At 59.0% G+C, this 230,686-nt stretch carries 209 protein-coding genes and 2 tRNA genes (2 of these 211 cut by a window edge); 46 read left to right on the top strand and 165 right to left on the bottom strand.

Features of this window, described 5'->3' with window-relative positions; all coding sequences use genetic code 11:
- On the bottom strand, positions 1-1,306 hold the 5' portion of the coding sequence (gene leuC, locus PD282_RS09990; RefSeq protein ID WP_274650534.1) for a 3-isopropylmalate dehydratase large subunit. 113 nt of this gene lie to the left of the window's left edge; only the first 1,306 of its 1,419 coding nucleotides appear in the window; it begins with the start codon at positions 1,304-1,306; its stop codon lies beyond the left edge, outside the window.
- Positions 1,307-1,468: 162 nt separating this feature from the next.
- On the opposite strand from leuC, the gene PD282_RS09985 reads away from it, so the two are divergent.
- Positions 1,469-2,386, top strand: a complete 918-nt coding sequence (locus PD282_RS09985) for a LysR family transcriptional regulator (RefSeq protein ID WP_274650533.1) — start codon at positions 1,469-1,471, stop codon at positions 2,384-2,386.
- Here PD282_RS09985 and PD282_RS09980 read toward each other — a convergent pair.
- Positions 2,380-3,177 (bottom strand): carbon-nitrogen family hydrolase, encoded by a 798-nt coding sequence (locus PD282_RS09980; RefSeq protein ID WP_274650532.1) that lies wholly within the window; start codon positions 3,175-3,177, stop codon positions 2,380-2,382. The two genes, PD282_RS09985 and PD282_RS09980, sit on opposite strands and share 7 nt — an antisense overlap.
- Before the next feature lie 126 nt (positions 3,178-3,303).
- Between PD282_RS09980 and PD282_RS09975 the strand changes: the two genes are divergently transcribed.
- The 9 genes from PD282_RS09975 (at position 3,304) to PD282_RS09935 (ending at position 12,861) form a co-directional block, all read left to right on the top strand.
- Complete coding sequence (locus tag PD282_RS09975; RefSeq protein WP_274650531.1) at positions 3,304-3,750, top strand: hypothetical protein; 447 nt, start codon at positions 3,304-3,306, stop codon at positions 3,748-3,750.
- Positions 3,751-3,979: 229 nt separating this feature from the next.
- Positions 3,980-5,170 (top strand): pyridoxal phosphate-dependent aminotransferase, encoded by a 1,191-nt coding sequence (locus tag PD282_RS09970; RefSeq protein ID WP_274650530.1) that lies wholly within the window; start codon positions 3,980-3,982, stop codon positions 5,168-5,170.
- A 537-nt stretch (positions 5,171-5,707) separates the two neighbouring features.
- Positions 5,708-6,829 (top strand): glutamate 5-kinase, encoded by a 1,122-nt coding sequence (gene proB / locus PD282_RS09965; RefSeq protein WP_274650529.1) that lies wholly within the window; start codon positions 5,708-5,710, stop codon positions 6,827-6,829.
- Positions 6,830-6,929: 100 nt separating this feature from the next.
- A complete protein-coding gene (locus PD282_RS09960) occupies positions 6,930-8,177 on the top strand; it encodes a glutamate-5-semialdehyde dehydrogenase (protein ID WP_274650528.1) in 1,248 nt (415 codons plus the stop codon).
- A gap of 64 nt (positions 8,178-8,241) precedes the next feature.
- Positions 8,242-9,123, top strand: coding sequence for a pyrroline-5-carboxylate reductase (gene proC / locus PD282_RS09955; RefSeq protein ID WP_274650527.1), 882 nt, complete (start codon positions 8,242-8,244; stop codon positions 9,121-9,123).
- Entirely contained in the window at positions 9,120-10,352 is a 1,233-nt protein-coding gene (locus tag PD282_RS09950; protein ID WP_274650526.1) for a 2,3-diketo-5-methylthiopentyl-1-phosphate enolase, read from the top strand. The genes proC and PD282_RS09950 overlap by 4 nt, the downstream gene beginning before the upstream one ends.
- Positions 10,349-11,038, top strand: coding sequence for a 2-hydroxy-3-keto-5-methylthiopentenyl-1-phosphate phosphatase (locus PD282_RS09945; protein WP_274650525.1), 690 nt, complete (start codon positions 10,349-10,351; stop codon positions 11,036-11,038). The genes PD282_RS09950 and PD282_RS09945 overlap by 4 nt, the downstream gene beginning before the upstream one ends.
- A gap of 3 nt (positions 11,039-11,041) precedes the next feature.
- Positions 11,042-11,704 (top strand): methylthioribulose 1-phosphate dehydratase, encoded by a 663-nt coding sequence (gene mtnB, locus PD282_RS09940; RefSeq protein ID WP_274650524.1) that lies wholly within the window; start codon positions 11,042-11,044, stop codon positions 11,702-11,704.
- Positions 11,705-11,781: 77 nt separating this feature from the next.
- Positions 11,782-12,861 carry a MerR family transcriptional regulator gene (locus PD282_RS09935; RefSeq protein ID WP_274650523.1) on the top strand — a complete coding sequence of 360 codons (1,080 nt, stop codon included), beginning with the start codon at positions 11,782-11,784 and terminating at the stop codon, positions 12,859-12,861.
- Between the two features lie 52 nt (positions 12,862-12,913).
- Here PD282_RS09935 and PD282_RS09930 read toward each other — a convergent pair whose 3' ends face one another.
- Positions 12,914-14,476 (bottom strand): DUF2515 family protein, encoded by a 1,563-nt coding sequence (locus PD282_RS09930; protein ID WP_274650522.1) that lies wholly within the window; start codon positions 14,474-14,476, stop codon positions 12,914-12,916.
- Between the two features lie 162 nt (positions 14,477-14,638).
- Between PD282_RS09930 and PD282_RS09925 the strand changes: the two genes are divergently transcribed.
- Entirely contained in the window at positions 14,639-15,325 is a 687-nt protein-coding gene (locus PD282_RS09925) for an SOS response-associated peptidase (protein WP_274650521.1), read from the top strand.
- A 205-nt stretch (positions 15,326-15,530) separates the two neighbouring features.
- Here the strand turns inward: PD282_RS09925 and PD282_RS09920 are convergent, their stop codons facing one another.
- The 5 genes from PD282_RS09920 to PD282_RS09900 all read right to left on the bottom strand — a co-directional run bounded on the left by PD282_RS09920 (position 15,531) and on the right by PD282_RS09900 (position 21,019).
- Complete coding sequence (locus PD282_RS09920) at positions 15,531-15,818, bottom strand: stage VI sporulation protein F (protein ID WP_274650520.1); 288 nt, start codon at positions 15,816-15,818, stop codon at positions 15,531-15,533.
- A 74-nt stretch (positions 15,819-15,892) separates the two neighbouring features.
- Positions 15,893-17,941, bottom strand: a complete 2,049-nt coding sequence (gene recG, locus PD282_RS09915; protein WP_274650519.1) for an ATP-dependent DNA helicase RecG — start codon at positions 17,939-17,941, stop codon at positions 15,893-15,895.
- A gap of 7 nt (positions 17,942-17,948) precedes the next feature.
- Positions 17,949-18,800 carry a DegV family protein gene (locus PD282_RS09910; RefSeq protein WP_274650518.1) on the bottom strand — a complete coding sequence of 284 codons (852 nt, stop codon included), beginning with the start codon at positions 18,798-18,800 and terminating at the stop codon, positions 17,949-17,951.
- Between the two features lie 16 nt (positions 18,801-18,816).
- Positions 18,817-20,604, bottom strand: a complete 1,788-nt coding sequence (locus PD282_RS09905) for a DAK2 domain-containing protein (RefSeq protein WP_274655143.1) — start codon at positions 20,602-20,604, stop codon at positions 18,817-18,819.
- A gap of 55 nt (positions 20,605-20,659) precedes the next feature.
- On the bottom strand, positions 20,660-21,019 hold the full coding sequence (locus PD282_RS09900; protein ID WP_274650517.1) for an Asp23/Gls24 family envelope stress response protein: 360 nt from the start codon (positions 21,017-21,019) through the stop codon (positions 20,660-20,662).
- A gap of 197 nt (positions 21,020-21,216) precedes the next feature.
- Here PD282_RS09900 and rpmB point away from each other — a divergent pair, with 197 nt between their 5' ends.
- Entirely contained in the window at positions 21,217-21,405 is a 189-nt protein-coding gene (rpmB, locus tag PD282_RS09895; RefSeq protein ID WP_274650516.1) for a 50S ribosomal protein L28, read from the top strand.
- Between the two features lie 246 nt (positions 21,406-21,651).
- Here the strand turns inward: rpmB and spoVM are convergent, their stop codons facing one another.
- The 19 genes from spoVM to PD282_RS09800 all read right to left on the bottom strand — a co-directional run bounded on the left by spoVM (position 21,652) and on the right by PD282_RS09800 (position 42,596).
- Positions 21,652-21,732: a stage V sporulation protein SpoVM gene (gene spoVM, locus PD282_RS09890; RefSeq protein WP_010345573.1), complete on the bottom strand. Its 81-nt coding sequence runs from the start codon at positions 21,730-21,732 to the stop codon at positions 21,652-21,654.
- Positions 21,733-21,952: 220 nt separating this feature from the next.
- The gene (locus tag PD282_RS09885) at positions 21,953-22,231 is read right to left on the bottom strand and encodes a hypothetical protein (RefSeq protein ID WP_274650515.1); all 279 of its coding nucleotides are present in this window, start codon (positions 22,229-22,231) and stop codon (positions 21,953-21,955) included.
- A gap of 80 nt (positions 22,232-22,311) precedes the next feature.
- Positions 22,312-22,581 (bottom strand): hypothetical protein, encoded by a 270-nt coding sequence (locus PD282_RS09880; RefSeq protein WP_274650514.1) that lies wholly within the window; start codon positions 22,579-22,581, stop codon positions 22,312-22,314.
- Positions 22,582-22,592: 11 nt separating this feature from the next.
- A complete protein-coding gene (gene rpe, locus PD282_RS09875; protein ID WP_274650513.1) occupies positions 22,593-23,237 on the bottom strand; it encodes a ribulose-phosphate 3-epimerase in 645 nt (214 codons plus the stop codon).
- 1 nt (position 23,238) lies between these two features.
- The gene (gene rsgA, locus PD282_RS09870; protein WP_274655141.1) at positions 23,239-24,183 is read right to left on the bottom strand and encodes a ribosome small subunit-dependent GTPase A; all 945 of its coding nucleotides are present in this window, start codon (positions 24,181-24,183) and stop codon (positions 23,239-23,241) included.
- Positions 24,155-26,305 carry a Stk1 family PASTA domain-containing Ser/Thr kinase gene (gene pknB / locus PD282_RS09865; RefSeq protein ID WP_274650512.1) on the bottom strand — a complete coding sequence of 717 codons (2,151 nt, stop codon included), beginning with the start codon at positions 26,303-26,305 and terminating at the stop codon, positions 24,155-24,157. Before pknB ends, rsgA begins: the two co-directional genes overlap by 29 nt.
- Positions 26,306-26,310: 5 nt before the next feature.
- Positions 26,311-27,069 carry a Stp1/IreP family PP2C-type Ser/Thr phosphatase gene (locus PD282_RS09860; RefSeq protein ID WP_274650511.1) on the bottom strand — a complete coding sequence of 253 codons (759 nt, stop codon included), beginning with the start codon at positions 27,067-27,069 and terminating at the stop codon, positions 26,311-26,313.
- A 7-nt stretch (positions 27,070-27,076) separates the two neighbouring features.
- Complete coding sequence (rlmN, locus tag PD282_RS09855) at positions 27,077-28,123, bottom strand: dual-specificity RNA methyltransferase RlmN (protein ID WP_274650510.1); 1,047 nt, start codon at positions 28,121-28,123, stop codon at positions 27,077-27,079.
- 146 nt (positions 28,124-28,269) lie between these two features.
- The gene (rsmB, locus tag PD282_RS09850) at positions 28,270-29,913 is read right to left on the bottom strand and encodes a 16S rRNA (cytosine(967)-C(5))-methyltransferase RsmB (protein WP_274650509.1); all 1,644 of its coding nucleotides are present in this window, start codon (positions 29,911-29,913) and stop codon (positions 28,270-28,272) included.
- Positions 29,910-30,857 carry a methionyl-tRNA formyltransferase gene (fmt, locus tag PD282_RS09845; RefSeq protein ID WP_274650508.1) on the bottom strand — a complete coding sequence of 316 codons (948 nt, stop codon included), beginning with the start codon at positions 30,855-30,857 and terminating at the stop codon, positions 29,910-29,912. Before fmt ends, rsmB begins: the two co-directional genes overlap by 4 nt.
- Positions 30,858-30,861: 4 nt before the next feature.
- Positions 30,862-31,347 carry a peptide deformylase gene (gene def, locus PD282_RS09840; protein WP_274650507.1) on the bottom strand — a complete coding sequence of 162 codons (486 nt, stop codon included), beginning with the start codon at positions 31,345-31,347 and terminating at the stop codon, positions 30,862-30,864.
- Positions 31,348-31,369: 22 nt separating this feature from the next.
- Positions 31,370-34,129 (bottom strand): replication restart helicase PriA, encoded by a 2,760-nt coding sequence (gene priA, locus PD282_RS09835; protein WP_274650506.1) that lies wholly within the window; start codon positions 34,127-34,129, stop codon positions 31,370-31,372.
- Positions 34,126-35,337, bottom strand: coding sequence for a bifunctional phosphopantothenoylcysteine decarboxylase/phosphopantothenate--cysteine ligase CoaBC (coaBC, locus tag PD282_RS09830; RefSeq protein ID WP_274650505.1), 1,212 nt, complete (start codon positions 35,335-35,337; stop codon positions 34,126-34,128). The genes priA and coaBC overlap by 4 nt, the downstream gene beginning before the upstream one ends.
- Before the next feature lie 88 nt (positions 35,338-35,425).
- Entirely contained in the window at positions 35,426-35,641 is a 216-nt protein-coding gene (gene rpoZ / locus PD282_RS09825) for a DNA-directed RNA polymerase subunit omega (protein WP_274655139.1), read from the bottom strand.
- A 16-nt stretch (positions 35,642-35,657) separates the two neighbouring features.
- On the bottom strand, positions 35,658-36,275 hold the full coding sequence (gmk, locus tag PD282_RS09820) for a guanylate kinase (protein WP_274650504.1): 618 nt from the start codon (positions 36,273-36,275) through the stop codon (positions 35,658-35,660).
- Between the two features lie 14 nt (positions 36,276-36,289).
- On the bottom strand, positions 36,290-36,550 hold the full coding sequence (remA, locus tag PD282_RS09815) for an extracellular matrix/biofilm regulator RemA (protein WP_020615370.1): 261 nt from the start codon (positions 36,548-36,550) through the stop codon (positions 36,290-36,292).
- A gap of 316 nt (positions 36,551-36,866) precedes the next feature.
- Positions 36,867-38,753, bottom strand: coding sequence for a bifunctional homocysteine S-methyltransferase/methylenetetrahydrofolate reductase (locus PD282_RS09810; RefSeq protein WP_274650503.1), 1,887 nt, complete (start codon positions 38,751-38,753; stop codon positions 36,867-36,869).
- A 25-nt stretch (positions 38,754-38,778) separates the two neighbouring features.
- Positions 38,779-39,609 (bottom strand): diaminopimelate epimerase, encoded by an 831-nt coding sequence (gene dapF / locus PD282_RS09805; protein ID WP_274650502.1) that lies wholly within the window; start codon positions 39,607-39,609, stop codon positions 38,779-38,781.
- A gap of 218 nt (positions 39,610-39,827) precedes the next feature.
- Positions 39,828-42,596, bottom strand: coding sequence for a calcium-translocating P-type ATPase, SERCA-type (locus tag PD282_RS09800; protein WP_274650501.1), 2,769 nt, complete (start codon positions 42,594-42,596; stop codon positions 39,828-39,830).
- 313 nt (positions 42,597-42,909) lie between these two features.
- Between PD282_RS09800 and PD282_RS09795 the strand changes: the two genes are divergently transcribed.
- Complete coding sequence (locus tag PD282_RS09795; protein WP_274650500.1) at positions 42,910-44,712, top strand: Rqc2 family fibronectin-binding protein; 1,803 nt, start codon at positions 42,910-42,912, stop codon at positions 44,710-44,712.
- A gap of 156 nt (positions 44,713-44,868) precedes the next feature.
- Here PD282_RS09795 and PD282_RS09790 read toward each other — a convergent pair whose 3' ends face one another.
- The 9 genes from PD282_RS09790 to PD282_RS09750 all read right to left on the bottom strand — a co-directional run bounded on the left by PD282_RS09790 (position 44,869) and on the right by PD282_RS09750 (position 53,754).
- Positions 44,869-45,717 (bottom strand): PHP domain-containing protein, encoded by an 849-nt coding sequence (locus tag PD282_RS09790; RefSeq protein ID WP_274650499.1) that lies wholly within the window; start codon positions 45,715-45,717, stop codon positions 44,869-44,871.
- The gene (locus PD282_RS09785) at positions 45,708-46,619 is read right to left on the bottom strand and encodes a selenium metabolism-associated LysR family transcriptional regulator (RefSeq protein WP_274650498.1); all 912 of its coding nucleotides are present in this window, start codon (positions 46,617-46,619) and stop codon (positions 45,708-45,710) included. The genes PD282_RS09790 and PD282_RS09785 overlap by 10 nt, the downstream gene beginning before the upstream one ends.
- A gap of 213 nt (positions 46,620-46,832) precedes the next feature.
- Positions 46,833-47,270 carry a hypothetical protein gene (locus PD282_RS09780; RefSeq protein WP_274650497.1) on the bottom strand — a complete coding sequence of 146 codons (438 nt, stop codon included), beginning with the start codon at positions 47,268-47,270 and terminating at the stop codon, positions 46,833-46,835.
- A gap of 180 nt (positions 47,271-47,450) precedes the next feature.
- Positions 47,451-47,714 carry a YlbG family protein gene (locus PD282_RS09775; protein ID WP_274650496.1) on the bottom strand — a complete coding sequence of 88 codons (264 nt, stop codon included), beginning with the start codon at positions 47,712-47,714 and terminating at the stop codon, positions 47,451-47,453.
- Positions 47,715-47,743: 29 nt separating this feature from the next.
- Positions 47,744-48,235 carry a YlbF/YmcA family competence regulator gene (locus PD282_RS09770; protein WP_274655137.1) on the bottom strand — a complete coding sequence of 164 codons (492 nt, stop codon included), beginning with the start codon at positions 48,233-48,235 and terminating at the stop codon, positions 47,744-47,746.
- Between the two features lie 109 nt (positions 48,236-48,344).
- Positions 48,345-50,072 carry a helicase-associated domain-containing protein gene (locus tag PD282_RS09765; protein ID WP_274650495.1) on the bottom strand — a complete coding sequence of 576 codons (1,728 nt, stop codon included), beginning with the start codon at positions 50,070-50,072 and terminating at the stop codon, positions 48,345-48,347.
- Positions 50,069-51,826 carry a DNA repair helicase XPB gene (locus PD282_RS09760; RefSeq protein ID WP_274650494.1) on the bottom strand — a complete coding sequence of 586 codons (1,758 nt, stop codon included), beginning with the start codon at positions 51,824-51,826 and terminating at the stop codon, positions 50,069-50,071. Before PD282_RS09760 ends, PD282_RS09765 begins: the two co-directional genes overlap by 4 nt.
- 171 nt (positions 51,827-51,997) lie before the next feature.
- A complete protein-coding gene (locus tag PD282_RS09755; RefSeq protein ID WP_274650493.1) occupies positions 51,998-52,438 on the bottom strand; it encodes a CBS domain-containing protein in 441 nt (146 codons plus the stop codon).
- A gap of 110 nt (positions 52,439-52,548) precedes the next feature.
- Positions 52,549-53,754: an amidohydrolase gene (locus tag PD282_RS09750; RefSeq protein WP_274650492.1), complete on the bottom strand. Its 1,206-nt coding sequence runs from the start codon at positions 53,752-53,754 to the stop codon at positions 52,549-52,551.
- Positions 53,755-54,109: 355 nt separating this feature from the next.
- On the opposite strand from PD282_RS09750, the gene PD282_RS09745 reads away from it, so the two are divergent.
- Together PD282_RS09745 and ftsW are read left to right on the top strand one after the other, a co-directional pair.
- Positions 54,110-54,454 carry a YugN family protein gene (locus PD282_RS09745; protein ID WP_274650491.1) on the top strand — a complete coding sequence of 115 codons (345 nt, stop codon included), beginning with the start codon at positions 54,110-54,112 and terminating at the stop codon, positions 54,452-54,454.
- Between the two features lie 14 nt (positions 54,455-54,468).
- Positions 54,469-55,647: a putative lipid II flippase FtsW gene (ftsW, locus tag PD282_RS09740; RefSeq protein WP_274650490.1), complete on the top strand. Its 1,179-nt coding sequence runs from the start codon at positions 54,469-54,471 to the stop codon at positions 55,645-55,647.
- A gap of 27 nt (positions 55,648-55,674) precedes the next feature.
- Here ftsW and PD282_RS09735 read toward each other — a convergent pair whose 3' ends face one another.
- Positions 55,675-56,055 carry an Asp23/Gls24 family envelope stress response protein gene (locus tag PD282_RS09735; protein WP_274650489.1) on the bottom strand — a complete coding sequence of 127 codons (381 nt, stop codon included), beginning with the start codon at positions 56,053-56,055 and terminating at the stop codon, positions 55,675-55,677.
- A 159-nt stretch (positions 56,056-56,214) separates the two neighbouring features.
- Between PD282_RS09735 and cax the strand changes: the two genes are divergently transcribed.
- Positions 56,215-57,276: a calcium/proton exchanger gene (cax, locus tag PD282_RS09730; protein WP_274650488.1), complete on the top strand. Its 1,062-nt coding sequence runs from the start codon at positions 56,215-56,217 to the stop codon at positions 57,274-57,276.
- An 87-nt stretch (positions 57,277-57,363) separates the two neighbouring features.
- Here the strand turns inward: cax and PD282_RS09725 are convergent, their stop codons facing one another.
- The 4 genes from PD282_RS09725 to PD282_RS09710 form a co-directional block, all read right to left on the bottom strand.
- Complete coding sequence (locus tag PD282_RS09725; RefSeq protein ID WP_274650487.1) at positions 57,364-57,654, bottom strand: Fpa/YlaN family protein; 291 nt, start codon at positions 57,652-57,654, stop codon at positions 57,364-57,366.
- 199 nt (positions 57,655-57,853) lie between these two features.
- The gene (locus PD282_RS09720; protein WP_274650486.1) at positions 57,854-58,096 is read right to left on the bottom strand and encodes an HPr family phosphocarrier protein; all 243 of its coding nucleotides are present in this window, start codon (positions 58,094-58,096) and stop codon (positions 57,854-57,856) included.
- An 83-nt stretch (positions 58,097-58,179) separates the two neighbouring features.
- Entirely contained in the window at positions 58,180-59,295 is a 1,116-nt protein-coding gene (locus tag PD282_RS09715) for an aminopeptidase (RefSeq protein ID WP_274650485.1), read from the bottom strand.
- 116 nt (positions 59,296-59,411) lie between these two features.
- On the bottom strand, positions 59,412-60,131 hold the full coding sequence (locus PD282_RS09710; RefSeq protein ID WP_274650484.1) for a hypothetical protein: 720 nt from the start codon (positions 60,129-60,131) through the stop codon (positions 59,412-59,414).
- A 363-nt stretch (positions 60,132-60,494) separates the two neighbouring features.
- Between PD282_RS09710 and rpsD the strand changes: the two genes are divergently transcribed.
- A complete protein-coding gene (rpsD, locus tag PD282_RS09705) occupies positions 60,495-61,094 on the top strand; it encodes a 30S ribosomal protein S4 (RefSeq protein WP_274650482.1) in 600 nt (199 codons plus the stop codon).
- Positions 61,095-61,255: 161 nt separating this feature from the next.
- On the opposite strand, the gene PD282_RS09700 is transcribed toward rpsD, so the two are convergent.
- Together PD282_RS09700 and PD282_RS09695 are read right to left on the bottom strand one after the other, a co-directional pair.
- Positions 61,256-62,794 carry a flotillin family protein gene (locus PD282_RS09700; protein ID WP_274655134.1) on the bottom strand — a complete coding sequence of 513 codons (1,539 nt, stop codon included), beginning with the start codon at positions 62,792-62,794 and terminating at the stop codon, positions 61,256-61,258.
- An 89-nt stretch (positions 62,795-62,883) separates the two neighbouring features.
- Positions 62,884-63,411 (bottom strand): NfeD family membrane protein, encoded by a 528-nt coding sequence (locus tag PD282_RS09695; protein ID WP_274650480.1) that lies wholly within the window; start codon positions 63,409-63,411, stop codon positions 62,884-62,886.
- A 437-nt stretch (positions 63,412-63,848) separates the two neighbouring features.
- Between PD282_RS09695 and PD282_RS09690 the strand changes: the two genes are divergently transcribed.
- Positions 63,849-66,947, top strand: a complete 3,099-nt coding sequence (locus PD282_RS09690) for a penicillin-binding protein 1A (protein ID WP_274650479.1) — start codon at positions 63,849-63,851, stop codon at positions 66,945-66,947.
- A 64-nt stretch (positions 66,948-67,011) separates the two neighbouring features.
- Here the strand turns inward: PD282_RS09690 and acsA are convergent, their stop codons facing one another.
- Positions 67,012-68,736, bottom strand: coding sequence for an acetate--CoA ligase (gene acsA, locus PD282_RS09685; RefSeq protein ID WP_274650477.1), 1,725 nt, complete (start codon positions 68,734-68,736; stop codon positions 67,012-67,014).
- 197 nt (positions 68,737-68,933) lie between these two features.
- Between acsA and PD282_RS09680 the strand changes: the two genes are divergently transcribed.
- Together PD282_RS09680 and PD282_RS09675 are read left to right on the top strand one after the other, a co-directional pair.
- Positions 68,934-69,566, top strand: coding sequence for a GNAT family N-acetyltransferase (locus PD282_RS09680; protein WP_274650475.1), 633 nt, complete (start codon positions 68,934-68,936; stop codon positions 69,564-69,566).
- Positions 69,567-69,588: 22 nt separating this feature from the next.
- Positions 69,589-70,761, top strand: coding sequence for an acetoin utilization protein AcuC (locus tag PD282_RS09675; RefSeq protein ID WP_274650473.1), 1,173 nt, complete (start codon positions 69,589-69,591; stop codon positions 70,759-70,761).
- A 102-nt stretch (positions 70,762-70,863) separates the two neighbouring features.
- Here PD282_RS09675 and PD282_RS09670 read toward each other — a convergent pair whose 3' ends face one another.
- Positions 70,864-71,886, bottom strand: a complete 1,023-nt coding sequence (locus PD282_RS09670; protein ID WP_274655132.1) for an ABC transporter substrate-binding protein — start codon at positions 71,884-71,886, stop codon at positions 70,864-70,866.
- A 213-nt stretch (positions 71,887-72,099) separates the two neighbouring features.
- Between PD282_RS09670 and PD282_RS09665 the strand changes: the two genes are divergently transcribed.
- From PD282_RS09665 to PD282_RS09655, 3 genes are read left to right on the top strand one after another with little or no spacing between them, the layout of a single operon-like run.
- Positions 72,100-73,086, top strand: coding sequence for a FecCD family ABC transporter permease (locus tag PD282_RS09665; RefSeq protein ID WP_274650471.1), 987 nt, complete (start codon positions 72,100-72,102; stop codon positions 73,084-73,086).
- Positions 73,083-74,129, top strand: coding sequence for a FecCD family ABC transporter permease (locus PD282_RS09660; protein ID WP_274650469.1), 1,047 nt, complete (start codon positions 73,083-73,085; stop codon positions 74,127-74,129). Before PD282_RS09665 ends, PD282_RS09660 begins: the two co-directional genes overlap by 4 nt.
- Before the next feature lie 17 nt (positions 74,130-74,146).
- Positions 74,147-75,100, top strand: coding sequence for an ABC transporter ATP-binding protein (locus PD282_RS09655; protein WP_274650467.1), 954 nt, complete (start codon positions 74,147-74,149; stop codon positions 75,098-75,100).
- Positions 75,101-75,339: 239 nt separating this feature from the next.
- Here PD282_RS09655 and PD282_RS09650 read toward each other — a convergent pair whose 3' ends face one another.
- The 5 genes from PD282_RS09650 to PD282_RS09630 form a co-directional block, all read right to left on the bottom strand.
- Complete coding sequence (locus tag PD282_RS09650) at positions 75,340-76,044, bottom strand: 5'-methylthioadenosine/adenosylhomocysteine nucleosidase (RefSeq protein WP_274650465.1); 705 nt, start codon at positions 76,042-76,044, stop codon at positions 75,340-75,342.
- On the bottom strand, positions 76,045-77,049 hold the full coding sequence (ccpA, locus tag PD282_RS09645) for a catabolite control protein A (protein ID WP_274650462.1): 1,005 nt from the start codon (positions 77,047-77,049) through the stop codon (positions 76,045-76,047).
- Between the two features lie 71 nt (positions 77,050-77,120).
- Entirely contained in the window at positions 77,121-77,468 is a 348-nt protein-coding gene (gene ytxJ, locus PD282_RS09640) for a bacillithiol system redox-active protein YtxJ (protein ID WP_274655130.1), read from the bottom strand.
- 33 nt (positions 77,469-77,501) lie between these two features.
- Positions 77,502-77,885 (bottom strand): hypothetical protein, encoded by a 384-nt coding sequence (locus tag PD282_RS09635; RefSeq protein WP_338045171.1) that lies wholly within the window; start codon positions 77,883-77,885, stop codon positions 77,502-77,504.
- Positions 77,886-78,051: 166 nt separating this feature from the next.
- Positions 78,052-78,477, bottom strand: a complete 426-nt coding sequence (locus PD282_RS09630; RefSeq protein WP_274650458.1) for a VanZ family protein — start codon at positions 78,475-78,477, stop codon at positions 78,052-78,054.
- A 59-nt stretch (positions 78,478-78,536) separates the two neighbouring features.
- Between PD282_RS09630 and PD282_RS09625 the strand changes: the two genes are divergently transcribed.
- The gene (locus PD282_RS09625; RefSeq protein WP_274650456.1) at positions 78,537-79,067 is read left to right on the top strand and encodes a type 1 glutamine amidotransferase domain-containing protein; all 531 of its coding nucleotides are present in this window, start codon (positions 78,537-78,539) and stop codon (positions 79,065-79,067) included.
- A 187-nt stretch (positions 79,068-79,254) separates the two neighbouring features.
- Here the strand turns inward: PD282_RS09625 and ptsP are convergent, their stop codons facing one another.
- The 6 genes from ptsP to PD282_RS09595 all read right to left on the bottom strand — a co-directional run bounded on the left by ptsP (position 79,255) and on the right by PD282_RS09595 (position 86,353).
- A complete protein-coding gene (ptsP, locus tag PD282_RS09620) occupies positions 79,255-80,991 on the bottom strand; it encodes a phosphoenolpyruvate--protein phosphotransferase (protein WP_274650453.1) in 1,737 nt (578 codons plus the stop codon).
- Positions 80,988-82,868 carry a glucose PTS transporter subunit IIA gene (locus tag PD282_RS09615; protein ID WP_274655128.1) on the bottom strand — a complete coding sequence of 627 codons (1,881 nt, stop codon included), beginning with the start codon at positions 82,866-82,868 and terminating at the stop codon, positions 80,988-80,990. Before PD282_RS09615 ends, ptsP begins: the two co-directional genes overlap by 4 nt.
- A 137-nt stretch (positions 82,869-83,005) precedes the next feature.
- Entirely contained in the window at positions 83,006-83,956 is a 951-nt protein-coding gene (locus PD282_RS09610) for a serine-rich family protein (protein ID WP_274650451.1), read from the bottom strand.
- Positions 83,957-84,055: 99 nt separating this feature from the next.
- The gene (locus tag PD282_RS09605) at positions 84,056-84,490 is read right to left on the bottom strand and encodes a CoA-binding protein (protein ID WP_274650449.1); all 435 of its coding nucleotides are present in this window, start codon (positions 84,488-84,490) and stop codon (positions 84,056-84,058) included.
- Between the two features lie 24 nt (positions 84,491-84,514).
- Positions 84,515-85,807: a 3-phosphoshikimate 1-carboxyvinyltransferase gene (gene aroA / locus PD282_RS09600; RefSeq protein WP_274650447.1), complete on the bottom strand. Its 1,293-nt coding sequence runs from the start codon at positions 85,805-85,807 to the stop codon at positions 84,515-84,517.
- 24 nt (positions 85,808-85,831) lie between these two features.
- Positions 85,832-86,353, bottom strand: a complete 522-nt coding sequence (locus PD282_RS09595; protein ID WP_274650445.1) for a shikimate kinase — start codon at positions 86,351-86,353, stop codon at positions 85,832-85,834.
- A gap of 164 nt (positions 86,354-86,517) precedes the next feature.
- Between PD282_RS09595 and PD282_RS09590 the strand changes: the two genes are divergently transcribed.
- Complete coding sequence (locus tag PD282_RS09590) at positions 86,518-86,820, top strand: hypothetical protein (protein ID WP_274650443.1); 303 nt, start codon at positions 86,518-86,520, stop codon at positions 86,818-86,820.
- Positions 86,821-86,827: 7 nt separating this feature from the next.
- Here PD282_RS09590 and gndA read toward each other — a convergent pair whose 3' ends face one another.
- The 9 genes from gndA to PD282_RS09545 all read right to left on the bottom strand — a co-directional run bounded on the left by gndA (position 86,828) and on the right by PD282_RS09545 (position 96,600).
- Complete coding sequence (gene gndA / locus PD282_RS09585; RefSeq protein ID WP_274650441.1) at positions 86,828-88,240, bottom strand: NADP-dependent phosphogluconate dehydrogenase; 1,413 nt, start codon at positions 88,238-88,240, stop codon at positions 86,828-86,830.
- 200 nt (positions 88,241-88,440) lie between these two features.
- A complete protein-coding gene (locus PD282_RS09580) occupies positions 88,441-89,037 on the bottom strand; it encodes a hypothetical protein (protein ID WP_274650439.1) in 597 nt (198 codons plus the stop codon).
- Positions 89,038-89,334: 297 nt separating this feature from the next.
- Positions 89,335-90,096 carry a DeoR/GlpR family DNA-binding transcription regulator gene (locus PD282_RS09575; RefSeq protein ID WP_274650438.1) on the bottom strand — a complete coding sequence of 254 codons (762 nt, stop codon included), beginning with the start codon at positions 90,094-90,096 and terminating at the stop codon, positions 89,335-89,337.
- 8 nt (positions 90,097-90,104) lie between these two features.
- The gene (locus tag PD282_RS09570; protein WP_274650437.1) at positions 90,105-91,580 is read right to left on the bottom strand and encodes a rhamnulokinase; all 1,476 of its coding nucleotides are present in this window, start codon (positions 91,578-91,580) and stop codon (positions 90,105-90,107) included.
- A complete protein-coding gene (gene rhaI, locus PD282_RS09565; RefSeq protein ID WP_274650435.1) occupies positions 91,577-92,797 on the bottom strand; it encodes an L-rhamnose isomerase in 1,221 nt (406 codons plus the stop codon). Before rhaI ends, PD282_RS09570 begins: the two co-directional genes overlap by 4 nt.
- A gap of 200 nt (positions 92,798-92,997) precedes the next feature.
- The gene (locus tag PD282_RS09560; RefSeq protein ID WP_274650433.1) at positions 92,998-93,381 is read right to left on the bottom strand and encodes a sensory rhodopsin transducer; all 384 of its coding nucleotides are present in this window, start codon (positions 93,379-93,381) and stop codon (positions 92,998-93,000) included.
- A 37-nt stretch (positions 93,382-93,418) separates the two neighbouring features.
- Positions 93,419-95,482, bottom strand: coding sequence for a bifunctional aldolase/short-chain dehydrogenase (locus PD282_RS09555; RefSeq protein WP_274650431.1), 2,064 nt, complete (start codon positions 95,480-95,482; stop codon positions 93,419-93,421).
- Between the two features lie 377 nt (positions 95,483-95,859).
- On the bottom strand, positions 95,860-96,060 hold the full coding sequence (locus tag PD282_RS09550; RefSeq protein WP_274650429.1) for a hypothetical protein: 201 nt from the start codon (positions 96,058-96,060) through the stop codon (positions 95,860-95,862).
- Positions 96,061-96,174: 114 nt separating this feature from the next.
- The gene (locus PD282_RS09545; protein WP_274650427.1) at positions 96,175-96,600 is read right to left on the bottom strand and encodes an Hsp20/alpha crystallin family protein; all 426 of its coding nucleotides are present in this window, start codon (positions 96,598-96,600) and stop codon (positions 96,175-96,177) included.
- A gap of 157 nt (positions 96,601-96,757) precedes the next feature.
- On the opposite strand from PD282_RS09545, the gene PD282_RS09540 reads away from it, so the two are divergent.
- The 6 genes from PD282_RS09540 (at position 96,758) to PD282_RS09515 (ending at position 99,235) form a co-directional block, all read left to right on the top strand.
- Positions 96,758-96,997 carry a spore germination protein gene (locus tag PD282_RS09540; protein ID WP_274650425.1) on the top strand — a complete coding sequence of 80 codons (240 nt, stop codon included), beginning with the start codon at positions 96,758-96,760 and terminating at the stop codon, positions 96,995-96,997.
- The gene (locus PD282_RS09535) at positions 96,994-97,197 is read left to right on the top strand and encodes a spore germination protein GerPB (protein ID WP_274650423.1); all 204 of its coding nucleotides are present in this window, start codon (positions 96,994-96,996) and stop codon (positions 97,195-97,197) included. The genes PD282_RS09540 and PD282_RS09535 overlap by 4 nt, the downstream gene beginning before the upstream one ends.
- 26 nt (positions 97,198-97,223) lie before the next feature.
- Positions 97,224-98,012: a spore germination protein GerPC gene (gene gerPC, locus PD282_RS09530; protein WP_274650421.1), complete on the top strand. Its 789-nt coding sequence runs from the start codon at positions 97,224-97,226 to the stop codon at positions 98,010-98,012.
- Entirely contained in the window at positions 98,009-98,362 is a 354-nt protein-coding gene (locus PD282_RS27350) for a hypothetical protein (protein ID WP_338045170.1), read from the top strand. Before gerPC ends, PD282_RS27350 begins: the two co-directional genes overlap by 4 nt.
- Positions 98,359-98,814: a spore germination protein GerPE gene (locus tag PD282_RS09520; protein ID WP_274650419.1), complete on the top strand. Its 456-nt coding sequence runs from the start codon at positions 98,359-98,361 to the stop codon at positions 98,812-98,814. Before PD282_RS27350 ends, PD282_RS09520 begins: the two co-directional genes overlap by 4 nt.
- A 295-nt stretch (positions 98,815-99,109) precedes the next feature.
- The gene (locus tag PD282_RS09515) at positions 99,110-99,235 is read left to right on the top strand and encodes a YjcZ family sporulation protein (RefSeq protein ID WP_420832352.1); all 126 of its coding nucleotides are present in this window, start codon (positions 99,110-99,112) and stop codon (positions 99,233-99,235) included.
- A 142-nt stretch (positions 99,236-99,377) separates the two neighbouring features.
- Here the strand turns inward: PD282_RS09515 and PD282_RS09510 are convergent, their stop codons facing one another.
- The 5 genes from PD282_RS09510 to glgB are packed head-to-tail and all read right to left on the bottom strand — an operon-like array spanning position 99,378 to position 107,079.
- Positions 99,378-101,351 carry a glycoside hydrolase family 15 protein gene (locus tag PD282_RS09510; RefSeq protein WP_274650417.1) on the bottom strand — a complete coding sequence of 658 codons (1,974 nt, stop codon included), beginning with the start codon at positions 101,349-101,351 and terminating at the stop codon, positions 99,378-99,380.
- A complete protein-coding gene (gene glgA, locus PD282_RS09505; RefSeq protein ID WP_274650415.1) occupies positions 101,333-102,799 on the bottom strand; it encodes a glycogen synthase GlgA in 1,467 nt (488 codons plus the stop codon). The genes PD282_RS09510 and glgA overlap by 19 nt, the downstream gene beginning before the upstream one ends.
- Positions 102,800-102,839: 40 nt before the next feature.
- Positions 102,840-103,952, bottom strand: coding sequence for a glucose-1-phosphate adenylyltransferase subunit GlgD (glgD, locus tag PD282_RS09500; protein WP_274650413.1), 1,113 nt, complete (start codon positions 103,950-103,952; stop codon positions 102,840-102,842).
- Complete coding sequence (locus tag PD282_RS09495) at positions 103,949-105,112, bottom strand: glucose-1-phosphate adenylyltransferase (protein WP_274650411.1); 1,164 nt, start codon at positions 105,110-105,112, stop codon at positions 103,949-103,951. The genes glgD and PD282_RS09495 overlap by 4 nt, the downstream gene beginning before the upstream one ends.
- Positions 105,109-107,079: a 1,4-alpha-glucan branching protein GlgB gene (glgB, locus tag PD282_RS09490; protein WP_274650409.1), complete on the bottom strand. Its 1,971-nt coding sequence runs from the start codon at positions 107,077-107,079 to the stop codon at positions 105,109-105,111. The genes PD282_RS09495 and glgB overlap by 4 nt, the downstream gene beginning before the upstream one ends.
- A gap of 406 nt (positions 107,080-107,485) precedes the next feature.
- Here glgB and PD282_RS09485 point away from each other — a divergent pair, with 406 nt between their 5' ends.
- Entirely contained in the window at positions 107,486-108,652 is a 1,167-nt protein-coding gene (locus PD282_RS09485) for an iron-containing alcohol dehydrogenase (protein WP_274650407.1), read from the top strand.
- A gap of 194 nt (positions 108,653-108,846) precedes the next feature.
- On the opposite strand, the gene PD282_RS09480 is transcribed toward PD282_RS09485, so the two are convergent.
- The 33 genes from PD282_RS09480 to PD282_RS09320 form a co-directional block, all read right to left on the bottom strand.
- Positions 108,847-109,734: a helix-turn-helix transcriptional regulator gene (locus PD282_RS09480; RefSeq protein ID WP_274650406.1), complete on the bottom strand. Its 888-nt coding sequence runs from the start codon at positions 109,732-109,734 to the stop codon at positions 108,847-108,849.
- Between the two features lie 263 nt (positions 109,735-109,997).
- Positions 109,998-111,797: an ABC transporter ATP-binding protein gene (locus tag PD282_RS09475; protein WP_274650405.1), complete on the bottom strand. Its 1,800-nt coding sequence runs from the start codon at positions 111,795-111,797 to the stop codon at positions 109,998-110,000.
- A gap of 12 nt (positions 111,798-111,809) precedes the next feature.
- Positions 111,810-112,745, bottom strand: coding sequence for an aldolase (locus PD282_RS09470; protein ID WP_420832281.1), 936 nt, complete (start codon positions 112,743-112,745; stop codon positions 111,810-111,812).
- 104 nt (positions 112,746-112,849) lie between these two features.
- Positions 112,850-112,981 carry a paeninodin family lasso peptide gene (locus tag PD282_RS09465; RefSeq protein WP_274650402.1) on the bottom strand — a complete coding sequence of 44 codons (132 nt, stop codon included), beginning with the start codon at positions 112,979-112,981 and terminating at the stop codon, positions 112,850-112,852.
- Positions 112,982-113,014: 33 nt separating this feature from the next.
- Entirely contained in the window at positions 113,015-114,952 is a 1,938-nt protein-coding gene (locus PD282_RS09460; protein WP_274650400.1) for an asparagine synthase-related protein, read from the bottom strand.
- A 145-nt stretch (positions 114,953-115,097) separates the two neighbouring features.
- Entirely contained in the window at positions 115,098-116,264 is a 1,167-nt protein-coding gene (locus PD282_RS09455) for a nucleotidyltransferase domain-containing protein (protein WP_274650398.1), read from the bottom strand.
- A 1-nt stretch (position 116,265) separates the two neighbouring features.
- Entirely contained in the window at positions 116,266-116,730 is a 465-nt protein-coding gene (locus PD282_RS09450) for a lasso peptide biosynthesis B2 protein (RefSeq protein ID WP_274650396.1), read from the bottom strand.
- A complete protein-coding gene (locus PD282_RS09445) occupies positions 116,723-117,019 on the bottom strand; it encodes a lasso peptide biosynthesis PqqD family chaperone (protein WP_274650394.1) in 297 nt (98 codons plus the stop codon). The genes PD282_RS09450 and PD282_RS09445 overlap by 8 nt, the downstream gene beginning before the upstream one ends.
- 98 nt (positions 117,020-117,117) lie before the next feature.
- Entirely contained in the window at positions 117,118-117,255 is a 138-nt protein-coding gene (locus PD282_RS09440) for a paeninodin family lasso peptide (RefSeq protein ID WP_274650392.1), read from the bottom strand.
- Positions 117,256-117,296: 41 nt separating this feature from the next.
- Complete coding sequence (locus tag PD282_RS09435) at positions 117,297-119,243, bottom strand: asparagine synthase-related protein (RefSeq protein WP_274650390.1); 1,947 nt, start codon at positions 119,241-119,243, stop codon at positions 117,297-117,299.
- Entirely contained in the window at positions 119,240-120,478 is a 1,239-nt protein-coding gene (locus tag PD282_RS09430; protein ID WP_274650388.1) for a sulfotransferase family protein, read from the bottom strand. Before PD282_RS09430 ends, PD282_RS09435 begins: the two co-directional genes overlap by 4 nt.
- Positions 120,479-120,491: 13 nt before the next feature.
- Positions 120,492-123,428, bottom strand: coding sequence for a chitobiase/beta-hexosaminidase C-terminal domain-containing protein (locus PD282_RS09425; RefSeq protein ID WP_274650386.1), 2,937 nt, complete (start codon positions 123,426-123,428; stop codon positions 120,492-120,494).
- A 24-nt stretch (positions 123,429-123,452) separates the two neighbouring features.
- Entirely contained in the window at positions 123,453-124,796 is a 1,344-nt protein-coding gene (locus tag PD282_RS09420; RefSeq protein ID WP_274650384.1) for a UDP-glucose dehydrogenase family protein, read from the bottom strand.
- Between the two features lie 141 nt (positions 124,797-124,937).
- On the bottom strand, positions 124,938-126,308 hold the full coding sequence (locus tag PD282_RS09415) for a sugar phosphate nucleotidyltransferase (protein WP_274650382.1): 1,371 nt from the start codon (positions 126,306-126,308) through the stop codon (positions 124,938-124,940).
- Positions 126,309-126,323: 15 nt separating this feature from the next.
- Positions 126,324-127,271: a polysaccharide pyruvyl transferase family protein gene (locus PD282_RS09410; RefSeq protein ID WP_420832351.1), complete on the bottom strand. Its 948-nt coding sequence runs from the start codon at positions 127,269-127,271 to the stop codon at positions 126,324-126,326.
- A 66-nt stretch (positions 127,272-127,337) separates the two neighbouring features.
- Positions 127,338-127,889 carry an acyltransferase gene (locus PD282_RS09405; protein ID WP_274650378.1) on the bottom strand — a complete coding sequence of 184 codons (552 nt, stop codon included), beginning with the start codon at positions 127,887-127,889 and terminating at the stop codon, positions 127,338-127,340.
- 31 nt (positions 127,890-127,920) lie between these two features.
- Positions 127,921-129,264, bottom strand: a complete 1,344-nt coding sequence (locus PD282_RS09400; RefSeq protein ID WP_274650376.1) for a lipopolysaccharide biosynthesis protein — start codon at positions 129,262-129,264, stop codon at positions 127,921-127,923.
- A 31-nt stretch (positions 129,265-129,295) separates the two neighbouring features.
- Entirely contained in the window at positions 129,296-130,183 is an 888-nt protein-coding gene (locus PD282_RS09395; protein WP_274650374.1) for a glycosyltransferase, read from the bottom strand.
- Positions 130,180-131,226, bottom strand: coding sequence for a glycosyltransferase family 4 protein (locus PD282_RS09390; protein ID WP_274650372.1), 1,047 nt, complete (start codon positions 131,224-131,226; stop codon positions 130,180-130,182). The genes PD282_RS09395 and PD282_RS09390 overlap by 4 nt, the downstream gene beginning before the upstream one ends.
- Positions 131,227-131,232: 6 nt before the next feature.
- On the bottom strand, positions 131,233-132,450 hold the full coding sequence (locus tag PD282_RS09385) for a glycosyltransferase family 4 protein (RefSeq protein ID WP_274650370.1): 1,218 nt from the start codon (positions 132,448-132,450) through the stop codon (positions 131,233-131,235).
- Positions 132,447-133,643, bottom strand: a complete 1,197-nt coding sequence (locus tag PD282_RS09380; RefSeq protein ID WP_274650368.1) for an O-antigen ligase family protein — start codon at positions 133,641-133,643, stop codon at positions 132,447-132,449. Before PD282_RS09380 ends, PD282_RS09385 begins: the two co-directional genes overlap by 4 nt.
- Before the next feature lie 152 nt (positions 133,644-133,795).
- Entirely contained in the window at positions 133,796-135,052 is a 1,257-nt protein-coding gene (locus PD282_RS09375) for a glycosyltransferase (RefSeq protein ID WP_274650366.1), read from the bottom strand.
- 20 nt (positions 135,053-135,072) lie between these two features.
- The gene (locus tag PD282_RS09370; RefSeq protein WP_274655124.1) at positions 135,073-135,729 is read right to left on the bottom strand and encodes a sugar transferase; all 657 of its coding nucleotides are present in this window, start codon (positions 135,727-135,729) and stop codon (positions 135,073-135,075) included.
- A 19-nt stretch (positions 135,730-135,748) separates the two neighbouring features.
- The gene (gene galU, locus PD282_RS09365; protein WP_274650364.1) at positions 135,749-136,648 is read right to left on the bottom strand and encodes a UTP--glucose-1-phosphate uridylyltransferase GalU; all 900 of its coding nucleotides are present in this window, start codon (positions 136,646-136,648) and stop codon (positions 135,749-135,751) included.
- 254 nt (positions 136,649-136,902) lie between these two features.
- Positions 136,903-137,547 (bottom strand): CpsD/CapB family tyrosine-protein kinase, encoded by a 645-nt coding sequence (locus PD282_RS09360; RefSeq protein ID WP_274650362.1) that lies wholly within the window; start codon positions 137,545-137,547, stop codon positions 136,903-136,905.
- The gene (locus PD282_RS09355; RefSeq protein WP_274650360.1) at positions 137,528-138,274 is read right to left on the bottom strand and encodes a YveK family protein; all 747 of its coding nucleotides are present in this window, start codon (positions 138,272-138,274) and stop codon (positions 137,528-137,530) included. The genes PD282_RS09360 and PD282_RS09355 overlap by 20 nt, the downstream gene beginning before the upstream one ends.
- A gap of 233 nt (positions 138,275-138,507) precedes the next feature.
- The gene (locus tag PD282_RS09350) at positions 138,508-139,176 is read right to left on the bottom strand and encodes a response regulator (protein WP_274650358.1); all 669 of its coding nucleotides are present in this window, start codon (positions 139,174-139,176) and stop codon (positions 138,508-138,510) included.
- A gap of 5 nt (positions 139,177-139,181) precedes the next feature.
- Positions 139,182-139,865 (bottom strand): sensor histidine kinase, encoded by a 684-nt coding sequence (locus PD282_RS09345; RefSeq protein WP_274650357.1) that lies wholly within the window; start codon positions 139,863-139,865, stop codon positions 139,182-139,184.
- A 665-nt stretch (positions 139,866-140,530) separates the two neighbouring features.
- The gene (locus PD282_RS09340; RefSeq protein ID WP_274650356.1) at positions 140,531-141,076 is read right to left on the bottom strand and encodes a DapH/DapD/GlmU-related protein; all 546 of its coding nucleotides are present in this window, start codon (positions 141,074-141,076) and stop codon (positions 140,531-140,533) included.
- Between the two features lie 233 nt (positions 141,077-141,309).
- The gene (locus PD282_RS09335; RefSeq protein WP_274650355.1) at positions 141,310-142,044 is read right to left on the bottom strand and encodes a DUF4247 domain-containing protein; all 735 of its coding nucleotides are present in this window, start codon (positions 142,042-142,044) and stop codon (positions 141,310-141,312) included.
- A 12-nt stretch (positions 142,045-142,056) separates the two neighbouring features.
- Complete coding sequence (locus PD282_RS09330; protein ID WP_274650354.1) at positions 142,057-142,563, bottom strand: DUF4178 domain-containing protein; 507 nt, start codon at positions 142,561-142,563, stop codon at positions 142,057-142,059.
- Positions 142,564-142,587: 24 nt separating this feature from the next.
- Complete coding sequence (locus PD282_RS09325; protein WP_274650353.1) at positions 142,588-142,992, bottom strand: DUF350 domain-containing protein; 405 nt, start codon at positions 142,990-142,992, stop codon at positions 142,588-142,590.
- A gap of 127 nt (positions 142,993-143,119) precedes the next feature.
- Positions 143,120-143,794 (bottom strand): PspA/IM30 family protein, encoded by a 675-nt coding sequence (locus PD282_RS09320; protein WP_274650351.1) that lies wholly within the window; start codon positions 143,792-143,794, stop codon positions 143,120-143,122.
- 387 nt (positions 143,795-144,181) lie between these two features.
- Between PD282_RS09320 and PD282_RS09315 the strand changes: the two genes are divergently transcribed.
- The gene (locus tag PD282_RS09315; RefSeq protein WP_274650349.1) at positions 144,182-145,306 is read left to right on the top strand and encodes an acyltransferase; all 1,125 of its coding nucleotides are present in this window, start codon (positions 144,182-144,184) and stop codon (positions 145,304-145,306) included.
- 35 nt (positions 145,307-145,341) lie between these two features.
- Here PD282_RS09315 and PD282_RS09310 read toward each other — a convergent pair whose 3' ends face one another.
- From PD282_RS09310 to murA, 3 genes are all read right to left on the bottom strand, one after another.
- Positions 145,342-146,133, bottom strand: a complete 792-nt coding sequence (locus PD282_RS09310) for an HAD-IIB family hydrolase (RefSeq protein ID WP_274650347.1) — start codon at positions 146,131-146,133, stop codon at positions 145,342-145,344.
- Positions 146,134-146,235: 102 nt separating this feature from the next.
- On the bottom strand, positions 146,236-146,823 hold the full coding sequence (gene pgsA / locus PD282_RS09305) for a CDP-diacylglycerol--glycerol-3-phosphate 3-phosphatidyltransferase (RefSeq protein WP_274650345.1): 588 nt from the start codon (positions 146,821-146,823) through the stop codon (positions 146,236-146,238).
- 215 nt (positions 146,824-147,038) lie between these two features.
- Positions 147,039-148,325 (bottom strand): UDP-N-acetylglucosamine 1-carboxyvinyltransferase, encoded by a 1,287-nt coding sequence (murA, locus tag PD282_RS09300; protein WP_274650343.1) that lies wholly within the window; start codon positions 148,323-148,325, stop codon positions 147,039-147,041.
- Between the two features lie 286 nt (positions 148,326-148,611).
- Between murA and PD282_RS09295 the strand changes: the two genes are divergently transcribed.
- Positions 148,612-149,028, top strand: a complete 417-nt coding sequence (locus PD282_RS09295) for an NUDIX hydrolase (protein WP_274650341.1) — start codon at positions 148,612-148,614, stop codon at positions 149,026-149,028.
- A gap of 18 nt (positions 149,029-149,046) precedes the next feature.
- Here PD282_RS09295 and PD282_RS09290 read toward each other — a convergent pair whose 3' ends face one another.
- From PD282_RS09290 to PD282_RS09200, 19 genes are all read right to left on the bottom strand, one after another.
- Positions 149,047-149,544, bottom strand: a complete 498-nt coding sequence (locus PD282_RS09290; protein WP_274650339.1) for a GNAT family N-acetyltransferase — start codon at positions 149,542-149,544, stop codon at positions 149,047-149,049.
- A 58-nt stretch (positions 149,545-149,602) separates the two neighbouring features.
- A complete protein-coding gene (locus PD282_RS09285; RefSeq protein WP_274650337.1) occupies positions 149,603-150,343 on the bottom strand; it encodes a GNAT family N-acetyltransferase in 741 nt (246 codons plus the stop codon).
- An 84-nt stretch (positions 150,344-150,427) separates the two neighbouring features.
- A complete protein-coding gene (locus PD282_RS09280) occupies positions 150,428-150,658 on the bottom strand; it encodes a hypothetical protein (protein WP_274650335.1) in 231 nt (76 codons plus the stop codon).
- A 101-nt stretch (positions 150,659-150,759) separates the two neighbouring features.
- Positions 150,760-151,650: a carbohydrate ABC transporter permease gene (locus PD282_RS09275; protein ID WP_274650333.1), complete on the bottom strand. Its 891-nt coding sequence runs from the start codon at positions 151,648-151,650 to the stop codon at positions 150,760-150,762.
- On the bottom strand, positions 151,643-152,542 hold the full coding sequence (locus PD282_RS09270) for a carbohydrate ABC transporter permease (RefSeq protein ID WP_274650331.1): 900 nt from the start codon (positions 152,540-152,542) through the stop codon (positions 151,643-151,645). The genes PD282_RS09275 and PD282_RS09270 overlap by 8 nt, the downstream gene beginning before the upstream one ends.
- A gap of 81 nt (positions 152,543-152,623) precedes the next feature.
- Positions 152,624-153,979 carry an ABC transporter substrate-binding protein gene (locus PD282_RS09265; RefSeq protein WP_274650329.1) on the bottom strand — a complete coding sequence of 452 codons (1,356 nt, stop codon included), beginning with the start codon at positions 153,977-153,979 and terminating at the stop codon, positions 152,624-152,626.
- Between the two features lie 463 nt (positions 153,980-154,442).
- On the bottom strand, positions 154,443-155,144 hold the full coding sequence (locus PD282_RS09260; RefSeq protein ID WP_274650327.1) for an N-acetylmannosamine-6-phosphate 2-epimerase: 702 nt from the start codon (positions 155,142-155,144) through the stop codon (positions 154,443-154,445).
- Between the two features lie 262 nt (positions 155,145-155,406).
- Positions 155,407-156,351 (bottom strand): metallophosphoesterase family protein, encoded by a 945-nt coding sequence (locus PD282_RS09255; protein ID WP_274650325.1) that lies wholly within the window; start codon positions 156,349-156,351, stop codon positions 155,407-155,409.
- A gap of 112 nt (positions 156,352-156,463) precedes the next feature.
- On the bottom strand, positions 156,464-157,465 hold the full coding sequence (gene hisJ / locus PD282_RS09250) for a histidinol-phosphatase HisJ (RefSeq protein ID WP_274650323.1): 1,002 nt from the start codon (positions 157,463-157,465) through the stop codon (positions 156,464-156,466).
- Between the two features lie 71 nt (positions 157,466-157,536).
- Complete coding sequence (locus PD282_RS09245) at positions 157,537-158,523, bottom strand: ROK family protein (RefSeq protein WP_274650321.1); 987 nt, start codon at positions 158,521-158,523, stop codon at positions 157,537-157,539.
- A 93-nt stretch (positions 158,524-158,616) separates the two neighbouring features.
- A complete protein-coding gene (locus PD282_RS09240; RefSeq protein WP_274650319.1) occupies positions 158,617-160,197 on the bottom strand; it encodes an FAD-dependent oxidoreductase in 1,581 nt (526 codons plus the stop codon).
- A gap of 326 nt (positions 160,198-160,523) precedes the next feature.
- Complete coding sequence (locus PD282_RS09235) at positions 160,524-161,504, bottom strand: ABC transporter ATP-binding protein (RefSeq protein ID WP_274650317.1); 981 nt, start codon at positions 161,502-161,504, stop codon at positions 160,524-160,526.
- Complete coding sequence (locus PD282_RS09230) at positions 161,501-162,532, bottom strand: ABC transporter ATP-binding protein (RefSeq protein WP_274650315.1); 1,032 nt, start codon at positions 162,530-162,532, stop codon at positions 161,501-161,503. Before PD282_RS09230 ends, PD282_RS09235 begins: the two co-directional genes overlap by 4 nt.
- On the bottom strand, positions 162,499-163,488 hold the full coding sequence (locus PD282_RS09225; RefSeq protein WP_274650313.1) for an ABC transporter permease: 990 nt from the start codon (positions 163,486-163,488) through the stop codon (positions 162,499-162,501). Before PD282_RS09225 ends, PD282_RS09230 begins: the two co-directional genes overlap by 34 nt.
- On the bottom strand, positions 163,485-164,456 hold the full coding sequence (locus PD282_RS09220; protein ID WP_274650311.1) for an ABC transporter permease: 972 nt from the start codon (positions 164,454-164,456) through the stop codon (positions 163,485-163,487). The genes PD282_RS09225 and PD282_RS09220 overlap by 4 nt, the downstream gene beginning before the upstream one ends.
- A gap of 83 nt (positions 164,457-164,539) precedes the next feature.
- Positions 164,540-166,294 carry an ABC transporter substrate-binding protein gene (locus tag PD282_RS09215; protein ID WP_274650309.1) on the bottom strand — a complete coding sequence of 585 codons (1,755 nt, stop codon included), beginning with the start codon at positions 166,292-166,294 and terminating at the stop codon, positions 164,540-164,542.
- Positions 166,295-166,572: 278 nt separating this feature from the next.
- Positions 166,573-166,836: a YciI family protein gene (locus tag PD282_RS09210; protein WP_274655122.1), complete on the bottom strand. Its 264-nt coding sequence runs from the start codon at positions 166,834-166,836 to the stop codon at positions 166,573-166,575.
- A gap of 48 nt (positions 166,837-166,884) precedes the next feature.
- Complete coding sequence (locus tag PD282_RS09205) at positions 166,885-167,751, bottom strand: MurR/RpiR family transcriptional regulator (RefSeq protein ID WP_274655120.1); 867 nt, start codon at positions 167,749-167,751, stop codon at positions 166,885-166,887.
- A 248-nt stretch (positions 167,752-167,999) separates the two neighbouring features.
- Positions 168,000-168,929 carry a manganese-dependent inorganic pyrophosphatase gene (locus PD282_RS09200; protein WP_274650307.1) on the bottom strand — a complete coding sequence of 310 codons (930 nt, stop codon included), beginning with the start codon at positions 168,927-168,929 and terminating at the stop codon, positions 168,000-168,002.
- 375 nt (positions 168,930-169,304) lie between these two features.
- On the opposite strand from PD282_RS09200, the gene PD282_RS09195 reads away from it, so the two are divergent.
- The 3 genes from PD282_RS09195 to PD282_RS09185 all read left to right on the top strand — a co-directional run bounded on the left by PD282_RS09195 (position 169,305) and on the right by PD282_RS09185 (position 173,207).
- Positions 169,305-171,125 (top strand): DEAD/DEAH box helicase, encoded by a 1,821-nt coding sequence (locus PD282_RS09195; RefSeq protein WP_274650305.1) that lies wholly within the window; start codon positions 169,305-169,307, stop codon positions 171,123-171,125.
- A complete protein-coding gene (locus tag PD282_RS09190; RefSeq protein WP_274650303.1) occupies positions 171,122-172,156 on the top strand; it encodes a YqhG family protein in 1,035 nt (344 codons plus the stop codon). Before PD282_RS09195 ends, PD282_RS09190 begins: the two co-directional genes overlap by 4 nt.
- Before the next feature lie 157 nt (positions 172,157-172,313).
- Complete coding sequence (locus tag PD282_RS09185; RefSeq protein WP_274650301.1) at positions 172,314-173,207, top strand: hypothetical protein; 894 nt, start codon at positions 172,314-172,316, stop codon at positions 173,205-173,207.
- Here PD282_RS09185 and PD282_RS09180 read toward each other — a convergent pair.
- Entirely contained in the window at positions 173,198-173,410 is a 213-nt protein-coding gene (locus PD282_RS09180) for a YqzE family protein (RefSeq protein ID WP_274650300.1), read from the bottom strand. The two genes, PD282_RS09185 and PD282_RS09180, sit on opposite strands and share 10 nt — an antisense overlap.
- Before the next feature lie 134 nt (positions 173,411-173,544).
- Here PD282_RS09180 and PD282_RS09175 point away from each other — a divergent pair, with 134 nt between their 5' ends.
- Positions 173,545-174,327, top strand: coding sequence for an N-acetylmuramoyl-L-alanine amidase family protein (locus tag PD282_RS09175; protein WP_274650298.1), 783 nt, complete (start codon positions 173,545-173,547; stop codon positions 174,325-174,327).
- Here PD282_RS09175 and PD282_RS09170 read toward each other — a convergent pair.
- From PD282_RS09170 to PD282_RS09160, 3 genes are all read right to left on the bottom strand, one after another.
- Entirely contained in the window at positions 174,295-175,116 is an 822-nt protein-coding gene (locus PD282_RS09170) for a divergent polysaccharide deacetylase family protein (protein WP_420832280.1), read from the bottom strand. The two genes, PD282_RS09175 and PD282_RS09170, sit on opposite strands and share 33 nt — an antisense overlap.
- Positions 175,117-175,288: 172 nt before the next feature.
- Entirely contained in the window at positions 175,289-177,322 is a 2,034-nt protein-coding gene (locus tag PD282_RS09165; RefSeq protein ID WP_274650296.1) for a PP2C family protein-serine/threonine phosphatase, read from the bottom strand.
- Between the two features lie 215 nt (positions 177,323-177,537).
- The gene (locus tag PD282_RS09160) at positions 177,538-178,098 is read right to left on the bottom strand and encodes a TetR/AcrR family transcriptional regulator (protein ID WP_274650294.1); all 561 of its coding nucleotides are present in this window, start codon (positions 178,096-178,098) and stop codon (positions 177,538-177,540) included.
- A gap of 256 nt (positions 178,099-178,354) precedes the next feature.
- Here PD282_RS09160 and PD282_RS09155 point away from each other — a divergent pair, with 256 nt between their 5' ends.
- On the top strand, positions 178,355-179,218 hold the full coding sequence (locus tag PD282_RS09155; protein ID WP_274650292.1) for an oxidoreductase: 864 nt from the start codon (positions 178,355-178,357) through the stop codon (positions 179,216-179,218).
- 80 nt (positions 179,219-179,298) lie between these two features.
- On the opposite strand, the gene PD282_RS09150 is transcribed toward PD282_RS09155, so the two are convergent.
- The 8 genes from PD282_RS09150 to PD282_RS09115 form a co-directional block, all read right to left on the bottom strand.
- A complete protein-coding gene (locus PD282_RS09150; protein WP_274650290.1) occupies positions 179,299-181,482 on the bottom strand; it encodes a malate synthase G in 2,184 nt (727 codons plus the stop codon).
- Positions 181,483-181,505: 23 nt separating this feature from the next.
- Positions 181,506-182,267 carry a fumarylacetoacetate hydrolase family protein gene (locus PD282_RS09145; RefSeq protein ID WP_274650288.1) on the bottom strand — a complete coding sequence of 254 codons (762 nt, stop codon included), beginning with the start codon at positions 182,265-182,267 and terminating at the stop codon, positions 181,506-181,508.
- Between the two features lie 335 nt (positions 182,268-182,602).
- A tRNA-Leu gene (locus PD282_RS09140) sits at positions 182,603-182,689 on the bottom strand.
- Positions 182,690-182,761: 72 nt separating this feature from the next.
- Positions 182,762-183,724 carry an MraY family glycosyltransferase gene (locus tag PD282_RS09135; protein WP_274650286.1) on the bottom strand — a complete coding sequence of 321 codons (963 nt, stop codon included), beginning with the start codon at positions 183,722-183,724 and terminating at the stop codon, positions 182,762-182,764.
- Positions 183,725-183,926: 202 nt separating this feature from the next.
- On the bottom strand, positions 183,927-184,601 hold the full coding sequence (locus PD282_RS09130; protein WP_274650284.1) for a hypothetical protein: 675 nt from the start codon (positions 184,599-184,601) through the stop codon (positions 183,927-183,929).
- 267 nt (positions 184,602-184,868) lie between these two features.
- Positions 184,869-186,320 (bottom strand): response regulator, encoded by a 1,452-nt coding sequence (locus PD282_RS09125; RefSeq protein WP_274650282.1) that lies wholly within the window; start codon positions 186,318-186,320, stop codon positions 184,869-184,871.
- Between the two features lie 17 nt (positions 186,321-186,337).
- Positions 186,338-188,080 carry a sensor histidine kinase gene (locus PD282_RS09120; protein ID WP_274650280.1) on the bottom strand — a complete coding sequence of 581 codons (1,743 nt, stop codon included), beginning with the start codon at positions 188,078-188,080 and terminating at the stop codon, positions 186,338-186,340.
- Between the two features lie 168 nt (positions 188,081-188,248).
- A complete protein-coding gene (locus tag PD282_RS09115; RefSeq protein ID WP_274650278.1) occupies positions 188,249-189,232 on the bottom strand; it encodes an aldo/keto reductase in 984 nt (327 codons plus the stop codon).
- Positions 189,233-189,792: 560 nt separating this feature from the next.
- Here PD282_RS09115 and PD282_RS09110 point away from each other — a divergent pair.
- From PD282_RS09110 to PD282_RS09100, 3 genes are all read left to right on the top strand, one after another.
- The gene (locus PD282_RS09110) at positions 189,793-191,175 is read left to right on the top strand and encodes an extracellular solute-binding protein (protein WP_274650276.1); all 1,383 of its coding nucleotides are present in this window, start codon (positions 189,793-189,795) and stop codon (positions 191,173-191,175) included.
- 102 nt (positions 191,176-191,277) lie between these two features.
- Positions 191,278-192,171 (top strand): carbohydrate ABC transporter permease, encoded by an 894-nt coding sequence (locus tag PD282_RS09105; protein ID WP_274650274.1) that lies wholly within the window; start codon positions 191,278-191,280, stop codon positions 192,169-192,171.
- A gap of 3 nt (positions 192,172-192,174) precedes the next feature.
- Positions 192,175-193,056, top strand: a complete 882-nt coding sequence (locus PD282_RS09100) for a carbohydrate ABC transporter permease (RefSeq protein ID WP_274650272.1) — start codon at positions 192,175-192,177, stop codon at positions 193,054-193,056.
- Positions 193,057-193,217: 161 nt separating this feature from the next.
- Here the strand turns inward: PD282_RS09100 and PD282_RS09095 are convergent, their stop codons facing one another.
- From PD282_RS09095 to PD282_RS09015, 17 genes are all read right to left on the bottom strand, one after another.
- Complete coding sequence (locus PD282_RS09095; protein ID WP_274650270.1) at positions 193,218-194,393, bottom strand: enolase C-terminal domain-like protein; 1,176 nt, start codon at positions 194,391-194,393, stop codon at positions 193,218-193,220.
- 22 nt (positions 194,394-194,415) lie between these two features.
- The gene (locus tag PD282_RS09090) at positions 194,416-196,926 is read right to left on the bottom strand and encodes a glycoside hydrolase family 2 protein (protein ID WP_274650268.1); all 2,511 of its coding nucleotides are present in this window, start codon (positions 196,924-196,926) and stop codon (positions 194,416-194,418) included.
- A gap of 16 nt (positions 196,927-196,942) precedes the next feature.
- Entirely contained in the window at positions 196,943-197,758 is an 816-nt protein-coding gene (locus tag PD282_RS09085; RefSeq protein WP_274650266.1) for a carbohydrate ABC transporter permease, read from the bottom strand.
- 1 nt (position 197,759) lies between these two features.
- On the bottom strand, positions 197,760-198,656 hold the full coding sequence (locus PD282_RS09080) for a carbohydrate ABC transporter permease (protein WP_274650264.1): 897 nt from the start codon (positions 198,654-198,656) through the stop codon (positions 197,760-197,762).
- 169 nt (positions 198,657-198,825) lie between these two features.
- Complete coding sequence (locus PD282_RS09075) at positions 198,826-200,181, bottom strand: ABC transporter substrate-binding protein (protein WP_274650262.1); 1,356 nt, start codon at positions 200,179-200,181, stop codon at positions 198,826-198,828.
- 87 nt (positions 200,182-200,268) lie between these two features.
- Entirely contained in the window at positions 200,269-202,023 is a 1,755-nt protein-coding gene (locus tag PD282_RS09070) for a sensor histidine kinase (RefSeq protein ID WP_274650260.1), read from the bottom strand.
- A gap of 43 nt (positions 202,024-202,066) precedes the next feature.
- The gene (locus tag PD282_RS09065) at positions 202,067-203,605 is read right to left on the bottom strand and encodes a response regulator transcription factor (RefSeq protein WP_274650258.1); all 1,539 of its coding nucleotides are present in this window, start codon (positions 203,603-203,605) and stop codon (positions 202,067-202,069) included.
- The gene (locus PD282_RS09060; RefSeq protein WP_274650256.1) at positions 203,577-205,703 is read right to left on the bottom strand and encodes a beta-N-acetylhexosaminidase family protein; all 2,127 of its coding nucleotides are present in this window, start codon (positions 205,701-205,703) and stop codon (positions 203,577-203,579) included. The genes PD282_RS09065 and PD282_RS09060 overlap by 29 nt, the downstream gene beginning before the upstream one ends.
- Before the next feature lie 31 nt (positions 205,704-205,734).
- A complete protein-coding gene (locus PD282_RS09055; RefSeq protein WP_274650255.1) occupies positions 205,735-206,736 on the bottom strand; it encodes a DUF4432 family protein in 1,002 nt (333 codons plus the stop codon).
- A 15-nt stretch (positions 206,737-206,751) separates the two neighbouring features.
- Positions 206,752-207,759 (bottom strand): aldo/keto reductase, encoded by a 1,008-nt coding sequence (locus tag PD282_RS09050; RefSeq protein WP_274650254.1) that lies wholly within the window; start codon positions 207,757-207,759, stop codon positions 206,752-206,754.
- A gap of 56 nt (positions 207,760-207,815) precedes the next feature.
- On the bottom strand, positions 207,816-208,697 hold the full coding sequence (locus PD282_RS09045) for an SMP-30/gluconolactonase/LRE family protein (protein WP_274650253.1): 882 nt from the start codon (positions 208,695-208,697) through the stop codon (positions 207,816-207,818).
- A gap of 294 nt (positions 208,698-208,991) precedes the next feature.
- The gene (locus PD282_RS09040; protein ID WP_274650252.1) at positions 208,992-209,930 is read right to left on the bottom strand and encodes a 3-hydroxyacyl-CoA dehydrogenase family protein; all 939 of its coding nucleotides are present in this window, start codon (positions 209,928-209,930) and stop codon (positions 208,992-208,994) included.
- Positions 209,931-210,240: 310 nt separating this feature from the next.
- Positions 210,241-210,324: transfer RNA gene (locus tag PD282_RS09035), tRNA-Leu, on the bottom strand.
- 124 nt (positions 210,325-210,448) lie between these two features.
- A complete protein-coding gene (locus tag PD282_RS09030; protein WP_274655117.1) occupies positions 210,449-210,745 on the bottom strand; it encodes a TFIIB-type zinc ribbon-containing protein in 297 nt (98 codons plus the stop codon).
- 94 nt (positions 210,746-210,839) lie between these two features.
- Entirely contained in the window at positions 210,840-211,055 is a 216-nt protein-coding gene (locus PD282_RS09025) for a hypothetical protein (protein ID WP_274650251.1), read from the bottom strand.
- Between the two features lie 90 nt (positions 211,056-211,145).
- A complete protein-coding gene (locus PD282_RS09020; protein WP_274650250.1) occupies positions 211,146-211,466 on the bottom strand; it encodes a hypothetical protein in 321 nt (106 codons plus the stop codon).
- 90 nt (positions 211,467-211,556) lie between these two features.
- The gene (locus tag PD282_RS09015) at positions 211,557-212,126 is read right to left on the bottom strand and encodes a xanthine phosphoribosyltransferase (RefSeq protein ID WP_274650249.1); all 570 of its coding nucleotides are present in this window, start codon (positions 212,124-212,126) and stop codon (positions 211,557-211,559) included.
- A 188-nt stretch (positions 212,127-212,314) separates the two neighbouring features.
- Here PD282_RS09015 and PD282_RS09010 point away from each other — a divergent pair, with 188 nt between their 5' ends.
- On the top strand, positions 212,315-213,016 hold the full coding sequence (locus PD282_RS09010) for a hypothetical protein (RefSeq protein WP_274650248.1): 702 nt from the start codon (positions 212,315-212,317) through the stop codon (positions 213,014-213,016).
- On the opposite strand, the gene PD282_RS09005 is transcribed toward PD282_RS09010, so the two are convergent.
- Positions 212,996-214,285: an ArsB/NhaD family transporter gene (locus PD282_RS09005; protein WP_274650247.1), complete on the bottom strand. Its 1,290-nt coding sequence runs from the start codon at positions 214,283-214,285 to the stop codon at positions 212,996-212,998. The genes PD282_RS09010 and PD282_RS09005 overlap by 21 nt on opposite strands.
- Positions 214,286-214,510: 225 nt before the next feature.
- Here PD282_RS09005 and PD282_RS09000 point away from each other — a divergent pair, with 225 nt between their 5' ends.
- On the top strand, positions 214,511-215,554 hold the full coding sequence (locus PD282_RS09000; RefSeq protein ID WP_274650246.1) for a YkvI family membrane protein: 1,044 nt from the start codon (positions 214,511-214,513) through the stop codon (positions 215,552-215,554).
- A 171-nt stretch (positions 215,555-215,725) separates the two neighbouring features.
- Here PD282_RS09000 and PD282_RS08995 read toward each other — a convergent pair whose 3' ends face one another.
- The 3 genes from PD282_RS08995 to PD282_RS08985 form a co-directional block, all read right to left on the bottom strand.
- The gene (locus PD282_RS08995; RefSeq protein WP_274650245.1) at positions 215,726-219,049 is read right to left on the bottom strand and encodes an AAA family ATPase; all 3,324 of its coding nucleotides are present in this window, start codon (positions 219,047-219,049) and stop codon (positions 215,726-215,728) included.
- Positions 219,046-220,392, bottom strand: coding sequence for a metallophosphoesterase family protein (locus tag PD282_RS08990; protein WP_274650244.1), 1,347 nt, complete (start codon positions 220,390-220,392; stop codon positions 219,046-219,048). Before PD282_RS08990 ends, PD282_RS08995 begins: the two co-directional genes overlap by 4 nt.
- 155 nt (positions 220,393-220,547) lie before the next feature.
- The gene (locus PD282_RS08985; RefSeq protein WP_274650243.1) at positions 220,548-221,684 is read right to left on the bottom strand and encodes a glycosyltransferase family 4 protein; all 1,137 of its coding nucleotides are present in this window, start codon (positions 221,682-221,684) and stop codon (positions 220,548-220,550) included.
- A gap of 425 nt (positions 221,685-222,109) precedes the next feature.
- Between PD282_RS08985 and PD282_RS08980 the strand changes: the two genes are divergently transcribed.
- On the top strand, positions 222,110-223,306 hold the full coding sequence (locus PD282_RS08980) for a GGDEF domain-containing protein (protein ID WP_274655115.1): 1,197 nt from the start codon (positions 222,110-222,112) through the stop codon (positions 223,304-223,306).
- 251 nt (positions 223,307-223,557) lie between these two features.
- On the opposite strand, the gene queC is transcribed toward PD282_RS08980, so the two are convergent.
- The 4 genes from queC to PD282_RS08960 form a co-directional block, all read right to left on the bottom strand.
- The gene (gene queC / locus PD282_RS08975) at positions 223,558-224,250 is read right to left on the bottom strand and encodes a 7-cyano-7-deazaguanine synthase QueC (RefSeq protein ID WP_274650242.1); all 693 of its coding nucleotides are present in this window, start codon (positions 224,248-224,250) and stop codon (positions 223,558-223,560) included.
- Positions 224,251-224,275: 25 nt separating this feature from the next.
- Complete coding sequence (locus tag PD282_RS08970) at positions 224,276-224,992, bottom strand: 7-carboxy-7-deazaguanine synthase QueE (RefSeq protein ID WP_274650241.1); 717 nt, start codon at positions 224,990-224,992, stop codon at positions 224,276-224,278.
- Positions 224,982-225,464, bottom strand: coding sequence for a 6-carboxytetrahydropterin synthase QueD (queD, locus tag PD282_RS08965; RefSeq protein ID WP_274650240.1), 483 nt, complete (start codon positions 225,462-225,464; stop codon positions 224,982-224,984). Before queD ends, PD282_RS08970 begins: the two co-directional genes overlap by 11 nt.
- Before the next feature lie 73 nt (positions 225,465-225,537).
- Entirely contained in the window at positions 225,538-225,912 is a 375-nt protein-coding gene (locus PD282_RS08960) for an MmcQ/YjbR family DNA-binding protein (protein WP_274650239.1), read from the bottom strand.
- A 79-nt stretch (positions 225,913-225,991) separates the two neighbouring features.
- Here PD282_RS08960 and PD282_RS08955 point away from each other — a divergent pair, with 79 nt between their 5' ends.
- A complete protein-coding gene (locus PD282_RS08955; protein WP_274650238.1) occupies positions 225,992-227,242 on the top strand; it encodes a stalk domain-containing protein in 1,251 nt (416 codons plus the stop codon).
- Between the two features lie 85 nt (positions 227,243-227,327).
- Here the strand turns inward: PD282_RS08955 and PD282_RS08950 are convergent, their stop codons facing one another.
- The 3 genes from PD282_RS08950 to PD282_RS08940 all read right to left on the bottom strand — a co-directional run.
- Complete coding sequence (locus PD282_RS08950) at positions 227,328-227,843, bottom strand: hypothetical protein (RefSeq protein ID WP_274650237.1); 516 nt, start codon at positions 227,841-227,843, stop codon at positions 227,328-227,330.
- Positions 227,844-227,940: 97 nt separating this feature from the next.
- The gene (locus tag PD282_RS08945; RefSeq protein ID WP_274655113.1) at positions 227,941-230,043 is read right to left on the bottom strand and encodes an ABC transporter ATP-binding protein; all 2,103 of its coding nucleotides are present in this window, start codon (positions 230,041-230,043) and stop codon (positions 227,941-227,943) included.
- A 2-nt stretch (positions 230,044-230,045) separates the two neighbouring features.
- Positions 230,046-230,686: the 3' end of an ABC transporter ATP-binding protein gene (locus PD282_RS08940; protein WP_274650236.1), read on the bottom strand. Its footprint extends 1,123 nt past the window's final position; 641 of the gene's 1,764 nt are visible here — the last part of the coding sequence; its start codon lies off the right edge, out of view; the stop codon is at positions 230,046-230,048.

The raw sequence follows: 230,686 nt of genomic DNA, 5'->3' as shown, positions 1-230,686 counted from the left end.
CCTGACGTCCTTCGAAGTTCCGGTTGGACGTCGACGCGCAGCGCTGCCCGGGCTGCAGAACGTCCGGATTCATCGCCAGGCACATCGAGCAGCCGGCGTCGCGCCATTCGAAGCCCGCTTCGACGAAGATTTTATCGAGGCCTTCTTTTTCGGCCTGAAGCTTGACGCGACCCGATCCGGGAACGACGATCGCCGTCACGCGGCTGTCGACCTTATAGCCCTTTGCCACTTCCGCGGCGGCGCGAAGGTCTTCGATCCGGCCGTTCGTGCAGGAGCCGATAAAGACATAATCGATTCCGATTTCGCTCATCGGCGTGCCGGGCGTCAGCCCCATATATTCCAGCGCCTTCTCGGCGGCCTTGCGCTCGTTCTCCGTCGCCATATCGGCCGGATTCGGCACGTTCCCCGTGATGTCGGCACCCATGCCCGGGCTCGTGCCCCACGTGACTTGAGGAATGAGCGAATCGACGTCGAATTCGACGACTTTGTCGTAGGCGGCGCCTTCGTCGGTCGCAAGCTGCGACCATATCTCGACGGCGCGGTCGAACGCTTCCTCTTTCGGCGCGTATTCGCGGCCGCGGAGATATTCGTATGTCGTGGCATCCGGAGCGATCAGGCCGGCGCGCGCGCCGCCTTCGATCGACATGTTGCACACCGTCATGCGCTCTTCCATCGAAAGTGAACGGATCGCTTCGCCTGTATATTCGAGCACGTAGCCCGTTGCGAAATCGGTGCCGTATTTGGCGATGACGCCGAGGATAAGGTCCTTCGCCGTTACGCCCGGCTTGCGCTTGCCGACGAAACGAACTTCCATCGTTTTCGGCTTCGCCTGCTGCAGACACTGCGTCGCCAGCACGTGCTCGACCTCGGAGGTGCCGATGCCGAACGCCAACGCGCCGAACGCGCCGTGCGTGGAGGTGTGGCTGTCGCCGCAAACAATCGTTTTGCCCGGATGCGTGAGGCCGAGCTCAGGCCCCATCACGTGGACAACCCCCTGATCGATGTTGTTCAAATCGAACAGCTTTACGCCGAAATCCTCACAGTTTTTCGTCAGCGTGTCGACCTGCTGCTTCGAGATCGGATCGGTAATGTTGAACCGGTCCTTCGTCGGCACGTTATGGTCCATCGTCGCGAACGTCAGGTCCGAACGGCGAACCTTGCGGCCCGTCAAGCGCAGCCCTTCGAACGCCTGCGGAGACGTCACCTCGTGCACGAGATGAAGGTCGATGTACAAAATGCTCGGTTTGCCGGCTTCGGCATGAATGACATGATTGTCCCAAATCTTTTCAAACATTGTTTTCGCCATCGAAAAAGTCACCCCATAAGTTCAATTCGTCGTGCTCTAGTAAAATCGATACAAACATCATAGCATTTCTTTCTTCATTGAACCAAGATATAATTTCTATAAAAGCCATAGGTATGACCTATGAAGGCCGTTTCGGAACAAACGCTTACTAGGAGGCGCCGCATGGAATTCCGCCAACTGCAGTACGTCATTCAAATCGCAGCCGAAAAAAATTTTTCGCGCGCGGCCGAGAAGCTGCATATCGCCCAGCCGTCTCTCAGCCAGCAGCTTTCCAAGCTGGAGAAGGAGATCGGCGTCCTGCTTTTCCGCCGTACGACCAATTCGGTCGAGCTGACGCACGCCGGCTCCGTCTTCGTCGAGAAAGCGCAGACGATACTCGACAGCGTCGAGCAGCTGAAACAGGAGCTGGACGACCTCGCCCATATGCGAAAAGGAAGGCTTGTCGTCGGCAGCCTGCCGATTACCGGCTCGCACGTGCTGCCGCTCGTGCTGCCCGTATTCGGGCAGCGATACCCGGAAATCGAGGTCGTGCTGATGGAGGACAGCTCGTCCCGGCTCGAGCAGCTGACGGCCAGCGGGCAGACCGACCTGTGCCTCCTGTCGCTCCCGCTGCAGGAGCCGACCTTAACCTGGCAGCCGCTGATCGAGGAGGAAATCTGCCTGGCCCTGCCGCCCGGCCATGCGCTTGCCGAACGCGGCCTCCCCGTGCCGATCGCCGAGCTGTCGTCCGAACCGTTCGTCATCTTGAAGAAAGGCCAGGGCTTCCGCCAAATCGTGCTCGAGCTGTGCGGAAAATCCGGCTTCGAGCCGCGCATCGTGTTCGAAAGCGGCAATATCGAAACGGTGCAGTCGCTTGTCGCGGCGGGCATGGGCATCGCGTTCGTACCGAAGATGGTGACGCGCGCCAAATGGACGGAGCTCGCTCCGGTTTATGTGCCGCTCGCCGAGTCGCCATCGCGCACGCTTGTCGCCGCAAGCCGCAAAGGCCGCTATCTGTCGAAGGCGGCCGAAGCGTTTATCGATACGATGAGAGAAACGGTGGAGCGCCATTTCGGCGCCGTCCGCGAAAAACGTCAATAAAGCGAAGGCCTGCGGTCCTCGAACACCGGGATTTTCGCCCGCACCGCTTCGACCTGGGACAGGTCGATTTCGGCGCGGAGAATCGTTTCGTCTTCGCCCGCCTCGGCGACGATTTCTCCCCAGGGATCGATCACGAGCGAATGGCCGAAAAACGCGGTTCCGCCGCTTTCGCCCACCCGGTTGCAGGCGATCACGTACATCTGGTTCTCGATCGCCCGGGCCGTCAGCAGCGTCCGCCAATGATGAAGCCGCGGATGCGGCCACTGCGCGGGCACGAACAGCGCCTTGGCGCCGTCGAGCGCCAGCCTGCGGGCGAGCTCCGGAAAACGGATATCATAGCAAATCATAAGAGCGGCTTCCGCCCCTGCTACCGTCATTCGGCCGATTTTTCCGCCGGGCTGCAGATGCTTTTCTTCGTCCATCAATCGAAAAAGGTGGATTTTGGAATAATCGGCCGCTAGTTCGCCGTCCGCTCCGAACGCAAAAATCGTGTTGTATACGCCGTCCGCTCTGCCCTCAGCGATCGAGCCGCCGATCACCTGAATCCCGTGCTTGGCGCTGAACGCCGAAAGCAGCTTTTTCGTCCGTTCCCCGTTCCGGTCGGCAATGCGGCCGATCTGCTCCAGCGCATAGCCGGTATTCCACATTTCAGGCAGCATGACCAGATCGGGCTTGACCGGTCCTTGCGCGGCTTCCTCGAGCCTTTGCTCCAATCGGGCAAAATTAAGATCCGGATGCCCCGCATCGACGTGCATCTGCACGAGTGCAAGGCGCAGCTTGTCGTCCGCCATTCCCAGTCCCTCCGTCCAAAAAAGCATAAGTTGAATGTTTTCCCTAATCATAACGCCTCATGGAACCGTGTCAAGATGGGAACCGTAACGGGGAACACATTCTGCATCTATAGAAGGAGAAGCGAAATGATCAAGGCAAAATGGATTCCGCTTATCGTCCTGGTCTGTCTTCTGACCTTGCCTTTCGGCGCGGCCGGCGCGCTGCAGCGGCAAACCGGGGGCGAAGAGATGCGGCCCGTTCAAGTCTTCGACGTGGAGGCGGGCAAGGTCGTCAAGTCGGTGCCGAACAGCGAGCAGTACCAGGGCTTCGCCCGGGAATGGCTCGGCTCGGTAACCGGACTGGCGCCGCAGCTTTCGCCGGGGGACAAATGCGGCTTCGTATACCGCATACCGCTTACGCTTCCTTATACGGTCAGAACCGGAGAGCTGACGGTGCGGACCTCCGACGTCTTTCTGTTCTATTGTCCCGGCAAGCCGAAGCTTCTGCTGATTTTTGACGAAGAGCGCAAGCCGTATCTGCTTCAGTTCAAAGCCGATATCGAGCCTTTCGTGAAGACGATCGGACTGCCGTAAAAAAGCAGGTCCGGATACCGGCACATGTTTGGCGCTGCGCCGCGCGGCTTAACCGTTTCCTGCACTCGACACTGCGGCGGAATCATGCTACATTAGGCATAATCGCAAGGAGCGGAATTTCCGATCGACGAACTTGCCTATGGGGTGAACAAGCATGCCGCTCCGTCCTGCATGAAATCAGGATTAGTATGAACCGGCGGCGCAGCAAACATGTGGAGTGATGGTAGCGATGGAACAGACGAAATCGTTCAAAATTGACCCGGCGAGCCGGATGACGGGCTTGCCGAAGCAGTTTTTTGCCGATCTGACGCGGAAAGCCGCCGCGCAGGCCGCCAAAGGGCGGGACGTGATCAACCTCGGGCAGGGAAATCCCGATTTACCGACGCCGCCGCATATTGTGAAGGCGCTTCAGGAGGCCGCGACGAACCCGGTTTATCACCGTTATGCCCCGTTCAGCGGCTTCCTTTTTCTGAAGGAAGCGATTGCGCGGCGATACAAAGAGGATTACGGCGTGGAGCTCGACCCCGAGAAGGAGGTCGCGATTCTGTTCGGCGGGAAAACCGGCCTGGTCGAAATCAGCCAATGCCTGCTGAATCCCGGCGACGTCTGCCTCGTGCCCGATCCCGGCTACCCGGATTATTGGTCGGGTATCGCGCTGGCCGGAGGCAGGATGGAATATATGCCGCTCACGGCGGCAGGCGGTTTTCTGCCGGATTACGATGCGATTCCGTCCGGCATCGCCGATAAGGCGAAGCTGATGTTCGTCAATTATCCGAATAACCCGACCGGGGCCGCGGCGGGACCCGATTTCTACAAACGCACGGTCGAGTTTGCATCCCGGCAAGGCATTGTCGTCGCCAGCGATTTCGCGTATGGAGCAATCGGTTTCGACGGCGTGCAGCCGGTCAGCTTTCTGCAGACGCCGGGCGCGAAGGAAATCGGCGTGGAATTTTATACCTTGTCCAAATCGTACAACATGGCGGGCTGGCGGGTCGGCTTTGCGCTGGGCAACGCCGAGATCGTCTCGCTCATCAATTTAATCCAGGATCATTATTACTGCAGCCTGTTCGGCGGCATTCAGGCGGCGGCGGCCGAAGCGCTGACCGGGTCGCAGGCGTGCGTCCGCGAGCTGGCCGCGACATACGAACGGCGCCGCGACGCCCTGTTCGCCGCGCTGGCGTCTATCGGCTGGCAGGCCGAAAAGCCGGGAGGCTCCTTCTTCTGCTGGCTGCCCGTGCCCAATGGGCACACCTCCGCATCGTTCGCCGACTTGGCGCTGGAGAAAGCCGACGTCGTCATCGCCCCCGGAATCGGGTTCGGCACACACGGCGAAGGCTACGTGCGACTCGGCCTGCTGGCGCCGGAAGCGCGCCTTGAAGAAGCGGTCGGCCGCCTCGGCAGTCTCGGGCTGTTCGGATAAACGGCGGCTTGCCGGCGCCCGACTCGCCGTTGACGGAAAAGCTTCCGGCAAATGCGCCGCATTCGTTCGGGGCTAACGCATAATCGGCTGCGAGTTTTGTCCTGCTGACGCGGATGGACTGCGAGGCGGGGCATCGGTGAAGCCACCTGGTCCCGTCTGCCAAACACACCGAGCAACGCAGGGCTTCACGCCCCGTTCAATCTTTACAGGTCGCCGCCGAACATGATATGCTTGAAGCAATTGAACACCAACGTGATGACGGGACCAGTACGGCTGGAGCTGCCGCGACCAGAGAGTAAATTTCGATCGGCTGAGAAAATTTACCGCGGAGCCAGAAGGAAACCCACCCCTGAACGGCCGGCGATGAGCCGGACAGCGCCTGCTGTTATCAGGTCCATGAAGCGGAAGCGGCAATGGCTGCACGTCTGGCATCCTGCCGCTTTAATAAAGGTGGTATCGCGGAAGTCGCACTTTCGTCCTTTTTAACAGAAGGACGAAAGTTTTTTTATTTTCGGGAAGCGGAAAGGAAATGGCGTTATGGCAGATCGGATCGTAGTCAAAATCGGCAGCAGCTCGCTGACCTCGGACGAAGGCGGACTGAACCGGGAGCGGATCGAGTTTTTCGCCCGCGAGCTCGCTGCGCTGCACGAAGCCGGCTATCAGGTGCTGCTTGTCACTTCCGGCGCGGTTGCCGCGGGCTTCCGCCGGATCGGCTACAAGGCAAGGCCGAAGCTGGTGCACGAGAAGCAGGCCGCGGCGGCCGTCGGTCAGGCGCTGCTGATGCGGGCGTATCAGGAGGCGTTCGGCGCTTTCGGCGAAGAAGGCGGCATCGGCGTTGCGCAAATTTTGCTCACGCGCGCCGATTTCTCGAATCGCAGCCGCATCCAGAACGCGCTGATGACGATTGAGGAGCTGATGAAGCAGCGGACGCTGCCGATTATTAACGAGAACGATACCGTCTCGACGGACGAACTGGCGCAGAAATTCGGCGATAACGACAAGCTGTCGGCGCTGGTGGCAAATCTCGTCAAAGCGAAGCAGCTGCTGATTCTGACGGATACGGACGGCCTCTATACCGAGGATCCCCGCAAAAATCCGGCGGCGGGACGCATCGACCGCGTCGGCCAGATCACCGACGACATCATGCGGATTGCCGGCGGCGCGGGCTCTTCGGTCGGCACCGGCGGCATGCGCTCCAAGATCGAAGCGGCGCGCATCGCCATGCGGGGCGGCGTCCCCGCATTCGTCGGGCGCGTCGCCGAGCCGGACGATCTCCGCCGGGCCGTGCTCGGCGACGGCAAAGGCACCTATTTCGATACGAGCCTGCACAACCTCCCGATGAAAAAGCAGTGGGTCGGCTTTCATTCGCTGCCCCAGGGCAAAATCGCCGTCGACGAAGGCGCGGAAGAAGCGCTGCTGCATGGGGGAAAAAGCCTGCTGCCCGCGGGCATCCGGCACGTCGAAGGGGATTTTCATCCCGGCGACGTCGTCGAAGTCGTCAATCTGCGCGGACAAACGATCGGCCGCGGCGTCGTCAATTATGCCGTCTGGCAAATTCAGGCCGTTGCCGGTCTCGGCACCGATGAGGTGCGCAGACGCGTCGAGGTCGGACGGATTGAAGTCATCCACCGCGACGAATGGGTCACGCTGGAGGCTTGACTACGAACCGGACGGGCGGTGCTGCGACTCGTTTCAATGCAATCCAATCCCCGGCGCTCAATATTGCGTTTCTTACAAAACGCTTAGGAGGGAATTCATCATGAGTGAAGTACGCGACAAGGCGCTGCTTGCCAAGCAAGCCGCATCCGTTATGAACCGGCTGACAAACGGGCAAAAGAACGAGGCGCTGCTCCGGATGGCCGACCGGCTCGTTGCCGAGCAGGCTTCGATCCTCGCGGCAAACGCGGCGGATATCGAACGCGGGCGCGGCAGCGGGACGAGCGAATCGCTGCTCGACCGTCTCGCGTTGAACGAAGCAAGGATCGCCGGCATTGCCGAAGGGCTGCGGCAAATCGTGGAACTGCCCGATCCTACCGGAAAAATTCTCGAACGGTTCGAGCGTCCGAACGGGCTGGTCATCGAGAAGGTTTCGGTTCCGCTCGGCGTCGTCGGCATCATCTACGAAGCCCGCCCGAACGTGACCGTCGATGCGGCCGGGCTTTGCCTCAAGACCGGCAACGCCGTCGTCCTGCGGGGCGGGTCGGCTGCGCTCGAATCCAACGCGCGCATCGTTCAAGTGCTGCGTGACGCGTTGTCGGACACCGCGCTGCCGGCCGACGCGCTGCAGCTCGTGGAAGATCCGAGCCGCGCGTCCGTTGACGAAATGCTGCGGCTGAACGGCTTGCTCGACGTCGTGATCCCGCGCGGCGGCGCTTCGCTCATCCGCAACGTCGTCGAGAACGCGACCGTGCCGGTCATCGAGACGGGCGCCGGCATTTGCCATACGTACCTGGACGAAGGCGCCCAGCCGCAAATGGCTTCCGATATCGTGATGAACGCCAAGGTGCAGCGCCCGTCCGTCTGCAATTCGCTGGAGACGCTGCTCGTGCACGAATCGTTCGCTCAGGAGCATTTGCGCGGCCTCGCGGACCGGCTGCTGGCGGCGAACGTCGAGCTGCGCGGCTGCGAGCGGACGCGCGGCCTCGTTCCGGAGGCGAAACCGGTGACGGACGACGACTTCGCTACCGAATATAACGATTATATTTTGAACATCCGCATCGTGCCCGGATTGGATGAAGCGCTCGCCCATATTTCGCGGTTCGGCACCCAGCATTCCGAATGTATCGTCACCGAAAACCCCGATCGCGCGAGCCGATTCCTTCAGGACGTGGACGCCGCAGCCGTCTATCATAACGCTTCGACGCGGTTTACCGACGGCTTCGAATTCGGGTACGGCGCGGAGATCGGAATCAGCACGCAAAAGCTTCACGCCCGCGGTCCGATGGGCCTGCCGGCTCTGACATCGACGAAATTTCTCGTATACGGCAGCGGCCAGATTCGAGGTTAACGAGCAGGAATGCAGCCGGCCGGCTGACGTCATGAGTTATTCGTTTATACAGGAGGTTAACGATATGTCCCTGCTTTCATCTTCCGGCGCCAAGCCGGAAATCGGCTCCCTCCGCTTCTGCTTCTACGGGGCGGGCTCGATGGCCGAAGCGATTGTGCGTGGCCTGCTGGAACGCGGCCTGACCCGGCCGGAGCAAATCGGCGTGCTAAACCGCCAAAATGCCGATCGGCTCTATGAGCTCAGCGAACGATACGGCGTCCGACCGGCCGCGGAAGGAGCCGCGAAAGAAGCGATACTGCGCGAGGCGGACGTCATCTTTTTGGCGATGAAGCCGAAGGATGCGGCCGATGCGATCCGCCGGCTGGAAGGCGTCGTATCGCCGCGGCAGCTAATCGTATCCGTAATTGCGGGGCTCAGCATCGCCACGATGGAGACGATATTGGGCCGCAAAATGGCGATCGTCCGCACGATGCCGAACACATCCAGCACGATCGGGCTCGGCGCAACGGGCATCAGCTACTCGGATTCCGTTACTGCCGGGCAGAAAGCGGTCGCCGAATCGGTGTTTCAGGCGGTCGGGCTGACGGCCGTCGTCGCCGAGCCGCTGCTCGACGTTGTCACCGGCGTATCGGGCAGCGGACCCGCTTACATTTATTACATGATGGAAGCGATGATCGAAGCCGGGCGAAAGCTCGGTTTAACCGGCGAAGCCGCCCGCGAACTGACGGTCCAGACGGTGCTTGGCGCGGCAAGCATGGTTAAGGCTACCGGCGAGGACCCGGCCGAGCTGCGGCGCAAGGTGACGTCCCCGAACGGCACGACGCAGGCCGCAATCGAAACGCTGGACGCCCGCGGCTTTACCGAAGGGGTTATCGGCGCGGTGGAACGGGCCGCCGGGCGCGCGGGCGAGCTTGGCGAGGATATCGAAAGGAGCGCGCTGAAATGAACGGTGCTTACTGCGTCGCGACCTATCGGTGCTATGACGACAAAGCCGATTTCCATAAAAAAGGGTTAAGCATCGCCGTCGGCCTGACGGTCGGCAGCTGGACCGATCTCCCCGAGGCGCGCAAAGCGGAGATGGAAAAGCATCTCGGGCGCGTCGTATCGGTAACGATCCATGAACCGGAAGGCGCGGCGCCGGGCGTGCGGTACGCCGATCTGAAAATCGCCTATCCGGACGTCAATTTCAGCCGCGACCTCCCCGCCCTGCTCGTCACCGTCTTCGGCAAGCTGTCGATGGACGGCAAAATCAAGCTGGTCGATCTCGAATTTTCGCCAAGCTTCCTGTCTGCCTTTCCCGGTCCGAAATTCGGTCTGGAAGGCGTCCGAAAGCTGCTCGGCGTACACGACCGTCCGCTGCTCATGAGCATTTTTAAATCGGTCATCGGCCACGATTTGGCGAATCTGCGCGAACAGTTTTACCTGCAGGCGCTTGGCGGCGTCGACCTGATCAAGGACGACGAAATTTTGTTCGAAAACCCGCTCACGCCGCTTGAGAAACGGGTCGAAGCCTGCATGGAAGCGGCGCGGGAGGCCGAGTCGCGGACAGGACAGAAGCTGCTGTACGCCGTCAACCTGACCGGCAAAACGTCGCAGCTCGCGGCCAATGCCAAGCGGGCAATCGCGGCCGGCGCCAACGCCCTGCTGTTCAACGTGCTCGCCTACGGCTACGACGCGCTGCACGAGCTGAGCGCCGATCGGGATATTAACGTGCCGATCGCCACGCACCCCGCAATGGCGGGCGCTCTTTATCCGTCGCCGCACTACGGAATCGCCGCACCGCTCTTGCTTGGGAAGCTGATGCGGCTCGCCGGCTCCGATCTGTCGCTGTTTCCGTCGCCGTACGGCTCCGTCGTTATGCCGATGGAAGAAAATATGGCCGTGAAAACGGCGCTGCTGGACAGCTCGCTGCCGGTGCGCAAAGCCTTCCCCGTCCCCTCGGCGGGTATTCATCCGGGGCTCGTGCCGCTCATCCTCCGCGATTTCGGCCAGGATGTCGTCGTCAACGCGGGCGGCGGCATTCACGGACATCCGATGGGCACCGCTGCGGGCGGACAAGCGTTCCGCCAGGCAATGGCGGCGGCGCAGTCCGGCATTCCGCTTCGGGAAGCGGCCGGAAAGCCGGGCAATGAAGCGCTTGAGGCGGCAGTCGGCTTGTGGGGGGCGAAGGAATGAACGGTCTTCGCGAAGCCGGCGAGGCGAAGAAGCGTGTCGTATTTTGCGATTTCGACGGCACGATCACCGAGAACGACAACATCGTCGCGATCATCCGCCGCTTTAATCCCCCCGGCTGGGAAACGATTGTCGGCGATATCGTCGGGGAGCGCAAATCGATCCGCGAAGGCGTCGGCGAGCTGTTCCGCCTGCTGCCCGCCGCTTGGAAGGACGAGGTGATCGAATATTCGATTGCGAACGCGCGCATCCGCAGCGGGTTTGCCGAGCTGCTCGCGTATTGCCGGCGGGAAGGCGTCGAGTTTTACGTCACGAGCGGCGGCATCGACTTTTTCGTATACCCGCTCCTGGTCCCGTTCGGCATTCCGGAGGATCATATTTACTGCAATGGCAGCGATTTTTCGGGCGAGCGCATTGAAATTACGTGGCCGCATCCATGCGACGAGCATTGCAATAACGATTGCGGCATGTGCAAAACGGCGATCATCCGGCGTTTTCCGAATAACGCATATACGCGCATTCTGATCGGAGACAGCGTAACCGATTTCGAAGGGGCGAAATTGGCCGATGTCGTGTTCGCCAGGTCTCACCTGACAGAGAAATGCCGGGAGCTCGGGCTTCCGTTTACCGAATTCGACACGTTCCACGACATTGTGGACCGTTTGCAGCGGCTGGAGGAGGAAGCGTAAACGATGGATTTTGATACTCTATCGCTTGAAGAGAAGCAGCGCGCCCTGGGCGAGCTGGCCGAAGTGAAGCGGCTGTTCGCCTCACGCGGCTGGTTTGCCGGCACGAGCGGCAATTTGTCGGTGCGGCTGGGCGATTTCAACCCCGGGCGGTTCCATTTCGCCATTACGGCAAGCGGGAAGGACAAGTCGCTGTCGACGCCCGAAGATTTTCTGTTTGTCGATCAGGACGGCAAGCCAAGCGAGACGACGCGGCTGAAGCCTTCCGCCGAGACGCTCATCCACTGCGAAATTTACAGGCTGACGGGCTGCGGCGCCATTTTTCACGTCCATACTGTGTTCAACAATCTGGTCTCCGAGCTGTTTTGGGAGCGCAAAGCGATTCCGGTTGACGGCGTCGAGCTCATTAAGGCGTTCAATATTTGGGAGGAAGAGGCGCAGATCGACATCCCGATTGTGTCCAACTTCGCCCATATTCCGAGCATCGTCCCGGAAGTGACGGAGCGGCTGGACAAGCGCATTCCGGGCATCATGCTGCGCAAGCACGGCATTTACGCCTGGGGCGCGAATGCGTTCGAGGCGAAAAGGCACCTGGAGGCGTTCGAATTTTTGTTCGAGTACGTTTACCGGTGGGAGCTGCTGCAGCAAAGCGGCGGAAGCGGGAAATAAAATCCGGCGGCTGGCGACCGGAGGCTTGACCTTGACGCTGCGTCAACGTTTACAATGGCTCGGGAGGTGGCGTTTCCATGCGGCTGCATATTCACGAAGCGGCAAAAAGGCTCGGGACGACGCCCCGGGCCATTCGTTTTTATGAGGATAAAGGCCTGCTCTCGCCGCAAAAGTCGCCGAACGGCTACCGGACGTATGACGACCGCGACCTGCTCGCGCTCCGCTGGATCGTTTCGCTGCGCGGCATCGGTCTGCCGGTATCCGCCGTAAAAGAGCTCGCCCGCGGCATCGAGCCGGGCGATTGCGAACTGCAAAGCGGTAGCGGGCCGCTGGAGAAGCTGGAGGAAACGAGGCAGGACGTTTACCGCGAATGGTCCAAGCTGTCGCGCGCGTTGACCGCGCTAGACGAGCTGCTGGCGGCCGGCAATGCTCGGGGGCGTCTGCCGCTTCACTCGGTTGAAGAGGCGGCGCAAAGGCTCAGGGACAGCGCGGCTTTGGTCGACGAATGGCAGGACCCAATGGATTTCGGGAGCCTGGCCGAAAAATATAAAGAACGGGCGGTCACGGAAGCCCTTCGCCCGTTTATCGATGAAGCGGATTATGCGCGGACGCATGAGACGATCGTGCAGTGGCTCGATCCGCGGTCCGGCGAACACGGCTGCGAGGCCGGCGCCGGAACCGGCCGGCTGACGGCGATGCTGGCGGCCGCCGGCGCGGCGATGACGGCCGTCGAACAATCGCCGGCCATGCTGCGCCACTTCCGCGAACGGCTGCCGAACATCGAAGCCGTGCATGGCAACGTGCTGGCGCTGCCTTTTCAGCGGCCGCGGTTCCATTTTGCCGCCTGCGCTTTTGCGCTGCACAGTCTGGACCGCCGCCGGCAGCGGCAGGCGCTGGACGAAATCGACCGGGTGCTGCTGCCGGGCGGACGGCTTTGTCTGGCCGGCGTCACCCTGCCCGCATCCGGTCCGCGTTCCCGCGGCGCCGACAAGCCGGCCTGCGGCGGTCCTTCCGGCATTTCGCCTGAATCCGCGTTCCATGACGTCGATCTAGGCGAGCTGGAACTCAGGTTGTCCGAGCTCGGCTACCAACCGGTCAGACCGGATGCCGGACCGGGCGCCTGGATCCTCTATGCCGTCAAGCGGGAGGCGACTTAGGCGGGGGTCTCAATCGGCAGCTGCGCCGCTGTTCCAAGTCGCATTCGAACGATTATTTGGACCATCCAAGCCGCTCGGCACCGGCTACGGCCAGCTCGATTTTCGCCAGCGCCAGCCAATGCGCGTCCGTCACTTCGAACACGGGCGGAAGCGGCAGCTCCTCGAAATAGGACTCGACCGGGCCGGCCCACCTTGTCCAGTCCCCCGGCCGAGGCGGTTCCACCGACCTGTCCGGCCAGGCGTCGCCGAGCTTCGGGCTGTACAGCGGCTTTGCGCCCCGCGCGAGCTTGCCGTCCTTCAGCCGCGGTTTGTACAAGCCGCGGCTCTTCCCGCTTCGGACGCTCGTAAACAGGTGCGGAGCGTAATCGGCGCGCGAACCGGTGTGCTGTACCGCGCGAACAAATTCGAGCGCCCCGCTCCGTACCTCCGGCACGCCGAACAAAACGGCGTACAGCCGTTTGCCGAATTCGATTCGCTCCCGCAAATCGCCGAAATGCTCCAGCACCAGTCCGGCGAGCTTCATCCCCGCTTCCGCTTGGACGCCGTACGGCAGCACGACCGTGTTCGTCTGCAGCACCGCCTGCACCTTAAACGACGGTTTGTTTAGCACATGCTCCCGGTATTCCGGGTGCTGCACGACGCGGCGCTCGATCACATGCTGCTCATTGACGATAAGTGCGGTCGTCAGCAGCGCCGAATCGCGACGTTTCCTGAACAGCGCCCAGACCGGCTCCATGAAAGCGGATACCCCGAATGCCGCGGCAAGGCCCGAATAGTCGCGCTCCGCCTTGCGCCCCGCCTCATAAAGAAGCAGCTGCGGATAAGCATCGCCGAAAATAAGGGCGTTGCATCGTTCCAGCAGCCGGAAGGTCGCTTCGGTCTGATCTTCGGTCAGCAGCCGGGGAAGCAGCTCGCCCTTCAGGTCGGTCATGTTCCAGCCGCCGTTGCGCGACACGATATGGGCGAGCAGCGCCCAATGCAGCTCCGGCCGCCGAAAATAAACGGCACGGTACGCCTCGGTGCGCGTTACGTTGTTGCGGTTTGCGCGCTCCGTCTCGAATTCGATGCGGTATAGCAGCGACCGCTCCTCGCCGCACCATTTCATCGTCCGCGCGCCGAATGCCGGCCGCTCCGTCTCGCCCTGCCGCCCGGCAGCGTTACCGGCTTCTTCCGCCGGGCTTTCGGCAGCACGATCCCCGGCTGATGTTTTCCCGCCTCCGTACGACCGGGGGTCCGCGCCGCTGATGACTGCCGCTGCTCCGCCCCCTCTTGCTTCCACATCTCCCTCTTCGCACTCCCTGTTTGCCGCTGCAACCTTCACGTCATCGCCGCCGTCCCGGACGTTTTCGGTTTCGCCGGCTGCCCTGCCGGCAGTAGATGCATAGCGTCCTAAAGCCGACGAGGCTTCATGGCTAACTGTGCTGCCCGCCCAGAGCGCAAACAGCTCCCGCACCGCCTCCGCTCGCAAACGGACCGGCTTCGCCCCTTCGGCGAGCCGCCTTGATTCGGCTCGCGCACGCAGCTTGTCCGCCGCGATTTCAAACAGCTGCTCCGGCCATTTCAGCCACTCCGCCAGCTTTTTGGCCACACCTTGCCGCGTTTGTCCCGACCCCATCCGGCCACCTTCTTTTTTACCCGTTTTACTTATCAGTATAGGCAGGGCGCGGCCGGCTTAGCCGTTTCAAGCCGACATTTTTACCGGATAATGGAATATCGCACAGGCGCAGCGAACCTTGTATAATACAAGAAGAGAACGCCGAAGGAGGAATTGGAAGTCATGTGCGGACGCTACACGATTGTCGTCTCGCTGGAGGAGCTAATGCTGCGTTACCTCATCGAAGAAACGGACGTCCCGCATCAACGGCCGAAATATAACGTCGCGCCCGGGCAAATGGTATTCGCAATCATCCATGACGGCAAGCGCAGCCGGCTTGGCGAGCTGAAATGGGGGCTTGTCCCTTCCTGGGCCAATGATCCGAAAATCGGCTACAAAATGATCAACGCGCGCGCCGAGTCGGTATGGGACAAGCCCGCCTTCAAGCAGCTGGTCCGGCGCAAACGGTGCCTGATCCCGGCCGACGGCTTCTACGAATGGCGCAAAACGGCGGACGGCAAGCAGCCGCTTCGCATCGTGCTGCGCAGCCGGCGGTTGTTCAGCATGGCCGGCCTGTTCGATACGTGGCTGACTCCGGACGGCGGCAAGCTGAGCACCTGCACCATTTTGACCACCGAGCCGAACAAATTGATGGCCACGATCCACGACCGGATGCCGGTTATTCTCCGTCCGGAGGACGAGGCGCAGTGGCTGGACCGGTCGATTCAGGATCAGCAGAGGATCGGCGGTCTGCTGCGCCCCTATCCGGAAGACGAAATGGAGGCTTATCCCGTCTCGTCCGCCGTCGGGAACGTCGCCAACGACGATCCCGCATTAATCGCGCCTTTAGGCGCCGCCAAAGAAGGCTGAAGAAAGCCCTGTTCGAGCCGCGCCCGGACCAAACCGACGATTATTTGTCCGGAAAGACGGCCTTCAAAAAAACGTGGTCCTTCAACTGCTCTCGTATCTGCTCGAGGGAGGGGGTAAGCGGCTCGATTAAAACCGTTTCGAAGCCTGCGGATAACACTGGATTTTATCCCCTCTTTGATTAAAAAAAACCGCCGGCCCCGAAGGGTCAGCGGAACATCGCCCATAATTTGAGCAGATGAAGCGTATTGTTCGGATCGATCCGCTGCCCGAGCACGAAGGCGATCATCTGCTCCTCCTGCGTTTCGGTCAACGGCTCGTGCAGGATGCCGGAGCAGGTCCGGACGAGCCGGCGCACCTTGGCGCGATCCTGCAAATCGTATTTTGTGACGCCGTGAAGCGCCATTTTCACTCTATCCTTGACGGCCGGATTTTTCATTTTCGTCTTGACGCGTTCGACCAATTCCGGCCGAATGCCGTATTTCGTATAGCTCATTGCGGTCTTCAGCACCTCCGTCCGGCTTTATCAGCCATTCGATGTACTATATGCCGCAGCACCGCCGAAAAAAACTAGTCCAGCAAATCCCCTTGAAAAAGTTGATCCTTCCGCAATATATCGTGCAGCCTCGCATAGGCGGCCGCCGTCCAGAAGTCCGGCCGTCCGGTCAGCTCCGCCGCGTCATCCCGCGCCTCCTCCAGCACTGCAAAATCGGCCGACATATCGGCCAGCTTGAAATCCGGCACCCCGCTCTGCTTCGTGCCGAAAAAATCGCCGGGCCCCCGCAGCTCCAGGTCGCGCCTTGCCACCTCGAAGCCGTCGTCGGTTTCGGTCATCACCTTCATCCGTTCCCGCCCCGTCTCCGATTTCGGGTCGGCGATCAGCACGCAGTACGACTGATGGCCGCCGCGGCCGACGCGCCCGCGCAGCTGGTGCAGCTGCGACAAGCCGAACCGTTCGGCGTCCATGATGATCATCAGCGTCGCATTCGGCACGTCGACGCCGACCTCGACAACCGTCGTCGCCACCAGCACCTGCGTTTCGCCGGAAGAAAAGTCCCGCATCGCTTCGTCCTTCTCCCCGGCCGACAGCCTGCCGTGCAGAAGGCCGATCTTCATGTCCGGAAAAGCCTGCATCAGCTGCACGTGGAGATCGATCGCGTTCTGCACGTCCAGCTTGTCCGATTCCTCGATCAGCGGGCAAATAAAATAGCTCTGCCGGCCCGCCTCCGCTTCGCGGCGAATAAAGCCGAGCACCCGATCCATCATCGAGTGCTTGACCCAATACGTGAGAATCGGCTTCCGTCCTTGCGGCCGCTCCCGCAGCGTCGAGACGTCCATATCGCCGAAGGCGGTGATTGCCAGCGTGCGCGGAATGGGCGTCGCCGTCATCGTCAGCACGTCGGGATTAATCCCTTTGTGCCGCAGCACGCTGCGCTGGTTGACGCCAAAGCGGTGCTGCTCGTCCGTAACGACCAGGCCGAGGCTGCGGAACTCGATCCCATCCTGGATGAGGGCGTGAGTGCCGACGACGACGTCGATCAGCCCCATCTGCAGCCCGGCGGCCACATCCCGCTTGCGCTTGTCGGTCATGCTGCCGGTAAGCAGCGCGACCTCGACGCCGGCATCGGCATACAGCTTCTGCAGCGACCGGTAATGCTGCTCGGCCAAAATTTCCGTCGGCACCATAAGCGCCCCCTGATGGCCGGCTTTCACCGACGCATACAGCGCCACCGCCGCCACGACCGTTTTCCCCGAGCCGACGTCCCCCTGCAGCAGACGGTTCATGCAGGCGGCCGAGCGCATGTCGATCAAAATTTCGTTGATCACCTTCTTCTGCGAAGCCGTCAGCTCGAACGGCAGCGTCCGGACGAAGGCGAGGATGGTCTCCGCGCTCACCGAATGGGCAACGCCGTCCATCCGTTTGCGGATGAGCGACCGGTACGCCTGCAGCTTGAGCTGAAACAGGAACAGCTCCTCGTAGACGAGCCTGCGGCGTGCCGCCTGGCCTTCATCCGTATCGTCCGGCCGATGAATGCGGGCGATCGCGTCGCGTCTCGGCATGAGCCCGTATTTGTCCACCAGCTCCAGCGGCAGCACCTCTTCAAGCATCGCGCCGTACTGCACAAGCGCCTGTTCGATCGTTTTGCGCATCCATGCCTGGGTGACGCTCCCGCCGACCGAATAGACCGGCTGCAGCGTGCCCGAACGCTTCGCCCCCCGGTCCGGAAACTCCGATTCGGAGACCGTCAGCTGCAGCCGGCGCTGATCCCATTTGCCCGTCAGCGTAATATCCCGGCCCGGTACAAGCTGTTCCTGCAGAAAATGACGGTTGAACCAGACCGCCGTCACGAGTACGCCGTCTACCGCAACCTTGGACGTCAAGCGCGATTTGGCCCGCCCGTACCGCTGCAGCGAAGGGTTGCTCATAATTTTGCCCAGTACCGTAACCTTTTCTCCGTCTTTTGTTTCAGCCAGCCCGCGAATACGGTAATCCTCATACCGGAACGGAAAATAATCCAGCAGGTCGGCGACCGTATGGACGCCAAAGGCGTGAAGCTCCTGTTCCTTCTGAGCGCTCACGCCTTTTACGCTGCGGACCGGCAGCTGATCCAGTTTCATCGTATCCTCACACCCGATTCATAAATAACGCTGCCGTTCCCGGCCCCGCATGCGTGCCGATCGCCGCACCGATTTCCGTCTGCCGGACCGTGCGGACGTTCAGCTCCGCCTGGGCCAGCCCCGCCAGCTCCAGCGCGAGCTCGCTCCGGTACGCCCATCCGACCGTCATGTCGACCGGGTCGCGGCCGAAATCGCGCTTCAGCAGCTCCACGATGCGCGCCATCGCTTTTTTCTGCCCTCTGACCTTGTCGACGGGAAACACTTCCCCTTCCTCGCTCAGCGTCAGAATCGGCTTGATGTTCAAAATCGTGCCTAAGAGCGCCGCCGCTTTGCCGATCCTGCCGCCCTTCTGCAAATATTCGAGCGTATCGACCAAAAAATACAGCTTCCGGTCAAGCCGGAACTGTTCGAATGCCTCCAAAATGTCTTCCTTCGCGCTTCCCGCCGCCGCCATCTCCGCCGCCTTGACGACAAAAGCGCCGAAGCCGTACGAAGCCGATTTCGAATCCACAACCGTAATGTCGGCGTCCGTCTCCAGCATGGACGCTCCCAGCATGGCGGACTGGCATGTTCCGCTCAGCACCGAAGCCAAATGAAACGACAGGATGGACGCGTCCGGATGCTGCTTCAGGATGCGGCCGTAAACCTCCGAAAATTCGGCCGGCGACGGCTGGGACGTCCTCGGCGGCTCCGGCGAAGCCTTCAGCTTCTCGTAAAACTCGCCGCTGTCCGAAACGCCGTCCAAATACAGGTCCTCGCCGATCGTCACCTTGAGCGGCACCAGCTCGATGCCGAGCTGCTCCCGCATCCGCTTCGGGATATCCGACGAGCTGTCCGTAACGATTTTCACGCTGCTCATGCCGTCACCTCGTTTTCTATTCCGCCGCAATCAGATAAGGGTACAGCGGCTGCCCGCCTTCGTGCACCTCGAACTCCGCCTCCGGGAACGTTTCCCGCGCCCACGCGACAAGCGATTCGGTGTCTTCGCGCACCGCTTCCTCGCCGGTCAATATCGTCACCAGCTCGCCCCCGTCCTCCAGCATGACGGCCAGCAGCTCGCGGCACGCGTCCTGCATGTCCGGAGAAGAACAGATAATGGCCTTCTCCAAAATGCCGATATAGTCGCCTTCCTTGATCTCGACGCCGTCGATCGCCGTATCGCGCACGGCCGTCGTAACCTGCCCGGAGCGGACGAGCGAGGATGCGCCCGTCATCGCTTCCGCATTCGCCTCCGCGCCTTCGTCGTCCCGGAAGGCGAGCGCCGCGGCCAGCCCCTGGGGAATCGTCTTCGTCGGGATGACCGTCACGTTCCGCTCGCTCAGCTCGGCGGCCTGCCGCGCGGACAGGATGATATTGCCGTTGTTCGGCAAAATAAAAATATGCTCGGCCTGAAGCTGTTCGATCGCGTTCACGAAATCCTCCGTCGACGGGTTCATGGTTTGTCCGCCCGAAAGCACGATATCGACGTTATTTTCGAGAAAAATCGAACCGATTCCTTCGCCCAGCGCCACGGCGATGATGCCGTACGGCGCCAGCTCGTGCGCCTGCTCCGTCGGCACGTCGCCCGCCGGCGTGCCGGTGAGCACCTCGGGCACGGCCATGCCGAGCGCCGCCGCTTCGACGGCCGCCGTAGCGTTCGCCGGCTCGGACCCGCCGGACGGCTCGCTGCGCTGTCCGCCCGCCTCAGCGCCCCCCAGGCTCCGGTGCTGCTCGCGCATGTTCAAAATATGAAAATCGGTCAGTTCTCCGTAGGGCAGCGCATAATTAAGCACGTCGCCCGGCCGCCGCGTATGAACGTGCACCTTGATGACGTCCTCGTCCGCAATGACGAGAATGGAATCCCCGTCCCGGGCCAGCTGCCGTTTAAACGACTCCTCGTCAAAACGCGGAGCGAAGCGGCCCCCCAAACGGCGCCGGATCATAAATTCCATATCGTAAAAAAACGTGATCGCATCCGTCGATAATCTTGACTGGGCGGTCGCGGGCGACTGCGCAGCCGCCGCCGCGGCAGGTCTTGCGGCCATTCCGCCGGTTATAGCCGGTCCTGCCGGATCCGCTGTCGCGATAGGGCCGCGCTCGCCGCCCTCCGCCTCCAAAGCTCGCAGGAAGCCTTCGTAGATGCAGACGAGGCCTTGTCCGCCGGAATCGACGACGCCGACCTGCTTCAGCACCGGCAGCAGCTCGGGCGTGCGCTGCAGCGCTTCAAGCGCTTTCGCGTGCACCTCGCGCATGAACGGCTCCATGTCGCTCGTTCGGCGGGCAGCCTGCGCCGCATGCTTCGCCGCTTCGCGGGCCACCGTCAAAATCGTGCCCTCGACGGGCTTGACGACCGCTTTATAGGCCATATCGACGCCGCTCTGCAGCGCCGCCGCAAACTGAACCGTGCCGGCTTCCTCCACCCCCGCAAGGCTTCTGGAGAAGCCTCGGAACAGCTGCGACAGAATGACGCCGGAATTGCCGCGCGCTCCCATCAGCAGCCCTTTGGAAAGCGCTTCCGCAACTTTGCCTGCGGCAGGCGACGGTTTGCCCTGCAGCTCCCGGATTCCCGCGGTCATGGTCATATTCATATTCGTTCCCGTATCGCCGTCCGGGACCGGGAACACATTGAGCGCATTGATACGCTCGACGTTAGCCTGCAGGCACTCCGCGCCGCCAACGAGCATATTCGTAAGGTCCGATCCGTTGATCAACCGTTTGCTCAAGCAATGACTCCCCTTCCTACCGGGATACCCGGACGCCTTGGACAAAAATATGAACGTAATCGACCGAGAGGCCGATCACCTCGTTCAGCACATATTTCACTTTGGTCTGGATGTTATGCGCCACCTCGGATATTTTCGTCCCGTAGCTTACGATGATGTACAAATCGATATGCAGGCGTTCGTTTTCCCGGCGGACTTCCACGCCGCGCGCCAAATTGTCCCTGCCGAGCATCTCGGCGATGCCGTCCTTCAGCTGTTTGCGCGAAGCCATCCCCAGCAGTCCATAACAATCGAGCGCCGCCGAGCCCGCTATGACGGAGATGACATGATCCGTGATGATGACGTTTCCAAGCTCCGATTTCAGCTCCAAAGGCATGAACGACCACTCCTTTATCCATCTATTATGGACTAATCATCATTGTACTATAAATAGCTCCGATTTAGAAGTCCAGAGCCTGTTTTTCGGCGATTATCAGCCGTTTGCTTAAATTACCTCCAGCTTGATGGATCGCGCGAGATGTGATAAGATATTCAAGTATGTTTATCGCAACGGCATCAAGGGAGGTGTATTCCATGTCTCGCAAATGCTACATTACGGGTAAAGGTCCGGGAACGGGCAACCACGTTTCGCACGCCAACAACAAAAACCGCCGCTCGTGGGGCGTCAACGTTCAGAAAGTGCGCATTCTCGTCGACGGCAAGCCGAAACGCGTCTACGTCAGCACTCGCGCGTTGAAAGCCGGCAAAGTGACCCGGGTATAACGCTCTTCGCTCTAGATATTCACAAACGGGAAGCTGCTCCGGCCGATGTTTCGGCGGACAAGTTTCTTGCAGGCAAAAAGCACCTGGGTTCAGGTGCTTTTTTTTCATGTCCAAGGGCGGCCGCCTTCAGTCGCGCTGCGTCAGGCGGAAGACAAAGCAAACAGCCGTCCGCGGCACGGCCGGCTTCTGCAAGCGATTATTCCGCGGAGATCAGGTACCCGTGGGATCGCCAGGCTGCCGCAGACATTAATTTTTTTGAAAGGTATTCAAGATCGCTTTTACGAATCCGCCCAAAAACTTCGGCAGCTTGATTGTATAAAATTTCATGCTCCACCCCTCCTAAGCGTTTTTGAGAAAACGCTGCTTCGTAGCGTTTGAAAGAAAACGCTACTTCGTAAGCATCAACTCTGCGTTTTTGAGAAAACGCTGCTTCGTAGCGTTTGAAAGAAAACGCTGCTTCGTAAGCATCAACTTTGCGTTTTTAAGAAAACGCTGCTTCGTAGCATTTGAAAGAAAACGCCGCTTCGTAAGCATCAACTCTGCGTTTTTAAGAAAACGCTGCTTCGTAGCGTTTGAAAGAAAACGCTGCTTCGTAAGCATCAACTTTGCGTTTTTGTGAAAACGCTGCTTCGTAGCGTTTGAAATAAAACGCCGCTTCGTAAGCATCAACTCTGCGTTTTTGAGAAAACGCTGCTTCGTGAGCATCCCCGAAGGCGGTTCCGGTTCGTTGCGGGCAGCGCCCGGCCGTCCGCATTGCCATGCCCGATCCGCCCGGCATCCGAAACTTCCCTATCATGCAAAAAAGGCTACAGGAACCTTCGTTCATGTAACCATCCTATGCACTGCCAATTTGTCCTATTCCATCGGGCGGCCTCGTCCGTACGCCCAGTTTTGTGCTCCGCCGGTTTAAACCGCACCCTGCGGATGCGACCGCAAATACAAAATCATCGTAATGATCACCGTGAAGAGAAAGAAAAACAAAAGCCCCAGGCCGATAAACAAGAGCCGCGAACGAAGGCTCGGATAGCCTCGAAAAAAATAGATGCCGATCACGAACGCAAACAGGGAGAAAATAAGGTTGAACGGGGACTTAATAAACGGAAAGATCGATAGCATAAGGCCGCAGCCCATGCTGTATATGGCAAGCAGCAAGCCTTTCTTCAGCCGTCCTTCCACGAAATCCCTCCTTAACGCAGCGCCGCAATCGCGGCGGCCCGGTCCTTCTCGCCGAATACGGCGCTTCCGGCTACGAGCACATCGGCTCCCGCTTCACGGACAAGCGGCGACGTCTCGGGGTTAATGCCGCCGTCCACTTGGACGTGCACCTCGTTTCGTCCGGCGGCTTGCAGCATCGTACGCAGCCGGCGAAGCTTCGCAAGCGATTCGGGAATGAATTTTTGCCCGCCGAAGCCCGGATTCACCGTCATGATCAGCACCAGATCGAGATCGGCCAGCATATGTTCGAGCACGGAAAGAGGCGTCGCCGGATTAAGCGCCACGCCCGCGGGAAGTCCGGCTTCCTTAATCATATGCACGACGCGGTGCAGATGCGTACAGGCCTCCGCATGAACGGTAATCCGGTCGGCTCCCGCCGCGACGAATTCCGGAATATAGGCTTCGGGCCGCTCGATCATCAGATGCACGTCGAAAGGCAGCCTCGTATGCGTCCTCGCGGCGCCGACAACCAGCGGCCCGAAGGTCAGATTCGGCACAAAGTGGCCGTCCATCACATCAATATGGATCCAATCGGCTCCCGCCCGTTCTACGTTTTGAAGCTCTTCGGCCAATGCGGCAAAATCCGCCGACAAAATCGATGGTGCGATGATTGCCATGTCAGTACCTCCGCTTTTTCTCTTTCATTTCCGCCATAAACAGCACGTAATTGGCGTGCCGGCTCGGGGCGATCCGTCCTTCTTCCAAAGCTTCCAAAACCGCGCAGCCGGGTTCGCGGAGATGCGTGCAGCCGCGAAATTTGCACTGCGGCGCAAGCTCGCGCATTTCGCGGAAGCAGCTACCGAGCTCTTCGATGCCGAGCTCCGCAAAATCGAGTTGGCTGAAGCCCGGGGTGTCCGCCACATATGCGCCGCCGATATCGATCAGCTCGACATGGCGGGTCGTATGCCGGCCCCTTCCCAGCCTTGCGCTGATCTCGCTCGTTTCCAGCGCCAGTCCGGGAACGAGCGCGTTCAGCAGCGACGACTTGCCCACGCCGGATTGGCCGGCAAAGACGGCCAAATGCCCCTGCAGCCGCCGTACGAACTCTTCCGTTCCTTCGCCGCGCTTCGAGCTGGTGACCAGCACCTCGTACCCGATCGGCTCGTAAATCCGCACGACGTCCTCGATCGCGCGCACCGCTTCAGGCGCTAATTCGCCGTCGTCGGCCAAATCTCGCTTGCTGAGACAAAGCACCGCGTCGATGCCCGAATGCTCAATATGTGCGAGAAATTTATCCAACAGCTGCAAATTCAAAGACGGCTCCGTGACGGAAAAAACGAGGATCGCCAGGTCGACGTTCGCTACCGGGGGCCGGACCAGCTCCGTGGAGCGCGGCAAAATTTCGTCGACCGTGCCCTCGCCGTTCTCCGTGATGCCGAACCGGACGAGATCGCCGACAAGCGGCGATTCGCCCCGCTTCTTGAAAATGCCGCGTGCACGGCATTGAATCGGCGCTTCGTTTCGCGGGGCATGCTCCGGCAAAACATAATAGTAGCCGCTCAGCGCCCGTACGATTCGTCCGATGGGGCCCTCGCTATGGCTGCTGCGGTTGTTGTTGTCCATTGTCTGTACCGTTTCCTGTATTTTGTCCGTTTCCCGTGTTTTGTCCATCCGTGTTTGTCCCCTGCGTGCCGTCCGTTTGGCCGGTCTCTCCTTGGCCCGGCGCCATGCTCGGAATCGTGTTCGGCATCGAATCGACACCCGATTTCGCATCGTCGTACGTCTTCGAGAACATATCGGCAAATTGGCCGTCGCGGAAAATGCTTACCTTCGCCTCCGTATTCGGCGCAAGCACGACCGGCACCTGGAAGGTTTGCGTATCGTTGATCGTTTTCTTGCCCCAATCGATATTCTCGCCCGTCGCATCGGAATAAACGATATGAATTTCGCTCGATTTGCCCGCTTGAGCCGGTGAAATGACGATGCTAAACGTATATTGAATTGCATCGTCGGGCAGCCCGGAGCTGACCGTCAGCGTCACGCCCGAGCCTTTGGCAACCTGGTCGTTCGCCTGATACGGATCCTGCCGGATGACCTCGCCCTGCGGCTTGTAGCTTTTCTCCTGGACGATGTCCGATTCCTTCACGACGAGCCCTTTCGACGTCAGCAGATCGATTGCATCCTTCTGCGTCATCCCGACCACATTCGGCATCGGGAACGTTTCTTTCCCTTTGCTGACCGTAAACTCGAACTTGTCCTTTTTCGGATCGAACTGCTGGCCCGCTGCCGGCGTTTGCGAAATAATCGCTCCCGGATCAACTTCGTCGCTGTACGCGTCCTGTGTCCGCGAAATCCGGTCCGGGGTTACGCCGAGCGCCTGCAGCTCGGTTACGGCATCTTCGTACGACTGCCCTTTGTAATCGGCCGCGGTTTCCAGTTGAGGACCGGTGCTGACAAACAGCTGGATGAAGGAGCCGACCTTCACCCGCTGATTCGATTTGGACTGGTCGTACACGTAATCCTTGGGCACGGTATCGTTATTCATATAGACGACCGGCTCTTGGACCTTCAGCCCGGCATCGGTCAAAATTTGACGCGCATCCGTCTCCGATTTGTTCACGACGTACGGAACCTCGACCTCTTTAATGTCGAACCAGCCGAGCACGGTCTGGGCGCCCCAGAAAACAAGCGCGATCACGAGCAGCGTAGCCCCGACGGTGACGACCGGCTTGACCCATCTGCGTTTGCGGTTTTCCTCCAAGCCGCTTGAATCCCATTTATTGTCCTGTTCTTCGGCCTCGGCCTTCGCTTTTTCCGCTCTGGCCGCGCCGAGCGGGGTATCCGCGATGCTGCCGCGGATTGCGGGCATAACGCGCGTCTCGTCGAGATCCGAATGATCGAACGAAATTTTCGGCTCGTCTAGCCTCTCGGGCTGCAGGCAGGTCTCCAAATCGCGCAGCATCTCACCCGCCGACGCGTAGCGCTCAAGCGGATTTTTGCGCATCGCGCGCAGCACGATATTTTCGACGCTTTGCGGGATGTACGGGTTGACCTCCCGCGGCTCCTCAAACGTCTCCTGCAGATGTTTCAGCGCGACGCTGATCGGGCTTTCGCCGAGAAACGGAAGGCGGCCGGTCAGCATCTGGTACATCACGATTCCGAGGGAATACAGGTCGGACTTCTCCCCCGTATTGACGCCTTTGGCGTGCTCCGGAGAAAAATAGTGGACGGAGCCGACGACCGAACCGGTTTGCGTAATGGTCGACGACGTCACGGCACGCGCGATTCCGAAATCGGTTACCTTCACGCGGCCGTTTTTGCCGATCAGGATGTTGTGCGGTTTAATATCGCGATGAATGATTTGGCTATGATGTGCATGATCGAGCGCGTCGCAAATCTGGCTGGCGATGCGTACCGCTTCTTCGGCTTGCAGCGGGGCCCGATCCTGAATGATTTCGTTCAAATTGCTGCCGTCGATATATTCCATCACAATATAATGGATGTCTTCTTCCTGCCCGACATCGTAAATGCTGACGACATTCGGATGGGAGAGCGCCGCGGCCGACTGGGCTTCCCGCCGGAAGCGGCGAATGAATTCCTCGTCGTGCACAAACTGCTGACGCAGCACCTTCACCGCCACTTTCCGGTTCAGGAGCACATCGTGAGCCTTATAGACGAGCGCCATGCCGCCCCCGCCGATACGGTCAAGGATCTCGTAACGCCCCGCCAATTCGTGTCCAATCATGTCGCTCACTCCCCTTGTTCCGCGGCGCCGGCATGATCCAGCAGGATCACCGTGATATTGTCGTCTCCTCCGGCCTCGAGCGCAAGCGAAACGAGCTTGTCCGCCTTGCCGTCCAGATCAAGCTCGCTGGAGACGAGCGTCTCGGCGATGTCCGCGTCGCTGACCATGTCGGTAAGCCCGTCGCTGCACAAAAGCAGCATATCGCCGCTTGTCCACGGAATGCCGCGGACGTCCGCCTCAACCTGCTCGTCGGTGCCGAGCGCTCTCGTGATGACGTTCCGGCGGGGATGATGGATCGCTTCTTCCGCCGTAATCTGTCCCGACTTGACGAGCTCGTTGACGAACGTATGATCGGTCGTCAGCTGGGACAGCACCCCTTCTCTCCATTTGTACGCACGGCTGTCGCCAATATGACCGATGACGCCGTCTTCCGCCTGCAGCAGCGCCACGACGATGGTCGTGCCCATGTCCCGGTACTGCTCGTTTTGCGCGGCGGTGTCGTACACGACTTCGTTCGCCTCCAGGATCGCCTGGCGGATAAGCGTTTTGCGCTCATGGATCGAAAGCGCCCCGGAGGCGCCGCCGCGGACGACGCCCAGAATCGTATCGAGCGCTAGCTGGCTCGCCACGTCACCGGCTTGATGGCCGCCCATCCCGTCCGCCAAAATGGCGACGGTCAGGCCGCTGTCGGTCTCCTCGGCAAAGCCGCGGTCTTCGTTTCGGAGCCGGATGCGTCCGATATCGGTCCGAACTGCTATTTTCATCACACGATCACCCCGCCGTAGACTCCATATGTTTCGCGCGCAATTGTCCGCAAGCCGCTGCGATGTCGTGTCCCTGCTCTCTGCGGATCGTGGCATTGATTTTTTTCCGTTCCAAAATGCGGTGAAACTCAAAGATTTGTTCGCGCGGCGTCCGCACGTAATCCCGCTCCGGCACATAGTTGACCGGGATCAGGTTGACGTGGCAGAGCATCCCCTGCAGCACGTCGGCAAGCTCCTCCGCATGCTCGCTTTGGTCGTTGACGCCGCCGATCAGCGCGTATTCGAACGTGATCCGCCGGCCGGTTTTGGCAATGTAGTAGCGGCACGCCTCCATCACTTCCTCGAACGGAAAACGCCGGTTGACCGGCATCAGCTTCGAGCGAAGCGTATCGTTCGGAGCATGGATCGAAATGGCCAAATTGATCTGCGTATTCTCTTCCGCGAACTTGTAGATGCTCGGCACGATTCCGCTGGTCGATACCGTAATATGCCGCTGGCCGATGTTGAGCCCCTTCTCGTGAATCATAATGCGCAGAAAGTCCATGGTCGCGTCGTAATTTTCGAACGGCTCGCCGGAGCCCATAATGACGATGCTCGAGACGCGCTCGCCCGAAGCATCGAGCATTTGCTGCGCCGTAACGACCTGTGCGACGATTTCGCCCGCCGTCAGATTGCGCTTCAAACCGCCGAGCGTGGATGCGCAGAAGGTGCAGCCGATCCGGCAGCCGACCTGCGTCGTGACGCAGATGCTGTTGCCGTAATTGTGGCGCATGATCACCGTTTCGATCGCGTGGCTGTCATGCAGCCCGAACAAAAATTTGACGGTGCCGTCCTTCGACTCCAGCCGCGTAATTTCGGTGAGCGTAACGAATTGAAAATGGTCCTCAAGCTTCTGCCGCAGCGTTTTGGGCAGATTGGTCATGTCGTCGAAGCTTTTGACCCGCTTTACATAAAGCCAATCGAACAGCTGGGCGCCGCGGAACGCGGGCTCCCCGTTCGCTTTCATCCAATCTTGAAGCTGATCCGGCGTATAGTCGTAGATGAACGGTTTCATCGGTTTTACACCTGTTTCCTGAAAATGGTTTAGGGACGTTTTCACGCCCGACATCGCCTATTTTACCACAAACGCCCATGGCAGGCCACAAAGGCCGTCATGGGCGCCGAAGCTTGTCTATTGGGGCGGGGAAGCGTTTCCTGCCGTCAGTCCTCGCGCTTCATGCGGGCGATATAAAAGCCGTCGCTGCCGAAATGGTGCGGCAGCAGCTGAGCCGTCCCGTCGAAGCCTTCGCCGATGACGCCTCGTTCGCGCAGCGGTTCGAGCACCGGCTGCGGCCAGTTCACATCCGCCCGAAACCCGCGGTTGCGCTCCAGAAACGAACGGATCTGCCCGCCGTTCTCCTCCCGTTCGATCGTGCAGGTGCTGTACACAAGAATGCCGCCCGGCTTCACCATCCGGGCCGCCTCGTCCAGCAGCCGGCTTTGCAGCGCCGCGATATCGCGGATATCGCCTTCGGTCTTCGTCCACTTGATCTCCGGCTTGCGCCGGATGACGCCGAGGCCGCTGCACGGCGCGTCCAGCAGCACGAGGTCGAACGAGCCCGGCTCGAAGCGTCCGGCCAGCGCAAGCGCATCGCCGGCGACGGCGTCGATCGAGCGGAGTCCGAGCCGCCGCGCGTTGTCTTCGATCAGCTTCAGCTTGTGCGGGTGCACATCGTTCGCGACAATGCCGCCCCGGTCGCCCATCAGCTCGCCGAGATGCGTCGCTTTGCCGCCCGGCGCGGAGCAGCAGTCGAGCACGCGCATGCCGGGAGCCGGCGCGCAAATTTCGGCTACGAGCATCGAGCTCTCATCCTGCATCGTCCAGTCGCCCTTCGCGAAACCTTCCGTTTGCGCCAAATTGCCCGCTCCTTCGGCGATCACCGCGGCCGGCGCCACCGGCGATTCGCGGGCCGCAATGCCGGCCGCGGCAAGTGCCGCGATCGCCTCATCGCGCGTCATCCGCAGCCGGTTAACGCGCACGCTCGCATGCGGCGGCTCGTTGCCGGCCGCGCAGATGGCCTCGGCCGTCTCGATGCCGAACTGCCGGATCCAGCGGCGGACAAGCCAGTCCGGATACGAATGCGTAAGGCCGATTCGCATTGCCGGGTCGGACTCCGCAGCAGGAGCTTTCAACTCGACGAGCCGCCGCTCCATATTGCGCAGCACCCCGTTCACCATGCCGGAAATGCCGGCATGCCCGCGCCGCTTGGCGAGCTGCACCGCTTCGTTCACCGCCGCATGGGCCGGAATGCGGTCCAAATAAAGCAGCTGATAAGCGCTGAGCCGGAGCAGCTGATGCACCCACGGCGCAAGCGTGTCCAGTCCTTTGGACACGAGCGCGGCCAGCCGGTAATCAAGCGTGCGCTGCCGCTGTATGGTACCGTAGACCAGCTCCGTGGCCAGCGCCGCATCCTGGCGGGACAGCTGCGCGTCCTGCAGCGCCTTGTTCAGCTGCAGGTTGCTGTAAGCGCCCGCTTCGGCGACCTTCACGAGCGTATCGAGCGCCACGGAGCGGGCGGTGCGCACGCCGCGTCTGCCCGCGGCTCCTTCCGCGGAAGAACCGCGGCCCCCCGGGTTGGCGCGGCCGGCGGCATCCCCGGACGGCTGCCGGCCATCGCGGCCGGAGCCGGGGCGTCCGGAGCTGGGACGGTCCGCTCCGGCGCTTTGCGTTCGGGCATCGCCGGGGCCGCCGCCCGCCGGATGCCGCTTGCGCTTCGTATCGGCGCGCACGCCGCCATTCACCCCGCCGGCGGACCGGCCGCCGCCTGTCGATTCCGGCCCACCGGAGCTCCGCCGGCCCTTCACGCTTCGTCTCCGCCGAATACGGCTCCCGGTGAAATACGCGCGCCTTTCAGCCATTCCTCCGCCGGCATCGCCTTCTTCCCGGCAGGCTGGATGACGGTCAGCGCGAGCGCGCCGTCGCCGGTCTGCACGACGATGCCGGGTTCGGGCGACGCCTCCAGCACTTCGCCCGGCTGCGCTCCGGCGCTTCCGCCGCCGCACGGCCGGCAGCCCCAAACCTTGAACGGCTCGCCGTTCCACAGCGTAAACGCGCCGGCCATCGGCGACAAGCCCCGCACCTGGTTATACAGGCTCCGCGCCGGGCGGCTCCAGTCGATCCGCTCGTCCTCGCGGGTCAGGTTCGGCGCGTATGTCGCTTCCGCTTCGTTCTGCTTCTCCGCCGCGGCCGTTCCGTTCTCGATCGCCGGCAGCGTCTCCGTCAGCAGTCTGGCACCGGCGAGACTCAGCTTCGCGAACACCGTTCCGGACGTGTCCTCGTCCGTGATCGGCACCTCCACGCGGCTGATCATATCACCGGTATCGAGCCCCTCGGCCATGTACATGATCGTCACGCCCGTCGCTTTCTCGCCGTTCATGATTGCGCGCTGAATCGGTGCGCCGCCGCGGTAGCGTGGCAGCAGCGAGCCGTGCACGTTGATGCAGCCGAGACTCGGAATATCGAGCACCGCACGCGGCAGGATTTGCCCGTATGCGGCCGTCACGATCAAATCCGGGCGCAGCTCCGCGATCGCCTGCACCGTCTCCGACCCGCGCAGCTTGACCGGCTGCGCGACCTGCAGACCGTGCGAAAGCGCCGCTTCCTTGACAGGAGGCGGCGTCAGCGTTTTTTTGCGGCCTTTCGGACGGTCAGGCTGGGTGACGACAAGCGCGATATCATGACCCGCGTCGAGCAGCGCCTGCAGAGAAGGCACCGCAAATTCCGGCGTTCCCATAAATACGATTTTCATGCGCTCACTCCCCGCGCTTGCGCGGCCGTTCCGAAGCGTCGTACACCGCGTCCGCAATATCGGTAAACAGCACGCCGTTCAAGTGATCGATTTCGTGCTGGAAGGCGCGGGCGAGAAAATCGGCCGCCTCCAGCTCGATCGGCGCTCCGTTCCGGTCGAAGCCTTTGACCTTGATCCGCTGCGCCCTACGCACGTCGCCGTTCAGATTCGGAATGCTGAGGCAGCCTTCGGGCCCGAGCTGCTCGCCTTCGCGCTCCACGATAACCGGATTGACCATCTCGATCAGTCCGTGATCGTCGCCGACGTCGACGACGATCACCCGCTTCGAGATACCGATCTGGGGAGCCGCAAGGCCGACGCCGTCCGCGTCGTACATCGTTTCCGCCATATCGGACAGCAATTTATGCAAATTGGCGTTAAATTTTTTCACTTCCACCGCTTTCTCCCGCAGAACGGGGTCGGGGTCTTTCACAATCAGTCTGATGGCCACGTTCGTTCCCTCCACATGCCGGCTATAAAATCATCTGCGGGTCCACGTCCACGCTCAGCTGCACGGGAGGCTGACCCTGCGGGCCGGCAAGCGCGGAAATCGCCCGTTTTACCATGCCGACGGCGTCGACATGTCCACGATATTTTACCATACATTGAAAACGATAGCGATCTTTCATCCTCGGAATCGGCGAAGCAACCGGGCCGAGAATATCGACGAAGCGCGCTCCTCCCCCTTCCGAGGACGGAACGCCTTCCTCATAAGCGGCCTCGCCCAGCAGCTTGGCGAATTTCTCGCCCGTCGCTATCAAAAGCGGCAGCTGCTCGTGCGACAGCGTAATCAGAATGAGCCGGCAAAAGGGCGGGTACGTCATGAACCGCCGGTGATTCAGCTCCTCCTGCACGAAAGCTTCGTAATCGTGCCGCTGCGCGGCCGTCACCGCATAATGTTCGGGGTTGTATGTCTGCACGACGACCTCGCCGGGCAGCTCGTGACGTCCCGCCCGTCCCGCCACCTGCGTAAGCAGCTGGAACGTTTTCTCCGCGGCGCGAAAATCGGGCAGATGCAGCGACGTGTCCGCCGCGATGACGCCCACTAACGTAACATATGGGAAATCGAGCCCCTTCGCCACCATTTGCGTGCCGAGCAGGACGTCGGCCTTGCGGTTCCCGAACAAGGTCAGCCATTTTTCGTGCGAGCCTTTCTCGGTCGTCGTGTCGACGTCCATCCGAATGACGCGGATGCCGGGAAACAGCTTCGACAGCTCCTCCTCGACGCGCTGCGTTCCCGTGCCGAAAAAGCGGATATGCTCGCTGTCGCACGAAGGGCACTTGGCCGGCGCCTGTTCGGCGTGTCCGCAATAGTGGCAGCGAAGCGCGCGCGTTTTCTGGTGATAGGTGAGCGAAATGTCGCAGTGTGGGCACAGGGCGGTAAAACCGCACGAGCGGCACATAACAAACGTCGAATAGCCCCGGCGGTTCAGCAGCAGCACCGCCTGCTCGCCGCGTTCGAGCCGCGCCTGCAGCGCGTCGTGCAGCCGGCGGCTGAACATCGAGCGGTTGCCGTCCTTCAGCTCGGCGCGCATATCGACGAGATGAACGGGCGGCATCGGCCTGCCTCCCACGCGCTCGGGCAGCGGCAGCAGCGCGGGGAACCGGTCCGCTGACGCGGCAGCCGGCTGCGCGGCCGCATCGCCTGCGCCGATCCCGATTCGCGCCGAGGGGGCTGCCCCAGCCCCAGCCCCGGCACTTCCCGCCATCCTTACGGATGCGGCCGGTTCCGAGCCGGACGCCGGGCCCGAAGAGGCAGGCGCGCCCGGCTTCCCGCCGGCCAATCGCGCCGCTTCCGCAGCGGCGCCCATCCCGCCGGGCTTGCCCGTCTCGGCGTCCGTTCCGCGAACCGCCGCCGCCGCTGCCCGTTCCCGCTCCAGCGCGGTCCCCCTTGAAGCCGCCGAGTAGCTTTCCAGCGACGGGGTCGCCGAGCCAAGCACGACGGCCGCGCCGTGCTGGCGCGCCCGGCGCACGGCGACGTCGCGGGCATGATATTTCGGGCTCTCCTCCTGCTTATAGGACGATTCGTGCTCCTCGTCGATAATGATGAGGCCGAGCCGCTCGAACGGAGCGAAAATCGCCGAGCGGGCGCCGACGGCGACCTGCGCGCGCCGTTCCCGGATTTTGCGCCATTCGTCGTAGCGCTCGCCGCTCGAAAGCCGGCTGTGAAGTACGGCGACGGCCTCTCCGAAGCGGCCCTTGAACCGCTCGACCATTTGCGGCGTCAGCGAAATTTCCGGCACGAGCACGATGGCCTGCCGGCCGGTTTGCAGGCAGCAGTCGATCGCCTGCAAATAGACCTCGGTCTTGCCGCTGCCGGTCACGCCGTGCAGCAGAAAAATTTTCGCCGCGCGCTCCTTTACCGCCTCGGCGATCGGTTCGTACACCGCCTGCTGGCTCGCCGTCAGCGCAAGCGGCGCGGTTCTCGCAACCGTCCGGCCGGCAAACGGATCGCGATCCTGCTCGACCTCGCCGATCGTCACCCAGCCTTTCCCGGCGAGCGCCTTCACGACGGAAGCCGACGTCCCGACCTCCCGCAGCACCGTTTGCAGCGCAGCCGGCTCGCCGCGTTCCAGCATAAAACGCAGCACATCGCGCTGCTTCGCCGCCCGCGGCGGAAACGACGCCAACGCCTCCGCAGCGGCGGCCCGGTCGGCCGGCGGAAAAACGGTCGCCACCTTGCGGACGGCCAGCCGGTCGCGAATCGAGACGCGTTCCAGCAGAAAGCCGCTGCGAATCGCCTCTTTCACTTCGCCGGCCGCATCCGGAAATCGCTCCTGCAGCAGGGAGAGCCGGACCGTTTCGCCGGCGCGCCGCACATATTCGAGCCAGTCCCCGCCAAACGGCAGAAGGCCGCCGGGAGACGGAGCGTCCTCCTCCGCAATCGATACGTACGTCTCCGCCTTGCCTTTCAGCGCCGCCGGAATCATCGCCTGCAGCGCCGTCGTCATCGCGCAGCAGTATTTGTCGCTGACCCACCGCGCAAGCTCGATCAAATCGGCCGAAAGCGGCGGCATCGGATCGAGCAGCTCCGCAATCGCCTTCAGCTTCGAACGGTCCACCTCGGCCGTTTCCGTAAGCCCGACCACAAAGCCCTGCAGCACGCGTCCGCCGAACGGCACGCCGACGCGGCTTCCCGACTCTACCCAGCCTTTCATCGCCTCCGGCACCATGTAATCGAACGGCCGGTCCGTTTGACGGCTCGGCACGTCGACGATGACCTTGGCGATCATTCGCCGCGCTCCTTCTCCGCCAGCTTAGCGGCAACGAGCGTCAGCAGCCGGTCCGCCGCTTCCCGCTTGCGCATGAGCGGCAGCGTTTCGATCAGCCCCTGCGGCCCGTATATGTTCACGATATTGGTGTCGACGTTGAAGCCTGCGCCTTCCCGGGATACGTCGTTCGCGACGAGAAAATCGCAGTTTTTGCGCTGCAGCTTGTCCATCGCGTAATGCTCCAGCCGCTCCGTTTCGGCTGCAAAGCCGACCAGCACCTGATGCGTTTTGCGCTCGCCCAGCGTCTGCAAAATGTCGGCCGTCCGTTCCAGCTCAAGCACAAGCCGTTCGCCGCTTTTTTTGATTTTATTCACCGACCGGGCGACGGGGCGGTAATCGGCGACCGCGGCCGCCTTGACGACGACGTCGGCGTCTTCGTATTCCGCGAGCACCGCCTGCAGCATCTGCTCCGCCGATTCGACGCGGACCAGCCGGACGCCTTCAGGCGGAGCATCGCTTGTGCGGGCCGCGATCAGCGTCACGTCCGCCCCGCGCAGCGCCGCGGCTTCGGCAACGGCAAAGCCCATTTTGCCCGAGGAATCGTTGGTCAGGTAGCGGACCGGGTCCAGCCGTTCCACCGTCCCGCCCGCAGTGACGACGATTTTGCGGCCCGCAAGCTCGGCGCTTTGCGTGAACCAGCTCCGAACGGCAAGCACGATTTCCTCCGGCTCGGCCAGCCGCCCTTTGCCGACGTAACCGCAGGCGAGCTGCCCGGTGCCCGGCTCGATGAACCGCACGCCGCGTTCAGCCAGCAGCGCCATGTTGCGCTCCACCGCCGGATGCGCATACATATGCACGTTCATCGCCGGCGCCACGAGCACCGGCGCGGTCGTCGCCAGCAGCGTCGTGCTGAGCATGTCGTCCGCGAGTCCGCCCGCCATCTTGGCGATGATATTCGCGGTTGCAGGAGCGACGACGACCAGATCGGCACTGTCGGCCAGGTCGATATGCGAAACGACGCCGGGGTCGCGTTCGTCGAACGTATCGAGATAGACCTGGTGGCGCGACAGCGTCTGCAGCGTCAGCGGAGCGATAAATTTCGCTGCGGCTTCGGTCATGATCACCCGGACATCCGCGCCCTCCTGCTTCAATTTGCTGCAGAGCGCCGCAGCCTTATAGGCGGCGATTCCACCGGAAATACCAAGCACGATCGTTTTTCCGCGCAGCATGAACATCCGCTCCTTCTCCTGAAATGAGGTCGTCATGAAGATGAAAAAAATAACAACCCCGAGGGTTGTTATCAGCGGCTCTTCGCCTTTATTCCTTGCTGCCGTTGCCCGGCCCGGTCTCTACCTGGACGACGTCGTGGTAAATTTCCTCCAGCGCGACACCGACATATTTATGAGACTTCGGCGAGCGCAGCTCCGATTTCGTACCGTCCCGCAGCATTCGCGCGCGGCGCGATGCGGCGACCACGAGCGAATATTTACTGTCCACTTTTTTCATCATTTCATCAATGGAAGGATATAACAATTTCACTCACCCCGCTCTAGGCTTTTTTCGACGCTTCCTTCGCTGCCTCCAGCCCGGCCAAAAACCGGTCCTTGCGGCAGTGCTCCGCCGTTATGATGCTTTGTATCCGATGGCAAGCCGCATCAATCTCATCGTTGACGACGGCGTAATCGTAATATTGAATCAGGTTCATTTCTTCCATCGCCACGGACATCCGGTGATCGATGACCTCCGCGGCCTCGGTCCCTCTGCCCGTGATGCGCTGCTTCAGCTCGTCGAGCGACGGCGGCAGCAGGAAAATAAAGACGCCCTCCGGGAACTTCTCCTTCACCTTCAGCGCGCCTTGCACTTCGATTTCAAGAATGATGTCCTTGCCGGCACAAAGGGTCCGTTCCACGAAATCCCTCGGCGTTCCGTAGTAATTGCCGACATATTCGGCATACTCCAGCAGGGCGTCCGTGGCGATCATGTCCTGAAACTGCTCTCTGGTTTTGAAAAAGTAGTTGATGCCATCGATTTCGCCCTGGCGCGGCGCCCTCGTCGTCGCCGAAACGGAATAGACGAGATCGGCTTGTTTGCGCCGCAGCACGGAGCAAACCGTTCCCTTCCCTACGCCCGACGGACCGGATAACACTACAAGCAATCCTTTGTTCATAATACTCCCCGTCATTATTCGTCGTGATCGTCATCCTTGGTCGAAAGCCGATGGGCGACCGTCTCCGGCTGCACCGCCGACAGGATAACATGGTCGCTGTCCGTAATAATGACAGCACGCGTGCGCCGTCCGTAGGTCGCATCGATGAGCATATGGCGGTCGCGCGCTTCCTGAATGATCCGTTTGATCGGAGCGGATTCAGGACTTACGATAGAAATGATGCGATTGGCGGAAACGATGTTCCCGAAGCCGATATTAATGAGTTTGATCGCCATGTCAGGTTCCCCCTCCGGTCTCTCTCGTACTTCTCCTGCAAGATTCATGATCTATCGATGAACGCAAGAATCGTTGATTTCATCCTGCCGGATACTGGAAAAAACGACAGAACCATTGCACTATTCTTGACGAAAAAAGTCCGGAGCATACGTTCGGCATTCCGGCGGCACCCGCTGCACGGGGAAAATCTGAGACGAGCCCGCCCCATACGCGCAACAAACCGGCATGGCAAGTGCATCCATTGCTCTATTCTAATTCATTTTCGATCTGCGAACAAGTGTTATTGCGAAAACAAGAGAAAAACCGAGCTTTGCATCAGCGGCCCGTTTTTCTCCATACGTATTCGGTCAGCTTCACGGTCATATCGAATGCCAGAAACGGCGTAATCAGATAGATACCGTTAAAATGGTCCATCGCCGCGTCGAGAAGCTCCTCCGCAATGCGCACGCCCTCGGCGCGCCCGGCTTCTCCTTCGAGCCCCGCCATCCGGCTGCGTACATCGTCCGACAGCTGGATGCCCGGCACCTCGTTGTGCAGATATTCCGCGTTCCTGCCGTTGGCGAGGGGCATAATACCGACGAAAATCGGCACGGACAGGTGCTTCGTCGCTTTCGCCAGCTTCGCGATCAGCTCGCGGTCATAAACCGGCTGCGTCATGATATAGTCGGCGCCGGATTCGATTTTGCGCTCGAGCCGCGCAATGGCCTTGTCCAAATATTTGACGTTCGGGTTGAACGCCGCCCCGACGATAAATCCGGCCCGCTGCTTCAGCGGCTTTCCCGAAAAGGAGATGCCTTCGTTCAGCTGCTTGATCATCCGGATCATCTCGAACGAGGTCAAATCGTATACCGAGCTCGAGTCCGGCAGATCGCCGAAGCGGGCCGGATCGCCGGTTACGGCAAGCACGTGGTCGATGCCGAGCGCATCGAGCCCCATCATATGCGACTGCGAGCCGATCAGGTTGCGGTCGCGGCAGGCGATATGGACGAGCGGCCGCAGTCCGATGCGCTGCTGGACGAGCGATGCGAGCGCGAGATTGCTCATGCGCGTCACGGCCAGCGAGTTGTCCGCCATCGTCAGCGCATCCGCTCTTGCCGCTTTCAGGGCTGCGGCGCCGCTCATAAACTTGCGGATATCGAGGTCGCGCGGCGGATCAAGCTCGACGATGACGGTGTGACGCCGTTTGACCAGCTCGACGATCGTCGGCTCCTGCGCTTCCGGCGGCTTCGCGCCGTCCGCCTCCGGCTCCCGGTCCGGCCTGCCGGCAATCGTAACGACCGGCCGCGGCGGCGCCGGGGCGACGCCGGCCGCATCCGGCGGAACCGGCCTTGGCTCGTACCCTTCGAGCGCCTTCGCGATCGCCGCAATATGCTCCGGCGTCGTGCCGCAGCAGCCGCCGATGATGCGCGCGCCGCGATCCGCGAATTTCAGCGCGTATTCGGCGAAATATTCCGGCGTGGACGTATACATGTATTTGCCGTCCACATAATCCGGAATGCCGGCGTTCGGAAAAACGGACAGCGGCAGCGGGATGCCGCCTTCGATCGAATCGATCGCCCGCAGGATGCCCATCGGTCCGCTCCGGCAGTTGAAGCCGACGACGTCCGCGCCGTCCTCCTTCAGCCGTTCGAACGCTTCCGCCAGCGGATACCCGTCCTGCGTGCGGGCTTCCCTTTCGATTGCGAACTGGCAAATGACCGGAACGTCCGCCGACATGCGCCGCGCGACCTGCAGCGCAAGCCGCATTTCCTCCAAATCGTAGAACGTTTCCAGCAGGATCCCGTCCGCGCCCTCCGTCAGGAGCGCCTCGATCTGCACGAAAAACGACTGCTCGAGCTGGGTCGGCCGAATATTTTTCCGCTTGCCCGCCCTCATCGAGCCGACAGCTCCGACCACGTAGGCGTCCGGACCGACCGCGCCCCGCGCGACGCGCACTCCCGCCCGGTTGATTGCGGCCACTTCCGATTCCAGGCCGTATTTGGACAAGCTTTCGGCATTCGCGGAAAACGTGTTGGTCTCGATCACCCTGGCTCCCGCTTCGTAGTACCGGCGGTGGACGCCTTCGATAACGTCCGGCCGGATCGTGTTGTATTCCTCGTAGGAGACGCCAATCGGATAACCCATATGGTAGAGATAAGTGCCCATCGCGCCGTCACCGGTCAAGATCCGCGCTTCGAGCGCTTTCCGCAAATCCGGTTTCATTCTCCAAAACTCCTTCTCGTTCGGTTTACAAGGTGCCGCGGTAAACTTCGGCTGCGGGTCCGGTCATGTAAACATGATTGTCCGACTCGTTCCACTCGATCAGCAGGTCGCCGCCTTTCAGCGAGACGGTCGCCTTTCGGTCCGTCTTCCCGTTCAGCACCGAGGCGACAAGCGTCGCGCACGCTCCCGTTCCGCAGGCGAGCGTCGGGCCCGCGCCGCGTTCCCAGACGCGCATGTCCGCGTAATCGCGCGAGCGAACGGTGACGAACTCCACGTTGATTTTGCGCGGGAACAGCGGATGCACTTCCAGCTTCGGTCCCCAGGTATGCAGGTCGAAATTGACGGCATCGTCGACAAAGATGACGCAGTGCGGGTTGCCCATCGAAACGGCGGTGAATAGAAATTCGCGGCCGTCCGCCTCGACCTTGGCGTTGAGCACAGGCTCGGCGTCGATGGTCGTCGGCACCTGCAGCCCGTTCAAAATCGGCTCGCCCATATCGACGCGGACGGTTTTCGTTTTGCCGTCCTCGACCGTCAGCACGACCTTCTGCACGCCGGCGCCAAGCGTTTCGATCGTAAGCTCGGTATTATCGGTCAAGCCGTTGTCATACACATATTTGGCGACGCAGCGAATGGCGTTGCCGCACTGCTCCGCCTCCGACCCGTCGGAATTGATGATCCGCATGCGGAAGTCGGCTTTCTCGGAGGGCAAAATGTATACAAGCCCGTCCGCTCCGATGCCGAAGAAGCGGTTGCACAGGCGCTCCGCCAAGTCCGAGACGCCCTCCGGCAGCGCCTGCTCGCCCGCGACGATAATGAAATCGTTGCCCAGTCCATGCATTTTCGTAAAGTTCATTCGTTTGCACTCCCTTTGCTCGAAACGGTAACCCGTCGAAGGTCTTTAATCCTTTTAGCATACCGCAAAGCGCATGGAATGGCTATTGATAAATTGGTGGATAATTTGTACTTTCAAGCACAAAGGAGCCCCCCACAACCCCCCTGCGGAGACCTCGAGGGCTCCAGACATCCGGAAGCAGTCAAAACCGCCGGATCGGCCGATCCGGCGGCTCGTAGTCAGCGCATTGCAGGCTTGGAGCGGAACGTGCGCTTCTTCTTTTTGTCCGTCGTGCCGAGGACACTGCCGATCCCCATGAAAAATGTCGGGATGCCCGCCGCAACGATGACCAGGCACCATTCGCGGAACCCGAGCGGCACGGTTTTGAAAATTGGCTGAAGGGACGGTATATACAGCACGCCGAGCATGAGCAGCACCGACGACAGCACCGCAAACAGCAAATATTTGTTTTGGAACATGTTCCGGTGGAAGATCGAACGCGAGCTTCGGCAGTCGAAGACATGGATCAGCTGAGCCATGACCAAGGTTGCGAATGCGACCGTCTGCGCCTCGATCAGATTGGATTGGCGGAGCGTAAGCCAAAAAGCCGCCAAAGTGCAGACGCCGATCAGAATGCCGCGGCTGACGATTTTCCAGCCCAGCCTTCGGGCGAATATATTTTCCTTCGCCTGCCGCGGTTTCTGCTGCATCAAATCCTTCTCCGCCTGGTCGACGCCGAGCGCCATCGCCGGCAGGCCGTCCGTCACCAGGTTTACCCACAGGATTTGGATCGGCACGAGCGGAAGCGGTAGCCCCGCCATCATCGCCAGGAACATCGTCAATATTTCGCCGACGTTGGAAGCGAGCAAATAGCGGATGAATTTGCGGATATTTTCATAGATGCCCCGGCCTTCCTCGATCGCCGCCACGATGGTGGCGAAGTTGTCATCGCCGAGCACGAGCGAGGATGCTTCCTTCGAGACGTCCGTACCGGTGATGCCCATCGCGATGCCGATGTCCGCCGCTTTGATCGCCGGCGCGTCGTTCACGCCGTCTCCCGTCATCGCGACGACATGGCCCTTGTTTTGCAGCGCCTTGACGATGCGAAGCTTATGCTCCGGCGATACGCGCGCATAGACGTAAATGTTGTCGATCTGCCGGTCCAGCTGCTCGTCGCTCATCGCCGCCAGCTGCCGTCCGCTGATCGCGAGGCCGCCCCGCGGCATAATGCCGAGCTGGCCGGCGATCGCTTCCGCGGTCAGCTGGTGATCGCCCGTAATCATGACCGTCTTGATGCCGGCGCGGCGGCACGTGGCGATCGCATCCCGCACTTCCCGGCGCGGCGGATCGATCATACCCGCAAGCCCGATGAAGATCAGCTGGCATTCGACGTCGCCCTCCACCTCGGTCGCATCGTACGACTTCAGATCGCGGTACGCGAAGCCGAGCACCCTGAGCGCGGAGCCGGCCATCGCTTCGGCCGCTTTGAGCGCCCGCTGCTTGAGCGTTGTCGTGAACGGTACGACTTTACCGTCCCAAAGCACGTAGGTGCACTGCTCCATCAGCATATCCGGCGCGCCTTTGGTGCAGATCAGCCGTCCCCCTTGATGGGCGACGAGCACCGACATTCGTTTTCGTTCCGAGTCGAACGGATATTCCTTCTCGCGCTTGTATAAGCTTTCCAGCGACTTGGACGAGACGCCCAGCTTGGCCGCCAGCGCGACAAGCGCGCCCTCCGTCGGATCCCCCTTCAAGACCCACTCTTCGTGTACGTCCGGCTCTTTCCCTTTCTTCTTTTTCGGCTCGGCCGCGGTTTCGATTTTTTGAATCGTTGCGTTGTTGCAAAGGGCCGCGACCTGCAGCAGTCTGCGCAGCTGCTGATCGTGCTTGAACTCGACCGGCTCGCCGTTCTTGAAGACGGCGCCCGAAGGCTCGTACCCGTCGCCGGTGACTTCCAGCTCGCTGCCGCCAAGCCACAGGCGCGTCACCGTCATTTTGTTCTGCGTCAGCGTTCCCGTTTTATCCGAACAGATCACCGATGCGCAGCCGAGCGTCTCGACGGACGGCAGCTTCCGCACGATGGCCCGCCGCTTGATCATCCGCTGCACGCCGAGCGCAAGCGCGATCGTCACGATTGCCGGAAGCCCCTCCGGTATCGCGGCGACGGCGAGGCTGACGCCGGCCAAAAACATTTCGTACGCCGGCTGCCCGTGCAGGATGCCGGCCAGCACGACCATGACGGTAAGCCCGAGCGCGACGACGATCAATATTTTTCCAAGCTGCTCCAGCCGGTGCTGTAGCGGCGTTTCCATCGATTCGGTCTGCTGGATGAGATCGGCGATTTTTCCCATCTCTGTGCTCATGCCGGTGCGGATGACGACGCCTTTTGCCGTACCGCGCGTCACCATCGTGCCCATAAAGCCGACGTTTCGCATATCGCCGAGCGAAATGTCCTCTTCCGCGATCGGATCGCAATTCTTCCCGACGGGAACCGATTCGCCGGTTAAGGCCGACTCCTCGACGTAACAGCTGTTTGCTTCGATAAACCGGACGTCCGCCGGAATCCGGTCTCCGCTTTCGAGCAGCACGAGATCGCCCGGAACGAGCTCGCTTGCCGGAAGCGCAACGACTTCGCCGGCGCGCAGCGCTTTGGCCCCCGGCGCGGACAGCGCCTTCAGCGCCCTCAGCGAACGCTCCGCCCGGAATTCCTGAATAAATCCGAGAATGGCGTTCAAAATAATGATCGCGATGATCGTGATGGCATCCAGATATTCGCCAAGGAGTCCGGATATGAGCGTGGCCCCCATCAGCACCAGGACCATGAAATCTTTAAATTGACCGAAAAACAGCGCGAGCGGGGAGATTTTTTTCCCCTCCGACAGTTCGTTGCGGCCGGCCTGCTGCAGCCGCGCGGCCGCTTCGTCCGGCGCCAGGCCCGTTTCGAACGATGCCTGCAGCGTTTGTGCCAGCTCGGCTTTTTCCATTTGATGCCACTTCCGTTGTTCCATGCCCCGTCTCCCTCCCGTTACTTGCCGCCTGACGGACAGCCTTCATGCCTAAACATATTCGGACAAACTGCAAAATATCCCAAGCGGGGCTTAAGTTTTTGTCCCATCTATGGCATGATAGGGAGACGGGCGGGCAGCCGCGCATTTGCGCGTCTACCCAAGCCCATGCTTTCGAAGCGAGTTTTTTGCTCGCGCGGAAGCTTATTCGGAGAAGTATCGCAAAAAACGTAGTCTATGCTTCCGAAGCGAGTTTTTTGCTCGCGCAGAAGCTTATTCGAAGAAGTATCGCAAAAAACTTTGAGGAGCTCTAATTATGTCACTCGACGGTATCGTTACCCGCGCTGTCGTGCGCGAGCTTGAAGCTTGCGCCGGCGCGCGCATTCATAAAATTCATCAGCCGACCGGTCACGATCTCGTGCTGCAAATCCGCGGCGGCTCCGTTTCCGGCAGGCTGCTGCTGTCCGCCAATCCGACTTATCCCCGCGTTCACTGGACGGAACAAACCTTCGTCAATCCGCTCGAAGCGCCGATGTTCTGCATGCTGATGCGCAAGTACTGCGAAGGCGGCGTCATTGAAGCCGTGCGGCAGGTCGGCAATGAGCGCATCCTCCGCATCGATGTCCGGCAGCGCGACGAGCTGGGCGACATTTCGCTGAAAACGGTCGTCGTCGAGCTGATGGGACGGCACAGCAACATCATTTTGCTCGACCCACGAACGAATCTCATCCACGACGGCATCCACCACGTCACCCCGGCGATCAGCAGCTACCGGGTCGTTATGCCGGGCACGGCCTATACCGCGCCGCCCGAGCAGGGGAAAACCGACCCGTTTGAGGCGCTGGACGAAGCGGCCTTCACCGCCGCGCTCCGTCGTACGGCGGAAGCGCAGCATGCAGCCGAAGAAGCTTCTGCCGCTTCTTCCGATGCCGCTCCCGCACCGGACAAGCTGCTCGTCGCCGCGTTCAGCGGCCTCAGCCCGCTGCTGGCGAAGGAGATCGTCTTCCGCGCAATGCGCTTGCGGGCCGAAGCCGAAGCGCCGGAATCAGCGTCTGCGATGTGGGATGCGTTTCGCGGGATGATGGAGCCGCTTGCGGCGCACCGGTACGAGCCGCAAATCGTAACATCCGAACCGTCAGGCAAATCCTTCTTTTCGGTCACCGGCCTGAGCCACCTGTCCGGCACCGCGGAAACGTTCGCTTCGGTCAGCGTCTGCCTGGAAGCTTTTTACGGCGACAAAGCCGAGCGGGATACGGTAAAGCAGCGGGTATCCGACCTGATTCGCTTCCTCCAGAACGAGCGGCAGAAGAACGAGAAAAAACTGGCCAAGCTGCAGGAAACGATCGAGGAAGCACGGGGAGCCGATCAATACCGCGTGCTCGGCGAGCTGCTGACGACATGCATGCACACGGTCGAGCGGGGCGACGAATTTGTCGAGACGGTCAATTATTACGATGAGGATCAGCCGGTTATCCGGATTGCGCTCGACCCGCAGCTTACGCCATCGGAAAATGCGCAGCGCTACTTCAAAAAATATATGAAGCAGCGAAACAGCCTGACCGTCGTGGCCGAACAGATGGATGAAACGCGCAAGGAGCAGCTTTATTTGGAAGGGCTGCTGCAGCAGCTGGACAGCGCTTCGCTGGCGGACATCGACGAGATCCGCGAGGAGCTCGTGGAGCAGGGCTATTTGCGGGACCGCGCCAAACGCGGTGCCAAGCGGCGCAAGCCGGCCCGCCCGTCGCTGCTCTGCTACACATCCTCCGAAGGAGTGCCGATCTACGTCGGGAAAAACAATACGCAGAACGATTTTCTGACGAACAAGGTGGCTGCGCCCGGCGATACATGGCTGCATACGAAGGACATCCCCGGTTCCCACGTCGTCATTCGCGCAGCGGAATTCGGCGATGCGACGCTCGAGGAAGCGGCGATGCTGGCCGCGCATTTCAGCCAGGCGAAATCGTCCAGCCTCGTGCCCGTCGACTACACGCTCGTCCGCTATGTCAAGAAACCGAGCGGCGCCAAGCCGGGGTTCGTCATTTACGACCATCAAAAAACGCTGTTCATCACACCGGATGAACAGCGTATGAAAGAGCTGCCTTCGCAAATCAAGACCTGACGCTGTCGGCCTCCCGGCAAACGGCCATCTCTGCAGGATGGCAACGGGGCTGGAGGCGAACCTGCATCGCAGTCCCGGTTATAGAAAGGAATTGCTCCGTATCCCGCCCAGGGCCGAAGCAGCTTATGACCATGCAGCGAGCGGTAACCGGAAGGTTCAGTCTCTCAAGGCGGGATTCAGCCGGTCCACGACCGAAACGCCGACCGTCCGGCTGCCGATCGCGCCGTGAAAGACGACGCCGTTGCGTTCGCCGTGAAAGTCGGAGCCGCCGGTTGCGATCAGCCCGTATTTTGCGGCCAGTCCGGCGTAGCGTGCCTCCTCCTCCGCGCCGTGGTCCGAATGGTAGACCTCGATCCCTTGGGCTCCGTAACGGATGATATCCTCGACCAGATCGTCGTCGCCGTACAAGCCCGGATGCGCGATGACGCTTGTTCCTCCCGCTTCGCGAATCCAGTCAACCGCTTCGAACGGATGCAGCCGAGGCGGGTTGACGTAAGCCAGCCCGTCTTCCCCCAAATAACGGTCGAACGCTTCCTGCATCGAACGAACGGCGCCTTTGGCCAGCAGGACCGCGGCGATATGAGGCCGGCCGATCGAGCCGCCTTCCTTGCCCCGGCTTCGCGCTTCGGCCGTCACTTCCTCCATGGTGATCGCGACGCCCAGCTCCCGCAGCTTTGCGACGATCAGCTCATTCCGTTTATCGCGGACCCGGAGCTGACCGGCCAGCTTTTCCCGCCACCCTTCGTTTTGCCAGTCGATAAAATAGCCGAGCATATGGATGTCCCGGCCGCCGGCCGAGGTGCTGATTTCGACGCCCGGCACCACGATCACGCCGAGCGCGGCGCCGGCCTCCATCGCTTCCGCGATGCCGTCTACCGTATCGTGATCGGTAATCGCGATCGCGGCGAGGCCTTTCTCCGCCGCCATGCGAACGTTGTCCGCCGGCCGCTGCGTGCCGTCCGAAGCGGTCGTATGCGTATGAAGATCGGCTTGATTCAGAGCCATTGCTGCAAATCCCTCTCTCTCAGAAAAGTGAGAAACGTCACCGCCGAGATCGGCAGCAGCGCGGATTTCAAATAAATCGAATAAAACTGCCGTTTGAAGCCGGCCCCTTTGATCGGAATCGTACGGATCAGATCAAGGGCGACCTCGTGCTTGACGGACGAAGCGGATACGAAAGAAACGCCGAGACCGGCCTCGACCGCCGATTTTACGGCTCCGGTGCTGCCGAGCTCCATAATGATTTTCATATCCGCCGGGTCGAAGTTCCGGCTGCGCAGTCCGTCCTCCATCACCTGGCGGGTGCCCGAGCCCTGCTCGCGCAGCACGAACGGGTATTTCAGTACTTCGGCCAGCTCGACCTCCTCCCGATCGGCAAGCGGATGCGATTTGCTTACAATCAGCATCAGCTCGTCGCTCATAACCGCTTCCATATGCATGTCCGGATGGTTGACCGGCGCTTCAATCAGGCCGAAATTCAGCTGGTGATTTACGATTTCGTCCATGATCTGGGTTGTATTCATCACTTTCATGCTGATCGCGATATGCGGAAACTGCTGCCCGAACGGCCCGAGCAGGCGCGGCAAAATATATTCGCCGATCGTCAGGCTGGCGCCAAGCTGAAGCCGGCCCTTAAGCTGCGTCGTAAACTTGGACATCTGCGCGTCGGTCTCGCGAATCAGCTCGATGCTTCGCTGCGCGTAGGGCATGAGCGCTCTGCCCGCCTCGGTCAGTTCGATCTTTTTGGTGGATCGCTGCAGCAGCTTCGTGCCGAAATAATCCTCAAGCGACTGCACCTGCATCGTCACCGCGGGCTGCGTCATATGGAGCGCGGCCGCCGCGGCCGAAAAGCTTCCCTTCTCTGCCACGGTATAGAAAATATGGAGCTGATGAAAATTGAGCGCCATTGTGTCGACCTGCCTTTCTGTCTCTCCTATATACAATAATCGTTCTCCGGCGCATCCACAAGATTGAAGTCTATCCCGGTATTTTGACCTATGTTTCTTCATTCGCCTGCTTAAAAAACCGGACTAAAGCCGGAACGTTAACGTTCAAGCCGAACATATAAAAGGCACGCACTCCGTCCGGAGCACATGCCTTCTTATAATAATAGAAAAGAATTATTTCCTTTTTCTGCTGTTTTTGATGAGCGTCATCCGTCTGGAGTGCCGCAGCCAGGAATAATAGGATTTCAAATCGCGCAATTCGATGGTTTCCGACATTCGGCCTAAAAAGGTGACCACGATCATTTTGTGAAGAGGGTTGCCGGCGATATCGGTTTCATTCTCAAGCGTGGCGAATTCCGCAACGAACACGAGATCGTCATCGATTAAGTATACGTCCTGCTCGTTCCGGTAATAAGGCTCGACCCGCCCCTGTTTCAGGCACTGCCACATGAAATCGGCAATGTCTTCGAAACCGGTTTTCTCGCTTTCGATGCGGTCGGCCCAGCGGCTTTTGGCATGGTTCGTGATGACGATATCCGCGACTTTCTTGTCGCCTAAAACGACGTGAAACGACTCGTAGGTGCCCCATCTTTCCGTCATCTTGTCTTTCACCGCTATGCACCCCTCTTCTGGATTAGGCCTTATGTTCTATATCTACATTTGCTTCCATTGTAGCATGCCTGTCCAATTTTACAACCGAAAAATAAAGCCGCCCCATTATTGTAACATTCTGGATAGTTTATGTAAAAACAGACTTCCAGAACCGTCGGTACCGGCCTGGAAGCCTGCTGCTCACAAACTGTAAAACCGGGTTTTATCGGGTACGCCCCGCGTATACTCGGTTTTAATTTCGTTGCGATACGAACGTTCTATCTTTTTTACGAAAGGAAGCCGCTGAATGTTTCGAATAATTTCATCGGAGCGGTCCAAATTCATGTACATGACCACGTAATGCATTTTCCGCGACATATAATGAACGTTCCCGTATTTCTCAAGCCCCCGTGCCGCTTTAAGATCGCTGACCCAAATGATATACCCCACGCGTTCCGAAAACATCCTCGTCCCCCCGTCCGTTCGCCTTCCGCCTATCCGCAGCCGCCGCTGCCGCAGCTGCAGGAGCCTCCGCTGCCGCAGCCTTTCGGAAGCGGGTCGTTGCCCGGCACTTTAATCGTATCCGAGACCGCCCCGGCGATTTGAGCGGCAATATCATGCAGAAGCGCGTCCACCGCCAGCTCGGCCGATTTAAACCGGCTTACGCATTCGATTTCGTCCAGCTGCCGCTGGATCGCTTCCACCTTTTCCTTCGCTTCGTGATAATTCGGATGGAACCGGCCGAACCGCTCGCATTCCTCAAACTGTTCCTTCGCCTTTTGAAACTGAAGGGCAAGCTTCCGGACGTCGTCGCTGCGCTCGACGGCCGTCTTCCAATATGCGTATTCGGCGACTTCCGCCGATTGATTGACCATATCCCCGATATCGTATGCGGTCAGCAGCAGCGCCGCCATGTCCAGCACGGACGTTTCGCCGGACGTTTCCGGCCCTGTATGGAGCGTGTCCGGATAGCCGGCTGCAGGCATCGCTTGCACGTCGCCTCACCTCTTTGCAATGGATTGGAGGCCGATCGCCTCCCTGTTATCATACCACAACGCCCGAAGGAAAAGGTAGAGCCCGGCATCGTTCGCGGCGTCACTGCTCCATGGGAATGACGATCATCATCTCCTGCCACATATGAGGCTGAAGCGTGGCGCACTCGCTTCCGTCAAGCCGTCCGGTCACCGCCCAGGTGCCGGCCTGCTCCTCCAGTTTCTCGGGAATGAACAGCTGAACGTCGCCCTCGCGGTTTAGTTTAACCGCCGAACGCCAGCTTAACGCCTTTTCCAGCAGCTCCCGGCATGTGGACGGATGATACGCCCTCAGCTGCCGGGTCCAGACGGCGGGCACCTCCTCCAGCCCGCCGCGCAGCAGCGAGCCAAGCGAAGGCGGCTCGGCGATCAGGTCATACCCGTTCAGCGCGGACGAATCCAGAAGCTGCGTAAACGGGCATTCTTGATCATCCGCGCTGCCAGCGCCGGCCGGAATATGGCTTTCCGCCGCAGCGGCGAGCCAGCCGTCAAGCGCAAAACGGAGCGTCTCGGGCAGCGGCTCGCCGCACATCGTTTCGAGCATTTCGATCAGCTTCGCAGGCTCGTACCCGTATGAAGCCGCAGACCGAACCGAGCGTTCGGTCAGCCGGTACACAGCGAACAGATCGGCGCGCTTCCGCTCCGCAATCATTTCAAGCGCCCAAATCGTCGTTCCCGGAACGTCCGGCGGAACGAACAGCTCTCCATCCGGCGCGGCGCGGACCGCCGCTTCCCCGCCGGCGCACGGATCGCCACAGGAGCCGGGCGGATCGATAAGCCAGCGTGCCGCCGTCTCACCGGAACATGCGGAGCTTCCGGTTTCCATCCACCCGAAAGCGGTTAAGATTTGGCTCAGCATAACCAGCCGTTCCTTAACCCGCTGTTCCGATTCCTCCGTCCCGGAGACGAGCAAGGCGTCCGCCAGCCCGTCCAGCGAACACCATTTCCGCACGGGCATCAGGGAAAGCGCCGCAGCCGCTCGGGCCGGCTCGCTGCCGGACAGGATATACTGCTCCATCATATCCCGCATCAGCTCGCTTTCTCTCGCGGCCGGCGTCAAGGCGAGCCATCGTTCAAGCGCTTCCGGTTTGAACGAAAGCGTATGCGTTCCCCGCATCAGCCAGCCATGCTTGCCGGCGATATCGAGCGCCAGCACCAGCTGCGAAGGATAGGGCACATCCTCCCGCATAGGAGCCAGAAACGAAAGCTCCTCTTCCGACAGGGCGGCAAGCTGAGCCGCGCATTTGTCGATCGTCCGTTTCGGCAGCACTCCTTTCGACGTAAGCGCTGTTCCGCAGCGGTACAGCTCCGCGAGCATGTGCAGAAGCTGCAGCCCGTAGGCAGGACCTCCCGAACGTTCGCCGGGTCTGACGTCTTCTTCCTCCAGGACCGCCGGCTCAATAGCTCCCGCAGCAATCGTCCGCCACCAGCCGCAGAAGGTGTCGCGTGGGAGCGCATACCGTTTCTCGCCCCAGCTTTTGCGGACGGCGAACAGGATGCCCGCCCGCTGCAGCTGCATTAGGCCGAAGCGCGCTTCGAGCCCGGGCATATCCGGCGGAATCGCGGCAAGCAGCTGCTCCTCCGAGAAAGGCGCCGGACCGAAGCGCCGGATTACGGCCGTCATCGTGCGCTGCATCGACGCCGTCAAGCGGGGCCATATGCGGGCAAGCCGGCTGTCGTCCAGCAGAGCTTCCGGCCAGACCACTTCGGTCTCCCCGGCCCACGGGCGAGATACGGAAATCGCGCCGGCCTGCTCTTCCGATAGGCGTAATGCGACCTCGCGCAGCTTCATGGCAGCGCCTCCGCCGCCGGAGCGGCCTGCCGCCGTAAAGCCGGAATCGGCTCGTTCAAAGGTGAAGACGCTTCCGGGGAAGCGTCGAACGGCCAGCGGCGAATGCCGTACCGGTAGCCCTGCTCCAGCAAAAACAGCTGGCGTTTGCGCGCGTATTCGATCTCTTTCGTGCCGTCGCTGACGACCGTATAATACCAGGCGCTGTTGTCGCCCGCTTTCGGCCGGAGAATCCGGCCGATCCGCTGCGCCTCCTCCTGGCGTGAGCCGTAGCTGCCGGATACTTGAATCGCTACCGCCGCATCCGGCAGGTCGACGGCGAAGTTCGCGACCTTGGAGACGACAAGGACGGGGATTTCTCCTCGCTTGAACGTCGCATACAGCTCCTCCCGTTCCGGGTGCGGCAGTTCCCCGGTCAGCACCGGCGCCTGCAGCTCCTCCGCCATTCGGCCGAGCTGCGACAAATACTGCCCGATCACGAGCGCCGGCTTCCCTTCGTGACGCCTCAGCAGCTCCTTGACGGCCGCGATTTTCGCGGTGTTTTCCGCTGCGATGCGCACCTGCTCTCTTGGCTTCGCCCGCTCATAACGTTCCAGCTCACGGTCCGGAAGCGGAACGCGAATTTCCGCGCAGGCGGCCGACGCGATGTGCCTCCTGTATTCCAGCATGCGCCAAGGAAGATCGAACCGCTTGGGTCCGATCAGCGAAAACACGTCCTCCTCCCGGCCGTCTTCGCGGATCAGCGTCGCCGTCAAGCCGAGCCGGCGCGTCGCCTGCAGATCGGCGGTCATGCGGAACACCGGCGCGGGAAGCAGATGGACCTCGTCGTAAATGATCAGCCCCCAGTTCCGTTCGCCGAACAGGTTCATGTGCCGGTACTGCTCGTCTTTTTGCCGCCTGCCCGTCAGCATTTGATAAGTTGCGATCGTCACCGGACGCACCTGCTTCGCCTTTGCGGCGTATTCGCCGACATGACGGTCCTCCAGCGTCGTTTTGTCCAGCAGCTCGCGTTTCCACTGAGAGACGGACGTCGCATTGGACGTCAAAATGAGTGTGTCGCAGCCGAGCCTCGCCATCGCCGCGATGCCGACAATCGTTTTGCCCGCTCCGCAGGGCAGCACCAGCACGCCGCTTCCGCCTTCGGCGCTTCCCTCCCGGTAAAATAAATCGACTGCGCGTTCCTGGTAATCCCGCATCCGAAATTCGAAGCCGCCGAGCGTCCGCTCGCGAAGAGCGATATCCAGCGCTTCGCCGGGACGGTATCCGGCTTTATCGAGCACGGGGTACCCGAGCCGCATGAGCTCCTGCTTAAGCAGGCCGCGGGATTCGGGCTTTACCTTCAGAGGGCCGCCCGGCAAGTCCTGCCCGACGTATGGGTTAACCGACGGCTCGGCCGCAATCTCCCGAAGCAGCGCTTCGTCTCCGGCAAGCCGTAGACCTTCGTCCCCGTGCACCAGCGTCAATTTTCCGTAGCGGCCCGCCATATCCCGGATGCCGCTTGTGACCTTCGAAGGAACCTCATAACGGCTGTAAGCGCGAAGCTGCCCGATCATCTCCACCGCCGACATGCCGGACGAAGCCGCATTCCAGATGGAAAGCGGCGTAATTCGGTACGTATGCATGTCTCCCGGACGTTTGGTCAGATCTGCAAATTTGGCCAAAGCTTCGCGGGCCGCGTTCGAATCCGGGAGCCGGTCGTCGAGCAGCACGGTAAAATCGCTTTGCACGATCAGCGGCTTCGGCTCCAAATGGTTCATTCTATCATCCCCCGAAACGATTTCGTTTCTAGTAGTATGAAAAGAATGGGCCGTTTTTATGCTTCTCGCCTTAGCTCCGCAAAGCCTCCGGCGCCGCCTTGCATTTCGTTATGTACGGATATAAAAAAGACGCGTTCCCGGAACCTTTGCCGGAAAACGCGTCTTCGTTCCTCAATGAACCGCGGCCGGTTCCCGGTGCTTCTGCTCCGAAATGCCGCTGAGCGCATCGCCTGCTTCGTTGACGAAAATTTCGCGAACGGCCAGGTCCCCGATCGAGACGACGCCGAGCAGCTCGCCGTTTTCCACGACCGGCAGGCGGCGGATTTGGTTCTCGGCCATAATTTTGGCCGCTTCGTCGATCGACGTGCCGCCTTCGATCGTTTTAATGTGGTGCGTCAGCACTTCGTTCACCGAGGACGAACCGGAATGCTTTTCGGCATAGCCTCGGACGACCAAATCGCGGTCGGTGACGACGCCGATCAGCTTTTTGCCTTCGACAATCGGAACAAACCCGATATCGTGCTGTTTCATCAGGACGGCGAGCTCGTAAATATTGTCCTTCGTCGTGGCGGTCACGCAATCTTTGGACATGATCTCTTTTACGGTTTTCAAGCGCATTCCCTCCTAGGATGGATGATCGCAAAGCGAGCACCTTCGTACTCCACCCCTTAAGGTGACCATTGTCGCAGCCGCTCATGCGCCGGCGCCCGTGCCAGTTGATGCTACGACTGCCCCATACCCGAGATCCGTTCGCGCGCATAATGCTCCGCCATGGCGATCATGAGGCGCGCCGATATCAGCATCGACCGCTCGTCGATATCGAATTTAGGGTGATGATGGGGATAAACCGCCCCGGATGCTCCGTTTCCGGCGCCGACAAACATGAAGCAGCCCGGAATTTCCTTCAAATAATAGGAGAAATCCTCGCCCGCCATAATCAGCTCCGATTCCTTTACGGCTTCTTTGCCGAACGTCTCCGCCGCCGCCGCGAAAAACCGCCGGGCTTCAACCTCGTCGTTAACGACGGTCGGATATCCGTCCCGGTATTCGAGCGACGCTTTCGCTCCGTGCATCCCGGCCGTCTGCATCACCAGCGTCTCGAGGCGGTCCTTGATACCCGCCCTGACCGTCTCCTTGAACGTTCGAACCGTGCCGACCAGCCGGCACCGTTCCGCAATAATATTCGCGGCATTCCCGGCATGAAAAGAGCCGATGGAAACGACGGCCGGCTCAAGCGGGTTGACGCTGCGGCTGACAATCGTCTGCAGCGCCTGGACCATCGACGCGCCGACGACGATGGCGTCGATCGTATCGTGCGGCAGCCCGCCGTGGCCTCCGCGGCCTTCGATATCGATAAAAAATTCGTCCGGCGCCGCCATCAGCGGACCGCTTCTCGCCGCGACCTTCCCGTACGGAAGCGGCGTCCAAAGATGGACGCCGTAGATCACGTTCGCACCTTCGAGCGCACCAGCCTTGATCATACCCAGCGCGCCGCCCGGCGTCACTTCTTCGGCCGGCTGGAACAACAGACGGCGTTCGCCGGCGAGCGTCTCTCTCCGCGAAGCGTAAAAGCTTGCGATGCCGAGCATCACGGCGGTATGTCCATCGTGTCCGCATGCATGCATGACGCCCGGGACGGTGGACCTATATTCGCATTCCTTCTCGTCCTGGATCGGCAGCGCATCGATATCGGCCCGCAGCGCGATGACCGGTCCCGGCCGGCCGCCCTTGATCCGCGCGATCAGCCCGTATCCGCCGATTCCTTCCTCGACCTCGCAGCCGAATTCACGAAGCCGCGCGGCAATCCAGGCCGACGTTTCTCGCTCGCGGAAGGACAGCTCGGGATGGCGGTGCAAATATCTTCGCCATCCCACCATATCCGGATAGACGGTTTGCAGCAGCACGTCCGTTTCTTCACTCGTTCTCATGCGTACAAACCTCCTTGCGGCACTGTTTTATTTTGCTCTCATTGTACCAGAAGTGACGCGTATGCCGAAAGCGTTTTGCCGCGGCGGTAACCCGGACATTTTTCGTAAAAATGTCACTTTTGAGCCGTCGGCCTCCGCGGAGTAAGGCTTGCGCTGTCCAGGGAAACATACTATCATGATTACAGAACTGCCCAAAACTTGGTCCGCGCTACCCGTGCAAGGTTTCGATCAGTATCGGTACGCCGACTCGGGAAGCGGGCCTGCACCGAAATTAAAGCCAATGCTTCCGGAGTCAAGCTCTGCCGCAGTTTCGGACGGAAGCTCACGCGATACAAAACATTTCAGGAGGATCATCATGATAATTGAGAATACAGGCTTAAACGGCATGACAAGCGAGCTGTCTCACCTGGACGGATCTGCCGAGAAGCTCGGCTTTGTCCGGTGGCAGTGGGAATATTACCGGGCGACGTACGATCTTAAAATAGAGGACCGCGCGGGCCAGGAGGACTATTTTCTCCGCTTCAACGTCCGCGCCGTCGAAGGCAGGCTGGAGCAGGCGCACGCGCTGCTGCAGATTGAATCCGTTTATATCGGACGGGCAACGTTTCCTCACGGTCTTGATTACGAATCACCGATTCCACAGCCGGTCCTGAACGCCGCTACCCAGCGGCTGCAGGAGCTGAAGAAACTTCTCGCGTAAGCGCGCGAGCCCGGATGATGAAAACAAAGACGAACGGCCTGCGCGGCAGGCCCGATTTTTTACTACTCGTACTTACGCTGCTGCTCGTCGGATTCGGCCTTGTCATGGTTTACAGCGCCAGCTCCAATATAGCGGTCGTCTCGAAAACCTACAATTTCGACGCGTTATATTTTACGAAACGGCAGCTTTTATGGGCGGTACTGGGGATCGGAACGATGCTCGTGATTATGAATATCCCGTATACGAAGTTCAAGAAAGGGTTCGTCATCTACTTCGTACCGGTCATGATCATGCTGACGCTTGTCCCGTTCGTCGGCGATACCATCAACGGGGCGCGGAGCTGGTTCGGAATCGGTTCGCTCGGCATCCAGCCGACCGAGTTTGCCAAGCTCGGACTGATCCTTTACCTAGGCTCGCTCATCGCAAAGAAGGGCGAGAAATTCCGGGATTTCAAGAAAGGCCTGCTTCCCGTGTTCATCATCGTCGGCATTATTTGCGGGCTCATCATGCTCCAGCCCGACCTCGGCGGCTGTATTATCATTGCCGGCGGCGCGCTGATCGTGATCGTTGCCGGCGGCGCGAATTTGAAGCAGCTTTTTATTTCCGGCATTATAATCGGAACGATCGTGGCGCTGCTGGCCAGCATATCGATCATGACCCATCCGCAGCAGTGGGATTACCGGATCAGCCGGTTTACCGCATTTATGGACCCGACGTCGGACGAGCTGGATACGACCTACAACCTCTCCCGTTCCCTTCAGGCGCTCGGACACGGCGGCCTGATGGGCGCCGGCTTCGGCAACAGCGTACAGAAGCTGAAATATTTGCCTTATCCCTACAGCGACTTCATCTTCCCCGTCATCGCAGAGGAATTCGGTTTTATCGGCAGCACGATTTTTCTGCTCGTGTACTTATTTTTTCTATGGCGAGGGCTTATTATCGCCCTGCGATGCCCCGACAGCTATGGCACAATCGTAGGTGTCGGCATCGTCGGCATCATTGCGCTGCAGGCCGTCGTCAACATCGGCGGCGTAACCGGAGCGATGCCGCTGACCGGCGTAACGCTGCCGTTCATCAGCCACGGCGGCTCCTCGCTGCTCGTCACGCTGGCATCGATGGGCGTGCTGCTCAGTATTTCCCGCGAGCACAACCGGCCCGAGCAGACCCAAAACCGCAACAAAAAAAACCGCTGATGCGGTTTTTTTTCTCGTTTTCTCGTCTTATTTGATTCTCGCTGCCGCTTCCTCGAGCTCGTCGTCTTTAAACGCCACACCCTCGACCTTGACGTTGACCTCCACGACATTCAGTCCCGTCATGTTCTCTACGGCCTCCCGCACGTTTTCCTGAAGCTGGCGGCATACTTCCTGAATCGGGATGCCATACTGTACGATAATCCGCAAATCAATCGCCGCTTCCAGCTGACCGACCTCGACCGAAACGCCGCGCTGCGCGTTTTTGCCGCTGAGCCGTTTGGCCAGCCCTTCGGAAATGCCTCCGGACATCGCGGCGACTCCCGGAGTTTCAAGCGCAGCCAGTCCCGCGATGGTGGCCACTACGTCGTCTGAAATACGAATCATGCCGGTTTGAAGGTCTTCAGCCATGCCACACACTCCTCTTTCTCCGTATGTTTCCATTGTAATGAAGCCTTTATCCGAAAGCAAGACGGGGAATCGGATCGAACCGCAAGTTTACATAGCCAGCATTTTCCGCTATAGTGTTCTACAGATTGTTTACCAGCACAAAAAATGGGGTGTCGGAAGTTGAAGCAAAAATGGTTTTTCGCGGCCTTGATCGTCCTGTTTGTCCTAAGCGCGATCGGGCATTATATGCATTTCGGAGCGGTCACCGAGTTCATCCTGTCCGCAGCGGCCATCCTGTTCGTAGCCGGCTTTCTCGGCAAAGCGACGGAAAGCGTCGCCCATTACGCCGGCCAGCGGCTCGGCGGTTTTCTGAACGCGACGTTCGGCAACGCGGCCGAGCTCATTATCGCCATATTCCTCGTCAAGGAAGGCTTGTTCGATATGGTCAAAGCGAGCATAACCGGTTCCATCATCGGCAATTTGCTGCTTGTTCTCGGACTGAGCGTTTTCCTCGGCGGGCTGAAATATAAAGAGCAGAAATTCAACATCCATTTGGCGAGCCATAATTCGTCGCTGATGATTTTGGCGGTCATCGCGCTGTTTATTCCCGCCATCTTCACATCGGCGGAGCACTTCGACGTTCAGGCGAGCCGATGGCTCAGCTTATCGATCGCCGGCATTCTGATCGTCGCTTACGTGCTCTGGCTCATTTTCTCCATGATTACCCATAAAGACGTGCTGGCCGACGAAGAGATCACGTCTCCGGACCACGGCGAGGAAGCGGCCTGGTCGAAATGGACCTCCGTGCTGTTCCTGCTGATCGCAACCGTCATGACCGCGTTCGTGAGCGAATGGCTTGTCGATACGCTGCATACGTTTACCGAAAAATTCGGCTTATCCGAAGTATTCGTCGGCGCCTTCCTGATCGCGATCGTCGGCAATGCGGCCGAGCACAGCGCCGCCGTCGTGCTGGCAATGAAAAACAAAATCGGCGCGGCCGTCGAAATCGCCGTAGGCAGCAGCCTGCAGATCGCCCTGTTCGTCGCCCCGGTGCTGATCTTCGTCAGCGCGCTGTTCGGCGAGACGATGAATATCGTATTCAGCACCGTCGAGCTAGCCGCGATCGCGGTCGCCGTCTTTATCGCAACGTCGATTTCGCGGGACGGCCGGACGAACTGGTACGAAGGGGCGCTGCTCATCGCCGTATACGCCATTCTCGGGCTCGCTTTTTATTTTATATAAGCCGCTCTTCCAATCGCACAGCCTGGAACAAACCGTCTCTTAACGGAGACGGTTTTGGCGTAATAAAAAAGCAGCCGCGAAGTAAAGCTACTTCGTTCGGCTGCTTAATGCCTCGTACAGCTGGGCGAGATTCCGCTCCAGCCTGCTGACGATATCCTTGCCGACGGGTTCGGCTACCAGCCCCGCCCGGATCGCAAAATCAACCTCCCGGGAAAAGCCGTATATTTGCGTGTCCAGCACCTCTTCATAGAGCGGACATTGTCTTGTCGTCAAATTGGTCATCTGCACTTCGATCAGCTTCTCGATTTTATCGGCATCTTCCTGAAGGAGATTGAGCGCCTTTTGATGCAAATGGATGAGAACATCGGACGAAGACATCGTACTCCCCCTTGCGCGTGCGTAATGCCGCTGGTCTCGTATAATCCTTATATTAGACGAAATCGGAGCAATGTACAAGGTCAAAACGAACAAGAACCGGTTCCCGCCCGTCCAAAGCGCAGAAGGAGGTTACTTTCCGATAGACAAACGAAACGGCCCGCCGGTCGAGCCGGCAGGCCGCTTCACGGGATCGAACCGTTTATTCGGATACGATCGTCACATTCAAATTGTGCTTGGAAAATACTTCCGCCATAGCGGCTTTTGCTTCTTCGGCGTCCGACCCATGGACGTGGAGCTCGTACGAATGTCCGCCGACCAGCGTCGTGAACAGGCCGAGAATGCTTTTGACGTCGATATACTTGTTCTCAGCTTGCAGGACGATGGACGACCGGAATTTATTAGCCGTTTGAGAAATGTCTACGATTGCCGCGTTGTTGGACATAACGAATCCCCTCCAATTGTTGGTTACAAACCTAGAGAGCTTTTCTACATCATACCCTGAATTTGTGACGCTTACAAGAGCCTTTACTTCAATTTTTCGGGATTGAGCCCCTCCAGCTCGGGGATGACGAACAATCCGTCCTTGCGGATCAGCCGGTCGTCGAAATAAACCTCGCCCCCGCCGTATTCCGGACGCTGAATCAGCACCAGGTCCCAATGGACGGCCGAACGGTTGCCGTTATCCGTCTCCTCGTACGATTGACCCGGGGTGAAATGAAGGCTTCCTGCGATCTTCTCGTCGAACAGCGTGTCTTTCATCGGATGAAGAATATACGGGTTAAAGCCGAGGCTGAATTCCCCGATATACCGCGCGCCTTCGTCCGTATCCAAAATGTGGTTGATTCGGTCCGTATCGTTGCTTGACGCTTCGACGATTTTGCCGTCTTTGAAGGTGAACGAAATATTTTCAAACGTAAATCCGGAATGAACGGAAGGCGTATTGTAGGCGATCGTCCCCTGCACGGTATCGCGCACCGGCGAAGTAAACAGCTCCCCGTCCGGTATATTGCGGTGCCCGGAGCATTTTTTCGAACCGATGCCTTTGATCGAGAACGACAAATCGGTGCCCGGGCCGACAATCCGCACGCGATCCGTCCGATCCATCAGCTCCTTGAGCGGATCCATCGCCTTATCCATTTTCGAGTAGTCCAAATTGCAAACGTTGAAATAAAAATGCTCGAAAGCTTCCGTGCTCATATTGGCGAGCTGCGCCATCGCATGGTTCGGATACCGCAGCACGACCCATTTCGTATGCTTCACCCGCCGTTCCAAATGTATAGGGTGGCTGTAAAGCTGCTCGTACAGCCGCATATTTTCTCTCGGCACATCGGCAAGCTCGCTTGCGTTCTCGCCGGCACGGATCCCGATATAGCCGTGCATCGCCTCCATCCGCCTCAGGTCGAACGAAGCCCACAGCTCAATCTGCTCTTTTGTCGCATGCATCAGCATCGTGCGCAAAACGGACCGGTCATTCGTTTCGACGAACGGTCGTCCTCCCCGTTTGGCCACCTCTTCGATCAGGCATTTCACCAGCTCCCGCTCCGAGCCGATCATTTCAATTAAAATATTTTCTCCCGGCTTGACGTCGATGGAATACTGCACCAGATTGGCTGCCAGCGTCTGCAAACGGCTGTCGCGCATCGTACGCTCACCCTCCCGTATATGTTGATTGGACCGCATGGTAACGAGCCTTTCTTCATCATCCTACCATGTTTTTCCGAGCGATGCACGATTGCCGGACGTGCCGTTCAACCGCTTCATCTTTTGCCGGCCGCAAACGTCATATCGGTCGTCCGCACCTCGCTCCGTTCGGCCCCGTCCGCGAAATACCGCAGCTCCGCATGCTCCTGAAGCCGCATCGGCAGCAGCTTCGTCCGGTCGACGACGAGCGTATAATCGGCGTTGACCCGAAGCGTCTTCAGCATCCCGTCGAGCCGGGCCCGGGAGCGATCGAGCTCCTGCTTCCATTCCCGTTCGTACGCCGCCTGCAGCTCGCGACCTTTCCCGCCGCTCAAGCTCTGCAAGCCGGAAAGTGCGGGCACCCGGCGCTCCAAGCGGGCAAACTCGCCGCGAATCCGGTCGGCCCACAGCTTCCCCGTTTTCGCTTCGTCCGCCTGGATATGAAGCACCGCCGTCCGATTGCCCGAACGATCGGCTGCCAGCTCCGTGCGGCTCGCCGAGGCTTCGATCGATTTCAGCAGCTCCAGCGGGTGCCCGATTCCGGGAACCGGCTTGTCGCCGCTTGTCTGCACTTCAATGTCGTTATGGTCCTTCACGGTTCCCTGGAACGCGACCGGTTGTTCCTCGGCGCCGTCGACCGATACGGCGGCAGTTCCGGCAAACCGGTAATGGTCGACGCCCGTCAAGCCCGAGATGGAAAGCGCCAGCAGCTCCTTCGGCGTTTTACCGGAAGAACCGCTCGCGCATCCGGTCAGCAGCAGAACGGCCGCCGCCGCTGACACCATTGTTTTTTTCATTCGGGTTTCCCTCCCTGCGAAAGAAATTTTTCGTTTAGCGTCTGTTTCTTCCGTCCGCTTTATGCGGCAGTCCGGGAAAGCAAGGAACGGGCTTATTCGGATCCTTTTATCTGCTGCTGCTTCTGATATCCGCAAAATCTCGCTGCTATCGAAAGCAAAGCGCGCTTGACAACGACAGGCGAATATATATAATATTTATAGTTGAATATTGGGAGGAGTTTTGTGTCACCCTCACGGCGGCTGGCGCTGACGGGACTGCGGCTGAACATGCCCGTCAGGATTTGATTTCGGATCAAGCGCAGTCAGCAGCCGGCGAAACACCCATTTTCAAACTTCCCATTTGAAGAAGGAGTTTTTCGACACATGTCCAGATATACAGGGCCCAAGTTTAAATTGAGCCGCCGCCTCGGCATTTCGCTGAGCGGAACGGGCAAAGAATTGAAACGCGCATTTCCGCCGGGACAGCACGGCCCGACGCAGCGCAAAAAATTGAGCGGTTACGGCGTTCAGCTTCAAGAAAAGCAAAAGCTTCGTCACATGTACGGCGTGAACGAGAAGCAATTCCGCAACCTGTTCGACAAAGCGTCCAAAATGAAAGGGATCTCCGGTGAAAACTTCATGATCCTGCTCGAAAGCCGTTTGGACAACCTCGTTTATCGTCTCGGTCTCGCGAATTCCCGCGCCGGCGCCCGCCAGCTCGTATCGCACGGCCACGTAACGGTAAACGGCAAGAAAGTCGACATCGCTTCGTATACGGTTTCCGTCGGCGACGTCATCGGCCTGCGCGAGCGCAGCCGCAGCCAGAAATCGATCAAGGAAGCGCTGGAAGGCCGCAACTTCCTGCCGAACTACCTGGAATTCAACGACAACGCCGTTGAAGGCCGTTACGTTCGTCTCCCGGAACGCGCCGAGCTTCCGCAAGAAATCGACGAGAAGCAAATCGTCGAGTTTTACAGCCGTTAATGCAAAACCGTCCAAGGATTTTCCTTGGACGGTTTTTTTTATGCGAGTAGAGTTATAATACTTTCGCCTTGCTTTCGCTATCGGCCGAAAGGATGAAACGAGTTCCGCCGCCAATGGACGGCGTCAGCCGTTTCTACTTCTCCGTGCCCGCGAGAACCGGTTTACGATTCGGCTTTCGGCAGCTCGGCTGCTGCGGCAATCGGTGCGGGTATAGGAGCGGATATCGGCGCGGACAGAGGGGCCGACGGAGCAGGCGCCCTCGACGTCAAGCCCTTGATAAGCGCGCTTACGTCCAGGCCCGATACGCTCTTCAGCATTTCCGGCGCCGTTGCCATGAGCGAGGTGACATAGTTGCTGAGGCGAGCCGCGCCTTCGCCGTGACCGGTATCGACGACGGTCAGCTTGTCGATGCCTTTGATCGGCTCGGCGACCTTGCCCGCCAGCTCCGGAAGCATTTTCGCGATGATGTCGAGCACGGCGGCTTCGCCGAATTTCTCGAACGCCTGCGCAAGCTTATCCTTCGCTTCGGCTTCGGCCAGCCCCCGCAGGCGCGTAACCTCGGCCTCGGCCGTGCCTTTCGCCCGCTCGGCTTCGGCGATCGCAAGGCCTTCGAGGCGCTTCTGCTCGGCGTTTGCCTTCGCTTCCGCCTCAATATGGTACTTCATGGCGTCGGCCTCCGTCATCCGTTTTGCTTTTTCGGCTTCGGCCGCCTGCTCCACCGCATAACGGTCGGCGTCCGCCTTCTTTTTCACTTCCGCGTCATACTGCTTCTCGCGCCGCAAAATCTCTTTCGCTTCCAGATCGATCTCCCGTTCCTTGCGGACGAGTTCGACGCGCATCTGCTCCTCGACGACGCTCTGCTTGGAGCGCGCTTCCTGAACGGCATAGGCCTGGTCGGCTTCCGCCTTCGCCATATCCTGATCCTTCTTGAAGGCCGCCACTTTCAGCTCCTTCGCCTTGGCCGCTTCCGCAATGTTCGTGTCGCGAAGCAGCTCGGCCTTCTGCCCTTCCTCCTCGGCGCGCGCCTTCTGGATTCGCGAATCGCGCACCGCTTCGGCTTCGGCGATATCGGCGTCCCGCTTGACCGCGGCGATTCTCGGCTTGCCGAGCGCATCCAGGTAGCCGTGCTTGTCGCGCAAGTCCTTAATGGTGAAGGAAACGATCTGCAGCCCCATTTTCTTCAGATCGCGCGCGGCGACGCCCTGAACCTCCTGCGCAAATTTGTCGCGGTTGCGGTACACCTCTTCGACCGTCATCGAGCCGAGTATGGCGCGCAGGTGACCTTCGAGCACCTCCTGCGCCTCGCCCTTCAGCGATTCGGTCGGTTTGCCCATAAACTGTTCGGCCGCCGTAGCTACGTCTTCGACCGCGCCGCCGATTTTGATGATCGCCACGCCGTCGGCCATAACCGGCACACCCTGCTCCGTATACACCTCCGGCGTCGATACGTCAAGCTTGTGCGAAAGCAGCGACAGAAACTCGGCCTTCTGGAAAATCGGCAAAATAAACGCGCCGCCGCCCCGGACGATTTTGATCTTGCGGCCGGATTCATCCACGTCGACGTTTCGGCTCCCCAAAAACGACCCCGTCACGATCATCGCTTCGTCCGGACCGACCGTCTTGTACCGGGCCCAGAACGCAATTCCGAGCACGATAATAACGGCGACGACAATAATCGGTACAGTCAAAAAATCAGGCATCATAATTAAAATGCTCCTCTCTCTAATCTCTCTGTTTTCTCAGCCGTTCTCTTTACTTCTGTTTCTCTGCTGGGTACGACGACCTTGACTTACATCTCCAGTTTGGACACATACAGCGTACCGTCCTTCACCTCGACAACGACGACGCGTTCGCCGGACGGAATCGCCTTGCCGTCGAAGCTGGCGGCAATCTGCCCGGAGACGCCGGAAACCGTCCTCACCAGCACCTCGCCGTAGCCCGTTACCGGAATCGGCACCAGCACTTCCGCCATCGCTCCGGAAAGTTCGGCGAGCGAATACCCCGTCGAATTCTCGCTTCGCTCCATCGGACGGATATACAGGAAATAGACGGCGATGCCCGACAGGACCGCGCAGCAGGCGGCCAGCAGCACGACCGCCCATCCCCCGAACGAGCCGTACCGCTCAAGCAGCCAGCCGGCGCCGCCGAAAACGGTAATGCCGCCGACGATAGGCATCGGGTGGAAGGCATGATGGCCGTCGAATGAGAGAAAATCGAGTGCGCCGTCATGCAGCGAACCGAATAGATCGCCGAAAACGGCCGTCACGACGGTAAACAATACGCCGCCGGCAAGACAGGCCAAAAAAAGCGTCTCCACGGCGTCCCCTCCCTTCTTCCGAATCATCCAAATCTTTGAAGACGTCCCGGATAATAAATACGCGCCCGGGCTGTCAAAGTTTCGTCACATTTTCCCGAAGCCTGTCTCTTCAGGCGGAAAACCGGTGCGGCCGCCGGCGTCGTTCCTTGAACGAACCTAAATCCTTTCGATTTTGAGCTTGGCGAATTTACGTTTGCCGATCTGGATGACGTCGCCGTCCCGAGGCGTCACGTCGACAGCGGGATCATCGACTTTGAGCTCGCCTTTTATACCACGCCGATCGGAAACAAGTCAATGTCCCGTCTTTAAAGGCGGTCCAAAGTCCCTGACAGCGGGCGGCGCCGGCCGGCATTCGGACAAAATACCCCCCAATTCTGCCTTCCCTTGGCGAATTATGCTATAATAATCTCTGTTAATCGGAGGAGGAGTACGACCTTATGGACCATGAGCGCGAAGATAAGCCGAATGGATACAGCAAATGGCGGACATTCGGAATCGTGACGCTGATTACACTCAAATGGCTGTTTATTTTTGGCTTTGCTGCGCTTTTGTTCACGGGCGGAATCGCGGCGGGCTACGTCGCATCCTTCGTGAAGGACGAGCCTGTCAGAAGCCGCGCGGAAATCGAAGCGAAGCTGGATGAAAACGCCATCACCGGCTTTGCCTATTTCAATGACGGCAAAACCCAGATCGGGCAGCTGCGGACGGACGAAGACCGCCAGCTTGTCCAGTGGAAGGATATACCGCAGAATGTCATCAATGCCGTGCTTGCGACGGAGGATAACAACTTTTTCGAGCATATCGGCATCGATTTCAGCAGCCTTGCCCGTGCGGTCAAGCAGAAGCTGCTGAACGAGGAAACGCAGACGGGCGGCAGCACGCTGACCCAGCAGCTGGCCCGGCAGGTATTTCTGACGCTCGATAAAACGGACAGCCGCAAGGCGAAGGAAATTTTCCTGGCGCTCCGGCTGGAGCGGTTCCTGACGAAAGAGCAAATTTTCACCGCTTATATCAACAAAGTGCAGTTCGGCACCGGGAATACCGGCTATAACCTGTACGGCATCAAGTCCGCGGCGAAAGGGATTTTCGGCATCACGGACCTGAAAAAGCTCAATATAGCGCAGGCGGCTTACCTCGCCGGCTTGCCGCAGCGGCCGACCGCTTATGCCGCGTTTACCAGCAAGGGTCAATATAACGAGCAGGGCATCAAGTTCGCCATCGACCGCCAGCATACGGTGCTGATGCGGATGCTCGAAACCGGCCGGATCACGCAGGCCGAATACGACGAAGCGAAGAAATTCGATATTCGCAAATCGCTCGCCAAGCCGGCGGAGAAGGCTTACGACACGTATCCGTATCTCATGCTGGAAACGGAACGCGAAGGCGCGCAAATTTTGCTTCAGCTGCAAAACCCGAAGCTGAAGCCGGAAAATATTACGGCCCAGATGATGGAAAGCGCCCGGGAACAGCTTCAGCAGGGTGGCTACCGGGTTTACACGACGATTGATAAAAGCGTCTACGATACGATGCACAAGATCGGCGAAAATCCGAAAAATTTCACTCCGGACAGCAAAACAAAAGGTCTGGAGCAAATCGCCGCCGTCATGATCGATCATAAGACGGGTGCCATCATCGGCATGCTGGAAGGCCGGGACTTCTATAAGGAGCAGCTGAATCTGGCTACGCAAATGACGCGTCAGCCGGGCTCGGCAATGAAGCCGATCGCCGCCTACCTGCCCGCGATCGAGAAGGGGCTCGTCCAGCCGGGCAGCATTTTGGACGACGCGCCGATCGTCATGAAGGACGGGCAGAAAGGGTTCCACATTCCGATGAACTGGGACTTGAAATTCCGCGGTCTCGTCACCGCGCGCGAAGCGCTGAACGAGTCGCTGAACCTGCCTGCCCTGAAAATTTTCAATCAGATGGTGACGATACCGGAGGCTTGGAAGTTCGCGAGGAAGCTCGGCATAACGACGATTCAGCCCCAGGACGAATATGCCCAGACCGGCGTCATCGGCGGCCTGAGCAAAGGGGTATCGGTCGAGGAGCTGACGAACGCTTACGGCGCCATTGCCGATAACGGCGTCTTCAACGACGCGTATATGATCAGCAAAATTACGGATTCGAACGGAAACGTCGTGTACCAGCACGAGAACAAGCCCACGCGCGTCTTTTCGGAGCAAACGGCGTTCCTGATGACGGACATGCTGCGGACGGTCATTTCCGACCGTTCCGGGACGGGCCATTCGATCGCTTCGCAGTTCGATATGTACGGTAAAATTCCGGTCGTCGGCAAGACGGGCTCCACGCAAAATTACGGCGACGTCTGGTTCGAAGGCTTTACTCCCGACATTACGCTCGGCGTCTGGTCCGGCTACATCAAGCAGGCCGATACGCTGTCCAAGGCGGGGCACGCCCGCGCGCGGTCGATTTGGACGCTGATCATGAACCAGGTCACGAAGAGCCGACCGGATTTGTTCCCGACCCGGCAGTTCACGATGCCTTCGGGCATTGTAAAAGCGACCGTGTCGAGCGTAAGCGGCAAACTGCCGAGCGACCTCGACCGCCAAATGGGCAAGCTGGAGACCGATTATTTCAATCAAAAATATTTGCCGAAGGAACAGGACGACGCACTGGTGAAAATGAAGACGATCCGGTATAACGGCGTCAACTATATCCCGCAGCCGTCGACTCCGGCGGATATGACGTCCGACCAAATCGTCGTCAAGCGCCAGCAGCCGCTGGATGCGCTGATGGATCAAATTGCCGACGCCCAGTCGAAGCTTCCTGCGAAGAGCAGACGGCCGATGAGCATGTTCCTGCCGGCCGACGCCAAGCTTTCGGCACCGTCCAAAACGGATCCCCGCGTCGATGACGGCAATGTGCCGTCGCCGCCGTCCAATATTCGGCTCGAAGCGCTGCAGGGCTCGTTCCGGGTCACGTTCTCCCCTTCACCGGAGAAGGACGTGGTCGGATACAGGCTGTACCGGTCGGTGAATCACGGACCGTATGCCAACGCCATGGCGCCCGTACTAACCGGGGACGATTCGAAATTCGTCAACTATGTGACCGCTCCGGGTTCGTACAGCTATTACGTAACGGCCGTCGATGTCGGCGGTCACGAATCGGTTCCGAGCGCCGTCGTATCAACCGACGGTTCCTATATCGCACAGCAGGTCACTCCGCCGGGCGGAACGGCCGTCACTCCGCAAGATCAGGACGGCGGAGCGGCCAATTCGGGGCAGGGCGGCACCGGGACGGTATCGTCCGGCGTCCCTTCCAGCCCGTCGGGCGTGAAGCTCGAAAAGTCGGATATCGGCGTTAAGCTGACCTGGAACGGAAATCCCGGCTCTCAGGGCGTAACGGCGTACAATGTCTATTTCAGCGAATCGGGGAACAAATACCGATTGCTCGGCAGCACGGCCGAGGCCCGGTTCGAATATATTTCGCCTTTGTCGAAGGGCTCCTTCTACGTCACCGCGGTCAATCAGGCGGGCGAATCGCCCGCCTCCGCCGCCGTATCGATCTCCAACTAAAAAAAACGTCCGGCCAGATGCGGCCGGACGTTTTTTTATGTGGGTTTTGAGTATACGGATGAAATCAGTCCTCGATCGTAGATAAATCGCCCGTCGGGAGATTGAGCTCCCACGCCTTCAGCACGCGGCGCATAATTTTGCCGCTGCGCGTTTTCGGCAGCTTGTCTTTAAATTCCATTTCGCGCGGCGCCGCATGTGCGGACAGCCCTTCCTTGACGAATTTGGCAATGTCGGCTTTCAGCTCTTCGGACGGCGTGTAGCCTTCGCGCAGCGCGATGAACGCTTTGATAATTTCGCCGCGCATCGGATCCGGCTTGCCGATCACGCCCGCTTCGGCGACGGCCGGATGCTCGACCAGCTTGCTCTCGACCTCGAACGGCCCGACGCGTTCGCCCGACGTATTGATCACGTCGTCGATCCGGCCTTGGAACCAGAAATAGCCGTCCTCGTCTTTATAGGCGGAGTCGCCGGAAATATACCAGCCCGGGATCCGGAAATACTCCTCGTATTTGGCCGGGTTATTCCAGATTTTCCGCATCATCGAAGGCCACGGCGTCTTCACGGCGAGGTTGCCCATGCGGTAAGGCGGCAGCTCGTTGCCGTTGTCGTCAATGATGGCGGCTTGAATGCCTGGCAGCGGACGGCCCATTGAGCCCGGCTTCATATCCATGCATGGATAGTTGCAAATCAGCTGTCCGCCGGTTTCCGTCATCCACCACGTATCGTGAATACGCTGATTATAGACCTTCAGCCCCCAGCGCACGACTTCCGGGTTCAGCGGTTCGCCGACGCTGAGCACATGGCGCAGGCTGGACAGATCGAACTCGTTGACGACGCTGTCTCCCGCTCCCATCAGCATGCGGAAAGCGGTCGGCGCGCTGTACCAGACCGTTACGCCGTATTTTTGAACCGTGCCGTACCAATCCTGCGGACTGAAGCGTCCGCCCCGGATCACATTTGTCGCCCCGTTCAGCCACGGCGCGAAAATGCCGTAAGACGTGCCCGTCACCCAGCCGGGGTCGGCCGTACACCAGTAAATGTCGTCCGGCTTCAAATCAAGCACCACGCGGCCGGTGTAATAGTGCTGGATCATGGCGTTCTGGACATGGAAAACGCCTTTCGGCTTGCCGGTCGAGCCCGACGTATAATGGATGATAAGCCCGTCTTCCCGGCCAAGCCATTCGATCGCTGCATCGTCCGAAGCCTTTGCCGTTTCCGCGTAGTAGTCGACGATGCCTTCGCCGGGCTGTACGTCATTGCCGACGACGATGACATGCTTCAGCTCCGGCAGCTCGCTGCGGGAAATTCTGGACAATAGCGCCGGCGTCGTTACGATCGCGCTGGCGCCGCTGTCCTGCAGCCGGTCCTTGACCGCCGTTTCCATAAACGCTTCGAACAGCGGTCCGATCACCGCGCCGACCTTCAGCGCGCCGAGCAGACAAAAATAAAGCTCGGGCGTCCGGGGCATAAAAATAAACAGCCGATCCCCTTTCCCGATCCCAAGACCGCGCAGCACGTTCGCAAAGCGGTTCGACTGCTTGGCCATCTGTTCGAACGTATACGATTCATCGCGTGCATTGTCGCTATAGTAGAGTGCGATTTTTCCGCCAAGCCCGTTCTCCACATGACGGTCGATCGCTTCGTAAGCCATGTTCACTTTCCCCGTCGTGTACCAGGAAAACTGCTTTTCGATCTGTTCAAAATCGAACGTCTCAAGCGCTTCTTCGTAGCTTGCCATGTTCGAGCCGGAACCGCTTGCGGGTATCCGTTCCTGATGCATGTCAACCATATTCATCATCCTCCTGCCCATTGTAAAGCTCGTTTTGCCCAGTTTCCGAGTGCGGATAGCCGCCGGAATACGCTTTCACATTATATCATAGTTACGCGCTGTCGAGCCATTCTTTTCCGCCGCCCGCCCTTTTCAAAGGCTTGCTTTTTTGCTATAAGTGATAGTAAACGAGAGGCGCTTGAAAGGGGCCGAATCTGTTGGAGCACCGTAAAAAACACCATGCGCTTCGTCTATCGTCCGGCAGCCGGGAACTCGTCGTCGAAGGGCCGATTCCTCCGGAATCGCTTCAATCGCTTTCGATGCACCCTTCTCTGGACGCCTTCCGCCGGCCGGTGGAGCAGCACAAGGCGCTGGTGGAAATCGCCGGGCTCCCCGAGGGCCGGATTATCGCCGCCCGCGACGGCAACCTGCTGATCGGCTACGTGACGTTCCATTATCCAAGCGAGCTGGAACGATGGTCCGAGGGCGGCATGGAAGATCTGATCGAGCTTGGCGCCATCCAAGTGGCGGACGATTGCCGGTCGCTGGGGATCGGCAGGCGCATGATCGAAACCGCCTTTGCCGGAGGCCAGCTGGATAACGCGATCGTGTATACGACGGAATATTATTGGCATTGGGACCTAGAGGGGACCCGGATGAACGTGTGGGATTACCGGGCGATGATGGAGAAGCTGATGAAATCGGTCGGCATGGTTTGGTACGCAACCGACGATCCGGAAATTTGCGCTCACCCGGCCAACTGCCTGATGGTGCGCATCGGCAGCGAGGTGCCGCTCGCTTCCGTGGAGCAATTCGACCGCGTCCGCTTCCGGCAGCGGTTTATGTATTAAACAAAAGGAGGAAGCGTACGCGATGACGGACCATGCGGCATTTATCCGGCACCCGGGAGCAGCCCGCTACAAATTCAACGACAATCATCCTTTTCATCCCATGCGTCTTACGCTTGCCGAAAGTCTGCTGGAGATAAGCGGCGCATTGAGAAACGAGCAGGTTGCAGCGGCAGATCTGGACGGAGGCCCGCTCCTTGTAACCGTACACCGTGACGATTATATCGAGCTTGTAAAGGCGCTGAGCGGCGAATCCCCCGTCCCGGCAGCGGTCCGGAAAGCTTCCGGATACGGGCTCGGAACCGGGGATACGCCTTATTTTCCCGGCATGCACGCCGCTGCGGCCGCCATTGCCGCAGGCTCGGCCGCGGCGGCGGACACGGTGATGAGCGGCCGGGCGCTGCATGCCTATCATATGGCGGGGGGACTGCATCACGCCTTCCCGGACCGCGGTTCCGGCTTTTGCGTGTATAACGATGCCTCGATCGCGATAACGCGCATCCGGCTAACGCACGGCGCACGCGTCATGTATATCGATACGGACGTTCATCACGGCGACGGCGTCCAGTGGACGTTCTATCACGACCCCGACGTCTTGACGTACTCCATTCATGAAACGGGCAAATACCTGTTCCCCGGAACGGGCTTCGTCCATGAGCGCGGCGCGGACCAGGGCTTCGGCACCGCGATCAACGTCCCGCTGGAGCCGTATACGGAAGACGATTCGTGGCTGGAGTGCTTCGCGCAAACGGTGGAAAAAGCGGCCGCGGCCTTCAAGCCGGACGTGATTGTCAGCCAGCACGGCTGCGATGCGCACGCCAACGATCCGCTGTCGCACATCCACTGCAGCATGCGCATCTACCGCGACATTCCCGCGATCGTTCATCGCCTGGCGCATCGTTATGCCGGCGGCCGCTGGATTGCGCTCGGAGGCGGCGGCTACGACATCTGGCGCGTCGTACCGCGCGCGTGGGCGGTTGTCTGGCTGGAAATGTCCGGCCACCCGCTCGCAGCCGCTCTTGCGGAGGGCAACGTGCCGCTGCCGGAGGGCTGGCTGGGCCGCTGGCAGGCGGAAAGCCCCGATCCGCTTCCGCCCCATTGGCTCGACGATACGGCCGGATGGGAGCCGATGCCGAGAAGAGCAGAGATCGCGGAACGCAATCGCCGGACGGCGGAAATCGCCGTACAGGATGTGTAAGCAGTAGGCGCATATGCCTCGCCGGATGATCGGCAGGCGAGCTCATAGGCGCAAAAAAACCGGTTGTTTGCCTTCTCGAGCGCAAACAACCGGCGATTCGGTTTATTTCTGCAAGCCGTAAATCTCGTACAGCTGATCGAGCATCAAGTTTGCCGCTTTAATGCCTCCCGCCGTATTCCAAATCGCGTCGTCCACCTTATACGCATGGCCGCTTTTGACCGCATTTAAATTTTTCCAGAGCGGATCGTTCGTCCATTCCTTCTCGGTATCGCTCGCTTTGCCGTCGCCGGTTTCATAGGTCAAATAAAACAGCCGGTCCGCGTCCACTTCCGGAAGACGTTCCTTCGTAATTTCATCGGCGAACGTATTTTTGGCGTTCTTCGTCATTTCGTTGCGCGCAATGCCGAGCTCGCTGAAAAGAATGCCCGAAAACGTATTGGTATGGTACACCCGCGTTTTGCCCGACATAAAACGAACGACGGATACGGTTTCCTTCAGCTTGTCGCCGGCTTTCGATTTAAAGTCCTGGATGCGTTTGTTGAAATCGGCCAGCAGCGCATCGCCTTCGGCCTTCTTGTTCAGCGCTTCCGCATACAGCTTGAAATTGTTCATCCAGTTGCCGCGCAGGTCTTCCGACATGACGGTCGGCGCAATTGCGCTGAGCTGCTCGTACACTTTCTCTTGGCGCATTTTGTTGCCCAGAATGAGATCCGGCTTCAGGCCGGCAATAAGCTCCAGATTAGGCTGGCTTTCCTTGCCGACGACGGTGACCCCGTCCATCTCCGCTTTAATATGGGGATACCACGGATCGCCCTCGTACGACTCCACGGCGCCAACCGGTTTGATGCCGAGCGCCAGCACCGCTTCGGTCCCTTCGTTCGTCAGCACGACGATCCGCTTCGGCGTTCCTTTAATGACGGTTTTTCCCATCGCATGCTCAATCGTATATTCGCCGCTCCCGGCCGAACCGGAGCCGGAGGCGCTGGTTGAACCGGTGCCTTCCGGCGCCGCGGCGCCGCCGTTGTCGTTAGCGGCGGGTTTTCCGCATCCGCTAAGCGCCATCGTCAGCATCAAAGTCAGTACAGCCCACCATACCGCACGTTTGCGGGATCGGTTCGTCCACATTTTTGTCATTGTCGTTCCCCCTGCATTCCTTCAAAATCGATTATAATGAAAATGATTCTCATTCACAATTCAAAACTATAACGAAGCCAACCCGCCTTGTCAACATAAAATTGATAACGATTATCAAAGTCGTTGACATGCCGGAACGCTTCCTCTAAAATGCAAAATGAACCTGCTGATAATGACTCTCATTGATCGGAGCAATTCTGGAATATGTTTAAAATTATGGGACTAATTAGCTTCAGTTTGGCGCTTGCAGCCGCAGTTATAGGCAGTATAACGCTCGGAGTGACGAACATCCCGTTATCGGACGTATGGCAATCCTTCATTCATTTTAACGGCAGCAACGAACACCTCATTATTCGAACGGCCCGTGTCCCCCGTGCCTTGATTGCCACATCGGCAGGCGCGTCGCTGGCCGTCGCGGGCGCTGTCATGCAGGCGATCACGCGCAATCCGATCGCTTCCCCGAGCACGCTCGGCGTCAATGCGGGAGCCGCGTTCTTTATCATTTTGGCGTCAAGTCTGCTCGGCTTGTCGGGACTGGACGCGTTAACATGGGTGGCGCTGGCCGGAGCTGCGGTCAGCGGCGGCATCGTCTTTTTCATGGGGAGCATCGGCAGGGACGGCATGACGCCGGTTAAAATTACGCTGGCCGGCGCATCCATGGCCGCTTTTTTCGCTTCGCTAACCCAAGGTGTAATGCTGACGGACGGCAGAGCGTTCGACCAGATCCTCGCATGGCTGGTCGGTTCGGTCGCCGGACGCAGCCTGAACCAGCTGTCGTACGCGTTGCCGTATTTGGCGGCCGGCATGCTGATCGCGATGCTTCTGCCCCGGCATCTGAACGTCCTCGGCATCGGCGACGACGTGGCGACAGGGCTCGGGCAGCGCACCGCATACGTGAAAACGTTCGCGGCGGTGTCCGTCATCCTGCTGGCCGGAGGCTCGGTTGCGGTTGCCGGGCCGATCGCCTTCGTCGGCATCGTCGTCCCTCATATCGCGCGGCACATCGCCGGCCCCGATCATCGCTGGCTGCTGCCTTACTGCGCCGTGATGGGCGCGCTGCTGCTCGTATCGGCCGATCTCGGCTCCCGATACATCGCCATGCCGCAGGAAGTGCCCGTCGGCGTTATGACCGCGGTGATCGGCGTGCCGTTTTTTGTCCACATTGCCAGGAAAGGGAGACGCGCCCAATGAGCAAATATTCTGCATACCGCACGCCCGGCTCCGCGTTCTCCGCACTGATCGAGAAACGAACCGTTTGGACCGCAGGCATCCTGCTTGCGTTTTGCGCTGCGCTGATGATCGTAAGTACGGGAATCGGCAGCGAATATATTTCGCCTCTCACCGTCGTCAAAGCGATTTTCGGCTCGGCCGATCCGACGTCCCAGGTCATCGTCGAGCAGCTTCGGCTGCCGCGGATCGTCATCGCCGTTCTCGTCGGCGCATCGCTCGCTTCCAGCGGCGCCGTGCTGCAGGGAATCGTCCGGAATCCGCTCGCTTCGCCCGATATTACGGGCGTTACGGAAGGCGCCGCGCTCGGAGCCGTGCTGTTTATTTTTCTGTTTCAGGGTACCATATCGATTCATTGGATGCCTCTTGCTTCAATCGCCGGCGCATTTGCGATCGCGGTGCTGCTTTACGTATTGGCTTGGAAAAACGGCGTCTCGCCTCTTCGGCTCGTGCTGATCGGAATCGGGATTTCGGCCGCGGTCAAGTCCATCTCCTATATGTTCATTATTTCGGGTCCGATGCAGCTTGCCAACCAGTCGCTGACGTTCATGACCGGCACGATTTACGGCTCCTCGTGGGATAACGACGTCGTTACGCTGCTGCCGTGGGTCGCCGTGCTGCTGCCGCTTACCTGGCTGCAGGCCCGCCAGGTCAATATCCAGGCGCTCGGCGACGATGTCGCCAGCAGCGCCGGCGCGCGCGTGCAGAAGCAGCGGCTGGTCCTGCTGACACTGAGCATCGCCCTGGCGGGTTCGGCCGTGGCAATCGGCGGCGCGATTTCGTTTATCGGGCTTATGGCTCCGCATATTGCACGCAAGCTCGTCGGCCCGTCGTTCGGCGGCCTGCTGCCGGTCAGCGCCCTGATCGGAGCTATCATTCTGCTCGTCGCCGATCTGGTGGCACGCACCGCTTTTCTGCCGCAGGATGTGCCGGCCGGAGTATTTACCGCCGCGATCGGCGCACCTTTCTTTATGTATCTGCTGTATCGGAACCGCAATCAATCTTGACCGGGAGGAATGCCGCTATGGGCGTATTGGAAGCGAAAGGGCTCGGCTTGTCCTATGGGGACGCCTTCATTTTCGAGGATCTCGATCTGGCGATTCCGAAAGAAAAAATCACCGTGTTTATCGGCAGCAACGGCTGCGGCAAATCGACGCTGCTGCGCTCCATGGCAAGGCTGCTGAAGCCCCAGCGCGGCAGCGTCGTGCTGGACGGCGGCGATATCGCCGGCATGTCCACGAAGGAGGTGGCGCGCAAGCTGTCCATTCTGCCCCAGGGACCGACGGTGCCGGAAGGGTTCACCGTCCTGCAGCTGGTGAAGCAGGGCCGTTATCCGTACCAAAGCTGGCTGAAAATGTGGTCCCGCGAAGACGAGGCCGCCGTGATGTCGGCGCTCGCCGCGACCGGAATGAGCGATTTCGCCGAGCGAACCGTAGATTCGCTCTCCGGCGGCCAGCGGCAGCGCGCATGGATCGCCATGACGCTGGCGCAGGATACGCCGGTCATTTTGCTTGACGAGCCGACCACCTATCTCGATTTAACGCACCAGATCGAAGTGCTGGACCTGCTTTACGAGCTGAACGAACGGGAAAAACGTACTATCGTCATGGTGCTGCACGATATCAATCTTGCCTGCCGTTATGCCGACCATATCGTCGCCATCCGCTGCGGCAAAATTGAAGGACAAGGCCGCCCCGAAGCGATTGTCGACGAGTCATTGATCGATCAGGTGTTCCAGCTGAAGTGCAAGATCATGCCGGACCCGATCTATGGAACGCCGATGTGCATCCCGCACGGCAAAAGCAGTCCGCGGCGTGCGGCAGCGGCCGGCACGGGGTCAGCAACGGAACTTGCAATGGAGCCTGAAACAGAGCATGCGCCGAAGCCTGCAACGGAGCATGCGCCGAAAACGGAGCCTGCAACGGAACATGCGCCGAAGCCTGCTGACAAGCCGCTTGAAGCCGTAGCGGCCAAGTAGCATCTCGCGCGCGCTCCTCCCGGGCACAGCGCGCTCAACGCACGGGACGGCAGGGCCGACGGACGGAAACCGACTCGTGCCTTTCGTGAAGCGACATAACATGGCGAAGGACTCATCACCTTCTTAGCCGAACGGAAAACGGCTGCCCGCGTCTTTGTTCCTGAGCGGCCTTGCAAACAAAAAAGCTATCGATGGAACAGCCACTTAGGCGGCTGTCCGATCGATAGCTTTTTTCACGATTACAGATGGCGGATCATTTCGTCGATGATGCGATGCGAATGAATGGAGGCCTGGACTGTAAATTCGGCAAAATTCACATGCGCCGAGCCGTCCGCCTTATCCGACATCGAGCGAATGACGACGAACGGCGTTCCGTTCATCGCGCATACTTGGGCGAGCGCAGCTCCTTCCATCTCCGTGCAGGCGCCGCCAAGCTCCTCATGCAGCTCTCGGACTGTTTCGCGCGAAGCGATAAACTGATCGCCGGAGAGCACCTTGCCTTTCATGCTGCGGCCGGGAAAGAGCGCCTCGCAGGCGTCCGACGCAAGCTTCACAAGCTCCGGATCCGCCGCAAATTCCCAGACGTCCTGAAACGGGATTTGCCCGCGCGCAAATCCAAGCGGCGAACAATCCATATCATGCTGCAAACACGAAGTCGATACGACGAGATCGCCAATATCGAGCGAAGGGTCGACGGCGCCGGCCACCCCGGTAAACAGGACGCAGCCCGCGCCGGCGTCGATCAGCAGCTGCGTGCAGACGGCCGCATTCACTTTGCCGACGCCCGATTTGCAAAAAATGACGCTGCGGCCGTGCAGCGTTCCTTCCACATAGGTAATCCCCGCTTTTACGAAAGAGCCCGTCTTCTCGACATGCTTGTGCAGAAGATCGATCTCTTCGACCATAGCGCCGATAATGCCGATTTTGCGAAAACGTTCCGTCATCTATTTGCTTCCCACCGATTGGCGGCTGACGATTTCGTGCGGCAGCACCACTTTCGCCTGGTCCACCGACTCCTTCTTCATCAGCTTCGTCAAGAGACGCATGGAAACGGCGCCGATATCGTACATCGGCTGAGCGACTGCCGTCAGCTGCGGGCGGACCATCGAAGCCATACGGCTGTTGTCGACGCTGATGACCGAAATATCGTCCGGAACCTTCAGACCCGAATCCTGAATGCAATGAATGGCGCCGATCGCCATTTCGTCCGTCGCCGCAAACACGGCCGTCGGGCGGTCCTTCAGCTCAAGGAAATATTTCATCGCTTCCGCGCCGGATTCATACCGGTAATTGCCGACCCGGACCAAATTCTCGTCATACGGCAGGCCTGCCGCTTCAAGCGCGCGCTTGTAGCCCTGAAAACGGGCATAGCCGTTGGCCGGATCCTGCAGCGTACCGCTGATCATGGCAATCCGCTTGTGCCCGCCGCGAATCAGCATTTGCACCGCATCGAACGCTGCGCCTTCATGATCGATATCGACCGACGGAATCGTGCCGTTCTCATCCGTCGTCGCACACAGCACGATCGGCACGTTCGCCGTCTTGAACGCCTGCAAATGCTCGTCCGTCACGGCGCCGCCCATAAAGACGAGCCCGTCGACCTGCTTCTCCAGCAGCGTATTGATCACGCGGATTTCCTTGTCCTTCTTCTTGTCCGCATTGCACAATATGATATTGTAATGGTACATGTTGGCAATATCCTCGATGCCCCGCGCCACCTCGGCGAAGATCGAGTTCGATATATCGGGGATGACGACGCCGACGGTCGTCGTTTTTTTGCTGGCCAAACCGCGCGCAACCGCATTCGGACGATAGCCGAGCCGCTCAATCGCCTCGAACACTTTCTTGCGCGTCTGCGGCTTCACGTTCGGATTGTTGTTTACGACCCGAGATACCGTTGCCATCGAAACGCCTGCTTCTCTTGCTACATCATAAATGGTTACCGTCACGGTCCTTCTCTCCATTAGTTCAAATTTTAATCTCGCGCCGCATTACTTTACCGTAATGATACGACAAAATATTACTTTTCGCAATGTTTCCCGAGATGAGCTTCTAATGTCGAGTATGTGATATCCCAATGCGAAACGTGCCATTTCGCCTCGCCGTTCGCCAAATAAAGGAGCTGGGGAGACTCATGTTTGACGCCAAGCGCGGCAGCCACGGCATCCGAAACGTCCCTGTCCTCGATCACCCGGAGGAGAAAACAGTCGAAATCGCTCGCTTCCGCGTCCTCCAGCCAGTTGGACAGCTCATCGTACGCTCCCGCGCTCACCGGGCAGCTCGTGCTGTGTTTGAACAGCAGCTGCGGCTTCGCGTTCGACGCCTCCAGAATGTCCCGCCACTGAGTAACCGAGCTTAAGCTTTGCATTCGTTCCACGATTCGTCCCCCTTCCAATCGGCGTTACGCCCGCAATTGGGACAAGCTGCGGCTCAGCTGAACAAGCCGCTTATGTACATCTTCCATCCAGGCTTCGTCCCCGCAGGACTTCGCAACCGTATACAAATCGAGCAGCGTATCGATCCGCCCCTCCATCAGCCGCATCACAGCCGCGGGATCCGACATTCGTTTGTCGTGAAAAGCCTCTACTAACAAATCTGCCCATTCATTCCACTCGTTAAACAGGTAAGTTTGTTTTACCGGATGAGTCCCCAGTTTGCCGATCAGTCCGGTAAGGTCCGTCTTTACCTCGGCGAACACCTCGCTCCGTTTGCATGAAGGGCAGGAATAGATCGGCACATTGTCGATTTCAACCTTACCCGAATAAATAAGGGTTCGCAGTTTCATTACCATAACATCGCCGCAAGGACAACGTTTTTGCAAAATGGTCACTCCTTCTGGAAGCAGCGCCCCTGTCCGCCTTGCGCGGACGGCGTCCTAGTCAGGCTAACTACTTCGACCCTTTTTACAAAAAGTCCTTCTTCGCGCGCCGATGTAATTTTTAACTCTCCCGCTATTTGGCGAGCCGCCGCCAGCGTTCCCGTACGAACGGAACCGCCGCAATCAGCACAGCCAGCGCGGCTCCGATGCAGTCGTGAAGGATATCCGCCGGGTCGGGCGTGCGTCCGGCGACGAACGACTGGTGATATTCGTCGGTCAGTCCGTACAAGCCGGACAGGAGCACGATCAGCAGCTTGACCGTCCAGCGGTCCCCCTGCCGGCCGAAGCCGAAATCGAATGCGGCCGCAAGCACGAAATAGGCGATAAAGTGGGCCCAGTCGAACGACTGCATGGCCGGAAACAGCTTTTGGAACCAAGGCAGAAACGTATTGAGCTCGCTGCCCGACTGAGCGGAAAGCGTGAAGATGGCCGCCATGACCAGCACGGCCGGAATAAAGCGCAGCGCTCTGCGGGACGGCTTGACGCCCGTTTGATTCATCGGTTCACCTTCGTTACAATAAAATCGGATTCATCGTTCTCGATAAGGAGGGATTTTGGTTGTCGCTGCAAGGAAAAACGGTCATCTGCCTGGTCGATGACGATTTTGAAGATTTGGAGCTCTGGTATCCCGTTTACCGGGTGCGCGAGGAAGGTGCCGCCGTCCTGTTTGCCGGTCCGGAGAAAAACCGCACCCATATCGGCAAATACGGCGTACCCGCCAAAGCGGACATTTCGTTCGACGAAATGGACGGCACGCGCATCGACGGGCTGCTCGTTCCCGGCGGGTGGGCGCCGGATAAGCTGCGCCGCTATCCGCAGGTGCTGCAGCTCGTGCGCGAGCTCGACAAGGCGCGCAAGCCGATCGGGCAAATTTGCCATGCCGGGTGGGTGCTCATCTCCGCCAAAATATTAAGCGGCCGCCGGGTAACCTCCACCCCCGGCATCCGTGACGATATGGAGAACGCCGGCGCCGTCTGGCTCGACGAACCGGTCGTCGTGGACGGACACCTCGTTTCCGCCCGTCGCCCGCCGGATCTGCCGCCGTACGCCAAAGCGTTCGTGGACGCATTGTCCGCCGCCAGCCGTTAATAAAGGGCCGGCGGCCGCCGCGGTCTGGTTGCGCTTCAGCAGCTTATTGACCCGCCATCCGGCCAATGCCGAATGCTCGGAGCGTCCGTGTGGTTCATCCATGCCGATTGAGGCTGCGCCGTCGATCGCACCTTCCTGCGGATGCTTCAAGCGAAGCGGCGCCCGGCCTACCGGCGATACCGGATCGTCAATCGCCGGAGACGGCGTTTCCGGGCTGAAAGCCGGCGAGCATCGCATGAATTTGACCGCTCGTCGGGCATTCCAAAATATTGTCGAACAACGCGAGGCTGTCGCGCCGCTGCAGGCGCAGCAGCCTTTCTTTCACCTGCAAAATCGCGTTGGCCGACATGCTGAGCTCGTCGACGTCAAGCGCCAGCCATATCGGCAGCGCGCGGACGTCGCCCGCCAGTTCGCCGCAGACGCCGACGTGAATGCCCCGCCGCTTGGCCGCATCGACCGTCAGCTTGAGCATCCGGATCACCGCCGGATGGTACGGCTCGTATAAATGCGAGATTTGATCGTTCATCCGGTCGACCGCCAGCGTAAACTGCACCAGGTCGTTCGTGCCGATGCTGAAGAAATCGACTTCCGCCGCAAGCATGTCGGCGATGACGACCGCGGCCGGAAGCTCGATCATAATGCCCACTTCAATGTCGGACTTAAACGGCTTTCCCTCCGCCTGCAGCTCGGCTTTCGCTTCCGCCAGCAGCTTATTGGCCGCGCGCACCTCCTCCACCGACGAGATGAGCGGGTACATGATTTTTACGGTTCCGTAATGGCTGGCCCGCAGGATTGCCCGGAGCTGGGTCTTGAACAAATCCGTTTTGTCGAGGCAGATGCGAATGGCCCGGTAGCCGAGAAACGGATTCTCCTCTTCGGGCAGCTCGAAATAATCGAGCTGTTTGTCGCCGCCGATATCGAGCGTCCGAATGATGAGCGGCCGCCCGTCCAGCTTCTCGGCGACGCTCTTATACACGTCGAACTGCTCCTCCTCCTGCGGCAGCCGGCTGCGGTCCATATACAGAAACTCCGTACGGAACAGGCCGACGCCGTGCGTGCCGCTCTGCAGCGCCACATCCAGCTCTTTCATCGAGCTGATATTGGCCGCCAGCTCCATTTCCTTGCCGTCCAGCGTCACCGATTGGACCTCGACGATCGTTTTCAGCCGCTGGCGCTCTTCCTGCTGCCGCCGCTGCAGCTCGGTATAGGAGGCGACGATCTCCCCGGGAGGATCGAGATGCACGATGCCGGTCTCGCCGTCGATAATCATGAAATCGCCGGTCGCAATCGGCTCCTCCAGCTTCGATTCCAGCCCGACGACAAGCGGAATTCCGAGCGCCCTCGCCATGATCGCCGAATGCGAGGTGGTGCTCCCGGCCAGCGTCGCGATGCCGAGCACATGATTCGGATTGAGGTGCGCCAGCTGCGAGGGAGAAAGCTCCTTGGCGACGAGAATGAAAGGCTGCGTATCGATCGGAAGCGTAATTTCCGGCGCGCCAAGCAGATGCTTCAGCAGCCGGTTGCCGACGTCTTTGATGTCGAGCGCGCGTTCCTTCATATATTCGTCGTCCAGCAGATCGAACATCGTCACGAAATGATCGATCGCTTCCTTGACGGCCACCTCCGCGGCCTTATACTGGCGCTGGATGATGCCCTGGATTTCGTTCATGAATACCGGATCGTCCAGTATGGCCAAATGGGCGTCGAAAATGTAGCTTTCGTCCGTGCCCACCACTTCGCGAAGCTCGTCTTTCATCTGCCGGATCTCTACTTTGGAGGTGCGGATGCCCTCGTAAAGCCGGTCGAATTCCCGGGCCAAATCGCCGACGTCGATTTTTTGCTCGGGCAAATCCCATTCCCAATTCGGCAGCACGAACGCCTTGCCGATCGCCACGCCCGCAGATGCCCCTATCCCTTGAATCACGGTTTCTCCCCTCCGCTTCTCTCTTTCAGCACGACCGACATGACCGAAGCCTGCCCGCGCTTGACCGTTTTAAACGGCGCAAAGCTCCAGGAGCTGACCCGCTCCGAATTCGTAATGACCATCGGCGTCGCAAGCGATTTGCCGCCTTTGCGCACCGTGTTTAAGTCGAAGGTGATCAGCAGCTGCCCGGGGACGACCGCATCGCCTTCCTTCACGAGCGCCTTGAAGCCCTTCCCCTTCAGCTGCGAGGTATCGATGCCGATGTGCAGCAGCACGTCAAGCCCTTCCGGCGTGCGGATGCCGACCGCGTGCATCGACGGGTAAACGTGAATCACTTTGCCGCCGACCGGCGCCACCAGCTCGCCCCGCTCCGGCATGAACGCGACGCCGTCGCCGACCAGCTTGCCGGCGAAGATCGGGTCCGGCACCTCGGTCAGCGGCATCATCCGCCCCTGTACCGGCGCGTTGAACAGGACGCGCGACTGGTCGCGGCGGATCGCCTTGTCCATCTCCTCGCGGATCAGCTCGGAATAAGTGCCGAACACGATCTGCACGTTGCCCCCGCCTAGCCGGATGACGCCCGCCGCCCCGAGCGCTTTCAGCGAGTCGATGTCGATCAGCCGCTCGTTGCTCACCTTCAGCCTCAGTCTCGTAATACACGCTTCCATTTGGACGATGTTCTCCTTACCGCCGATCGCCTCCAAAATAAGCGGCGCCCGGTACGGAATGTCGCCGGCCCATTCGTCGAGCTGGGAGCCTTCCTCGCGGCCCGGCGTCGGAATTTGGAATCTGCGGATCGCCCACCGGAAGAGCACGTAATAGATCAGGCCGAACACGATGCCGATCGGGATGAGCAGCCAGCCTTTCGTCGCCAGATGCTCGTTGACGAGAAAATCGAGCGCCCCGGCCGAGAACGAGAAGCCGTCCCGGATGCCGAGCTCGTAGGTGAACCACATCATGAGGCCGGACAGCAGCGCATGGACGATAAACAAATACGGCGCAACGAACAGAAAAGCGAACTCGATCGGCTCGGTTACGCCGGTCAGAAACGACGAAAGCGCCGCCACCAGGAACGTTTTGCGGATTTTCGGCTTTAAATCCTCGCGCGCCTCGTCAATGATGGCGAACGCAATCGCCGGCAGCGCAAACATCATCGTCGGATACAGGCCGGCCATAAAAGCGCCTGCGGTCGGATCGCCGGCGAAAAATCGCGGCAAATCGCCGAATACCACCTGGCCGTTCGGCAGCGTGTACCCCCCGACCTGAAACCAGAAGACGTGGCTGACGAGATGATGCAGGCCGAATACGACCAGAATGCGCAGCACGAAACCGAACAGAAAGACGCCGAAGCCGCCTCCGGACGATACGATGTCGCCGAGCGCAATAAGCGAGTTATGGAGGGCCGGCGCAATCTGGACCATAATCATGGCCCACAGGGCGGAGAACAGGCTGACAATCAGCGGCACAAACCGCGGCCCGCCGAAAAATTGAATATATTCGGGAAGCTTGATCGATTTAAACTTCTCATTGAAAATACTTGCGAACAAGCCGATAATGACGCCGGTAAAAACGGTCGGTTCCAGCTCGTAATGACTGGCATTAATGATGCCCGTATAGATGAACATGCCGGCCAGCGCGGCCAGTCCCGCCGCGCCCGCATTGCTCGTCATGCCCATGGCGACGCCGAATGCGAATAAATAAGGCAGGAAGGTAAACAGGGCCATGCCCGCCGTATGGAGATGGGTTTGGACGCTCGGCAGTCCCATGCTGGCCCAGGGCAGCGCGCTCAGGCTGAGAAAGACCGCGGCGCCGGGCAGCACGATGGTCGGCAGCATGAGCGATCTCCCGAGCTGCTGCAGGTGCCCCATCATATTGATTTTCATCCGCACCCCCCTTTCGCATTGGCAGATGTCCTCTATCTTTTGATGGTACGCGCTGCGGCATGCTTTGTCAAAATAAAAACGGCGGACCTTCCGGTCCGCCGCTCGTGTAATCCCTGCTGCCGATGCTGCAATTAACGGAATTGCTGCTGAGACGAATAGCCCAGATGCGAAAGCACCGGACCTTCGTTTTGAGCGGCATTCGTCGCTTGCAGTACCGGGTTGTACGATGTTGCGGCTTGCGCAGTGCCGAATTGGCCGGCGTGCTGATTTTGGCTGAAGTCCTGCCCGGCCGTGAAGCCGGCATGCGAAATCACCGGCTGGGACTGCTGCGTAAAGGATTGAGCGCCGGCATGCGAGGAAATGCCTTGGCCAGCGGTCATACCGGCATGCGCCAGAACCGGATTATGCGACTGGGTGTACGTTTGCTGCTGTCCCATTTGAGCGCCGAAGTTTTGCTGCTGAGCCGTCAATCCGGCATGCGAGATAACTGGGCTGGCGCTTTGCGTGAACGTTTGGCCATGGTTGATCGAAGACATGCCGAAGCTTTGCTGATTTTGAGCCGTCAGACCGGCATGCGCAAGCACCGGGTTGCTGCTTTGCGCGAACGATTGGCCGCGGTTCATCGACGCGCCGAAGCTTTGCTGGTTTTGAGCCGTCATTCCGGCATGCGCAAGCACCGGGTTGCTGCTTTGCGTAAACGATTGGCCGCGGTTCATCGATGCGCCGAAATTTTGCTGGCTTTGAGCCGTCAGGCCGGCATGCGCAAGCACCGGGTTGTGCGATTGGTTGAACGACTGCTGACCGAATGCGCTTTGCGCGCCGATGTTTTGCTGCTGTGCCGTCATGCCGGCATGCGCAAGCACCGGGTTGCTGTTTTGCGTAAACGTTTGGGCAGAAGACATCCCGTAGTTTTGCTGCTGAGCCGTCAAACCGGCATGCGAAATGACCGGGTTCGAGCTTTGCGTGAAGCTTTGAGCTCTCCCTTGGTATTGGGACTGAACGAAACCGGCCGGTTGATAGCGGTTCGACTGCGCGAACTGCTGGTTAATCGGCTGCTGACTTTGGAACCCTTGTTGATACACGGTTTGTCCTCCTTGATTATGCTAAGTTGGCTGTATTCAAGGGCGCTCAGGTCCTTGAACCTTCCTTAGTTTTGCAAAGAGTACCGTATTTTATTTGTGTCAGGATTTGGGTTTTCCATGCGGCAGCAGGATCGAATCTTCAACTTTGATGCAGCGGTCCATGACGACCTTCAGCCCGCCGCGGGCCGCGATTTCCGCCGCTTCCTCGTTATAAACGCCAAGCTGCAGCCAAAAAACTTTCGCCCCGATCGCAGACGCTTCCGCGGCTACTTCCGGCGTATGCTCGCTGCGCCGGAACACGTCGACGATATCGACCTTCTCCGGAATCTCTTTCAGCGACGCATAGCTTTTCTCGCCCAGGATCGTCTCCGCGTTCGGGTTGACCGGGATGATCCGGTATCCTTTCGCCTGCATCGCCTCCGCGACCATGTAGGAAGCGCGGTCCGGCTTGTCGGACAGGCCGACGACGGCTATTGTTTGCGTTTCTTCCAAAATCCGCTTGATTTCTTCTCTCGAAGGGTTTCCAAATGCCATGGCGGTCACCGTTCCTTTCGGTTGTTAATCGGCCCACTCGACGTTCGCGCCCAGCGCCTTCAAATGATCAAAATACTGCGGGTACGATTTCGCCACATGGTGGGCGTCGCGAATTCGAATGGGAGACTTCGCGCGCAGGCCGACGACCGTCAGCGCCATAATGACCCGGTGATCGTAATGCGCGTTGATTTCGACGCCGCCCTCGACGCCCTCGGGACGTCCGTGCACGATAATTTCGCTTTGGCGCTCCTCGACATTGGCGCCGGCTTTACGCAGCTCGTTCAAGTAATCCGTGATCCGGTCGCATTCCTTATAACGCAAATTCTCGACATCATAGAAACGCGAGGTGCCTTCGGCAAATACCGCCGCCGCCACCATCGCCAGCACGGCGTCCGTCGCCTTGTCTCCGTCGAACTCCAGCGCCTTGAGCCGGCCGTTCCCTTTTACGCGGACGATGCCGTTCTCCTGCGTCAGCGGCACTTCCATCGTACGGAGAACGTCGATGATCGCGCGCTCGCCCTGCCGGCTGTTCGCTTCGAGACGATGCACCGTTACGTCGGACTGCGTCACGGCGGCAGCGGCCAAAATGGCGGCCGATCCCGGGTAGTCGCCCTGCACGATATAGTTTTTCGCCTGATAGCGCTGACGGCCGGGAACGCGATAGAACATCAGGTCCTCGCTCGCTTCCACCACGATGCCGGCCTGCTCCAGCACCTCCAGCGTCTGCCCGATGACCACCTTCGATTTCAGGTCGTTCAGCACCTCGATTTCGCTGTCCTCGTTCAGCAGCGGAGTGAGAAACAGGAGCGCGCTTAAATATTGCGAGCTGACGCTGCCGGATACGCGAATTTTGCCGCCTTTCGGACGTCCGCCGCGAATCGTGATCGGCAGCCGTCCCTCGTTATGGTCCACCTCGACGCCAAGCTGGCCGAGCGCATCGATCAGGTCGTCGTGCGGACGTTTACCGAGCGAGTCGGGGTAGCGGTTGATGAACGTGACGCCGGGGCAGAGGGCGGCGACCGCCATCAGGAAGCGGAGCACGGCGCCGGCATTGCCGACGTCCAGCTCCTTAACGTCCCTCGGCGAGCGTCCGAAGCCGGTCACCACGATCTTCGTCTCGTCCTCTTCGATAACGGCGCCGAGATCGCGGATGCAGCGGCGCATCGCGTCGCTGTCCTCACTGTGAGCGGGATAATGAATCGTGCTCGTCCCTTCCGCCAGCGCCGCGACGAGCAGGTAACGAGTCGTGTAGTTTTTGGAAGAGAGCGCTTGAATTTCGCCCTTCAGCACCGGTGTCGGCGTTACGATTACATCCATGAATGTGGCAGCTCCTCTTCGCGGTTATCGTTCCCTATGCAGGTTTTGTTCAATCTTCTCGGCCACCTGCAGGGCGTCAAGCAGCGTCGTATCGATTGTAAGATGGGCAAAATCGTACGCCGTTTTACGTTCCTCCAGCAGCCGGTATACCCGCTCGCGCAGGTCGCCCTGCAGCAGCGGACGCGACGCATCCTCCTTCACCCGCGAAATAATGCGTTCGGGGTCGGCTGTCAATGCTGCCACGAAGCCGTGCCGCAGCATCAGCTCCCGGTTGCGGGGCAGCAGGACGGCGCCGCCGCCGGTCGCAACGACGGACGGCTCGTCCCGCGCGAAAATCGCTTCGAGCGCACCCGTCTCGGCCGCGCGAAACGCCGCTTCCCCGCTTTCCGAGAAAATCGCCGGTATATCCCGGCCCTCGCGCCGGACGATTTCGGCATCCGCATCGATATACCGGAATCCTATGCGTTCCGCCAGCAGCTTGCCGACGGTCGATTTGCCGGTGCCCATAAACCCGACGAGCACGACATGGGGTTTCGCAAGCGTCATATCAGAAGTCGTCCCCTCTTTTAATGCCGATTGAAGATACAGCAGCGTGCGGTTTTGAATTATCATACCATCGTTCGCCTGGACAGGGTATAAAAAACAAGATTTTGCCGTACAGATGATATGAAGAAGTTTTAGTCCATTCTCGTAAACGGGAGATGAAGCGCATGGCTCTGCACCGTGAGCCGCATCCCACACAGGGCCGGCTCGAACGGATTATGAGTCCGGATTACCCGATGTGTCTGGAGGATGCCGTCTGGATTCTGGAATATATTAAAAAGAAAGTGGCCGACGAAGCGCCCGAATTGCTCGCTCTTCCCCAGCCACGTTTACTCAAGAACTTTCAAAGCTTTGCCGAAGCGTCGATGCTGCTGATCAAGCACCGCGTCTTCAGCACCGAAGCGGATCGCCTCCGCCGCTGTCTCGCGGAAGCGCTGTTCGGCCTGCTGCCCGAATCGGAGTCCCGGTGAAACCGGCTCAGGAATTCAGCCAGTTGAAGTGGAACGTGCCTTCCTTGTCCACCCGCTTGAACGTGTGCGCGCCGAAATAATCGCGCTGCGCCTGCAGCAGGTTCGCCGGCAGCCGCTCCGTGCGGTAGCTGTCGTAATAAGCGAGCGCGCTCGAGAACGCCGGCACCGGGATGCCCTGTGTGACGGCCGTCGCTACAACCTCGCGCCATGCGCCTTGATACGACTCGACAATGTCCTTGAAGTACGAGTCGAGCAGCAGGTTCGGCAGGTTCGAATCGCGGTCGTACGCGTCCTTGATATTTTGGAGGAAGCGGGCGCGGATAATGCATCCGCCGCGGAAAATCATCGCGATGTCGCCGTAGCGCAGGTTCCAGCCGAACTCCTCGGATGCGGCGCGCATCTGCGCGAAGCCCTGCGCATACGAGCAAATTTTGCTCGCGAACAGCGCCTTGCGGACCGCTTCGATAAAGGCCGCTTTATCGCCTTGATACGGCGCGTTCTGCGGTCCCTTCAGCAGCTTGCTCGCATGGGTGCGCTCTTCCTTCAGCGCGGACAGGAAGCGCGAGAATACCGATTCCGTAATGATCGAAAGCGGAACGCCCAGGTCGAGCGAGCTTTGGCTTGTCCATTTGCCGGTGCCCTTCTGGCCGGCCGAGTCGAGGATGACGTCGACCATCGGCTTGTCCGTCTCCGGATCGTATTTGGTGAAAATATCGGCCGTAATTTCGATCAGGTAGCTGTCGAGCTCTCCTTTGTTCCATTCGGAGAAAATCGACTGCAGCTCCTTCGTATCAACGCCGAGCACGCGCTTGAGCAGGTCGTAAGCTTCGCAGATCAGCTGCATATCGCCGTATTCGATGCCGTTGTGAACCATTTTGACATAGTGGCCTGCGCCGTCCGGACCGATGTACGTGCAGCAGGGATCGCCGCCGACGTTCGCGGAGATGGCCGTCAAAATCGGCTCGACGAGCCTATAAGCGGATTCCTGGCCGCCCGGCATGATCGACGGTCCTTTGAGCGCGCCTTCTTCGCCGCCCGAAACGCCCGTGCCGATAAACCGGATGCCCTTCGCTTCAAGATCCTTGCTGCGGCGCTGCGTATCCTTGAAGTACGCGTTGCCGCCGTCGATGATGATATCGCCTTTGTCGAGATGCGGAACGAGCGCATCGATCGTCGCGTCGGTTCCCGTGCCGGCCTGAACCATGATCAAAATTTTGCGCGGCGATTCCAAGGAAGCGACGAATTCCTCGATCGAATACGTCCCGTCGAGATTTTTGCCCGCCGCTTCCTTTATAAGATCGTCCGTTTTCTCGCGCGACCGGTTATAAACCGATACGGTAAAGCCTCTGCTTTCAATGTTGAGTGCCAGGTTCTTGCCCATGACGGCCAGCCCGACAACACCGATCTGTTGTTTGGACATCGGATTCTTCCATCCTTTATATGTAGATTGGTTCTGCTTCCGTGCGATTTCGCGCAGGTAGGGCGCCTGTCCGCACACAATACCTCTATTTTACTCCTTTTGCCCGGGAATGAAAACCCTCCGGCGGAAACGAGCCCGAAGACACAAATAAACTCCCGGTCCGTCATGCACCGGGAGCTTATATTCGCTGATTGTACCGCTTACAACTCAAGCTGTATCATCTCGATCCGAAGAGATTCGAGCTTTTCCTTCGACCTGCGGACATCCTCCGTCCGGTTTTGCTGCATCGCCTCATGGAGAATCGACAGCTCGTAATCAAGCTCGTACCGGAGCACCGACGCCCGCTCTTCCGCGCGCTTCGACTGAAACGCCTGGATCACTTCCTCCACCGTGACGAAAGGCTTCTTCTGATAAATGATTCTGTGTTCCATGCCGGACACCTCCACAAGACGTATAATTTCGCCAAACATGATGCTCTCGATGACGATTTGACGGTCCTTGAACCGCTTGACGACGGCGTGGCCGCGGGAGTCGTTGATCAGCTTCTCGAGCAGCTCGGACAGCTTCTCGTCCTTGATGATATAATCGCCGATAATTTTGTAGCGCCCGCTTACCCGCTGAAACCGCAGCTTCACCAGCTTCCGGCCGCTTCGGATCGAGATGAGAAAATAAACGTCCGTTTCGCTCCAATACAACGAGTAGCCTTCCTGAATCAGATCGCGAATTAAATTTTGGATTTGCCGGCGGTCAAATCGAAGCTCCAGGTTACAATACTCGACTTCATGGCTCTTATTCATCGGCAATCCCTCCCCGTTATTTCTCGGCGAAATGTTCTGAATATTCTCTCATATCTTTATCTTATACTCCATCTTATGTTCTGGCAACTTGGATTATTGACTATTTTTAACCCTTACCGGGACGATTGAATAGATGAAATTGAATTTTCCGTAAAGATCCGCCGTCCCCCGGCGCCGAACCCGATTTCGAATCTCCGCCGCAGCGTAAAAAAAACCGCGCCTGCGCTTCGGCCCGGGTAAGACAGGCTGTGAAGCGGCAGACACGATTTAGGCAAAACGAATGCGGGCAGCCGGCGTTTATTCGCTGATCGTAACGGCAATGCCGAGATTGCGATAGACCTGCATGATTTCGTCGTCCGCCCGGCTGTCCGTGATCAAATGGTGGATTTGGTCGCAGGATGCGATGTGCGCAAAGGCGCGGACGCCAAACTTGCTGGAGTCGGCGAGCAGGTATACTTCGTCGGCCATCCCGATCATTTTGCGTTTGACCGCGGCCTGCAGCTCGCTCGATTCGCTGATGCCCCGCTCCGGGTGCACCCCTTTGCCGGAAACGAACGCTTTGGCGACATGATACTGCTCGAGATTGCTCTCCGCCAGCGGCCCTTGAAAGGACAACGAGCGGGACGAAAGCAGGCCGCCGGTCGAAATGACCTCGATTTTTTCCTTGCCGGCGAGCTCGGCGGCCACCCGGATGGAATTGGTCAGCACCGTGAGCGGAATGTCCGGCAGCGCCGCGGCCATATAGAACGCGGTGGAGCTGGCGTCGAGCGCGATTTTGTCGTGCGGCTCGATCCGCTTTACCGCCTCGGCGGCAATCCGCTTCTTCTCGGACGCGTTCGTGACCTCGCGTTCGAAATAAGGCGCTTCGGTCTGCGCCTCCCTCACGCTGACGGCGCCGCCGTGGCTGCGCTGCAGCTTTCCTTCCCGCTCCAGGCGGTCCAGGTCGCGGCGGATCGTTTCTTCCGTCACGCCGCACAGCTCGCTCAGCTCACTGACGCGGACGCTGCCGCGCTCCCCTACGATTTGAACGATTTTGGCATATCTTTCGGCTGCAAGCATAGGTAAATTCAGTCCTGTCCGAGTCGCGAAATGAATGTGCGGTAAGCTTCCTCCCAGCGCGGCGCATCTTCGGGCTCGTAGGCGCGGATCGGGAACGAATCTCGGATCAGCCGCCGCGCTTCCGCGATGTCCGCGATCGCTCCGCCGGCAATCAGCTGAACGGCCAAATTGCCGAGCGCGCTGCCTTCCGCCGGGCCGGCCAGAACAGGCCGTCCGATGGCGCTTGCCGTGAAGCGGCAGAGCAGGCCGTTCTGAATGCCGCCGCCGACCATATGAAGCCCGTCGTATGTCCGGCCGGCGAGCGATTCGGTTTTCTCCAGCACATACCGATATTTTAATGCCAGGCTTTCCAGAATACAACGCACGAACGCTCCGTCCGATTCCGGTACGGGCTGGTCCGTCTCGCGGCAAAATGAGGCGATCGCCTCCGGCATGCGGGCCGGGTTCAGAAACCGCCCGTCGTCCGGGTCGATGAGCGAGCGGAACGGCGCCGCCGCCTCGGCCTGCGCCAGCAGGCCGGCATAAGCGATCGTCGCTCCCCGCTCCCGTTCCCAGGTCCGTTTGCTTTCCTCCAGCAGCCACAGGCCCATAATATTTTTGAGCAGCCGGTACGTGTTGTAAACGCCGCCCTCGTTCGTAAAGTTATGGCGCAGCGCTTCCGGCGTCAGCACCGGCGCCTGCACCTCGGTGCCCATCAGCGACCAGGTGCCGCAGCTTAAATACGCGAAGTCCGGTCCCGCGGCGGGTACGGCGGCCACGGCCGAAGCCGTATCGTGCTCGCCGACCGCGATCAGCGGAATGGCGGTAACGCCAAGCTCCTCCGCCACCGGCTGGCTGAGCCGCCCGACGGGCGTGCCCGGCCGCACCGGGTCCGGCAGCAGCTTCCGGCTGACGCCGGCCGCCGCGAGCAGCCGGTCGTCCCAGCCGCCCGTCGTCGGATTGTACGCCTGCGTCGTCGTCGCGTTCGTAAATTCACCGTGCATCTCGCCGCTTAAAAAATAGCGGAGCAGATCGGGAATCATCAGCAGCCGCTCCGCCTGGGCGAGCAGCGGGCTGCCGTCCCGCTTCAGCGCGAACAGCTGATACAGCGTATTGAACGGCAGAAACTGTATGCCGGTGCGCTCGAACACTTCCGCTTTCGGCACGATCGCGAACAGTTCGTCCATTGCCTTCTCGGTATGGCGGTCGCGGTAATGGTACGGATTGCCGAGCAGCTCGCCGTTTGCGCCGATCAAGCCGAAATCGACCGCCCACGAATCGATGCCGATGCTGGCAACCCGGCCGCTCGTTACGCGCCAGGCCATCCGGATGCCGTGCTTGATTTCATGATAGAGCCGAAGGATATCCCAGTGCAGGCGGGCGCCGACCTGCACCGGTTCGTTCGGGAACCGGTGTACCTCCTGGATCGCAAGGCGCCCGTCCTCAACGGAACCGAGCACGGCCCGGCCGCTGCCGGCTCCAAGATCGAAAGCGAGCGCCTTCACCAGCTCGCGCCGCCTTTGCCGCGATGGGCGATCGATTCGGTGTAGCCGCTTTCGCGGAACGCTTTCATCGGGTCGAGCGGCAGCCCCTGCTCCTCGCGCAGCGCATGCAGGAGCGGCGTCACGTCGATCTCGTACGCGCTGCGTACGGCATCCTCGGCCGCCATCACGTCCTGCGCCTCCTGGGCCGCGCGGACTTCGTCCAGGTTGACGAGCAGCGCTTTGGCGTACTGCGTCTGCACGTTCAGCACGGAGCGGATCATCGCCTGGATTTTCGGTTCGATATTGTGGCTTTGGTCGATCATGTACGCGATATCTTCTGCGCAGCCGCGGACGCCCTCGCCGGGGTCGCTTGCCGCTTCGAGGATCTGGTAGAAGATCAGAAACAGCTCGTACGGGTTGATCGCGCCGACGATCAGGTCGTCGTCCGCGTATTTGCGGCTGTTGAAATGAAAGCCGCCGAGCCGCTGCTCGTCAAGCAGATACGCGACGATATGCTCCACGTTCGTGCCCGGCGCGTGATGCCCCGTATCGACAAGCACGGCCGCCTGCTCTCCGAGCTTGTTCGCCAGATTGTACGCCATGCCCCAGTCGGCCAAATCCGTATGATAGAAGGCCGGCTCGAAAAATTTGTATTCGATCAGCATGCGCATCGAGGGCGTCATCGCCTTATACATCTCGGCGAGCGACTCCTCCATCCACCCTTTGCGCCTGCGGATATCCGCCTGACCGGGATAGTTCGTGCCGTCCGCGAACCACAGGCTGAGGTCGCGCGAACCGGTCTCTTTGGCGATATCGACACATTCGAGCAGGTGATCGGTCGCCTTGCGGCGGATCGCCGCATCGGCATTCGTCACGCTGCCGAGCATGTAATCCTCGTCCTGGAACAGGTTCGGGTTGACCGCGCCGATCGTAAGGCCGAGGCTTTCGGCGTGGCTGCGAAGCTTCCCGTAATCGTCGACCTTATCCCATGGAATATGGATCGCGACGGACGGACAGAGCCCGGTCAGCCGGTGGACGACGGCGGCATCGTCGAATTTCTCGAACGGGTTGCGGGGCACGCCGACCTTCTGAAACACCTTGAACCGCGTGCCGGAATCGCCGTAGCCCCATGAAGGCGTTTCGATGCGAATCGCTTTCAGTTTGGTCTTGACTTGCTCCAGATCGATGCCTCGGTCTCGCTGTTGTTCTTCGAATAAAGCATAAGCGCGATCGTTCATGAATGAGACCTCCTAAGATTTTTGTGATGCATCTTTGAATATGCATCCTTGCGAGCAAAAATCGGCTTCGGAAGCATACGCTAAGATTTTTGTGATGCATCTTTGAATATACATCCTTGCGAGCAAAAATCGGCTTCGGAAGCATACGCTTTGTTTTTTGCGATGCTTCCTGAAATACTCCCCGCGAGCAAAAAACTCGCTTATTCCCGCCCCTCAGGCACCGGGAATGCCACGACCGACATAAGCGCGTTGGCAGGCTGGGTGGAATCCAGCCTGCTGTATTGAACGTAAACGGGCACGTCGCTGAACAATTCCGCCGCGTACGGTACCCCTTTCGGAATCGCTTCCGTGCCGCTGCGGAGACCGGCCGTGCGGATATGGAGCGTCCGTTTGGCCGGCACGACGACGGTCATGTCTTCGAGCGGAGCGCGATCCTCGAAATAGACGTTGATCGTGATATTGGCGTCAACGCCGCCGGTATTCAGGACGCAGATCGATTCGTGGCTTTCCAGCTCCCCCGTGCTGTTCGGCGGGATATACCCGTCGGGAATGACCCAATGGTTCAGGCGGTTCGTATGCGGCATGTTCGAATCTCCTCCCTGGAATGAAACGATTTTTCGCTTACCTTGTAAAGGCGGCCGGCACCCCGCCGTCGATCGTCAGCATGCAGCCGGTCGTTTTCGCCGCTTTGGACGAGGCGAAGAAGGCGACGCCTTCGGCAATGTCCGCCGGAAAAATATTGACGAGCAGCGTCGTCCGTTTGCGGTAATATTCCTCCAGCTGATCCGGCTCGATGCCGTAAGCGGCCGCGCGTTCGTTCCGCCAGTTCGAATTCCAGATCGCCGAGCCCTGCAAAATCGCATCGGGCAGCACCGTGTTGACGCGGATGCCGAGCGCCCCGCCTTCGGCTGCGATGCAGCGCGCCAAATGGGCTTCGAGCGCCTTCGCCGCGCTGTAGGCGGTGGCGTTCTTGCCGGCGTAGATTGAATTTTTCGAGCCGATGAAAATCATGCTGCCGCCGATGCCCTGCGTCTTCATCGCTTTGAACGCTTCCCGCGCGACGAGGAAGTAGCCGGTGCCGAGGACGTTCATGTTCAGGTTCCATTCCTTCAGCGACGTATCCTCGAACGGGCTCGACGTCGCCAGTCCCGCGTTGTTGACGAGAATATCGACGCCGCCGTAATACAAGGCGGTCTGCTCGAGCGCCGAGACGACCTGCTCCTCGCTCGTCACGTCCATTTTCACGGCAAGCGCGCGGCCTTCGCCGTATTGGCCGTTGATTTCCGCGGCGACGTTTTGCGCGCCTTCGAGGTTGAGGTCGGCAAGCACGACGTGCGCCCCTTCGGCCACGAGCCGGCGCGCCGTTGCGCTGCCGATGCCGCCCGCGCCGCCGGTAATGAAGGCGATTTTGCGGGAAAACTCGGCTTCCGCCGGAGCAAGCGTCAACTTATACAGCTCGAGCGGCCAATATTCCACGTTGTACGATTCGTTCTCCGACAGCGAGACGAACGAGCCGAGCGTCGTCGCTCCGCGCATGACCGCGATCGCACGGTGATAAAGCGCGCCGCTTACCTGCGCCATCGCCCGCGATTTGCCGGTGTTGAACATGCCGACGCCCGGTACGAGAATGACGCGCGGGGCCGCTTCGAACATGACGTCGCCCTCGTTCTTGTTCCGCTCGAAATAGGCGGCATATTCGGCCTTAAAGGCGGCAATGCCGCCGCGGACCGCCTCCGCCAGCGATTCCGCCGTGCCCGATGCCGGATCCCACTCGACGTAGAGCGGCACCATTTTCGTATGCACGAGATGGTCCGGGCAAGCGGCCCCGATCTGTGACAGCTTCGCCGCGTCGCGGCTGCCGACGAACTGCAGCACGTCCGCCTCGTCGTCGAACGTGACGAGCATCGGCTTCGCATCGCTGACCGCCCCGCGGATCGCCGGCATGACGGACGACGCCAGCTCGCGGCGCTTTTGCTCGGGAAGCGGGCTGTAGCGGGCGCCGCCGAACAGCGCGCCTTCGTTCACGCGGCTCTCGATGTAGCGTTCGGCTTCGCCGATGACCGCCAGCGTCTTGTTGTAGCACTCCTCGCTCGTCTCGCCCCAGGTCACGAGGCCGTGCTTTTCCATCAGCACCAGCTCGGCCTTCGGATGGTCCAGCACGCCCTGCGCGATCATTCTGGAAAGCGTGAAGCCGGGGCGCACGTAAGGAACCCAGACGAACCGGTCGCCGAAAATGTCCTTCGCGATTTCACGGCCGCCTTCGGTGCAGCAGAGCGAGATAATGGCATCCGGATGCGTATGGTCGACGTGCTTGAACGGCAGAAATGCGTGAAGCAGCGTCTCGATCGACGCGCGCGGGTGCTTGCTGTCGATCATGCAGTGGCCGAGGTAAGCGACCATCTCTTCGTCCGTCATGCTCTCGCGTTCAAACAGCGGACGGATGTCCTCCATGCGCAAGCCCGTGAAGTTATGCGCTTTCATCGTCGCCAGGTCCGAGCCGCTGCCTTTCACGTACATCACTTCGATGTCGCGCCCGCGAAAATCCTGCACGACCGTCTTCATCGACGTGTTGCCGCCGCCCCAGTTACACACCGTCCGGTCCGTTCCGATCAGATTCGACCGGTAAACGAGCTCATCGAGTCCCGGCTTAACTTCGGCGCCTTGATTCCATAATGATTTTGGCATGTTGTTCATCACCTTTATTTATGATTGTTTGTTTCCGTTTGTCTGTGTTTTATCGTATCACAGGTTTGAAATTCTGTATATACAAAAAAATCCGCGCCATGCGGCGCAGATTTCGGTGTTTATCCGTAACGGGAGATACGGCCAATTCAATTGGAGGCAGCCTTGCAAGGTGATATTAATTAGGTAATACTGACTCGCGGTAATGCTTTTCGAACCTTAAGAAAGCTGACGTTCGCGGATCTCTACGATTCAAACGCCGACGTTGTCTATCATAACGCCTGCAATTCGCTTTCTCATTATTTCGCCGTCCCAAGTTGCAAACAGCCAAAATAAAAATAGACGCAAACGGCTTTCCGTTTGCGCCTGTCCGCGCCCGGTCAAACAAACCAAATATTCAAAATGATACCGAACGCGACCGCGCTGACCGCGGCGCCGGCGAAGCTGAACCAGCCGGCCCGGACTTGCTGCTGGAACATTTTCAAAATGCCCAGACTGATCAGCGAGAAAATAAGCAAAATAAACACCGCGCCCGTGATAAACAGTCCGGCGGGGATGTTGCTGACGTCATCAACCGTCAAATTCGAACACTCCTCCACGCAAGTCTATACCCGTATTATAAGCGATCCGGGACGGGGATCGCCAGATACCGGGACCGGCGAGTTCGGACAAATTGGTGACAACGCTTTCCTCCTTCAAACGGTGCGGATTACCGCCGTAACGGCAATTTTGCGCGTCGGCCGCTTGCGCAGCCTGACGGTCAGCACCGCGCCGTCGTAGTGCGCATCGCATGTGTGCGGGAGAACCAGCTTCGGCAGCCGGATTGTCGCGGGATTGTTCTCTCCCAAGCCGGACAGCTTGATCCGGTCTTCCATGGCGACAAGCCGGATCCGGTCCAGGTCGGCATTTTCGCCGAGCGGAAATTTCACCGTTACGCTAAGCTTCGTTTCGGCAATGTCGGCGGTCACTTTCCCGGCGGCGGACGCAGCGGCCGGCAGCGCCTTCGCGATCATATTTCGAACATAAGCATCGATCCAATCCGGCTGCTGCATCCGCTCAAAGCCTTTCGGCAGGCGCTGATTCTCCATCCACCGCTCGAGTTCCTCCCATTCGGTTTCCATTTTGCCCGGGCACCTCCGTTTATCGGCACGATTTTCTTCCATTTTATGCCGCCGCCGGAATGGGCGCCACTTTCTCCCCCAAGGCGGTTCACAGGAACCAATGGGCGAATGCCGCATACGATGTAACATCAGCCCGCCACAGAAGGAGTGACCACGCATGCCCGCTATTGTCGGCTTCGTCAAAATCGTCAGCGTGGGCTCGGGTTCGGTCGTGCAGTTCGGCGACTGCGCCCAAACCTCGCCCTCCAGCACTTCGAAAACGTATGCCGGATCCGGATCCTTTCTGACCGGAAGTCTGGCCAATTCCAATAATGCGGTGAGCGCTACGACGACCTCGGATCCCGATCTGTTCGACGCCGGTTCGAACGCCGTAAACGATGGGCCTTCCGTCGTATGAATTTGACGGTTCACCAGACCATTACGATCCACCAGCTGCGGGTGGACTCGATCAGCAACTCATCCGTGCTTCAGGTCGGGTCGGCCGGTTCCATAAGCTCGCTGTCGCAGCTTTACAATACGGGCGGGTTCACGGGACCCGCTCCCCAGCTCGGCGGCGAAAACCCGCTCACGTTCGTTCCGCTTCCGAATCCCGCCTAAGCTAACTTCGATAAGGAGGTGTGCGCATGCAGCCAGGCAGCGGCCAGGTTTACAACCCGTGGCAAAATTGGACGGCATTGTCGCAGCATCTCTCCCGGCTGCAGCAGACGCTCGTTCGGCAGCAGGAAGAACTCGTGCGGCTGAGCCGGCAGGTGGATGAGCTGAATACGCGCGTCCAGGCGGCCGAAGCGAAGCCGATGTATCATATCGACAGTTTGGAATATCATTTCGACCAGCTGAAGGTCGAGAAGCTGGACGGTACGCTCAATATCGGCATGACCCCGCCGGGCGAGGAACAATTGAAGGAAATCGGGCAGCTCGTCATGCCGGGCCCGGGTCAAGCCCAGCCGCACGGTCCGGGCGCGGCCTCGGCCGGGGCGGGCATTCAGCAGACGCCCTTCGATTTGCCGGGCGGCGAGCCTCAGACGAGCGGGCCGAACACGTTCCCCTTCAGCGGAGCGCCGGCAGCCCCGGGAATGGCACCGGGCCCGCCGTACCCGGAAATCCGGAAGGAAATCGACGGATATCTCGATTCGGCCGCTTACGACCGGCTGGCGGAGCTGGAAGCCGAATACGGCTTTCAGCTCGATCCTTTTCACCGAAGGCTCGTCGTGGAAGATATTCGAAAGCAGATGAGCCAGCGCATTCAATATTACATGAACCAGAGCAGTTCACACGGGAAGACGCTGAATAACGAATCCAACCTGAAAAGCGACGTATATACCAAAACGATCCGGGACATCGAAGGCGCGATGCGCGGTTATTTGTCACGGCTGCAGAGCGCGCCCGGTCCGGAAGGAGGAATGAACGGATGATCCGTTTTCATGTCGTTAACCATTCGCTGTCCGTCGGAACGATCCAGGCGTTCGGCCTCGCCAGCTCCTCGCTGCTGCAAATCGGCGATACCGAGCGGGTCGAGCTGTATTCGATGTTCGACACGCCGCCCGAATCGGTGATCGTGGGGCCGCTTGCTCCGCTTGAGTCGCCGGAAGGAGCCGGTCAGGCCGAAGGAGAGAGCACCAATTCGTTCGGAAACGATAACGAAGCGAACAGCGATGCGGCCGGCAATGCGGACGGCGTTTCCGCTTCAAACGGCGTTCCGGACGGCACTTCGGATGCCGGGCGCGGCAAAACGGACCGCGGAGCCGCAGGCGGTGCGGCTTGAACAGAGACGGAGACGAAATGCCGCCGTTTTGCGTACAGCCCCGCCCTGAGGCCGGACTCGCCGACTACCCGGTCCGGGTGTCCGCCCTCGGCAGGCTGTGCATTGTCTCCGCCAGCGCCGCTTCGGCCGTCCAGATCGGCGACAGGGAGGAATTCAGCTCCAAGGTGCGCGCCCTTGCCTTGCAGCGGGAAGCCGGACATGCCGAAGCCGGCAACGTTTATTTCGAGTCGTATTCGATTTTTTCGCGGGAGCTGCCCTCCCTGCCCGATTCAATGAAGGAGGAGCAGGCCGGCGAAATGAGCCGGAGCAACCGGAAGCCGCGCATCACCGTCGGGTGTGTCGATGTCACGGCGGTCAGCGCGGCCGCCTCCGTTCACGTCGGCAATGCGCGCAACGTCCGCGGCGAAGCCCGGATCAAACATATCCGGCAGTTTGCCCGCCCTCGGCCTTGACTGGCCGCAGCGCGATATCCGGCGCGCGATTTTTTCTCGCAGCACGCAGCTCCCGGCGCGAGGCGTGCGCTGCATGACGGCGATCGGCCGGACGCGCGCTTCGTTTTCTAACGATAGCCGAACGCCATGCCGGGCGAATCGTCCGCGGCCGGCTTCAGCTGTCCTGCTGGGCATTCGTTTAAATGCGGATGCTACGGTACAAACGTCCAATCGAAACCGGGCCGGAGGCATACATTAGGAGTGTGATATGAAACATCACAAATCAACTTCTCAGGAGGTATGCACTGTGGGATATATGCCAGGCGTAGGCGGCGTAGGAACGGGTTGTAGTCCTGTCGTTGGCGGCATTTGGACCAGCACGGGAGTCATTCTTGTCCTCTTCATCTTGCTGGTCATCGTTCTGCGCGGCTGTTTCTATTAAGTTCCGCATGGAACCATAACCGGAACCGGCCGGCTTCGGGCAGGCCGGTTTCTTTACGTCCGTTTTTCGGACAAGCGGGGATACATAAATACGCTGAGGAGCGCAAACCGGGCAGCGGAATCCGTAAGCCGCAGCAGTAATGTCAACCGCGCCTGGCGCCGGCCAGCTCCTTGTATTTCGCCGCGTATTTGCAGACGCTTTGCACAAACGTCGCATGCGACCATGTGAGCGGCGCCACCGAGATCGGGCTGCCGTCCAGCGGATGCAGCTGCTCGGGGAGCACGCCGCTCGGCAGGGCATGGCTGACGACCCACTCGAGCGTGCGGCGCGGCTCCTCCAGGTCGGCGAGGACGGCGGCCGTTTCGATCCGGTGGTTGGCCGTCCACAGCGTGCAGATTATCCACGGATTGCCCGGCACGTTGCCGATATCGCCCGACTGCTGAAAATAATAATCGTTCGTGTACCGCGCCGCGCCGCCGACTCCGGTCCGTACCGCAAGCCCTTCCCGGATCGCGTTCATCGTCCGGACGACGCGGCTGTCGCCGGCGGGCAGCACGCCGAATTCCCAAATGCCGAACAGGCTGCTCTCGAGCGTCAAATCTTTGTCCCAGCGGTTGTCCTTCCGGACGAGCCCTCTGGCGAAGCGCCCGGATTCCTCGTCCCACAAATGCGTCAGGATGCCCCGCTTGATCGTCTCGGCCGTCTGCCGGAACCGGTCGCTGCCCTCGTAATCGCCGAACAGCTCGGTGAAAAAGGCTGCCGCCTTGAGGCCCCCGTACACGGAAGAAGCCGTATACGTCCATATGCCGTAACGCTCCTCCCACAAATCGTAGCTCGGCTTCGGCAGCGACAGCTCGCTCTCCATGTAATCGCAAAGAAACGATGCGGCTTTACGGATTAAGCCGTGGTACAGCGACTGCGGCAGCTCGATGACCTGATTGCGCGTGTAGTCGTTCCAGAGCGCCAGCAGCACGAGCGCCGTTTCGTCCTCCTGGATCGGCAGCCGCCTGCCGCCCTGCACAAAATACGGGTGCCAGCTCGAGCCGACGGTGCCGTCCGGATTGTATTTGTGAAACAGGAAGCCTTCCGGCGACAGCGCTTTGGCGCAGAACTGAAAAAACGGCGATACGAAGCTTTGGAACCCCGCCATCGACATCGCGTCGGCGATCAGCGCTCCGTCCCGCGGCCACATGTAGCTGTAATGATCGCGGTTGTACTGCAAAATGTCGGTGTCGTTGGCGGCGATGATCGCCCCGTGCTCGTCGGTCTGCGTCCGCACGAGCAGCAGGCTGAGGCGGAAAAGGCGGGCCACCTTCGGCGGCAGGTCGCCGAGCTCCGTATCCGCCCGGCTGAGCCAATGCGTCCAATAGATCACGACGCGGCTCAGCAGCTTCTCCGGATGGGAATCGAGCACGTACTGGTTCAGCTGCTTGACCTGCTCAAGATTATGACCGATCGTCATCCAGTAATAGAGCGTCTGATCGCCGCCGCCGGGGACGGTCGCGTGCAGGGCGAGCGTGCTGTCGACCGACCCTTGGGCGATCGCGTTGCCCATCAGGCTGCCGTCCTCCGCGTCGCGCCACGTGCCTTCCGCCGCATGGAACCGCTTGATGCCGGTCGTAAACTGCCGGATGCCGCCCTCCTCCGAAAAACCGTTAAACATGAAATAAGACGAACGCTTATAATGAAAAACGGTGTGATTGTCCGGGTAATACGCGGCCGTATCGCCGACCTCCGAGCCGTCGATCATGAGATCCTGATGAAAAAAAAGCCGGAACTCGCGCGGTTCCGGCTTCAGGTTGCGGATCACGACGCGCTTCAAATAGATGCTCTCCCGCTGATGAATGCCGTCGTTCATATGAAGCTCGACGCCGAGCCGCTCGCTCCGGGCGGTGACGTTTGTGACGAGCGAGTCCTCGACATAGCCGAGCTCGAACGTCCAATGCGGCTCGTCAAGCCACGAGAACAGCCCCTCCGTCCAGATGCCGAAGCGGCACTGCTGCCCGCCGACGTGATTGAGCTGGCCGACATAGGGAAAATAAATATCGCGTATATAGCAGTTCCGGTCCAAATTGACCAGCACGCGGCCGTTGCCGATTACGAGGTGACGGGCCATCCACTCTTCTCCTTTCGTTTCGACGCCAATTCGCCATAAAGCGCCATATAGGCTTTGGCCGGACGGGACCAGCTCAAATCCTCCCTGGCGCCGTTATCGACGATCCGCTGCCACGCCTCGCCGTCGCGGTAGAACGACAGCGCCCGGCGCACCGTATACAGCAGGTCGTGCGCATTGGCGCCGGCGAAGGAGAAGCCGTTCCCTTCGCCGGTAAATTCGTTATATGCGGTTACCGTGTCTTTCAGTCCTCCCGTCTCGCGCACGACCGGCACCGAGCGGTAGCGGAGCGCGATCAGCTGGCTGAGCCCGCAAGGCTCGAAGAGCGACGGCATCAGGAACAGATCGCTGCCGGCGTATATCCGCCGGGCGAGCCGGTCGTTAAAACCGAACCAGGTCGCCGCCCGGCCCGGATGCCGCGCCTCGGCGCTGCGGAACATTTCCTCAAAGCGCGCCTCGCCCGATCCGAGCACCGCAAGCTGCACGTCCTCCTGAAGCAGCTCCTCCAGTATCGGGCCGATCAGGTCGAAGCCTTTCTGACCGGTCAGACGGGAGACGATGCCGATAAGCGGCGTCGTCTCCGATTCGCGAAGCCCGAGCTCGCGCTGGAGCACGAGCTTGTTTTTGCGCTTGCGCACCAGCGATCCCCGGTACGGCGTATCGAGCGCACTGTCGTTCATCGGGTCGAACGACGCCGTATCGATGCCGTTGACGATGCCCCGCAAATCGCCCGCCCGCCAGCGGATCAGCCCATCCAGCTTCTCGCCGTACCGCTCCGTCTGAATTTCTTCCGCATACGACGGGCTGACCGTCGTCAGCATATCGGCATACTGGATACCGCCCTTCATACAATTACCGGCCCCGTAAAACTCCAGGCCCGCGGGACCGTCGAACAAATCGTCGCCGACGCCGGTCAGGTCCTGCAGCAGCTTTTTTCCGAAGACGCCCTGATAATGCAAATTATGTATCGTATAAATAGTGAGCGCGTCCCGGGTAACCGGCTCGTAAGCGTAGCGCGTTTTCAGCAGAAACGGAACGAGCGCGGTCTGCCAGTCGTGACAGTGCACGATGTCCGGCCGGAAATCCAGATGGAACAGCGCCTCGCACACCGCCATGCTGAAGAACACGAACCGCTCCGCGTCGTCGCCGTAGCCGTACAGCCCCTCCCGCCTGAAATAAAACTCGTTATCGATCAAATAAAAGACGACGCCGTCCACATCCGCCTTCAGCAGACCGCAGTACTGTTCGCGCCATCCGAGGCGCACCTTGAAAACGGCGATCGTCTCGAACCGCTCCGCAAGCTCCGGCGGAATGGAGCCGTATTTCGGCAGAATCACTCTCGCATCGGCGCCGCGTCCGCCAAGCGCCGCAGGCAGCGCGCCCGCCACGTCCGCAAGGCCGCCCGTTTTGACGAGCGGCACCGCCTCCGAAGCCGCAAATAAAATGTTCACTGAAGCTTCCCCTCCCCGGACCCAGCCGCGTTAACCTTTATCAAATGACCTTCCGCTTTACCGCCAGAAACGGGCTCTGCACCGCCCCGCGCAGCTCGCGTCCGGGCTCGATCGTGACGTCTTTGTCCAGAATCGCCCGTTCGAGCACGCTGCCCTCGCCGACAAGGCCGTTTTGCATGACGATGCTGTTGCGGACGACCGCCCCTTTGCCGATCTGAACGCCGCGAAACAGGATGCTGTTCACAACCGTGCCCTCGATCACGCAGCCGTTGGCGATCAGCGAATTGCTCGTCATCGCCCCTTCCGCGTAACGCGCCGGCGGTTCGTCCTTCACCTTCGTGTAGATCGGTCCCGGCTCGAAAAACAGACTGCGCCACACGTCGGGCCGGAGCAGCTCCATACTGTTGCGGTAATAGCCCGCCAAGGTGTTGATCACGCCAAGATAGCCGTCGAACAGGTATGCGCGGATGTCGAGGCGGCCGATGCGCGACATGATCGCATGGCGCACCAAATGATCCTGCCCCTGGGCCAGCGACGTATCGACGAGCTCAAGCAGCAGGTCCTTGCGCATCACGTACATTTCCATCGAGACGACATCGCTGCGCAGCCGCCCGTAATGGTCCTGGATGGCGGTGATCCGCCCGTCCTTGCCGATTTCCACCATGCGCGCCTTACCGTCCGGCGGCTCGAGCTGCCGTTTGCAGATGACGGTAATATCCGCCCCGCTCGCCCGGTGCTCGGCTATCGCAGGGCCGAAGTCGATGTTGCAGACCATGTGGCTGCGCGTAATGACGACGTATTCGAACGGGCTGCGCGTGAAATAATCCCGATGCTGGTAAAAATGGAACAGATCGCCCCGGCTGACCTCGCTGATGTCGCCGGTGACGGGCGGCAGCACGAACAGGCCGCTTTGGCGGTGGTGCAGGTCCCAGTCCTTCCCGGAGCCGAGATGGTCCATCAGCGAGCGGTATTTCGTATGCGCGAATACCGCGACATTCGTTATGCCCGAATTGACCATGCTCGACAGCGCGAAATCGATCAGCCTGTAGCGCGCGCCGAACGGAACCGTCGCCAGGCAGCGGCTTGCCGTCAGCGATTCAAGTTCATCCGACTCGTGAATGAGATTAATGACCCCCAGCACATTGGCATTCATGGCTGCTTCACCTCCATTAGCGCATGGTCGGCGGCGACGAATTCGTCGCTGCCGATGACGGTAACTCCGCCGTGCGGCGATCCGATGGACACGCCGTCGGCGATGACGGCCCCTTCGCCGATAATGGCCCGGCAGATTTGGACGTCCCTCCCGATCTTTACGTTCGGCATGACGACCGACGCTTCGACGTGCGATCCGGCGCCGGTCTGTACGCCGTAGAACAGCACCGATCGGCGAACGCTGCCCTCGACGACGCAGCCTTCGTTGACGAGCGAGCCCGCGATTTCGGCGCCGGGTGCCGAATAATGAGCCGGCCGGTTCGGGTTGACGGAATAAATGCGCCACCGGCTGTCGTGCAGGTCGAGCGGCGGTTCGCCGGCGAGCAGGTCCATATTGGCCTCCCAAAGCGATTCGAGCGTCCCGACATCCTTCCAGTAGCCGCCGAACCGATACGCCTGCAGCCTGACGTCATCCTGCAGCATGGCCGGGATGATATCTTTGCCGAAATCGTTTCCGGACAGCCGGTTCGACTCGTCGCGGATCAGGTAGCGCTGCAGCACCGGCCACGAAAAAATGTAAACGCCCATCGAAGCGAGATTGCTGGTCGGCGTTTTCGGCTTTTCCGTGAAGGCGACGATCTGCCCGTCGTCGTTCACGTGCATAATGCCGAAGCGGCCCGCTTCCTTCCAATCGACCTCGACGCAGGCGATCGTCGCGTCCGCGCCGCGCGCCTCGTGCTCGGCCAGCATCAGGTCGTAATCCATCTTGTAAATGTGATCGCCGGATATGATGAGCACGTACTCCGGATCGAAACGGTCGATGAAGCCCATATTTTGGTAGATCGCGTTGGCCGTCCCTTTATACCACATTCCGCCCTTCGATTTCATGTACGGCGGAAGAATCGCCATGCCGCCATCCCGCCGGTCAAGCCCCCACGGGCTTCCGATGCCCAGATACGTATTTAGAACTAGCGGCTGATACTGCGTCAGCACGCCGACGGTATCGATGCCCGAATGCGCGCAGTTGCTCAGCGCAAAATCGATAATCCGGTATTTGCCCCCGAAATGGACCGCCGGCTTTGCCAGATCCTTCGTAAGCACGCCGAGCCGTTTTCCTTCGCCGCCGGCGAGCAGCATGGCAATCATTCTTTTTCGGCTCATGGACATTTCCCCTTTACTGTGCGATCGTCTTGCCGGACCTTGCGACCGCTGCGGGTCCGGCGCTTCTTGGGAACATACACCAGTAAAATAAAGGACAGCGGCGGCAGCGCAAACCGGACGCTGGACGTTCGCCCGTGGAACGGGAGCGGCTCGCTCTCGAGCGCCTCCGGTACCGTCTGAAGGCTGCCCCCGAAAGCCGGGTCTGCGCTGTGAACGGCGACGCGGTAAACGCCCGGCTCCGGGACGCCGATCCGGTAATCGGCGTAATGCGCATTGGAAAAATTGCAGACGGTTACCGCGAGGCACCCCGGCGCATGACCGCGGCGCATAAAGACGACGACGCTTTGCTCCGCATTGTTGACGTCGATCCATTCGAAGCCGCCGGGGTCGCAGTCCCGCTCCCAGAGCGCGGGCTGTTCCCGGTACACCCGGTTCAGCGACCGGATATACCGGTGCATGCCGCCGTGCGACTCGTAGCCGAGCAGCATCCAGTCGAGCGCTTCGGCATCCTTCCACTCGTCGAACTGCCCCCACTCGCCGCCCATGAAAAGCAGCTTCTTGCCGGGATGCGTCATCCAGTAGCCGTATAAAAGGCGGAGCTGTGCGAATTTTTGCCCGTAATCGCCGGACATTTTGCCGAGCAGCGACCGTTTGCCGTGCACGACCTCGTCGTGGGAAAGCGGAAGCACGTAATTTTCGGAGAACGCGTAAAGCATCGAAAACGTAATGAGGTTGTGGTTCAACCTGCGGTCAAGCGGGTCAAGGGCCATATAACGCAGCATGTCGTTCATCCAGCCCATGTTCCATTTGAAATTGAAGCCGAGCCCGCCCGTGTAGGTCGGCGAGGTAACGGCGGGCCGGTCCGAGGAATCCTCGGCGACCATGAGCGCACCGGGGTAATAGTGAAACACCGCTTCGTTCAGCCGCTTCAGAAAGCCGGCCGCCTCGATGTTCTCGGTCCCGCCGAAGGAGTTGTAGGTCCGCAGCTCGTGCGGTTTGTCGAAATGAAGGTCGAGCATGCTGGCTACGGCGTCGACCCGCAGCCCGTCGATATGGAAGACGTCCATCCAAAAAATCGCATTCGAAATCAGGAAGCTCTGCACCTCGGTCCGGCCGAAATCGAACGCGAGCGTTCCCCACAGCGGCTTCTCCGCCCGTTTCCAATCGGAGCCCTCGTAAATCGGCGTGCCGTCGAACAGCCTGAGCCCGTGGTCGTCCTTGCAGAAATGGCCCGGCACCCAGTCGAGAATGACGCCGAGGCCGCGCTCGTGACAGCGGTCGACAAAGCGCATTAGCTGCTGCGGCGATCCGTACCGGCTCGTCGCCGAATAGTAGCCGGTCACCTGGTAGCCCCACGACTGGTCGAGCGGATGCTCGGTTACCGGCAGCAGTTCGATATGCGTATAGCCCATATCGGCCGCATAATCAACCAGCTCGTTTGCGAGCCTTTCGTACGTCCAGAAGCGTTCCTTCCCGTCGTTTTTCCAGGAGCCGAGGTGCGCTTCGTAGATGAGCATCGGCTCCCGGTACGGGCTGCTTCTTCGCATTCGGCGATGCCAGGCGGCATCGCGCCAGCGGTATTCCCCCAAATCGGCGACGACCGATGCGGTATTCGGCCGCAGCTCCGACTGGAACGCAAACGGATCGGCCTTCAGAATCCGGCTCCCGGTCAGAGTAACGATCTCGTACTTGTACACCTCGCCCGGTCCGATATCGGGGACGAAGAGAAACCAGACGCCGGTCTCCCCCTGCATCTCCATCCGGTGGCGGTCCCCGTTCCAATCGTTGAAGGAGCCGGCAACGCCGACGCTTTGGGCATTCGGGGCCCACACGGCGAAGCGGACGCCGCGCTTTCCGCGCGACCTGACCGGATGAGCGCCGAGCGTGCGGTAACTGTGAAACAGCCGGCCCTGGTTGAACAGATACAAATCGCGCGCGGACAAACCGGTGGATGCGGCATAAACCATTTAGTCGGCACCCCCATATGAAAGATCATTGTTAAAATATTGTTAAGTTAATTGACACGATGCGCGACTTTTCTTCCATTATACACGGTCCTTTACAGTTTGGCACTCCATTTTCAGAAAATTCGGAATCGTTTGTGCCAGCTCCGATCGGACACCTGTTTCCCCCTGTCCGTTGAAAGGGACGGACAATACTTTTACATGAATATGCATACCGGAGCCGAAAATAGTACGCCCGGGGCATGGATTTCCGCTATAAGCCGGTCGCAACGTTACGGGCCTCCTCTTCCTTTCCGGAAACCGGGAGCTTTGCCGCTTGCCTGACCCTAATCCATCGCCTACAATGGAACGTGAATGCATGGGCAGCTATCGTTTCCGAGGTGCCAATCGACACAGGAGGTTTACGCGAATGAACAATTTCACCTTTCACAATCCGACGGCCGTTTATTTCGGCGAAGGAACGGTTGCCCGGCTTGGCGAGCTTGCCCGTCCTTACGGCAAGACCGCGCTGCTTGTCTACGGCGGAGGCAGTATCAAAAAGACGGGCCTCTACGACCAGGTACTGGAACAGCTGGCATCAGCCGGTATCCGGACGGTCGAGCTGTCCGGGATCGAGCCGAATCCGCGCCTGACGACGATCCATAAAGGCATCGCACTGTGCCGCAGCGAACAGGTAGAGCTGGTTCTGGCCGTCGGCGGAGGCAGCGTGCTCGACGCCGCGAAAGCGATCGCCGCCGGCGCCTTGTACGACGGCGACGTGTGGGATTTTTGCATGCAAAAGGCGGTTATTCAGGATGCGCTGCCGCTCGGCACCATTCTTACGCTGGCCGCGACGGGCTCCGAGATGAACGGCAATGCGGTTGTGACGAATTGGGAGGAAAAGCTGAAGCGGGCTTTCGGCAGCAAGCATACCTATCCGCGTTTTTCCATTCTCGATCCTACGCTCACGTATACGGTGCCGGCCGATCAGACGGTCAACGGCGTCGTCGACATGATGTCGCACGTCTTCGAGCAGTATTTCAGCCTGACGCCCGATACGCCGCTGCAGGAGCGGATGTGCGAATCGGTGCTGCAGACCGTGATCGAGAATGCCGAGAAGGCGCTCGCGGCGCCGGACGATTATTCCGCCCGCGCGAACCTGATGTGGTGCGGGACGATGGCGCTGAACGGCGGCCTGATCAGCGTCGGCATGCAGAACGACTGGGCGTCGCACGGCATCGAGCACGAAATCAGCGCCATCTACGACATCCCGCACGGCGCCGGCCTTGCCATCGTGTTTCCGAACTGGATGAAATATGTGTGCAGCGAGCGGACGGACCGTTTCGCGCAATATGCGGAACGGGTGTGGGGAATCGAACGTGCGGGGCGGACGGACGAAGAAATGGCGCTCGCCGGCATCGATGCGACGCGCGCCTTCTTCTCCCGGATCGGCGCGCCGTCGACGCTTGCCGATTTCGGGATCGGAGGCGAACAGCTGGACCGGATGGCCGCCGAAGCGGTGCGGTTCGGTCCGATCGGCTCGTTCCGCAAGCTGGAGCAGGCGGATGTGAAGGCGATCCTGGAAATGTGCCTGTAAATGAACCGGTACCAGCGGTGCCGGCCGTGGCGGCGAATGCGCGTTTTTCCCTCCCGCATCCGGCATCGGGCCAGCACTTGATCATGCAATATGTGCAAAAACAAGAACAGGAGCCCGCTGCGGGTTCCTGTTCTTGTTTTAATCGTTCTCCTTGATAACTTGCCCGCCGGGCACTCTTTTGGTTATGTAATGAATTATTCCGGATCCTCCCGGCGGCGGCTCGGGAGCGTTCTCCCGGCGTAGCGCTTGCGGAACAGCAGCGGCGTCACGCCCACATGCTCGGAGAACGACCGGGAGAAGTGCGGCGTCTGCTTGAAGCCGGTCTCGCCCGCGATCCGCGATATCGGCCAGTTCGTTTTCATCAGCAGCAGCTTCGCCTGATCGAGCCGGTACGACAGCAAATATTGCTGCGGCGTACAGTCGAACACCTCGGTCATGCAGCGTGCGATATAGTTCGGATGAAGTCCAAGCACGTCGCCGAGCTGGCGGTTCGTGACGGTTGTCCGGTAATGGCGCTTCAAATACGCGGCGGCCTCTTCCGCTACGGCGATCGGCGCTTTGGCGGCATCGGTGCGCCAGCCTTCGTCAAATAGCTGCAGCAGGTGCAGAAACCACTGCTGGCGCTGCCAGAACGCGGCATGCGAGGTGCCCATCGCCGCTTCGTGCAGCTTGCCGAACAGCGCGATCGCTTCTTCCGGATATGCGAGCGTCATCGATTTCGGCAGGCGGATCGCGTACGAATAATAATCGCCCCGAAGCGTGCCGCCGCTGCCGGCATCCAGCTCCTCCCAGGGGCCCGGCGTCTGAAAATGAACCCAGTCGAAGACCGTTTCCTCTTCGCACGGCTTCACGGGATAATGCCAGCGGTCGGGGCGAAGAATGAGCATCTGTCCCGCTCCCAGCGACCAGGCGCGCTGCTCCTCGCCGACGTGCAGCGTGCCGCTGTGAACGAAGAGCAGGTCGAAGACGCCGATATTTCGGCGGTTCGGGTGTTCGCCTCCGGGAGCATACGTTTTGCGGTTCGATTCGATGAAGTACGGAAGCGGCGGGGATAAGAAAGTAAACAGCGGATCGGACGACAAGCGAATAGCCCCCCAGTGTCAGCAAAGCGTAATAAGTCGGTTCGCCCGTATATTTTATCAAAACCGGCCGGCGCGAGAAACATGAAAATGTGCGAAGAACGATAAAATTTCGAATCCTTTTTATGGATTTTCCGACATCGGGGTCAATTGCCCGGCCGGCATTCGTACTCCTGAGCTGACGATCCGGCGGCGGCCGGAAGGAAGTATATTGGAGGGGACGGCGCGGAAGAATGGAGGGAATCGGAATACGGGGACGGGAGCTGCTACGCGCGGGCCCCCGCCTGGTATTCCAGCAGTTTGCCGAATGTTCCTTTGACGTCTGCGGACAGCTGCTGATAACCGCCGCGCTGGACGACCTGCCCGTTTTCCAGCACGATCACCTGGTCGGCGCCGCGGATGGTCGACAGCCGGTGGGCGATGACGATAATCGTCGTTTTGCCTTTCAGCCGGTCGAGCGCCCCTTGGATTTTGGCTTCGTTTTCGCTGTCGAGCGCGCTGGTCGCCTCGTCCAGGATAAGAATGGAAGGCTTGCGCAGGATGGCCCTGGCGAGCACGATCCGCTGCCTTTCTCCTCCCGACAGCCGCACGCCGCGGTCGCCGAGCACGGTATCAAGTCCCTGCGGAAGCTGCCGGACGAAATCATCCGACGCCGAGAAGCGCAGCGCTTCCCACATTTGCTTCTCCGTCGCTTCGGGCGCAACGATCAGCAGATTTTCCCTGATGCTGGCATGGAATAAGAACGGGTCCTGCGAGACGTATCCCACGGACCGCCGCAGCAAAAAGCCGCCGTCCTTGCCGAGCGGAACGCCGTCCGCCAGCACCTCGCCTTTCTCCGGCAAGATCAGCCCGATCAGGATGTCGATCAGGGTGCTTTTGCCGGCGCCGGATTTGCCGACGATCGCCGTCATGCTGTTGACCGGGATCGACAGATTGATATCCTTCAGCGCATACGTATCGTGGCCGGCGTTGTACCGGTAATAAATGCCGCGGCACTCGATGCCCTGCGACATCCGAACCTCCGCACCCTCCGCGGGCTGCAGCGTCTCGGTTTCTTTGGCGAGCTCGGTATCCCGCTGCAAATCCGCCAGGCTCCGGAACGCGGGAATCGACTGGGCGATCTGCTCCCAGTTGGCCTGCAGCGCCGGGAATTTGGGCCACAGCCGGGAGAAAATGACAATGATCAGGATAAGCTTGTCCGCCTGGACGTGGAATACCTCGAAGGAGACAAATACGAAGCACGTAATGATAAACGCGGAAGCGACCTTGTAGACGAATTGTGAGGCCGACTGCGTGGTGCCGAAATGAACGAGGTTCTGCTCCATTCGCGTGCAGAGCGCCTGAAACCAGGCCAGATGCTGCCGCTCGGTCATATTGCTTTTAATGTCTTTGATGCCGTTGAAATGGTCGGTCATCCCGCCCATATAATCCTGCGCCAGCGAAGACGTCTCGTCCCCGAGCGATTTGGAGCGCCTGATGTACCGGCTGGCATACACCGCAAGCGCCAGCCCGCATACGAGCACCAAAGCCGTCAGCGGAGCGGACAGCCACAGCGCGAAGACGATCTGGACGAGCGTAAACAGCAGCGTCGTCGCGAACCGCAGCGCGAGATACGTCCCGCTGCTGACGCGCATGAGCTCGTTCGTCATCACATTGCTGAAATCCGACGTTCTGCGCCGCAAATAAAAGGGCCAATCGGCCTGCAGCAGGCCCTGGTAAATCTCGATTCGAAGATAACGGATAAACCCGTGCTGAAGCTCCAGGTTCAGATTCGTTTGTCTGCGCTGCAAATAAGCCTGTCCGGCGACGAGCAGGATGAACGCTCCCAATACGGCCGGCAGCTTCAGCTGATCCGGCATCGCCTGCAGCGGCTTGACCAAATGCGAGACATACGGAATCCCGCTTGTATTCAAATTGAAAATGCCGATTAACCCTAGCGCGGGAACCAGCATATAAATCCCGATGCTTTCCAGCACGCTGATCAGCATCATGCCGATCACGTTCACATACAGCTTGATGCCGGCAAAACGGTGCAATTTCCGGAAATACTGCAGCAGATGCTCCACGCCCGTTCTCTCCTATCCGTGCAAAATCTTCACATTTTGGCCCGTTTCGCTCAAAATCCGCGTCACCAAATCGTGAACGGTCACGCCGAGAGCCGGTCTGGCAAGCTGATACATGCGAACGTGGTTTACGATCGACACGGAGACGCCGAAATGCCACTGATCGAGACCGAAAAGGGAGACCAGAAAATGGCGGTACGTATGATAGCGGATGGCCGGCAGCCGCTCAAGCCCATCCAGGAGGCGCATGTCCGTTCCTTCAAGCTCCGTCTTCTTCAGTTCGAAGATGCCCGCCAGCGGAACTGGGCTCCCGTAAAATCCGGTCGACAGCGGGACCGCATACTTGGTCATATACAGCGGAGCGTATTCGCCGTCCTGCATGCCCAGCATGTCAAGGCTTTCCTGCCATAGCTTCTGCTGCGGGTATGCGGGAATGACGACGGGACTTCCGTCTTCAGCCGCCGATACGGCGATGACGTCGTCGGTCAGCAGCGGATAGCCGAGCTTGCCCAGCGCGGCGGCAAGGGTTGATTTACCCGCGCCGGAATCGCCGACGATCGCGTACGCTTTTCCGTCGATAACGACGGCGCTTCCGTGCAGGGGAAACAGCTTCCGCTGGAGCAGAATCGCGCCCATGCACGATCCGAGCACATAAAGCCGGATGCCGGTTTCTTCGGCTCCTTCGTCCGGCGAGACGCCGATCCGCTTTCCGCCCTGCACGCGAAAAATCGCCGTGCCCGGAATATGCATCATAAACTCGTCGCCATGGACCGCGTAATAATCGCTTTCTTGTTTGCGTTCGTCCCAGAGCGCCTTCAGGTCCTCCCATTCGATGCGGACGTCCGGTCCGCCGGCCTGGTCCGGTTCGCGCAGCGCTTCCGGCAGGGCGATTTCGCTTGCCAGCCGAAGCCCGAATGCTTTATATACGTTCAGAGCAGGTTGTTTCATCATCTTCACCTTATTCGTCTAGGAGTACGATGCGATAGAACGAAGGTGCCCTTATACGCAATGAGCGTATAAGGGCGCTTTTTTCCGGTTTCGATCAAAAGGAGCACTTAGGATTCATGAGGATGGCCGTTGTTGGAGCCTTTGCCGTTCTTGTCGGGAACAACTCCGTTCGGTCCTCCCATCGTCATGTTGACGTCGAGCACTTCAAGCGTCGGTTGATTCCATTCGAGCTTTTTCATCGCATTCACCTCCTTTCGAAGCGGGGCCGGTTCTTAAAACTGCCTCTTCAGAAACCGGTAAACGATGAGCCCCCGCATGAGAAGCCGCGCATCCGCGTCGTACGCGAGCTTGGGCTTCGGTGAATATCCGATTTTAGCCATCGACGCTTTGATTTGCGCCACATTCAGAAAATGCGAGGCTGCAGGGTCGCGGCAGAGCGTCTGAAGCTCGTCCATAAAAGCGCCCCAGTTCGGCAGCATGCGGTAAATCCAGTCCGCTCCCTGCACGCCCCGCACGCGCTGGTTCAGCCTCACCTCGTCCGGCAGCATGCCTGCCGTCGCCCTGCGCACGATCGAGCGGTCGATCCCGTGCTGCACATACTGGCTGACCGGCAGCGACAAGCAGAAGCGCACTACTCTCGGGTCGCCCGTCGGATCCCGCTCCCAAACGCCGTAACGAAGCGAAAATTTGGTGATCGACGTCCCCTGATGATTCGAAACGGCAAATTGTTCAAACTGGTAATCCCGGGCGGCATATTCGTCGAACGTCACGCCGTCGAGGCCCGCATCGTGGCCCTTCAGCTTCGCGAACACGTTCGTTCTTGCGGCCAGATCGGGATGAATGAGCTGCGGACTATCCGGCTCGCGTTTCGCATGGAAGGACAATGCCGCAAAAGGAAACGCCAGCTTGAAGACTTCCGGCAGCAGGCGGGACCGCCCGATGTTCATCTGCCTGCCGTACAGCTTCAGCTCCCTGTACAGATGAATCCAGCGCAGCTTCCGCAGCAGTCCGGCGTAATAATCCATTGCCGGCCCCCAGGAGATCGAGAAATTGCCCCGCGCCCCCGTCAGGAGCACGGCGGCTCCGTCCTCCCGGGCTTTTTCGAGAATGCCCTTGATCCAAAACGAATTTTCGAAAAACTTGTAGGGCGCTTCCATGACCCCGAGCAGATCGTCGATTTCCCCGAAGGAATCCTTGCCCGGAAACGCCAGACTGCTTTGCTCCATATTCCCGATATGCCGTACGACGGCATCGATATAAGGACTTTCGTCGGCAGCCATTCGCCGCGACGTCCAGTCCGTAAAGCCCGGCGCGGGGATATAGCTGTAGGCGTACAGGCGTTTGCCCTGCTGCCGCAGCGGATCCGCCGCAAAGGCGGCGACGGCTCCCGAATCCAGACCGCCGCTCAGGCTGGCGCTGACCTGACGGTGCGTGCGCAGCCTTGACGTGACGGCCTCCCGAAACACATGGCGAAACGCTTCTTCGTATTCGCCGTTCGACTTCAAGCGAAGCTTGTCGGCCGGAACCGTCAAGCTGCCGTACTGCCGCAGCGTCAGTTTTCCGTCGGCGGCTGCAAATGCATGGGCCGGAGGAAGTTGTTCGATTCCGCGGTAGACCGTAGAACGGACATCGGCGGTATCGAGAATGACGGGGATGGCCAGAAACTCTGCCAGCCATTCCTCGTTCAGCGCCTTCTTGACGCCGGGCAGCTCAAGCAGCGGGTTAACCGCCGTGCAGAACGCGAACCGGCGCGCGTCGCTGCGATAATATAACGTCCGGTTGCCGAGCAGGTCGCGCGCGCCGAAGAGCAGCCGCCGCCGCTCGTCCCAAATGACGAACGCGAAATCGCCGATTAAATAGGCGGGGGCTTCCTGGCCCCATTTTTCGTAAGCCGATCGTATAAGCTCGCTGTCGGTCATCCGATCCCGCCGGTTATACTCGATGCCCAGACGCTCGAACAATTCGTCCCGGTTATCGAGGATCGCATCGGCGGCAACGGCCAGCCCGCGGTTTTCATCGTATAAAGGCACTTGTTCATGAACCGATTCGGGGGTTATCCATTGGGCCCGGCCCCCCAGAAAAACGGGTCCTCCCTGCCAGTCGCGCTCGTCGTCTGCAGGATAGTGCTGCAGGGCATTCATGAGACGGATGCGGTCTTCGGCCGGAACCGTCTCTTCGCTGTGACAGAGAATGCCGGCTATTACGCTCATACGTTCCTCCGACAATCTTCATAATCAGCCTGCATCAGGCTGCAGCTGGAGTCGAATAAGCGGCGACCCCCTAACAATATTCGCAAGCCGCGCGCCGTTTCAGTCCGTTCCCCCTCCGAACCGGCGAATAAACCCGCGCCGCGGATCAGGCCTGCTGCCTCATCTGCCGCCAAAGCCAGACGAAAGGCCGAAGCGGAAAATATAGAAAATAAAGCGGCTTTGGAAGCGGCAGCGCTTCGGCGTCCCTGAAGCTGGGATACAGCTGGCTGATCAGGTAGAACGCCTTTTGCCGCTTCGTTTTCAACGCGAACAGGTACCTTTTGTACGCTCTGGCCCCGTCCTTCGCCGTCGCTGTCTGCTCGGGCGGGACATCGCTGCGGATAAAGCCGGCGGCGAGGCGAGCCAGCTCGCGCGGAAGACGGCCAGCGGTCATCGGCTTCGCTTCCCGGGGGACCGGCGTATTCAGCAGCTCGGAGGCAAGAATGAGCGCCTGCCCGCCTAGGTGAAGGCATCCGTACCGTTTCATGAGCGGAATAAGCGTCCCCCAGTCCAAGCCCTGCGACACGATCCGGTCGATATCCTCCAGCCAGCGGAGCCGGAACCAGCCGTGCCGCGCGCCGTGCGATACGAGGTACATGAACAAATCCTCGCTGCCCGGCAGGCAGACGCGGCTTTGCGCCTGCGAGCTTGTCCGTCTCCGCGACCACAGCTCTTCGAACGAAGGCTCCTTGCCCATATCGGAATTGAGCCGCCAATGGATCTCCACCTGGATCCGCGACTGCGGATGCGTATACGAGACATGGTGAAACTTCCACTTCCAGTTGAAGACGCGCCGAAAGCTCGATTCGCCGGCATAGCCGAGATCTGTCAGCGTCTGCTCGGCTTTCTCGACGTCTTCCGCCGGGACCAGAATATCCAGATCCTTCGACGTCCGGAGCGACAGATCGCCGTATAATTCCTTTGCCAGCACCGGCCCTTTCAACATAAGTGAAGGGATGCCGCGTTCATGCAGGGCGGCGCAGACGCGCTCCATTTCCCCGCTTAACCGGAGCATGCGAAACAAATTCTTGTTAAAATCGTCCTGAAGGGCTTGCAGAACATCGGCCGGAATCAATTCACTATCTTTCCAGCCGGCATATAGCTGCGGATAAACCCGGTGATGCCGGACCAGCTTCGCAAATTGATTCCAATCGATGTTCGGCAGCGATGGCTTGTCCGATTGCTGCCTAGTGGCATCCGTCTTCAGCAACGCCAGCATGATGTTCAGTTCTTGTGAAAAAGCGCCAGAATCCAGAATACAATCGTTCTCCATATCAGACACCTTCAATCCTCTCCACGCGTTTATGCGTTCCGAAGACGGCAACCGTGGTGAACATCCGCATCTCCTCCGCCCCGGTCACGTAAAACGCTCCGCTCCGAAGCCAGGCATGGGCAATCATGCTCCCTTTGCCGTCCCGCGCCGTTCCGAGGTACAAGGTGCTCGGAATTCCGCGCCGCTCCAGCATTTTTTTGGCCGCAATCGCCTTCACCATGCACTGGCTTTCCCAGAATGTGTGGCGGCTCATCACCCGGATCGACTGCGAAATTTGGCGAATGACGGCTTCGTCGGACGGGTCGTGAACCGCCGGCGTCTCCGCCATGCGCATGCCCAGATACGGCGCAATCCGGGAAAACGGCAGTGCTTTCATGACGCGCGCCACCCCCAAAAAAACGAACGCCTCCGCCATCAGGCGTTTTCTGTCCGCCGGCAGCGCCAGAAACTTCTTCAGCTTACGCATCGACGTCCTTTACCTCGATCAGCGCTTCCTTCTGCAGATTGACAAGGAAATCGGTTACCTGCTGCTCGCACGTTTCGCGGTCGATATCGTATTCGGACGTGAGCTCGTCGACCAGCCGACTCACCGTAGTCGGGGATGCAATCAGCTCCCATACCCGTCCGCCGATTCGACCAAGATTGTAATATTTTCCGGAATTGACGCTGAACATGACTTTCTCTCCGCCCATATCGCTGACGACGCTGCCCGCAGACTGGACGACTTTTTGATCGGTCAGGCACATTTTCGACATTCTGCACTCGCTCCTTTGAAATGAAAAAGAATGATCCTTGCCCGGACCGGGAAGTCCCGGCAAGGACATAAAACAAACGAATGAACTATAACTCTGTCTTAGCTCGGGTTGTAAACGTCCAAATCGTCCGTCGTCACGAAATCAATTTGCGTATTGCCTTTGCCGTACATCGTTTCGCCGACGTTCAGGGACTCCAGTGCCGGAGCCTGCCATTCTTTTTTCGCTTGGTTCTCCATGTTGTCACCTCCTTTCAAATACGTTTGCAAAGCTTCGCGGATCACTCAAATCTGCGCAGAAACCGGTAGATCACGAGGCTGCGCATGAGCATGCGCAGCTCCGGATGAAACGCCTGCTCCGGACGCGGCCCCGCTCCGAAGCCCGATAACGCGCTCCGGATTCGTTCGACGTTCAGATAGGCCGCAGCCGCCGGGTCGCTGCACAGCTGCAGCAGCTCGGCCTTCGCAGTAGCCCACGCCGGCAGGATGCGATGAACCCAGTCCGCGCCCTGAACACCGCGAATACGTTGGTTCAACCGGATCTCGTCGGGCAAATAATCCTTGGTGGCTCTGCGGATCAGCGCGCGGTCCATGCCGCCGCCGACATACTGCTCCACCGGCACCGAGAAACAAAACCGGACGACACGGGGATCGCAGGTCGGATCCCGCTCCAGCACACCGTAACGCAGCGACAGTTTGGTCGCCGACGCGCCGTTCTTGTTGCCGACGGCCGGGCTTCGCAGCTTGTCCATTCGGAGCTCGACCGCATCCCGGATCGTGCTTCCTCCAGGCCCGATGCCGTTGTCCCGTAACTTTGCGAACACCCCGGTCCGCACGGCGAATTCGGGACTGATAAGCATCGACGGAATATCGCTTCCGCCGGCATGACCGCCGTCCTCGTTCCTGTGAAGGACTGGAAACGCTTCCCTGCCGATCAGGGACAGCAGCCGCTTCCTGCCGATGCCGCGGTTTGCGCCGAACAGCCGAATTTCCCGCAGCAGCCGCAGCCATTTCAAACGCTTGAGCAGAAGCGCATAATAGTACAGCGCCGGCCCCCACGAGACGGTGAAATTGCCTCTCGCCCCGGTCAGGAGCACGCTTGCTCCATCGCGTCCGGCCTGTTCGTGAATCCCTTTCAGCCAGAACGAATTCTCAACAAATTTGTAGGGTGCTTCCATAATATCCAGCCATTCGTCCACCTCGGAGAGCGGGCTGACGCCGGCGAAATCCAAATACCGGTCGGAGATATTGCCCGCGCTTCGGACGGTCGCCTTGATAAACCGGCTTTCGTCGGCCGTCTGGCTGCCCGGCGTCCAATCGGAAAAATCGGCCGGAGGCACGTAACTGTAGCTAAGCAGCGTCTTCCCTTCCGCCGACAGGGCCCGCGCCGCAAAAGCGGCGACCGCGCCCGAATCGAGCCCGCCGCTTAACGTCGCGGCCACCCGGCCGCGCGTGCGGATGCGGGATTTCACCGCTTCGGCGAATACGTCCCGGAACGCTTCCTCGTATTCGCCGGCCGACTTCAGCCGCACCGTCTCCTGCGGCTCGAGGGAGCCGCATTCCGCAAGCGTCGCGGTTCCGTTCGCGATGACGACGGTATGGGCCGGCGGCAGCTGATGAATGTCCCGGTACGGCGTCGCCCCCGCATCGGTCGATTCGTACATGTCGGGAATCGCCATAAACTCGGCGAGCCAGCTTTCGTTCAGCTCCTTCGGCACGCCCGGCAGCGCGAGCAGCGGCTCAATCGTCGTGCTGAACGCAAGCCGCCGGCCGCTGCGGTGATAATAGAGGCAGCGATTGCCGAACAAGTCTCTCGCGCCGAGCAGCAGCCGTTTCCGCCCGTCCCAGATGACGAACGCGAAATCGCCGGTCAAATACTCCGGAGCCGACGGTCCCCATTTTCGGTACGCCTGCAAAATAAGCGCGGCGTCCGTCATGCCGCCTCGTTCGGCAGGCGGAATGTCCAGCAGACCGAACAATTCCCGGCGGTTGTCGATCACCGCGTCGGCCGCGATGGCCAGCTGGCCGGCAGGATCCCAGAGGGGAAGCCGGTCGGCTTCGTCCTCGGGCGTCACCCATTTGGCGCGGCAGCCGAGAAAAACCGGCCCGTCCGTCCAGGAGTGCGTATCGTCGCCGTCGTACCGCCGCATAACCTCCATCATGGCGCGGCCGTCCGAAGGGCTGACGGGACCGCCGTCCAGGCTCAAAATCGCGGCAATCGCACTCATTTCTTCCTCCCGCCGTTCGACAGCGCGGAAGCCAGCCGGGACAGCCGGCCGCCGAACGGAATAAGCGACTTCACCCGGTCGATTTTGCGCCTGGCCGCGTCCAGCTGCGACCTCAGCTGACTCTGCATGGCGGCGCTGTTCTCCAGCCGCTGCTCGAGCGCGCGCACGGTCATCTGCAGCTGAAGCAGCTGCGAGTCCGGCTTAACGCCGGACGCATCCGGTTCCGGCAGAAGAAGTTCCGTCCCCGCAGCCGATTCGGTACGCATCGCGTAATGCTCCTGCCACCTGCAGCCCGTCGCATCCGCCAGCTGCTTGGCGCGCTTGTCCAGCAGCTCTTCGTCCGGCTGCTCCGGAAACCGCACGCCCGTCAGCCGCTCCGCTTCGGCCAGCTCTACTTCATAGCCGAGCTCACGGAATACCCGCGCACCCAGCACACGGCCGTACAGCTCGATTTCGCGTTTATCGAGCACCTCTTTCCAGATGTCGATGGAATCGCGGTTCGGCTTCGTGTGATTGGCCACGAACGGATCGCCGACCCCCATGCTGAAATACAATTCGGTTTTGGCCGAGTGCATAAAATCGCCGTACAATTCCATGCCCTCTTCGTATTCCTGCCCCAGGAACCGGCAAACGCCGTCCAGCTCGGTCCGGGGATCGGACGCCAGCCGTTCGTACCGGAGCCGGTACGCATACGGATTGTCCCCCCCAAAATAATGGACGTAACGGAACAGTCCGACCGTCAGATCCGCCGTTTTCATATCGAACGATGGACTTAGCAGCTGCTCGACCGCGAAGCTTTCTCCACGGTGCCGGTTCACTTTTTTGTAGGAAGCAAGCACGGCCAGCGGGTTGCGGATCAGCCAGATCCGTTTGGACAACGGAAACAGCCGGTCCAAAAATTCCAGCAAATAGTAGTAGCGGGGCGACTTGTCGATCGCCAGCTCCGCTCCGGCGCTGCTTTGCAGCAGGCCGTTGTATACCTGGAGCGCAAAAGCCCGGCATGCCGAATCGAACGATTCCTGCGGCAGGACGCCGTTGAAAAACTGGTTGATGATGCCGCTTCCGCCGTACGCCCGGCGCGGGGCCGCCTGCAAATCGCAGAGGCTCATCAAAAACCACATTTCCTGCGCGGCGAACATTTTGCTGTGATTCTGAAGTATGACCGTCGCCAGGGAGCTGCCGCTTCTCGGCGTACAGAGCAGAAAGACCAAGTTGTTGCCGCTGGAATCGATCAAAACGCACCCACCTCTACTTGCTGCTGAAATTATAATAAAATTTCGGGCGTTCCCCGAGCATGATTTTGTAAATATCGTCGTTCGTGTCCATGACGCCCTGCAGATAGCTCTTATACGGAATGTCCGCCACATTGACGAGACCGGAGTTGTAATGCTCGCCCCAAACGCCCTGCCAGTAACGGCCGAGGCCGGCCTGATCCACATAATTGAAGACGTGCGCACCGACGACATAAGGGAGGCTGGCGGCTTCTTCCACGTAATTCCGGTAACGCATGCCTCGCTGGAACTGATTCGTAGCCGAATTGACAAGCAGCGGATTCAGTCCCTCTTCGCTCGTGCCGTAACCGAATTCGCTGAACAGGATCGGCCTTCCGCCCGATTTCTCGTAGACGTCCTGAAGCAGATCGGGTTCAAAGGAATACGTGTAATAGTTAATGCTGATCACGTCCACGTATTTGCCTTCGATTTCGGCGAGCGGCTCCATCAGTTTCTTGTTATGGAACACCGTCGTAATCCAGCGGTCGCCGAGCAGCAGATGATTCGGATCGTATTTGCGGTACAGCTTCGACACCGTTCCGAAAAACGTATCCAGGTAAAGCTTGTAGAAATCGTCCATGTCGGCCCAGGCTTCGGACGTCTTCAGCGGAATCGGGGCTTCCTTCATTTCGTCGAACGACCGGAAGTCCGTTTTCCAGGCGGCGTTGAACGCGTCCACCGAGCCGTATTTCGTTTGCAAAACCTGGACCAGCTTGCCCTTGATCGCTGCCGAGCTCGCCTTCAGATTCAGCACGTTGGAATAAAACTTCTGAAAATCGTATTCGTTGTCGATGAAGTAACCGATGAGCATCTTGTCGTCCTTGTGCTCCGGCAGCGTTTTACTGAAAGCCTCGTCGATCTTCGCCTCGGCATTCGGCGCGAAAATATCGAAAATCGAGATGCCGTCGAGCTTCGCCCAGCTCATGCCGCTTAATGGAAGCATCCGGACGTACGGGAGCTTGCCCTCCTCGCCGTATTTCTCGGGCGAATAGTTGCCGACGCCGTTGAAGCCCCATTCGCGCAGCCGGTCGATCGCCTCCATGTACACGGAATGCTCGGTCGGAATTTCACCGGTCTCGTCGTATTTGTTGGCCATATAGAACGAGAAGTTGTCCTGCCCCAGGTAAGCGAAATTGTATTCGCCCTCGTACGGAGGCAGCTGTTCGAATTTCTCTTCCCGGCCCGCGACCTGCGTATAGGTTTCATTCGGCGTTACGCCGTTCACCGCCAGGCTGAAATACAAATCTCCGTTCGGCGTCGTCATCACCTTGCGGCTGCCCATCTGCTGAACGTCAAAGTAGCCTGTCGCCTTCAAGCCGTATTTCTGTGCGCTTCCGGCCAATCCGCCGTAAGGGTCCCGGTCTGAAGGAGCCGTCAAGCCGCCGAAATAGTCGGCGTTATCCTGCGCCACTTTCGCCAGGTCCTCATCGCTCTTCACCTTGCCCGTCCAGCTCGCGTTCGTCATCTGACCGTACCGGTCGACTTCGATATCGCTGCTCGCATTCACCGCGTACTTCCGGATCGGACTCGGAACCATGCCGTCCTTGACGGCATACGCTTCCAGCGTATTGTAGCCTTGAAGCGGAATCGGTCCGTTATAAGGAAGGAAGTCCGTCCCCTTGTTCAACCGGTAGTAAATGCGCGCGCCTTCCGTGGCCGAGGACAGAAAAACCTGCTTGCCTTGATCGGCCGCGAAAGCTTGGAGATGAACGGATGCGGTGTTCCGATTGATAACCACCCTGGTTATTTGAGGCGACCACGACTTGGCCGAACCGATCAGCTCGACTTTCAAATATTGCGTATGCTCGGGCAGCGCCGATACCTCGAAGGCGTACGGCTGCCAGTTGCTCGACGGATAGCCGGCCGTATACGACTCGGCCTTCGCGTCGGTGTACGTATTGCCGTCGGCAGAGGCGGATATCCGCACGTCTTCGATCGGGAGTCCGGTAAAATAACTGCCGTACACCGTGACGGCGTGCATATCGGTGTCCGAATGGTACACCAGTATGCCCGGCCCGGTCGACGTGCGCGTAATCCGGCCCGCGTCGTTGCCGAAATAGCCGGGGGTGCTGCCGACCTCATATACGTTCGCGCGGCTCAAGAGCTGCTTGAAGTTATTAAGCGGGTCGTCCAAACCGTCCGGAGGCACCGCCGTCGTGTCCGTCGTATACTGATACGTTGACACCCGGCTCGCCGCCGAACGGCCCGTGCCGGAATGGTTGACGGCGGTCGTCTTCAGCAGCAGCTTCCCGGTCACCGGGATCGGAGAACTGTAAAACTTGCGGGTTAGCGAGAACCGCGGGTCGCTGCCGTCCGTCGTATAATACACGGTGTCGCCCTGGCTGCCCCGGTTCAACAGGATCATGCTCCCGAAAGGCACCGTACCGGACGGCACGCTGGCTTCGACGCTGGACGGTCCGTTCAGCACCACTTTGCCGATCGAGGGCGAACTTGCCGTGCCGGTGCCCGCAAACGATATTTTCAAAAATTTCGTCGTCGCCGGAAAGTTTCTCGATTCATAATCGATGGCGACGGAATCGCCGGTGTCCTCATGGATGTCCGGAACGATGGTCCGATAGTTTTTGCCGTCGCTCGATATCGCAAAGGACGGATGACTGACCGGGTTGACTGTTGAAGCGATACTGCCGTAAACGGAAAACGATCGGAGATTACCCTTCGCCCGGTAAACGATGTATTCTCCCGCATCTCCGCCCCGGATGACGCGCGTCGGATCCGGCGCCTTCGGGACCGTCTGCAGAAGAAGCGTGCCGGAATGCTGGTACACCTGGCTCCAATCCTGAAGATCGTCGATTTCGATCTCGTAGGAGGGCGGCTTCGCATCTCCTATAGCCAGCGTGGGCATCAGCGATAGAAGCAGGATAAAGACCAGCAGCAGCGTAAATCTCTTTTTCACGGTTGCAAAATCTCCTCGCCCTTTTTAATAATGAAGGGCCGATATTTCCTCCTTAACGCCCTGGTTTAAGCGTGGGCGGCCGATTGAGTAATATATGAAAGTAGTTTCCGCCAAATCTTCTTCCTTAAACACATTTCGTCCGTCAATCAATATCGGCTTGCGTAAAATCGATTGCAGCTCTTGCAGATCGGCTTGTACGAACTCGTCCCATTCGGTCAGCAAGCAAAGCGCGTCGGCGCCGGCGGCAGCCTCCATCGCCCCGCCGCACCATTCGACGCCGCTGTCTTCGCCGTACATGCTTTGAAAATTGCTTATCGCAATCGGGTCGTAGGCTTTCACATGAGCGCCGCTCCGCGTCAAATGCCGAATAATCTCCAGCGCGGGCGATTCGCGGACATCGTCGGTATTCGGCTTGAACGCCAGCCCCCAGACGGCAATCGTCTTGCCCTCCAGCCGGCCGTCGAAGATCGTCTCCAGCTTGCGGATGACGCTGAACCGCTGATCCTGGTTGACCTCGACGACGGCGCGCAGCAGCTTGAACTCATAATCGACGTTGCCGGCGATCTGGATAAGCGCTCGCGTATCTTTCGGGAAGCAGGAGCCGCCGTAGCCGATTCCCGCTTTCAGGAAAGCATGGCCGATCCGTTTGTCGTACCCCATGCCTTCCGCCACGAGGGTGACATCCGCGCCCACCTTCTCGCATATGTTGGCGATTTCGTTCACGAACGAAATCTTCGTCGCGAGAAAAGCGTTGGACGCGTATTTAATCATTTCGGCGCTGCGGATATCCGTGACGACGATCCGGTCGGTCAACGGACGGTGCAGCTCCGCGATCGTTTCGGCCGCTTCATGGTTATCGGCGCCGATAATGATCCGGTCGGGATGCATCGTATCCTGAAGGGCCGATCCTTCCCGGAGAAATTCCGGCAGCGAAATGCTGTCGAACGATTCGCTTGTACGGCTCCGAATGATGTCCCGCACCCGCTCGTTCGTGCCGACGGGCACCGTGCTTTTGACGGCGATGATTTTATGCCCGTTCATCACATCCGCGATTTCGGCGGCCGCCTGTTCGATATAGGACAGGTTGGCCTCTCCGCTTGGCAGCGAAGGCGTTCCGACCGCGAGGATGACAAGCTCCGACTGCCGGACCGCTTCCTGCAGGTCGATGGTATAGCTTAAACGCCCGGCTTCCCTGTTTTTGACCGAGAGCTCCTGCAGACCGGGCTCGTAAATCGGTATGCCGCCGCCGAGCAGCGTGTCGATTTTGGCCCGGTCCTTGTCGACGCAGATCACCCGGTTGCCGAGCTCCGCGTAGCAGATTCCCGATACGAGCCCGACATATCCGGTGCCGATCACCGTAATGTTCATGATATCCACTCCTAAGCGTTTTCGAAGAAAACGCGACTTCGTAAGCATAAGCTAAGCGTTTTCCGAAGGAAAACGCATCTTCGTAAGCATAAGCTAAGCGTTTTCCGAAGGAAAACGCATCTTCGTAAGTTTCCTTCTTGATTATACCGTGCAGAGCTGCACGATCTCGTTCCACTCGAGCTCGAGCCGGACGATATCCTCTTCAATCAGCTCCGAGCCGGTCTGCACCTCGATAATTTCGATGTCCGAAATCGCAAGCAGGCTGTGCTTGTTCTCTTTCGGTATCGTAAGCACATCGCCGGCGCTGATCGAAAAGTGTCGTTCGTTGAGCACCATCTCCCCGTGGCCGGAAACGACCGTCCACACCTCGTCGCGGAGGCTGTGATATTGATAGCTCAAGTTTTTGCCCGCCGCTATAAAGATCCGCTTCGTCAGCACTTCCCGTCCGTCCGGATATTTCACGTAATCCAGCACGCGGTAGCGGCCCCAGCGCCGCTCCTCGTACATCGGCCGCTGCTCCGAATGCTTCATCACGTCCTTGATGAGCGGGCTTGCGGCTTTGTCGGCAACGAGAATGCCGTCGGGACTCGCCGCGACGACGACGTCGGACAGGCCCAGCAGCGTGATCGGGATATCCAGCTCGTTAATAACATGCGCGTTCTCCGAGCTGTCCGTAATGATGCCTTTGCCGATCAGCGAGGATTCGATTTCCTCGGTCAGCGTATTCCAGGTGCCGAGATCCTTCCAGGAGCCCTCGTAGCGAACGGCGGCTACCCGGTTGGCCCGCTCCACCACTTCGTAATCGAAGCTGATTTTCGGCAGCCTGCCGTATCGCTTCAGCATTTCGTCGTATTGGATCGGAAGCTCGTTTGCAATCAGAATGTTGATCAGAAAATCGAGCTTGAAGGCAAATACGCCGCAGTTCCAAAGCCCGTTTTGGCGAATCATCGCCTCCGCTTCTTCCTGGCAGGGCTTCTCGCGGAAGCTCTGCACCTCGATGAAGCCGCGGCCGTCGCCTTCATCCGGCTTCGGGATGATGTAGCCGTATTTTTCCGACGGATAAGTCGGCTGCACGCCCATCAGCGCCAGATCGGTGCCCGCGCTTTCGAGCACCCGCTCCAGCTCCTTCAGCCGGTGAAAAAACGATTGCTCCACGAACGGATCGACGGGCATGACGACGATCGTCTCGTTCAGGTTGACGCCCTCCACCGAATACAGGAAGGCGGCCGCAAGCGCGATGGCCGGGAACGTATCCCTTCTTTCCGGCTCGACGATCAGATTGACCTCGCTGCCGAGCTGGCTGTAGATCATCTCCACCTGCGGCTTGCTGGTCGCCACGTAAGCGTGTTCCCTCAGTCCGGCTTCCCCGATTTGTCCCCAAACCCGCTGAATCATCGATTCGAGATGGCCGTCCGCATTTTTGAGAATTTTCAAAAACTGCTTCGACCGAGAATCGTTGGAAAGCGGCCACAGCCGTTTGCCCGAGCCTCCCGAAAGAAGTACGACTTTCATAAGGATCCCTCCATTCTATTTTCCCGCCTTGTCCGCCATTAACTGCGCGTTTGCGATACCTCCGGTCCACGTACGGTAATAACTTGCGTTTTTTCCGTAAGAATTGTCCAGCAGGATGTTCGGTTTATCCATCAGACAGGATAGAATGTGTCCGTGAAGCCTTGATGTCTGTACGGTCTTGTACGAGCTGAACCGCTTGACCGCTTTACCGACCAGGTAATCCGTATATTTGCTCCAAATTGCGCCGACCGGCACGATGCCTTTGCTCTTCTGCGCCACCTTCGTCAAGAGACGGATCGATTTGTGCTCCGCCCGGCTGAAGAGCGAGGACCAGTCCAAATGATCGCCCTGACCCGAAGCCTCCAGCTTCTCCTGCTCCGCCGTCTTCTCGATATCGGTGCGGAGGAAAAGAAGCATTTCCTTCTCGGGCACGGTCCGGGTGCGAATCGGCCACAGCTGGTGAGCCATATCCGGGGATAAATAGACGCCGCACGTCTTGAACCGCTCCTGCGCCATTTCCTGCGAGAACGTGTCCCGCACGAAGAGGTGCAGATCATGGTGGCGGTTGAAAACGGCAGCCGTGCGGTCGAATTCGGCAGGATCCTTGTAAAATATCGTCTGGGGCAGCATCACGACGCGATGGTCCGGATAGTCCGCCACGATTTTCTCGCGCAGCCTCTGGTGCGCCGGATAAAGGTCGCCGAAGTTGCCGCCGCCGTGCAGGACGATGATATGATTGCTCGGAATCGCCAGCTTATCCGGAAAATCGAGCACGCTGTAGCGCGCCTGAACCCGGATGCCGTAATCCTTGAAGAACGCCTCCGTCCCTTTCATAATGAGGAGATCGCCGCCATTGCCGTGAACCGGGTAATCGATGTAATAAATGCTGGATTGGGGCGGGATTACGTTCAAGATTTGGCGCAGCCGGTTTTTGAGCTCATCCATCGGATGAGCGAACTGCATGGTTTCCATCGATCCGTCTCCTTTGTACGTCTCTTTCTCCTTCAAGCTGCTTCGCGCGGCCTGCAGTTACAGGCGCCACCGGACGTTATTCCGGATCGGCTTTGCCGGAACGCCGGCGACCAGCGTATTTGCGGGCACGTCCTTCGACACGACCGAGCCGGCTGCGACGACGGCGCCGTCGCCGATCGTAACGCCTTTCAGAACGACCGCTTTGTTGCCGATCCAGACCCGGTCCCCGATGACGGTCGGCTTCGTGGTCTCGGCCCCCTCCAGCGCGTGAATATCGGTATCCGTGATGCACACATCCCATGAAATCGCACAGTCACGGCCGATTTTCACAAGCTGCTTGCAGACGATTTCGGACCGCCGGTTAATGAACGTGCGGTCGCCGATTTCGATCACGGCGTCGCCGGCATCCAAATAAAACCCGGTATTTTGAAACAGCATTACCCGATCGCCGAGCAGCAGCCTGGCCCGCGGGGCCTTCGATACCTTCACCCTGCCGCAGACGCGAAGCAGCTTGCCGCAGCGGTCCGTCTTCCTCTTGAACAGCATGCCGCGCCCGAGGCGGAACGCAAATCTTACATATTCGCCAAACCTTCGTTTTCTTGTGCTCATCTTTGCAGCAGACATCCTTCCGTTGTCGGCGTCAGGACTGAACTTTTCGCGATAAACGCGCAAACAGGAAACGCATATCGTTTTTGTCGAACAGCATGTCCGCGACACGCACCTTGAAAACCACGCGCATCGACGCAATCGTAACGACGATCCGGATCACCGCGCCGAGCAGCAGGGCCAGCGCAATGCCGTTCAGTCCGTACAGCGGGGTAAAGACGAAGAAAAGACCGACCGTTGCGGCGAGCGCAATCAGCTGGCGCATCACCACAAGCCCGGGTCGTCCCATCGCGTTGAATGAGGACGCGAGAATCCACGAGCCGCCGCCGAGAATACATTCGAGGCAGAGCAGGTAGAAAGCGGTGCTCGCTTCCAGAAACTGCGCGCCGAACAGCAGCCCGAGCAAATACCGGCCGATGATCATCCCCGGGATGACGGCGATCAGCATAAGCAGGAACGACAGCCGGAACGCTCTGCCGACCGTGGCGACGATTTTCTCTTTATCGAGGCCGGTCACCTTCGGGAATATGACGTTCGAGATGGCCATCTGCACGACGTTAAACACGCGCGACAGCGTATAAACGACCGTATACAGCCCGAAATCCCTCGGCTTCAGCAGCGTCAGAATAATGAGCTTGTCGCACTGCGAATAAAGCGTGCCGAGCAGCTCGACGCCGAACACCCTTCCGCCGTAACCGAAAAGCGATTTCAGCACGAAACGGTCCGTCAAATTCCGCAGCCAGTTGAAGCTGAGCTCGCGCCGCAGCTTGAACAGCGACCAGAAGACGACCATCATGCTGGTGATGAAAAACGCGATCGCGCCGTTTTGCAGGTTCAGACCGCCGCAGGCCCACAGCACCAGCAGACCGATCAGGTTGCTGAGCGGCACGTACAGCCGAAGACCGTTGTACAGGCTGAATTTGTCCAAGCTTTGCGTCAGCGCCGACAGAAGGTTGACGGCCAGCAGCATAGGCAGCGTAATGACGGTATACCATTTTGCGATTTCGACGACGGAAGCCGGGTAATTTCCGAGCCAATGGGGCAGGAAAATCCAGGCGACCGTGCCGACAACGATGCTGACCGGGATTTGAAACATGAAGCCTGCTCTCACGTAAGCCGCAGCCCAATTCGCATTCATCTTCATGTTGTAGATCAGGGACGTGGAAAGCCCGAACCCGACAAGGCCCGAAAGCAGCGTCGGCCAAAACAGGATCGCTGAAAATTCGCCTTTGCCGACGACTCCGAACAAGCGCGCCGTCACGATGGAGGTCAAGGTGCTCAGCACCATTATGAATAAATTGGCTGCGCTCGTATTCAGAATCGTGCGGAATACGCCTTCGCCGGACAACGCTTTTCTCAAAGCCGGTACATTCATCATCTTTTCGACTTCCTTACCCCGAGTAGTACGTTCATTGATAAATACGCAGCACGCCGCTGATCTGGCCGTTGTTATAGAATAGCTTGCTCACATTGCGAAAAATCCGCTGCTTGTCGTAAGCGAACACGACGGTAAGCAGCGCAAAAACCGGCACCTTCACGAGCGATTTCAGGAAAAGGGCCGATTTCCGGTTTGAGCTGACCGCGCTGCTCACGCCCTGCCAGTAAATGCGGCGAAGCAGCCATTTCCGGCTGATCCGGCTGCGCGGAATTTTGTGCAGCACCGAAGCGTGAGGCGTATAATAGACCGAATAATGCGCCCGGATCCGGTCGATCAGCTCGGTTTCTTCGCTGGAGAGCAAATTGCTGCCCACCCGGCCGAGATCCTCCCGGAACGGCTTGATCTTATCGAACACCGACATGCGGAACGCGACGTTCGCGCCGTACGGAATCGCCGGCTTGACCATCTCTACGATTTCGTCCGCATAATCGAGTATCGTATACAAGGGACGGTTTTCCGGCGGCAGCCAAAGCGGAGGGCTGCCTTCCCAGGCGGGATCGATTTTGCCGCCGACGCATCCGATGCGCGGGTCCAGGTCGAACAGGGCGACGATGCTCCGTATCCAATCCTCCGAGGCGACCGCGTCGTCGTCCAGGAAGAGCACGTATTCGCCTTTCGCTTCGCGGATCGCACGGTTCCGGGCGACGGACAAGCCAAGCTTCTCCTCGTAGACGTAATGAATCGGGATGTCGACCATGTGCTGGAATTCTTCTACCACCTGCTTCGTATGGTCGGTGGAGCGGTTATCGATGACAATGACCTCGAAAGGACCGCTAAAGCTTTGCTTCAGCAGACTGAGGAGCGCCTCCTTCACATCCGCTGCGCGATTGTGCGTGCAAATCGCTATTGACGCTTTCATGCATTCACCTCGTACCTCTGATGCGTGCCGGTGTAGACGCCGATCATTTTCCCGGCAATCCGGCTCCAGTCCAGCTCTCTCAGCTTCGCCGCAATATGCTTGCGCGTTTCCCGCATATCCATCTCCATGGACAATCGCAGCGCCTTGCGCAGGCCGTCCGGATCCGCCGGATCGTAAAGAATGCCGCACCCTTCGGATACGTACTCCCCGAGCGCGCCGAGCTTCGGCGCAACGACCGGCTTGTGATGGGACAGCGCCAGAATCGCGCTTCCCGATGTCGAGATCTGGTTATACGGGAGCACGACCGCGTCGGCTGCGTTCAAGTAATCGGCCAGCTCGCCGTCGTCCACGAACTGCGGATAAACGGTGATCGATCCGCCGCCGGCGCCGTCGATAAAATCGAGGTTGTATCCAGTATCGACCCGCCCTGCGATCAGCAGCGCGGTAGATTCCGACTTTAGCGACGCATAAGCCTCAACCAGCTTGTCCACGCCTTTGTACGCGTTGATCCGGCCGACAAACAGGAACAGGAACCGGTCCTGCGGAATGCCGAACCGCGCCCGGATATCGGTGCCGCTGCTCGCATACGCGTCCACGTAGTGACCGTGCGGCGTCACGATCAGCTTGCCCTCCGGCACGCCGAACACGGCGGCAGCCTCCTTCTTCACCGTCTCGCTAAGAACGAAGGCCTGATGGCAGACCGTTAAAATCAGTTTGCGCATCACGTAATCCCACCGCGATTTGCCCGAATGCGGCCAGACGTTGTGCACGGTCCAGAACAGCCGCACGCCCAGCAGCCGGTAATAAAGCAGGAGCAGGGCAAACAGGGCCGATTTAACGACCGTCAGCGGAAATACGGATGCCCGGTACGAATTGCTCGGCCAATGCAGATGAACGATATCGCCCCGGCTCGGCTTCAGCATGGCTTTCTTGTCGTAATGCTCGACGCGAAGGCCGGCACGCTCGATCGAGCGGGTGAGCAGCTCGCTGTATTTGTTGTCCGGGCTGAATTTGGGCGACATATAAATCGTCGGATTACGCAAGCTCCTTCACCTCCCGTTTGCGGCTGCGAACGGGTAACCGGCCCGGCTCGTTTTCGCGATTTGCGCGTACAGCGACAGATGATTGTCGAGCAGCGACTGCTTCGTAAATTTCTGGCAGTGCTGCAGGCACAAGGCTTTTATCCGCCGCTTCTGCTCGCCCGTCAAGGCGTGGAAGGCGGCGATTTTCGTTTTGATCGAATCGGCGCTGCCGGGCTCGAACAGAAACTCCTCCGGATTCCAGACGGCGTCCGGAATGCCGCCGACGGCAGAAGCGTATACCGGCGTACCGACCTGGTAGGATTCGATAATGACCCGGCCGAATGGCTCTTCCCAAATCGACGGCACGAACGTCACGTCCGCCATGGCCATGAACCGCCGGGCTTCGATCGGCGTCACCTTGCCGGTAAAGATAAAGCGGCTGTCCTCGCGGCAGAGCTCCATCAGCTTCGGTCTGAAGCTGCCGTCCCCGCAAAACGTCACCTGCTCCACCAGCTCGCGCGGAAGCGACCGCACCGCTTCGGCCAGCTCGCGGACGCCTTTCTCGGGCTCGATCCGGCCGAAATAGCCGATTCGCAGCGGCTTGCGGTCAAACTCCTTGTCCGCGCCGGCGATATCGCCGTCCACGACGTTCGGGATGACCGACTTGACGGCATTCGGGAATAAGCCCGCTTCCGTATGCCGGTTCAAAATGTGCGACGAAATGCCGACAACCGCCGCTACCCGCCTGCTTACGCCGAGCGAGGTCAGGTGATACGCGCGCGCAAGCGCGGCATTCGAAATCGGCGAGCTGACCGGCGAAAGAAGCGAGTAATCCCTCAGCGTATGCACGATCGGCACTTCCTTGCCTGCCGACGACCAGATGGCGGCCCCGAACCCGGACAGGTTCTGGGTATGAATCAGATCCGGCTCAAGCTCGGAAAGCCGTCGCCGCACCTCCCGAATCAGCAGCGGATTGTACAGATCGACGAGCCTCCGGGCGACTTTGTGCAGCGTGCCGCGTCCCCCTCCGTCTCCGATCCAGTACAGATTGCTGTAGGGGAGACGGTGAACGGTGACGCCGTTTATCGATTCCGTACGAATGCCGTCGCCACGTTTCTGTCCGCCTACCGTCAGCACATGCACATCCGCTACCTGGGTCAGCGTTTCCGCCAGTATTTGCGTCGAAATTTCCGCGCCCCCGATAATATGCGGCGTGTACAAGCTATTTACAATGACAACTCTCATGCAATCCGTTTCATCCCCTTCATGCTCTGCATATCGGCTCCCGCGGCTTGAACCGCCGGTGCCGAGCTGAAAAATCCGCCCCGGACGAACCCGAATAACAGCCAAAAGTTCACGAAGGAATACGAATCGAAATTCATAATCAGCGCAATGCAAAGCGCGAACGCGAATTTCGCGTACGGATTTCCGCTTGCGCTGCGCAGAATCGTCCCCAAAAACCCGAAGAACAGAATGACGCCGATCAGGCCTTCCTCCGCGAACAGCTTGGCCAGCAGGTTCCGGGACGTTGCCATTTCGGGGCGGTTGACGAGGTCGCTTACCTCCGTGAACTTCAGCCCGTCGCTGAAACGATTCAGCAAAATATCGGCAAATTCCTTATAATAGAACCCGCCCCCAAGCCCGAAAATCGGGTGATGGGCAAATTCGATAAAACCGATGGCGGGGAACACGACCCGGATGAAATAAGAATTGTCCGTCTCGATCAGCTGGCTGAAATTAAACTGGAACCGGCTGGTGAAATAACCGCTGACATGGAACGCCTGCAGCAGGAACGGAACGCCCACTGCAATAACAAGCACGCAGGCGCCCAGCACGAGCAGCATCCTGCCGCGGTTCTTGTTCGTAATCAGCACATAAATCAGCAGCGCAATCAGCAGCACGCTGTACGCATAGGCGGAAAACGACAGCACCATCAGCACCGCCGTGCAGATCAGCAGCGGAAGCTGCTTCCGGTACCCCTGCTTGTACAAATAAAACATGAGCAGCCCGCCGCTCAGCATATGAATCGCGCCCCACGACGGCTCGCCGGACAGCATCTGAATCCGTCCGCGGTATACCTTCTCCGAGAACAAGCCGGTAAGCGAGCCGGAGAAGCCGCTGTGTACGAACAGCGCGTCCAGCATTTGCAGAAAACCGGCCGCCAGCGGAGGGATAAACGCGATCATCAGGCTTGCGGCGATCCGCCCTTTCAGGCCGGGATCCTTCTTCGTCTCCTCGGCGATGTAGAGGCTGACCCGGTACATTGAAATACCGAACAGCAGCGTCACGATATGCTTAAAGCTGCTGCCCAAATCCCCGTATCCGACCGAGACGGCAAGCGAATGCCCGATGCTGTAAGCCGCAAAAACGAGCAGGAAGAAATCCCCCTGCTTGAACTTGAAGCCGGTGAGCAGCATGAGCAGCGAGGCGGCAAACATCGGAAACATCGCCAGCGGGCGATAAACCGAGAAGTGAAAATACGGCAGGCTGTCGTACGTCAGGACCGCCAGCGAGAACAGAAACAGCGCGACAATTAAGTTTCGAATAACGGATGCACCTGCACTTGACGCCCAATTCTCGCCGCCGGTGGCTAGGACAAGATCAGCTCCATGCTTTTGCGCGTGGCGGAACTGCTGAAATTGCTGGCCACATAGCGGACCGAATTGCGCGATACTTTTTCGTTGATTTCTTCGTTGTTCAGCAGCAGAAGCACGTTCTGCACCACTTCCTCGTCCGTATCGCAGACGAAAAGGTCCTCGCCGTGATTCGCGTCGATCCCTTCGATGCCGATCCGGTTGGTGACGACCGGCACGCCCCAGGACATGGCTTCGACGATCTTCGTCTTGATCCCCGTCCCGAACAGCATCGGGGCGATCATCAGGGCGGCGTCGCCGACGACCCGTTTCACGTCGTCCACCTCGCCGGTCACGATCACGCCCGGATACCGCTCCTGCAGCCGCAGCACTTCGGGGGTCGGGTTTTTCCCGACAATATAAAACGTCGCCTTGGGCGCTTTCGCCTTGATAACGGGCCAAATCCGCTCGCAGAAATAAGCGACGGCGGAGCTGTTGTGAGGGATGTCCATCTTGCCGACGAACACCAGCTTGTTCCGGTCGTACCGGCGCGGCCCCCGGTCCCTGCGCTGCTCCGGCTCGAACTTCATCGGTATGCCGTAGCACGACTCGTGACGGGTAACGCTCCGGAAGCTTTGCGCTTCTGCCGGCGAGGTGAAGATCAGGTGGTGAAACTGAGAGGCCACCTTTTTCTCGTATTTGTCCAACAGCCGGCTTTCGAAATCGATCAGCCAGCGCTGGATAAACTTCAAATCCGCAAACCGCTTGATGCTGCCGGGAAGCTTGCCGGTGAAGCCTCCGAATACGGACGGAATGTATTGAAACCATTCCAGCTGCCGCCTGTAGCGCAGCGAGAGCAAATCGTCATAGCTTAGCACCTTGCGCCCCTGCTCGTCCGCCACATATTCGGCTACGCGCACCATGTCGTACAAAATAAACTCCGGACGCTCTTCCTTGACGATTTCCCTTATTTTCCGGTGGGTTTTTCGGCTGTAATAAACAGCCACCTGAAGCGGCCATTTGCGCAGCAGCATGGAGTAAACCGCGACGTTAAACAGCTTCTCGGCCAGTCCGGGCAGCTCCAGGCAGACCAGCCGGTCGATTTCAGCCGGCCGGTCCTTCAAATACCTGGTGTCGTCCACGAACGACAAATTGACGAGTTCGCTGTCCGGGTAAATCTCTTTCATCTGGCGAATGTACTGCAGCAGCATGTTTTTCCGTCCGTCCGTATTCGGGAATGGAAGCCGGTTCGTAATAAACATGATTTTCTTCATTGCGATCCGTCCCCCGTTTGTTAGAAAGCGTCCTTGGCTCCGGCGAGAAGCTTGAACGTCTTGAATATGATCTTCAAATCCCCCGCAATGCTCCGATTTTGTATATACTCCAAATCTAGCTCGACCATTTGCTGAAAGCTGAGATTATTCCGTCCGCTAACCTGCCATAAGCCGGTGCAGCCCGACGTTACGGTGAGCCGGAGCTTGTCGTATTCCGTATATTCCTCTACTTCTCTTGGCAGAGGCGGTCTCGGGCCGACGAGCGACATGTCGCCTTTCAGCACGTTGAAGAGCTGCGGCAGCTCGTCGATGCTCGTTTTGCGGATAAATTTGCCGATTCTCGTAATGCGCGGGTCGTCCCGCATTTTGAACATCGCGCCTTGGATCTCGTTCTGGGCGAGCAGCTCCGCAAGCTTCTCCTCCGCATTCGATACCATCGAGCGGAATTTATACATCTTAAAGGGCTTCTCGAATTTGCCGATTCGGGTCTGGCGGAAAAAGACCGATCCCTTCGGATCCTCCAGCTTGATCAGAATGGCAATGACCAAAAACAGCGGGGAGAAAAACAGGAGTCCCAGCAGCGAGCCGACAATATCCATCGTGCGTTTGGTGATCGTATAGAAAACCAGATCGTCGCTTTTCCCGAGCGCAAGCCGTTTCGATTCGGTTTTCAGCATGTTCACGACTGCGTCCTGATCATACCGACGGGCCATGGTAATCACTCACCTTCTCGCGCTCCAGAATCCGTTCCAGCTCCTCGATCAAATCGTACCGGAGCTCTTCATTGTGAAGCGCAAAGTCGATTGTGGTCATGATAAAGCCGAGCTTCTCGCCGACATCGTAGCGCATGCCTTCAAAATCGTACGCATAGACGCCCTGCTCTTCATTCAGCATCTGAATCGCATCGGTCAGCTGGATTTCTCCGCCAGCGCCGATTTCATGCCGGCCCAGGTAATCAAAAATTTCGGGGGTGAGCACATATCGTCCCATGATCGCCAGGTTGGACGGCTCTTGTCCTTGCGGGGGCTTCTCCACAAACCGCTTCACCTTGTACAGCCGTTCGAATTTCTCAAGCGGATCGACAATGCCGTAACGCTGCGTCTGATCGGAGCTGACGGCCTGAACGCCGATAACGGAGCAGCCGGTTTGCTCATACTGCTCGATCAGCTGCCGGGTGCACGGAACTTCCGCCTTTACAATATCGTCGCCGAGCAGCACCGCGAACGGTTCGTCGCCGATAAAATTGCGTGCGCACCAAACGGCATGTCCCAGTCCTTTGGCTTCTTTCTGACGGATATAGTGGAGCTCAACATTCGAGGATTGCTGCACCTTTTGCAGGATATCGAGCTTCCCTTTTTCCTCAAGCGAATGCTCAAGCTCGAATGCGATGTCGAAGTGGTCTTCAATCGCGCGCTTCCCTTTGCCGGTCACGACGATGATGTCTTCAATTCCCGATTCGATCGCTTCCTCGACAATGTACTGGATCGTCGGCTTGTCCACGATCGGAAGCATTTCTTTCGGCATCGCTTTGGTCGCAGGCAAAAACCTGGTCCCGAGCCCCGCCGCAGGAATAATCGCTTTTCTCACTTTTTTCATATGTTCTCACCCTACCCGTTTTTTTCTATATGTGTGCCATATCATGAAGCTAAAAATACGAGCTATGTTTTCTCCTCGGCGAATAAAACATAGCTCGTATTTTTAGTAATATGGAAGTAGGCATTTAACCCGTCCTCACGTCACACCCTTGACGATTTACGTCTAAGGCAGTCTAACCCACAGCATGACCGAGTGCCTCCGGTGATAGAGGAGCAGGAGACATTTCCTAACAACCGCGAAATCCGCCGGCAGCGTCAGCGGCCGACTTCGTTCAAAACCGCGCCGATAACCGTTGCTTTGCCGTATTCCAGAGATGCTTTCGCCTTTACGGCAATCTCGTTTTTCACTTTTCCCGGTTTGATAACCAGCAGAACGCCGTCGCATTTGCTGGCCACGATCTGCGCATCCGTCACTTCCAGCACGGATGTCGTGTCGACGATGACAACGTCGTACCGTTCTTTTGCTTCGTTCAGCAGCGCCGTCATTTGCGGCGAGTCGAGCAGCTCGGACGGATTCGGTGGAATCGGTCCGGAGCACATCACTTCAAGGCTGCCGGCGTGTGTCCGCTGAACGGCTTCCTCGACGCCGTTCCCCGCCGTTAAAGCCGAGCTTAAACCGAAATGGTTCGGCAGGCCGAAAATGTCGTGCTGTACGGGAGCGCGCAGATTCGCATCGATCAGCAGCGTCTTCCGGCCGGTCCGGGCGAACGTCGCCGCGATATTGGCGGCCGTCGTGCTTTTGCCTTCGCCGGCCAAGGCGGAGGTGACGGCCAGCGTTTTGAATGCCGAATCCTGGATCGAGAATTCGATGTTAGTCCGCAAGCTGCGGTAAATTTCGGAAACGCGCGATCTTGGATTGATCTCGGTTACCAGCGTTTGGTTACGCATCAAGCGTGACATTGTTCTTCCTCCCCGCCGGATTCGTCATATGCATCGGATCGCCCTGGTTATTCACGTCGGTGCTTTTGATTTTGGGGATGCCCGCAAGCAGCGGAAGTCCGAGCCGGGACTGCACGTCATGTTCGGTTTTCACCGTATCGTCCAGCTGGTCCAGAACAAAGGCGATAACGATGCCGGCCAGCAGGGTCAGAATGAACGTCACCGCAACATTCATCGTCGGATTGGGCGAAACCGGGAAATGCCGTCCGGACGGATCGGCCAAATTAAGCACCGTGACGTTGTCCACCTTGAACAGCGCCGGAACCTCCTGCTGAAAAACCTGCGAAACGGCATTGGCGATTCGGGAAGCCCGTTCGTAGGACCGGTCTCTCGCGGAAATGGTCATCACCTGCGTGTCATTGGCGGAGCTTACACTGACTTCCGCAATGAGCTCGCCGGCGGTTGCCTGCAGCTGAGGGTATTGCTCTGCGACCTTCGACATGATGCGGGGCGTGCGAATGACTTCTTTATACGTTTTAATGAGCAGAATGTTAGAGTTGATGGAGCCTGCATCAGGGCTCGCTTTGGATCCTGTTTTCGGGCCTACAATCAAATCCGCGGAAGCGACATATTCCGGCTTGATGAAATGGCTGGTATAGTAACCGACTGCCGTGCAGCAAACAATAACGATCAGCGCGATCATCCACAATTTTTTCCGGATAATGTTCCAATATCTTACCAGTTCCAAACGAGTTCCTCCGATACATTCAATCATGTTGGTTTCGTTGATTTCTGAATTTTCTGTCTAATTTCACCATTTCATTTGCGGATTCCGACCTGACACGTTGTCTACTTTTTCGCCATAATCTTCGGTTCTACTCAATTTTATAGCGGGGGGGACTCCGAAAACTATTACGCGGCAGGATGATTTTGTTTGTTCTCCGGTCGTATGCCATCCCGCCGCTTTTGAGGTATCGGCCGTTATACTTTCGTACCATAAGCCTTAAGCTTGTCCTCTTCCCGTTCCTCCGGAGGCGTATAAGCCGCCAAGCCCCGCGATTGCGCGAACAGCGCAGCTTGCGTACGGTCGCTGACATTCAATTTTTGAAAAATGCGGCTGACGTGCTTTTTGACCGTAAATTCGCTGATCATCAGCTTTTTGGCCATCGCGCCGTTGGACAAGCCTTCGCCCAGCGATGCGAGCACTTCTCTTTCCTTCGGGGTCAGCTTCTGCATGGGATCGTCCGTTTCTTTCCGGATCAGCATCTCCATAAGCCCCTGGTCATAATATTTGCGCCCTTTGCCAACCATCTTGACGGCGAGCAGAAGCTCCTCCGGCATGGAATCCTTCAGTACATAACCGTTGACGCCGCATTCCTCCGCCCTGCGGACGTCCATCTCGGCCGAAGATGAGGTAAGCATCATAAAGCGGCACGGATGGTGCGCGAGCCGCTCCACCACCTCGAATCCGGACCGGTCGCCGAGCCGGATATCGATGATCGCCAGATCGGGGTTCGTTCTCTCGATCAGCCGGACGGCATCATGGGCCGACTCCGACTCGCCGGCGATTTCGATGCCTTCCTCCTGCGTCAGAACGGCAATCAGCCCTTTCCGGACCAATGGATGGTCATCGACGATTACGATTTTCAATTCGATCACCCGCTTTTCGTATTTTGGCCGGTTTCATCCCTCGCATCCGCAAGCGGCAGCCATACCAAGATTTCGGTTCCGCCGCCCTTTTTGCTGTCGATGCTGAACGTGCCTCCCAGGGAAACCGCCAAAGCGCGCATATTGTTCAGCCCGAACCCGGAGCCCGGCTTGGACGGCTTCGACCGCACGTCGAAGCCTTTGCCGTTATCGGCAATCGCCAGCTTGACGGCTCTCGGAAGCACCGTCAAATCGACCTTGACGCGGCTGCTTCCGCCGTGACGGATCGCGTTCCCCACACCTTCCAAAATAATGCGGTACAAGGCTTTCTGATAATGAATGGACAGACGGCTGTCTGACTTCGGCGCCTGAAAAACGATGTCAATGCCGTTCAGCTTCGCCTGATTGGCAAGATGCGACCGGATAATGCCGATCCAGCAGTCGCCGTTCTTATTCGAGCTCAGGCTGTGAATGGTGGCCCGGAGCTCGCGCGAAGCCGTAGCCGCCGCCTCCTGAATCACCTGCATCTGCTCCAGCTTCTGCTCTTCGCTCATGCCGTGCCAGCCGCATTTCATAGAATGTATCGCGTAAATGATGCCGAACAAATGTTGGGAGACACGATCATGCAGCTCTTCGGCGATCCGATTTCGCTCCTCGATCAGAGGCCGCTTCGATTCGATTTGAATTGCCATCGCTATCATCACCTTTCTTATTGCTCATGGAACACCACTCCCGGCAGAAATCCTCGCAAATGCAGCGACTTTATATCCGGGAAAATGAGAAAATTTTAATTTAGATACGATTTCCCCCCAATCCCGGACAACGGCTTTATACTCTCAACATACCTCTTGAGTATAAACATGGACATGCTACAGGAGTACTGATTTTCAGAAAATGTTTTTCATCGCCAAAATGCGACCTTGGTCTCAATCCGATGCTTTCGGAAATTGTCGACAGAGACCTCAAAGGATGAATGGAATGAAATGGAATAATTTACCATACACGGTTAAGTCTTTTGTAATGAGGTTGTAAGCGATTCATCATTTTATAGCCGCGATTAGGAAGAGCGATCCTGACAACGGGCCTCATTACCCATTCCGTTTCCCGAGGTTCGACAGCGATAAGCGGCGAAATAGGACCGGCGAGCTCAAACAAAAAAAAGAATCAGACACAATTTTGTGATCAAATTGCTAGATATTTACTTTAACTTGTAACAAAATCCATAGAATTTTGTGGCATTAATGCCGATTATTCATAATTTATGCTCAAAAAGAGCCATCCCGTCTACTATTTTGGTAGAATAATTCGCCGTTTATGAGAATTATGAGAAAATGACCGCGAGCGAGTCCAATGCCGCTTAAGGCCGTATCCATCCCTTCGGAACGTTCAGCTCCCGGATGATCCTTGCCGGCACTCCGGCGACGAGCACATTATCCGGCACATCCTTATTGACCACGCTGCCCGCCGCGACCACCGAGTTTTCGCCGATGGTGACGCCCGGAAGAATCGTACAGCGCGTACCGATCCATACATTGTTCGCGATCCGGATCGGCTTGGACAATTGTTCGCCGTCGTTTACGTCGATTTGGTGATAAATACTGTCCAGAATGCTCGTTCTCGGGCCGATTTTGACATGATCCCCGATCGAGATGCTCTGGCAGGCGGCAATACCGACTCCGGCATTAATGAACGTATGATCGCCGATTTCCAATAGGGCTCCGGGATCAACGGTAAATTGCGATGCCCAGGGCTTTCCGACAATCCGGATTTGTTTCCCCATTCGGATCGTTCCTGAATTGTTGACATAAAGCTTTCCTTTGATCCAGGGCAGCTCCTTCAGCGAATGACCGGATGGGCTAAATTTAGTGATCGATTTCACTTTCCTGAACGCATTCAACAGCATATTCGCAACTCCTCCATGTCTATTCAAAATCAATTCGGTTCGGCAACATTTTGATTACCCGGCCGACTGACTTCTGAAACATGGGGTAATATAGGATTCGTAATAATTACCGATTTAAAGTCCGTATCTGTCGAAATTTTTCTACACCAGCCACAAATTGGTACACCATTCGTGCCCTTCCGCAACAAAAAGACAGCTGGACGAATAGTTTCGTACCAGCTGCCGCTATAGGTTTATCTTCGCCTCGTAATTCGGCCGAAGCCGCTCTTCGTTCTCGGCCGGCTCGATTTCGGCGGCGAGAACCAGCCGCCGGATTTGCTGCTTCCGCGCGTAATCTTGCCGGACGATTTGGGGGGCGCCTTGTTGAATATGCCGCCCGTGCCGGCCGCGCTTGAATCCGCATCCTTCGACCGCCGGAATATCGAACCTTTCTTTTCCACCGTCATCGGCGGAATCGCCTTTTTCTCCTGTGCCGACGGTACGTGGTACGTGCCCGTCTTCGGCTTGTACGTGCCGCGGTCCGTATATCCGCGGTAGCTTCCGCTGCCGTAACGGCCGTAATCGAACAAATCGTTCAGGAGACTCGCGACCAGATACCCCTGCAGGAAGCTCGAGCTGTAGTTGTCGCGCACATATTCCTTCGAATCGACTTCGACCAGCGTATCCTCGGGCTTCTTCTCGTCCTGCTGCAAATGAATGATTTTATCCGAGTAAACGAGAAACATATGATCGTTCTTCTCGGGCGATTCCTGCTGCGGCTTCTGCTCGTCCGCAAGCTCCTTCGCCACCTGCGGTACGCTTTCGCCCGCGGCCCGGTAAACGTAGGACGTTGCCGATCCGCTTCCGCTCACCGATTCAAGCGGGTATTTGTCCGCAATCGTGTCCGAAATTCCGCATGCCGCAAGCAGCGGAACGATGAAGCTGACGATGACCAGATGCTTCAGCCAGAGGGACAGCCTGCTCCGCATGCGTCTCCCCCCCTAGCTTCCGCGCAATACGCGGACATCTGCCGGCAGCACGTCTTCGCCTTCATACAGCATGAATCGGCCGTCCTGCCATTCGATGCGCAGCAAATGCATATCGTCGGATTGGTACTGCCAGACATACTGCTCGCCGCCTTGAACGAACGGCGTCTTGCCGGATGCGGTTATAAAGCCGGAATATTGCTCTTCCAAATGGTACATGCGGCCGTCGAGCTCCAGCTCGGTCGGCACCTCGTCGACCGAGTCAAGCCGGCCGTCGATCGGAGCGTAAAGCGCGTAAACCGTCCGCTCCCGTTCTTCGATGGTCAGATAACGGATATTTGCGCCGTCCTGAAGCGTCAGCACGACCAAATTGCGGTGGCGGTTCTGCGTCCGGCCCGTGACCTGGTAGGTCACCAGGGACACCTCGCACACGTCGCCCGGCCCGATCGTCAGTATGCTTTTCTCCGCTTTGGGCGGCTCCGGTTTTGTCATGATATTTTTGATTCGTTTAAACAGGCTCATGCGACTACGCCCTCCTTCCCGAGATTACAGCAGCGAACCGATGATGAGCGCGCCGGCAACGTGAAGCGACCCGGCCAGAAGCGCATGGGCGATTTTGCCGTCCTTCGTGCCCTGATCGAGCTGAAGACCGACGGTTTGCCGCAAAATGAGACGAAGCAGCCATTCCAGCACCAGCAATATGACAAACGAAACGACGGACGCAATCAGCGCGTTGCCGAGCGTGTCCGAAGCGGCGATCGACCGCGACAAAATATACGCCTGGGCAAGCAGCTTCATGATAAACCGGGTCGTGACCGCTACGTTCCCTTTTTTAATTTCGTCCATATCCTTATAACGGGTAAAAAGCGAATCCACACACATCAAGGCGGCAAGCAGCACCGCCCCCGAACCGGTCCAGACCAGTATTGCCACAAAATCGTGCAGCGTCATCTCGACATCCCCCAAGTGTTCAATTTCGGAAGCCGCTTCCCTTCAAGAAAAAAAACGTCATGAGGCCCTCAAACCCGCATGCGGTTGACGGCCCCGGACGTTCTTACTTGCCTGTTCCTTGCCAGCGTTATTGGCTGTTGTTCTCGTATTTCTTCATCAGAGCCGCCAGCTCGTCGTCGACGGCTTTGTCTTTGCCGAGCGCCGCAAACTCGTCGTCAAGCGACTTGCCCTTGCTGTTCAGCTCGTTGCTCGCTTCCGCCTGGGCTTCCATCTGCAGCATTTTTTCTTCCATCCGCTTCAGGCCCGCGGCAGCCGAATCGCTGTTAAAGCCGGTCATCGATTTGTTTATCTCGTTCTGCGCCTTGGCCGCGTTGTAACGGGCGACAAGCGTTTCGCGCTTGTTCTTCATCTCGGTCAGCTGCTTGCGCATTTCTTCCAGCTTGGCGCGCAGATTGTCAGCCGCGGACTTGTTCTGATCGTAGCTCGATTTGTACTCCGCCATCTTCTGCTCGGCCTCTTTCTTCTCTTCAAGCGCGCGGCGAGCCAGGTCGATATTTTGCATTTGGGCAGCCGTATGCGCCTGCTCGTCGCGCTTCTTCACAAGCGCTTCCTGCTCCTCGTACAGCTGCTTGAATTTCTTCTCAATGGCGATCTGGGCGGCAACCGCCTTCTCGGCGTCCTCGAGGTCCTCCTGCATATCGCGGATATATTGATCGGTCAGCTTGACCGGGTCTTCCGCTTTCTCGATCAGGGCATAAACATTGGACAACGTAAGATCTCTAAGCCGTTTGAAAATCGACATCGTGCTTATTCCTCCTTGGCATGTTCGCTTTGCGTGGGCCGCGGGCGGCCCGCGTTCATGCTACCTAATACGAAGCTCCAAACAATCCGTTTCACTTCCACACTGTAAATTATGTAATAGACTGGCGCTATAATCAACTAAAGATTTCTTTAGCTTTCACGCGGGTAAAGCATTATAATGAGGTTTGGGCGATATGGTAAAAATATCCGAGAAACAGACTCGATTTGCCTGAAAAGGAAAATCGGACTATCCAAAAAATATTTGCATAAATATGGGACTATTTTCCTTTGTTAAACGTCTATATAAATGGAAGCGCCTATCAATTCGCGGCCCTGCTCTCAACGCTTGCCGGCGCAGACTTCCAAAATCATTCATACGGAGGGTGCTGTGGAAAAAAGAATCAAGCTTGCGGAGCTCGAGCTGCTGCGCGGCATCGCCATTTTGGCGGTGCTTGCCATACATACGACCTCTTATGCGGCTGCCAAATTACCGATGGATTCCACCTTTTATCCGGTCTATCATATCATCAACACGGCCGCCAATTTTGCCGTTCCCGCTTTCATGTTCCTGAGCGCGCTGCTGCTCTTCTATCATTACGACTCCGCTGGCGGCCGAAGCTGGCTCACGTTTTACCGGAAACGGATCAAGACGATTGTCGTCCCTTATTTGCTCTGGTCGGTGTTCTATTCGGCCGTCGTCATGCTGATCTCGCATGCGGGCTTTAAAGCGAGCGTCAGCCGGTTTTTCCATGGACTGGCGGTTGGCGGAAGCTATGCCCATCTGTATTTTATAATCGTCATCGCGCAATTTTATGCGATATTTCCGCTTCTACATGCTCTACTCCGGATCCGTTTCGTCCGCGATCATCCGCTGCTTTGCGGCGCCGCGGCGCAAACCGCCTTTTACCTGCTCAACTACTATTACATCCATATGCACAAAATCGGGACGTTTATCGGCTCTTACCTGCTGTATTTATTTCTGGGCGCATACGCGGCCGGGAAATGGAAAGAACGGGAGAACAACAGGGCCTCGTCGCATGGCTGGCTGCTCTTTACGGGCTTTCTGCTCGCCGCCGCCCTTTATGTCGTTCAGACCTGGCTGCAAAAAACGGATCCGCACTGGATTCCGCAGCCGTTCCTGTCGAACCTGAACTTCGTCTCGGATTATACCTATTCGGCCGTAAGCTGTCTCGCGCTGCTGCACTTCTCGAAACGGATCGAGCAAAGCCGCTTTAGTCTGCTGAAACGGATGCTGTTCTCCATCGGCATCTATTCGTTCGGCATTTATTTTATTCATCCCTTCATCCTGCTGCTCTGGCGGCTAAAAGTGATGAACGGCGCGCCGGTCGTCTATCATTTGCTTACCTTTGCGGGCGGCGCCGTCGCATTGGGGCTGTCGTGGCTCACGACATGGCTCGTTCAGCGCACGCGGCTCGGCTCGTTCGTGGTCGGCCGGTCCGACGTCAAGGCCCCGTCCGTCCAAACGCAGCCGAACGCAACAACGAGCGCCTGACCAGGGTCAGGCGCTCGTTACGTTTTTGACGCACTTTAGGATGAACCGCAGGCAGGCAGCTCGGCTATTTCCCCTTGCGAAAGCATTCGTTCCAGTACCTTGGCGACGCCGTCTTGATTATTGGACTCGGCTATTTCCCGGGCAGCCGCTTTCAGCTCATCGATTCCGTTTGCCATTGCAACCGGCCATCCGCTCGCCCGCAGCAGCCCCAAATCGTTGGCATCGTCGCCGAACACGATCGTATCCTCCCAGGAAATGCCGTATCTGGCGCACAGCATCCCAACCGCCAGTTCCTTGGAAGCCCGTTTGGAAGCGATCTGCACGAGCGTTCCCCCGTCGGTTGTCAAAATATTGAGCTGCACGCCGAACTTCTCCGCAACGGATTCCGTATAAGGAAAATGGGCGAGCAGAACCTTGGCGGCCTCAAACCGTTTCAGCTGCTCGAAGGGAGTTACGACCGCTGCAACGGGAGGGTTCTCATTCAGGGAATATAACGTATCCTGCGCCTCCAGGCCGAGAAGAAGATTCGGCTCAAGCATCCGGCAGTCATCCAGCAGCTCGGCAACCAGGCCGCAGCCGATCGTTTCGCTGTGCTCGAACCGGGTATGGCCGCAGCTGATCTGGGCCCCGTTGTAATACACGAATGCGCCGATCTGCAGCAGCTCGGCGGGCAGAAACGTTTTAACCGTTCTCGGCGGTCTTGCCGTCGCAAAAATAATCCGGTGCCCCAGCCGGTGAATTCGCAATAATGCCGATAGACTCCGCTCGGAAACCCGCTTCCGGTCATCCAGCAGCGTTCCATCCAAATCCAGCACGATTGCTTTCATTTTGCTGGCTCCTTCTGCCGGTCGTTCTTCTTCGGCATTCGGGATATTTTCCACCGCAAGCCGGGCATGTTCAGGTGCTCACCACGCCGAGCTTCGCGAAGGTTAAAGATGAAGGCTTAATCGGCTGTAATTCGCTTTCAGGTAGCGGTAGCCCGAGAACAAGGTTACCGCGGCGGCGGCGAGCATGACGATACAAGCAAGCGGTGCGGCGGAAAGGTGCAGGGCGGGAAAATGAAGCGTCAGCACAACGGCAACCGCCGCCACCTGCACGACCATTTTGATTTTGCCGTACGTGTCGGCGGCCAGCGCGATGTTTTGTGCGGTTGCGGCAATTCGGATGCCGGTGACGAGCAGCTCTCTGCCGATAATCGCGACCGCGATCCACGTCGGAACCAAATGATCCTGAACCAGCATGATAAACGCGACCGAGATCAGCAGTTTATCCGCCAGCGGGTCAAGCAGTTTGCCGGCATTCGTAACCAAGTTGTACTTCCGGGCAATGTACCCGTCCAGCTTATCCGTCGCCGACGCCAGAAGAAAGAGGGACGTACCCGCGTAAATGCCGTATTGGTGAAGCCAGAACACAATGTGCGAGCGCTCGATCAGCCACTGCGGATACGACTGCAGCAGGACGATGAAGATCGGGATGAGACCGATTCGGATAACGGTAATACGATTGGCCAAATTCATGCCGCCCACACTCCTATACGTCATGGGTTCGGTGACGTGCCCTATCGGCGGCCGCAGTAAGTCAGGTGCTCCAGAACGACCGCTTTCTTAAGATCGATCGATTCCGCCAGCCGCATGGACGGAAGATTGGAATCATCTTCAGCAGCGTTATATTTTCGAACAGGTTACCTGAAAGCAGCTGTACCATTGCCTCCCGTTCCGTCATCCGGCGATGGTCAGAGCGACATGCCGGCCGCTTCGGAAGCATCGGCGTGATCCAAACGGATCTTGGCGCCGAGCATGCGGAAGGAGCCGACAACATCCTCGTATCCTCTGTCAATATGCTGCACGCCGGAAATGGTCGTTGTCCCTTCGGCGCAAAGTCCGGCAAGAATCAAACAGATGCCCGCCCTGACGTCTGAAGCATGAACGTACGCGCCGTGCAGCCTGCCGCCGCCTTTAATGAAAGCAACGCCCGAACGGACCTTGATATCGGCTCCCATCCGGATCAGCTGGCTTACGTGTTTAAATCTGGACGGATAAATGCGGTCGCTGACGATGCTTTTACCGGGAGCCTGCGTCAGCAGTGCGGTTAACGGCTGCTGCAGGTCGGTGGCAAAACCGGGATACATGGCGGTGCGCACTCTTGTCGCTCTCAGATGACCGCTCGAATAGGCCGTTATGGAATGCTCGTCCGCTTCGAGTTCCAATCCGATCTCGCGCAGCTTGGCCAAACATGACGTCAGATGCTCCGGTACGATATCCTGCACCGTAACCGAACCGCCGGAGACGCCGGCCGACATGAGAAACGCGCCGGCAATAAGCCGGTCCGGAATGACAGTATAGGCACAGCCTTTTAAAGCGGTAACCCCTTCGATGCGGATCTGGTCCGTACCGGCTCCCGTAATTTTCGCGCCCATTTGGTTCAAAAAATTCGCGGTATCCGTCACTTCCGGATCGCGTGCCGCGTTGAGCAAAACCGTCGTTCCTTTCGCGCGAACCGCCGCAAGCATCACATTAATCGTGGCGCCGCTCGTAATCACATCAAAATAAATCGTCGTTCCTTTCAGTTCGTTCGCCTCGACCGTATAGTGGCGGTCGAAAAATGTAAACGACGCACCCATCATTTTTAACGCTTTAATATGCTGGTCCATCGGACGATGCAAAAAGTCGTCCCCGCCCGGGTAGCCAAGGGACACTTTGCCGAATTTGGCCAATAAGGAACCGATAAAATAATAAGCCGACCGGAACGAAGAAGACTTCGCCGGATCCAGAATCGCATGGCCGATCGGTCTCGGATCGATCGCGACCGTCCCCTTTGCGCCGGCATCGACGCGCAGTCCGAGATCTGCCCCGAGTTCATAGATGACCCGTAAATCGGCAATGTCCGGAATGCCGTGAAGGACCACGGGCTCGTCGGCCAAACAAGCGGCTGCAAGCAAAGCCAGCGAGCTGTTTTTGGAACCGGGAATCCGGACGCTGCCGTACAGCGGCTCCGATCGTTCAACTCGAATCATGTTCATGGTTAACTCCTTCGACTGGATGTTCTTCAACCGCAAAAGTATGCTTTATATATCATTCGTAAAGATCCCGGATTTTCGTATTAAACTCCCGCTCCGGATAACCCAATGGTAAATAATCGCAGCGCTGCTCTTATCCTATTGCCTACTGTTCATGATTGTCAACATGAGCATTCCGGATGTAAAGGATGCTTTATGATCTTCTACACCACTCGTACCGGAGCGATCCGTCTGCTATAATTCGATCATGCTCACATCGGTTATTGAAACGCTGTAGGGAGGCCATACGATGCAAGGGTACAACGTGCTCATGATTTACAATCCGGAATGGAACCGGATGCTGATGTGCAAACGGCGAAAAGATCCGTATAAAGGGCTGCGCAACCTGGTCGGCGGCAAAATCGAAGCGGGAGAGACGGGAATCGAAGCCGCATACCGCGAGCTGCTCGAAGAAACCGGCATCGCCCGCGATGACATAACGCTGCATCATATCATGGATTTCACCTATTACGCGCAAAATTGTTACGTTGAGGTCTATGCCGGCCGGTTAAAGCGCGATGTCACGGTTTGCGGAGATGAAAACGAGTTGTTTTGGACGGAACTCGACCAAGATTTTTTTGATCGCTCCTTATATGCCGGAGAAGGCAATATCGGACACATGGTGGAACAGGTGAAGCTGTGTAAGGACCGAATTTTTGCGGATTGACAAACCGGATGCAGAAGGTCAGTCTTCAGTAATCTCAGCGACCATCGTGATGGACGTATCCACCTGTCCCGCTTCCTTAAAGCCGAAATTCTTGTATAATCGCACCGCACCCGCATTACGGGGATCGACGCTTAGCGAAACCTGTTTGACGCCGTTCTCCCGGAGCCTCTGCAGCATCCGGCCAAGCAGCGCCGTCCCGATTCCTTTGCCGCGGCAATCCCGGCTAACCGCCATGCTGAGCTCGGGGATATCTTCGCGGACAAACCCGTAACCTTTATTCGAGGCCGTAAAATAACGTGCGGTTACGGACCCGGCAGGCTGTCCCTCGCCGTTTACCGCTATGAAGCCGGCATCCCCCTCCCGTCCCCAGCACTCGGCATATTTTGCAATGGAAGGCTCGTGGAGGATCTTTTTGTCAAAGGGCTGCTGTCCTTCCGGAACAAAGAGCGATTCGTACAGCATCTCCCACAAAAAAGGCGTATCCTGCGCCTGCGCTTCCCGCACGGTAAAATGCATCGCTGTCGGCCTCCTTCATCATTTTTGCCGTCATTCTTTAATGAAAGTACGCTTCCGTTTAAATCTCTTCCCGCCTTTTTTGCCGGTACCAGTAGGGATAAGCTTCTTGAAAATTCAGCTTGTCGTACAAGCGGCAGGCGGGAGCGTTGCTTTGAACGACCTGCAAATAGCTGACCGCCGCCCCGTTCGCCCGCGCCCAGCCCAGCATATGTAAAATCAACTGCTCACCATATCCGCGATTTCGGTACGCCTCAGCCGTCACGATTTCAAACAGCCCGGCAGCGTCCTGATCCAGCGCGGCAAGCCCGCATGCCACGGGAACCGAACGATCATGCAAAATAAAATAGCCCTTCCGTATGAGCGAGTTTTCGAGCAGTGTCCGCAAAATCGCCTTGTCATGTCCGGTCATGCCTTTAAATGAAGCCGTCAGATCCAGCCATTTGCCGCCGAGCCGCTCCTCGATCTCCATTTCGGTTAAGACCGGCTCTCGAACGGCATCAAGACGGTTCAAAACGCGAACGCTCGACGGCTCCAGCACGGCATATCCCTTCGAAGCCAGCAGCCGGTCCAGCTCCGGCGGCGCAAAAGGCGTCATTTTAAATGTCGGCGCCAGGTGAACACGCTCGTACTCGCGCTCGCATCGCTCGATTGCAGCATGAAGATTCTTTTCCCCAGCATACAGCGGATAGACCGAATTCGAGCGCTTCGTATAACCGTCGGCAAACCGCAGCACCCATCCCTGGCGGACGATCGTATGCATCGCTGGCCAAGCGTTCATCAGCCATTCTTCCAATTGCATCGCTTATATCCCCTCCGGCTATGACAGCAGAATGGGATAACTATACATTAATATGTATTTTTATTCAACGGGTTGTGAAGATTTTCATTCACTTGCTGCATTTCCGTTCTCATTTCGAACCTTCGTCCACAGCCCGCCGCTCCACTCCAACGTGTCGCCTGCGCGAATGTCTTCGGCCAGCTTGGCGGCGGGTATCCGTACGACTTTTCCTTCGACGTCGATGACGGCGGTCGCATCGTGCACGTCAATCAAAACGCCGGTCCGCCGGATCGCGCATCGGCTTCCTTCGGCGGTCGTTTTCTTCGGTCCGGTCATCGTCCATCCCAGCTCCTTCCGCTGACTAGCAAAAAAACGCGGAGACCGGCCTGCGCGCCGGCGTTTCCGCGCCCTTTTCCGCTATCTATGATTGTATTGTACTACCCTTTGACCGCGCCGACCATCCCGTTTATGAACTGTTTCTGCAGCACGAGGAAAATGATCAGGATCGGGATGACGGAGATGATCGTGCCCGCCGCGATGTACGGGAAGTTATAGGCCAGGTCGCTGTTCAAATACTGCAGCGCCGGACCGAGCGGATATTTGTCCCGGTCGTCAAGCACGATGACCGGCCAGATCAGGCTGTTCCAGAACGCCATAAAATCGAAAATGACGACCGTGGCGACCGCCGGCCGGACCATCGGTACCATAATGCTCCGGAAGATCCGGAATTCGCCCGCGCCGTCGATCCGGGCGGAATGCTCCATGTCTGCGGGAATCGTAATAAAAGCCTGCCGCAGCAGAAAAACGTTAAACACGCTGATAGCCGAAGGCAGCACGACCCCGGTCATCGAGTTGTACAGTCCGAGCTTCTGGATGGTGATGAAATTGACGATCATGCCGCCCGCGTTCGGCAAAATCATCGTGCTGACGATTGCGAAGAAAATGGCGTTTTTCCCCGGAAACTTCAGCCGGGCCAGCGGATACGCCGTCATCGTGCATAACAGCAGATTCAGACCGACGCCGTAGACGGTCATGTAAACGGTGTTGGCGATATAATGCCAGAGCGGCATAATATGAAAGACGTCGATAAAATTTTTGAACGTCGGCGGGTTCGGAATGAACTGCGGCGGATAGGCGTACACGTTGTTGCCGGTTTTCAGCGCGGTCGACAGCAGCCATAGAAACGGCCCGAGAAACAGGACCGCCGCGAGCAGCAGCAGCGGATACAGGATGAACGGGGCGGCGGCTTTTTTCCAGGAGCGTTTGGCTTTATAGACGCCCTTCAGCTCCGGCGGAGCCAGCCGGTCGCGGGCGGCGGCTTCACTCATAGTAGGTCAGCCCCCCTCTGCGCGTGTAGCGGAACATCAGGATTGACACGATCATAATAATGATCGCCACGAGCAGTCCGATCGTCGCCGCATAGCCGAACTCGAAATCCTGGAAGGCCACTTTGTACGAATACACGCTTGCCGTCAGCGTCGAATAGGCCGGATCGCCGGACGGACCGTGCATCACGAACACTTCGTCGAACACGTGAATCGCCCCCATGACCGACAGAAGCGAGCAAAGCAGCACGAACGGCATCAGCAGCGGAATCGTGATATTCCAGATGACGCGAAGGCGGCCTGCGCCGTCGATCCGCGCCGCTTCCTGCAGCTCGCCGGGAATCGACTGCAGTCCGGCCAAATAAATCATCATATAGTAGCCGAGCCCTTTCCAGACCGTGACGGCCATCACGCCGAGCAGAGCGAGCTTCGTCTCGACCATGAACGAAATCGGCTGCCGGATCATGCCGAGCTTCAGCAGAAAAAAGTTGAGGATGCCCTGCTCCTGGTACACCCACTTCCAGGCGATCGCGGCCGCGACCATGGAGGTCACGACGGGAATAAAGTAGGCGACTCGGAAAAAATGGATGAACCGCAGCCGGTTGTTCACCAGCACGGCCATCAGGATCGACAGGATTTGAATGACGGGCACGATCAGCACGTATAGCAGCGAATGCTTCAGCGCCAGGCCGAAGGTCGGGTCGTGAAACGCCCGCTTAAAGTTGTCCCAGCCGATCCATTTGGTCGTATCGACAACCGAATAATTCGTGAAGGCGAGCGGAAGCCCGCGGACGATCGGGTAAAAGGTAAACGCGGCGAGCAGCGCGGCGCCCGGCAGCAGCATCAGGTACGCGAAGCCTGCCTGCCGCCTCTGCAGCTTCGAAAGCGAACTCAAGGCTTATCATCTCCCCCGAAAGTGGTGCAATCACGGGAAGCAGGAGCGGACGTAAGCTCCGCTCCTGCGCTCCGTCGGCGTTCAGCCGTCTCCGGCGTTCACCTGGTCGAGCAGCTTCTGCATCTCGGCCTGGGTGTTTTTCAGGAAATCTTCCGGCGAGACGTCGCCGAGCAGCATTTGCTGCCAGCCTTTCCACAGCGGCTCGACGATTTTGTTCTCGTCCTTGACGCCGAGGGTGAAGTCCTGGCCTTTGGCCGCTTCCTCCGCCGTAATGATTTTCGCTTTCGATTCCGGATCGGCGCCGCCCTGCGTGAAGAAGGGATCGGCGGCCGCTTTTTTCGTGGACGGCAGAATGTTGACGACCTTGGCGAATTCCAGCTGCGACTCGTCGTTCGTGATATAGTTTGCGAACGCGATCGCTTCTTGGTGATATTTGCTCTTCACCGGGACGACGACGTCCATCAGCCCCGCCCGGTATTTGCCCGATTTCAGCGTCGGCATCTGGGCGACGAGCGTATTGTCGTAAACCTGCTTGGCGTTCGTTTTCACGCGGCTCAGAAACTGGGCGCCGGTAATGAGCGTCGCGATTTGCCCCGACTGGTATTTGTCCGTCGCATAGTTCGCGTCCGAGCTCAGGCTCTCCTTCGGCACGATGCCTTTATCGAACAGCTCCTTGTTCCATTTCGCCCACTCGAGCGCTTCCGGCGTGTCGAGGATGATCGTCTTCTTGTCGTCGCTGATGACCGGAACGCCGGAAAAATAAAAGTCGGACGGCGGATTATACGTCGGCACGAAGCCGTATTTGCCGGTTTTCTGCTTGATGACGATCGCCTGCTCCTTCAGCTCCTCCCACGTGGTCGGCGGCTTGTTCGGATCGAGGCCCGCCTGTTCGTATATTTGCTTGTTGTACAGAAATGCCGACAGTCCGAAATACCACGGAAACGCGTAGACGCTGTCACCGAGCTTCGCCGAATTGTACAGCGTTTCGAAATAGATCGAACGCTGCTCCGGCGTCGCTTCCTTGTTCATGTCGACCAGGGCGTTTTTGCCGGCCAGCGTCATCGTCATGCCCGTATTCAGGTTGACGACGTCCGGCGCGCTGCCGCCGGCGATCGAGGTCAGCAGCTTGTTCTCCATCGCATCGTATGGCAAATCGGTCCATTTGATTGTGATGCCGGGATTTTCGTCCTCGTATTTCCGGATCCGGCCGTTCATGTAATCGTCGAAGTTCGGACTGAGCGCAATGGTCCAGAACTGCAGCGTAATGTCCTTTTTCTCCCCGTTCCCGGGTGCGGCGCCCTGCTGATTGCTTCCGGACTGCCCGCCATCCGCTCCGGTGCCCGTGCCGCCGTTGCTCCCGCCTCCGCAGGCCGACAGCAGCGAAAGCAGCAGCGCGCAGACGAGACCTGCCGCCGTAAGCTTTATTTTCCCCGCCATGCTCTTCCCCCGTTTCGTTCAAAATGCAACGCTAAAACGGAACTGGATTTCATTTTTCCGTCGATGTCCGAACTTCGCATTCATTGAATCGGATGGCGCGTGACAGTTTCAACGACAAAGAAACACGAGTATTCATGATCTGGTCGAACGCGAAGCCGTGCCGGAAGAATAAGAATGCGCGCCTGTAAAGGCGATGAAAACAAGAAAACAGGTTTGTGTGTGCGGTCCTCCTCTCGAAAAGAGAGTGAAATAATTCGTTATTCTTTAAATGATGTATGGAATATTCCTTCTTTTATGAGTAAAGGTAAGCGGTTGATCGGTTTCTGTTGAAGGTGAACAATTGATCGGCGTCTGTGAAGATGTCCACTCAGCCTCTTGCGGATTGATGCGTGATGCGTGAACAGGGATCTTAAGCGTAAATGGAGCCGAGCGGCAGGGATGCAAGTGTGAGTGAACGATGCCGTTAAGCAAAAGGGACCGAGCTGCGGATCGCATTGACGAATTTGCGGGTAATTTCCTGAGGCCGGGTTATGGCGGTTCCGACGACGACAGCATGCGCGCCCGCGCGGAGACACGCGGCGCACTGCGCAGGCGTCCAGATGCGCCCTTCCGCCAATACCGGCTTCCTGCCGAGCGAAGCCAGCCGGGCGACCAAATCGATATCGGGCTTCTCCTGCTGCGGACTATAGGGCGTATAACCGGACATCGTGGTGGAGATAAGATCGAAGCCAAGATCCATCGCGGCGGCCCCTTCCTCGAAGGTGGAAACATCCGCAACGACCGGTCGGTCCGGCCAGCGGGCGCGGATAGCTCCGAGCAGGCCGCTTAACGTTTCCCCGTCCGGCCGCGTTCTTCTTGTAGCGTCGACGGCAATCAGGTCGGCTCCCGCCTCTACGATTGCCTCCGCCTCCCGGATCGTCGGCGTAATATAGACCGGACTGTCCGGGTAATCCATCTTGTACAGGCCGATGACAAGCAGCGAGCAGCTCTTCTTGATCGCTTCGATATCCCGCGGCGTATTCGCGCGGATGGCGGCGGCTCCTCCCGCTTCCGCAGCGGCGGCCATTGCGGCCATATGCCCCGCCCCGAACAGCGGTTCATGCTTCAGCGCCTGACAGGAAACGATGAGTCCGTTCTTAAAGCTGGAGATGGTCTTTGTCCGCATCAACTCACCTATTTTCTGAAGATTGGCATTTGAATTCAAAACGGACCGGAAAGGCGGATATCACCTCCAACTCGAATCTTGACTGTATTATACCAGCCGCCTTCGATTTGATAAAGAGAAATTTTCCTCTATTGTAAATAATTTTGGAGAATTTCTCCAATCTAAAGCAAAAAAGCCGCTCCCCCGCTTATTAAAAACGTGGTGCGGCGCCGGATTTCCGGCATGCCTGGTCTACGGCACGTTCGGTCTACTTCGCATCCGGTCAATTTTTGCGCTTTGCCGGCCGGTGCCCCGGCTGGTCGTGAACCGCCTTGCCGTTCTGCAGCCGGAGCCACGTGCGAAAGCCGGGTTTGGCTTCCTCGAGCAAAATCATTCTCGCCCCGCGCGCAAATCCGGGCCTGCTGTAGCTGTTGTAGCCGGTCTGTCTGCCGTAGCAGAGCCGGATGCCGTGCAGCTCGCCCCAGTAATCGTTTATATGGTCGTGTCCGGCAAACGTGCCGATGACATTGCCCGCTTCGACCATGGCGGCAAACATGCCCGTGTTGACCGGCGGCGCGCATACCTTCTCGAACTTGGTGCCGTAGCAGGTGACGCTCTCCCACGCTTCGCGGTATTCCGGAAGCGGGATATGAAAGAAGGCGAGGGCGGGCACGACGCCGCCGCTTTCGTCCGCAAGCAAAGCCGACTGGCGCATAAACCATTCGATCTGATTGCGTGCGAACGCCGCATAGCCGCCTGCGCGCGTCGTACCGTAGCTGCCCGAATCGAAAAAAAACAGCGCCTTATCCGGAGCAGTCGCCCCTCCGCTTGCGCGGCGGCACAGCCGCACCGTAAAATTGCCGACGCCGGTAATGCCGGCCGGCCCATGCTCGGCAATGCTGCCGGGGAATTCCAGCTGCACCGCCATCAGCTCCTCGCGCGTAATGCCAACTTCCGTATCGTGGTTGCCGAACACCGCCGCCCAAGGGATGCCGCTTGTTTCCGCCGCCGCCACGGCTTGACGGAAAGAGCGGCGCGGGTCGTCGCACGCCCCGCTGTCGATAACATCGCCCGTAAAGACGATCAGGTCCGGCTTTTCCTCGTCCAGCACCCGCTCCATCAGACCGCGAGCCAGCGCGTCTTTGCGGCCGCCGTTCTCCCAGTGCAAATCGGTGAACTGCACGATTTTGAACGTGCCGTCCTCCCGGTAGCGCAATGATTTGGCCATCGTATTCCCCCCCTGCACACGAAACGGCGATAGAACATCTTCAGCTGCTGCCTCTCCGCAGCCGGGTGCGAGTCGTCCATAGACCCGAGCGTTTAAGCCGGACCGGAACGCTTCAAATCGCCGCGAACCATTCCCACCCTTGCCCGACATCGTCCGGATGATGAGCGTCGGAGCCGTATACGCATTCAATCCCTTGCGCTCGGCATTCCTTGACAAGCCATTCGGATGCATACGGCTTCCGGCACGTGTCTTTGCGCATGCCCGCCGTGTTCACGTCGAGACCGACGCCGGCCTCGCGCAGCTTCGGCACGACGGCGCGCACCCGTTCGGCGATCTGCTCCTCATCGATCCCGTCCAGCGCCAGCCGGAATTTCTCGATCAAATGGATATGACCGAGCCGTTTGCGGATCTTCCATCCCGCAGCGGATGCGACCGCCAGCTCGACATGCTGAAAATATTCGTCCACGACCCGCTCCATCGAGCCGTAATAATCGATCAGCCCTTCGCGAAAATCGTCCGGCGTAAAATCGACGCAGCGCATGCCGCCTCTCCCAGGCAAAAAATGAACGGAAATGAGGACGTCCTCCAGCCGGCCGTCCAGCGACTCCAGCAGCCTGTTCGTAAACGATTCGCTGCCGTGCAGGTAATCGAGCTCAAGCCCTGCCGTGACTTCCAGCCTGCCTTCGAATTCCCGTTTCAGCTCTTCAACGCATTGAATGTACTCGGGCAGCTCTTGGCGGCTCATGGCTAGCTCCGCCATCAGCTTCTCGTTCTTCACCCATCCCTCCGGAAGCGGCGGGTGCTCGGTGACCGAATAGCGTTCAAAGCCAAGCCGGACCGCCCGTTCCAAATAATCGCGCAAAGGCCGGCCGCTGCCGTGATAACAAAAATGACTGTGCGAATGTCCGTCCCACTTCAACAAACCGATTGCTCCCTTCCAAAATGAACCCGCCCGGCACTTCATACCCCTGGCCGCGCGTATCGCAGCGCAGGCGTCTGCAAGAAGAGCGGCTGTCGTATCCAGTATACGCTCTTCACGGCCGCTCATAAAGCGGAAGTGTGCGGCTTGCCGCGCCGCCGCCGAGCGGTTTACCGGTTCGCCGGCCAGCGTCATGCTCCGGCCTAACTCCCTGATGCGCGTTGTGACGGCACATGACGGTGATGAACCGGAGCCGAAGACTTCGGTCAGGCGGAGGAATCGGCCGCTCCAGCTTCGCGGCAGAGCCACACTTGGCCCGCCGCGCCGATCACGCCGGCGTCGCTGCCGATATAAGCCGGCAGAATCCGGCAGGCCTCGCGCATCCGGGACGAGGTGCGGTCGTTCACCTCCGCTTCGAGCGCGCGGAAGAACGGCCCGCCCGCTTCGGCCACGCCCCCGCCGATAATGACGGCCTCCGGATTAAACGCGTGAATGTACCCGCTCACGGCCGTGCCGAGGGCGCGGATCGCGAGCGCCATCACCTGCGCGGCGGCCGCGTCCCCGGCCAGCCAGCCCGCGATCACGCCGCGTGCGCCGCTTCCCCACGCTGCGGCGTTGAAGCCGCCGGCGGCCGCGCTTTCCGCGGCAAGCCGGGCGATGCCCGAGCCGGATGCGTACAGCTCGACGCAGCCGTAGTTGCCGCAGCTGCAGCGCGGACCGCCGCAGTCGATGGATACGTGCCCGAGCTCCCCGGCGCCGCCGAACGCGCCGCGCACAAGCCGGCCCGCTTCGAAGACGGCGCCGCCGATGCCTGTGCCGAGCGCGAGGCAGACGAAGCTGCGCAGGTGACGGCCGGCGCCGTACAGCCGCTCCGCGATCGCAATCGCGTTGACGTCGTTATCCACGCAAACGGGCAGCCCGAAGCGCCGCTCCGCCGCCTGCCGGATCGGCGTTCCCGTCCAGCCCGGCAGCGTATCGACCGCGTAGGCAACCGCGCCGGTGCGAAAATCGATCTGCCCGGCGCTGCCGATGCCGATGCCGGCGACGGACGGCGGACCGCCGCTTATCCCCGTCAACGTTTTCGCCGTTTCGAGCATCCGCCCGGTTCCGGACAGCGTTTTCTCCAGCACTTGGGCTGCGCCGAGCCGGGCTTCGGTTGCGACCGACTCCCGCCGGAGCAGCCGTCCGTTCCGGTCCACGAGTGCAAACCGGATTTTCGTTCCGCCGATATCGGCGCCGATTGCGGCTTCCATGCGCTTCGCTTCCTTTCGCGCGAAAGTTCGTTCGGCCTCTTCTTCCGTTCCCGGGGAGCCCTTGCCCTTAGCCCCTAAAGCAGCAGCGCTTTTTTACAGCTCCATCCCTTCCGGCCAATGCCGCTCGATTCCTTCGCCGTCGAGCAGCTCGAGAAACGCACGGAGATGGGCCCGGCTTGAGTGCACCTCGTTTGGCGTCACGCTGTGCCGCAGCGCGTATGCGGCCAAATAGCCGGCGGCCTCGCCGATGTTCCATTCCGTCGGATGCAGGCGGTAGCAGCCGTTCGTAATTTGCGTTGTGCCGATATTTTTACAGGCCGGAAGAACGTTCCGCACCCGGACGGGGAGCAGCGCGCCAAGCGGAATTTCGTACGGCACGGTCGGAATAAAGCATTTTTTGTTCGAAACTGTCGTCGGGTGCAGATCGAGGTAATAGCTGCCGACGCCGACGCTGTCCTTGTAGCGGCGAATGCCGCGTTCTCCGCGAAGCTCCCGGCTGACGTCATGCTCCGTGATCGTGTACTGCGCTTTGATTCTCCGCGATTCCCGGATATACGGATATTTCGCCAGCCCGTCCTCCGTGCCGAGCACGTCGCCGCGCAGCCGAATGCCCGGATAACCGCGGCCGCCGTCCGGTCGGGGCGCCTCGGTTTGCAGCCAATAGACAAGCGACAGGCTGAGCTGGCGCGCGCCTGCCAAATGCCGCTTTCGCTCATCCTCCGAAACGCCGTAAACCGGTCCGAGAAAATAGTCGTTCTGGCTCCAGTTCACCAGCGTAATGTCGCTATCGTACAGCCCTTCCGCAAACAACGAGCGGTCGACGATGCGCCGGTATGTCCACAGCGGCATCGGATCGCGCCCGTCCGGGAACAGCGTCATCCGCTTCATGCCGTTCTCCGTATGAACATCGGGCACGTGCCAGCTGAGCAAAGGGCAATCGGTATACGCCGGAACGTACTGCCTCCAGAACGAATACATCGCCGGCCGCTCGATCGTAAAATCGCCGCCCGCAATATGATCGACCGCAAATACGTGCGTCACGGACTGCATATCCAAAGGGTCCGCTTCGTCCGACGAGTGCGGCTCCCCCGTATCGCAACGCGCTTCGGCGCCCGACACATGCTCGACGCCGGCAAGCGGGAGCAGATCGCCGCATTCCGTCGCGTCCAGGAAATAAGCGCCTTCAAGCTCGATACGGCGCCCCTCTGACGGATTGTCCAGCGTTACGCTCCGGACGCGGTCGCCGCCGATGGCGTTCACGCTTGCGGCAATCGGACGGTAACCGTACAAAATGACGATTCGTCCGCTGCTCAAATACGGGGCCAGCATATCCTCCAGCACGCGCAGTGCGACTTTGGGCTCGTGGCACAGCCTGCTCACCCAGCCGTTGCCCGGGTTCAGCCGGGGATCGGCCTGAGCCGCTTCGGTGAGCGGGTAATGGGCTTTATAGTAGGCTCGCACCCGGCTGCGAAACTCGCGATACGTCCGGGTACAGCCGAAGCTTTCGATCCAGCGGTGCTCGTCGGGCGGAACCGCCTGGCTCGTCAGCTGGCCGCCGATCCAGTCCGTTTCCTCGGTCATGATGACGCACAGCCCGCATTTTGCCGCTGCCAATGCCGCCATGCAGCCGCCCAGTCCTCCGCCGATGACGATGATATCCGCCGCCGCTTTCATGGTTCACACGCCTTTCCGGGGCCGATTGCGACCGGCACGATCGACCGTAATTTGAACGTATCGTATCACGGTTCGGATAACTTCTCCACCGCTAATTAAAATTAAGAAAAATATATTCTCCAGAGATGAGTTCGAATAAAAATGAAAGCAGCCGAACCACCGAACGGAACGGCCGTCTTCTATTACCTTATGGCTATTCCCGTCTCGCGATGCCTGCTTTTCCGAGAGGATGGAAGGCCCTTGAACAGAAACCGCCGAAGCTTCGGCGATCCGAAACTCCGGCGGCAATCCGTTGCCTGATCCGTATTCTTGAATGCGGCCGATCCCTATGCCTGCACGAGCGGAAAATGACACGCCACTTCGCGGCCCGGGACAGCTTCCCTCAGAACCGGTTCCTCGCGGCGGCATCGCTCCGTCGCGTACGGGCATCGCGGATGGAACCGGCAGCCGGACGGCGGGCTGGCCGGCGACGGCACATCGCCCTGCAAAATAATTCGCTCCTGCCTGCGATGGGGCGTCGGCTCCGGGATGGCGGACAGCAGGGCTGCGGTATACGGGTGAAGCGGCGCGGCGAACAGCTCTTCCGTGCGCGACACTTCGGCCATTTTGCCCAAATACATGACGCCGATCCGGTCGGATATGTGCCGAACCACATGAAGGCCGTGGGCGATAAACAAATACGTCAGCCCGAGCTCCCGCTGCAGCCGCATGAGCAGGTTGATGACCTGCGACTGGACCGAGACGTCGAGCGCGGAGACGGCTTCGTCGGCGACGATGAATTTCGGCCCGAGCGCAATCGCCCTGGCGATACCGATCCGCTGCCGCTGGCCGCCGGAAAATTCGTGCGGGTACCGGTTTCGCCGGGAGGCGTCAAGCCCCACCAGCTCCATCAGCTCGCAAACGCGCTTATCCGCTTCCTTGCCCGACATCTTCAGATGAAGGCGAAGCGGCTCGGCGATAATGTCCCGCACCTGGAAACGCGGATTTAGCGAACCGAACGGGTCCTGAAAAATAATTTGCATCTCCTGCCGCAGCCGCCTAAGATCCGAAGAACCGAGCGCCTGCACGTCGCGTCCGTTAAAGAGCACCTCGCCCGCCGTCGCGCTCTGCAGCTTCAGGATCACCCGCCCGAGCGTCGATTTGCCGCAGCCGGATTCGCCTACAAGGCCGAACGTTTCCCCCCGTCCGATCCGGAGCGATACGCCGTCGACCGCTTTTACATGGCCGGCAACCCGGCCGAACAGACCGGATTTAATCGGAAAATATTTTTTGACCTCGCGGATTTCAAGCAGGTTTTCCGCCGTCATTGTATCGCCTCCTTCTCGCTGCGTGCTGCCTCGATGCCGTTTGCGGCGCTTGCTTCTTCGGCCAACCAGCATGCCGACAGGTGGCCCGGTCCTCCGACGGGCCTCAGCACCGGCTCTACGAGCCGGCATTTCTCCTCGGCATGCGGGCAGCGGGGATGGAAGCGGCAGCCGGAAGGAAGATTTTTCATCGGCGGAATGTTGCCTTTGATCGTATGCAGCTCCGTGCCGCGTTCGCTCGTTAGGCCCGGAATGGATTTCAGCAGCCCGATCGTATACGGATGGCTCGGCGAATCGAAAATCTCGTGCGTCGTGCCTTCCTCGACGATCGTTCCCGCATACATGACCGCGATCCGGTCCGCCATGCCCGCAGCCACGCCCATGTCGTGGGTAATCAGCAGAATGGACATGCCGAGCTCGCGCTTCAGCATGCCGAGCAGCTCGAGAATTTGCGCCTGCACCGTCACGTCGAGCGCGGTCGTCGGCTCGTCGGCGATCAGCAGCTCCGGATTGCATGCAAGCGCGATCGCGATCACGGCGCGCTGCGACATGCCGCCCGACATTTCGTGCGGATACTGCCGGGCGCGCGTTTCCGGCGCCGGGATGCCGACCATCCGCAGCAGCTCGACCGCACGATTCCAGGCCTCCCGCTTGCCGATCTGCTGATGCAGCCGAAGGCTCTCGGCGATTTGGTCGCCGATCGTAAAGACCGGGTTCAGCGCCGACATCGGGTCCTGGAAAATCATCGCGATCCGGTTGCCGCGGATGCGCAGCATTTCGCGCTGGCTTTTCTTCAGCAAATCGTCGCCGCCGAACATGATGCTTTCGCCGCTCAGCAGCCCGCCGGCATAATCGATCAGCCGCATGATCGACAGCGACGTGACGCTTTTGCCGCTGCCCGATTCGCCGACAAGGCAAAGCGTCTCCCCTTTTCCTATGGACAGCGACACGTTGTCGATCGCTTTGACGATGCCGTCGTCGGTGATGAAGCCGGCCGTCAAACTCCGGACTTCGAGAAGATTTTCCGCCATTTGTCCAGCCTCCTTCGTGAAAGTCCGGCTCTCTTCCGCGGGTCGAGCGCGTCGCGGATGCCGTCGCCGATAAAGTTGACCGCCAGCACGACGATCAGAATACACAGGCCCGGATAAAGCGCCAGAAGCGGGTTAGTCAGCATGAATTCCTGGGCGTTCGACAGCATCAGCCCCCAGCTCGTTTGCGGCGGCTGTATGCCGAGTCCAAGGTAAGACAGCGCCGATTCACTCAAAATCGCACCGCCGACCATCAGCGTCGCGTTGACGATGATCGGGAAGCTGGCGTTGCGCAGCAGATGCCGGAATATAATGCCCCAGCTGGAAACGCCGATCGCTTTGGCCGCTTCCACGTACTGCATTTCCCGCAGCTGCAGGAACGTCCCGCGCACGAGCCGCGCGACGCCCACCCAGCCGGTAAACGCCAAAATTAAAATCATATAAATGAATTTTGAACCAAAAATAGCCAAAACCAAGATATTCAAAAACAGCAGCGGCACCGAGTTCATCATGTCCACGAATCGCATCAGAATGGTGTCGATCCAGCCGCCGAAATAGCCCGCGATCGAACCGACCAGCGTGCCGATGATCACCGCGATGAACGCGACGGAGAAGCCGGCGGTCAGCGATATCTGGCTGCTGTAGATGAGCCGCGTGAAAATATCCCGCCCGAGCTCGTCCGTACCGAGCAGATGGTTGCCGCCCGCCGGCAGGTTCGCATCCAGCAATACGATTTTGTTCGGATCGAACGGTGTGATGGCGCGGGCGAAAACGGCGATCAGCACAAACAGCAGGAGGACGACGAGTCCGGCGACGGCGTACGGATTGCGGAAAAATTTCCGGCAGGCGAGCCTCCACGGTCCGTCGGACTTCTTCTCCACCGGAACGACCGCTGCAACCGGAGGCTCTGCGCCTGGCGCATATCCCGCGCCGTTGTTATGGAGCTGCAGATCGCTCATGCCGTTCGCGCCCCCTTCCGTCCCAGCTTGACGCGGGGATCGACGAGAGCATACAAAATGTCAGCCGCCAAATTGCCGGCGATAACCATGACGGAGGTAATGATCGTAATCGCCATCAGCACGGAATATTCGCGGGCAACCGCCATCTCCACGAACAGCCGGCCCATGCCCGGCCAGTTGAACACATTCTCCGTCAGTGCCGCGCCTGCGACAAGGGTCGGCAGGTCGAGACCGAGCACCGTGATGATCGGAATGAGCGCATTGCGGAGCGCGTGGCGAAAGACGACCCGCCGCTCCGGCACGCCTTTGGCCCGCGCCGTGCGGATATAATCCTGATCGAGCACCTCAAGCATGCTCGAGCGGGAATATTTGGAGTAAGCGGCCAGGAAGCCCAGCGTCAGAACGGTAACCGGCAGGATGAGGTGCATCACCAAATCGCCGATATCGCCTTCTTTCCCTATCGTATGCATATCCGAAAGCGGCAGCCAGTCGAGCTTCAGCGAGAAATATTCCTGCAGCAATATACCGAACCAGAACGTGGGCATCGCAAACCCGATATACGCGACGAACGAGGCCGTCTGATCGGATAATCCGTATTCGGCCGTGCTGTTATAGATCCCCCAGGGGAGGGCAATCAGTAAGGATAACACCCACGCTACGATCATCAGCACGAGCGTATTTTTGACCGTCGGCCATAAAATTTGCCCGACCGGAAGATGATTTTTGAACGTGTAACCCAGATTGCCTTTCATCAGATCGCCGAGCCAGCGGACATACTGAACCGGAATCGGCTTATCCAGCCCCAGATTGTGAGCCTGCACCTTCGCCGCAGCCTGCGACAGGCTGGGCGAGAGGAAAATTTGCGTCGGTCCGCCGGGGGCCGCGTGTATGAGCCCGAATGTAGCCAGCGAGATCAAAAAAAGCACGACAATTGACTGCAGGATTCGGCGGATCAGATATTCGGTCATGGCTTTTTCCTCCTAACTATGGCGAGAGGGGAAGGAGCAAGCTCCCTCCCCTTCGCCGGATGTTTTCCCGTTCCGCCGTTAAATCAGTCTACCCACCAGTTGTTGACATGGTAAAGATATCCATAAGAGAGCGACGGTTCCGGCCGGTCCGCGTCCGCGTAATGGACTCGGGAGGTCAGCCCTTCCGGAGTCCCGTATTGATACAGGAATACATAGGGCAGATTCGTCGTAATTTCCTTCGCAACCTCGCTGTAAATCTGTTTCCGCTTGGCCTGATCGGTCGTCGAATATCCCTGCACCCACAGCTGATCGAGCTTTTCGTCTTTATACCAGCCGACGTTTTGGCCGGTTGGCGGGTAATATTTGGATGAGAAAGTCGACTCGCCGTCCGGATCCGGGGTGTTCAGCACCCATGCCAGCAGAATGGCAGGGAACTTGCCCGGATTCACATTCTGATCGACCCAGGAAGAGAAATCGATCCCCTTCGGGGTTACTTCGATGCCGACGTCCTTCAGATTTTGCTGAATAATGGCCGCAACCTGCTCCCGGCGGCTGTTGCCCGCGTTATACTGCAGCTCGAACGAGAACCGATGGCCGTCCTTGACCAGAATGCCGTCCGATCCCGGCTTCCAGCCGTCTTCCGCCAGCAGCTTCTTCGCTTGATCGGGATCGTAAGCGTAATTGACGGCCGCATCGCCCGGATCCGCCCAGGTTCCCGGCAGGAAAGGCGCGTTGATCAGCTTGCCGGTGCCTTTCAGAACGTTGTCGACCATGCCTTGACGATTGATCGCGTAAGCGATCGCCTGTCTCGTCTTCTCCCCGGTGAAAGGAGAGTAATTGTCCTTGAAGTTTTTCGGATCGAAGTTGAAGGCCAAATATTCGTACTGCGGCCCCGGAGCGCTGATCACGTTAAAGCCTTTCTTATTCTTGACCGCATCCACCTGGGTAACCGGAATGGCGGCCGTCACATCGATGTCTCCTTTAAGCAGCGCCTGAATTTCAGTGTTCTGATCCGCATAAATTTTATATACGATCTGCTGGATATGCGGCTTCGGCCCCCAATAATTCGGGTCGGCGTCAAAGGTCAAATACTGCTTCTGCTCCCACTTGGTCCATTTCCAAGGTCCGTCCGTTACCGTTTTGCTCGGATCCTTGCCGAACGCGTTGTTTTGCAGATCTTTCGGCGCAATGTCCTTCAAGACATGGTAGGGCACAATGGAAGAGACAAGCGCATATTGGAAAGGTGCGTATACCTGTTTCAGTTTGATTTGCACCGTATGGTCATCGACCTTCGTAATCGTATCGATTTTATCGAACTGGCTGATGCCGGGCGAGCCTGCCTCGGGATTTCGGATCGTGTTTAACGTAAAGATGACGTCGTCGGCCGTAACGGGCTGGCCGTCGCTCCATTTCGCATTCGGCTTCAGCTTGACGGTGTAGGTTTTGCCGTCGTCGGAAACTTGCATTTTGTCCGACGCCAGCGACCAAGGCTCCGCGACCACGTTGCCCTGTCTGTCGAGGTCATATAGATTGGCATACAGAAAATAGGCCGCGTCGCCGGAGCCCGTGTCCTGAATATACAGCGGATTTACCGAAACAATGTCGGTAAAGCTGCCGTATGTAAGCGTTCCGCCGTCTTTGGGCTGACCCGCCGTCTGGGCTGTTTGATCGCCGCTGCCCGTCTGGCCGGACGTATCGCCCGTTGTGGCGTTCGCGGGCGGCTGCGTCGAGCTGCTTCCGTTTGCCCCGTTATCGGTGCCTTTGGAACAGCCGATCAATAAAACGCCGGCCAGCAGTAAAGATAGCAGTGCGGGGATCCACTTTTTACCATACCCCATATGTGTTTCTCCTCCTCATATTTTTGCCGCTTCAATCGAGTGGCATTTATGCCCATTTTAACACCTTTTTTAAAATTGAAAATATGAAAATTTTTATTTTAGACATTTTTTAAGAATGCAAGTGCCGATCAAAATCGTCGCATGTCGCGAGCGGTCGAACAAACGCAAAAAAACCGCGCGAAAGGCGCGGTTCTCCAGTCTCATATCGACATCCACCGATGGTTAAATTTGATTAAAGTTCGCCGAAGTTCGAGCAAATTTGTGCTATTTCGACAGCCTTAAACCGGGGACATCTCCCATTCGTGAATCTCGTAGCCTCTCGCCCCTTCGGCAACGTACGGGTCCTGTCTGACAAGCTCCAGTACCTCGTCCGAAGACTCCGCTTTGTAGATGACCAGGCCCCCCGATCCGTCGGTAAACCTGCCGTTCGCAAAAATTTTGCCTTCGCGGCGTTTATTTTCCAGAAACTCGAGATGCTGAGGCCGGTAGATCCGGCTTTTTTCCGTGTCGATAATCGGCAAAAATACGGCAAAATATTTCATCATCGTTCCCTCCGTCGGTTAAAATCGGTTCTCGGCCCCTGCCGGCGGTCAATAGAGCTTGTCCGCGACGGACTTGGCCGTTTTCTCCAGCGAGGCGTAAGCTTCGCTCCGGTTTTGCGCAAGCAGCGTGCATAAAATGTTCAGCAAATGCATTTGCATCATTTTGGTGGACAGTGCGCCGCCTTCCATCGGCAGCTCGCGGGCCGGCGTAAGCAGCACCGTATCGGCGTAGGCCGCGATCGGCGAGCGCATATGGCCGGTCAGACAGATGACGGACGCCCCGTTTCCCTTCGCCTGCCGCACCGGGTCGACGAGGTCGCGGGTGCTGCCCGAGGTCGAAATGGCGAAGACGAGATCGCCTTTGCCGAGCAGCGACGCCGACATGGCGATAATGTGCGCATCGCGGTGCGCCTCGACGTTCAGGCCGATGCGCATCAGCCGGTAATGCAGATCGAGCGCCGTAATGCCGGACGAACCGACGCCGTATACGTGGATTTTGGCGGCGGCCAGCATGCTCCGGACAGCCTCCTGCAAGCTGTCCGCGCTGATCAGGTCAAGCGTGTTCCGCAGCAGCATTTCATGCTTCATCGTCATTTTCCGGGCCACGGTCATCGCGTCGTCCGATTCCTCGATTTCCGCATTCGAGACGGACGGGCGGTCGACGAGATCCTGCGCGACGGCGAGCTTGAATTCATGGAAGCCGCGAAAGCCGAGCTTGCGGCAAAACCGGATGACGGACGTTTCGCCGACCTTCGCCTGCTCCGACAAATCGGTTACCGTCGACAGAACCGCTTCCTCGGGGTTTTGGGTCACCGCGTCGGCAACCTTCTTCTCCGCCTTCGTCAGCGAGGAGTACAGGCTGGAAATCATCAGCAGCGTATTGGAAGCGTTTAATTTCGGGCCTACTCGTGCCATATCGGTTAAATCACTCGCTCCCGCTTCAAAAGTACCTTCACCTTGTTTCAGCATAGAGCATAGCTCGGCCGATGACAAGCCGGCCGGCTCGGAATTCCTTGCGAACCGCTCGAGCCGGAGGATTTCTCCGCCGGACCGGCCGCCGCCTAGCGGCTCCTCAACTCCGCTTGTGCCCGGAAAAACGGAAAAACCGCCCGGCACGGTAGCCGGGCGGCGTTCGAACGGTCGATAGCCGCAGCGCGGCAGCCTTATTTGCTCAAAATGTCCGTCAGCACCGGCACGATTTGCGATTTGCGCGAAACGACGCCTTTCAACACCGCTTTGTTGTCCGACAGCTTGACGTTATAAGCCTGCTCGACGGCGCCTGCCTTGGAACCGAGCGCAATGCCGACGGAATCGTTATTCAGGATGTCCGTGACGACGAACAGGAACAGATCAAGCTTCTTCTCGGCGATAATCGCCGACAGCGCATCCTCCAGCTCGGACTGGCGGGACAGCACGTCGTTTACGTCGACCGCGTTGACCTGCGCGATTTCGACCTTCGCGTCTCCCATCTGGAATTCTTTGGCGTCGAGCGAAATCAGCTGGGCGATCGTTTTGTCGCTCAGATCCGCTCCCGCCTTCAGCATGTCCAGCCCGTAGCTTTCCGGGTTCACGCCTGCGATTTCGGCCAGCTCGCGCGCTGCCGCGACATCCTGCGGGGTGCAGGTCGGCGATTTGAACAGCAGGGAATCGGAAATGATCGCGGAAAGCATAAGTCCGGCGATGTTCGGCTCGATGGCGATGCCGTTTTCTTTGCACATTTTATTGAGAATCGTTGCGGTGCAGCCGACCGGTTCGGCGCGGTAATAGAGCGGGCCGCTCGTCTCGAAATTGGCGATGCGGTGATGGTCGATGACCTCGACGACGCGAACCTGGTCGATATCGGACGCGCTCTGCTGGCGCTCGTTATGGTCGACGAGAATGACGTCCTTCGCTTCGCCGGCCACCGTTTCAACCAGGCGCGGAGCCTGGGCGCCGAACTTGTCGAGCGCGAATTGGGTTTCGCCGTTGACGCTGCCGAGACGGACAGGCTCGACGTTTTGTCCGAGCTTCGTCTTCAGATCCGCATAAGCGATCGCCGAGCAGATCGTATCCGTATCGGGATTTTTGTGTCCGAAAATCAATACTTTGTCCATCTGATTACTCCTTCTTCATCGTATTAATCGATTAAAGTATACCTTACAATGTCATGTTCAGGCAACCTGTTCGAGGCAAGAAAAAGCCGTGCGGGATCCGCCCCGTTACGATTGAAATCGGATGTGCGGGGCTGATGCCGGTAGTTGTCCGCCTCCGGGGGCGAATGCGGTTTTTGGCAGCGCGCACAGCTCCCTGGTGCGTGTGGGCGGTGCATGACGGCTGCGGGCCACATGTAACGCTGTTCCCCGCATCGGCCGATGTACGTGAACTCAACTGCGCGCCCGAACGGCACGCGGCATCTCCGCTTATGAAATTTCGGGCCTTCGGCCATACTAACAAACAAAGCGAATCCTTCCTTGGAAAGGAGTTCCATTATGGGGCATCCGACGAATTCATCCGCCGCTGACGAGCTGCCGGCCGGCTCCTCCAAACGCAAGCTGCACCCCAGCGCGCACCTTCAAATCGATCGAAGCTGGCTGCAAAACCTGCAGGAGCGCGTCGACCGGAACGGCCCTTGGGACGATTGGACGTTGTATCAGCTCGCCGTCGAGGCCGAGCAGTCGAAGCTGATTACCGGCTTCGACGATTTGCAGTGCCTGCGCAGCCTGCCAGCCTTCGAACCGATGCCGCATCAAATCAGCACGGCCCGCAAGGTGCTGCACGAAATGAGCGGGCGCGCGATATTGGCCGACGAGGTCGGACTCGGCAAGACGATCGAAGCCGGTCTGATCCTGAAGGAATATCTCGTGCGCGGACTTGTGAAACGCGCGCTCATCCTCGTTCCCGCCTCGCTCGTCCTGCAGTGGGTGCGCGAGCTGAACCAGAAATTCGGCATTCCCGCCGTCGCCCAGAAGAAGGAGCACACTTGGCAGTTCGATATCGTCGTCGCCTCGATGGATACGGCCAAACGCGACCCGCACCGCGATATTTTATTAAATGCGGATTACGATCTGCTCATTATCGACGAAGCGCACAAGCTGAAGAACAAGAAAACGACCAACTACCGGTTCATTAATCAGCTGCGCAAAAAATACTGCCTGCTGCTCACCGCGACGCCGGTGCAGAACGAGCTGGACGAGCTGTACAATCTCATCACGCTGCTGAAGCCGGGCCAGCTCGGCGGCCAAAGCGAGTTCGCCGCCAATTTCGTCGTGGACAAGCGGCAGCCGAAGAACGAAGGCCAGCTCCAGGAGGCGCTGTCCACCGTTATGATCCGCAACCGCCGCGGCGACGGCGGCATCCAGTTTACGAAGCGGATCGTAAAAAACGTGCCGCTCGTGCTCTCCCCCGAGGAGCAGGCTCTGTACGATGCGGTGACGTCGTTCGTCAAGGAACGATACAACGAAGCCGGTCATGACCTGGCGAGCATGCTGTCGCTCGTCACGCTGCAGCGGGAAGTGTGCAGCAGCCGCGACGCCGTGTTTCTGACGCTGGTCAATATGTTTAAAAAAACACCCGAGGACTCTCCGGTACGCGCTAAAATATGGCAGCTGGTCGAGGTCATCCGCGGCATCCAGTCCAATACGAAGGCGGAGAAGGCGATCGAGCTGGTGCGCGAAATGAACGACAAGGTCATTATTTTTACCGAGTACCGGGCGACGCAGGAATATTTGCTGCAGTTTTTCCGCAAGCACAACCTCGTAGCCGTTCCGTACCGGGGCGGGATGAACCGGGGCAAGAAGGACTGGATGATGGATCTGTTCCGCGGACGCGCTCAGGTGCTGATTGCGACGGAGGCCGGCGGCGAAGGCATTAACCTGCAGTTCTGCCACCATATCATCAATTTCGATCTGCCCTGGAATCCGATGCGGGTCGAGCAGCGGATCGGCCGCGTTCACCGGCTCGGACAAACAAACGACGTCAAAATTTACAACCTGTGCACGCTCGGTACGATCGAGGAGCATATCATCGGGCTGCTGCACGAGAAGATCAACCTGTTCGAGCTCGTCATCGGCGAGCTCGACCATATCCTCGAACGGTTCGAGAAAGGCGCGCAGACGCTTGAGCAGCGGCTCGCGCGCGCCATGCTCGAATCGGGCAATTCGGCGGAGCTGCGGCGGCAGATCGACGATCTGGGCAATTCGCTCAGCCAAATCCGCAGCGAAGTGGAGGACGAAACGCCGCAGGAGGCGCATGCCGCAGGGGCGCTTCTGAACGCAATGGGACAAACGGTGGAGGTGGAGGTACGGCCGTGAACGAGAAGCAGGTTCACAAATTCGTGCAGCGTTATTTGGAAGCGACGGACTGCCGCATTCTTGAAAAATCGCCGCATCATTTTACAGTCAAGCTGTCGCCGCGCGCCGACCGGGATTTGACGAACCGTCCGTTTTACTGGAGCTTCGTGGACCGGACCGGCGCCGAGCCGGAAACGATGTCGATGCTGCTCGTTACCGACAAGCCTAAATACGACGAAGCCGCCGGCGCTGCGGCTGCCGACGCGCGGACGGACAGAAGGCCGCCGCAGCTGCGGCCGCAGGCGGCGCCGCCGGGAATCGGCGGCAGGCCGGGCGCGCCGGCGCCGGCCGCGCCGGGAAGCGCTGCCGGCGCCATGGCGCAGGCGGCGGAAGCGGCGCTCGGCCGCTCGCTCGGCTTCGTGCACGGCACGCTGAACGCGCCGGCGCGCATCCCTCGCGAGGATTTGCACTTCGGCTCGCGCAGGCTGGAGCAGCTGTTCGAATCGGCAAAATCCGGCGGCAGCTGCGTCTGCCTGTTTCAAGAGCCGTCGCTCCGCGGAGCGCATCCGTTGGAATCATCGGCTTACACCGCCTGGCTCGGCGTGAATTTGAAGGTCGAATTCGCCTGCGACATGAAGCGCGAGGAGTTCCATTCCTTCGGCGTGTCGCTTGCGACCGGGACCTGTGTGGAAAACTTCCACGAAAGGCTGCTCCGGCTCCGGATGACGCCGAAGCTTCCGCCGAACGTGCACATCGCGAAAAACGCCCTGACGCTCGGCAAGGCGGCGGCCATCATCGAGCAAACGCTCGAGCGCAAGCTGCGCGCGTACGATTACGGATGGGCGGAAGCGGCGGCAGCCCGGCTGAACGACGAGCTGGGCACGATCGCCCATTATTATGTGCCGCTCATCGAACAGGCGGACGATGCGTCAAAACCCGCCTATCTGGAGCAATTTCAGCGCCGCACCGCGGAAATCCGCTGGCAGTACGAGCCGCGGGTTACGACATCCGCCATAAACTGCGGAATCTTTTACCTGGAAGGCATCGATTAGCCTTCAGCCGACAAAGCCGGACGAAACTTCCCACCGAAACGTCAAAAATAGAGCGGTGCTTGTCCGCTTCGCCGCGACAGGTTCCAACAGCCTTTTCGTCCGGCCGCGGGTTACAATATCGTTACGTCAAAAACGAACAAAGCAGGTGAAAAAGCTGATGCGCAAAAAATGGATTCCGATGTATGCCGCCATTCTGCTGATGCTGGCCGGCTCGAACGCCACGGCGGAAGCACGGACAAGCCCTTCGGCGGCCCCCCCGCAGCAAACCCGGCTTGAAGCCGAAGTGCAGCATTGGACGGAGGCGCTTTCGGAGCAGCCCCGGTTCTCGATATGGAAAGACGCCGAACGGACGATCGCACCGATCGGCCCCGGACAGCACGGCTGGCTCGTCACGTTTCTGCACGAACGCAGACCCGTCGGTTATATGATCGTGAACGCCACGCAGGACGGAGGCTTCGCTCTCGGCGAGTATGGGGTCGGCACCCATCCGGCCTTTGATCCGAATGCGATTTACGAATCGCTGGTACGCCAGGGATTTTTTCCGACCTACAAAGCCGCCGTCCAAGCGCAGCCGAAGCTGGAGCGCAAATATATTCACCCGCTGCTGGCCGTATGGCAGTGGACCGAGGCTGACGGAACGGTCCGGTATTTCGACGCCTTTACCGCTGAAGCGCTACCTGTGGACAGCAGCAGCTGGCAAAAGCAGTCCGCAGACCCTCAATTCTCGGCGGCAAGCGGCCAGCAGCGAGAGCAGGCGAAGCTGGCATCGTTCCGGCTGAACGCCGCCTTCGACCCGTATGCGCGTCTGCCCTGGCTGACATCGGCGCCGCTTGGCAGCAGCGATGTCGGCAGGCTGACCCGTCTGCTCGACCAAAAGAAGGAAATCCGGTTTGCAGCGGAGCTGTACCATCAAACGGTCTTATTCGTCTGGTCCGCAATCGGCTATCATAACTGGGATAACGGTCAGCTTTACGTCGCCATCGACAACGACTTTGGCACGCGCTATATACCGCTTGAGCTGCTCCGCGGCAGCGGCCGCTTTTACCGCTGATCCTCCGAGTACGTGCCGCGTTTGCCGCGGCCGCGCCACCATAATGCAAAGCCGACCGGCATCATGCCGAACCACCGCGTCATCCAGGGCTCCTTCAACGCCTTGGCTGCAACGCGGTTTTTTTTGCGCTCTTCGCGGGGCGTATCGATATAGGCAACCACGCGTTCCGTCATATATTTGATGAGCTCGTCCCGGCTTGCCATGACGGTTCACTCCTTTACAATCATCGTTACGTCTAGTATCTCCGCAACCCGGTGCGGACAAACATGTATGAGTTCCCTGCCGCCGAGCCACGCTAAAAGAATCCCGCGATTTCAGCAAGGAGGTTCGTCAACGAATGGCAAGCTTTCACCGAGCAGGCATCCTTTCTGCATTTTTGATTTCAGCCGCAATGTTGTTCGCCCCTGCTTCGGGTATAGGCGGCAAGAGCTCGGCTTCCGCCGTTTACGCTGTTCCCGAACACGGTCAAAACGGCGAAATCGGCAAGGACGATTCCGAAGAGCCGCATCCCCGCCTGCCTCATTACCGCCGCGCGCTGCCGACCGCCGAGGTTGTGATCGACGCCGGTCACGGCGGAATCGACGGCGGATCTTCGCACGAAGACGTACTGGAAAAGGACATCAATCTAGCCGTTGCCCGAAAGGTGTATACGCGTCTGTCACGCAGCGGTATCCGCGTCGTGCTGAACCGGACGGGGGATTACGCGCCGAGCGACGAGAACAAGTGGCATCGTTCGCCTTCGCGCCACCGCCGCGATTTGTCGCAGCGCAGCCAGCTGACCAAGGAAATCGAGACCCGGCTCCTGGTCAGCCTCCACGTCAACTGGTCTTCCAGTCCCGGCGCGCGCGGACCGTCCGTTCTGCACCAGAAAGAAGGGCAGAGCGCGCTGCTCGCCTTCTTTATCCAGGATGCGCTGAACCGGCAGCAGGGCCGCAGCGGAAGATCCTCGGTCGGCAAAACGTTTTATCTGCTTAATGTCGTTAAACAACCTGCCGTCATCGTCGAGTTGGGCTTTATAAGCAACGACGCGGACCGCCGGATGCTGACCGATTCGCGCAGGCAGGAGGAGGTCGCTTCGGCGATCGCCTCAGGGGTGAGGAATTACCTCCTTTTCCGGTGATCCGATAATCAGCTCGGACAGCCGGACGAACTGCGCCTGGCTCGACAAGGCGGGTATCGAATTTTTCAGGACGGCGGCCGTCTTCATCCCCGGCGGCCCGACGTGGCCGATCGCCACGCACGCGACCTGTTCGTTCAGCCGCTTGCGTATAAGTCCGATCTGCCGGGAAATATGCTGAATTGTATAGACGTCGTCCAGAAACACGTCGTTGCCGAGCCTCGGTACGCCAAGCTCATCGGCGAGCTTCGGGATGACGCTCTGCGGCGTCGTCCGGCTGTCGAGAAAAAACATCCCGTGCTCGCGGACGACGGAGAGCACACTGCGCATGACACGCTCGTCGGCCGTCGCTTTGGAGCCCATATGGTTGTTCATGCCGATGGCATGCGGCACGTCGCGGATGGCCGCTTCCACCCGCTTGCGGATTTCGGCATCGCTTAGGTCCGTTGTGATTGCGCCGGGACCGAGCCACTCCCGCTTGCCCTTCTTCGGCTCCATCGGCATATGGACGATGACGTCGTATCCCCGCCTGTGAGCCAGCTCCGCATCGCGCTTCGTCGTCGGCATGAACGGCATGACGGCGATAGTTACTTTGACGGGAAGCTTGAACATTTCTTCCGTACCGGTCATCCCGTTGCCGAAATCGTCGATGACGATGGCCAGACTGCGGCCGTGCGAAACTTTAAGAGGCTCCCGCATCGCTCCATGTACCGCGTTAAGGGGAATCGGCAGGCATAGCGTCATCCATGCAGCGGTTATCATGGCGGTGACTACGGCGGTTAAATGTCTCATCGTTTTTTTTTGCACCTTTTTCTGTCGGATTTGAAATGCACTCTTCACATTGTTTGTGCGGGCCGCCCAAAATATGTGCTTCCGCGTGGAAAAAGGAAAAAGCCGCTTCTGCGGAAGGCAGCTGCGGCCGGCAAACGTAGTCGATACCCTGCTTCGACTTGTTTGGATTCGGTTACGGGTTTGAATTCTTTTCCGATGATTTCTTATTTGACGATTCCATATTCGATGATTCTTTATTCGACGATTTCCTATCGGATGATTCCGATTGCTGATCCGATTTCGACGATTTCGGGGCGGCCCATACGGCAAGAACCGGGCGAATCGCCAGCACGGCAATATCGTCCCGTTGTTCTTCCTCGCCCTGGAAACGCTCCAGTTCGCGGATCAGGAGATCTTTCTGCGCATGCAGCGGCAAATCGGCCGCTTGCTGAACGGCATGCACGAATCGCCTCCTGCCCAGTCCGCGGCTGCGTTCTCCCCCGATCTGATCGAACAGGCCGCCGGTCGCAAGCAGCAGCGTATCCGCTCCTTCCACAGACAGCGCTGCATTTTCGAATGGAGCATCATCCGGCGTGCTCCGGTATCCGACGCCGCTGCTGCTGCCGTTTACAATCTCGACCTTTCCGCGGCGCTGAATGAAAAGCGGCATCCGCGCACCTGCATAGACGACCTTTTCGCCCTCGATGTACAGCACGGCCGCATCGAGACCGTTTTCAGCCGCGCCCGCTTCCGGTCGCTCCCCCGCCAGATAAAGCGTTCGCCGCAGGTGCCGGTTCAGAGAGCCGAGCATATAACCCGGATCGTCCCTGTTCTCGAGCTCCGCAATGCGGTTCAGCAGCGATACGGCGAGCAAAGCCATCATCGCCCCGGGAACGCCGTGCGCGGAGCACCCGCCGAGAGCGACCAGCACGCCCTTTTCAGTCCGTTTGGTCCAATAGAAATCGCCGCCGACGGCACCCTTCGGCCGCATCAGGATATAATGCTCCGGGAAAGCGTCCTCCAGCACCTTGTCCGCCGTCATAACCGACTGCTGAATGCGTTTGGCAAAAGCGGCCGCATCCTGCAGCTGCCGGGTAATACGCGAGAGCTCTTCTTGCTGCTCCTCACTGCGCTCCTCCAGGAGCTTGCTGCGCGTTACGGCCCGGTTATAGGGATCGGCCAGCCTGCGCGACGTATAGACGAAGAAAAAGCCGATGGAAGCAAACGCGATCAATGCGGCTGCAGCCGCACCGACCTTGATCGTATCGAGATAAGCGACCGTATTTTCGCGCGGCACGCCGAACACGAGCTGAAGCCCTGCGGATTGGACGGGGTCGCTGATATAATCGATCAGGGCGCCGGTATCGTCCGTCTCCGATTTGACGAGCGTTCTCCCGAACGTATCGAGCAGGCTGCCCGTAAGCTCCGGCGACAAAATCGCCCGCACATTTTTGCCGGACTGGCTTTCCGTATCGGAAAGCACCACATTTCCGGCCGAATCGATCAGCCAGGTGTGGCTGTTATTCCCGTAAGCGGTTTGCTGCAGCGCATCCGCGAACGATCGAAGGGTCAGCTGGACACCGGCCGCCCCGAGAGGATCGTCCTTGCTGCCGATCCGCGCGTTGACGCGGACGGAGGCCCGATTGTTCGCCTGACGATCGGCTATTACGATCTCGTACGCTTTTCCGTCCTTTAACAGTTGAAAAAACCAATCTGCATCCGGATCGCCCGAAACCATCGCGCCGGCCTCCGCCCCATATTCGTTCCATATCCGCCCCGTCGACCGGCTGACGATATAAGCGTCTTCATAATCAAAATCGCGCTTCATGCGCGCAAGCCTGCTCTTGACAAGACTTCCGTATATTTCGTCGGTTTCCCCGCTTTGCAGCCAATTCGCGACGCTGTCGTCCGACGCCAGCAGCCCGGCGGTTTCAACTGCCCGCCCGATGCGCCCGTCGATTTGGGAGGCGACGACATCCGCAATGCGGACGAGATCCTGAGCTTTCAGCTGGTTCGAAACCGTCCGCTCCGTAAACGTATAGACCAGAAATCCGGTCAGCAGCATCGAGCCGCTTATAAAAACGGCCGCAAGCGCGATCGCGCGCGGAACGCCGCTGCCGATGAGTGACAGCGCCGCCCGCGTTACGGCCCGGGCTCTTCGCCGAAAGGACGTGCCACTCCCGGGCGGCGGCGCCTCCGAAAGCCCTTCGCGTCTCCTGCTTTTCAAGACCAAGCGCTCCTCTTTTCGCAATTGCGGGCCAGGCAAAAAGCCCCTCTCCTGGCGAATGATTTCCTTTATTATACCATGATTAAAACGCGACTTTGTCATAAACAATCGGATTTTGTCGAATTAGAAGCATACAATCAAGATGCCGGCTCCGGCTGGTCCCAGCCTAGCTTTGGCCTGGGATTCGCCGCTCTGCTGCGTCCGGGCAGAAACGGCTATACCTTAATCGCCTTCCAGCTGGACTCGATCGTCTGCTGTACCTGCTGCTCGTCGAGCGGATATTTTCGGATCAGGTAGCCCTTGACGACGGCAGCGATCATCCCGTGTGTCAGCTGATGGCACAGGAGCGGATCCATCTCCCGGATGATGCCCATCTTCTGGCCGTCGGCGATCAGCTCCAGCACGGCGCGGGACGAGCCCGAATCGTCCATATTGCGGATCTCGGGCGAAATATAAGGCGAATAGGAATAGCTGTCGATAAACAAAAATTTTTTTGGAAAATCGACCCCGAACCGGAGCCTGTTCAGCTGGAATCGTTTAAACCGCTCGTATAGGCTGAGTCCGTGCTGATACCCGGCCATCAGACTTTCGCCCATATGGATTCTCGCTTCTTTATAGACCTCGTTGACGAGCTCTTCCTTACTGGCGAAATAATTGAACAACGTTCCCGAGCCGACCTGCGCCCGCTTGAATATTTTGGCGAAGGTGACCGACTGCAGTCCTTCTTCGTCGATTAAATCGAGTGTTGCGCTCATAATATCCTCACGTTTTCCCATTAACGAAGCACCTCGTTGAAACCACTTTATTACCGCACTCGATAAGTGTCAAGTTTTTGGAATTTATATTCTATATAATAGACGGAAAAGAGAAATTACATCCAAATTTCAGCCAGAATTCAATTTAATATTGTCGAAATTCCGGAATATATATTCCAAAAATCGCTTGACTTAAACCGTTTCATGCCGTATGATCAGGTGGTTGGAATAAACATTCCAGACAAAAGGAACATCCTATACGGAGGAGGAACATTCCATGTCTAAAGTATGGCTCATTACGGGAAGCTCCCGCGGTTTAGGCCGCAGCCTGGCCGAAGCGGTGCTTGCTCGCGGCGACCGGCTTATTGCCACCGCCCGCAAACCCGAGCAGCTGGCCGGACTTGTCGAGCGCTACGGCGAGCGGGTAAGCGCCGTTTCCCTTGACGTGACGAACGCCGAACAGGCCGAAGCGGCCGTCCGTTCCGCCGTCGACGCCTTCGGCAGCCTGGACGTGCTCGTTAACAATGCCGGCTACGGCAACATATCATCGATCGAGCAAACGACGTTCGACGATTTCAGGGCGCAGTTCGAAACGAATTTCTGGGGTGTCGTGAACGTGACCAAAGCGGCGATCCCCGTGCTGAGGGAACAGGGCTTCGGGCATATCGTCCAAATCTCTTCGATCGGCGGGCGTACCGGCGCTCCGGGACTCGCCCCCTACCAGTCGGCCAAATGGGCCGTCGAAGGCTTCAGCGAAGTGCTGCATCAAGAAGTCGCGCCGCTCGGAATCAAAGTAACCATCGTCGAGCCGGGCGGATTCCGGACCGATTGGGGCGGCTCGTCGATGAGCCATGTAGAACCGGCTCCCCCTTACCGGGATACGGTCGGCGCCTTGTTGAAGCATATTCGTCAAAATCAGCCGAACGGCGACCCGGATAAAGCCGCGCTGGCCATTATTGCCGCCGTGAACGAGGAAAATCCTCCCCTGCGGCTGCTGCTCGGCAAAGATGCGGTCGCCTACGCGCGCGCGGTCGACAAGGCGCGTCTCGCCGAAACGGACCGCTGGGAATCGCTCAGCGTCTCGACGGATTTTGACCCGGAGAAAGAGAACGAATACGTTTCCGGAGTCATCCGGAAATAAGCGGGCCGTTAAACGAATGCAGGCGGCTTCCCGCCGCCGGATGGCGCGTGGAAGCCGCCTGCATTTCTTTTCATACCAGGTTACGCGTTGGAAACGCGAGTCTTCGCTTTAAATTCTTTGCGCCTGCGGTGAAGGATCGGCTCCGTATAGCCGCTCGGCTGCGCGCCGCCTTCGAAGACGAGCTCGCATGCGGCCTGAAACGCGATCGACCGTTCGAAATCCGGCGCCATCGGCCGATAATTCGGATCTCCGGCGTTCTGCCCGTCGACCACTTTGGCCATGCGCTTCATGGTCTCCAGGATTTGCTCCCGCGTGCAAATGCCGTGTCGCAGCCAGTTCGCCATATGCTGGCTGGAAATGCGAAGCGTGGCGCGGTCTTCCATCAGCCCGACGTTGTTGATGTCCGGCACCTTCGAACAGCCGATGCCCTGCTCCACCCACCTGACGACATAGCCGAGAATACCTTGAGCGTTATTGTCCAGCTCCTGTTTGATTTCCTCGGGCGACCAAGCCGGCTTGCCTTCGACGGGAAGGGTCAGAATTTCATCCCGGTAGCTTCGGATGGCGTTTTTCAGTTCATCCTGAACAGATCGTACGTTCACCTGATGATAGTGCAGCGCATGCAGCGTCGCCGCCGTCGGGGACGGCACCCAAGCCGTGTTGCAGCCGGCCTTCAGCTGCCCGACTTTCTGCTCGAGCATATCCTTCATCAGGTCCGGCATGGCCCACATGCCTTTGCCGATTTGGGCGCGGCCCTGCAGTCCGGCCGCCAGGCCGCTCGCGACGTTCGATTGCTCGTAAGCCTGCAGCCAGGCCGACGATTTCATGTTGTTCTTGCGAATCATAGCGCCCGCTTCCATCGAGGTGTGAATCTCGTCCCCCGTCCGATCCAGGAAACCCGTATTAATAAACGCGATCCGGTCCTTCGCCGCGCGGATGCACGCTCTCAAATTGAGAGAGGTGCGGCGCTCCTCGTCCATAATGCCGATCTTGATCGAATGGCGGCTGAGCCCGAGCATTTCTTCCACCCGGTTGAACAGCTCGTCGGCAAACGCGACCTCCGCGGAGCCGTGCATCTTCGGTTTGACGATATAGATCGAACCGGCCTCCGAATTGACGGTCGATCCGCCGCGGAGCAAATCATGCTTGGCGATCAGGCTCGTCACCACGGCGTCCAAAATGCCTTCGGGAATTTCCTGCCCGTCCGGACCCAGCACCGCATCGATTGTCATCAAATGTCCGACGTTGCGGACAAAAAGCAGCGAGCGCCCTCTCAGCCGCAGCTCCTCGCCGGAAATCGACGTATAATAACGGTCGGGCTCCAGAGACCTCGTCATCATTTGGCCGCCCTTCGGGAAGGTTGCGGTCAAATCGCCTTTCATCAAGCCGAGCCAGTTGGCGTATACCTGCACTTTATCCTCGGCGTCCACCGCCGTAACCGAATCCTCGCAGTCCATGATCGTCGTCGTCGCGGCTTCCAGGAGGATGTCCTTGACGCCGGCTTTGTCCGTCTTGCCGATCGGGTGCGAGCGGTCGATCTGGATTTCGATATGAAGCCCGTTATTGACCAGCAAAATCGCTTCCGGCTTCGCCGGATCGCCGCGATAGCCCGCCAGCTTGGAGGGCTCCTTCAAGCCTGCCGTCTGCCCGCCGGCCATCGCTACGGCCAGCCGGCCGTCCGCGATTGTATAGCCCGCCGCATCCGCATGAGAACCCTGCGTCAGAGGCGCAGCTTGATCCAATACGCCGCGGGCATAAGCGACAACTTTGACGCCGCGCGCCGGATTGTAGCCGCCCGTCCGTCCGGCGCCGTCCTCTTCGCCGATGACATCGCTTCCATAAAGCGCATCGTACAGGCTTCCCCAGCGCGCGTTTGCGGCGTTCAGCGCATAACGGGCGTTATTGACCGGAACGACCAGCTGCGGACCGGCCTGCAGCGCGATTTCGGAGTCGACGTTCTCGGTGCCGATATGAAAATCGTCCGGCTCGGCTTCCAAATAGCCGATCTCCTCCAGAAACGCCTTGTACGCCGCAAAATCGAACCGGTCGCGATTTTGTCCGTGCCACTCGTCGATTTGCTTCTGCAGCTCGTCCCTTTTCGCGAGGAGCTCTTTGTTCCGGGGCCCAAGATCGGCGATCAGCCGTTCGAAATCGGCCCAGAACCGCTCTTCGTCCAATTCGGTGCCGGGAAGCGCGGCGGAATGAATAAAATCGTATAACGTCTCTGCAACCTGAAGGTTTCCGATCTGCTTGTAGCGTTCCATTGGTTTCCCCTCTTTTCAAAATGTTAGGACTGTGCGATTCGGTTCCGCAAATGGCCGATGCCTTCAATAAAGCAATCGACGATATCGCCGTCGCCGACCATCTCCGCTCCCGCGGGCGTGCCTGTCAGGATCACGTCTCCAGGCATGAGCGTCATGAACCGGCTGATGCGGGAAATCATGACGTCGACCGGCGTAATGATCAGCTCCATCGGGGCATCCTGCAAAACGTTCCCGTTCACCGTCGCCTGAATGTGCGCCGACCGGTAATCGAATTCGGTTTCCACAACCGGGCCGAGCGGACAGAACGTATCGAACGCTTTGCCGACCGTCCAGTGTCCTTCCGGGTGAAAATAATCGGTGGCGCCAAAATCGTTGGCGACCGTATACCCGAAAATCGCGGCGTCCGCTTCGGCCGGCTCGATGTTCCGGGTCCGGCGGCCGATAATAACGGCAAGCTCCGCTTCAAATTTGATTCCGGGAGTGCCGGGAGGCAAAAGGACCGGTTCGTCGGGGCCGACCACCGTCGTCACCGGCTTGTAGAAGAAGATCGGCAGCTCGGGAATCTCAGGCTTCGGATCTCCCGCGGCGACAAAGTTTTTGCCAATCCCGATAATATGCCTCGGTTCGACCGGCGCCTTCAGCAGAACCTCTGCGAGCGGCAGCGTGTTTCCCGTTAACTGCAGCGGCCCGTACATGTCCCCCGCAAATTCGCGGATGACGTCGCCTTCGAGCACGCCGCTTCGCGTCACGGTATCGCCGCTTTGAATAAATCGGACCAGTTTCATGTTTCGCATCACTCTCTGTTCATTATTTTGAACACCGTTCTAAATACGGTTCAAAATCAGTTTCCCATAGATTTGGCGCTCTGTCAATGCAATCCCGGCGGCGTTGCGCGGCCCGGAACGAAAAAAAGCTTGCAGGAAAAAGCCGGACCGGGAACGTGCGGACCATCCCTGCTAGCAATTGGCAGGACGGCTGTCTGCCGGACAAAGCGCCGCTTATCCGCATAAGGTGCGTTCAAGCCTGGGTGCGGGAACACGTGGCTGGGTTATACTCCCGAAGACTGCGATTCAAAAACGAAAAGCCCTTCGGATTATCCGAAGGGCTTCAATGTCATATATGGTGCGGTCGAGAGGACTTGAACCTCCACGGCTATTACACCACTAGAACCTGAATCTAGCGCGTCTGCCAATTCCGCCACGACCGCATACCGCTTTTTACAGCGACAAGAAAGATAATAGCATGCTTGTCCTGCGAAGTCAAACTTTTTTCATCCGGATCATTTCCACTGCGCGAGCAGCAGCACGATCGAGAACAGCCCGAAGCACAGGTTCAGCAAATATAGAAACGATACGACCTGAACCGGCTTCATGCCGCTCGCCAGCAGCCGAAAATGCGCCTGCGAAGCATCCGCCTTGTAGATCGGCACGCCCTTCACCATGCGCTGGATGACGACGCGGATATTGTCCAATATCGGAACGCCGATCGCCAGAATGGGAATGAACAGCGAGAACAGCGTCGCCTGCTTGAAGGCGCCGTCGAGCGCCACTACGCCGAGCACGAAGCCGAGGAAGGTCGCTCCCGAATCGCCCATAAAGACTTTGGCCGGCGGCCGGTTGAAAATGAGATAGCCGAGCGATACGCCGACCGTCATGACCGCCATCATGGCGGAGCCCTGCTGTCCCATGACGAGCGCCACAACCAGCAGCGTTCCGCCGGAAATGGCGGACAAGCCGCCGGCAAGCCCGTCCATGCCGTCGGAGAAATTAATGACCGTCGTCACGCCGAAAATCCATAGAACGGTAAACGCAAACTGCATCCACTCGGGCAGCGTTATGTAAGCCCCGTTTAGCGGGTTCTGAAAGCCGGAAAAGACGACGCCGGATGCGTATACGAGCACGGCGGCCCCGACCTGCACGATCGTTTTGGGAAGCGCCGGAAATTCACGTCCGTTCGTTTTGTACCAGTCGTCGACGATGCCGATGAGCAGAATCAGCAGGCCTCCGCCGAGTATGGCCCCCGTTCTTTCCCACGATTCATGCAGGAACAGCAGAAACGTGACGGCAAAGCCGATATAGATCGCGATTCCCGCCGTCAGCGGGATCGGGTCGCGGTGAATTTTGCGTTGGTTGCCGGATTGCGGCTTGTCGACGAATCCGATGCGAAGCGCAAGCTTTTTGAACGGAGGAATAAGGCCGATGACAATACAGAATGACAGCGCGAACGCCAAAAGATAACTCATGGTTTTCTCCTTCCCGGCACTTGGTTTCCTTTCCACCAAATCGATTGTAAGCAAAAACCAATTGCAAAGTCAACGTCGAAACCGTGTCCGAAAAACGGCGCGTCCGCGGAATCCGCGCCCATCCGCGGCTTTTGGGGCATATTAAAAATTACTCACCTTGCGGCAGGTCCGCTGCCTTCCGTCAAATTTGGCCGATCGATGCTCAGCAGGAACCGATGGCATAAAAAATAAACCGGTCCCTGTTTTTGGCAACCGGTTTATGCGCTGAAGCGGCAAACGTTACTCCATTCGACCGTTCAAACGTCAACGGATGTGATACAAGCCGTAGACGTTGTCCATCGGCTCGTACCGGTCCGAAATATCCTCCATGCGGAACAGCCGCTGCACGCGCGGCGACATGCGGTCGTAGACGTCCTGCGGAATCGGCATGCGCCCGCTCGTCGCGTTCCAAGAGGCGCAGCTGCTCCTCGTTCACCTGCATCGCGTCGGGAATTTCGCGGCTGGCGATGGCAAGCATCACCTTCTGGTTGTACGGGTCGCCCTGGACGGCGCTCCATTCCCGCGTCAGCTTGATGTTCAGCGCATCCTCGTAAAACTTCGTCATGACGTTGTTTTCCACGGTTTGACCCGGCGGCAGACCGGAGTCGCCGGGCGGCAGCATTTGCGCGATGCTGACCGTCACGGGCTCCGGCTCCGGCGCATACGGATCTTCCGGTTTGGCGCCGGCGTCCGGCTTGGCTCCGCCGTCCGCGTCCGCGGCAGCTGTTCCGGCGCTTCCGTTTGCCGGCGCATTTGCGCCGCTGTCCGCCGCCTTGCTGCAGGCGGTTGCAAAAAGCAAAAGCAGCAGCAGCGCTCCGGCATACCATTTTCGGCTCATATCGATCCCTCCCTGTACGGATTGATGAAGCTGTGACCCATTATACGGCGGAATGCGGAGCGGCAGGGAGCGTCTTCCATCGCCCGCCGAGAGGAGAAACGTCTTCGGCTGAAGAGCGGCGATTCGTCGCAGCGGGCGAATTTCCACCTTTTCCCGGGCGATTGCACACCTCTTCTGCGCACCAGGTCCGTAGGCCGGCTGACTGTGTCCGGAGCGCGTTCAGTGCCGAGCCGCGCATTGAGATTACGCATGACGCTTCCGGTCCGTTCAACGGCTTGCATCGCGCGTCCGCCCGGCCTCCCGGCCGTGCCGTTTTCGCCGGATTTCGCTCGGAAGCACGCCGACCTTTTTGCGAAACACTTTGCTGAAATATTTCTCGTCGGGATACCCGCACCGCTCGGCAATCCGGTATATCGGCTCGTTCGTCTCGCAGAGCAGCTTCTTCGCGGCATCGATCCGCTCGTCGAGCATATATTCGTGAAACGTTTTGCCCGTAATGTTCTTGAAGCATTCGCTGAAGTAGCTGCGGCTGATATGAACGCGCTCCGCCACCTCCGTCAGTCTCAGGTCGAGCCCGATGTTCCGGTTGATATAATCGACCGCCCGCATCATGCCCGTCATCATGTCTTCGGAATAATGATGGCCAAGAAATGCGCTCCGGATCGCCTTCCTCGCCTTCTCCAGCACAATAGCCCAGTCGGCCCAGCTGCGTAAGGACGCCCCTTCGAGCAAAGCGGCGGGATCGAACGAAACGTACTTCTTCCACTGCATAAACACCTCGTAAAAGAAGCTTTCCAGCTTGTCGCACGCAGGCCGGAACGCCTCCAGCTCGGCCGTCAGCCGCCGGAACGCCGCCTCGTCGTAGGCCAGCTCCGGCGACAACCACCGCTCGCGCAGCAGGTAAAGCTCATGCTCGGTCGGCGGCTTCGCTTCCCGCTCGAGCGCGCCGAGATCGACGCTGTACACGCCGCGTCCCGGCCGGTATTCGTAGAAAAAGCCGTGCTTCATATACTCGGCCAGCAGCTTGCAAACCCGGTTCCGGTTGCTTTCGCAAATGCCGGATACCCGGACGGCCGCCCACCGGCTGGACATCCCCGCATGTTTGTTCCATTCCGAAAGCAGCTCATCTTCCTGTACCGGCGGCAGCTCCGGCAGCAGCCACACGCCGCGGCCGATTTCGCATAACGACCGCCGCTGCGCCGGTGCGAACAGGCCGCCCGGATAGTCCTCCTCCGGGCCCGTCGAAACAAGCAGCAGCGCCCGCTGCGCCCCGGCCGGAACAGGGCCGGAGACATCGGAACCGGCGGCTGCCGCTTCTCCGGAAACGCCACGCCCTGCCTGGCCTTCCGTCATCCTGCGCACGATCCGGCCCAAAATGTCGTGCATGTTGTCCTTCTCCAGCTCCACCTTGGCGATGTAATCGATAGCGCCGAGCCGAAGCGCCTCCTGCACGTATTCGAAATCCTGGTAAAACGTCAGCATGACAAGCCAAATGCCGGGATACCGCTTCTGCACCTCGCGCAGCAGGTCGATGCCCGACATGTTCGGCATGGCGATATCCGTCATGATGAGATCGACCGGATGGGTTTCCAGAAACTGGAGTGCTCTCAGGCCGTTCTCCGCCTCGCCTACAACCCTCAGCCCGAAGTCGTCCCACGGCATCAGGGAAACGATTCCTTTCCGCACCAGATGGTCGTCGTCTACTATCAGCACGTTCATTCTTGTTAACGCTCCTTTCATTCGAATGGAAAGAGGATCCGAATCGTTGTACCGAATCCGATTTCGCTGTCGATCCGGAAGTCGGCCCTGCCGCCGAACTGTACGTCGATCATACGGCGGACGTATCGGATCCCGATCCCTAAGCCCGCCTTGCCGCGCGGACTTCGCTCATCTCCATCCCGCTCGTCCGGCCCCAGCAGCAGCCGCTGCACCGCCTCCTCGTCCATGCCGGTTCCGTTATCCGTCACGCGGATGCCGATCCGCCCGTCCGTCTCCCGCCCGATCGTCACCTGAATGACGCCATCGTCCGCCATGCCGCCGTGGTACAGCGCGTTCTCGACGAGCGGCTGCAGGATGAAGCGCGGAATATGCGCGTCCCGCACGGCGGGGTCGGTATCGATCCGCACGTCGAACTTGAAATTATAACGGATCTGCTGCAGCGTAACGTAATTGGCGAGCGCCCCGAGCTCGTCCCCGATCGTGGCCGTTTTGCCTTTGCCGAGGTTGTAATAGAGCACCTTGTTCAGCGTGGAGACGAGCCGGTCGATTTCGTCGTGGCCTTCCATGCGCGCCAGCCAACGGATCGTATCGAGCGTGTTGTGGGTAAAATGGGGGTTGATCTGGTGCATCAGCTTTTCGACCTCGAGCGCTGCCTTTCGTTTCTCCTTCTCCTTCACTTCGTGCAGCAGCTCGCGAATGCGCATCCGCATGTCCTGAAACCGCAGCAGCAAAAAGTCGAATTCCTTCACGTCCGTAAACTTGAGCGGCGACAGAAAATGGCTGCGCGAAATGAGCGCGATTTCCCGGCTCAGGCTGCGCAGCGGGCGGTACACCGTCCGCCAGACGGCCCAGGCGAACAGCACGCTGACACCGAGGGAGGAGATCCCGAGGACAAAGAAGCGCAGCAGCCACTCATTGATTTCCCGGTTGTAGTCCGCCCGCGGAATTACGCTGACGATGCTCCAGCCCTGGCTGCTCGCGTCGGGAAACAAATAATCGCCGCTGCCGCTTCGCTGCGCCGCATACCGGCTGCCGACCGGGAACGACTCGGACCGGCTGTACGTGACGATGCCGTTGTGGTCGACGATCAGCAGGCTTGCGCCGTCGCCGAAGCCGCCGCCCCCTCCGTCGCCGCTGTCGCCGAAGATGCTCTGCACGCCTTCGGTTTCGATGTAAATATAAAGCGACTTATTGTCCAGCCCGGCCTCGCGCGCGATCGACAGCACCGGCTTGCCGTTCAGGCTGTTCAGCGAACCATGCGGCCCGTAATAAGCGAACCCAAGGGAGTCGCTGTAATCGTCGAATACCGGCAGACCGGCGAGATCGAGCCCGGAGGCCGGGCAATAGTTGGCGAACAGCACTTTCCGCTCCTGCGGCATATAGTAGCAGACCATGCCGAGGCTCGGATTGGAAAAGCTGATCAGATTCAGTTCGTCGACCACCTCGTCGCGCCTCAGCTTTTTCTCGTACAGATCGGTCGTCGCCAAATAAATGGACAGGTTCTGGCCGACGCTGCCGTCAAGGGACAGCTGCTGCGAGACGTATTTGAGATGGTTGAGCGACGTTTCGAGCGACTGCTTCGTCTGGCTCAAATTGCTGCGGATGCCGTCTTCGATCTTGTGCTCGAGCACGGAATAAATCGTATAATACGAGATCGTCCCGATTAGAGCGAGCGGGATGAGCGTGCTGGACAGCAGGACGGCAAACAGCTTGTTCCTTAAGGAACGCGGTCCTTTCAGAATCGATAAAAGCGTTTTCACAAGTTCGGTCACCTTCCTGACCAAATTGGAAAGCCCCTCCGGCGCCGGGAAGCCGAAACGCAGGCGCGGCTGCATCCAGGCTGCACCGGGATCACGGAGGCTCCGCGGTGCACGCCGCCGGAACGTCCGCCCCGGCCGGTGCGGCCGATTCTCCTTATCCGATTCCGATTACGTGACGGTCCGGCCTTTCGCCGCCGTGTATAACGTATACCATTCCTCGCGCGTCATAAGCTCCGCCTGCCGCACCGCGTCGCGGCAGCGGCCGATCCGCTCCGGATTCGCCGAGCCGATCACCGGCTGAATGAGAGCCGGATGGCGCATCAGCCAGCCGAGCACGATCGCTTCACCGGTCGTGCCTTTGCGCTCCGCCATCGCCGCCACCAGCTCGCGGGTGCGGACAACCGTCTCCGGCGCGTCGTCGAGCTTCCGCCCGGTATAAAGCCCTTTGGCAAGCGGCGACCACGCCTGAAGCTGTACGTTTTCCAGCATGCAGTGCTCGAGCAGCCCTTCCGGGAAGGCGACGCCGGCGGACGCCGGCTGATTGACCAGTACCCCTTGATCGACCCAGTCCGAACGGAGCAGGCTCATCTCCAGCTGATTCGCAACGAGCGGCTCGGGCAGCGCCTGCTGCAGCATTTTCATCTGCCCGGCGTTCATATTGGATACGCCGAAATACCGGACCTTGCCAGAGCGCTTCAGCGTTTCGAACGCTTCGGCAATTTCGTCCGGACGGGCAAGCGGATCGGGCCGATGCAGCAGGAGGATGTCGAGGTACTCCGTCCCCAGTCTGCGCAGACTGCCGTCCACCGAACGAAGAATATGGTCCTTCGAAAAATCGTACCGGTGCGGAGCCTCGCCGTCCGCAAACCGCATGCCGCATTTCGACTGAATCACGATCGTTTCACGCAGCCCCGAGCGCTTTCTGAGAACGCTTCCAAAAACGGCTTCGGCTTTCCCGCCAGAATAAATATCGGCATGATCGAACATCGTCATCCCGGCTTCCAGCGCCGCGTTTACGGCTTCCTCCGCTTTCCGAACATCTTCCGCCGTCAGCGGATCGACATTGTTGCTGCCGCCCAGCCCCGTCGTGCCGTAAACGATCCGGCTTGCCGTAATGCCCCGCCGCTTCAACGGAAACAGATTGTCATTCATCATTAGCCCCTCCGAATAAGATAATGGTCGATTTCACCCATTATAAACCGGCAGCGCACGTTGCCGTAACGTCACGATTGTCGCCAAAATGCGTTTACGAATGACCTCGGCGCCTGCAGCCGGCCGCGAATTTCGGACGAATACCCCTCTAATCGGCGGACGATTTTCCGCTGAAACATTGAAGTCAGCCGGCAGCCGCGAACAGTCGGCTCTTCATACCTGAAAATGAAATTACAATCAACATGGAATAGAAGGGTAACTGTGAAATTTTTGTTAAAAAATTGCATCCATTTGATGGCTGCTCCGGCATGTCATCCATCCCCCAAGAGCCGAAAAATCCGAGGAATCAAGCAGTGTTGACACGATTCAACAATTTCTTGACGAGGAAAATTTTAGAGACTAATATAAATAATGCGACTATATTGATTTTTCTGGTACGGCGATAATCAATGTAGCTACTTCCTCGTTCTGCTTCTTATGTACGCGCGTACATTCTGGAAAGGAGGTCGGCTCTTTTTTTTGAAGGCGCTTTATTAATAAAAAGGGGAGAAGCTCTCAATATGGAAAAGAACCTTAAGAAACCAAGCTTTTATCGCGTTCTTGTCCCTGCGTTATCGGGGATTTTGGCGATGTCGGCGATCCTGTCGGGCTGCGGCTCCGCCTCGCAATCGTCCCAGCCGGCTTCCGGATCCGACAGCACTTCCTCAAGCGGCGGCAAAACCGGAAGCGTTTCCAAATTAACGCTCTGGGACATCCAAACCCAAGACAGCCAGAAATTGATCGTGGACGAAACCGACAAATTCAACAAGGCGCACAGCGATATTCAAGTTACGCCGCAGTGGTTTCAGAACGATCCGTACAAGGATAAAATCCGGATCTCGCTCGGAGCGGGCAACCCGCCGGACATTTTCTACAACTGGGGCGGAGGGCCGCTTGCCGACTATGTCAAAGCGGGCGATGTCGTGGACTTGACGTCTTACTTGAATGCGGATTCGGCCTACAAGAACAAGTTCATCGATTCGGTATGGGGCCCGGCCACTGTGGACGGCAAAATCTACGGCGTGCCTACCGAAGGCAGCGCGGGCGAGCTGCTCTACTACAACAAAGCGCTGTTCAAGAAATATAATCTCGATCCGCCGACGACTTGGGACAACCTTTTGAAAGCGGTTAAAGTGCTGAAGGATAACGGAATCGCTCCGATTGCCCTGGAAGGCAAAAGCCAATGGCCGGAAATGATCTGGGTGCAGTATTTGACCGCACGCCTCGGCGGCACACAGGTATTCGACAAAATCGCCAAGGGCGAGCCGGGCTCCTGGTCCGATCCGGCCATCCTGAAAGCGCTGCAATACTGCCAGCAATTGGTCGATATGGGCGCGTTCCAGACCGGCTACACGTCCCTCGACGCGGACAAGAACGAATCCGAGCCGCTGATCGTCACGGGCAAGGCGGGCATGATCGCCCAAGGCTCCTGGGTTTACAGCAATTTTCAGACCAACTACCCGGACTTCGTCAAGAGCGGCGATCTCGGCTACACGGCGTTCCCGACGATCGATCCGCAGTACGGCGATATTGCCGTGGGAGCGCCGAGCAGCTACTACTCGATCTCTTCCAAATCGAAAAATCCGGAAGCGGCGATGACGTATTTGAAAGAGGTAAGCCTGAACGATGACGAAGTAACGGCGTATATCAACAAATTGGGAGCGATTCCCCCGGTCAAAAACATCGACGACCAATTAAAAGCGTCTCCAACCGCCGATTTCCAAATCTGGCTTCACGGCATCATCGCGAAGGCTCCGACCGTTCAGCTGTATTGGGACCAATACTTGTCGGCCACCTTGGCCAAGCAGCTGCTTGACAATATTTCAAAGGTCTTCATCAAGCAGGAAACGCCGCAGCAATTAGTGGACAATATGAACAAAAATATGGCCGCGGCGCCAAAATAAGCTCGGTTACCCTGCATTGACGCTCATGCCGGTCGCGCGAATCGGATTGCGTACGGCTCGCGCGGCCGGTTGTTCAGTTCGACGAGAGGCTGGTGTAGAAAATTGCTTTTCAAACGCCTGAATTTGAAGCTGTTCCTATTGCTTGTGCCAGCGCTTGTGTTCTTCTTCGCCTTCATCATTTATCCGGTGTTCGACGCCGTATACACGAGCTTCTTCCAATCCGATGGTCTTTCCAAGCCGGTTTGGGTCGGATTTGCAAACTGGACCAGCGAGCTGAGCTCGCCAACCATCTATCACGCCTTGGGTCTGACCCTGCTTGTCATGGTCCTCAGCTGGGCCGTCCAAACGCCCCTGAGTCTTGTCATCGGACTGTTCCTGTCCCGGGAAAGCCGGTTCACGACCGTCCTGAGCATCTTTTATTTCACCCCGCTGCTGTTCTCCGCGGCGGCGCTCGGCATTGCCTGGAGCTACATTCTCAATCCGAACTTCGGTCTGGTGCAGGCCGTCATTACCAATATTCTGCACTTGCATTACGTAGCGGACCTGCTCGGGAACACGCATGCCGTCCTGTTCACGCTGATCGTCATTATCGCCTGGGAGTTCATTCCTTTCCATACGCTGCTTTATCAATCCGGGGCAAGGGCCATACCCGTCTCGCTGTACGAAGCGGCCCAGCTGGACGGCGTCACGAGCTGGACGCGGCTGTGGCACATTACGATTCCCCAGCTGAAAAATACGATCGTCACGTCCTCGGTCATCATGCTGACCGGATCGCTCACCTATTTCGACATCATCTTCGTGCTGACGAACGGCGGTCCGGGCGACTCCTCCGACGTGATCGCGCTGGAAATGTATAAAACGGCATTTCAGCAATATCAGTTCGGCCCCGGCTCGACGATCGCGGTGACGATGACGGTGTTCGGCCTGCTGCTGTCGCTCGTTTTGGTGAAAACAACGGGCTTCTCCAGAATGGAAAGCCAGATGGAAGGTGCTTGAATCATGAACCAACCCGCAGCCGTTCAAGCGATGCCGCGCCCCGCACAAGCAGGGAAAGCCGGCTTCCGGATCAGTACCGTCGTCAAAGTGCTGCTGTCCCTGGCGTGGTGGTTGTTCACGTTTTACCCGATCTTTTATATTTTGTTTACAAGCTTTCACGGACAAGAAGGGTTTCTGGTCGACAGCGTCTGGCTGCCGCCCGCCCACCCGACCTTCCAGAACTACATCGATGTGATGCATTCCGGATTCGTCCGTTATTTCGCCAACAGCCTGATCGTATCGGTCGTCAGCGTCGTCTGCATCGTCGTGTTCTCGCTCACGGCCAGCTATGTGCTCGTCAAAGTGACGACCGCGGCGACCAAGTTTATTTTCAACCTGATCCTGACGGCGCTCGCCATTCCGCTGCAAGCGCTGATTATCCCGGTCTACTCGATGATCTATCATGGCGGCATGTACGATACGTATTGGGGGCTCATCCTGCCCTCCATTGCGTTCGGACTTCCGCTCACCATTCTCATCATGGTCAATTTTGTGCGCGATATCCCTGCCGCGCTTTACGATGCGATGGTCATCGACGGCGTGGGCGAATACGGGCTGCTCATCCGGCTGATCGTCCCGCTGACGGTTCCGGCGCTGTTTGCCGTCGGCATTTATCAATTCATCGGCGTATGGAACAACTTTCTGTTCCCGCTCGTGCTGACGCAATCCGAAAACATGAGGCTGCTGCCGCTTGCGGTCGTGTCCTTCGTCGGCGAGCACTCCGTCGATATTCCGGCGATCATGGCGGCGGTCGTCCTGTCCGCGCTGCCGCTCATATTGGGCTACATTTTCTCGAGGCGCTACCTGCTGATGGCCATGTCGTCGGGGCTTGGAGCCAGCAAGTAGGAAACGAATGCCGGGACTTGCCACCAAGCCAGCGCCTCCTTAAGGGCGATACAAGCTTCATCCCTTAAATCTAAAACGAGATCCTAGCGATGAAATACATTCCGAATGGGAAAAAGCCGGTCGGCAGCCGATCGGCTTTTTCTCGTTCGTATATTGGATGGTTACCCATATATCGTTTTGCTTTCGATCGCCCCTTCGTCAAGCTCGATTCCGAGACCCGGCTTTTCCGGCAGCGGCAGGAAGCCGCCGGCAGGCACGAGCTTGTTCTTATGAAAATGGTTCTGCTGCCGCTGGTACCGGATCAAGTATTCCAGATACGGGCAGACGGATGGCGGAAGCGCTGCGATGACGTGCAAATTCGGCATTGCCGTGCAGCCGTGCGGAATGAATTTTACGTCGTACGTTTCCGCGAGGACGGCGATTTTGCGCAGCTCCGTGATGCCTCCGGTCCAGTCGGGGTCCGGCTGGGCGTAATCGAGCGCGCCGGCGTCAAAGTACGGCTTGAACTCCTTTCGCGTATACAGGTGCTCGCCGGCCGCAAGCGGCAGAGCGCCTCGCGCGCGAAGCGTCTTGTAGCCGTCCAGCTGCGCCGGCTTAAGCGGCTCCTCCAGCCAGAGCGGGCGCAGCTCGCGCAGCCGGTCCATCATGTCCAGCGCATAAGGGACATCCCACCCCATCCAGCAGTCGAGCATGAAGTCGCCCGATTCGCCGAGCGCTTCCCGAACCTCCCGCGCCATGCGGAGGTTCGCCGTTCTGCCTTCGCCTCCGGCGGAAGGGCCGTGGCGGAAAAACCATTTCTGCGCCGCAAAGCCTTCCTCGGCGAGCCGCTTGGCCTGCTTTCCGGCCTCGCCGGGCGCAAGCGAAAAGCCGAGCGTGCTGGCATAGACGGGAATTTCCGTGCGCGTCGGCCCGCCGAGCAGCCGGTAGACGGGCGCGCCGAAATATTTGCCCCGCAGGTCCCACAGCGCGTTGTCGATCGCGCTCAGCGCCATCATGAAATAACCGGTGTGGGCGTGCCGGCCGACGCTCATCTGATCCCACAGCCGCTCGATATCGAGCGGATTTTGGCCGACCAGAAACGGTTTGATGGTGCGGACCATGATATGGGCCTGCTCCTCGTAAACGATCGGACCGTACAGGCCGTCGATCCCTTCGTCCGTCCGGACGACGACGTAATGCCGGTCCACCGGCAGCCGGCTGCCGTCCGGCACAGAAGGCTGGTCCCGCTTCGCATAATCCGGATAGAAGTCCAGCGGATTCGCGGAGCGTTCTTCGTGCGCCCATTCCGCGTCGATCGAGCCATGCAATGCCCACACTTCGACGTCGGTTATTTTCAAGGTTATCCCTCCTTCAACACCTTCAAACTCCGTACTCGACCGTGCTGGCGTAAGGCGAATAATACGGCTTGGCCGTAATCGTACCTTTCGCGTGCCGGCCCAAAATGTTCACCCGCTTCGTTTCGCCAGGCAGCAGATCGAAATAATTGTCCTCGAACAGCCAGCCGAACTCGTCCCCGTCTTCGCTAACGCCGCCGAGCTCGATGCACCGGGCGAACTTGTCCGTCGTCACGATCAGCGCTTCGCCGTCCGTCTCCAACGTCAGCTTCGCTTCGGGAAAATGCAGATGCTTCTCGATATCGACAAAATCGTTCGTCCGGGCGAGCCGTTCGCCGTTCTCGCCGGTCAAATACGCGTACAGGACATACTGGCGGGAAAATTGCTTGAATTCGTTCAGGTCGCAGATCAGCTCCGATTCCCCGGGCGCTGCGTATACCTGCCTTGCCGTCTCGGCGGCGAAACGGTTCGCCTCCGGGTCGAACAGCTTGATATGAACGGTTCCTTTCACATCCCGGATGCCGTCGTTGACGATCCACAAATAAATGAAATCGCCGACGTCAAAGGAGAGCAGCACCGGCTCGTACGCCCGCTTCACGGCATAATAAGGAATGTACGGCTCCCCGTAATAATCGATCATCGAGCCGTAAATGACCGGCCATGAATCGTTCCAACGGCAGACGAAATGCCCTTTGCAGATCCGCTCGCCTTCGGGGCTCGCGGAAGGCTTGCCCCTGCGGTTGTTTTCGATAATTTTGCGCAAATAAAGCCCGTGCGCAGCGCCGAATTTATACACGGCCGATTCCAGATCGTCCGAATCGTAGAACTGCTCGATCGGCGGAATTTTCCGCCAGCCGAACGTCGTCGTTTTCTCCGTCCACGTATCGGGCCACGGGTACTTGTCCTTCTTCGTAATCAGGCCGGAATAGCCTTCGGGCCACGCCCGTTCCCTCCCGCCCATATAACGGAGGAAGCTCTTCTCCGCCGGCGGAGAGGTGCGGATTTCCTCCGCGATCAGAACCGGGTAATCGGCGCCCGGCACGTACCAGGTGTTCGTATAGCTGTGGGTGTCCCCTTCCAGCGGATCGTTGCAGTAGGCGCCTCCCCACGGCGAATTGATATGATAATAACGGTCCGGGTCGAGCGTTTCGCAAATCCGCTTATAATCCTCGAGAAAAATTTCCCCGCCGATGTAAGGCACGCCGGGCAGCTCGAACTCCGCGCCCATGAAACACTCGTTGCCGCCGCACCAGAACAGGAGGGACGGATGGTGCTTCAGCCGCTTCACCTGATATTCCGCTTCCTTCCGGCACAGGTCCCGGTATTCGTCCGTATCGGGATACATGCCGTAATCGTGAAAAAATTCCTGCCAGACAAGAATGCCCCGCCGGTCCGTCTCCTCGTAAAACCGGTCGTCGTACCGGTCGCTCCCGCCCCAGATGCGCTGTGCGTTCATGTTGCCGTTCTCCAGCAAATCGAGAAGCCGGTTCGATTTCTCGTTGTCCCAGCGATGCGTGATGCCGGTAAGCGGCGCGGACTGGGCGCCCCATAATTTTACGCGCCGCCCGTTGATGACGAAGTCGAGCGGCTTCTCCATGACGACGTCGCGGAAGCCAACCCGCTTCGTCTCTCGGTCCTTGACTTCGCCGCCGGCCAGTACGGTCACGGTCACCTCGTACAGCGGCTGTCCGCCGTAGCCGCGCGGCCACCACAGCTCGGGAGCGTCGACGGTCAGCTCGCAGCGGTGCTGCCAGCTTCCCCCGGAGCCAGGATCGATTCGTCCGGCGTATTCCGCGGCCAGCCGCCCGTCCGGCCCGCGGACCTCGAGCTTCAGGACGCTCCCCTCCGCATACCCGCTGCCGAAAACGGTCGTCTGCACCTTCCCCTGCCGGTATCCTTCGGTCAGCCCGATCCGGAGATCGGTCTCGGCGATTTCCGTCTCGTCGACGAGCTCGAGCTGCACGCTGTCGTACACGCCAACGCGCGTGAAATACGGCTTGGCGCTCAAGTACGGGGCGAAATCATGCTCGTGCTTGCGCAGCAGGCGGCTGCGCCTGATTTTCCCCTCCCATTCGGACGGCAGCTCCAGCTGCCTGATATACGCATGCGCCGAGCGAAAATGAAGGACAAGCTCGTTAACCGCCCGCAGCCGGCCGGTCACCTCGGTCCGAAGCGGCACAAACATGTCGTTGTGGCGGGCGACGAGCTCTCCGTTCACATAGACGTCGGCCAGCGTATCCAGTCCTTTGAAATGGAGATATGCCCTCACGCCCGGTCCGGCAGGGCCGTCAAACGCGAATGTGCGCCTGTAAATCCAGTCCTGCTCGGCAACCCACTGGCACGCCTGCGTCTTGCCCCACTCCGCCGGATCTTCGATTATCCCTTCGCGCAGCAATACTTCGTGCACCTGGGCGGGAACGGCCGTATCGAGCCAGCCGTCCGCGCCGGCCAGCCGTCCGTCTGCGGCGCTTAAAGCCTCGAAAGGCTCGAAGCCCTTCAGCTTCCAGCCTTCGTCCAACTGTACGATCGTTTTCATCTACCGGCTCCTTCCGTTATCCTTTGATACTTCCGCCGACGAGCCCCCGGATCAGATGCTTCGAGCCGAAGCCGAACAAAATGAGAATCGGAATCGTCGCAATGGCCAGCGCCAGGATGCGGGCGGAATAGTCCGTCCGGTATTCGCTCCCGAGCGTCGAGATCGCCAGCGGAATCGTATACAGCGACTCTTTGTTGATCAGGACCAGCGGCGTCAAATAGTTGTTCCACGACCAGAGGAAAAACAGCAGGAACAGCGTAATGACCGCCGGCCGGATGACCGGCACCACGATCCGGAAAAAGATGCCGAGGTCGGAGCAGCCGTCCAGCCTGCCGCTCTCGATGATTTCATTCGGAACGGACCCGGAAATATACTGGGTCATCCAGAACACGCCGAAGGCGTTAGCCAGCCCGCCGATAATGAGCGGGTAGAGCGTGTTGGCCAGCCCGAGCGTGCGCATCTCGACGACGAAGCCGATCAGGCCGAGCTGGGCCGGTATCATGAGCGTTCCCAATATAAAGTAATAAAGTGTTTTCTTTCCTTTGAAATTGTATTTCGCGAAAGCGAAGCCTGTCAAGGCGCTGATGAACACCGCCCCGAACGTATTCAGCACCGAGACGTAAAGGCTGTTCCAATAGAAGAGGAAAAAATTTTGCTCCATGATCGATTTGAAATTTTGAATCAAATAATTGCCCGGCAGCAGCTTCAGGCCGGTATACAAATCCTCGCTGACGTACGTGCCCATGACGATCATCATGTAGAACGGAATGAGCGCAAGCAGGGACAGCACGGCCACAAACAAATAGACCGGCACCTTCACGATCGTATTCATGTCAGGCCTCCTCCCCGCGGTTCATCACTTTGAGCGACAGGAACGAAAAGATCGCGATGATGATGAAGAGGCTGTACGCGATCGCCGAACCGTAGCCGAACTGGAAGTTCTGGAACGCCACCTCGTAATAGCGGATGACGACCGTCATGGCGGCGTGATCGGGGCCCCCGATCGGCTGCGAAGCCGTCTGGAACAGGAGCTGGGGCTCGTCGAACAGCTTGAAGCCGTTGATGATGCTCGTAATGACGACGAAGATCATGATCGGCTTCAGCATCGGCAGCGTAATATAGAAGAACGAATGGATCCATTTCGCGCCGTCGATTTTGGCCGACTCGTACAGCTCCTCGGGAATCGTCGACAGACCCGACAGAAACAGCACCATTTTATACCCGTAGCTGACCCAGGCGGCGATGATGATGACGACGATTCGCGCGGGCGTAGCCGTACCGAGCCAGTTGACGGCATGCCCCCCGAGCTTCTCCACGATCAGGTTGACGGTTCCCGTTTTCCAGTCGAACATAATCTGGAAGATGATCCCGATCGCGACCGGCGTCGTAATATACGGGAAGAAATTGATCAGCTGGAACACCGATCTCGACTTGCCGAAGAAATCCTTCAGAAATACGGCCAGCAAAAGCCCAAACACGATCTCCAGCGGAATCGTGATGACGATGATGAGCATCGTATTCAGGATCGACTTGTAAAACAGCGGGTCCTTCGTGAAAATTTGAATGTAGTTTTTGAACCCGACGAACGTTTTTGTCGTGATGCCGTCCCAGGACGTGAAGCTGAGCGTCAGCGAGAACAGGATCGGAAACAGGCTGAACAGCAGGTAGAGCAGAAAATACGGCGTAATCAGCGCGTAGGGCACCAGCTTTTTACTATTCCAATGCATCATCTTCACCTTCTTACGAATAGGTTAAAACCGGATGTAACGGGTAAACGCCGTCTATAGCAGGGAATAATCTTCTCCCCTATGGTCTCAAGCCATTACGTTTATCTTCCTTCAGATTGAAAAAAGAGGGAGCTAGTCGGCAAGACCAAACTCCCTCTCCTGCTCCGGCTTGTTATTTCTCGATATCCGGCTGCTTGGTCATAATATCGTTTTCCATCTTGCTGACCAGGTCGGCGACGGCGACGTTGCCGTTATCCGACGCGTTGATCGTCTGGATCGCGACATTCATCGCATCGTCGATATCCTGATCGTATTTGCTCGGCAGGCGGACCGACTTGATGTTCGGGAAAATTTCGGTCTCAAACGCTTTCATGACGTCCTGTCCGGCGAAATACTCGTCTTTATGCGAGTAGAAATTCGGAATGTCGTACACCGGCTTGTAAGGCGAGAAGTTGCCTTTCTGATCGCGCGCGAGCTCCGAGCCCTTCTGGGTCATGAAGAAGAAGTTGATCAAAGCGGCCGCGCCTTCTTTGTTTTTGGCTTTCGCCGGAACGCCCTGCACCGTGCCGCCGTAAGGGAACGGTCCGCCCGGCGGAATCATGAAGCCCCAGCGGCCGATGCCGTTTTTGTCGTTGGCTTTGATGGTGAAGTCGACGGACCAGTTGGCGCACGGATAGAAAATGTGCGTTTCGTCCGTGTACGACGTGCCTTCGGCCGGCGACGCGGAATCGATCGTATCGATGATGCCCGCCTGCTTCATTTCCACCAGCTTTTGCAAAATCGGCGCCACGCCCTGGTCGAAGTTCAGCTTGTTGCCATTGATGAACGGCGTCGACGACTGGCCTTTCAGGAACTGATACGCGTCGCCGAGGCTGGCGAACATGTATACGCTTCCATTCGATTTCTGTTTAACTTCTTTGCCTTTTTCGATGAAGGTATCCCAATCGGTAAATATTTTTTGCAGCGCGGCCGGATCGTCCGTGCCGAAATATTTTTTGGTCAGCGCCCGCTTGTACGCCATACCTGCGACGGAAGGCGCTTCGGGACCGACATAGACGCCGCTCTCCGTCGTTTCCAGCGGAATCAGGTAATCGAGCACCTGCGATTTGTCGAGATTATAAGGCGGCTTCGACAGGTCCTCCCAAATGTTCAGCGACAGCAGCTTGCCGCGGTACGTCTGCTCCAGCCAGGCGATATCGGGCAAATCGGCCCCGGACGCCAGCGCGGTCTGCAGCTTTTGCGCCATGTCCTTAGCCTGGACCGAGGTCAGCACGACGTTGTACTGCGGATACAGCTTCGTAAATTCCTCGTAGTACTTTTTGCGGCTGTCCGATACGTCCCATAACCAGATGTTGATATCCGTCTTTTTACCGGTCGCCTTCGTGTCGTTCGCCGAGCCCTGGTTCGTCTGCCCGCCTCCGTTGTCGGCGGCCGGCTTGCCCCCGCCGCCGGCGCACGACGCCAAAAGCGCAGCGGACATGACCCCGGCCAGCAGCAGCGAAAATCCCCTTTTCATACGAGCTTTCATTCCAGCTCCTCCTCTTTTTATCGTCTGCCTGCACCTTGAATGTACCATCCGCAGGAGCGCGAAAGCATGGTTCAAAATTAGGATCCGTTATACATTTTTAGGGTCGTGCTCAAGGAGCATGAGCGGCAGCGAGAAGCTGACGCGCGTGCCTTCGTTTTCGGCGCTTTCGATCTGAAGCGCGCCGGCTTCGCCGAACAGCAGCCGCAGCCGGTTGTTGGCGTTCAGCAGCCCGATATGGCTCGTATTCTCGTCGACGGACGGCGAAGCCAGCTGCGCCTGAAGCTTCTCCAGCGTCTCCGGCGCGATACCGATGCCGTTGTCCGCCACGCTGACGCGGAGCAGCTGCGCGTCCTCCGAAATGCCGATCCTCACCCAGCCTTTCCGCAGGGCGGGCAGAAGACCGTGAAAGATGCTGTTCTCGACCAGCGGGTACAGGATCATTTTCGGAATTTTATACGCTTTGCACGATTCCTCGACCTGCCAGATCACCTCGACCGAATCGTTATAGCGGTATTTGAGAATAAGGCTGTAATCGTTGATATAACGGATCTCGTCGCTGATCGACGCGAGCATGCCGGGATGATTGTAAAGCGTCGACTGCATGAAGGAGATAAACGCCTTCGTCAGCCGGACGATATCCGGCGCGTTCGCCTTCCGGGCGAGGTACATGATCGCGTTCAAGGTGTTCGCTATAAAATGCGGGTTGATCTGCAGCATAAACATTTTCAGCCCGAGCTCGCGTTCCTTCTTCTCCCGTTCGACGGACTCGTCGATCAAATTTTTAATATCCTTGACCATCCGGTTGAAGACCTGGGCCGCTTCCTCGATTTCGTCCCCGCTCTTCACCTCGATATGCGTCTGAAATTCCCCTTTGCCCACCTGCCTCATGCCGCGGACCAGCTTCAGGAGCGGCTTCGTCACATTGGCGGCGACGGGGTAAATGATGATCCACATAAACAGCAGGCAGATGAGAAAAATATACACCATCGTATAGTTGAAATAGGTGATGTTCGCATTGATTTTTCGTTTGGAAATCGTACCGGTTATTTTCCAGTTCGTTGACGGTATCGTTTCGGACAGGTAATATTGGCCCGACTTTAATACGGCGTTTTGCGACTGCGCAGCGCCATTCAAAATTTCGCCGGGGACAGGGGAGGCTTTCCGGTCGGGGGCGTAAATCAGCTGGTTCGATTGATTGTACGCGGCGATCGCGATGCCAAGCGACGGGTCGACCAGCATCGGTTTAATAAGCGCGTTATAATCCAGATGAATCAGGAGCTTGCCCAGATACACGTTCGGAGACGGATTTTGCTTATCGTAGATATTGATGACGTAGGTCATTACATAAAGACTGGACGTGTTCGACGGCGCAACCACGACATGCGGCATGGATACTCCGTTAAACGTATTGTTATTGCGGAAAGGGTCGAACCAGCTTTCATTCAGCTGGCTGTAATAGACGCCGCTCAGCAGCAGCGGTTTGTTGTGCGGGTCGATAACGCTCATATCGACGATAATGTTGTCGCGCAGAAAGCCGTATTCCTTCAGCAGGGAATTGATCTGCCAAAGCGATGAGAAATAATCGTAGCCCTTCGAGACGGTCGCCCGCTTCAGCAGCGTCTGCAGCTGGTCGTTGACAATGATGCCCTTCGCGTAGGTAATCGTATCGTCGAGCGTATACGAGATCTGCTGGGCGATTTTCTCGACGATAGCCTGATTGTCCCGGATCGTCTGCCTGCTCAGAATGGGGTTGACGAACAAATACATCGATACGGCCATCAATACGACCGACAGCGTCACGGCGAGAAATACGAGCGTCACGATTTTCGTCTTGATTCGCATAGTACCGATCGCCTTGTCATCCCTTTCCGTCTAAGTTGTATGGTTAACGATCGCCGGGATTTTTGCCCGTTATCCGCTTATAGGTTTTGCAGAAGTACTGCACCGTCTGGTAGCCGACCATCGCGCCGACCTCGTGCACCTTGTATTTACCCGTTTCCAGCAGCTCGCGGGCGCGTTCGATCCGGTACCTCGCGATATAGGCGACGAAGGAAACGCCGACTTCCTTTTTGAACAGCTGGCTTGTATAAATCAGGCTGAGCCCCAGCCGGTCGGCGACTTCGTTCAGGGAGATGTCCCGCTGATAGTTGACATGAATATATTGCAGCACGTCCCGGATTTTGCGGCTGTATTTGCTGCTCGATTCCTCCGCCAGCTGCCGGACGATGTCCGCAAACCATTCGGAGATACCGAAGACGTTGTCCAGCTCGTAAATTTCCGCAAGCTTCTCGATCGGATCGATCACCGGCTGCTGCGGCGGCCGCCGCGCGTTGACGATGCGGACGAGCTCGAACACGCACTTGCGCACAAAAGCCGGATCCTGCAGCGCCACGAGACGGCGCGTAAACAGCTCTTCGATTTTTTTGACGGCGACGTCGTATTCCTCCGCTTGAAGGCTGTCGCGTATTTCAGCGAGCAGCCGGTCCGCGGCGCCGTATTCGCCGTCCGGAACGCCGATTTTCCGCACATCGGTCAGAATGCAGCTGCTTTTGCTGAACATCCGGAGCGCATAGATTTGCTTCGTTGTCCGGAGCGATTTTCCGATATCGCGGGCATGCTCGAACGCCGGCCCGATCGCAATGGATACCGTGCAGCCGTATACCTCCGAAATGCGCTGCTGCAGATGGCGGGCAAACGACCAGCAAAATTCGTACCTTTTTTTCTCGCTGAACGATTCGGGCACGCGGACGAACACGGCTGCCTCGCGGCCGTTCAAATCCGCCGCTTCGGCATCGACGCCCTTGAACAGGCGGGTATACAGGAAATCGATAAACTCGCTGCGCTCCACCCCTTCGCCTTCCGGCACTGCTTGCCCCTGCTGCCCTTGCGACTGCACACGGTCGAAACCCAGAATAAACATGCCCGTCCGTCCCTGCCAGGGAAACGGACGGCCGAGACCCGGAGAAGCGTCGTCCGGATGCGCCGCAACCCGCTTCAGGAACATCCGGAGATGTTCCTTGCGGGCCAAATATTCGGCGCTTTCTTCCTCTTCGATCTGCTGCCTCGCCTTGTTCAGCTCCTGCACCAGCACGGCGCCGTCCAGCTCGTGCTTCAGCACGTAGGAATGAATGCCAAGCTTGATCGCTTCCCGCGCAAAATCGAAATCGCCGAATGCGGTGAGCAAAATGACCTTTTTGTGCTTCTGCCGGTCCAGAATGGTGGACGTCATTTCGAGCCCGCCGAGCCCCGGCATCTTAATATCCGAAATGATGATGTCCGGGTTCCGTTCCTCGAAGAGCTGCAAGCCTTCGCGGCCGTTCCGCGCTTCGGCGATCAGCGAGAAGCCGTGATTTTCCCAGTCGATCAAATGTTTGATTTCATCCCGGACGATGTCCTCATCCTCGACGATCATCACCTTCAACATGCTCCATCGCCCCTTTTCCGTTCACAAAATCGATATCCGCCGCAACCTGCGGCCGAAACAATTCCCACGTAAAAGGCGTTGCGCCCAGGTGCAGCAGCGGCTGCTCCCGGTAATGCTCCTTCGTCACCGCGACAAGCCGCTCCCAGTGGCCGGCGGCATGCTCCGTGCCGATCCATTCGGCGGCCTTCCGCAGCTCCGCGGCGTCGCCGGTCCGCTCATAGCGCGCGCAGCAGACGCCGGCCCGCAGCTTGGCGGCAAAATAAAGCCCCAGACTCGCCCATGCCTCAATATCCGCTTTCTCGCATTCCAGTGCGGACCGTTCGGGCGAATCGATCTCCTTCAGCAGCTCAAGTCCCCGCTTCGCATCCGCTTCCAGCCGGTCCGCCAGCGCGAGCGGCGTGACGCGGCCTTCCATATCGTCCCCGCGCGCCTCGCGTTCCGCAAACTCCCGGAGCGGCAGATAGGCCGGATCGAACGTTCGGCTCTCGAGCATGTCCTCAAGCGAAATGAACGCCTCGGCGGGAGAATCGCATTTCGAATTGTCGCTCGAAATGAAGCCTTCCGCATATAAAGTAAAGTCCCACGTAAACGCGAAAAACGAAGCGAGCGCCATCGGCATGCCGCAGACGGACGAATAGGCGCGGAGCAGCGGTCCGCCCGCCTGCTTGCCGTACCGGCGGCCGATCGCCTGCTCGAAGACGGCATCCGGCGTCTCCGGATCGTAAAGCAGCCTGCCCCACAGCATATAATACAGCCAGTTTTTCTCGTACGCGTATTCCCATTCCATATGAGGATGGTCCTTCACATGGGAATAGTCGTCGGCCGGAACGAAGCATTCGGAGCCGACGTAATAGCCGCCGACGTAATCGTGTCCGTTCGCCGCGATATGGGCCCTGACGAAATCCAGCTGCGCCCAGCGCAGCGTGAAGAAATCCTCGTTGCGCACCATCCAGGTGATTTTGTAGTTCGACGGCTGCGGATTCCAGTAGCCCTCCATGCCGGCCGAGCCGCCGTGCGTCAGCATCAGCTCGGGCGAGGAATAAGCATGGGACCAGTTGAATTTTACCTCGACCCAAACCGGCTCCGGCAGGCCGCTCCGCTCGATCGAATCCCGCGTAATGTGCGGATCGACGGAAAACGGCGCGCGGTGAATGAATTTGACGGGCCGGCCCGCCCGCTTCATGCCTTCGTAATAAACGTCCTCAATCCACGTCTGCCGGTCCTGCGGAGTCATATCGTGCATGCGCTCCCCGAGCGACGTGCCGATTCCGGTCAAATCGGGGTATTCATCGATCATCTGTGTGACGCATTCGCGGGTGTACCGTTTGATCTCGTCCGTGGAATACGAGTCGCCGAAATAATGCTCCAGGTCGCTGACGGCATCGCCGTCGTAATGCTCCTTAAAGGCGTCCGAGACGAAGATGTTCCAGTTGACCATATACGTCTCGATGCCCCGCTCCTTCGCCATCCGGAACAGCGACGTCCAATACGTCCTCCATACCGCCAGCTCATCGTCCGTGAGCGGACAAGCTTTGGGAAAGTTCTTCGGCCTGAACATGTACGGGAACGGGTGAAGGTTCCACAGCGTCAGCGCATTGTAACGGTTTTCCGCCATCATGTCGAGGAAGCCGCGCCAGAAGCCGAGATCGCGGACGGCCTGATGCTGAAGGTCGAAGGCGCCGCCCATGCGGTAGCTCGACCACGGCAGATTGAATTTGAGCGCGCGAAACGGGAACCGCGCATTCGCCGTGAAGCCTTCGATCCCGTCAAGGCTTCCGTTCGCCTCGATCCGTTCGGCAAGCTCGAACACGCCGTACATGGCCCCGGTTTCGTCCGGTGCCAGCACATATACGGCCGGTACGCCCTGCCGGTCTCCCGTGCGAATTTCGAAGCCTTCGGCGCGGACATTCGGATCCGGCGTCAGCCCGAGCAGAGCCGCTTCCTCCGCGCCGCTCGCGATCATGACGGACACGGACGCCGGACTGTCCGGCACCCCATATTCCCACGTCTCGCCGATGCCGGCGAGCGCCTCGTGCAGCCGGCCGAGCGCAAGCCCCAGCCTCGTCTTGTCGTTCGAAACGGAAATGGCAACCGCCATGGTACAGCCCTTCTTTCCTGATGGATTCCGGTCAAGCCGGATCACGATTCGTTTCGAATAGCTCGCACGAATACCTGGTTTCGAATTGCCCGCCCGGCTGCAGCTCCAGATACGTGCCGTGCGCGAGCGAATCGTCCAGCGAAGCGAAGGCGTCGTTGGACGGTTCGACGGCCACCGTATAGATGCCCGGTCCGATGCTGCTCCAGTAGCGGATGTAGGGAAAAGCGTCGAGCTGCCAGCGCAGCTGAACGCCAAGCCCCTTCCGGCGGTTCACCAGCCGCGCCCAGGGCTCGCCGGCGTTTTTCAGCACGAGAAACAGCTGATCGCTCGCGGTTCGCGGCAGCACCTTCCGGATGTCGCGCGGCGCGCCGCCGTGCAGCGTAATCCGGTCGATCGGCTCCTCGAAGGCGGCCGGATCGCTTCCCTGCGCCGCAGCGTACTGCCGGGGGTGAAAGGCGATGCAGCCCTCGGGCACTTCAACGTCGACGGTCTCGTCCAGAAACGTTCCGCCGAACGCGGGATGCTGGGTCCATGTGAACGAAGCGGCGGCATCGCCCCTGTTCCGGATCCGCTGCGTGATATGCAGCGTCGATTCGCCCTTTTGAAGCGTAAACGTCTTTTCGACATCGAGCGGGACTTCCGGCAGCTGCACGAAGCAGCGTACCGATACCGTGTCTTCCGTGTTTGACGTCACTTCATAAGCCCACGGCAGCGTGGCGGCGATACCGCCGTTATCCTGGGTAATTTCGATGCCGCCGTACCTGGCGCGGTGCGGAAGACAATCCTGCCAGCCGCCAACGTAAATCTCGGAATACATACGCAGCCGCCGTTCCGCAAGGTCTCGGCCGCGAAAGCCGTCCAGCCCCGGTCCTGTCTTCAGCAGTACGTCCATCTGCAGCGGCTTGTAGATCAACTCGTAGATATCGGCCCCTTTACCGGCCAAAATACTTATTTGCAGCAGCCCGTTTTCCAAAACGAGCCTATCGAGTCCGGCAGCCGTCGTTTCGCGTATCGTGCATGGCGAATGTTTCATCGGTTCGAAGCCGCCTTACTGCTGCGGAAACAGATTCGTCTCGCGCGGCGTCGGGAAAATTTCGTCCAGCCGCTTCAGCGTCGGCTCGTCCAGCTCGATCTCGACCGCCTTCAGGCAGTCCTCGAGCTCCTCGACCGTACACGGCCCGATGATCGGGGCGGTGACTGCCGGCTGGGCGAGCAGCCAGGCCAGCGCGACATGCGATTCCTTATGGCCCAGCTCGCGGCACAGGGCGGAATACTGCTCTATCTGCGTCCGGTGCGTTTCAAGCAGCCTCCGCGCATGGCCGGCGAGCCGCTCGGGAATGGGACGGGACATGTCGATCGCAAGCAGCCCCCGCGCAAGCGGACTGAAAATGATGACGCCGATGCCAAGGTCCTTGGCCGTCGGAATCGTATCGTTCTCGGCAAAGCGGTTGATCAGGTTATAGCCGTGCTGCTCGGAAATGAGTCCCATAAAATGACGTTCTTTGGCGCTTGATTGCGCTTTCAACAAATCCCGGCCGGCAAAATTGGACGATCCGATATAATCGACTCGTCCCGAACGGACGAGGCCCTCGAACGCTTCCCAAAGCTCTTCCCACAGCACGTTGCGGTCCACATGGTGCATCTGGTACAGCTCGATATGGTCGGTCTGCAGCCGCCGCAGCGAAGCTTCGAAATGGCGGCGGATTTTATACAGCGACAGCCCTTGCGGCTTGTTCGGCCCGTCGATCGTATCGTCGTCGAACATCCGCCCGACCTTCGTGCCGAGCACGACCCGCTCGCGGCGGTTGCCGCCTTTGGCGAACCAGCGCCCGATAATCTCCTCGGTAATGCCGCGCTGGCCAAGGTCGCCGTAAACGTTGGCCGTATCGAAAAAGTTGATGCCCGCATCCAGCGCGGCGTCCATAATGCGGTGCGCCTCCTGCTCCGTCACGCTGCCGTATTCGCCCGGCCGCTTGATCGAGCTGCCGAATGCCGCCGTACCCAGGCACAAGCGGCTGACCCGCATGCCCGACCGTCCCAAATAACCGTATTTCATTGTCCATTCCTCCCGATTCGATTGAAAATGTATTGCCGCAAAATGAAAGCGTTCTCTTATGCGGCCCCGCAAACCTCGAGCCTCACACAATACAGGGAAGTCGATGCCGTGATGTAAAGGATATCCCGTCGGTCCGAACCAGGGCTTCCGCCGAAGCATAGGTTTGCCGCCACCTCCGGCAGCTCGATCCGGCCCAGCGGCTCTCCCGATGGCGCGATGATCCAAATCCCGCCCGGACCGGTGACGTATACGTTGCCGCGTTCGTCCGTCTTCATGCCGTCTGCGGCGCCGGGCCCGGTATTTGTGTCGAGCTCCGCAAACAGGCGCCCGCCGCTCACGCTTCCGTCCGGCGCAACGTCGTACACCTTGATATGCTGCTTGTTCGTGTCGTTGACGTACAGCAGCGTTTCGTCCGGCGAAAAAGCGAGCCCGTTCGGGCGTTCGAATTCGTCCGTCAGCAGCTCGACCTCACCAGTGGCAAAGTCGCAGCGGAATACGCCGTTATAGTTCAAATCACGCGGGCCTCCCAGCATGGCGCTGTACGGATCGGAGAAATAAAGCGAGCCGTCCCTTTTGACGATGACGTCGTTCGTGTTGTTGAGCCGGTCTCCATTATAATGCGTCGCCAGCGGTGTCACCGATCCGTCCGGCTCGATGCGGGAAATCCGCCGCTCCAGCGATTCGCAAAGGATAAGCCGGCCTTCCGCGTCCATCGCCATGCCGACCGCACGGCCGCTCTTCTCCTTGAAAAGACGCGCCCCTTCCGCTTCGCTCCAGACGTGGATGCGCTGATTCGGAAAATCCGTAAAAAACAGCCGGCTCGTCCGCGGACACCAGACGGGACCTTCCGCAAACGAATAGCCGGTCGCGAGCTTCCGGATTTCCCGGCCTTCGGGAACGATGCCGTCCAGCCCGGCGGAATAACGGATGATGTTCATTCGCCGATTCTCCTTTCAAAATGGACACGCGTACATAATGTGATCTTACACCCGCATCCGCGTAAGTTCAATAAAAGAGGCTCACTAAATTGTACCATTCGCCGCCCGCCCGGCTGCTGTAACGAATTTAATATCCGTTACACTTTTTTATGGTCGCCGATTCCCCGCCCTTTCGGAGAAAAAAAAGAAAACGCAGCCCGGTACTCGGTCTGCGCCGAGCGTATGCCTGGCCGCGATTTCCTCGCCGCTCCTATTAGAAAAGAGTTCGTTATTGGTGACGCTTCACATTCCGGGTTATTCCTTCCGCTCCATATCCTGCTTCAGGAAGCGAATCAGCTCCTGCTCGCGCTGCCTGCTCATACGTTCGGACAGTTCCGGCGTCCAGTCGTAAAAGCCTTCGCCGTTCTTTTGCCCGTAATGCCCGTCGTCCACCAGCTTCCGCATCGCCGCCAGCGACTCGCCGTCGTTGTTCAAATCCTTGAACAAATATGAGGAGATGGAATCAAACACTTCCAGTCCGCCCATGTCCGCCGTCATAAAAGGCCCCGTGATCGGCAGCCTGCGCCCAAGGCTCATCGTCACGGCCGTGTCGATGTCCTCCTGCGTCGCGGCTCCGGTCGCCAAAATATGCTGGGCTTCGCGGAACAGCGCGTACTGCAGCCGGTTGCCGACAAAACCGGGAATGTCCTTCTTCACTTCGATCGGCTTTTTGTTCATTTCGCGGAGCAGGGTCATCGCCCGTCCGACGGTCTCGTCGTCCGTATGCTCGCCGCGCACGACCTCGACCAGAGGAATCAGGTGCGCCGGATTCCAAAAATGCGTAACGACCATCCGGGACGGCCGTTTCATATCGCGTGCGATCGCCGTCGGGCTGAGACCCGACGTGTTGCTGGCCAGCACGGTGCCGCTGCCGCACAGGTCGTCCAGCTTTTCGTAAAACTGCTGTTTCAGCTGAAGCTGCTCCGGAATCGCTTCGATGACGAAGGTCGCGCCGTCGACGGCGTCCTCGACCGACGTCAGCAGCGTAATTCTTTCCCGAATCCGTTCCCGCTCCCCAGGCTCGATCAAGCCGTTTGCATCCAGCAGCGCAAGCTTGTCCCGAATGCCTTTATCCGCGCGTTCCAAGTCGGGCTGGTCGATTCCCTGCAGCTTCACCTCCATCTTGGCCCATGCGGCCGTAAGCGCTATGGAATGGCCCATCAGCCCCGCGCCCAATACGGTAAGCTTCTCCATCTCTTCTCCTCCTTCGGCGTGACCGAATGATGTTGACGATCACCCGTTACGTCCTTGATTCGTGACGCGATCCAAGCTTTCCTTATGTACGCCGCGACGAATAAACGCCGCCCGTAATTGAATGGTGGAAGCGTTCGCAACACTCATTATAACACTGCCTTCCGCCGTGTGGAGATGTTTTCATTTATACGCCCACTTATACCTTAAGTACCGGCTTGATTAAAGCGTCGTCCCGGATGTGCCGAAAATTCGGCTTGCGGCAAAAAACTCTTCTGCGGCACTTGCGCAGAAGAGTTTTTTCAATCCTGTATGCGGTCAAGAGGACTTGAACCTCCACGGTTGTTACACCACTAGAACCTGAATCTAGCGCGTCTGCCAATTCCGCCATGACCGCAAAGCTTTATCGTACCGCGCCTTGCCGCGCAGTCACATGTGCTATCGTACCACCCGGCTGCGGTGCAAGTCAAGGCGCGGACGTGAAGTTCCAATTTTCTAACAAATAAGCGGGCGCCGAACGATTAGTCGAATATATCGCCGAAAACGTCAAACATCGATTTTTTCTTCCGGCGCTTGTGGCCGTGCTTGTCGTAGCCGCCGTATCCGCCGCTGTCGTGCGGCCGGCTTTTGTGCTCGTCGAATTTTCCCTCAAAACGGTCGTCGTCGTCATATTCCCGGTATTCCCGTTCGCCCTGCATGAGTTTGTCCAATTCCCCGCGATCCAGCCAAACGCCCTTGCAGTCGGGGCAAACGTCGATGAGCACGCCTTCCCGTTCCACTTCGCGCATCCGGACATTTTCACAAACCGGACACTTCATCATGAACGCCTCCATTCATTCCGGCCGTTCAAACAGGCCTCTTTAGAGGGTTCTACGTTGAAAAGCCGAACAGGTTTCAACCTTCCTTCCGCCGCTAGTCGGCGGCGTTCGTTCTCGGCTGCGAAGCCGGCTCGTACCGGTAGCTTCTGCTCAGCTTGACGACCCGCCGGTTCGCTTTGCGGATAACGACGCTTTCCGCATCCCAGGCGACGACCGTGCCGACGACGTCGTTCATTTCCAGCGCGTCGCGGACGACGCGCACCTGCGTGCCATTCAGGCGGTAAGCGTCCAGCTCCTCTTCCGAAATCACGCGATATTCCCCCTTACAGGTAAAATGGACCTGAAACGAACGGCAAAAGCCGTCGCCCCAGGTCCGCAGCTTGTCATTACGGCCAGCCCGTTAGCCTACGTGTTCCTTCGAATCGTTCGTCTCGTACCATTCGTCGAGAACGCGGGACGACATGACGCGGCCCGTCACGTAATCCGCCTGCTTCTGCGAAAACTGCTTCCGCCAATCGACGCCGAGCTCTTCGGACAATTTGACGATCGTCAGCAGCTCCGACCATGCGACATACCGTTTATACCAGAAAAATTGAGGATGCTCGATCATATAAGGATACAAGTCGTCAAATTCCGTATGTTTGCAATCGAGCGCGCGCTCGAAGTGTTCTTTCGCGCCGGCCAGCTTGGACAGTAAAAATTCCGCATTCAGATTCCCCATGCTTCATGCCTCCCCTCGGTCACTTAGGAACATTATAGATCAAAAGGCGCTGCACGAAAAGAGACTGATTTTGGACACCGATCGGTTCGTCTACTCGAACCGGATTTTTCCGCCTTCCAGCGAGCCGATGCGGACCAGCGATTCGATGCGAATGCCCTGCTCGCGGATTGTCCGGGCTCCGGCCTGGAACGATTTCTCGACGACGATGCCGAGTCCGGCCAGCTTCGCTCCCGACCGCTCGATAATTTTGATCAGCCCGCGCGCCGCATCGCCGTTGGCGATAATATCGTCGATGAACAGCACCGTGTCGTCCTCCGTCAAAAATTGCTTGGATACCATGATGTCGGTGACGATTCCTTTCGTAAACGAAGGCACACGCTCGCACAGCGCGTCGGGATCGGCGATCAGCGTCTTTTTCCGTCTGGCAAAAAGAAGCGGCACGTTCAGCGCGAGCGCGGCAGCGAATGCGACCGGAATGCCGGACGATTCCACGGTGATCACCTTCGTAATCGGATCTTCCGCGAACCGGCGGGCAAACTCCCGGCCCATCTCCATCGTCAGCAGAGGATCCACCTGATGGTTTAGCAGCGCATCGAGCTTGAGGACATCGTCGTTAATAATTACAGCTTCGCGCAAAATGCGTTCTTTTAACAGTTCCATCGCTTTCCCTCCACCGAAAACCTTTTTCATTTAAACGTACCACAAGCGCACGCCGAAGTGCAATAATGCGCCTAAAAAGATCGAGCCGGCAGCAAACAAGCTGCAACTTTTCCCAGGCTCAAACGTCTAAAGGAGTAACAAAACAAAAAGACGGAGTTACGGATTTCACCCGGAGGAGGGACATCGGCATGAAACGTACGGCTTCGCAAACCGTGGCTCGAGCCGCCGCGATTTTCCTGTTGTCGGTCGTCATTGTGGGCTGTCAAAGCGAAACCGGCGGCGGGAAGGCCGCCGATTCCTATGCGGCGGAAACCGGACAAGCCGGGACGGGTGCCGATGTGCCGGGCAGTCCGCAGCAGGCCTATCATACATCGCCGAAGGAAAACGGTGAAATTCCGGTCGTAACCGTATCCGAGTCCGAGAAGCCGGGCCCGGAGGGCGCCAAAATGGACGCCTCCCCGGGAACCGGCCCGAATACCGGCGATCCGGCCGGCCGCTGGGACCCGAAAGCGCCTGCGCTGAGCGGCATTTCGCTCGGCGGCTTGCAGGCCGCCGCCTTGGACAAGCTGGGCAAGCCGAAAGACAGCTATCCCCTGAGCAGCGGCGGCGAAACGATCTCCGTCCGGGAATTCGACGGGTTTTCCATCGGCACCGCCGGGGGCAAGGTCATCTTCGTCGAAGTATACGGCAAGCAAGCCGATCCCGGCCTGAACGGACTTCGTATCGGCGACCGAGCGGACGCCGCGGCCAAAGCGCTCGGCAAGCCGGATACGAATACCGGCAGCGTCATGACGTACAAAGCCGGACATGCGCTGCTGAAGTTGGACGTCGACCCGAAGACGGAACGGATCGTATCGATCAAGCTTTTTTCAACGGCAGACCAGCCATAATGCGAATAAGGCGCAAAACAAGATAGGAAACGTAAACGTCAGCCCGTATTTGACGTACTCCTTCCAGGTAAGCGGCGCCCCGCCGCGGCTGATCAGCTGCAGCCACAGGAGCGTGGCCAACGAACCGATCGGGGTCAGCTTGGCGCCGACCGCCGTGCCGAGCAGGCTGGCGAACGGCAAATAGGAAGGGCCGCCGCCGAGCTGTCCGATCGACAGCGAAGAAACGAGCACGGCCGGCAGATTGTTGACCGCCGCGGCAAGCAGCGAGAACAGGACGCCCGACCCGAAAATGCCGGCCGCCGCTCCTTGCGCCGTCACCGGCCCGAGCGCATCCGGAAACCAGCCGACGGCGCCGTGAAGATACAGGCTGTACACGATTAAATTCATCGACAGCGCGAACACGACGATCAGCCACGGCGCCCGCCTTACAGTTTGGCGGAAATTCGCTTTTCCCAGCGCGGCGGATGCCGCCCACTGCAGCGCCGCTCCAACGAGCGCGACCGCCATAACCGGCAGGTGCAGTCTCCCCGAGACCAAATAACCCGCCATCATGACGCCAATCATGATCCAGGATACCGCAAACAGCCGCTTGTCGCCGATCGCCGAACCCGGCGCGGGAAACGAATGCGGCGCCTCCTCCCGGTTTTCTTCCCGACGGATCGTTCTCCCGAAGACGAGCGCCGTCATTCCAACGGTCGCCACAATGGCCGTCATTCCCGGAATGAGCATGACCTTGGCGTAATCCCCGAAAGAGATTCCGAAAAAATCGGCCGTCAGAATATTCGTCAAATTGCTCATCATGAGCGGCGCGCTGGCGGTGTCGGCCATCAGGCCGACGCTGAACAAAAAGGCGATTTTCGCTTTGCGCGGCAGCTTCAGCAGCGCCGTTACCTCGAGCGCGATCGGAGTCATAATCAGAATCGTGCCGTCGTTGTTGAAAAAAACGGTGATGCAGGCGGCCAGCAGCGACAAGCCGACGAGCAGCCGCACCTGCCGGCGGTGGAATCTCCGCACGATATGAAGCGCCGCCCAGCGGAAAAAACCGTTCTGGTCAAGCAGCGAGGTAAAGAGCATAATGCCGATCAGCGAGAACGTCGCATCCCAGACGAAGCTCCAAATATAGGCGGCATCTGCCGGCGCGAGCAGCCGGAAGGCGAAGAGCAGCGCCGCTCCCGCCAAAGCGGGATACGCTTCGCGCAGCCCGCACGGTTTCCAGACGATCAGGATGAGCGCCGCGATAAATACGGCAATCGAGAAGATTAAGGGCATAAGAGCAGGTATCAGTCGCTTTCTCTGTATGGATGGATAAGAACAAATTTGGGCAGCAAGCCTTTTTTCGAGTCATGCCTGTCCGGGTCCGGACATAGTGTGGTAAGAGAACGGATTGACCCGCGAAGGAGGAAACGTCCTCACGTACATCGTGCACGCGGCGGACGTCTCGGTCGTATCGACACGAACGGGTCAAGCCTGTAGAAAGGCAGGTCGGTTGCCGTTATGAGAAGACTGGGCAAAGTGCTGCAAATCGCGTTTACGTATATGGGCACGATTGTCGGCGCAGGGTTTGCGACCGGACAGGAAATTTTACAGTTTTTTACCCGCTTCGGCTACTGGGGGGCGGCAACCATTGCGGTAGCGACCGTAATGTTCATCTGGCTCGGCGCGAAAATGATGCTGATCGCAAGCGACGTCTCGGCCAAATCGTACGAGGATGTCAACAAGGTGCTGTTCGGACCGCGGCTCGGCGAATGGATCAGCCATTTCATGCTGCTCGTGCTGTTCGGCGTATGCGCCGTCATGCTTGCCGGCGCCGGCTCGATTTTCAACGAGAACTGGAATATTTCATACCAGTCCGGGCTGCTCATCACGATCGCCGGCTGTTTCGTGCTGCTGCGCAAAGGGATGCGTGCGATTTTGACGGTCAATACGATCGTCGTACCGGCCATGCTGTTTTTCACGGTGCTCATTATCATTGATACGGTGAGCACGCCGGGCGCAAGCCGGTGGATGCTGCTCACGTCGGATTATTCGCCGATTGCCGCCTGGGCGTCGCCGTTCCTGTATACCGCCTTCAATTTGTCGATGTCGCAGGCTGTGCTCGTGCCGCTCGGCGCCGAAATGAGCGACCGCAAAACGATCATCGCCGGCGCATGGGTCGGCGGACTCGGCATCGGCTTCATGCTGCTGGCCGGCCACATCGCCCTATCCGTCTACATGCCGGGCATCCAGCAGTTCGCCATCCCGATGGGCGGCATTGCCCGCGAGCTCGGGAGCGGCGTGCAGTGGCTGTATATTTTTTTAATCTTCGCCGAAATTTTCACGACGCTGATCGCCGACATTTACGGCCTTACGCTGCAGCTTCACGAGCGGACGAGGCTGTCCGTCCCCCTTCTGACGACCGCGGTGCTGTTCTGCTGCTATATCGCCAGCCAAATCGGATTCGGGACGCTGCTCTCGACGCTGTACCCGATCTTCGGCCTGATCAGTCTCGGCTGGCTCGCCCTGCTTATCCGGCAGCGGTCCGCGGTCGGGCGGCTCTAGCGAGACGAGGTTTGGGGGAAACGTGCTTTTCGTTGTCCCCACTCCGAGGCGAGCGGCGCTGAACCGGGAGGTTCGTCGGCATATCTAGTTTAATCGCCGGTCTGTCGCTTCGTCCGGCTGCAAGAATGATCCGGTATCCGATGTTGAGGCAAATGCAGGCTTCGCTGCAGCTTATCCGAAATCGACCCGCTTCGCTTCGGGCAGTTTGTCCAGCAGCAGGTCGCGGATATGCTCGTGGCACGTCAGCAGCACCAGCTGTCTCCGGCCGGACAGCTCGCCCAGAACCGAAATGGCGGCTTCCAGCCGGCCGCGGTCGAAGTTGACGAACAGGTCGTCCAAAATCATCGGCAGCTCCGCGGCCGCTTCGTCCGCCAGCGCGAATCGCATGGACAGGTACAGCTGCTCCGCCGTTCCGCGGCTTAAAAATGCGCTGCCGATCTCGCGGCCGTCCGCGGCTTCCAGCCGGATGTCCGGCGAGCTCTCGGGCACGGATACGCGCACGTACCGGCCCCCGGACATGATGCGCATGAACCGGGAAGCCTCGCGCAGCACCGCCGGCTGCCTCTGCCGCTCCATGATTCGCTTCGTTCGACCAATCAAGGCCGAAGCGAGCGACCAGACCGCATAACGGCCGGTTAAACGCTCCAGCTCGGCAAGCTGCAGCTCCCGCTCGGCGGCCAGCCGCCGGCGATCGTTCTCGCGCAGCAGCTGATCGAGCTTTTGCCGGGTACGGCCCAGCTCCTCGCGCAGCCCGCCGATCCGCTCCTCGGCCTGGGCCAGCTCCGCTTCCGCTTCGCGTTTTCGCTCCGCAAGGCCGCGTTCATCGGCCTCCGCATACCATGTTTCGATCCGCTGCCGCTGTACGGGGCTCAGTCCGGCCTGCAGCTGCGCCTCAAGCCGGGCCGTCTCCGCGTCGATTGCGGCGAGCCGCTCGGAACGCTCCACCGCTTCCAGCCATTCCGTCTCGCCCGCTGCACCGGCTGCGGCAAGCCATTCTCCGCGCTGCTCGTCGATGCGATCCAGCACCGCCTGCTGCTCTTCCTTCCCGGCCGCCAGCACGCCGATCCGTTCCTGGAGCTCCGCCATCCGCCGCTTGGCTTCCCGCTGCTTGTCCGCCTCGGTTTTCAGCAGCCGCAGCGCGGCGGAGACGTCGCCCCGGACCGCGCGCAGCAGGTCGGGGAAAACGTCGGCAAGCTTCCGCGCTTCCTCGTCGAACTGCGCCAGGCGGGAGTCGATCGCCGCCGCTTTGTCCGCTGCGCGGTCGCGCGTCTCGAGGCGGAGAAGCGCCTGCTCGGCGAGATCGAACGTTTCCAGCGCCGCATCCGGAGAAAGCGGCGCGGGCAGCCTTTTGGCCGCAAGCCAGCCGGCCCACTCGGCTTCCAGCTCCGCGCGCCGGCCCGCCGCCCGGCCTGCCGACTCGGACAGCGCCAGCTGCCGGGCGTTCAGCCGTTCGAGCCGGCGCGTCAGCTCCTGGCGGCTGCTGTCGGCGAAGGCGCCGCCGCGCAGCTCATCCTGCCGCGCGGCGACGGCGGCGCGCAGCCGCGCCAGGAAGGCAGCGGCGTCCGGCGGCTCGATGCCGGCACGCCGCTGCGCCGCGGCCGTCTCCGCCGCGCGGGAGCGGGCGGCGGCGCGGCGCAGCCGGGCCGGCGAGGCGCCGGCAGGCGCCGCGGTCTCGGCCGCGGCGGCCGCCTCGCGGCGGTAGGCCTGCGCCGCCGCCGGCCCGCCCGGCGGCTCGCGGCGCGGCGCCCCTGCCGCGCCGGCGGGCTGCGCGCCGCCGAGCAGCGCCGCCAGCGCGGCCGCCGGCTCGCGCACGAGCGCGCGCAGCGCCGCCGCAGCGCGGCGCTCGGCCGCCGCCAGCCGCGCCGCCGCGGCGGCGGCCGCTTCGCGGCGCGGCCTGCGCCGCAGCAGCGCAGCGGCCGCGAGCACGGCGGCGCCTGCGCCCGCGGCGGCTGCGGCGGCGCGCCAGCCGGCGGCCGCGAAGCCGGCCGCAGCCGCTGCGAGCGCGCCGGCGGCTGCGAGCAGCGCGGCCAGGCCGCCGGCTGGCGTCTGCGCGCCTCGTGACTCATGCCCGTCCCGCAGCCGCTCCAGCTCCAGCTCCCGCCAGGCGTCCTCGAACGCAAGCGCCGCCTGGCGGAGCGCTTCCGGCGTCTCCGGCAGCAGCTGCGGGACGCCTTCGTCGTCGCGACCCGCCGATGCCGGCGCCTCAAGCCTGCCAAGCTGATCTGACGCTTCGCGGATCTGCTCCGTAAGCGCCGTAAGCTCCATTTCCGCCCGTTTGCGGTCTTCCTCCGCTTCCGCCATTGCCAGACGAAAGCTCCGCACCGAGTCGCGGTCCGCCACAGTGACCCGCAGCTCTCTCAGCCGCTCTTCGTTCCAATCGCGCGCAACCCGGGCAAGCAGCCGCGACAGCGCCGTCCCGTGCTCGCGCAGCTCCGCTTCGATTTCCCTGCGCTCCAGACGGTAGGCTTGCGCCGATTCGGCGGACAGCAGCAGCGCTTCGGCCCGGTCCGCATGTGCAAGAAGCTCCGGGCGGCGTTCATCCTCCAGCGCCGCGAGCTCGCGCTCCGCCGCCGACAGCTCCCGATCCGCCCGGTCCAGACCGGCAAGCAGCCGCTCGCGTTCCACGGCCAGCGCTTCGAAACGGGCACGCGCTTCGCTCGGCAGGCGGCGCGCCGGACCGAGCACTTCTTTTTCCTTCTGCAGCGCCAGATTGTCCAGCCAAACGCCGTGCATCCCGCAAGCTCTCGCAAGAAGCTCTGCCCTTTCCCGCAGCTGCGGCAGCTTGTCCGTCTCCTCCTGCAGCCGTACGGCCGCCCGCTCCGCCGCCACCGTCAGCTCGTTAAACGCAGCAATACCGTCGCCCAGCCGGCGAAGCTCGTCCTCCGTCCGTTCGAGCTCCTTCAGCAGCCGGCCGATCCGCTGCGTGCTGCCGCGGGGCTTGTACAGCTCTCCAAGCTGAGTGCCGAGCGTTTTCTCCGCTTTCGCGATTGCCGCGCCGCCGCCCCAGCCGGCATGGTACAGCTGCTTGCCAAGCTCGTCGCCCTCCAGCATACCGACCGCCTGAAGCTCCGCCAGCGTAATCGCGAACAGCTGACGGAACATGCGCTCGCCGATGCCGTCCAGAAATTGACGCTCCCAAGCGGCCTGCGTCATGATCTCCGCCGTGCCGCCTTCATCCCCCGGCGCGTCCGGATCGCCGATGCGGCGGACCGAAACTTTTCCCGGAACGGAGGCATAACGTTCCAATATGTACCGGCAGCCGTCCCGGCCCCGGAAAACCAGCCGTCCGCCGTGGCGGCCGCCGAAAACCGGCTCCTGCCGTTCCGCCGCGTTCGCCCGCTTCGCGAAGCCGTATAGCATCGAACGGACGAACGCCAGCGCGGTGCTTTTGCCCGCTTCGTTCGGACCGTAGACGACCGTTATCGGCGCATCCAAATCGCAGGAAAACTGGTGCAGTCTGCCGAACCCTTCGGCATGCAGTCCGATCAGCCTCACGGGAATATCTCCCCTCCGCCGGCGCCGGTCCCGGAAGCCGTCTGGTCCGCCTCCTCCGCCAGCATGCCCGCCGCCAGTTCCTTTGCCTGCCGGACCCATTCCCGAAGCGCCGCTTCCGGAAGATCCCGCACGATCCGCCGCAGGCGCGGATTGGCCGCAAGCGGCGCCAAGGCCTCGCCGGCCAGCTCCGTAAGCACTGCGCCGTCCCCTTCGATCGCCGCGCACAGCCTGACGAATTCGCCGGCAAAGCTGTCCTCCTTAGCCAGCGCCTTCCAATCGAGCGCGTTTCCCGTATGATTGTCCAGTGCATACGGCCAAATCCAACCGGGTGCTCCGGAATCGGCTTGCGAGGTCCGAACGCCGTCGTCCAGCCGGGCGCGCAAGCCTTCGAGCAGCTCCTGTTCAAACACGGGGTCCGTCAGCTTCCGATGCATCGGCCCTCTCCCTTCGAATCGGAGCTTCACCATGAGATGGCGCGCTTCCGCAGCCGCTTTCGCTGCTCGCGCAGCCACTTCCATCGCATCCAGCAGCGCCTGTTCGCTCTCCAGCCCGTCAATCGGGACGGAGGCCGTTTCCCAGCGCACGGCATCGAGCGGGGCGAACGTCAAAGTCGTCTCTTTTGCAGCCGAGACGTCAACGATATAACAGCCTTTCGGTCCGGTCTCGCGGGCATGCCGGCCCTGTGTATTGCCGGCATATACGACATGCGGATACCGGTGAAGAACGGCGCGGGTATGGATATGGCCAAGCGCCCAATAATCGAACCCGCCGCCCGCCAAATCGGCAAGCGCGCAGGGGGCATACGGATCATGGGCCGAATCCCCGTCGACATTGCCGTGCAGCAGCGCGATATGGTACGGCCCGACGGCCCGCGGTTTGTAACGGAGCGCGATATTTTCAGCAACGGCGCGTTCGCCGTAGGACATGCCGTATACGTAAGCCGCGAGCTGCCCGTCTTTGCGGTAAGCCGGCGCGCAGCCGACCTGACCGGAGCCGAAGACGACGGCGCTATCCGGCCAGTCGAGCTGAGCCCGCTCGCCGCCGAGATGGTCGTGATTGCCGTGGATGATAAAAAGCCGCACGCCTTCCGCGTGCAGCCTTTCCCATTCCCGCTGCAGCACCAGCTGGGCGCGCAGGGAACGGTCCGCCGCATCGTACAAATCGCCGGAAACGACGACAAAATCGGCGCCGCGCCGGATCGCTTCGTCCACCAGCCGGGACGCCGCCCGGAACGTCGAATCCTCAAGCGCCTCGCGAACGTGCGGCGGCGCCGCGCTCAACCCCCGGAAAGGGCTGTCGACATGCAGATCGGCGGCATGGATGAAACGAAACGGAACGCCCACTTTTTTACCCTCCTAAGCATTTTCGCAGAAAATGCGGCTTCGTAAGTATACGCTTCGTTTTCGCAGAAAACGCGACTACGTATTTCCTATGTTTCTATGTAGCATTCTTCCGGCTTCGCGGAACGCAAAGCCGGATTTCTGCGTTGTCCCGTGCATTATTCGGACGGGGACGGAACCGTTTCGTTGTACACCTGCTTCAGCTGAGAGATGACGCGCTGGAGCGAATATACTTTTTTCGCTTTGGCCCATGCGGCGCGCGCCATGTTGTAGCGGTAATCCGGATCGGCGATCACCTTTTCCAGCGCCGCGCAAAGCGCATCCGGGTCGTCGGGCGGCACGAGCAGGCCGTTTACTCCGTCGTCGATCTGCTCGGCGATGCCGCCGACGTTCGTGCCGATCAGCGCCAGCCAGCATAACGCCGCTTCGGCGAATACCGATCCGAACGCTTCCGCTCGCGAAGGCAGGACGAATACGTCGAAAAACGGCATAAACTCCTCCGGATGCAGCATGTAGCCGTAAAAAATAATGTCGTCGTACAATTGGAGCTCGACCGCGAGCTGCTCCAGCTCCGTACGAATCGGCCCGTCTCCGATAATGTGGAGCATGAAGGAGTAGCCGCGTTCCTTCAACCCGGCGCAGGCGCGGAGCAGGACATCCATCCCTTTTGCCGGGACGAGCCGGCAGACGGTAATAAGCTGCACAACGGCGTTTTCATGCGATATCGGCTTGAATCTGCGTTCATCGAAGCCGTTCGGAATGACTTTGACCGCTTCCGGCCGCTCTATATACGGCGCCAGGTAATTCCGAAACGATTCCGAAACGGTCATCAGCCGGTCGGCCTTCGTCTCCAGCTCGCCGTAAATCGAGGTCAGAAAACGGTGCTCGTCGCCGCCCTCGGCGATTTTACCGTTCAAAATAAGCTCGCGCTCGTAGCTGGAATGGATGGTCATCAAAAGCGGCGTTTCCGGGAACACGCGCTTCATGACGAGCGCCGCGATCGGATGGTGGGCATGGATCAGGTCATACTTTTTCTTGATCCGCAGCTTCGTCCACCAGACGTAATCGCGGCATGTCTGCAAATATTTATCGACAATGAGACTGCCTATGAACGGAGCCGGATCGAACGTGTCGAACGCGATATCCTCCTGGCCTTTCCCACGAATGCGTTTGGGCAGCGAGAACAATTCCATCTGCCAGCCCATTTTGTTGAACCGTTCCTGGATATAGGGAACCATGGAGGAAACGCCTCCCGGCTGTTCCGGCGGAAAAAACAAAGCCTGTAGGATGTTCAATATGTGCCCTCCTAAAGGCGTTTTCGAAGAAAACGCCCACTTCGTAAGCGTTACTCGGCGTTTTCGGAGAAAACGCCCACTTCGTAAGCGTTGCTCCGCGTTTTCGAAGAAAACGCCTTTTCCTAACCTATTTCAGCGTTTGCCCGGCAATACCGTAACGCGAGCCTTCGCTACGCTTCCGATCGCTTCACGTTCTTCGTAAGTATGGAATTGGCTTACTCATAAGCCAGCCGGCATTTTCTTGAGACGCCCGCTTGCGCTGCGTTTCGATCGCTTTCCAGCGGGCGCGGCTCGCCGAGGCTCGGAGCCCTCTATGGCGCCGCTTGGCAAGCTTTTCCCTTTGCCTAAAACATGATATATTAGAACATATGTTTCTGTCAAAGCGTCTACTATAATCTTCTGGGTGGTAACGGAACGTGACAATAATGAAATGGTTATCCGGCTCAAACGGGCAGATTTTCGCTTCCGCCTGCGTGATGACGATCGTGGTGCTCATGCTGTTCATGGCCGTCCGGCTCTATAAAAGCTACCGGCGCAACCGGACGCACCGGATGCTCGTCATCGCGCTGCCGATCGTCCTGCTCCAGCAAACGGCCAATATTTGCCTGGCTTCGCCGGAGCTGTCCCGCCTGCCTTATTTGCATCTTGGCTATACGCTTGCCGGGCCGCTCTCTTTTATCATTATAAACTTTGTGTTTATGAAATTATATACGCAGCCTTCCATCCGGCTGAAAGGACTGCCGTTTCTGCTGATGGCATTCGGGCTGGCTGCCGTCGCCGCAGCGCAGCTCGCCTGGGAGCCGGACATACTGAGCCGGCCTGCAGGACCCGAAGGACTGCCGCTCCTAGCGGTCGATTTCTACGGACTCGTCATGAATTTCGCCATCATGCTCAATTTGCGCGGCATCGAACGGCGGTTCGTCTACTCGACAAGTCTGATCGCCTATTTCGTTTTCCAGCTTTCGGGCATTGCGGGCCGTTATGTGTTTCACGGCAGCGTGCCGATGCTTGCCGTGCTGAATCATCTGTTCCCCGTCGTCTATTATACGCTCCTGTTCCTGCTCCTGTTCGATTGGGTGCTGGAACGGCTGCTGATGTCGTTTCATTCGTCAATTACGGATGGACTTACCGGCTTATACACCCGCCGGTATTTTCAGAGGAAGGCGGAACAGCTGCTGCGCGAGACGAACCGAATCGCCATCCTCTTTTGCGACATCGATAATTTCAAGCAGTTAAACGATGTTCAGGGCCATCATAAAGCCGATGGCGTGCTGAAACGGGTCGCCGAAATCGTCAAGGAAGAGACGGCGGGCATCGGCTCCGCCGGACGCTTCGGCGGCGAGGAGCTGCTCGGGCTCGTCGCGTTGACCGGCGGGGTAAAGCCCGACCTTATCGCCGAGACGATCCGCCGCCGCGTGGAGAAGGAAACGGCGGTCACCGTCAGCATCGGCGTCAGCGTATCCGCCGAAGGCGCCACGGTCGAGGAAGTCGTGCGGCAGGCGGACGAATCGATGTATGCCGCCAAGACAAGCGGCAAAAACCGGGTCATCCTGCATCCGTCCGTTCCGCGCAGCCGCGCCCGGCAGGCGGAAAAACAGACGGCTCGCAAAGCGAACGTGTAAATCCGAGGCAGCCCTTCCGCTCTCGCAGCCAATGGTCAAGCTCACCGGCGGACACCTTCCCGTCCCCGCATGGGCGCTCCTGCAAGCAACCCTACCAGGCGCGCCGGCGGACAGCTTGGGCACCTATAAGGGGGCCCCTCCCGCCCCGATACCAACGCGAGGCAGGCGCCGCAAGCTCCGGACCCGCCCCACAAAAACAACAAGCCGCGCAAACGATTCCGCTTTAAGGGAACCGCCCGCGCGGCTTTATTTTAAGATTGGTAAGGGATCGGATCCACAAGTCCCGCTTCGGCAAAGCCCTTCAGCCGCAGACGGCAGCTGTCGCATACGCCGCATGCCTTCTCTTCGCCGTTGTAGCAGGAAGTCGTGAGCCGGTACGGTACGCCCATCCGCGTGCCTTCGCGGATAATTTCCGCTTTCGTCAAATGGACCAGAGGCGTTTCGATCCGGATCGGCCTGCCTTCCGCGCCGGCCTTCGTCGCGTATTCGATCACTTCCTGCACCTTCGCGATAAACTCCGGCCGGCAGTCCGGATAACCGCTGTAATCGAGTGCATTCACCCCGATATAGACGGCTTCGGCTCCCAGCGCCTCCGCGTACGACGCGGCAATCGACAGAAACATCAGGTTGCGCCCCGGCACATAGGTCACCGGGATTTCGCCCGGCTCTCCCTGAATCGGGTCCGTTCCTCCGACGGGCACCTCGATCGTGTCATCGGTCAGCGCGCTGCCGCCGAATTCGCGCAAAAAGCCGAGCTTGACGAGCTTGAACCGGTCCTCCACGCCGTAGTGCTCCGCGACGCTGCGCGCATGGTCCAGCTCGATCCGGTGGCGCTGCCCGTAATCGAATGTGATCGGGTACAGCTCGTACCCCGCTTCTTTGGCGAAGCCCATACAGGTTGTGCTGTCCAGCCCGCCGCTCAAAATAATGACCGCTTTTTTCATCGCTTCTCCCCCGCTGTGTCCTTCCTTAAACTCCCCGTTTCGCCGGGTCCCAAATGATTTTGTGCAGCTGCATGTTCAGCTTCACGCCGGACAAGCCTGCCGCAAGCATCCGTTCGACAAGCCGGGCGGGCGGCATCGTTTCCCACACGGGGCTAAACAGCGGCAGCGCCTTTGTCGGGAAGGCGCGCAGCGTCTCGACCGCCGCGTCGAAATCGCGCTCGCTCGCAATGACGAATTTCACTTCGTCCTGCGGCCTCAGCAGGGCGAAGTTGCCGTGCGCCATGTTATCGTTTTCCCCGGAATCCGGCAGCTTGTAATCCATGATGTACCGTGCCTTCGGCGAGCTTACCGTTTCGAGAAACGGCCGCAGATCGACGGCGCCGTTCGTTTCCACGTGCACGTCGCGGATCCGTTCGATCCCGCAAAGCGCGCCGAGCAGCGCCGCCGACCGCTCGCCGTACAGCAGCGGCTCGCCTCCGGTCAAGCATATGTGCGCTGAGCGATAGCGTTCCTCCACCTGGCGTACGATCTCGCCGATCGTCATCGTGAACTCCGCTTCCGCCGGCGGATAGCTGTACGTCGTATCGCACCAGACACAGCGCAAATTGCAGCCGAACAGCCGGACAAAAACGGTCGGGAACCCTGCGCGCGTGCCCTCGCCCTCGACGGTCTCGAATATTTCCACCATCGGCAGCCGGCTCTCGAGCAGATCGCGTTCCCGCCGCGCCGCTTCAGCTTTCATCCTCATCCGCCTCCATCATTGCGCGGGTGACGGCCGCGTAGCTGGTCGGCGTCTCCCAAAGCCGGATTTCCTCGACGCGCACATTCGGGTAATACCCTTCCTCGCGCAGCGCGCCGTCAAGCTGCTCGTACATCCAGACGACCATATTTTCGGCCGTCGTATTCATTGGGGGAAGCGCCTCGTTTAAATACCGGTGGTCCAGCCTGTCGACGATCCGCTCCTTGGCGATCCGCTTCATATCGGCAAAATCGATCGCGATTCCCCGTCGGTCCGCGGCTCCCGATAAAATCGTCTGAAGCTTGTACGTATGGCCGTGCAGGCTTTTGCATTTTCCTTCATATAAATGCAGGTGATGGGCGCTGTCGAACGTAAACTCCTTCGATACGAGCACCCGCCGGTTATGGTAACGCAGCTGGCTCTCCTGTATATCCTCGCCGAGCCGCTGGATCCGTTTCGGAATTTCGTAGGTCATCGGTTAATCACCTCGCGTTTTGCAGTACCCTTCATTATAGCATGGGCGGTCAAGAGCCGCCAAACGCGCTTCGCTAATGCCGTTCCTTCCATAAACGCTTCGGAGCGGTACGGCAGTAAGCTTCCCATACAAGCCCTTGAATTTCCTCCCATGGGACCGGATCGCTCGCGCGCAGCGATACCCAGCCGTGCCGGCCGATATACATCGGCTTCTCGTAATAAGGCTGCCGGAGCAGCACTTCCTGCGTTTCCGGAAGTGTCCGGATCGTCATTCCCGGTCCTCTGCCCCCTCCTTCGCCCAATCGAACATACGGCTTGTCCTTGACGCGAAAAGAAGTGTGCCCGAAACCGTCGATTTCCTCCTCCGTCCCCGGCAGCGACATGCAGTAAGCCCCGAACCGCTCCACCATGGCCAGCCCTTCTTTTGATTCAATCGGCCGATGTTTCATCCGGATAGGCCTCCTCTTTATTTGCCTTCTATGAAACTGGTATACTATTGAAGTAATTTCATAGATTAGGAGAGATCAAATGAATCTGGGGAAACGCTTGTCCCTGATCGGCTGCTCCATGGTCATGCTGCTGGCCGGCTCGCAGGCGGCCGCAGCGGCAGGCGCCGCGCAGCCGGCAACGACGATTGTGCTGGATGGTTATCCGCTTCCGTTTCCGGTTTCACCCGAAATCGTGCGGGGCACGACGATGGTTCCGTTCCGGGCGATCGCCGAAGCGCTGCAGATCAGCGTGAGCTGGGACAATAAGACGCATACGATCACCGCCGACAAAACGTCCGGCGGCAGCAAAAAGCAGGTCCTGCTGAAGCAAAACAGCAAAACCGCGTTTGTCGACGGCCGAAGCGTTCAGCTTCCCGTCGCGCCGATGGCGCGAAGCGGGTCGATTCTCGTGCCGCTCAGCTTCTTCGGCAGCCAGTTCGGGGCGAAAACGTCCTGGGACGGCGCTGCGCGTACCGTTTCTATTGTATCACCTGCGGCAGAGATGTACACGGAGGCCTTTTACGCGCTTGCTTCCTTCGACGAACACGAGCTGATCGACCGATTCGATTCCGTTTCGTTCGGCTGGGCGAGCATCGGCGGAGACGGCAAGCTGACCGTCAAGGGCAAGGACTATTACTGGCCGCAGCCGGCCGGCGACGTGACGCCGGAGTCGCTCGTGACCGATGCCGCTAAAGGCGGTACCGCCCCGCAGCTGATGGTCGTCGCCAAGGACGGAAGCGGCGAGCTGACGAAGCTGCTAGGCGACGCTTCCCTGCAGCAGCAGGCGGTTCAGGACATGGTCAATCTGGCGGCAGAGAGCGGTTTTGCCGGCATTACGCTCGATTTCGAGGGACTCGGGCTGACGGGCGACAAGACGGCTGTGCAAAAATCGTATAACGCCTTTGTCCGGCTTGTCGGCAGCCGTGCGAAAGCGGCCGGGCTGAAGCTGTCGCTCGCCCTCCATCCGCTCAACGGCTCGTATCAAGGCTACGATTACAAGACGCTGGCCGGGTATGCCGACGAGCTGATTATTATGGCGTACGGGTATTCATACGAGAAAGGCCCGGAGCCGCTGAACCGTGTCGACGAAGCGATCCGGCTCGCGCTGCAGCAGGCTCCGAAAAACAAGCTTGTCCTCGGCATTTCCATGGGGAGCGAAAACGCGCAGACCGTTGACGCCAAAATCGGCCTGGCCAAGCGCTACGGACTGAAAGGGATCGCGCTTTGGCGGCTCGGCCTGATCGGGGACGACGCCATGAAGCGGATCGGGAACGCCGTCGTGCTCGACTGACCGCAAAAAAGTCCGGTGATAACGAAAAAGCCTTCAAACTCCGCCCGCTTGGGCGAATTTGAAGGCTTTTCGGCGTTGTGCCGATTTACGGGATATACTGCTGAACGATTTTCACGACTTTGCCGTTCTCCACCGTCACATGAAACGGGTAATCGCGCATGTCGATCAGCTTGTTATTGCGGTAAATCGAAACGAATTTGGAAAGCGACACCTTCTCGTTCCAGTTCGTCGTCACATCGTCGATATTGCCGGTATGATCGTAAATTTGCATCAGCACGACGGCATTCGGATCGACCGTCAGCCGGCGGGTCGTCTTGTCGTCGTTAACGATATAATAACCGTCCGGAGCGCCGTCCAGACCGGAATCCTTTTCGCGCTTCAGAAACTGCTCGTCGGCCGCTTTCCCTTCGTACCACTGAATGTCGTCCACCGTCAGCACGACGGACCCGCCTTTGGCGTCGATCCGGTCGATATAGACCGTCGTCGTCTCCGGTGATTTGGGCACGGGCGTGTATTCGTTCTTGCCGACCGCATACGCCGTCGCGATGAAGAACAACAAACATCCGGTTACAATCGATACGATCAGCGCCGACCTTTTCATACGAAACATCCCCTTCGATTCTTCTGCCGTTTGCGGCTTCTTGCCTTACTATAAACGAATCGGGATATCATAGGGTTGCAAAAAGGTTACAATGTCGTCAGACTACATTCGGCTGTCTCTCTTCGCCTGCCCGTTCACCCATTTGCAGCCGGTACATTTGTTCATATTTACCCTTCAGCCGCAATAACGACTCATGATTGCCGCGTTCCACGATCTCACCCCGGTCGAGCACGAGAATAAGATCGGCGCTGCGGATCGTCGACAGGCGGTGCGCGATGACGAACGTCGTCCGGCCCCGCTTCACCACGTCGAGCGCCTCCTGAATGATCGATTCCGTCTCGGTATCGATGTTGGAGGTCGCTTCGTCCAGAATGAGAATGGCGGGATCGAACGCCAGCGCCCGCGCGAACGAGATGAGCTGTCGCTGTCCGGCCGACAGCGTGCCGCCTTTCTCGATTACCGGCTCGTCGATGCCTTTCGGCAAACTTTTGAGCAGCCGGTCGCCGCCGACCTCCCGCAGCGCTTGCTCGATCCGCTCCCGGGTGATGGACGGATCGTCCATCGAAATATTGGAAGCGATCGTGCCGGTGAACAGAAACGGGTCCTGGAGCACAATCCCCATATGACGCCGCATCGTTTGGCGCGGAATCGAGCGGATATCGGCTCCGTCGATCGTGATGCGGCCGCTGTCCGGGTCGTAGAAGCGGAACAGGAGGTTGATGATCGAGCTTTTTCCCGAACCGGTGTGGCCGATCAAAGCGACCGTCTGGCCCTGCCGCGCTTCGAACGTAATATTCTTCAGCACCGTCTCCGCTTCCTTGTAGCCGAAGCGGACTTGCTCGAACGCCACGTTTCCTTTATATCGCGGCATCGTCTCGTCGGATACGTCTTCGCCCGCTTCGTCCAGCAGCACGAATACGCGTTCCGCGGACACGAGCGCCGTCTCCAGATTCGGCAGCTGATTCACGATGTTGACGATCGGCTGAAACAGCCGGTTCACGTAATCGACAAAGGCATACAGCACGCCCAGCGTGACGAACGCGCCGGGCCCGGACAGCGATCCTCCGCCGAAAAACCAGATCAGCGCCACGTACGCCGCATTGCGCACGACATTGACCAAGTTGTGGCCGGTGAGCGCGTTTAAGCTCAGCAGTTTTTTCTTGTACACATAATTATGCGTATTATACGCTTCGAATTCCCGCTCCATCGCCTGCTCTTTGCGGAAGGCGCGGATCACGTTCATGCCCTGGATCGACTCGTTGATGCGGCCGTTGATCTCGCTCAGGCTGGAGCGGATCACGCGGTTGTACCCTTTGGCAATCCGGCCGTACACATATATCCAAACGGCCAGTACCGGGACGATGAACAGGCAGATCGCCGCCAAACGGGTATCCAGCAGGAACAGCGCGATAAACACGCCTGTCATATAAATGGCGCCCGAGAAAAAGTTGGCCAGCACCGTCACATACAGCTCGCGGATCGCCTCCGTGTCGTTCGTGATGCGCGAAACGACTTTGCCCGCGGGCAGGTTATCGAAGTAGCGGACCGGCAGCCGGTTGATATGTCGGAACACGTCCCGGCGCATATTGCGGATGACCCGGTTGGCCGACGCCTGCAGGAAGTACCGCTGGCCGTACGAGAACGCGGCCGACAGCACCAGCAGGCCGAAGTAAAACCAGACCAGCCGCAGCAGGCCGTCCAGCTCCGGCCGGAAGAAGCGGAACAGCTCCGCCGTTGCCAGCTGCTGCGCCCGGTACGATTCGCTCCGGTTGCCCTGCGCAATCCGGACCGTGCCGTTCGCCTCCGCGGTCCGGCTGCCGTCGAACGCGATGGCCGACGGGATGAAATAATAGCCGCGGCCTACCTGCAAAATACGGACCTCCGCGCCGCGCGCTTCGCCGCTTCGGAAGTGGTCCGCCCTTTTAAAGAAGCGCCCGTCGTAGGCGGCCGAATACGGTCCGCGATCCGCGGTTTCATACCACGGCTGCTCGATGCCCGTGATGTGGACGTCGATCAGCCGTTTGGCGACGAGCGGCCCTGCCAGCTCCGTGCCGACGGCAATCGCCAGCATGAGGAGCGCCAGCAGCAGCGGCAGCTTGACGCTCCCCGCGTACCGGAGCAGCCGCCTGACCGTCTCGCCCTTGCTGCCTGCCGCCTGGTCGATGTCCAGATCGAGCGCCTCGAGTTCCGGCGTTTCCATGCTCATTTGCTATTCGCTCCTTTCAGCTGCGCCCCTTCTTCCAATTGCTGGCGGTCGAACTGCTCTTTATACCAGCCGCCCCGCTTCATGAGCGTTTCGTGCGTGCCTTCCTCGGCAATCCGGCCTTCGTCCAGCACGACGATCCAATCGGCGTGCTGGACGCCGGACAGCCGGTGCGTGGCGATCAGCGTCGTTTTGCCGGCTCGCTCGGCACGAACATTCGCAATGATTTCCGCCTCGGTCCGGGCGTCGACCGCCGACATCGCGTCGTCCAGCATCAGAATCTCCGGATCGGCGATGAACGCGCGCGCGATCGATACCCGCTGCTTCTGGCCGCCGGACAGCGCGACGCCTTTCTCGCCGACGAGCGTCGACAAGCCGTCCGGCAAAAACCTCAGGTCCTTGCGGAAGGCCGAAGCGGTAATCGCGCGTTCCAGGTCCGCCTCTTCCGCATCGGCCCGCCCGAACAAAATATTTTTCTTGACCGTGCGCGAGAACAGAAACTGCTCCTGCGGCACATAGCCGTACCACGATTTCAGCACATCCATGTCAATGCGCTCGATCGGCACGCCGCCGATCTCGATCGTGCCTTGGCCCGGCGGGTATTCCCGCAGCAGCTGCCGGATCAGCGTCGTCTTGCCGC

It is taken from the genome of Paenibacillus humicola (genome assembly GCF_028826105.1).
Classification (GTDB): Bacteria; Bacillota; Bacilli; order Paenibacillales; family Paenibacillaceae; genus Paenibacillus_Z; species Paenibacillus_Z humicola.
Note: the sequence above shows the minus strand (reverse complement) of the source record. Positions and strands in the feature narration are given on the sequence as shown.

What these genes read in the sequence shown, in the direction of transcription:
- PD282_RS09420 (WP_274650384.1), bottom strand. Translation starts at nt 124,796, where the DNA reads ATGAACATTACGGTGATCGGCACCGGATATGTCGGGCTCGTATCGGGA.
- PD282_RS09075 (WP_274650262.1), bottom strand. Translation starts at nt 200,181, where the DNA reads ATGAAAGCTCGTATGAAAAGGGGATTTTCGCTGCTGCTGGCCGGGGTC.
- queC (WP_274650242.1), bottom strand. Translation starts at nt 224,250, where the DNA reads ATGAAAAAAGCGGTCATTATTTTGAGCGGCGGGCTGGACAGCACAACC.
- PD282_RS09655 (WP_274650467.1), top strand. Translation starts at nt 74,147, where the DNA reads ATGGGCGTATTGGAAGCGAAAGGGCTCGGCTTGTCCTATGGGGACGCC.
- PD282_RS09885 (WP_274650515.1), bottom strand. Translation starts at nt 22,231, where the DNA reads ATGAACGAAGGTTCCTGTAGCCTTTTTTGCATGATAGGGAAGTTTCGG.
- PD282_RS09690 (WP_274650479.1), top strand. Translation starts at nt 63,849, where the DNA reads ATGGACCATGAGCGCGAAGATAAGCCGAATGGATACAGCAAATGGCGG.
- PD282_RS09750 (WP_274650492.1), bottom strand. Translation starts at nt 53,754, where the DNA reads ATGAGAACGAGTGAAGAAACGGACGTGCTGCTGCAAACCGTCTATCCG.
- PD282_RS09795 (WP_274650500.1), top strand. Translation starts at nt 42,910, where the DNA reads ATGTCACTCGACGGTATCGTTACCCGCGCTGTCGTGCGCGAGCTTGAA.
- PD282_RS09910 (WP_274650518.1), bottom strand. Translation starts at nt 18,800, where the DNA reads ATGAGCAGCGTGAAAATCGTTACGGACAGCTCGTCGGATATCCCGAAG.
- remA (WP_020615370.1), bottom strand. Translation starts at nt 36,550, where the DNA reads ATGGCGATCAAACTCATTAATATCGGCTTCGGGAACATCGTTTCCGCC.
- PD282_RS09310 (WP_274650347.1), bottom strand. Translation starts at nt 146,133, where the DNA reads ATGAAAGCAATCGTGCTGGATTTGGATGGAACGCTGCTGGATGACCGG.
- PD282_RS09440 (WP_274650392.1), bottom strand. Translation starts at nt 117,255, where the DNA reads ATGGAGAACCAAGCGAAAAAAGAATGGCAGGCTCCGGCACTGGAGTCC.
- gmk (WP_274650504.1), bottom strand. Translation starts at nt 36,275, where the DNA reads ATGAACAAAGGATTGCTTGTAGTGTTATCCGGTCCGTCGGGCGTAGGG.
- PD282_RS09155 (WP_274650292.1), top strand. Translation starts at nt 178,355, where the DNA reads ATGTCTAAAGTATGGCTCATTACGGGAAGCTCCCGCGGTTTAGGCCGC.
- acsA (WP_274650477.1), bottom strand. Translation starts at nt 68,736, where the DNA reads ATGGTTGACATGCATCAGGAACGGATACCCGCAAGCGGTTCCGGCTCG.
- PD282_RS08970 (WP_274650241.1), bottom strand. Translation starts at nt 224,992, where the DNA reads ATGAAAGCTGAAGCGGCGCGGCGGGAACGCGATCTGCTCGAGAGCCGG.
- PD282_RS09665 (WP_274650471.1), top strand. Translation starts at nt 72,100, where the DNA reads ATGTTTAAAATTATGGGACTAATTAGCTTCAGTTTGGCGCTTGCAGCC.
- dapF (WP_274650502.1), bottom strand. Translation starts at nt 39,609, where the DNA reads ATGAACTTTACGAAAATGCATGGACTGGGCAACGATTTCATTATCGTC.
- proC (WP_274650527.1), top strand. Translation starts at nt 8,242, where the DNA reads ATGTCCCTGCTTTCATCTTCCGGCGCCAAGCCGGAAATCGGCTCCCTC.
- PD282_RS09455 (WP_274650398.1), bottom strand. Translation starts at nt 116,264, where the DNA reads ATGGAGAACGATTGTATTCTGGATTCTGGCGCTTTTTCACAAGAACTG.
- PD282_RS08945 (WP_274655113.1), bottom strand. Translation starts at nt 230,043, where the DNA reads ATGGAAACGCCGGAACTCGAGGCGCTCGATCTGGACATCGACCAGGCG.
- PD282_RS09205 (WP_274655120.1), bottom strand. Translation starts at nt 167,751, where the DNA reads ATGGCACGAGTAGGCCCGAAATTAAACGCTTCCAATACGCTGCTGATG.
- PD282_RS09400 (WP_274650376.1), bottom strand. Translation starts at nt 129,264, where the DNA reads ATGATGAATGTACCGGCTTTGAGAAAAGCGTTGTCCGGCGAAGGCGTA.
- PD282_RS09715 (WP_274650485.1), bottom strand. Translation starts at nt 59,295, where the DNA reads ATGCGCGACAGCCGTTTGCAGACGCTGGCAGCCAATCTGGTGCAGTAT.
- PD282_RS08960 (WP_274650239.1), bottom strand. Translation starts at nt 225,912, where the DNA reads ATGAAACATCGGCCGATTGAATCAAAAGAAGGGCTGGCCATGGTGGAG.
- PD282_RS09435 (WP_274650390.1), bottom strand. Translation starts at nt 119,243, where the DNA reads ATGAGTGCGATTGCCGCGATTTTGAGCCTGGACGGCGGTCCCGTCAGC.
- PD282_RS09210 (WP_274655122.1), bottom strand. Translation starts at nt 166,836, where the DNA reads ATGAAATATTTTGCCGTATTTTTGCCGATTATCGACACGGAAAAAAGC.
- PD282_RS09330 (WP_274650354.1), bottom strand. Translation starts at nt 142,563, where the DNA reads ATGAGCCTGTTTAAACGAATCAAAAATATCATGACAAAACCGGAGCCG.
- PD282_RS09220 (WP_274650311.1), bottom strand. Translation starts at nt 164,456, where the DNA reads ATGACCGAATATCTGATCCGCCGAATCCTGCAGTCAATTGTCGTGCTT.
- PD282_RS09380 (WP_274650368.1), bottom strand. Translation starts at nt 133,643, where the DNA reads ATGTTTGCCGCCTCGCTGCTCATGCTGCTCACCGGCTTCAAGTTCAAG.
- rsgA (WP_274655141.1), bottom strand. Translation starts at nt 24,183, where the DNA reads ATGGACAACAACAACCGCAGCAGCCATAGCGAGGGCCCCATCGGACGA.
- PD282_RS09295 (WP_274650341.1), top strand. Translation starts at nt 148,612, where the DNA reads ATGCAAGGGTACAACGTGCTCATGATTTACAATCCGGAATGGAACCGG.
- PD282_RS09055 (WP_274650255.1), bottom strand. Translation starts at nt 206,736, where the DNA reads ATGAAACATTCGCCATGCACGATACGCGAAACGACGGCTGCCGGACTC.
- PD282_RS09100 (WP_274650272.1), top strand. Translation starts at nt 192,175, where the DNA reads ATGAACCAACCCGCAGCCGTTCAAGCGATGCCGCGCCCCGCACAAGCA.
- PD282_RS09370 (WP_274655124.1), bottom strand. Translation starts at nt 135,729, where the DNA reads ATGCTGAAAACCGAATCGAAACGGCTTGCGCTCGGGAAAAGCGACGAT.
- PD282_RS09065 (WP_274650258.1), bottom strand. Translation starts at nt 203,605, where the DNA reads ATGTTGAAGGTGATGATCGTCGAGGATGAGGACATCGTCCGGGATGAA.
- PD282_RS09970 (WP_274650530.1), top strand. Translation starts at nt 3,980, where the DNA reads ATGGAACAGACGAAATCGTTCAAAATTGACCCGGCGAGCCGGATGACG.
- PD282_RS09465 (WP_274650402.1), bottom strand. Translation starts at nt 112,981, where the DNA reads ATGAAAAAGCTCGAATGGAATCAACCGACGCTTGAAGTGCTCGACGTC.
- PD282_RS09670 (WP_274655132.1), bottom strand. Translation starts at nt 71,886, where the DNA reads ATGTGGACGAACCGATCCCGCAAACGTGCGGTATGGTGGGCTGTACTG.
- PD282_RS09180 (WP_274650300.1), bottom strand. Translation starts at nt 173,410, where the DNA reads ATGGCAAGCCGGGACGAGCTCATCAAATATATGACGGAACGCGTGGTT.
- rlmN (WP_274650510.1), bottom strand. Translation starts at nt 28,123, where the DNA reads ATGAAACCGTTCATCTACGACTATACGCCGGATCAGCTTCAAGATTGG.
- PD282_RS09555 (WP_274650431.1), bottom strand. Translation starts at nt 95,482, where the DNA reads ATGCCAAAATCATTATGGAATCAAGGCGCCGAAGTTAAGCCGGGACTC.
- PD282_RS09215 (WP_274650309.1), bottom strand. Translation starts at nt 166,294, where the DNA reads ATGGGGTATGGTAAAAAGTGGATCCCCGCACTGCTATCTTTACTGCTG.
- PD282_RS09700 (WP_274655134.1), bottom strand. Translation starts at nt 62,794, where the DNA reads ATGCCTGATTTTTTGACTGTACCGATTATTGTCGTCGCCGTTATTATC.
- PD282_RS09935 (WP_274650523.1), top strand. Translation starts at nt 11,782, where the DNA reads ATGCGGCTGCATATTCACGAAGCGGCAAAAAGGCTCGGGACGACGCCC.
- PD282_RS09515 (WP_420832352.1), top strand. Translation starts at nt 99,110, where the DNA reads ATGCCAGGCGTAGGCGGCGTAGGAACGGGTTGTAGTCCTGTCGTTGGC.
- gndA (WP_274650441.1), bottom strand. Translation starts at nt 88,240, where the DNA reads ATGTCCAAACAACAGATCGGTGTTGTCGGGCTGGCCGTCATGGGCAAG.
- PD282_RS09725 (WP_274650487.1), bottom strand. Translation starts at nt 57,654, where the DNA reads ATGTCTTCGTCCGATGTTCTCATCCATTTGCATCAAAAGGCGCTCAAT.
- PD282_RS08955 (WP_274650238.1), top strand. Translation starts at nt 225,992, where the DNA reads ATGAATCTGGGGAAACGCTTGTCCCTGATCGGCTGCTCCATGGTCATG.
- PD282_RS09230 (WP_274650315.1), bottom strand. Translation starts at nt 162,532, where the DNA reads ATGGCGGAAAATCTTCTCGAAGTCCGGAGTTTGACGGCCGGCTTCATC.
- PD282_RS09150 (WP_274650290.1), bottom strand. Translation starts at nt 181,482, where the DNA reads ATGGAACGCTACAAGCAGATCGGAAACCTTCAGGTTGCAGAGACGTTA.
- PD282_RS09135 (WP_274650286.1), bottom strand. Translation starts at nt 183,724, where the DNA reads ATGAGTTATCTTTTGGCGTTCGCGCTGTCATTCTGTATTGTCATCGGC.
- recG (WP_274650519.1), bottom strand. Translation starts at nt 17,941, where the DNA reads ATGAAACTGGATCAGCTGCCGGTCCGCAGCGTAAAAGGCGTGAGCGCT.
- PD282_RS09130 (WP_274650284.1), bottom strand. Translation starts at nt 184,601, where the DNA reads ATGAGCCGAAAATGGTATGCCGGAGCGCTGCTGCTGCTTTTGCTTTTT.
- galU (WP_274650364.1), bottom strand. Translation starts at nt 136,648, where the DNA reads ATGAAAAAAGTGAGAAAAGCGATTATTCCTGCGGCGGGGCTCGGGACC.
- PD282_RS09385 (WP_274650370.1), bottom strand. Translation starts at nt 132,450, where the DNA reads ATGAGAGTTGTCATTGTAAATAGCTTGTACACGCCGCATATTATCGGG.
- PD282_RS09535 (WP_274650423.1), top strand. Translation starts at nt 96,994, where the DNA reads ATGAATTTGACGGTTCACCAGACCATTACGATCCACCAGCTGCGGGTG.
- PD282_RS09005 (WP_274650247.1), bottom strand. Translation starts at nt 214,285, where the DNA reads ATGCCCTTAATCTTCTCGATTGCCGTATTTATCGCGGCGCTCATCCTG.
- PD282_RS09765 (WP_274650495.1), bottom strand. Translation starts at nt 50,072, where the DNA reads ATGAAGCTGCGCGAGGTCGCATTACGCCTATCGGAAGAGCAGGCCGGC.
- PD282_RS09905 (WP_274655143.1), bottom strand. Translation starts at nt 20,604, where the DNA reads ATGCTCGTTGGCGGCGCGGAGTGCCTGCAGGCTAACGTCGAGCGTATC.
- hisJ (WP_274650323.1), bottom strand. Translation starts at nt 157,465, where the DNA reads ATGACGCTGGCCGGCGAACCGGTAAACCGCTCGGCGGCGGCGCGGCAA.
- PD282_RS09285 (WP_274650337.1), bottom strand. Translation starts at nt 150,343, where the DNA reads ATGCAATTGGAAGAATGGCTGATGAACGCTTGGCCAGCGATGCATACG.
- PD282_RS09415 (WP_274650382.1), bottom strand. Translation starts at nt 126,308, where the DNA reads ATGAAAGTCGTACTTCTTTCGGGAGGCTCGGGCAAACGGCTGTGGCCG.
- PD282_RS09245 (WP_274650321.1), bottom strand. Translation starts at nt 158,523, where the DNA reads ATGGAAGCCGCAATCGGCGCCGATATCGGCGGAACGAAAATCCGGTTT.
- PD282_RS09945 (WP_274650525.1), top strand. Translation starts at nt 10,349, where the DNA reads ATGAACGGTCTTCGCGAAGCCGGCGAGGCGAAGAAGCGTGTCGTATTT.
- PD282_RS09240 (WP_274650319.1), bottom strand. Translation starts at nt 160,197, where the DNA reads ATGAAAGCGGCGGCGGATATCATCGTCATCGGCGGAGGACTGGGCGGC.
- PD282_RS09540 (WP_274650425.1), top strand. Translation starts at nt 96,758, where the DNA reads ATGCCCGCTATTGTCGGCTTCGTCAAAATCGTCAGCGTGGGCTCGGGT.
- murA (WP_274650343.1), bottom strand. Translation starts at nt 148,325, where the DNA reads ATGAACATGATTCGAGTTGAACGATCGGAGCCGCTGTACGGCAGCGTC.
- fmt (WP_274650508.1), bottom strand. Translation starts at nt 30,857, where the DNA reads ATGAAAATCGTATTTATGGGAACGCCGGAATTTGCGGTGCCTTCTCTG.
- ftsW (WP_274650490.1), top strand. Translation starts at nt 54,469, where the DNA reads ATGATGAAAACAAAGACGAACGGCCTGCGCGGCAGGCCCGATTTTTTA.
- PD282_RS09450 (WP_274650396.1), bottom strand. Translation starts at nt 116,730, where the DNA reads ATGCGTAAGCTGAAGAAGTTTCTGGCGCTGCCGGCGGACAGAAAACGC.
- priA (WP_274650506.1), bottom strand. Translation starts at nt 34,129, where the DNA reads ATGATCGCCAAGGTCATCGTCGACGTGCCGAGCCGTCAAACGGACCGG.
- PD282_RS09630 (WP_274650458.1), bottom strand. Translation starts at nt 78,477, where the DNA reads ATGAATCAAACGGGCGTCAAGCCGTCCCGCAGAGCGCTGCGCTTTATT.
- PD282_RS09185 (WP_274650301.1), top strand. Translation starts at nt 172,314, where the DNA reads ATGCGCAAAAAATGGATTCCGATGTATGCCGCCATTCTGCTGATGCTG.
- PD282_RS09255 (WP_274650325.1), bottom strand. Translation starts at nt 156,351, where the DNA reads ATGGCCAAATCATTGCGCTACCGGGAGGACGGCACGTTCAAAATCGTG.
- PD282_RS09810 (WP_274650503.1), bottom strand. Translation starts at nt 38,753, where the DNA reads ATGAAACCGGATTTGCGGAAAGCGCTCGAAGCGCGGATCTTGACCGGT.
- PD282_RS09335 (WP_274650355.1), bottom strand. Translation starts at nt 142,044, where the DNA reads ATGCGGAGCAGGCTGTCCCTCTGGCTGAAGCATCTGGTCATCGTCAGC.
- PD282_RS09160 (WP_274650294.1), bottom strand. Translation starts at nt 178,098, where the DNA reads ATGGGAAAACGTGAGGATATTATGAGCGCAACACTCGATTTAATCGAC.
- PD282_RS09975 (WP_274650531.1), top strand. Translation starts at nt 3,304, where the DNA reads ATGATCAAGGCAAAATGGATTCCGCTTATCGTCCTGGTCTGTCTTCTG.
- PD282_RS09175 (WP_274650298.1), top strand. Translation starts at nt 173,545, where the DNA reads ATGGCAAGCTTTCACCGAGCAGGCATCCTTTCTGCATTTTTGATTTCA.
- PD282_RS09345 (WP_274650357.1), bottom strand. Translation starts at nt 139,865, where the DNA reads ATGGCAATTCAAATCGAATCGAAGCGGCCTCTGATCGAGGAGCGAAAT.
- PD282_RS09720 (WP_274650486.1), bottom strand. Translation starts at nt 58,096, where the DNA reads ATGTCCAACAACGCGGCAATCGTAGACATTTCTCAAACGGCTAATAAA.
- PD282_RS09900 (WP_274650517.1), bottom strand. Translation starts at nt 21,019, where the DNA reads ATGCCTTTGGAGCTGAAATCGGAGCTTGGAAACGTCATCATCACGGAT.
- pgsA (WP_274650345.1), bottom strand. Translation starts at nt 146,823, where the DNA reads ATGAATTTGGCCAATCGTATTACCGTTATCCGAATCGGTCTCATCCCG.
- PD282_RS09545 (WP_274650427.1), bottom strand. Translation starts at nt 96,600, where the DNA reads ATGGAAACCGAATGGGAGGAACTCGAGCGGTGGATGGAGAATCAGCGC.
- PD282_RS09200 (WP_274650307.1), bottom strand. Translation starts at nt 168,929, where the DNA reads ATGGACAAAGTATTGATTTTCGGACACAAAAATCCCGATACGGATACG.
- PD282_RS09375 (WP_274650366.1), bottom strand. Translation starts at nt 135,052, where the DNA reads ATGAAGAAAATCATGTTTATTACGAACCGGCTTCCATTCCCGAATACG.
- glgD (WP_274650413.1), bottom strand. Translation starts at nt 103,952, where the DNA reads ATGAATGCCAATGTGCTGGGGGTCATTAATCTCATTCACGAGTCGGAT.
- PD282_RS09050 (WP_274650254.1), bottom strand. Translation starts at nt 207,759, where the DNA reads ATGAAATACGGTTATTTGGGACGGTCGGGCATGCGGGTCAGCCGCTTG.
- PD282_RS09275 (WP_274650333.1), bottom strand. Translation starts at nt 151,650, where the DNA reads ATGAGTGAAGCCGCCGCCCGCGACCGGCTGGCTCCGCCGGAGCTGAAG.
- mtnB (WP_274650524.1), top strand. Translation starts at nt 11,042, where the DNA reads ATGGATTTTGATACTCTATCGCTTGAAGAGAAGCAGCGCGCCCTGGGC.
- PD282_RS09605 (WP_274650449.1), bottom strand. Translation starts at nt 84,490, where the DNA reads ATGGCATTTGGAAACCCTTCGAGAGAAGAAATCAAGCGGATTTTGGAA.
- PD282_RS08980 (WP_274655115.1), top strand. Translation starts at nt 222,110, where the DNA reads ATGAAATGGTTATCCGGCTCAAACGGGCAGATTTTCGCTTCCGCCTGC.
- PD282_RS09790 (WP_274650499.1), bottom strand. Translation starts at nt 45,717, where the DNA reads ATGGCTCTGAATCAAGCCGATCTTCATACGCATACGACCGCTTCGGAC.
- glgB (WP_274650409.1), bottom strand. Translation starts at nt 107,079, where the DNA reads ATGGTTTATGCCGCATCCACCGGTTTGTCCGCGCGCGATTTGTATCTG.
- PD282_RS08950 (WP_274650237.1), bottom strand. Translation starts at nt 227,843, where the DNA reads ATGAAAAGGTCGGCGCTGATCGTATCGATTGTAACCGGATGTTTGTTG.
- PD282_RS09925 (WP_274650521.1), top strand. Translation starts at nt 14,639, where the DNA reads ATGTGCGGACGCTACACGATTGTCGTCTCGCTGGAGGAGCTAATGCTG.
- PD282_RS09115 (WP_274650278.1), bottom strand. Translation starts at nt 189,232, where the DNA reads ATGAATGACAATCTGTTTCCGTTGAAGCGGCGGGGCATTACGGCAAGC.
- PD282_RS09930 (WP_274650522.1), bottom strand. Translation starts at nt 14,476, where the DNA reads ATGGGGTCGGGACAAACGCGGCAAGGTGTGGCCAAAAAGCTGGCGGAG.
- PD282_RS09660 (WP_274650469.1), top strand. Translation starts at nt 73,083, where the DNA reads ATGAGCAAATATTCTGCATACCGCACGCCCGGCTCCGCGTTCTCCGCA.
- PD282_RS09145 (WP_274650288.1), bottom strand. Translation starts at nt 182,267, where the DNA reads ATGAAACTGGTCCGATTTATTCAAAGCGGCGATACCGTGACGCGAAGC.
- PD282_RS09030 (WP_274655117.1), bottom strand. Translation starts at nt 210,745, where the DNA reads ATGAAGTGTCCGGTTTGTGAAAATGTCCGGATGCGCGAAGTGGAACGG.
- PD282_RS09445 (WP_274650394.1), bottom strand. Translation starts at nt 117,019, where the DNA reads ATGTCGAAAATGTGCCTGACCGATCAAAAAGTCGTCCAGTCTGCGGGC.
- PD282_RS09785 (WP_274650498.1), bottom strand. Translation starts at nt 46,619, where the DNA reads ATGGCGCTCAATTTTCATCAGCTCCATATTTTCTATACCGTGGCAGAG.
- rhaI (WP_274650435.1), bottom strand. Translation starts at nt 92,797, where the DNA reads ATGAACGATCGCGCTTATGCTTTATTCGAAGAACAACAGCGAGACCGA.
- PD282_RS09010 (WP_274650248.1), top strand. Translation starts at nt 212,315, where the DNA reads ATGAAACGTACGGCTTCGCAAACCGTGGCTCGAGCCGCCGCGATTTTC.
- PD282_RS09960 (WP_274650528.1), top strand. Translation starts at nt 6,930, where the DNA reads ATGAGTGAAGTACGCGACAAGGCGCTGCTTGCCAAGCAAGCCGCATCC.
- rpmB (WP_274650516.1), top strand. Translation starts at nt 21,217, where the DNA reads ATGTCTCGCAAATGCTACATTACGGGTAAAGGTCCGGGAACGGGCAAC.
- spoVM (WP_010345573.1), bottom strand. Translation starts at nt 21,732, where the DNA reads ATGAAATTTTATACAATCAAGCTGCCGAAGTTTTTGGGCGGATTCGTA.
- PD282_RS09710 (WP_274650484.1), bottom strand. Translation starts at nt 60,131, where the DNA reads ATGAAAAAAACAATGGTGTCAGCGGCGGCGGCCGTTCTGCTGCTGACC.
- PD282_RS09340 (WP_274650356.1), bottom strand. Translation starts at nt 141,076, where the DNA reads ATGCTGTTGAATGCGTTCAGGAAAGTGAAATCGATCACTAAATTTAGC.
- PD282_RS09575 (WP_274650438.1), bottom strand. Translation starts at nt 90,096, where the DNA reads ATGCTTGCAGCCGAAAGATATGCCAAAATCGTTCAAATCGTAGGGGAG.
- PD282_RS09495 (WP_274650411.1), bottom strand. Translation starts at nt 105,112, where the DNA reads ATGAGCCGAAAAAGAATGATTGCCATGCTGCTCGCCGGCGGCGAAGGA.
- PD282_RS09470 (WP_420832281.1), bottom strand. Translation starts at nt 112,745, where the DNA reads ATGATGAAACAACCTGCTCTGAACGTATATAAAGCATTCGGGCTTCGG.
- PD282_RS09110 (WP_274650276.1), top strand. Translation starts at nt 189,793, where the DNA reads ATGGAAAAGAACCTTAAGAAACCAAGCTTTTATCGCGTTCTTGTCCCT.
- PD282_RS09085 (WP_274650266.1), bottom strand. Translation starts at nt 197,758, where the DNA reads ATGAATACGATCGTGAAGGTGCCGGTCTATTTGTTTGTGGCCGTGCTG.
- PD282_RS09860 (WP_274650511.1), bottom strand. Translation starts at nt 27,069, where the DNA reads ATGAAAATAGCAGTTCGGACCGATATCGGACGCATCCGGCTCCGAAAC.
- PD282_RS09225 (WP_274650313.1), bottom strand. Translation starts at nt 163,488, where the DNA reads ATGAGCGATCTGCAGCTCCATAACAACGGCGCGGGATATGCGCCAGGC.
- PD282_RS09950 (WP_274650526.1), top strand. Translation starts at nt 9,120, where the DNA reads ATGAACGGTGCTTACTGCGTCGCGACCTATCGGTGCTATGACGACAAA.
- PD282_RS09745 (WP_274650491.1), top strand. Translation starts at nt 54,110, where the DNA reads ATGATAATTGAGAATACAGGCTTAAACGGCATGACAAGCGAGCTGTCT.
- PD282_RS09060 (WP_274650256.1), bottom strand. Translation starts at nt 205,703, where the DNA reads ATGGCGGTTGCCATTTCCGTTTCGAACGACAAGACGAGGCTGGGGCTT.
- PD282_RS09080 (WP_274650264.1), bottom strand. Translation starts at nt 198,656, where the DNA reads ATGATGCATTGGAATAGTAAAAAGCTGGTGCCCTACGCGCTGATTACG.
- PD282_RS09590 (WP_274650443.1), top strand. Translation starts at nt 86,518, where the DNA reads ATGGCTCTGCACCGTGAGCCGCATCCCACACAGGGCCGGCTCGAACGG.
- gerPC (WP_274650421.1), top strand. Translation starts at nt 97,224, where the DNA reads ATGCAGCCAGGCAGCGGCCAGGTTTACAACCCGTGGCAAAATTGGACG.
- PD282_RS09920 (WP_274650520.1), bottom strand. Translation starts at nt 15,818, where the DNA reads ATGAGCTATACGAAATACGGCATTCGGCCGGAATTGGTCGAACGCGTC.
- PD282_RS09125 (WP_274650282.1), bottom strand. Translation starts at nt 186,320, where the DNA reads ATGAACGTGCTGATAGTAGACGACGACCATCTGGTGCGGAAAGGAATC.
- PD282_RS09595 (WP_274650445.1), bottom strand. Translation starts at nt 86,353, where the DNA reads ATGACGCTTGCGAAACCCCATGTCGTGCTCGTCGGGTTTATGGGCACC.
- PD282_RS09510 (WP_274650417.1), bottom strand. Translation starts at nt 101,351, where the DNA reads ATGGCCCGTCACCTCGTAATCGGCAACGGCCGCGTGCTGGTCAATTTG.
- PD282_RS09395 (WP_274650374.1), bottom strand. Translation starts at nt 130,183, where the DNA reads ATGAAAGCGTCAATAGCGATTTGCACGCACAATCGCGCAGCGGATGTG.
- PD282_RS09650 (WP_274650465.1), bottom strand. Translation starts at nt 76,044, where the DNA reads ATGACGGAACGTTTTCGCAAAATCGGCATTATCGGCGCTATGGTCGAA.
- PD282_RS09045 (WP_274650253.1), bottom strand. Translation starts at nt 208,697, where the DNA reads ATGAACATCATCCGTTATTCCGCCGGGCTGGACGGCATCGTTCCCGAA.
- PD282_RS09985 (WP_274650533.1), top strand. Translation starts at nt 1,469, where the DNA reads ATGGAATTCCGCCAACTGCAGTACGTCATTCAAATCGCAGCCGAAAAA.
- PD282_RS09635 (WP_338045171.1), bottom strand. Translation starts at nt 77,885, where the DNA reads ATGAAACTGCGAACCCTTATTTATTCGGGTAAGGTTGAAATCGACAAT.
- PD282_RS09015 (WP_274650249.1), bottom strand. Translation starts at nt 212,126, where the DNA reads ATGGAACTGTTAAAAGAACGCATTTTGCGCGAAGCTGTAATTATTAAC.
- pknB (WP_274650512.1), bottom strand. Translation starts at nt 26,305, where the DNA reads ATGATTGGACACGAATTGGCGGGGCGTTACGAGATCCTTGACCGTATC.
- PD282_RS09040 (WP_274650252.1), bottom strand. Translation starts at nt 209,930, where the DNA reads ATGGAGAAGCTTACCGTATTGGGCGCGGGGCTGATGGGCCATTCCATA.
- PD282_RS09675 (WP_274650473.1), top strand. Translation starts at nt 69,589, where the DNA reads ATGACGGACCATGCGGCATTTATCCGGCACCCGGGAGCAGCCCGCTAC.
- PD282_RS09405 (WP_274650378.1), bottom strand. Translation starts at nt 127,889, where the DNA reads ATGAGCACAAGAAAACGAAGGTTTGGCGAATATGTAAGATTTGCGTTC.
- PD282_RS09020 (WP_274650250.1), bottom strand. Translation starts at nt 211,466, where the DNA reads ATGGGGAATCTGAATGCGGAATTTTTACTGTCCAAGCTGGCCGGCGCG.
- PD282_RS09560 (WP_274650433.1), bottom strand. Translation starts at nt 93,381, where the DNA reads ATGCCGCATACGAACCGCCTGAACCATTGGGTCATTCCCGACGGGTAT.
- PD282_RS09580 (WP_274650439.1), bottom strand. Translation starts at nt 89,037, where the DNA reads ATGAATAAGAGCCATGAAGTCGAGTATTGTAACCTGGAGCTTCGATTT.
- aroA (WP_274650447.1), bottom strand. Translation starts at nt 85,807, where the DNA reads ATGGATGTAATCGTAACGCCGACACCGGTGCTGAAGGGCGAAATTCAA.
- queD (WP_274650240.1), bottom strand. Translation starts at nt 225,464, where the DNA reads ATGACCTACGAAATTCCGAAACGGATCCAGCGGCTCGGCGAGGATATA.
- PD282_RS09000 (WP_274650246.1), top strand. Translation starts at nt 214,511, where the DNA reads ATGAGAAGACTGGGCAAAGTGCTGCAAATCGCGTTTACGTATATGGGC.
- PD282_RS09980 (WP_274650532.1), bottom strand. Translation starts at nt 3,177, where the DNA reads ATGGCGGACGACAAGCTGCGCCTTGCACTCGTGCAGATGCACGTCGAT.
- PD282_RS09770 (WP_274655137.1), bottom strand. Translation starts at nt 48,235, where the DNA reads ATGCCTGCAGCCGGCTATCCGGACACGCTCCATACAGGGCCGGAAACG.
- rpe (WP_274650513.1), bottom strand. Translation starts at nt 23,237, where the DNA reads ATGGCAATCATCGCACCATCGATTTTGTCGGCGGATTTTGCCGCATTG.
- PD282_RS27350 (WP_338045170.1), top strand. Translation starts at nt 98,009, where the DNA reads ATGATCCGTTTTCATGTCGTTAACCATTCGCTGTCCGTCGGAACGATC.
- PD282_RS09170 (WP_420832280.1), bottom strand. Translation starts at nt 175,116, where the DNA reads ATGAGACATTTAACCGCCGTAGTCACCGCCATGATAACCGCTGCATGG.
- PD282_RS09290 (WP_274650339.1), bottom strand. Translation starts at nt 149,544, where the DNA reads ATGCATTTTACCGTGCGGGAAGCGCAGGCGCAGGATACGCCTTTTTTG.
- PD282_RS09235 (WP_274650317.1), bottom strand. Translation starts at nt 161,504, where the DNA reads ATGACGGCGGAAAACCTGCTTGAAATCCGCGAGGTCAAAAAATATTTT.
- PD282_RS09460 (WP_274650400.1), bottom strand. Translation starts at nt 114,952, where the DNA reads ATGAGCGTAATAGCCGGCATTCTCTGTCACAGCGAAGAGACGGTTCCG.
- ytxJ (WP_274655130.1), bottom strand. Translation starts at nt 77,468, where the DNA reads ATGCAAAGCTTAAGCTCGGTTACTCAGTGGCGGGACATTCTGGAGGCG.
- proB (WP_274650529.1), top strand. Translation starts at nt 5,708, where the DNA reads ATGGCAGATCGGATCGTAGTCAAAATCGGCAGCAGCTCGCTGACCTCG.
- PD282_RS09195 (WP_274650305.1), top strand. Translation starts at nt 169,305, where the DNA reads ATGGGGCATCCGACGAATTCATCCGCCGCTGACGAGCTGCCGGCCGGC.
- PD282_RS09360 (WP_274650362.1), bottom strand. Translation starts at nt 137,547, where the DNA reads ATGTCACGCTTGATGCGTAACCAAACGCTGGTAACCGAGATCAATCCA.
- PD282_RS09800 (WP_274650501.1), bottom strand. Translation starts at nt 42,596, where the DNA reads ATGGAACAACGGAAGTGGCATCAAATGGAAAAAGCCGAGCTGGCACAA.
- rpsD (WP_274650482.1), top strand. Translation starts at nt 60,495, where the DNA reads ATGTCCAGATATACAGGGCCCAAGTTTAAATTGAGCCGCCGCCTCGGC.
- PD282_RS09320 (WP_274650351.1), bottom strand. Translation starts at nt 143,794, where the DNA reads ATGTCGATTTTCAAACGGCTTAGAGATCTTACGTTGTCCAATGTTTAT.
- PD282_RS09280 (WP_274650335.1), bottom strand. Translation starts at nt 150,658, where the DNA reads ATGACCGGACCGAAGAAAACGACCGCCGAAGGAAGCCGATGCGCGATC.
- PD282_RS09070 (WP_274650260.1), bottom strand. Translation starts at nt 202,023, where the DNA reads ATGCGAATCAAGACGAAAATCGTGACGCTCGTATTTCTCGCCGTGACG.
- PD282_RS09775 (WP_274650496.1), bottom strand. Translation starts at nt 47,714, where the DNA reads ATGTTTTCGGAACGCGTGGGGTATATCATTTGGGTCAGCGATCTTAAA.
- PD282_RS09760 (WP_274650494.1), bottom strand. Translation starts at nt 51,826, where the DNA reads ATGAACCATTTGGAGCCGAAGCCGCTGATCGTGCAAAGCGATTTTACC.
- PD282_RS09735 (WP_274650489.1), bottom strand. Translation starts at nt 56,055, where the DNA reads ATGGCTGAAGACCTTCAAACCGGCATGATTCGTATTTCAGACGACGTA.
- PD282_RS09325 (WP_274650353.1), bottom strand. Translation starts at nt 142,992, where the DNA reads ATGACGCTGCACGATTTTGTGGCAATACTGGTCTGGACCGGTTCGGGG.
- PD282_RS09265 (WP_274650329.1), bottom strand. Translation starts at nt 153,979, where the DNA reads ATGGCGGGGAAAATAAAGCTTACGGCGGCAGGTCTCGTCTGCGCGCTG.
- PD282_RS09485 (WP_274650407.1), top strand. Translation starts at nt 107,486, where the DNA reads ATGAACAATTTCACCTTTCACAATCCGACGGCCGTTTATTTCGGCGAA.
- PD282_RS09090 (WP_274650268.1), bottom strand. Translation starts at nt 196,926, where the DNA reads ATGAAAACGATCGTACAGTTGGACGAAGGCTGGAAGCTGAAGGGCTTC.
- PD282_RS09260 (WP_274650327.1), bottom strand. Translation starts at nt 155,144, where the DNA reads ATGCGGACAAAGACCATCTCCAGCTTTAAGAACGGACTCATCGTTTCC.
- PD282_RS09410 (WP_420832351.1), bottom strand. Translation starts at nt 127,271, where the DNA reads ATGCAGTTCGCTCATCCGATGGATGAGCTCAAAAACCGGCTGCGCCAA.
- coaBC (WP_274650505.1), bottom strand. Translation starts at nt 35,337, where the DNA reads ATGCTGCGCGGAAAAACGATCGTGCTTGGTATTTCCGGTGGAATCGCC.